We start from the raw sequence: 225,307 nt of genomic DNA, 5'->3' as shown, positions 1-225,307 counted from the left end.
GGCCATGCTCCAGTGCCGGGCGCCACCGATGCGGTCGCGGATCGACGCCGGCATGGCGAACAGCACGACGGACATCAGCAGGCTCAGGGCTGCGAGGATGAAGATGATACTGCGTGGATCAATCACTCGAGAATCGCCGGGAAACGGAGCTGAAAACAGGCGTATAGCCTACCGGATGCGGGTGGCGCCTGTCAGTCGAGGAAGATCTGCAGCAGGTCGTTGAGGAACAGCTGGCCTTCGCGGCTGGCGGCCAGGCGCGTCGGGTCGGCGAGCAATAGCCTGCGCTGTTCGGCACTGCGTCGGGCTTCTGCGAGTGAGGAGAGTGGCAGGCCGGTGCGTTGGCTGAACAGCTCGGCTGCCACGCCGTCGGTCAGGCGCAGGGCATTGATGAGGAATTCGAATGGCAGCTCGTCGGCTTCGAGCACGCGCTCGCCGGCCTGGAAGGCCTTGGCCGGGTCGAGGTAGTCCTTGGGCAGACGGGTTTTCCAGGTACGCGCGATGCGCCCTGCCGGGTCGCTCAGCTTGGCGTGGGCGCCGGCGCCAATGCCGAGGAAGTCGCCGAAGGTCCAGTAGTTGAGGTTGTGCCGCGCCGCCCGCCCGTGCTGGGCGTAGGCGGAGATCTCGTACTGCGCGTAACCCTCGGCGGCGAGCAGGGCCTGGCCGGCTTCCTGGATGTCCCACAGCAGGTCGTCCTCGGGCAGCTGCGGCGGCTGGCTCCAGAACACCGTGTTCGGCTCCATGGTCAGCTGGTACCAGGACAGGTGTGTCGGTTGCTGGGCGATGGCGGTGCGCAGGTCGAACAGTGCGTCGTCGATGGACTGGTCGGGCAGGCCGTGCATCAGATCCAGGTTGAAGTTATCGAAGCCGGCCGCGCGCGCCATGTCGGCGGCGCGGATCGCCTCATGGCCGTCGTGAATGCGGCCGAGGGCCTTGAGCTTGGCCTCCCGGAAACTCTGTACGCCGATCGACAGGCGGTTGATGCCGAGGCTGCGGTAGTCGCGGAACTTGGCCTGCTCGAAGGTGCCGGGGTTGGCTTCCAGGGTGATCTCGATGTTGGCGGCGAACGGCACGCGGCGTTCGACGCCCTGCAGCAACCGGCCCAGTGCCTTGGCGGAGAACAGGCTGGGCGTGCCCCCGCCGAAGAAGATCGAGGTCAGGGTGCGGCCGTGAACATGGCCGAGGTCGGCGTCGAGGTCGGCGAGCAGGGCATCGACGTAGGCGTCCTCGGGCAACTCCGGGCCGGCGGCGTGGGAGTTGAAGTCGCAGTACGGGCATTTGCGCACGCACCACGGGATGTGGATGTAGAGCGCCAGGGGCGGCAGTTGAAAGTCCCTCGCCCGAACCTCTCTCCCGGCGCGCGAGGGGTTAGCGCTGCTTGAGGCTATGAGTTCAATCGTTGCTGCAGTGGAAGTCAGGGTCGAGGTGCCAGTGCTCCCCTTCCCCCCGGGGAGGGGAGCCGGGGGTGAGGGCGGCTTGCTCACACCAGGCCCAGACGCTGCTTGAGCAGGGCCATGGCGCGGGCGCGGTGGCTGATCTGGTTCTTGTCGACCGACGCCAGCTCGGCGCTGGAGCAGTTGCGTTCGGCGACCCAGAACAGCGGGTCATAACCGAAGCCATGCACGCCGCGAGCCTCGCGCAGGATGCTGCCGTGCCAGAGACCTTCGCAGATGATCGGCAGCGGGTCGTCGGCATGCCGCACCAGGGCCAGCGCGCAGACGAACTGGGCGCCGCGCTCGGCGTCCGCCACATCCTTCAGGGCATCGAGCAGCTTGGCGTTGTTCGCCGCGTCACCCTGGCCGTCGGCGTAGCGCGCCGAGTAGATGCCCGGCGCACCGCCGAGGAAGTCCACCGCCAGGCCGGAGTCGTCGGCCAGCGCTGGCAGGCCGGACACGCGGGCGGCGTTGCGCGCCTTGAGGATGGCGTTCTCGATGAACGACAGGCCGGTTTCCTCCGGCTCGACGGCGGAGAACTCGCCGACCGAGCGCACCCGCACGGCGTCGCCGAGCATGGCCTGGAGTTCCTTGAGCTTGCCGGCGTTGTGGCTGGCGAGGACGATTTCGCTGAACGGCATCATGGGTCGGGGAACACTTCCTGGTTGAACGTGAAGCTGTGCGGCGCGGCGTCGCCGACCTGCACGTTCAGGGTGAAGGTGAGGATCTCGCGCTCACGCAGCGGGAATTCGGCGAGGTAGTACACCGCGCCGCTTTCCAGCACCTGGCGGAAGGTCAGGGTGCTGGTCTGGCCGAGCAGGTTCTTGATCTGCCCGGTCACTTGCGCGGGGCCGGGTTTGCCGGCGCGCAGGGCGGAAACGTTGACCACGCCGCCGGTTTTGCTGCGCGTCAGGCCGGCTGCGGCGGCGATGTCCGGTTGCAGGAAGCTGGAGTTGAACACGCTGTAGTGCACGTCGAGGTCACCGAAGCTCTGTTTGCGTTCGGCAAAGGCGGGCAGGGCAACCAGCAGGCAGAGCAGTAAGGATGCGAAGCGGGACATGGGGTTCTCCGTGGCCGTCGGTTCAGACGGCGATGCGGTGATCGGTCAGGCCGGGGCCGCTGACGCGATAGATGCCGATCTCACCCAACAGGTTAGGCCATAGCCGGCTGCCGAGGTTGTGGCGGTGTTCGTGGTCGACGGCCAGGCGCTCTTCGACGCGCGCGTTCTGATCGCGGCACAGACGCTCGAAGTCCTCGAAGGTGCAGAAGTGGATGTTCGGCGTGTTGTACCAGGTGTACGGCAGGAAGTCCGACACCGGCATGCGCCCGTTGCGTGCCAGGTACCAGCGGCAGCGCCAGTGGGCGAAGTTGGGGAAGGTGATGATGCAGGTGCGGCCGACGCGAAGCATTTCGCGCAGGACCTTGTCCGGGTAGTGCAGGGCCTGCAGCGACTGGGTCATCACCACCACGTCGAAGCTGTTGCTGGCGAAATTGCCCAGGCCCAGGTCGAGGTCCTGCTCGATCACGTTGACCCCACGTTCGATACACGTGGCGATCTTGTCCGGGTCGATTTCCAGGCCGTAGCCGCTGACCTGCTTGTGCGCGTGCAGCCAGGCCAGCAGTTCGCCGTCGCCACAGCCTAGGTCGAGCACGCGGCTGCCCGCGGGAATCCAGTCTTGGATGATTTCCAGGTCGGCGCGCATGGTTACACCACAATCCTGTTCATGTAGCTGCTGAAGGCCTGGCGATAGCGCGGGATCGGCATGAGGAAGGCGTCGTGGCCCTGCGGTGCGTCGATCTCCAGGTAGCAGACGTTCTTCTTCGCCGCGATCAGCGCCTTGACCACTTCCTGCGAGCGCGCCGGGGAGAAGCGCCAGTCGGTGGTGAAGGACATCAGGCAGAAGTCGGCCTTGGCCACCGCCAGGGTCTTGACCAGGTCGCCGTCGTGGGCGGCGGCAGGGTCGAAGTAATCCAGCGCCTTGGTCATCAGCAGGTAGGTGTTGGCGTCGAAGCGCCCGGAGAACTCTTCGCCCTGATAGCGCAGGTAGCTCTCGACCTGGAACTCGACGCTGTGGAAGTCGTAGTTGAGCTTGTCGGCCTTCAGTCCGCGGCCGAATTTCTCGCCCATGGCCTCGTCGGACAGGTAGGTGATGTGGCCGACCATGCGCGCCAGCATCAGGCCGCGCTTGGGGATTACGCCCTGTTCGTGGAAGTGCCCGCCGTGGAAGTCCGGGTCGGTGAGGATCGCCTGGCGCGCCACTTCGTTGAAGGCGATGTTCTCCGCCGACAGGCGCGGCGCCGAGGCGATCGACAGGCAATGACGGATGCGCTCGGGGTAGCTGATGGTCCACTGCAGGGCCTGCATGCCGCCCAGGCTGCCGCCGACCACGGCGGCCCACTGCTGGACGCCGAGCAGGTCGGCCAAGCGCGCCTGGCTATGCACCCAGTCTTCCACGGTCATCACCGGGAAGTCGGCGCCGAACACGCGGCCGGTGGCCGGGTTGACGCTGGCCGGGCCGGTGGAGCCGTTGCAGCCACCGAGGTTGTTGAGGCTGACGACGAAGAATTTCTGGGTGTCGATTGGCTTGCCCGGGCCGATGCAGCTGTCCCACCAGCCGGGCTTGCGCTCGTCTTCGCTGTGGTAGCCGGCGGCGTGATGGTGGCCGGAGAGGGCGTGGCAGATCAGCACGGCGTTGCTGGCGCTGGCGTTCAGCGTGCCGTAGGTCTCGTAGACCAGGTCGTACTGTTCGAGCGTGCGCCCGCTGACCAATGCCAGAGGCTCGGCAAAATGGGCGGTCTGCGGGGTGACCAGACCGACGGAGTCTTCGGGGAAGGCGGTCGACATCGACGCTGCTCGTGATCGGACAAGGTGCGCCAGTCTAAAGAGCACGGCCCCCAGCGGCAAGCATGGGGGCCAATGCTAAGGCCTTGAAATGCCTCGGCTAGGCGGGTTCACCGGTGCCGTGCTGGCGTGGTGCGCCGGGCAGGGTGACGACCTTGCCCTGACGCTGGATCGGCGCCGGGCGGCGCAGGGCGCGGAGCATTTCGTTGGCCTGGCCGAGCTGGGTCTCCAGTTCGCCAATGTAGCGTGCCAGTTGCTGGCCGCGCTGGCGTGCCTGCTGGGTGTCCTGGGCCAGTGCCTTGAGGCGCAGCATGTGGGTTTCCAACAGCTGCTTGTGCTCCAGGGTGTGCTGCATCAGCGGCATCAGCGCGTCATTGGCCCATTGCTCGGCGTCGTGGCGCAGGCGCTGGTGCATGCCGATGACTTCCTGCACCAGGGTGGCGAAGAAACGTCGGGTCAGGGCTTTCTGCTCGGTCAGCAGGGTTTTCAGGTGCAGGCGGAACTGGTCGGCCTTGTCCTGTAGCTGTTTCAGCTCGCGCTGGTAGCGGCGGCTGTTGAACTGCGGCGCGTCGACGCCGTGCAGCGGGTTTTCCTCGTTGTGCCGGCGGTAGATGGCCGCGACCATCTTGTTGGCCATCTCGGCTTCCTGGGTCAGGTTGCCCAGGTCGATGTCGACCGACTGGAAGAAGTGCAGGATCGACTGGTTGATGCCCAGGGTGGTCCAGCTGCCGCTGAGGCCGGCACGGACCTTGTCCAGGTGCTCCGCGAGGCGTTCCGGGCGAATCGCCGCGCGCAGCAGGTCGCCCTGGCGGCGCAGCAGGCGCTGGTTGGTCTTCAGGCCGAGCAGGCGCTTGTGGTGCTGACTGTGGTCTTCCTTGGTCTTGGCGGTCAGCTCGAACAGCAGTTGGCCGTTGTCCTGCTGGTGGTTGGAGAGCAGCGCCTGCTGCTCACGCACTTTCTCCAGGCGCAGGCTGAGCACGTGCTGGCTGTTGTTGAGCAGCGCCAGCACCTGGTGCACCACGCGGTCTTCGAGCAGGCGCTCCTTCTGCGCGACGATGCGCTCGCAGAGCAGATTTTCCAGATGACCGAGCTGGCTGCGTTCGAGCAATGCGTCGTCCTTGCGCACCTTGGCCAGCATCGCCTGCTTGGCCGACAGTGGCAGCACGTTGTCGGCACTGATGCCGAGCTGGCGCGCGGTGGCGTGTTGGATCTGGGCGATGGCCTGGTTGACGAAGGCATCGCCGGCGAGGTCGTCCCAGAGCACGTCGATCTTGTTCAGCACGGCGAACAGGCTGGCCTGGGTGTCGTCGTCGAGCTGGCGGATGTGCTGTTGCCAGATCGCCATGTCGCTGGCGGTGACGCCGGTGTCGGCGGCCAGCAGGAAGATGATCGCCTGGGCGCTCGGCAGCATCGACAGGGTCAGTTCCGGCTCGCTGCCCAGGGCGTTGAGGCCGGGCGTGTCGAGGATGCGCAGGCCCTGGCGCAGCAACGGGTGATCGAAATTGACGATGGCGTGACGCCAGGCCGGCACCAGCACCTGGCCGGGCTTGCCGGAGCTTTCCAGCATGTCCGGGTGGAAGCCGAGCTGGATCGCCTGTTCCACCGGCATCGGCTTGGTCTTGGCGACCTGGGCGAAGGCCTGGACCATGTTGTCCGGGTCGCTGGTGTCCAGTGGGATGTTCACCCAATGCCGCGGGATGCGCTTGAATTGCGCGACGCTGGCCGAGGCGGTGCGGGTCTCGATGGGCAGCAGGCGGATGTAGGAGCGCTCGGAGCGGGGGTCGAAGAACAGCTCGGTGGGGCACATGGTGGTGCGCCCGGCCTGCGACGGCAGCATGCGCTGGCCGTACTGGGAGAAGAACAGGCTGTTGATCAGCTCGGTCTTGCCGCGGGAGAACTCGCCGACGAAGGCCAGGGTGATGTGGTCGGTGCGCAGCAGGCGCAGGGCGCGCTCCAGGCGGGTATCCACCGCTTCGGAGCCGAGGCGGTTGTGCACCAGCCAGCTACGGTAGCGGGTGATCTCGCGCATCAGCTCGCGCTTCCAGGCGACGTAGGCGTCGACCTGCTGACTGAGACGTTCCATGCTCATTCCGGGCTCTCCTCTCGGCGTGTGCATCCTGCGATGGTCGGGGCGGTTCGGGGCATTCGGTACCGTGAAAGCAACGCGTGCAGCGATCCGCACCAACGCCTGGGCGTTGCCGGATATCGACGCATTATGCGTGGCAATTTGATGGCGTCAATCAAGCAGGCACGGCGGGCTTCACCTGCGGTCGCGCCAGGGCTACGAGCGGTCGCTCAGCGGGTTGCTGCGAGGGGCGATCCAGAGCGGATCGCTCAGGTGGCGGGGCCGAGGCCGGGCAGATCCGGCAACCGCTGCGGCGCCCGGATGCGCATGCGTTTCTGTCGGTTCAGCTCGCCGCTTTCCAGGCTGACCTGGCTCTTGGCGACGCCGAAGGCCTTGCCGAGAAAGGCCAGCAGATGGGCGTTGGCCTTGCCTTCCACGGGCGGCGCGGTGAGGCGGATTTTCAGCCGCTCGCCGTGCAGGCCGCAGAATTCGTCATGGCTGGCCTTGGGCTGGAGATGGCAGTCGATGATCAGGTCGGCGCCATCCCAGCGGTACCAGCTCGAAGCAGATTTCAAATTGGCTGTGCTCGGTGATGCGGCGTTAAAAATGGCTTCGGAATGCTCATTTACAGCTCGTAAACTCCGCGTCCTCAGCCATTTTGACCAGCCGAAGGCTGTTACTAACGTAGCGCCTTGCCTGACCTTCGCTCGCCGAATTTGAAAGACGCTTCTTAGATGAAGGGGCTGAGAATGGTCGGCATCTGGGTCATCGCCGCCAGGTTGCCGATCACGAAACGGTCGATCAGGTGCAGCGCCATGAAGGCGAAGATCGGCGAGATATCCAGGCCGCCGAGGTTCGGCAGCAGGCGGCGGAAGGGCGCCAGCAGCGGTTCGCAGATCTGGTTGACCAGTTCGGCGCCCGGGTTGTGGCTGCCCGGCGCGACCCAGGAGAGGATCACGCTGATGATCATGGCGAAGAAGAAAATCTTCAGGAACAGCGAGGTGACCGCGATGATCGACCAGACCAGCAGCTGCAAGCCGACGCTGGCCGGGTTGACCCCGGCAATGGTGATGATCACCACCATCAGCAGCAGTTGCACGAGGATCGCCAGCACCAGGGACGCCAGGTCCAGGCCGCCGAAGCCGGGGATGATCTTGCGCAGCGGCTTGAGCAGCGGCTGCGTGGCCTTCACGGTGAACTGGCTGAGCGGGTTGTAGAAGTCCGCGCGCACCAGTTGCAGGACGAAGCGCAACAGGACGATCAGCAGGTACAGGCTGCCCAGCGTCTGGATGATATAGATGAGGGCTTCCGAGATTCCGGACATGAAGGCTCCTTTATTGACCCAGTTGTTCGTTTTGACCGAGTGGCGCTTTATTGACCAAGCTGCTCGGCGAGTTCGGCGGAGCGGTGTGCTGCTGCGTCCAGCGCCTGTTGCACCAGCGCTTCAAAGCCGCCGGCCTGGAAGGCCTTGATCGCCGCTTCGGTGGTGCCGTTGGGCGAGGTCACGCGGCGGCGCAGTTCGGCGGCGTCGACATCACTACCGCTGGCCATGTGCGCGGCGCCCAGGGCAGTCTGCACGGTCAGCTGTTCGGCGATGGCACGCGGCAGGCCGAGCTTCTCGCCGGCGGCGGTCATCGCTTCGATCAGCAGGAAGAAGTACGCCGGGCCGCTGCCGGAGACGGCGGTGACCGCGTCGATCTGCTGCTCCTGATCCAGCCACAGGGCCAGGCCGACGGCGCTGAGCAGTTGCTCGGCCAGTTGGCGCTGCGCGCTGTCGACATGGGCGTTGGCGTACAGGCCGCTGACGCCCTGGCGCAGCAGTGCCGGGGTGTTGGGCATACAGCGGACGATGGCGCGTGTTGCGCCGAGCCAGTTGCCCAGGCTGGCGCAGCTGATGCCGGCGGCGATGGACACCACCAGTTGCCCGGCGGCGAGGCTCGGCGCCAGTGCCTGGCAGACGCCCTTGAGCACCTGCGGCTTGGTGGCCAGCACCACCACGTCGGCGCCGGCGATGGCGTCGGCATTGTTCTCGAACAGCTCGATGCCGTACTCGGCGGCGACCTTGGCGCGTTGCTCGGCACCGGGGTCGCTGGCGCGGATGTGACTGGCCGGCGTGCCCTGGGCGAGCAGGCCGCCGATCAGGCTGGCCGCCATGTTGCCGGCGCCGATGAAGGCGATTCGTGGGTGACTCATGTGCGCTTTCCTTCGATCTTCAATGCGGTTGTGTTCAGCGCGGGCCGTAGTCGCGGGCGCCGAACAGGGCCGTGCCGACGCGGACCCAGGTCGCGCCTTCGGCGATGGCGGCCTCCAGGTCATGGCTCATGCCCATGGACAGGGTATCGAGGTCCAGTTGCAGGTTGTCGCGCAGCGCACGCAGGCGGGCGAAGGCGGCGTGCTGCTCGGCGGCATCCTCGGTAGGTTCGGGGATTGTCATCAATCCGCGCAGTTTCAGCTGCGGCAGTTGTGTAACGGCCTGTGCCAGTGCCGGCAGCTCCTGCGGCGTGCAGCCGGACTTGCTGGCTTCGCCGCTGACGTTCACCTGCAGGCACACGTTGAGCGCAGGCAGGTGCGCCGGGCGCTGGGCGGCCAGGCGTTCGGCCACTTTCAGGCGGTCCACCGAATGCACCCACTGGAAGTTCTCGGCAATCAGCTTGGTCTTGTTCGATTGAATGGGGCCGATAAAGTGCCAGATCAAGTCCAGATCGCTCAGTTCGTCCTGTTTGGCGAGGGCTTCCTGCAGGTAGTTTTCACCGAAATAGCGCACCCCTTCGGCATGCGCCTGACGGACCGCGTCGGCGCTCTGCGTCTTGCTCACGGCGAGCAGTCCGACAGCCGCAAAATCACGTCCCGAGGCATGCGCCGCCTCACGGATACGTGCGCGAACCTTTGCAATATTCTCTGCTATCGTGGACATTACTTGCGCTCTATAGCCCGCCCGTCTGGGGTTCGCGGCATTCTACCTGCTTGCATGTGATTGGGGAGTCCCATGGATATTACCGAGCTGCTGGCGTTCAGTGCCAAGCAAGGCGCGTCGGACCTGCACCTCTCGGCGGGATTGCCGCCGATGATTCGCGTCGATGGTGACGTCCGGCGCATCAACCTGCCGGCTCTGGACCACAAACAGGTCCACGCGCTGATCTACGACATCATGAACGACAAGCAGCGCAAGGATTTCGAGGAGTTCCTCGAGACCGACTTCTCTTTCGAAGTCCCGGGCGTGGCGCGTTTCCGGGTCAACGCCTTCAACCAGAACCGCGGTGCCGGCGCGGTGTTCCGGACCATTCCGTCCAAGGTCCTGTCCATGGAAGACCTGGGCATGGGTGAGATCTTCAAGAAGATTTCCGATGTACCGCGCGGCCTGGTGCTGGTCACCGGCCCGACCGGTTCGGGCAAGTCGACCACCCTGGCGGCGATGCTCGACTACATCAACAGCAACAAGTACCACCACATCCTCACTGTCGAAGACCCGATCGAATTCGTTCACGAGTCGAAGAAGTGCCTGGTCAACCAGCGTGAAGTGCACCGCGATACCCACGGTTTCACCGAAGCCCTGCGTTCGGCACTGCGTGAAGACCCGGACATCATCCTGGTCGGTGAGATGCGTGACCTGGAGACCATCCGCCTGGCGCTGACCGCCGCGGAAACCGGTCACCTGGTGTTCGGCACCCTGCACACCACCTCTGCCGCCAAGACCATCGACCGCGTGGTCGACGTGTTCCCGGCCGAAGAGAAGTCCATGGTTCGCTCGATGCTCTCGGAATCCCTGCAATCGGTCATCTCGCAGACCCTGCTGAAGAAGATCGGCGGCGGCCGCGTGGCGGCGCACGAGATCATGATCGGCACCCCGGCGATCCGTAACCTGATCCGCGAGGACAAGGTCGCGCAGATGTACTCGGCGATCCAGACCGGGGGTTCACTGGGCATGCAGACCCTCGACAGCTGCCTCAAGGGGCTGGTCGCCAAGGGCGTGGTCAGCCGTGAAGCGGCGCGCGAGAAGGCCAAGCAGCCGGAAAACTTCTAAATAAAACAGCGGTCGGACTCATCCGGCCATCCACCGGCGGCCAGAACCGCCGATGGCTCGCCCCGGCGGGCGGCCACCTGTTGGTCGTGCCGGGGTTTCGCATCTGATAGGTGAGGGAACCATGGAATTCGAAAAGCTGCTGCGACTGATGGTGGAAAAGGGCGGGTCCGACCTGTTCATCACCGCCGGTGTGCCCCCGTCGATGAAGGTCAACGGCAAGATCATGCCCGTGACCAAGACGCCCATGTCGCCTGAGCAGGCCCGTGAAACCGTGCATGCGGTGATGAATGAGCAGCAGCGCCGCGACTTCGCCGAAAACCATGAGTGCAACTTCGCCATCAGCGCCCGCGGCATTGGTCGTTTCCGCGTCAGCGCCTTCTACCAGCGCAACCTCGCCGGCATGGTACTGCGCCGCATCGAGACCAACATTCCGACCCTTGAAGACCTCAAGCTGCCGGAAGTGCTGAAGAAACTGGCCCTGACCAAGCGCGGCCTGGTGCTGTTCGTCGGGGCCACCGGCACCGGCAAATCGACCTCGCTGGCGGCGATGATCGGCTACCGCAACAAGAACAGCAGCGGCCACATCATTTCCATCGAAGACCCGATCGAATACATCCACCAGCACCAGAGCTGCATCGTCACCCAGCGTGAAGTGGGCATCGACACCGAGTCCTTCGAGGTCGCCCTGAAGAACACCCTGCGCCAGGCGCCGGACGTGATCCTGATTGGCGAGGTGCGTACCCGCGAGACCATGGACCACGCCGTGGCCTTCGCCGAAACCGGCCACCTGTGCCTGGCCACCCTGCACGCCAACAATGCCAACCAGGCGCTGGACCGGATCATCAACTTCTTCCCGCCGGATCGGCAGAACCAGGTGTGGATGGACCTGTCGCTCAACCTCAAGGCCATCGTCGCCCAGCAACTGGTGCCGACGCCGGACGGCAAGGGCCGCCGCGCGGTGATCGAGGTACTGATCAACACCCCGCTGGCCGCTGACCTGATCCGCAAGGGTGAGGTACATGAGCTGAAGTCGCTGATGAAGCGCTCCACCGAATTGGGCATGCAGACCTTCGACCAGGCGCTGTATAACCTCTACACCCAGGGCGAGATCACCTACGAAGATGCGCTGCTGTACGCCGACTCGGCGAACGACCTGCGCCTGATGATCAAGCTTGGCTCGGAAACCGACGGCGATCACCTGACCAGCATGAGCCAGGGCCTGAGCCTGGAAGTCAGCGAGGAAGATCCGGGCCGGCGCTTCCGCTGACCCGCTACGCCGTCAGCTGACGGGCCTGTTCCAGGGCGGTGACCAGCTCCGCGAAGCGCTGTTCGCCGCCTTCACCCGCCCGCAGCACCGCTGCCGGATGCGGCGCCACCACCACCCACTGCCTGCCGTTTCGGAACGGCTGTCCCACATAATCCGCCAGGCGCAGGCGCTGCGGCTCGAACGTCTGCAGCAGCGACGCCAGCGCTGTCTTGCCGAGCACCACGACCACGTCGGGCGCAATCTGCTCCAGCTCCTCGCTGAGCCAGCGTCGGCAAGCCTTGATCTCACCCGGTTTCGGCGTCGCGTGCAGGCGTGTGGCGGCGCGGCTATGCGGGCCGCCACGTGGCAGCCATTTGAAGTGCTTCACCGCGTTGGTCAGGTACAGCGCCTCGCGCGTCAGGTCGGCCTGAGCCAGGGCGCGCTGCAGAACCTGGCCCGCGGGGCCGATGAAGGGACGGCCGGCGAGGTCTTCCTGATCACCCGGCTGTTCGCCGATCAGCATGATGCGTGCGTCGCGCGGCCCCTCTCCAGGCACTGCACAGGTGGCGTCACGCCAGATCGCGCAGTCGCGGCAATCGCCCAATGACGTGCTCGGCGGTCGTTGCGGCTGGGCCTTGTCGCTGGCGATCAGCACTTCCTTGCCGCTACGCTCGCCGACGCTGGCGGTCTGCGCCAGGCGCTGCTGGCCGGCGCGGGCCTGGCTCATCAGCTGCGGAACCAGTGGGCCTTCGGGTAGATCCTTCCAGAAACGCACCGGCATGTTGCTTTCCAGCACGTCCTGATTGAGTCGCGCCGGGTTGAAGGTGGCGCCGTAGTACGCCAGCCAAAGGTCGGCGCCGGGGTCGTCGGCACCGCGCGCCAGATCGCGCAGTTCATCGGGGCAGGGTCGCAGGATACGCATCTGCGCGCCGTCCCATAGCGCAGCGGCATCCGGCGTGGCGATCAGCCAGGTAGCGCGCCCCAGGCGCTCGGCGAAATGCCCGGCAGCGCTGTCGAGGATGTCGTGTGCCGGTTCGTGCCAGGCGACGAAGGTTGGCGCGCCGGCTGCGGCTGGTCGTTCGCGAAAGCGCAGGAAGGCGTGCATGTGGTGAGCTTCACGGCGCACGCTCTTGATCCGCCGCTGCAGTACGCTGCCGTCGCTGTCGCCTGCGAGCATGGCGGCGCGGTCGCCCTGGGTGACGCGCCAGAGTATGCGGTAGAGCAGGGCCCAGCGATCCTCGGCGCGAAAGCGTGCCGCGCTTTCCAGCAGCTCGGGCAATTCCCGAGGAATGCGCAGCGCTGGTGCCGGCGAAGAGGGCGCCGGCTCTGGCGCGAGCTCGACAAACAGGCCGCTGTCTCGGTTATCCGACTGCCAGTTCACCGTGTGCGGTGCGATGCCTGCCTGCAGCAAACGCCTGGCCTCGCTGCGCCAGCCGGCGAAGCTGCCGTCGAAGTGTGCGGTGTGCATCACCACAACGCCATCTGCGCCGGCGTATCGCTGAGCTGGCGGCGCAGCACGGCGGACTCCAGGGTGGCCTGCTGCGGCCGGTAGTCCTGGGTGACGATGAAGGGTTTGACCTTGTCCATCGCGCAGCGCAGGCGCACCACGTCGGCGTAGCGGATGCGGCGCTGGCGGCGCAGGTCGACCAGGCGCTTGGCGCTGAGCATGCCGATGCCGGGTACGCGGGCGATCATCGCCGGTTCCGCGCGGTTGAGGTCGAGCGGGAACTGCGCGCGGTTGGCCAGCGCCCAGGCCAGTTTGGGGTCGATGTCGAGGGCCAGGTTGCCGGGCGTGGCGATCAGCTCCTGGACGTTGAAGCCGTAGCCGCGCAGGAGGAAATCGGCCTGATACAGGCGGTGCTCGCGCAGCAGCGGCGGCGCCTCGAACGGCACGCTTTTCGGGCTGTGCGGAATCGGGCTGAACGCCGAGTAATAGACGCGCTTGAGGCGGTAGGCACCGTACAGGGTCTGCGCGGTGTCGAGGATGGTGCGGTCGTCGGTGTCGTCGGCGCCGACGATCATCTGCGTGCTCTGCCCGGCGGGGGCGAAGGCTGGACCGCGGGTCTCCTCGCTGGCTTCGTCGACGCCAAGGCGGATCGAGCCCATTGCCTGCTTGATGGTGCCGACGCTCTTTTCCGGCGCCAGGCGGATCAGGCTGGCCTCGCTGGGCAGCTCGATATTGACGCTGAGGCGGTCGGCATAGCGGCCAGCCTGGGCGATCAGTTCGGGCGAGGCGTCGGGAATGGTCTTGAGGTGGATGTAGCCGCGGAACTCGTGCTCCTCGCGCAGGAGCCTGGCGACGCGCACCAGCTGCTCCATGGTGTAGTCGGCCGAGCGGATGATCCCCGAGCTGAGGAACAGGCCGCTGATGCAGTTGCGCCGGTAGAAGTCCAGGGTCAGGCGCACCACTTCCTCGGGGGTGAAGCGCGCGCGTGGCACGTCGCTGGAGCGACGGTTGACGCAATACTGGCAGTCGTACAGGCAGAAGTTGGTCAGCAGGATCTTCAGCAGCGCCACGCAACGACCGTCCGGGGTGAAGCTGTGGCAGATGCCCATGCCGTTGGTGGCGCCCAAGCCCGATTTGCCGCGCGAGTCACGTTTGGGCGCGCCGCTGCTGGCGCAGGACACGTCGTACTTGGCCGCGTCGGCCAATACGGTAAGCTTGTCGATGAGTTCCATGGAATGCCAAATACTGTATTTGCATACAGTATTTGGCGAGTCGCCAGCCGACGCAAGCGTTCGTGCCGGCCGGTCGTCCGGTCGCGCGGCATCATCAAGCGAGGGTTCATATGCAACGTCAGGACACGCACAGCAAGCTGATCGGTTATCTGCTGTGGATATTCGGCTTTCTCGGCGCGCACCGCTTCTATTACGGCAAGCCAGTGACCGGGACCATCTGGTTCTTCACCCTGGGTTTGCTGTTCATCGGCTGGATCATCGACCTGTTCCTGATTCCGGCGATGGACCGCGAGGCGGACCTGCGCTTTACCGCTGGCGACACCGACTACAACGTCGCCTGGATCCTGCTGACCTTCCTTGGTGTGTTCGGCGTGCACCGCATGTACCAGGGCAAGTGGATCACCGGGATTCTCTACCTGTGCACCGGCGGATTGTTCTTCGTCGGCGTGCTCTACGACTTCTGGACGCTGAACACCCAGGTGTCGATCAAGAACGCCGCGCGCGGTTGAATTGCCAGCGCATGAAAAGCCCGCCGAATGGCGGGCTTTTTTATGGCGGTGAGGCCGATCAGCTCTGGTAGCTGACTCGCCCGCCGACCAGGGTGTAGCGCACCTGCCCTGGCAGGCAGTGGCCGATGAACGGGCTGTTGCCACCCTTCGAGTACCAGGTTTCGCCGGCCAGGGTCTGCGCCTGATCGTCGAACAGCACCAGGTCGGCCGGCGCACCGGCGGCGATGCGCCCGGCAGGCAGGCGCAGGGCCTTGGCCGGGCCGGCGGTGAGGCGGGCGAGCAGGGTCGGCAGGTCGAGCAGGCCGTCCTCCACCAGGGTCAGGGCCAGTGGCAGGAGCAACTCGACGCTGCTGATGCCCGGCTCGGTCGCGCCGAATGGCGCCAGCTTGGCGTCCGGCTCGTGGGGCTGGTGGTGGCTGGCGATGGCGCCGATCACGCCGCTCTTCAGCGCTTCGCGCAGGCCGTCGCGGTCGAAGGCGGTGCGCAGCGGCGGTTGCACGTGGAAAAGGCTGGAGAAGCCCAGCAATGCCTCATCGGTGAGGATCAGCTGGTACATCGCCACGTCGGCGGTCACCGGCAGGCCGCGCGCCTGGGCGGCGGCGATCATCTCGGCGCCGCGGGCGCTGGTCAGCTGGCTGAAGTGCGCGCGCACGCCACTCTGCTCGACCAGCAGCAGGTCGCGGGCCAGGGCCACCGTCTCCGCCGTTTCGGGAATTCCGGCCAGGCCGAGGAAGCTCGCCGTGGCGCCTTCGTGGGCCAGGCCGCCGTCGGCGAGGTCAGCGTCCTGCGAGTGAAAGATCACCGTCAGGTCGAAGGTCGCCGCATATTCCAGTGCGCGGCGCAGGGTGCGGTTGTTGGCGAGCGGCGCCAGGCCGTTGGCGAAGGCTACGCAACCGGCGTCGCGCAGGGCGACCAGTTCGGCCAGCTGTTCGCCAGCGAGATTCTTGGTCAGCGCGCCGATCGGGAAGACCTTGGCGTGGCCGGCCTCCTGGGCGCGGTCGAGGATCAGCTCGGCCACGGCCGGGGTGTCCAGCACCGGTTTAGTCAGCGGCGGGCAGCACAGGCTGGTCACGCCGCCGGCAGCGGCGGCCAGGGTTTCACTGGCGATGCTGCCCTTACGGCTGTAGCCGGGCTCGCGCAGGGCGACGGACAGGTCGACCAGGCCGGGGGCGGCGATCAGGCCGCGGGCATCGATCTCGCGGTCGGCGACGAAGCCGTTCGGCGCCTGGTCGAAGGCGGCGACCTTGCCGCTCTCCAGGTACAGATCGCGGACCTGATCGCCGCCGCTGGCCGGGTCGACCACGCGGGCTCCGAGGATACGGGTACGCATCAGTTCTGCTCCTCGGCATTGAGTTGGCGCTGGGCATTCTGGCCACTCATGGCCATGGACAGCACGGCCATGCGGATGGCGATGCCGTAGGTGACCTGGTTGAGGATCACCGACTGCGGGCCGTCGGCCACCGCCGATTCGATTTCCACACCACGGTTGATCGGCCCCGGGTGCATCACCAGGGCGTCCGGCTTGGCCAGCTTGAGGCGCTGCTCGGTGAGGCCATAGAGGCGGTAGAACTCGCCCTCACTCGGCAGCAGGCCGCCCTGCATGCGTTCACGCTGCAGGCGCAGCATGATTACCACGTCGACATCCCTGAGGCCTTCGGCGAGATCGCTGTAGACAGTTACGCCGTACTGCTCGATGCCCACCGGCAGCAAGGTTTTCGGCCCGATAACGCGAATGTCCGGACAGCCCAGGGTCTTCAGCGCAAGCATGTTCGAGCGCGCCACCCGCGAGTGCAGGATGTCGCCGACGATGGCCACCGAGAGGTTCTCGAAGCTGCCCTTGTGCCGGCGGATGGTCAGCATGTCGAGCATGCCCTGGGTCGGGTGCGCGTGGCGGCCGTCGCCACCGTTGATGATCGCCAGGTTCGGGCACACGTGCTCGGCGATGAAATGCGCGGCGCCGGAGTCGGCATGGCGCACAACGAAGATGTCGGCGGCCATGGCTTCGAGGTTGCGCAGGGTGTCGAACAGGGTCTCGCCCTTGCTGGTCGAACTGGTCGACACGTTCAGGCTGATCACGTCGGCCGACAGGCGCTGGGCCGCCAGCTCGAAGGTGGTGCGGGTACGCGTGGAGTTCTCGAAAAACACGTTGCACACGGTCTTGCCGCGCAACAACGGAACCTTTTTCACCGCGCGGGCGCCGACTTCGAGGAAGGAGTCGGCGGTGTCGAGGATTTCCGTCAGCAGCTCGCGGGGCAGGCCGTCGAGCGAGAGGAAGTGGCGCAGCTGGCCCTGGTCGTTGAGCTGCAGCGAGCGCTTGGCGTCGGTGGGCATGGGCAGGCCTTAGGAATCAGAGAGAGTTTGCAGCTCGAGGGCGAGCGGCGCGGGGCCGAGCAATTTTACCCGTTCGTTGCTCGCCAGGGCGAGGGTCGCGCCCAGCACATCGGCGTGGATCGGCAGCTCGCGGGCGTCCAGGTCGAGCAGGCTGACCAGGGTCACGCTGGCCGGGCGGCCGTAATCGAACAGTTCGTTGAGTGCGGCGCGGATGGTGCGCCCGCTCATCAGTACGTCGTCGACCAGCACCAGGTGTGCGCCTTCGATCTCGAATGGCAGGTCGGATGGACGCACCTGTGGGTGCAGGCCGCTCTGGGTGAAGTCGTCACGGTAGAAGGAGACGTCGAGGGTGCCCAGCGGCGTGTCGAGCTCGAGTTGTTCCAGCAGGGCCTGGGCGATCCACACGCCGCCGGTACGGATGCCGATGAAGTTGGCCTGGGCGACGCCACGGCGCTGCAACAGGCTGCGCAGATCGTTCGCCATGCGTGGAAGCAGTTCGGCGGGGTTGGGCAGGGCCATGCGAGTTCCTCTCTGGCAAGTAAGCAGCGGTCTGTGGGGCGCCGCTGCAGAAGCAGCCGGTGCCGGCAGTGTCACGGGTTGTCGGCCAGCCAGCCTTCCAGCAGCAGGGCGGCGGCCAGGGCGTCGACCGGGTTGTCCCGGTAGCCGCCGCGCTGGCCCTGGGCCAGACGCTCGCCCTTGGCCTCGAAGGTGGTCAGGCGTTCGTCATGGGTGTGCACGGGCAGGTTGAAGCGACCGTTGAGGCGGCGGGCGAATTTTTCCGCGCGCTCGCTCATCTCGCTCTTGCTGCCGTCCATGTTCAGCGGCAGGCCTACGACGACGGCGTCCGGCTGCCACTCCTTGATCAGGGCCTCGACCTTTTGCCAGTCCGGCACGCCGTTCTGCGCTTTCAGTACACAGAGTTCGCGGGCCTGGCCGGTGATCACCTGGCCGACGGCGACGCCGATCTGCTTGGTGCCATAGTCGAAGCCGAGCAGCAGGCGTAGGGGCTTGGCGGTGCTCATGCGTGCCCGGCCTGGGCGGTGAGCAGGCTGAGGTTGACCCCCAGGCGCGCCGCGGCGGCCTCCAGGCGTTGCTCGGCCGGCAGGTCGAACAGTATCGCGTTATCGGCCGGGCAGGTCAGCCAGGCGTTGTCGACCAGCTCGTGTTCCAGTTGCCCGGCTTCCCAGCCGGCGTAACCCAGGGCGATCAGGTGCTTGCTCGGGCCGTGGCCTTCGGCGATGGCGAAGAGCACGTCCTGCGAAGTCGACAGGGCCAGCTCGCCCAGCTCCAAGGTGGCCTGGAACACATGGCCGGTGGGGTGCAGGACGAAGCCGCGATCGGTCTGTACCGGGCCGCCGGAGAAGATCGGCAGGTTGTGGCAGCGAGCCGGTGCGTCATCATCGGGACGCAGTTGATCGAGCACGTCGGCCAGGCTCAGGCCGCTGGGGCGGTTGATCACCAGGCCCATGGCGCCCTGTTCGTTGTGTTCGACCAGGTAGGTGACCGTCTGCGCGAAGTTCGGATCGGCCATGTGCGGCATGGCGATCAGAAAGTGGTGCTTGAGGTAGCTGGGCGCGGAATTTTTCATCGGCCTAGTTTCAAGCTTCAGGCTTCAGGCTTCAAGTGCGCTGGTGGCGCAGGTCATGCCGCCGTCAGTTGCTCGACAGGCGATCGCCGCGCTCGAAGCGCCAGGTGCGGATGATTTCCAGGCGGTCGAATTCCGCCAGGTCACCGGTGAACGGTGCGAACGGCGCGGCTAGGCGCACGATACGCAGAGCGGCCTGGTCCAGTGTCGGCTGCCCGGAAGGCTCAAGGACCAGCACTTCATACAGGCTGCCGTCGCGGTTGATCGATACCAGCATGCGCAGGCTGCCGTAGATGCGCTGGCGGCGCGCTTCTTCGGGATAGTTGAGGTTGCCGACGCGCTCGACCTTCTTGCGCCATTCGTCCTTGTACCAGGCGCCCTTGTCGCGCATGGTCGAGGCGGCGTTGAGGCGGTGGATCTTCGGGCGCTTGGCGTAGCGCTGCTGCTCCTGGGCCAGCTCGGCTTCCAGGCTGGCGATTTCCGAGGACAGCTGCGAACTGTCGAACACTGCGGCGGGCGGCGCTTCCTGCTCCTCGGTCTTGTTCTGCTCGCGTTTGGTCGGGGTTTTCTGCTGCTGTGGCGAGTGGGTGGCGAGGGCGGCCTTGGGCGCTTCCTTGCGTTGTGCCGGTGGCGGCGCAGTCGGCGGGGTGACGCGCTTGATCTCGGTGTCCTGGAAGATCGCCTTCTCGGTGGTCTTCGGCGCGGCCTTGTGGTCCAGCGTACCGCTGCCCTGCTGATCGTTCTGCGCCAGGTAGTCGGCTTCCTTCGGCGGTTTCTCGCTTTTGAAGGTGGACAGGGTGATTTCCAGGCTTTTGCTCAGGTTGCTGGGCTTGACCACGCTGAAGCTGACGCCAAGGATCAGCGCCAGGTGCAGCACGCAGGCGATGAGCAGGGTAAAGCCCAGCCGGTCCGCCGGGCGGACGCCGCTGCTGGGCAGTTCAGGCGGAAGGGGGGCTGCGTTCATCGTCGGTCGACAGGCATCAGGATGCCGCGCAGTCTGCCGAGGCGCCGATTAAAAGTCTATGAAGCACTGCGCGCTGCAAGCTTGTCGGCGATGGCGTCCATCAGCCGCTCACCGATGCGGGTATCGAAGGCCTTATCGATCTCGCGGATGCAGGTTGGGCTGGTCACGTTGATTTCCGTGAGGTGCTCGCCGATCACGTCGAGGCCAACGAACAGCAGGCCCTTTTCGCGCAGCACCGGACCGACTTCGGCGGCGATCCAGCGGTCGCGCTCGGTCAGTGGTCGGGCTTCGCCGGTGCCGCCGGCGGCCAGGTTGCCGCGGGTTTCGCCGACCGCCGGGATGCGTGCCAGGCAGTAGGGAATCGGTTCGCCATCGATCATCAGGATGCGTTTGTCGCCGTCCTTGATGCCCGGCAGGTAGCCCTGCGCCATGCATTGCTGGGTGCCGTGGGCGGTCAGGGTTTCCAGAATCACCGAGAGGTTGGGGTCGCCGACGCGATGGCGGAAGATCGAGGAACCGCCCATGCCATCCAGGGGTTTGAGAATGATGTCACGCTGCTGTTCGGCAAACTCGCGCAGAATGTCGGGCCTGCGGCTGACCAGGGTCGGCGGCATGCAGTGCGGGAATTGCGTGGCGAACAGCTTTTCATTGCAGTCGCGCAGGGCCTGGGGGCGGTTGACGATCAGCACGCCATCGCGCTCAGCCTGTTCCAGCAGGTAGGTGGAGTAGACGAACTCGTTGTCGAAGGGCGGGTCCTTGCGCATCAGGATCACGTCCAGCTCGGTCAGCGGGCTGTCCTGTTCGGCATCGAGTTCGAACCACTGCTGCGGATTGTCGAACACGCGCAGGGGGCGCATGCGAGCGCGAGCTTCGCCGGCATTCAGGTAAAGGTCGCGCTGCTCCATATAGAAGAGCGACCAGCCGCGCGCCTGGGCGGCAAGGAGCATGGCCAGCGAGCTGTCCTTCTTGAAACTGATCTGGGCGATGGGATCCATGACGATCCCTAGACGAACGCTCATCGAGGCAAACCTCCGCAACCGATATTTCCGGCAAGAATGGGCCGTGATGGCCATACTGGGATGCGCAAGGGTGGCGCTGGTGGCCTTGCCGGTCAAGGAAAACCCCGCAGGTTCGGAGGCTTATAGCTTGCATCTGGAGAGTGTGCTAAAAAGGCCCGACGATTGGGTCGCAGCCCGTCGCTGGCAGGGCCTCAGGCACGCTGATAACGTAAGAATAATGACTCACCGAGGCGATGGTAGGGCAGACATGGAACAGCATTCCGAGGGTTTGAAGGTCATGGTGATCGACGATTCGAAAACGATTCGTCGCACCGCTGAAACTCTACTGAAAAAAGTCGGATGCGAAGTCATCACGGCCGTTGATGGTTTCGATGCATTGGCCAAGATCGCCGATACCCACCCCAGCATCATCTTCGTTGACATCATGATGCCGCGTCTCGATGGTTATCAGACCTGCGCCCTGATCAAGAACAACAGTGCTTTCAAATCCACCCCGGTGATCATGCTGTCCTCCAAGGACGGTCTGTTCGACAAGGCCAAGGGCCGCATCGTTGGCTCTGACCAGTACCTGACCAAGCCCTTCAGCAAGGAAGAGCTACTCGGTGCGATCAAGACGCATGTCCCCGAATTCATCCCGGTGGAGCAAGCCTCCTGATTTCCGGCCACAAGCCGGTGAAGCCTTTAGCGTATGGGGAACTCCATGGCTCGTATTTTGATTGTTGATGACTCGCCTACCGAAATGTACAAACTGACTGCCATGCTGGAAAAGCATGGTCATCAGGTGCTCAAGGCCGAGAATGGCGCCGATGGCGTCGCACTGGCGCGTCAGGAAAAGCCTGATGCCGTGCTGATGGACATCGTCATGCCGGGCCTCAATGGCTTCCAGGCGACTCGTCAGCTGACCAAGGACGCAGACACCAGCCACATCCCGGTGATCATCGTCACCACTAAGGATCAGGAGACCGACAAGGTCTGGGGCAAGCGCCAAGGCGCACGCGACTACCTGACCAAGCCGGTCGACGAAGAAACGCTGATGAAAACCCTGAATGCGGTGCTGGCCGGCTGAAGCCGTCCAGTCCGTAGCCCCATAACAAGAAAAGGCCAAGGCCGGCATGTCGGACACGCAATCTCCCTTCCAGTCACTCCTCGCCATCGACCAGCGTTGTCGAGCGCTTGCTGCCGGCTTGCCGTCGCAGCAGCAGGCTGTACAGACCTGGAGTGGCATCGGTTTCCGGATGGGCGAGCGCCTGTTCGTGGCGCCGATGGGTGAGATCGGCGAAGTCCTGCACGAGCCTCGGCATACCTTGCTGCCTGGCGTCAAAAGCTGGGTCAAGGGCGTTGCCAACGTGCGCGGCCGGCTGCTGCCGGTGATGGACCTGTGTGGCTACTTCGGTTCCGAGCTGTCACCTCTGCGCAAGCAGCGGCGGGTACTGATCGTGGACCATCAGGAAGTATTCGCCGGGCTGACGGTCGACGAAGTATTCGGCATGCAGCACTTCCCGGTGGATACCTTCTCCGAGCAGTTGCCACCGCTGGAAGCCTCGATTCAGCCCTTTATCCATGGTGTGTTCCAGCGAGAACAGCCGTGGCTGGTGTTCAGCCCGCATGCGCTGGCCAGGCATCAGGGCTTTCTGGACGTGGCTATATAAGAGTTTTTGGTTGGGTCGGCATTTGCCGGCCCTTTGGCGTTACATGGGAACCGTAGTGCGGTCGGTCCAGGCGGGGGCCAGATAATGAATAAATTCAACGCAGGCAATCTATTGGCAGGTGTGCGCAGTAACACGCTGATCGCCGGACTGTTTATCGTCCTGATCATCTCCATCGTGTTGTTGTTCGCCAACTTCGCCTATCTCAACACCCAGTCGAACTACGACAAGGAATACATCAGCCACGCCGGTGAGCTGCGTGTACTTTCCCAGCGTATTGCGAAGAACGCCACGGAAGCGGCAACCGGCAAGGCCGAGGCCTTCCCGCTGCTGAAAGAGGCGCGCAATGGCTTCGAAGAGCGTTGGGGCTTCCTGACCTCCGGCGACGAATCGACCGGCCTGCCACAGGCGCCGGCTTCGATGCAGGCCGAAATGGACCAGGTGCAGAAGGACTGGGACAGCCTGCGCAAGAACGCCGACGCCATTCTCGCCAGCGAACAGACCGTTCTCTCCCTGCACCAGGTAGCCGCGACCCTTGCGGAAACCATTCCGCAGCTGCAGGTCGAGTACGAGGAAGTCGTCGACATTCTCCTGCAGAGCGGCGCACCCGCGGCCCAGGTTTCGGTTGCCCAGCGCCAGTCGCTGCTCGCCGAACGTATCCTCGGCTCGGTGAACAAGGTGCTGGCCGGTGACGATGACTCGGTACAGGCCGCCGACATGTTCGGTCGTGACGCCAGCCTCTTCGGTCGCGTACTCAAGGCGATGACCGAAGGCAACGCCGCCATGGAGATATCCAAGGTTACCGACCCGGACGCCCTTGAGCGCCTGGCCGAGATTTCCGAGCTGTTCCAGTTCGTGTCCGGTTCGGTGGACGAGATTCTCGAAACCTCGCCTGAACTGTTCCAGGTCCGTGAATCCGCCAGCACCATCTTCACCGACTCGCAGACCCTGCTGGACAAGGCCTCCGGTCTTACCGAAGGCTTCGAGAACCTGGCGACCGGCCGTTACTTCAACACCCTGGCGGGCTACGTGCTCGGCCTGCTCGCCCTGGCTTCGATCATCCTGATCGGCCTGGTGATGGTGCGTGAAACCAACCGCCGATTGGCCTCCACCGCCGAGAAGAACGAACGTAACCAGGCGGCGATTCTGCGACTGCTCGACGAAATCGCTGACCTCGCGGACGGTGACCTGACGGTAGCGGCAACGGTAACCGAAGACTTCACCGGTGCCATCGCCGACTCCATCAACTACTCCATCGACCAGCTGCGCGACCTGGTAGCGACGATCAACTCGACCGCTGTCCAGGTGGCCGCCGCCGCCCAGGAAACCCAGGCGACAGCGATGCACCTGGCCGAAGCATCCGAACACCAGGCGCAGGAAATCGCCGGGGCATCGGCGGCGATCAACGAAATGGCCGTGTCGATTGACCAGGTATCGGCGAACGCCTCGGAATCCTCCGCGGTAGCGGAACGTTCCGTAGCCATCGCCAACAAGGGCAACGAAGTCGTACACAACACCATCACCGGCATGGATAACATCCGTGAGCAGATCCAGGACACCTCCAAGCGTATTAAACGCCTGGGTGAATCGTCCCAGGAGATCGGTGACATCGTTAGCCTGATTAACGACATTGCCGACCAGACCAACATCCTCGCACTGAACGCCGCGATCCAGGCCTCCATGGCCGGTGACGCGGGTCGAGGCTTCGCCGTGGTAGCGGACGAGGTACAACGCCTCGCGGAACGTTCCTCCGCTGCAACCAAACAGATCGAGGCGCTGGTTAAAACGATTCAGACCGACACCAACGAAGCGGTTATCTCCATGGAGCAGACCACGTCCGAAGTGGTACGCGGTGCCCGTCTGGCGCAGGACGCCGGTGTGGCACTGGAAGAGATCGAGAAGGTATCCAAGACCCTCGCGGCCCTGATCCAGAACATCTCCAACGCCGCTCGCCAGCAGGCATCGTCTGCCGGCCACATCTCCAACACCATGAACGTGATCCAGGAGATCACCTCGCAGACCTCCGCAGGTACCACCGCTACCGCCAAGAGCATTGGTAACCTGGCCAAGATGGCCAGTGAGATGCGCAAGTCGGTATCCGACTTCACCCTGCCGGACGGTCAGGTCTAAACAGGAGACGGGCAGCGGCCTGAGCAGGTCGCCGCCCGAGGCACTCGGCCATGAGCGAGGGGCACGGCATGCAGCCAAGCGGCGTCTGGGCCTTGAAACCCCTGGCCGATATGTCGCAAGCGGAATTCCGCGACTGGCAGGCATTGCTCGAAGAGCGCACCGGTGTGGTGATCAACGAGCAGCGCCGGGCATTCCTGCAGACCAACCTGAGTGCGCGGATGCGCGAACTGGACGTCGCCGACTATGCCAGCTACTTCCGGCAGGTCACCGATGGTCCGCGTGGTGCAGTCGAGTGGTCGACGCTGCTGGATCGTCTCACCGTTCAGGAAACCCGCTTCTTTCGTCACCGCCCTTCGTTCGATGTGCTGGAAAGCTACCTGCGTGGCCGTTTGGCCACCGACGAGCAGCAGCAACCCTGGGCGTTGTGGAGCGTGGGCTGTTCGAGTGGCGAGGAGCCGCATTCAATGGCCATCTGCGCCGCCGAAGTGCTGCGCGAGTTGCAGAGTGATCAGACGTTCGGGGTGACGGGCACCGATATCAGCCTGAATGCCCTGAGCAAGGCACGCGAGGCCACGTATGGCGCGCGCCGCCTGGAGCAGATGGATGCCGACCTGTGCGAACGCTATTTCGTCGCCCAGCAAGACGGCCGTTTCAACGTAGTGCCGGACCTGGCGGCGCGCATCTGCTTCGCCAGGTTGAATGTGCTGGAACTGGGCAAGGCGCCCTTGACCGGCATGGACGTAATTTTCTGCCAGAACATGCTGATCTACTTCCGCCGCTGGCGGCGCCGCGAAATCCTCAACCGCCTGGCTGAACGCCTGGCGCCGGGAGGTTTGCTGGTCGTCGGGGTGGGGGAAGTGGTCGGTTGGCAACACCCGGACCTGGAGCCGGTTGCCGACGAGCGTGTGCTGGCGTTTACCCGCAAGGGCTAAGACAAGAATGATTGGAGTCGGTATGGGTGATCGGCACGACTATGTCGCCCTGGAGTGGGTCAAAGGCGAAATCGCGGAAACGCTGAAGCAGGCCCGTCAGGCCCTGGAGGCGTTCGTCGAGAACCCGCAGGACCCGACACGCATGCGCTTCTGCCTGACCTATGTGCACCAGGTGCATGGCACCCTGCAGATGGTCGAGTTCTACGGCGCGGCATTGCTCGCCGAGGAAATGGAGCAACTCGCCCAGGCGTTGATGGAGAATCGCGTGAGCAACCAGGGCGAGGCCCTGGAAGTGCTGATGCAGGCGATCCTGCAATTGCCGATCTACCTCGACCGTATCCAGAGCGCGCGTCGCGACCTGCCGATGGTCGTGCTGCCGCTGCTCAACGACCTGCGCGCCGCTCGTGGCGAGAAACTGCTGTCGGAAACCAGCCTGTTCTCTCCGGACCTCTCCGGGCGCCAGCCGGCACTGCCTTACGAATCCCTGGAAAAACTGCGCACGGCAGAACTGCCGGTACTGCTGCGCAAGCTGCGGCAGATGCTGCAGATGGCCCTGGTCGGGGTGATCCGCGGCCAGGACCTGGCGACCAATCTCGGCTACATGGCCCGTGTCTTCGCCCGCCTCGAAGCGCTGTGCAAGGACGCGCCGCTCGGCCCGCTGTGGCAGATCGCCTCGGGCATGGTCGAAGGCCTGGCCAATGGCAGCGTGGCCAATGGCGCCTCGGTGCGCACCCTGCTGCGCCAGGTCGACAAGGAGCTCAAGCGCCTGGTCGAGCAGGGCGCCGATGGCATCAACCAGTCGGCCCCGGATGACCTGGCCAAGAACCTGCTGTTCTACGTGGCCAAGGCGCCGGCACAGTCGCCGCGCCTGCGCGCGCTCAAGGAACAGTACCGCCTGGACGACGCCCTGCCCGACACCGAAGTGGTCGACGAAGAGCGTGCACGCCTGGCCGGCCCTGACCGCGACGCCATGCGTTCGGTGGTGGCTGCCCTGTGCGAAGAGCTGGTGCGGGTCAAGGACAGCCTCGACCTGTTCGTGCGCAGCGACCGCAAGCAGGTGGCCGACCTCGATGGCCTGCTGGCGCCGCTCAAGCAGATCGCCGATACCCTGGCAGTCCTCGGCTTCGGCCAGCCGCGCAAGGTCATCCTCGACCAGCTCGACGTGGTCCACAGCCTTTCCGTCGGCCAGCGCGAGCCGAGCGATGCGGTGCTGATGGATGTCGCCGGCGCCCTGCTGTACGTCGAAGCGACCCTGGCCGGCATGGTCGGGCCGAGCGACGACAACCGCAACGAACAGAGTCACCTGCCGACCACCGATGTCGCGCAGATCCACCAACTGGTGATCAAGGAAGCGCGCACCGGCCTGGAACAGGCCAAGGACGCGATCATCGAGTTCATCGCCTCGCAGTGGAACCATGAGCACCTGGCCCGCGTGCCGGAGCTGCTGACCCAGGTCCGTGGTGGCCTGGCGATGATTCCGCTGGCGCGTGCCGCGGCGCTGCTGCAGGCGTGCAATCGCTATATCCAGGAACAACTGCTGGCGCGCAAGGCCGTGCCCAACTGGCAGAACCTCGACACCCTGGCCGACGCCATCACCAGCGTCGAGTACTACCTCGAACGTCTCGCCGAGGACCACGCGACCCAGGGTGACCTTATTCTCGATGTGGCCGAGGAAAGCCTGGAAAGTCTGGGCTACCCGCTCAAGGAAAAGCCGTCGATTCTCGACCGCGTCGAGTCCGAGGAGCTGTCGTTCGCCCCGCTAGCCGACCCGATGCACGACATCGAGGTGCTGGCCGCCGAAATCCCGCAAGCCCACGAAGCCGAACTGGCAGTCGATGAGCTGGCGTCGGATGGGCTACAAGCGAGCGAATTCGCCGAGCTGTCCCTCGACGCATTCAGCGTCGAAGCGCTCGCTGCAGAACCGGAAACCCTCGAGCTGGCCCCGCTGATCGACGCTGCTGTCGAGCCGGAAGACGAACTGAGTGGAGAGTTCGCCGCGCTGGATGAAGCGCCGAGCGAAGTGCTGGCCAGCGATGACAACTGGGGTCTGGGCGAGATCGAACTCGCCGATGCACCGTCGGAAGAGACCATCGATTTCGGCCTGGTGACGCCTAGTGGCAGTGTCGAAGAGCTGCCTGCCTTCGATTTCGACGAGCTCGAGCCGCTCGACGCCCCGCTTTCGAGCGGTGCCGATCTGCCGCTGGAAACCCTGAGCCTCGACGCACTGGAAGAGGCGCCGACGAGCTGGGATGCCGCCGAGTTCGCCATGGAGCTGCCGGAAGTCGAGCTGCCCAGCGCGCTGATCGAACCGGTTGCCGAGCCCGAAGCGGAAAAACCGCTGTCCATGGCCGATGTCATGGCCGCACCGGTGCAGGCGATCAATCCGCCGGCGCAGGACGTGCCGCCGAGCCTGTTGCCGCCGCCAGCCGACGAAGAACCGATCGACGAAGAGCTGCTGGAAGTCTTCGTCGAGGAAGTTGCCGAAGTTCTGGAAACCATTGGTGACTACCTGCCGCGCTGGTGTGCCGACACCACCGACAAGGATGCCCTGAGCGAAATCCGCCGGGCGTTCCACACCCTCAAGGGCAGCGGCCGAATGGTCCGCGCGCTGGTTATCGGCGAGCTGGGCTGGTCGATCGAGAACCTGCTCAACCGTGTGCTCGACCGCAGCATCCAGCCCGACGAGCCGGTGCAGCAGGTGGTCAAGGATGTGGTCGCGCTGATGCCGGCGCTGGTCGAAGAGTTTGCCAACAAGGCCCAGCGCCAGCGCGACGATGTCGACCTGCTGGCTGCTACCGCCCATGCCCTGGCTCGTGGCCTGCCACCGCCCGTGGCGGCCGCTGCGTCTGCGGGTGTTGAAGCGCCGGCCGCACCTGCCCCCGAGTTGGACGAGTTCGATGGTGAGCCACTCGACCCGCAGCTGCTGGAGATTTTCCGCAACGAAGCGGAAACCCACCTGGATGCCCTGGTCGGCTTCCTCGCCGACTGTGCCCAGGAACTGCCGCAGCCGGTCACCGACGATCTGCAGCGTGCCCTGCACACGCTCAAGGGCAGCGCCTACATGGCCGGCATTCTGCCGATCGCGGAAATCGCCACACCGCTGGAAAAACTCGCCAAGGAATTCAAGGCCAACCTGATTCCCATGGATCTGGCCGAGGCCGAGGTGCTGCACCGCGCCGAACGCCTGTTCCGCATTGGCGTGGAGCAACTGGAAAGCCAGCCGCTGGCCACGATTCCCGGTTCCGCCGAGCTGCTCGCCGATGTGCACAAGCTGCACCAGGAACGCCTGGACAGTGCCGAACTGGGCCGCCAGGACGAGCAGGGCGAAGCCCGTGATCCGCAACTGATTTCGATCTTCCTCGCCGAAGGCATGGACATCCTGCTCGACGCCGAGGACCTGCTGCACAAATGGCGCGAACACCCCAGTGAACAGCAGGAGCTGAGTGCCCTGCTGGATGAGCTGACCACCCTCGGCCGCGGCGCCCAGATGGCCGAGCTGCCGCAGATCGACGAGCTGTGCCAGGCTCTGCTGGCGCTGTACAGCGCCGTGCAGGACGGTCGCCTGGCGATCAGCGAGCGCTTCTTCAGCGAAGCCGAAGTCGCCCACGAAGCCCTGATCGGCATGATGGATCAGGTCGCCGCCGGCCTCGAGGTCGACCCGCAACCGGAGCTGGTCGCAACGCTGCACGGCCTGCTGGGCGAAGCCCTGGACCCGGCCGCCTTGGCGCTGCTGGATCTGCAGGCCCCGAGTGGTCTCGAAGTCATCGAACTCGACGAGGCCGAGCCGACCGAATTCAACATCGAAGAGACCCCGCTGGAGGCGCCGACCTTCGAGGTCGTCGAGCCGCTACCGGTCGTCGAACCCGAGCCGCTGCCGATTTTCGAGGCCGATGAGCCTGTCGGCAGCATGCCGGAGAACCTCGACGAGGAAATGGTCGAGATCTTCCTCGAGGAAGCCGTGGATATCCTCGACAGCGCCGGGCAGGCCCTGGATCGCTGGTTGGGTGAGCCCGACAACAACATGGCCCTGTCGTCGCTGCAGCGTGATCTGCATACCCTCAAGGGTGGCGCGCGCATGGCCGAGATCCGCGCCATCGGCGACCTCGCCCATGAGCTCGAATCCCTGTACGAAGGCCTGGTCGACCGCCGCTTCAGCCACTCGCCTTACCTGGCCGGTCTGTTGCAGCAGAGCCACGACCGCCTGGCCGTACTGCTCGAGCAGCTGCAGGCCAACCGCCCGCTGAGTGACTCCACGACCCTGATCGAGGCGATCCGTGCCTTTCGCCAGAGCGGCGGAGCACCGAGCCTGGCGCTAGTCGCGCCGCTCGCCCAGCCTGTTCTCGAAGCCGAAGCCGAAGCCGAAGCCGAAGCCGAAGCCGAAGCCGAAGCCGAAGCCGAAGCCGAGTCGCCACTGCCGGTGCTGGACGATACGCCGGGCCTGCAACTGGAGGAAGTCCAGGCCGATAGCACGCCGAGCGATTCGCCGGAAATCGATCTGGGCGAGCTCGCCGACGTCGACTTCGTTGCACCGGATCTCGGTGATCTGCCGGCCCTGAACAGTGACGAGTGGACGGACGCCGCCGACGCGGCGCAGCCGTTCGTGGCCGAAGAGCCGAAGTTGCAGGACCTGCCCGAGCTAAGCCGTGAAGAGTGGTCGCTGGATGGTGCCCTGCCGGAGCTCGGCAGCGAGGACCTGGAGGCGAAGGACGCGGATCTGTCGCCGGTTGGCGAGCAGGCCGAACAAGGCGCTGCGCCGGACGCGGACAACTGGCTGGAGGACGCACCTGCCGCCGAGGCCAGTGAGGCCCTGGACAGCGAGCCGCTCGATCATCCATCCGATTCGCCGCTGTTCGCCCAGCCCGAGGCCGAAGCGGCCGCGCAGAGCGTGGAAGAACAACTGGACGCCCCGCAGTTCGATGCCTGGGCCAGCAGCGAGGCCGCGGTTGAAGTGCCCGTGGAGCCTGCCCCGGTCGAGCCGCTCGGGCAGACCTTCGACGCGCCTGTCGTTGCTGCGCAACCCGCGGCGCCTATCGATGACGACCGTGACCCCGAGCTGGTGGAAATCTTCCTCGAGGAAGGCTTCGACATCATCGAAAGCGCCGGTGGTGCCCTGCAGCGCTGGATGGGTGACGTCAACAACACCCTCGAGGTCGAGTCGCTGCAACGCGATCTGCACACCCTCAAGGGCGGTGCGCGGATGGCCGAGATTCGTGAGATCGGCGACCTGGCCCACGAACTGGAATTCCTCTACGAAGGCATGGGCGACGGTCGCCTGCGTGCCGGCCAGGATCTCTTCGGTCTGCTCCAGGCCTGCCATGATCGCCTGGCGGAAATGCTCGAAGCGGTGCGTGATCAGCGTGCCGTGCCCGATGGCACGGTGCTGATCGAGACCATTCGGCGCTTCCGCGCCAACCCCGATGAACAGCTGAGCATTCCTTCCAGCGTGCACCTGCAGCCAGTGGCCGACGAGGACGACGGCGCCGAAGCCGACATCCTCGACATCTTCCTGGAAGAAGCCGATGACCTGCTGGAGGCCATGGAGAGCGCGGTCGGTCGCTGGGAGGCCAGCCGTGAAGACGGCGCGGCCATCGACGACATGCTGCGCATCCTGCACACCCTCAAGGGCGGTGCACGCCTGGCCGGTCAGAAGCGCCTCGGCGACCTGACTCATGATCTCGAGCAGCACCTGACCGAGGCCCAGCAACAGGGCGCGCCCTGGCCGGAAAGCTTGTTCCTCGACGTGCAGTCCGGCTTTGAAGGGCTGCAGAAGGAGCTCGATCAACTGCGTCAGCGCCTCGACGACAGCGCTGCGGCCGATGCCGCCCTGCCGGTCGAAGAGGTTGAGCCGCAGGCACCGAAGCCGGTGACCCTGAACACGCCGATCGTGGCCGCCAGCAGCGTGCCGCAGGGCAGGCAGGAGCTGCGCGTGCTGCCGTTCGTCCAGCGTGCGGCCGAAGCCGCCCTGGAAGCCGCTTCGCGTCGCGCGCCGCAGGAGCTGGTCAAGGTCCCGGCGGAACTGCTCGAAGGCCTGGTCAACCTTGCCGGTGAAACCTCGATCTTCCGCGGTCGTGTCGAGCAGCAGGTCAGCGACGTCGGCTTCACCCTCGGCGAGATGGAAGCGACCATCGAGCGGGTGCGCGATCAGCTGCGTCGCCTCGACATCGAAACCCAGGCGCAGATCCTCAGCCGCTACCAGGCCGAGGCCGAGCGTGCTGGTTACGAAGACTTCGACCCGCTGGAAATGGACCGTCACTCGCAGCTGCAGCAGCTGTCGCGCGCGCTGTTCGAGTCCGCGTCCGACTTGCTCGACCTGAAGGAAACCCTCTCCGCGCGTAACCGTGACGCCGAGACCCTGCTGCTGCAGCAGGCGCGGGTCAACACCGAGCTGCAGGAAGGCCTGATGCGCACGCGCATGGTGCCGTTCGACCGCCTGGTGCCGCGTCTGCGTCGCATCGTGCGGCAGGTGGCGGGCGAGCTGGGCAAGCAGGTCGAGTTCCACGTCGGCAACGCCGAAGGCGAGATGGACCGTACCGTTCTCGAACGTATCGTCGCGCCGCTGGAGCACATGCTGCGCAACGCCGTCGACCATGGCATCGAGCCGGGTGAGGTGCGCCGCGCCAACGGCAAGTCCGAGGTCGGCAACATCCGTCTGAGCCTGGGTCGCGAAGGTGGCGACATTCTCCTGACCCTGGCCGACGACGGCGGCGGTATCAAGCTCGACGCGGTGCGCCGCAAGGCCATCGAACGCGGCCTGATGGATGCCGATTCCGACCTCAGCGACCACGAGGTGCTGCAGTTCATCCTCGAGGCCGGGTTCTCCACCGCCGAGAAGGTCACGCAGATTTCCGGGCGTGGCGTCGGCATGGACGTGGTGCACTCCGAGGTCAAGCAGCTCGGCGGCTCGATGAGCATCGAGTCGACGGTGGGCGAGGGCACCCGCTTCCTCATCCGCCTGCCGTTCACCGTGTCGGTCAACCGTGCGCTGATGGTGCTGTCCGGTGAAGACCTGTACGCCATCCCGCTGAACACCATCGAAGGTATCGTGCGCGTCTCGCCGTACGAGCTGGAGGCCTACTACGCGCCGGATGCCCCGCGCTTCGAGTACGCCGGCCAAGCCTACGAACTGAAGTACCTCGGCGACCTGCTGAACAATGGCCAGCAGCCCAAGCTGATCGGCCAGAGCCTGCCGCTGCCGGTGATCCTGGTGCGCTCCAGCGAGCACGCCGTGGCGGTGCAGGTGGACAGCCTGGCCGGCTCGCGCGAGATCGTGGTGAAAAGCCTCGGCCTGCAATTCTCCGGCGTGCACGGCATTTCCGGGGCGACCATCCTCGGTGATGGCCGCGTGGTGGTGATTCTCGACCTGCTGGCGACCATCCGTGTGCGCCATGCGCACCTGCTCGGTCAGCAGCAGCCACGTCTGGCCAGCCAGGCGCCGCAGACCGCCGCCGAGCTGGAAGCCGACCGCCCGACCCTGGTCATGGTGGTCGACGATTCGGTCACCGTGCGCAAGGTCACCAGCCGCCTGCTCGAACGCAACGGCATGAACGTGCTGACCGCCAAGGACGGGGTCGACGCCATCGCTCAGCTGCAGGAGCACAAGCCGGACATCATGCTGCTCGACATCGAGATGCCGCGTATGGACGGTTTCGAAGTCGCCACGCTGGTGCGCCACGATGAGCGCCTCAAGGACCTGCCGATCATCATGATCACCTCGCGTACCGGTGAGAAACACCGTGAGCGGGCCATGACCATCGGCGTCAACGAATACCTGGGCAAGCCGTACCAGGAATCCGATCTGCTCGAAAACATCCAGAAGTTGGTCAAGCGCCATGAGTGATAGTCGCCCCGCAGCAAGGATTGCCGTGATCGCCGATACCTCCCTGCAGCGCCATGTGCTGCAGCAGGCGCTGTCCGGCAATGGCTACCAGGTGGTGTTGAACAGCGACCCGGCGCGCCTCGACGAGGACGCCCTGGCGGCCTGCGAAGCCGACCTGTGGCTGGTCGACCTGGCGCAGTCGGAAGACTCCCCGCTGGTCGACAGCCTGCTCGAGCGTGGCAACACGCCGGTGTTGTTTGGCGAGGGACATGCCCCGGAGCGCCATTCGGAGAACTACCCACGCTGGGAGCGCAGCCTGTTCGGCAAGCTCAAGCGCCTGGTCGGCGATCCGGCCCAGGCCGTGGGCCCGAGCCTGGAGGCGTTGCTTGCCGAGGCGCAGCGGCCTGGCCGCCTGGAGCTGCCGGCGGTGCTGGCGGACACGCCGCTGGTGGCCGGCGAACCGGCCAAGCAGGTGTGGCTGCTGGCCGCCTCGCTGGGCGGCCCGGCTGCCGTCAAAGCCTTCCTCGATGCGTTGCCTGGCGGTCTGCCGATCGGTTTCGTCTACGCCCAGCACATCGACGCCAGTTTCGAGAGCGCGTTGCCGCAGGCCGTTGGCCGGCACAGCCAGTGGCACGTCAACCCGGTACGTCGCGCTGATTCGATTCGCTGCGGCGAAGTGATCGTTGCGCCGATCAGTCATGAGCTCGGTTTTGCCGAAGACGGCGTAATGCAGGTGGCCGACCGCAGCTGGCCGGAACCCTACAGCCCGTCCATCGACCAGATGATGCTCAACCTGGCCCAGCAGTTCGGCGCCAACTGCGGTGTCATCGCCTTCAGCGGCATGGGCAGCGATGGCAGTGCCGCCGCCGCCTACGTGCGCCGTCAGGGTGGCCAGATCTGGACCCAGCGTGCCGACAGCTGCGCTTGCCCGAGCATGCCCGACAGCCTGCGCGAAGGTGGCTACAGCGCCCTCAGCGGCGACCCGCGCGAGCTGGCCGAAGCCCTGGTCAATCATCTGGCGGGCCAGTGCGCCTGACGCACGCCTGCCGCCGTAACAGGATCGACTCATGAGCCAAGCCCCGAACACTCCTGCCGTCAGCAGCAACAGCGTGAGCACCCTCACGGCATTGCTGGTGCCGCTGGCCGATCGCACCCTGCTGCTGCCCAACGTGGCAGTGGCCGAGCTGATTCCCTACCGCGTGCCACAGGTCACTGCCGGCCTGCCGGCCTGGTTCCTCGGCCAGGTCGCCTGGCGCGATCTGCAGTTGCCGCTGCTGTCGTTCGAGGCCGCGTCCAATGGTCAGCCGCAGATCGGCCCGGGTGCGCGGGTGGCAGTGATCAACGCCATCGGTGGGCGTGATCAGGTCAAGTTCCTCGCCCTGCTGGTGCAGGGCATTCCGCGTTCGCTTAAGGTCGACGGCAACCTGGCGCGCTCCAGCGAGCCGCTGGCACCGCTGGAACTGGACGCGGTGCAGCTCGGCGAAGCCGTGGTGAAAATTCCCGACCTGATCGGCCTGGAGCAGAAGCTCGCCGACGCCGGGCTGATCTGACCCCGCGATGACCGCCCTGCGCCACGCGGTGGTCGGCGCAATCGAAGTGGCCAGCAGCAACGGCCACGGCCAGCGCTTCGACAAACACAGCCACGATGAATTCGTCATCAGTGCCAACCTGTTCGGCAACGAGCAGGTGTGGCTCGATCGCCGCAGTTTCAGCGCCGATGCCGGCAGCATCACCACCTACAATCCCGGACAGATCCAGGGCGGCGGTGTGGCCGAGGGGCAGCCCTGGCACTTCGTCAGCCTGTATGTGGCGCCGGATGTGCTGGCTCATGGCCTGGGCCTGGCGCAGCTCGAGTTCGCCCAGCCGGAACGCCATCTGCCGGCATTGGCTCAGCACATGGCGCAGGTGGTGAGCGCCAGCCTGAGCGAGGATGACTTCCTGCGCGAGCGTGCCGAGGAGCGTCTGCTCCTGCTGCTCGGCGAGATCGTCCGGGCCGGCAGGGTGCGCTTGCCCCAGGCGGCGCCGGTCGGGCGTGAGCCGCTGGCGCGGCTGCAGGAGTGGCTGGCCGCGGACCTCGCCCGTCAGCCGAGCCTGGACGAGATGGCGGCCTACCTGGGGCTGTCGAAATTCCACTTGCTGCGCAGCTTCCAGAAGCACGTCGGGCTCAGCCCGCGGCAGTGGGCGATGCAGCTGCGCACCCGTCGCGCCCAGGGGCTACTGCGCCGAGGCGTGGCGGCAACCACGGTGGCGCATGTGCTCGGTTTCGCCGACCAGAGCCACCTGAACCGGCATTTCCGCGCCGCCTATGGCATCTCGCCGGGACGCTTTCAGCGCACAGTGCGCTAGCCCTTGTCCCTGGGGTTATCGACAGCGGTTCGCCCTGCGGTGCAATCCTGTTCAAGTCAGCGTACTGCGCGGCGACGACACTGACAGCCCTGCCTGCTGGAGCCTTTCCTGATGTTCGCAGTGTTCTTCGCCGCCCTGCTGTTCGGTTTCGCCTTCTGCCTGTCGCCCGGCGCGGTACTGGCGGAAACCCTGCGCCGCGGGCTCAACCATGGTTTCCGGGCGGCCCTGCTGGTGCAGTTCGGCTCGTTGATTGGTGATGCGCTATGGGCGCTGATCGGCCTTACCGGCCTGGCGCTGCTGCTCAGCCACGAGACGGTGCGGGTGCCGTTGACGCTCGCCTGCGCCGCCTATCTGGCCTGGCTGGGTTGGCAGAGCCTGGGTGATGCACGGCGCCCGGCGCAGGTATTGGAGGCGCTGCCGGAGCAGGCCGGGCGCGGAGCGTTCCTCGCCGGTGCGGCGATCTCGCTGTCGAACCCGAAGAACCTGGTGTACTGGGGCGCGCTGGGCAGTGCGCTGGCGGGGATCGTCGACGGCGTGCCGAGTCAGGCGCAGGCGCTGGTGTTCTTCACCGGCTTCATGCTGGCGTCCGTGTTGTGCTGCTTCATCAGTGCCGGGTTGGTGGAATGGTTGCGCCGGTCGGCGGCGCCAGTCTGGCACCGGGTCAGCCATGCGATCTGCGGCGTGCTGCTGTTCGTCCTCGCGGGGCTGGCGTTGCGCGGGCTCTGACTCGTAGGGTGCGCCATTCGCCCCTACGAGAAGTCGCCCCATAGCTGCTGGGCCACGGCCAGCGCCACCACCGGTGCGGTTTCGGTGCGCAGCACGCGCGGGCCGAGGCGTGCGGCGTGGAAGCCGGCGGCTTTGGCCTGTGCGACTTCGCCGTCGCTGAGGCCGCCTTCGGGGCCGATGAGAAAAGCCAGCGTGGTCGGCCGTGCATGGCTGGCCAGCGGTTCGGCGACCGGGTGCAGGACCAGCTTGAGGTCGGCATCGCTCTGCTGCAGCCAGTCGGCCAGCAGTATCGGCGGGTGGATGACCGGCAGCACCGAGCGGCCGCATTGCTCGCAGGCGCTGATCGCCACCTGACGCCAATGGGCCATGCGCTTGTCGGCGCGCTCGTCCTTGAGGCGCACTTCGCAGCGCTCGGAGACGATCGGGCTGATCTGCGCAGCGCCCAGCTCGGTGGCTTTCTGGATCGCCCAGTCCATCCGCTCGCCGCGTGACAGACCCTGGCCGAGGTGCACGTGCAGTGCTGATTCGGCCTGGCCGTTGAATTGCTCGCGCAGTTCGACGCGCACGTTCTTCTTGCCCACTTCGATCAGTTCGCCGAGGTACTCCTGGCCGCTGCCATCGAACAGCTGCACAGCGTCGCCGGGTGCATGGCGCAACACGCGGCCGATATAGTGGGCCTGGGCCTCCGGCAACTCGTGCTGGCCGAGGGAGAGCGGGGCGTCGATGAAGAAGCGGGATAGGCGCATGGGACGAGGACCTGGAGCAGAGGTGCGCATTCTAGCCGCAGGGTGCGCCGCGCGCACCGGGGCGTGGCGGTGCGCATGGCGTATTGAAGGGCTGCGCGGGAGGCGCAGGCTGGACGACGCCTCCCCCCCGACCTGTCATCTAGATCGCGGCGGTGATGGTTCCCACGCTCCTGCGTGGTACCCCATCCGGGGACGCTCCGCGTCCCGCCGACGTGGGGCATCGGCTGGGCAGGTTCCCACGCGGAGCGTGGGAACGATCAAGTGATTGGCACTTGGCGACCGGTTGCTTAGCCCGGGTCGCGGTGATTGGGGTGCAGGTCGCTGTGCACGGCCACGCTGACGGAGGTGCGGGTGGCGATGTCGATACCTTCGCTGGCCACCTCGGCGAGAAAGTCGATCTGCTCCGGGGTGATCACGTACGGCGGCAGAAAGTACACCACGCTGCCCAGCGGGCGCAGCAGGGCACCGCGCTCCAAGGCGTGCTGGTAGACCTGCAGGCCGCGGCGCTCCTGCCACGGGTAGGCGGTTTTGCTGGCCTTGTCCTGCACCATCTCGATGGCCAGGGCCATGCCGGTCTGGCGCACTTCGGCCACGTGTGGGTGGTCGACCAGGTGCGCGGTGGCGCTGGCCATGCGCGCGGCCAGCGGCTTGTTGGCCTCGATCACGTTGTCCTGCGCGAAAATGTCCAGGGTTGCCAGGGCGGCGGCGCAGGCCAGCGGGTTGCCGGTGTAGGTGTGCGAGTGAAGGAAGGCGCGCAGGGTGGCGTAGTCGTCATAGAACGCCTGGTACACGGTGTCGGTGGTGAGCACCGCGGCCATCGGCAGGTAGCCGCCGGTGAGGGCCTTGGACAGCACGAGGAAGTCCGGGGTGATGCCGGCCTGCTCGCAGGCGAACATGGTGCCGGTGCGGCCGAAGCCGACGGCGATCTCGTCGTGAATCAGGTGCACGCCATAGCGGTCGCAGGCTTCGCGCAGCAGCGTGAGGTACACCGGGTGGTACATGCGCATGCCGCCCGCGCCCTGGATCAGCGGTTCGACGATCACCGCGGCGACTTCGTGGTGGTGCTCGGCCAGGGTCTGCTCCATGGCGGCGAACAGTGTGCGCGAGTGTTCTTCCCAGCTCACGCCTTCGGGGCGCAGGTAGCAGTCCGGGCTGGGCACCTTGAGCGTGTCGAGCAGCAGCGATTTGTAGGTGTCGGTGAACAGCGCCACGTCGCCCACCGACATCGCCGCCACGGTTTCGCCGTGGTAGCTGTTGCTCAGGGTGACGAAGCGCTTCTTCTGCGGCTGCCCGCAGTTGAGCCAGTAGTGGTAGCTCATCTTCAGCGCCACCTCGATGCCCGAGGAGCCGTTGTCGGCGTAGAACACCCGGTCGAGGCCGGCTGGGGTGATCTGTACCAGACGCTCGGACAGTTCGATCACCGGCGGATGGGTGAAGCCGGCGAGCATCACGTGTTCGAGGCTGTCGAGCTGATCGCGGATGCGCTGGTTGATGCGCGGGTTGCCGTGGCCGAAGACGTTGACCCACCAGGAGCTGACCGCGTCGAGGTAGCGCTTGCCGTCGAAGTCCTCGAGCCATACACCGTCACCGCGCTTGATCGGGATCAGCGGCAGGCGCTCGTGGTCCTTCATCTGCGTGCAGGGGTGCCAGAGCACGGCCAGGTCGCGCTGCATCCACTGGGCATTCAGGCTCATCGCGAGGTCTCCTCAAATCGGTGGTGGGCAAGCCTACCAGAAGCCGTTTGCCTGGCCCGCGTGATTGCCGATCCCTTCGGCGGATTCGTCTGGCCGCTGTACCGACCCTCACGTATCCTGCGCGCCTGTTTCATTCCGGGGGAATTCGCATGTCTGCAGTCTGGTTGCGCGCGTCCGCGCTGATGGTAGTGGCTCTGTTCAGTGGCCTGACGCTGGCCAAGGACACACAGCCGACCGCCATCGTCGTCGGTGGCGGCCTGGCCGGCCTGAGTGCGGCCTATGAGCTGCAGAGCAAGGGCTGGCAGGTGACCGTGCTGGAAGCCAAGCCGGTGATCGGCGGGCGCTCGGGCCTGGCCGCCAGCGAATGGATCGGCAGTGCCAAATTGCAGCCGGCGCTGCATGCCTACCTCGAGCGCTTCCAGCTCAAGGCGCTGCCGGCACCGGGCTACGTGCGCACGCCCGGCTACCTGATTGATGGCCGCTACAGCTCGGCCGAGGAGCTGGCGAAGAACTCGCCAAGCACCGCCGAGGCCCTGGCACGCTTCGAGAAGAGCCTGGATGACCTCGCGGCCTCCATCGAAGACCCGCTCAACCCGCTGGCCAGCCATACCCTGAAAAGTCTCGACGCAATGACCGCTGCACGCTGGCTGGACAAGCTGGCGCTGCCACCGACCGCGCGTGCGCTGGTCGACCAGCGTATCCGCTCGCGCTACGACGAGCCGTCGCGCCTGTCGCTGCTCTACCTGGCCCAGCAGGCGCGCGTGTATCGCGGCCTGCCGGACACCGAGATGCGTGCCGCGCGTCTGCCCGGTGGCAGCCAGGGCCTGGCCCAGGCCATCGCCAAGCAACTCAAGCTGGTCAAGACGGGGGCCTGGGTCTCGGCCATCGTTCAGGAAAAGGACCGCGTCACGGTCAAGGTCGGTGCCACCGGCTACAGCGCCGATTACGTGGTGCTCGCGGTGCCGTTGCCGGCGCTCGGCAAAATCAGCCTGACGCCGGCCCTGAGCACCCTGCAGGTGAAGTCGCTGAAGGACATCAACTACGGCTGGCGTGACCAGATGCTGCTCAAGTTCAAGAAGCCGGTGTGGGGCAAGTCGCGCCTGTCCGGCGAGGTGTTCAGCGACAAGGGCCTGGGCATGCTCTGGGTCGAGCCGGCGCTCAAGGGCGGCGCCAACCTGCTGATCAATCTGTCCGGTGACAACGCGCGCCTGCTCAATGCCTTCGGTGACCGGCAGATGGTCGACCAGGTGCTGATCCGTTTCGACCAGTACTTCCCCGGTGCCCGCGAACAGTTCCAGGGTTACGAGCTGCGTCGCTACGGCAAGGACGCACTGGCGGGCGGCGCCTACCTGGCCTACGGGCCGGGCGAGATCAGCCAGTACTGGCGCCTGTGGGAGAAGCCGCTGGGCCGCGTGCTGTTCGCCGGCGAGCACACCGATGCGCTCTATCCAGGGACGCTCGAAGGTGCGGTACGCAGCGGCCAACGCGTCGCCAGCCAGGCGCAGGACCTCTACGCCGGCAAGCCGCTGGAGCCGACCGAGCCGGTGGCCAAGGCCAAGCCGGCGGGCAAGCCCGAGAGCAAGGACGACAAGCCTGGGTTTTTCTCGCGCCTGTTCAACTGACGCCCACCGTCCATCCCCGCAGAAGCGCCGTCCAGATGGCTGGCGCTGAACCTCGACGTATCGGCCCGGACTAATCCGGGCTGGGCGGCATCCCGCGAACTGATCTGTTTACTCGATATTTCGAAGCGAAATTTTCCGCTTTAAATCGATGCGTTTGCCGCTAGGCTTGACCCATCGCTTTTCAAGGAAGTTTTGCAATGCAGTGGCGCAACTCGGTATCCCGCTACGGTGTCATCAGCATCGCCCTGCACTGGCTGGTCGCCCTGACCGTTTTCGGCCTGTTCGGCGTCGGCCTGTGGATGGTCGGCCTCGACTACTACAGCACCTGGTATCGCACCGCCCCCGATCTGCACAAAAGCGTCGGCCTGACCCTGTTCGCCGTGATGTTGCTGCGCGTGCTCTGGCGCCTGGCCAGCCCGCCGCCTCCGCCACCGGCCAACCACGGCCGTCTGACCCGCCTGGCGTCCACCGCCGGGCATGCCGTTCTCTACCTCGGACTGTTCGTCCTGATGGCCTCCGGCTACCTGATTTCCACCGCCGATGGGCGTGGTATCAGCGTGTTCGGCCTGTTCGACGTACCGGCCACCCTGACCAGCATTCCGGATCAGGCCGACATCGCCGGCCTGGTCCACGAATACCTCGCCTGGGGGCTGGTGATCTTCGCCGGCCTGCATGCCCTGGCGGCCCTGAAACACCACTTCATTGACCGTGACGCCACCCTGGTGCGCATGTTCGGTTGCACCGGCAAGTAACCCACAAGGAGATTGTTAATGCTCAAGAAATCCCTCGCTGCCCTGACCCTGGGCGCTGCTCTGTTCGCCGGTCAGGCCATGGCCGCCGACTACGCCATCGACAAGGAAGGCCAGCACGCCTTCATCAACTTCAAGATCAGCCACCTTGGCTACAGCTGGCTGTACGGCACCTTCAAGGACTTCGACGGCAGCTTCAGCTTCGACGCCAAGGCGCCGGAAGCGAGCAAGGTCAGCGTCAAGATCAACACCGCCAGCGTCGACTCCAACCATGCCGAGCGTGACAAGCACCTGCGCAGCGGCGACTTCCTCAACGTCGACAAGAACCCGACCGCGAGCTTCGAGTCCACCGCCGTCAAATCGACCGGCGAAGGTACCGCTGACATCACCGGCAACCTGACCCTCAACGGCGTGACCAAGCCGGTGGTGATCAAGGCCAAGTTCCTCGGCGAAGGCAAGGACCCATGGGGTGGCTACCGTGCCGGCTTCGAGGGCAGTACCAAGCTGAAACTGAAGGACTTCGACATCCAGAAAGACCTCGGCCCGGCTTCCCAGGAAGTCGAGTTGATTCTCTCGGTGGAAGGCGTGCGTCAGTAAGCGAGAGGGACTGCGCGGCGCTCAGGTGTCACGGCAGGCAGGCCTCGCTTTCCTGCGCCTCGCCTGATGCTGGCGCGCTAGACCTTCACTGCATGCGCGGCATAAAAAAGCCGGCCCCAGGGCCGGCTTTTTCGTGTCGCGAGGATTACTCCGTCGCTTCACTCTTGCGCGTCAGCAGTGCCGGCTTCTCGCCCCGCGGGCGATTGTCGGACAGCTGATCGAGCTGCTCGGCGGTCGGCAGACGCTCACCCTTGCGGATGATCAGCGGCTGCTTGGTCGCGCGGACGTCCTGCACGGCCGGCTCCTGGCGCTCGCGTGGCGAGTCGATGCGACGACCGCCACCCTGGGGGCGACCCTGGCCGTTACGACCCTGACCACCCTGGCCCTGTGCGCGCTGGCCGGACTTGGGCTTGCCGCCCTGACCGCCACCGTTGCCGCCCTGGCGCGGTTGCCCGCCCTGGCCGCGGTTGCTCGGTGCGCGTGGTGTTGCCGCTGCCTGACCCTGGCCACCACGACGAGGGTTACGACCCTGCGGCTTGGGTTGCGTGGGTACGTAGTCCGCGCGGTTGCCAAAGTTGTCGAAATCGTCATCGAGGAATTCTTCCGGATCACGATTGGCGTTTGGCTGCACGGCCGGCGATTGCGGCTGGCTCTGTGCCTGGCGCGGTGCACGTGGCTGCTGGTCGCCGCCGGCCTGGCCCTGGGCGCGCTCCTTGCCTTTGCCGCGACGGTTGCGCGAGCGTTTTTCCTTGCTCTCGCCACCGGCTTCACTGGTGCTGGCATTGCTGGTGCGTTCGCGCTGCGGGCGGTCGGCACGCGGCTGGCGCTCGGGGCGCGGGCCGCGTACTTCGGGTTTCTCCGCTTCCACGGTGCTTGGATCGAAGCCCATGGTGTCGCCGTCCGGGATCTTCTGCTTGGTCATCCGCTCGATGCCCTTGAGCAGCTTCTCCTCGTCCGGTGCGACCAGGGAGATGGCCTCACCGCTGCGCCCGGCACGACCGGTACGGCCAATGCGGTGCACGTAGTCTTCCTCGACGTTGGGCAGCTCGAAGTTGACCACGTGGGGCAACTGGTCGATGTCCAGGCCGCGGGCGGCGATGTCGGTGGCGACCAGGATGCGCACCTGGTTGGCCTTGAAGTCGGCCAGGGCCTTGGTGCGTGCGTTCTGGCTCTTGTTGCCGTGGATCGCCACGGCCGGCAGGCCATGTTTGTCGAGGTACTCGGCGAGACGGTTGGCGCCATGCTTGGTGCGGGTAAACACTAGTACCTGCTCCCACGCGCCCTGAGTGATCAGGTGAGCGAGCAGCGCGCGCTTGTGGCTGGCCGGCAGGCGGAAGGCGCGTTGTTCGATGCGCTCGACCGTGGTGTTCGGCGGGGTGACCTCGATGCGTTCCGGGTTGTGCAGCAGCTTGCCGGCGAGGTCGGTGATGTCCTTGGAGAAGGTCGCCGAGAACAGCAGGTTCTGCCGTTGCGCGGGGAGCTTGGCGAGGACTTTCTTAACGTCGTGGATGAAGCCCATGTCGAGCATGCGGTCGGCTTCGTCGAGGACCAGGATCTCCACGTGGGAGAGGTCGATGGCCTTCTGGTTGGCCAGGTCGAGCAGGCGGCCGGGGCAGGCAACCAGGACGTCGACGCCCTTGGCCATCGCCTGCACCTGCGGGTTCATGCCGACGCCGCCGAAGATGCAGGTGCTAACCAGCGGCAGGTCACGGGCATAGACCTTGAAACTGTCGTGAACTTGCGCGGCGAGCTCGCGCGTCGGGGTCAGCACCAGTACGCGCGGTTGACGCGGGCCATGGCGGTGCGACTTGTCGGGGTGGCCACCTGGGAACAGGCGCTCGAGGACCGGGAGGGCGAAACCGCCGGTTTTACCAGTGCCCGTCTGGGCGGCAACCATCAGGTCGCGACCTTGCAACACGGCGGGAATGGCCCGCTGTTGCACTGGAGTGGGCTGGGTGTAGCCGGCAGCTTCTACGGCACTGGCTAAAGCCTCGGAGAGACCGAGGGAAACAAAGGACATGAGTCATCCTGTCTGTATTGGGCGAAGGCCCGATGGGAAAGTGCCTGGCTCGAATCACTCTTAGGTGAGCGATCCCGTCCGGTCCTGCTGGGCGATGGGTTGCCGAGCATCCGGGCGTAAGCCTGGCGGGAGCCGGGAGTATAACAGAGCCGCGGACGGGCGCAGCTACCAGCCGGTCGGGCGAATCGGGCGCAGGCCCTAGCGGCTGGCGGCGGCAATCGGTGCGTCCGCCGGCTCGGCGTAGCGGGCCTGGAGTTCGGCGTAACCGGCTTCGCGCTTGAAGCGCTGCAGTTCATCGGCGAAGTCTATGGCCAGCTCTTCCATCTCCGGTGTGCGGCGCAGAGCCAGGTACAGGCTGTCGCTGCCCAGTGCGCGGGTGTTGTAGCCGAGCTGTTGGCCGAGGCCCATCTGCGCGGCGAGGTGGCTGCCTGCGCGCCGGTCGTTGACCACCAGGTCGACCCGGTTGCGTACCAGCTTGCCGAAGTTGGCTTCGTGGCTGGGTGCGTCCTCGCGGGTGAACAGTTTGGAATTGCGGAATGTGCTGTTGTTGTACCAGTAGCCAGGCGAGGTGCCGATCAACAGGTCGCGCAGGTCATCGAGCCTGGCATATGGGTAGGGCCGGTTGCGGGCGAAGAACAGCACGAACTGCACGTCGGACAGCGGTTCGCTGATAAAAACCATCTGCGATTCGCGCTCGGCGAGGCGGAAGATATCCAGGATGCCGTCCGCCTGGCCTTGTTCGAAGGCCAGCAGGCAACGCTTCCACGGCAGGAACTGCAGCGTCACGTCGACATCCAGGCGGCGCAGCACTTCGCGGGTGATTTCGTAGTCGAGGCCGGCAGGCTGGCCATTCTCTTCGTAGACGTAGGGCGCCCAGGCTTCGGTGACCAGGTGCAGCGATTCCGCCCGCGCGCCGAGGGCGAGGCTGCAAAGCAGAAGGCTGATGAGTATCTGGCGCGGGAATACGGGCATTTCGCTACGGTACGGCCTTGGTGCTGGGCTGCAAAGTGATCGTTGGTCTATACCAAGCCGCCGAATGCCGTGCAAGAAAAAGCCGGGACAGGCCCGGCTCGTTCTTCTTGCGGTGTGTTCAGCGCGACAGCTTCAGGTTGTTCCACAGCGCGAGGCTCGGCTCGGCCTGGTTCAACGTGTAGAAGTGCAGGCCCGGCGCGCCGCCGTCCAGCAGGCGTTGGCACATCTCGCTGACTACCTGCTCGCCGAAGGCCTGGATGCTGTCCAGGTCGTCGCCGTAGGCTTCCAGCTGCTTGCGGATCCAGCGCGGGATTTCCGCACCGCAGGCATCGGAGAAGCGCGCCAGTTTGCTGTAGTTGGTGATCGGCATGATGCCCGGCACGATCGGCAGGTCCACGCCCAGTTTTTGCAGGCGCTCGACGAAGTAGAAGTAGCAGTCGGCGCTGAAGAAGTACTGGGTGATGGCGCTGTCGGCGCCGGCGCGAGCCTTGCGCACGAAGTTGCTCAGGTCGTCCTCGAAGTTGCGCGCCTGCGGATGGACTTCCGGGTAGGCAGCGATCTCGATGTGGAAGTGGTCGCCCGTCTCGTGACGGATGAACTCGACCAGTTCGTTGGCGTAGCGCATTTCGCCACTGGCCATGCCCATGCCCGACGGTAGGTCGCCACGCAGGGCGACGATGCGGCGGATACCGGCATCCTTGTACAGGCCGAGCAGTTCGCGCAGCTCTTCCTTGCTGTCACCGACGCAGGACAGGTGCGGTGCGGTCGGCACCTTCACCTCGCCGTCGAGTTGCAGCACGGTGTTCAGCGTACGGTCACGGGTCGAGCCACCGGCACCGTAGGTGCAGGAGAAGAAGTCCGGCTTGTAGCTGGCCAACTGGCGTGCGGTGAGCAGCAGTTTTTCATGCCCGGCTTCGGTCTTGGTCGGAAAGAACTCGAAGCTGAAGCGGCGTTCTTGAGACATGGGAAATCCCTTTAGCGGCAGGTCGGGCGGCACGCGCTGGCGAGGCGAACTCACCGATGCGCGTACCGCCGCCTGAGGCTCTTAGTAGCGGTAGGTTTCCGGCTTGTACGGGCCTTCCACGCTCACGCCGATGTACTCGGCCTGCTTGGCGGTCAGCTGGGTGACCACGCCACCGAAGCCCTTGACCATTTCCAGGGCCACTTCTTCGTCGAGCTTCTTCGGCAGGACTTCGACGGTGATGCTGGTCGGCTTGTCGCCGGCTGGCAGGTTGGCGAACTTGGCGTTGAACAGATGGATCTGCGCCAGCACCTGGTTGGCGAAGGAGCCGTCCATGATCCGGCTCGGGTGGCCAGTGGCGTTACCCAGGTTCACCAGGCGGCCTTCTGCCAGCAGGATCAGGTAGTCGTCGTTGCGCGGGTCGAACTTGCCGGCGCCGGTGCGGTGGATCTTGTGCACCTGCGGTTTGACCTCTTCCCAGGCCCAGTTCTTGCGCATGAAGGCGGTGTCGATCTCGTTGTCGAAGTGACCGATGTTGCACACCACGGCGCGGGCTTTCAGGGCCTTGAGCATGCCGGCGTCGCAGACGTTGGCGTTGCCGGTGGTGGTGACGATCAGGTCGATCTTGCCCAGCAGGGCCTTGTCGACGCAGGCGTCGGTGCCGTCATTGAGGCCGCCCACGTACGGCGAGACGACTTCGAAGCCGTCCATGCAAGCCTGCATGGCGCAGATCGGGTCGATCTCGGAAACCTTGACGATCATGCCTTCCTGACGCAGCGACTGGGCCGAGCCCTTGCCCACGTCACCGTAGCCGATGACCAGCGCCTGCTTGCCCGACAGCAGGTGGTCGGTGCCGCGCTTGATGGCGTCGTTGAGGCTGTGACGGCAGCCGTACTTGTTGTCGTTCTTGCTCTTGGTGACCGCGTCGTTGACGTTGATCGCCGGGACTTTCAGGGTGCCGGCCTTGAGCATGTCGAGCAGGCGGTGCACACCGGTGGTGGTCTCTTCGGTGATGCCGTGGATCTTGTCCAGCATCGCCGGGTATTTCTCGTGGATGATCTGAGTCAGGTCGCCGCCGTCGTCGAGGATCATGTTGGCGTCCCACGGCTGACCGTCCTTGAGGATGGTCTGCTCGATGCACCACTCGTACTCTTCCTCGGTCTCGCCCTTCCAGGCGAATACCGGGATGCCGGCGGCGGCGATGGCAGCAGCGGCCTGGTCCTGGGTCGAGAAGATGTTGCAGGACGACCAGCGCACTTCGGCGCCCAGCGCGATCAGGGTTTCGATCAGCACGCCGGTCTGGATGGTCATGTGGATGCAGCCGATGATCTTCGCGCCCTTGAGCGGTTGCTCAGCGGCGTACTTGCGGCGCAGGCCCATCAGTGCCGGCATCTCGGATTCGGCGATGATCAGTTCTTTGCGGCCCCAATCGGCCAGGGAAATATCGGCGACCTTGTAGTCGTTGAAAGCGCTCATGCAAAAGCTCTCCATTCGTTGTCTGCGAATGGGCGCCGTTGATGCGTTTTGATAACGCCCCATCCGAGCCTGACAGGCGGAAGACCGATTCGAATCCCGCTACCTGCATCGCTGGAATGCCGGACTTTCGGGGATTCAACACAGGTTTACCGCTTGCTGCAGCGCCCCTCGGACGGGTGGCGGGCACGACCGGAACAGAGCCGGCCGCGTGAAGCCCGGCGATTATAGCCGCGCCGGTCGACGAGCCCAAGGCTTTCCGTCGCTTGCCCGGATTGGCTATCGACACCATTGAGAGCGTTGTCGCGACAGGCCCGGAGCCGGCTGCGAAAATGCCGGCCGAAGCACACGACAGAGGAAAGGAACCGCGTATGAACTTTCACACACGCAAGTGGGTAAAACCTGAAGACCTCAACCCCAACGGCACGCTGTTCGGCGGCAGCCTGCTGAAATGGATCGACGAAGAAGCGGCGATCTACGCGATCATCCAGCTGGGTAGCCAGCGCGTGGTGACCAAGCTGATTTCCGAGATCAACTTCGTCAGCTCGGCGCGGCAGAGCGACATCATCGAACTGGGCATCACCGCCACCGAGTTCGGCCGGACCTCGCTGACCCTGCGCTGCGAGGTGCGCAACAAGATCACCCGCAAGAGCATCCTGACGATCGACAAGATGGTCTTCGTCAATGTCGATGAGAACGGCCAGCCGGCGCCCCATGGCAAGACCGAAATCACCTACATCAAGGACCAGTTCAAGGACTGAGGCTCACCAGCGTCCGGAGGCCTCACAGCCGCCACTGGAGCCGCCACCACCGCTGTAGGCGCGGCCCGAACTGCCGCCGCCAGAACCGCCCGAGCCGCCACTGCTTAAGCTCACGCTGCCCGGTGGCATCAGGGCCAGGGCGTAGATGAATATGCCGATGAAGCCGGCGGTCAGGGCGAAGAACAGCGCGTAGTCCACGCCGCGTTCAGTTGTGGCTACTTGTCCAGTTCGGCCTCGGCGTCCTGCAATTCCTGGCGTGCTTCCTCCAGCTTGGCGCGGCGCTTGCTGATCTTCGCGCTGTCGCCGTCGATCTCCGCCTCGCGCAGGTCGTTCTCGCGCTCGACCAGTTCTTCACGCTGCGCCTTGATCTTTTCCAGGCGCTCGGCGTGCAGGTTTTCATCGGTGCAGTTGGTCTTCACCTCGCTCAGGGCTTTTTCCAGGCCGGCCTGCTGCCCGCTGTTGCCGTGCGCGCGGGCCTGTTCCAGCTGCTGTTCGATGGCCTGCTGCTTGCCGGCGCAGCCGGTGGCCTGGGCGTGTTCGTGGGCCAGCAGTGGCAGGCTGACGAGGCTGAGGGTGGCGATGAGCAAACGCTGGTACATGGTGACGTTCTCGTGCAAAGGGGCTGCAGTCGACCGGGCATTGGGCAAAAGGTTGCTGCATGCCGCACTGCGACATACTGCCGCCCGGGTTGGTATTTGCCGGTTATCTGCGGATACTTGCCGCGCCGTGAACCAGCGCGATAACCGATCATGAATAGCAAAGCCGTCATTCTCCTGTTTGTCGCCCTGAGCCTCAGCGCTTGTGGTGGTGTCGATCCGAACTCGCCACAGGGCAAGCGCCAGACCCTGTTCAAGCAGATGCTCAAGACCAGCGAAGACCTCGGCGGCATGCTGCGTGGCCGTCTGGCCTTCGATGGCAAGCGCTTCGCCAGTGGTGCGCAGGAGCTGGACACGCTGTCGCGCCAGCCCTGGCAGCACTTCCCGCAGATCGCCGAGAGCGAGCGCAGCACCGCCAAGCCCGAGGTCTGGCAGCAACAGGAACGCTTCCAGCAGCTGGCGCGCGAACTCGAGAACGCCACCGCCGCGCTGGCCACCGCGAGCCAGGTGCAGCCGCTCAAGCCCGAGGCTGTGACGGCGCTGGTGCAGCGTGTCGAGGATGGCTGCGAGGCCTGTCACCAGGAATTCCGCGCCTACTGAGGATGGCGTTAGAGCCTGTCTCGGTGCGTCTGGTGGATAACGCGGAGATATACACCGACAGGGCTGTTGGGCGCGCGGTAGGTCGGTCGGATTGGCGGTCCCTGATGGAAAACGCTTCGCGGTTTTCCGCCCTACGGGTTTGCAATGAGCTGATGTCGCGATGCTGTAGAGCGCTCCGTTAGCCAGAGAGGGCGCTGCGCGAAGCGCCTCCATCGTCGGCAGGCTCCTAGAATCCCTCGACTCCGGCCTCATGCAGGCGCCGCTGTAGCCGCAGTACCTCCGGATGCTGGAAGAATGCCACCAGTTGCCGGGCACGGGTGCTGCCGATGCCGGCGAAATCGTCCCAGGTGCGCGCATCGCGGGCCGCCAGCAATTGCCAGTCACTGCCCAGTGGCGCCGAGCCGCTCGGCGGCATGCCGAGGGCGCGCAGCCACTGGCCGAACGGCCGCTGTCGGGTACTGGCGAACGTCTGCTCCAGGGCGTCGGCGCGTGCCGCGGCCACGCCGGGTAGCGCGAGCAGGCGCGCACGGTCGAGCGCCATCCAGGCCAGCAGGTCATTCAGCTCACCCGCCTCTTCCAGCGTTCGCCAGGTGCCGGCACCAACTCCCGTCATGCGCAGTCCCTGTTTGCCGCTGAGCCAGGTCAGGCGCGCGTGGAACTGGCTTTGGCAATCGGCCGTCGGTCGCCAGCAACTCAGGGCGTGATACTGCGCAGGATCAGGAGCCTGCAATACGGCGCGCGGCGTGTGACGGCGGACTACGCCATCCAGGCGCGGAATGGTCAGCCCGGCGAGGGTGATGGCGACCTGGTCGCCGGGGCGAATGTCCAGTGTCTGCCAGCGTGCCAGTGAGCCCGCGCTGACCCGGCGCACCGTGCGGTCGTCGAGCGCCACCGCTTGCACCTGCAGCAGCGGGGTGATGCGCCCGGTCCGACCGATGCGGAACTGCACGTCGCGCACCTCGGCCAGAGCCTGGCGTGGCGGGTACTTCCAGGCTGCCGCCCAGCTCGGTGGTTCGGCACCCCAGGTGGAGCCCGGCGGTCGCGTGCCCTGGCGCAGTACCACGCCGTCGCTGGCGAACGGCAGCGGACTGCGGTACCAGTGTTCACGCCAGCGACGGGCGTCTGCCGCGGTGGCGATGCGTTGGGTCAGTGTCGCGCTGTCCGCCCAGCCCATGGTCTGCAGGCCACTCAGGCGCGCCTCCATGGTGGCCGGGCCGTTCGGCCAATCCCAGACGAACAGGCCGATGGCGGCGGCGCTGGCATCGTCCAGTCGCGTGCGGTTCAGTGCGCCGGCGACCTGGCTGCGCGCACCGACGCTGCCACGCTCTGCTTGCACATGCTCGCGCAGGCGCCAGTACAGCTCACCCTGCAGGATTACCTCGCCGCGTAGCGGCAATGTTTTCGGGACCGCCGCAATGCGCTGAGCGTGGGCGCTCCAGTCCTGCCCGCGCAGGCCATCGCCGCGGCTGACCATGCGCTGCAGGCGACTGTCGCGGTAAAGCAGGGTCACGGCCACGCCGTCGACTTTTGGCTGAATCCACAGGCCTTCGCGTCCACTCAGCCACTGCTGCAGTGCCTGTTCATCCTTGAGTTTCGCCAGGCCGGTCTGCGCCACCGGATGCGCGCTGTCACCGCCCGCGCCCTGCAGGGCGTCGCTGCCGTGATTCGGGGAATGTGGGAAGCAGCGCTGCCAGTGTTCGAGCTGCTGGCGGCTCTGGTCGTAGACTTCGTCGCTGACCAGGGCTCGGCCCTGCTGGTGGTAGGCACGGTCCCATTCGGCGATCTGCCGGCCGAGGTGTTGCAGTTCATCGTCGGCCCGTGTCGCGGACCAGTCGGGGCAGGGCTGAGCCGCGATGGCGCAGGCGAACAGGCACAGGGGTAACGCGATCCAGCGTTGCATCGGGGGGAGCATCCTTGCTCGATTGATGTCGCCACAGCGTAGTCGCGCTGTTGGGAAGCGCTAACTGTGAGTGATAGCATCTCGCCACTTTGCCAGGGAGGCTGTGTGATGAGTGTGATCGGTTTTTTCATGGTGGTGGGTGGCTGGATCTGGTCGGTCGCAAGGGGCATTCAAGTGTCCCTGCTCTGCGTCGTGCTGAACTTTCTGTTCCCTCCGGTTGCTCAGGGCATCTTCTCGATCTATGAACCGCAGATCAGGGCGCCACTCGCTCTTATATTCGCGGGATTGGCATTGATGTACCTGACCGGAGACCTGCGGATCCATTGAACGCATTACGGTACGCCCATAAAAAAGCCCCGCATCAGCGGGGCTTTTTCATTTCCGGGGCGATTACAGGCCGGCGGCGGCGCGCAGGTCGGCGACCTTGTCGGTCTTCTCCCAGGTGAAGGTGCTGAAGGTGTCGTTGCCGACGGTCTTCTGCTGCGGCGTGCGGCCGAAGTGACCGTAGGCGGCGGTTTCCTGGTACATCGGGTGCAGCAGGTCGAGCATCTTGGTGATGGCGTACGGACGCAGGTCGAACACCTCGCGCACCAGCTTGATGATCTTGTCTTCGGCGATCTTGTGGGTGCCGAAGGTGTTGATCGAGATGGAGGTCGGCTGGGCCACGCCGATGGCGTAGGACACCTGGATTTCGCAGCGGTCGGCCAGGCCGGCGGCCACGATGTTCTTGGCCACGTAACGGCCAGCGTAGGCAGCCGAACGGTCGACCTTGGATGGGTCCTTGCCGGAGAAGGCGCCGCCACCGTGACGGGCCATGCCGCCGTAGCTGTCGACGATGATTTTGCGGCCGGTCAGGCCGCAGTCGCCCACCGGGCCGCCGATGACGAAGTTGCCGGTCGGGTTGATGTGGAACTGGGTGTCCTTGTGCAGCAGCTCGGCTGGCAGGGCGTGCTTGATGATCAGTTCCATCACGCCTTCACGCAGGTCGGCCAGCGACACTTCCGGGTTGTGCTGGGTGGACAGCACCACGGCGTCGATGCCAACCACTTTGCCGTTCTCGTACTGGCAGGTGACCTGGGACTTGGCGTCCGGGCGCAGCCAGGTCAGCAGACCGGACTTGCGTGCCTCGGCCTGGCGCTCGACCAGGGCGTGAGAGAAGCGGATCGGCGCCGGCATCAGCACGTCGGTCTCGTTGCTGGCGTAGCCGAACATCAGGCCCTGGTCGCCGGCACCCTGGTCTTCCGGCTTGGCGCGGTCGACACCCTGGTTGATGTCGGGGGACTGCTTGCCAATGATGTTCATCACGCCGCAGGTGGCGCCGTCGAAGCCGACGTCGGAACTGGTGTAGCCGATGTCGCAGATCACGTCGCGAACGATCTGCTCGAGGTCGACCCAGGCGCTGGTGGTGACCTCACCGGCGACGATGGCGACTCCGGTCTTGACCAGGGTTTCCACGGCCACGCGGGCGTGTTTGTCCTGGGTGATGATGGCGTCGAGGACGGCATCGGAAATCTGGTCGGCGATCTTGTCCGGATGGCCTTCGGACACGGACTCGGAGGTAAACAGGGAGTATTCGCTCATTTCAAAATCCTATTCATTCCTGGTTTTGCTTCGCATCCGGCTTGGCGAAGTGCCGTACCTGAATCTGAAAGCCGTTCTTGAGGCCCACATAGAGGCTCTCGCCGGGCGTGAGCCCCGCGGCATCGGCCCAGCGGGCCAGATCTTCCTGATCGAAGCCGAGCCAGAGATCGCCGCAGGCCGTCCTGGCCCAACTCTGGTCATGGCTGCACAACTCGGTGACCAGCAGGCTGCCGCGCGGTTGCACCAGGCGGGCCAGCTGTTTCAGCGCTTCAGCCGGGGCAGCGAAATGGTGCAGGACCATGTTCACCACCACGCAGTCGGCAGCGCCGATATCGTCATTCAGGGCATCGGCGAGCAGCAGCTCGACGTTGCCCAGGCCATCCTGCTCGCAACGCATGCGCGCCAGTTCGAGCATTGCCGTGCTGTTGTCCAGCGCGGTGACATGCTGGAAACGGCGCGCCAGCTCGGGCAGGAAACCGCCATCGCCGGGGCCGACTTCCAGTGCTGAGCTGCCCGGGGCGAAATTCAGCGCATCGAGCAGGGCCAGCACGCTGTCGCGGTATTGTGGCAGGCCGGCGATCAGGTCCTGCTGGGCCTGGAATTTGTCCGCCGTACGGGCGAAAAAGTCACGGCTGGCGGCGGCGCGCTGCGCGTGCACGGTGGCGATGCGCTGCTGCACGTCGTCCGGCAGCTGCAGCGCCTCGACCTCCAGCAACAGCGCCCCGTGCAGGGCGCCGCCGAGCAGCTCGCTATGCGGCAGAGCGCGGCGGTAAAAAATTGCGTTGCCTTCGCGGCGGGTGGCGACCAGGCCGGCCTGGGCCAGCACCTTGAGGTGGTGGCTCATGCCCGACTGGCCGATGGCGAAGATCTGCGCCAGTTCCAGCACGCCGAACGAGTCGTTGGCCAGCGCGCGCAGCACGTTCAGGCGCAGCGGATCGCCGCCGGCCTTGCATAGGGCGGCCAGTTCATCGACAGGCTCGAAACGGAGCTGGGGCACGCGCATATTCATAGGGGCGGCAGTCTAGTCGGTCACTTTTCATCCAGCAACAGCAATATCAAAAAGTTTTGATATTGCTGGGGGTGTGATGGTGATGGCGTGGCTGCATAGCGCTTTGCGGCGTTCTGCCGCGCAGGTTTGTTGCACCTTCGTCCATCTGTCATTGCCGCGCGGTGTCCGGCTGGGCGAAAATGGCGGCCTTTTTCGCCCCCTTCGTTTCAGAAGCTACCCCGCAGGAGATTCAGCGATGCCCAGCCGTCGTGAGCGTGCCAATGCCATTCGTGCCCTGAGCATGGATGCCGTGCAGAAAGCCAACAGCGGCCACCCCGGTGCCCCGATGGGCATGGCGGACATCGCCGAAGTGCTGTGGCGCGACTACCTCAAGCACAACCCGGCCAACCCCAAGTTCGCCGACCGCGACCGTTTCGTGCTGTCCAACGGCCACGGTTCGATGCTGATCTATTCGCTGCTGCACCTGACCGGCTACGACCTGTCCATCGACGACCTGAAGAACTTCCGTCAGCTGCACAGCAAGACCCCGGGGCACCCGGAGTTCGGCTACGCACCGGGCGTCGAGACCACCACCGGGCCGCTCGGCCAGGGCATCGCCAACGCCGTGGGTTTCGCCCTGGCGGAAAAGGTCATGGCCGCGCAGTTCAACCGTGACGGGCACAAGGTCGTCGATCACTTCACCTACGCCTTCCTCGGCGATGGCTGCATGATGGAAGGCATCAGCCACGAAGTCTGCTCGCTGGCCGGCACCCTGGGCCTGGGCAAGCTGATCGCCTTCTACGACGACAACGGCATTTCCATCGACGGCGAAGTCCACGGCTGGTTCACCGACGACACGCCGAAGCGCTTCGAGTCCTACGGCTGGCAGGTGATCCGCAACGTCGACGGCCATGACGCCGACGAGATCAAGACCGCCATCGACACCGCGCGCAAGAGCGAGCAGCCGACCCTGATCTGCTGCAAGACCATCATCGGCTTCGGCTCGCCGAACAAGCAGGGCAAGGAAGAGTCCCACGGCGCCGCCCTCGGCCATGACGAAATCGCCCTGACCCGCGCGGCCCTGAACTGGAACCACGCGCCGTTCGACATCCCGGCCGACATCTATGCCGAGTGGGACGCCAAGGAAGCTGGCCTGGCTGCCGAAGCTGACTGGGACCAGCGTTTCGCCGCCTACTCCGCCGCTTACCCGGAGCTGGCCAACGAGTTCGTCCGCCGCATGGCGGGTGAGCTGCCGGCCGACTTCTCCGCCAAGGCCAGCGAGTTCATCCGTGCCGTGGCCGAGAAGGGCGAGACCATCGCCAGCCGCAAGGCCAGCCAGAACTGCCTGAACGCCTTCGGTCCGCTGCTGCCGGAGCTGTTCGGCGGTTCCGCCGACCTCGCCGGTTCCAACCTGACCCTGTGGAAGGGCTGCAAGGGCGTGACCGCCGAGGACGCCTCGGGCAACTACATGTACTACGGCGTGCGCGAGTTCGGTATGAGCGCGATCATGAACGGCGTGGCTCTGCACGGTGGCCTGGTGCCGTACGGCGCGACCTTCCTGATGTTCATGGAATACGCGCGCAATGCGGTGCGCATGTCGGCGCTGATGAAGCAGCGCGTGCTCTACGTGTTCACCCACGACTCCATCGGCCTCGGTGAAGACGGCCCGACCCACCAGCCGGTCGAGCAACTGACCAGCCTGCGCACCACACCGAACCTGGACACCTGGCGCCCGGCCGATACCGTCGAAGCCGCCGTGGCCTGGAAGCACGCCATCGAGCGCAAGGACGGCCCGAGCGCGCTGATCTTCTCCCGCCAGAACCTGCCGCATAACCTGCGCGACCACGAAACCGAAGCGGCCATCGCCCGTGGCGGCTACGTGCTCAAGGACTGCGCCGGCGAGCCCGAGCTGATCCTGATCTCCACCGGTTCCGAAGTCGGCCTGGCCATCCAGGCCGCCGACAAGCTGGCCGAGCAAGGCCGCAAGGTGCGCGTGGTGTCGATGCCGTCGACCAACGTGTTCGACCAGCAGGATGCCGGCTACAAGCAGGCGGTGCTGCCGCTGCAGGTCACCGCGCGGATCGCCATCGAGGCCGCCCACGCCGACTTCTGGTACAAGTACGTCGGTCTCGAAGGCCGTGTCATCGGCATGGAAACCTACGGTGAATCGGCGCCGGCCGGCGCGCTGTTCGAACACTTCGGCTTCACCGTCGAGAACGTTCTGGACACTGCCGCAGAGCTGCTGGACGCGTAAATCCTTCTCCTCTTGGGAGAAGGTGGCCCGACGGGCGGATGAGGGGGCAGCCCCTCAACCCCGCGCGGGCTGCCCCAGCCCCTTCCCGATGGGAGAGGGGAGACCGAATTAGAGACCGCCATGGCCCATCGCCCCTACAAAGTTGCCCTCAACGGCTACGGCCGCATCGGCCGATGCGTGCTCCGCGCGCTGCACGAGCGTGGCGCGGCGGCGGGCTTCGAGATCGTGGCGCTGAACGATCTCGCCGATCAGGCCAGCATCGAGTACCTGACCCGCTTCGACTCGACCCACGGGCGCTTTCCCGGCGAGGTCAGCGTCGACGGCGACTGCCTGCACATCAATGGCGACTGCGTGAAGGTACTGCGCCAGCGCGAGCCGGAAGGTATCGACTGGGCCGCGCTGGACATCGACCTGGTGCTCGAGTGTTCCGGCCAGTACACCAGTCGCGGTGATGCCGAGCGCTTTCTCGCTGCCGGTGCACCGCGCGTGCTGTTCTCGCAGCCGATGGCCAGCGAGGCGGACATCGACGCCACCATCGTCTACGGGGTCAACCAGCAGCAGCTGAGCGGCCGCGAGAAGCTGGTGTCGAACGCCTCCTGCACCACCAACTGCGGGGTGCCGCTGCTCAAGCTGCTCAACGAAGCGGTGGGCCTGGAATACGCTTCGATCACCACGATCCACTCGGCGATGAACGACCAACCGGTGATCGACGCCTACCACCATGAAGACCTGCGCCGCACGCGCTCGGCCTTCCAGTCGGTGATTCCGGTGTCCACCGGTCTGGCGCGCGGCATCGAGCGCCTGCTTCCGGAACTTGCCGGGCGCATTCAGGCCAAAGCCATTCGTGTGCCGACGGTGAACGTGTCGTGCCTGGACATCACCCTGCAGACCGCGCGCGATACCTCGGCCGAGGAAATCAACCGCGTGCTGCGCGAGGCGGCCAGCGCCGGCCCGCTCAAGGGCTTGCTGGCCTACACCGAGCTGCCGCACGCCAGCTGCGACTTCAACCACGACGCGCATTCGGCGATCGTCGATGGCAGCCAGACTCGCGTGTCCGGCCCGAGGCTGGTCAATTTGCTCGCCTGGTTCGACAATGAGTGGGGTTTTGCCAACCGTATGCTCGACGTTGCCCAACATTTCCTCGACGTTTCTGCTGTTTCCAACCAATCAAGCTTGTGAAGGACTGCACCATGACCGTGTTGAAGATGACCGACCTCGACCTCAAGGGTAAGCGCGTACTGATCCGCGAAGACCTCAACGTCCCGGTGAAGGACGGCGTGGTGAAGAGTGATGCGCGTATCCTGGCGTCCCTGCCGACCATCAAGCTGGCATTGGAGAAAGGCGCGGCGGTCATGGTCTGCTCGCACCTGGGGCGTCCGACCGAGGGTGAATTCAGCGCCGAGAACAGCCTCAAACCGGTGGCCGAGTACCTGAGCAAGGCCCTGGGCCGTGAAGTGCCGCTGGTGGCCGAGTACCTCGGCGGCGTCGAGGTCGCGGCGGGCGACATCGTGTTGTTCGAGAACGTGCGCTTCAACAAGGGCGAGAAGAAGAATGCCGACGAGCTGGCCCAGCAATACGCCGCCCTGTGCGACGTGTTCGTGATGGACGCCTTCGGCACCGCTCACCGCGCTGAGGGCTCGACCCACGGCGTGGCCAAGTTCGCCAAGGTCGCTGCGGCCGGTCCGCTGCTGGCGGCCGAGCTGGAGGCCCTGGGCAAGGCCCTGGGTAACCCGGCCAAGCCGATGGCCGCGATCGTCGCCGGCTCCAAGGTGTCGACCAAGCTCGACGTGCTGAACAGCCTGAGCCAGGTCTGCGACCAGCTGATCGTCGGCGGCGGCATTGCCAACACCTTCCTCGCTGCCGCCGGTTTCCCGGTCGGCAAGTCGCTGTACGAAGCCGACCTGATCGACACCGCCAAGGCCATCGCGGCCAAGGTCAGCGTGCCGCTGCCGGTCGACGTGGTGGTGGCCAAGGCCTTCGCCGAAGACGCCGAAGCCACCGTCAAGCTGGTAGCCGATGTGGCTGAAGACGACATGATCCTCGACATCGGCCCGCAAACCGCGGCGCAGTTCGCCGAGCTGCTCAAGTCGTCGAAAACCATCCTGTGGAACGGCCCGGTCGGCGTGTTCGAATTCGACCAGTTCGGCAACGGCACGAAGGTTCTGGCCCAGGCCATCGCCGAAAGCCCGGCGTTCTCCATCGCCGGCGGTGGTGACACCCTGGCCGCCATCGACAAATACGGCGTCGGTGAGCAGATCAGCTATATCTCCACCGGTGGCGGTGCGTTCCTCGAGTTCGTCGAGGGCAAGGTCCTGCCGGCCGTGGACGTGCTGGAGCAGCGCGCCAAGTAAGCCGCGACGTTTCGCTAAAACCAATCTCCGCTCGCCGTGGTCACTTGCACAGGACCCGGAGAAAAGGAGTGGTGTCATGCGTAACCTAGCGATTGTGTTTGTGCTGTGTGCCGGTGTTGCCGGCTGCAGCACGGGTGGTTCGGCCCCCAGCACCTGCGATGTGCTGAGCCCGCCGCAGATCATTCTGCCGACCACGCAGGACGATCAGCGCGTCGAGGCGCAGAGCAGTGGCGACCCGACCGTTTCGGGTGCCCAGGGCCAGCAGAACTGCCCCTGACCCAGGAGCGCCGAGCCGGCGCGCCGCGAAGGAGCTGATATGCACTACCGGATGACAGCGGCGCTCACCGCGCTGATCGGCGTTGTGGCGCTGGCCGGCTGTGCGGCCGACCCGGCGCCGAGCGACGACTGGACACGTTGGGTCTGCGACAGCCAGGCCGAAGTGCTGTGGCGTTTCGCCGACGGCAGCCGCGAGGTGGTCGACCTGCGTTTGGGGGGTGACGATATCGTCCACCGCCTGACGCTCGAGCCCGCCGGCTCTGGCGCGTTGTACAGCGACGGTCTGCTGGCCTTCCACACCAAGGGTGAGGAGGGGCTGGTGTACCGCGTGGCGGACGATGATCTGATCGGCCGTGGATGCAAGGCCGAGTAACAGGCCAGCAGAATTGACCCCATGCCTGCGTGCATGGGTTGAGTGCGTAGCGTTGCTGCGTTCTTAGAGCTTGAACAGTGCCCGCCCCTGCGGCAGGCTTGCACGATCAACCCTCCAACCGGGAGACAGGAAAACCATGGCACTCATCAGCATGCGCCAGATGCTCGACCACGCCGCCGAATTCGGCTACGGCGTGCCGGCCTTCAACGTCAACAACCTCGAGCAGATGCGCGCGATCATGGAAGCGGCTGATAAAACCGACTCCCCGGTGATCGTCCAGGCTTCGGCCGGTGCCCGCAAATACGCCGGCGCGCCGTTCCTGCGCCACCTGATCCTGGCCGCCATCGAAGAATTCCCGCACATCCCGGTGTGCATGCACCAGGACCACGGCACCAGCCCTGACGTGTGCCAGCGCTCGATCCAGCTGGGCTTCAGCTCGGTGATGATGGACGGCTCGCTGAAGGAAGACGGCAAGACCCCGGCCGACTACGAATACAACGTCCGCGTGACCCAGCAGACCGTGGCATTCGCCCACGCCTGCGGCGTGTCCGTGGAAGGCGAGCTGGGCTGCCTGGGTAGCCTGGAAACCGGCATGGCCGGTGAAGAAGACGGCGTTGGCGCCGAAGGCGTGCTGGATCACAGCCAACTGCTGACCGATCCGGAAGAGGCTGCCGACTTCGTCAAGCGCACCCAGGTCGATGCCCTGGCCATCGCCATCGGCACCAGCCACGGCGCCTACAAGTTCACCAAGCCGCCAACCGGCGACGTGCTCTCCATCGAGCGCATCAAGGAAATCCACAAGCGCATCCCCAACACCCACCTGGTGATGCACGGCTCCTCCTCGGTGCCGCAAGAGTGGCTGAAGGTGATCAACGAGTTCGGCGGCGACATCAAGGAAACCTACGGCGTGCCGGTCGAAGAGATCGTCGAAGGCATCAAGCACGGCGTGCGCAAAGTGAACATCGACACTGACCTGCGCCTGGCTTCCACCGGCGCGATCCGCCGCATGATGGCCGAGCAGCCTAGTGAGTTCGACCCGCGCAAGTTCTTCGCCAAGACCATCGTGGCCATGCGTGACATCTGCATCGCCCGCTACGAAGCCTTCGGCACCGCCGGCAACGCCTCGAAGATCAAACCGGTCTCCCTCGAAGGCATGTACCTGCGCTACGCCAAGGGCGAGCTGGCCGCCAAGGTCAACTAAGCCGCGACGCTGCAAGAGAAGCCCCGCCCTGGCGGGGCTTTTTCTTGCGCGGCATTCGGCATCTGCGCGCTACTGCGGGCAGCGCCAGCGCTGCAGCCCTTCGTCGTAATAGGCATCTGCCACGGCCATTCGGTCGCCGCTGCGCTGCACACAGAACTGCTTGTAGAACCGCGCGCGGTTGCCGCTTTTACGGTCGCTGCCGTACAACATCACGCTGTACAGGCCGTCTGCCAGTGGCGCGGCGCGCTACCGCGAGGCAAAGCCGCCCGGCTGCTGGCCGTAGGCGATGCAGGTGCTGCTATTGATCGGCAGTCCGTCCTCCGGCTCGTCGGCGCTCATGCTCCAGTACAGCGCCGGGCCGGCTCCGTTGACCTCCACGCCGTGGATCACCACGCGTTGCCGGTCGACCCTGAGCGTGCGGTTGAGAAACAGTCCGGCTGATTTGAAGGTGCGCGCGCCGAAGCAGAGGGCCTGGTCGGTGCTCCAGACCTCGGCCTCGCCATCGTAGAGCCGCGACATGGCCTGGCTCGGCAGGCTGAGCAGACAGAGGCAGCTCAGCAGCACGCCGCCAGGGAGGAAATGTGGCATCGCTCGGACCCTCGGGCACGTCGCTCGGGAGCGGGTTGAATGACTGCTATGCACCGGGCTGCCGCCCGTCCCCGGACAGTGCCTCAGCCGTGGTCGTGGAGCCAACTCTGGTTTGTCATTTCATGCGCTGCCGCAATGCAAAAACTCCCTTTCTGGACGGGCCATGCGTCCAGCTGGCACGTCCGTGCCTGACGTTCGTCTGCTGGTTGCCATGTCTGGCGGCATTTGCATCAAGCAGTAGGCGGGCCGACCGATACAGTGGCAGAGTGGCATCAGGGAGGGATGCCAGCAGATGACGCAGGGGGCGTCAGCTACCGCAGGGTGGCGTCCGGCAGCAATGCCGGTCGAGGGTGAGCGGCCGCAAGGGCCCCACCAGACAATTCGCAGATCGAGAGCCAGGAGTGGACATGCGTTCGCTTAAAACAATTAAGGCCCGCTATACCGTTATTTTTGTCGTGTTCATTGCCATCATTTTCGTCCTGACCGAAGAAGGTATCCGCCACTTCATCACGCCGAAACTGAAAGCCTCCGAAGAGCAGCTGGTACTGACCCGGGTCGGCACCATCGCCGATACCATCCGTGTCGAGCTGGCCAAGGTCGAGGCGCAATCGCGCAGCATCACCCAGACCATCCCGTTGCTCGACAGCGACACCATCGACCGTGTGCTGCCCGGCCTGGTCGACCAGTACGGTGACGCCAAGGTCTTCGGCGGCGGCATCTGGCCGTTGGCGCAGAAACGTTCGGAACAGAACAAGCACAGCACCTTCTACCACCGCGACGAGTCGGGCCAGCTCAAGGTCAACACCTTCTGGAACTCCGAGCAGGCGCCCAACTACTACGACCAGCCGTGGCACCGTGACGGCATGCAGGCGCCGCGCGGGCACTGCGCCTGGGCCCTGGCCTACAAGGACGACGCCAGCGCGCAGCCACGCACCAACTGCGCCATGGCCATCTTCAAGGACGGCGCGGCCTATGGCGTATCGACCATCGACGTGACCCTGGGCTTCTTCAATACCCTGGTCGCCGAGAAGGAGAAGGAAATCCAGGGCCAGGTGATGATCGTCGAGCCGGACGGCAAGATCCTCAGCAATCAGTCGCGCATCGGCGGCGAGATCGTGCTGAAGAAGGTCGCCGACCTGGCCGGGCAATCGCCATTCCTCGGCGAGATCCAGGACAGCTTGCGTCAGCTGGGCAGCAGCGCGCTGGTCAAGCACGAGTTCGAGAACGAGGAGGGCGAAGCCTGGACCTTCTTCCTGCAGCCGATCGAAGGCACGCCGTGGTTGCTCGCCACCGCCCTGCCGACCCAGCGGCTCAGCGAGAACAGCAACGACGTGCTCAAGGCCCTGGCCTGGCTGCAGATCCCGCTGACCCTGATCCTCCTGCTGGTGATGCTGTTCGCCATTGGCAAGCTGATCCAGCGCCTGCACACCCTGCGTGGCAACATCGACGCGCTGTCGGCCGGCGACGCCGACCTGACGCGGCGCATCGCGCTGAAGGGCGAGGACGAGATGGACGCTGTGGGCAGTTCGGTGAACCGCTTCATCGCCTACCTGCAGACCATGATCGCCGATGTCACCCAGGCCTCGGCACAGATCGCCGATGAGCTGGCGCAGCTGCAGCAACAATCGCGGCAGACCAACGAGGTACTGACCCGCCACGCCTCGGAAACCGATCAGGCCGTCACCGCGATCACCGAGATGAGTTCCACCGCCGACACCGTGGCGCAGAGCGCGACGGAGACCGCCAGCTTCACCCGTGACGCCAACGAGAACGCCGAGCGCTCCAAGGTGGTCGTCGCCGAGGCATCGGCCAGCGTGCTGGCGCTGGTCGACGAAGTTGAAAGCGCCACCGCGCGGGTGCAGGACATGCAGCAGGATGCCCAGCGTATCAACGACGTGCTCGGGGTGATCGGCGAGATCGCCGGGCAGACCAACCTGCTGGCGCTCAACGCGGCCATCGAGGCGGCACGTGCTGGTGAGCAGGGCCGCGGCTTTGCCGTGGTCGCCGACGAGGTGCGCGCGCTGGCCGGGCGCACCCAGCAGAGCACCTCGGAGATCAACGAAATGCTCAATCGCCTGCAGCAGGGCGTGAGCTCGGCGGTGCAGGCGATGGAGAAGACCAAGAGCAGCTGCCAGGCGACCGCCGACAAGACCGCGCGGGTCAACGTCGGCCTCGATGACATGGCCACCTCGGTCGGGCGCATCCACGACCTCAGCGCGCAGATCGCCACGGCTGCCGAGGAGCAGAGCGCGGTGACCGAGGAGATCAACCAGAACATGGTCGCCATCCGCCACATGGTCGACGACCTGGTGGTCGGCGGGCAGCAGGCGGACCGCAGCACCGATGCGTTGCTGGCCTCCAACCGTCGCCTGGTCGAACTGGTGAACCGTTTCAAGGTGCGTTGAGCGCGCGCCCCATCTCGGAAAAGCCCGCCCTCGTGCGGGCTTTTTCGTCTCGTCAGGGCAGGCTTCGGTTGGCCAGGGCTTGCAGTAAACTGGCGCCCTGATTTCTCTCGGCAGCCGTTGCATGATCCCGCTCAAATACCTCCAGGCCTACCCGCCGCACCTGCAGGAGCAGGTCCGCGAGATGATCGCCGGCGAGCGCCTGGGCGAGTACCTGGAAAAGCGCTACCCGAATCGCCACCAGATCCAGAGCGACAAGGCGCTGTACGCCTACACCGTGGCGCTCAAGCAGGAGCACCTGCGCAACGCGCCGAACATCGACAAGGTGCTGTTCGACAACCGCCTCGACCTCACCCACCGCGCGCTCGGCCTGCACACGGCGGTGTCGCGGGTGCAGGGCGGCAAGCTCAAGGCGAAGAAGGAAATCCGCGTGGCCGCGCTGTTTCGCGAGGCAGCGCCGGAATTCCTGCAGATGATCGTGGTGCACGAGCTGGCGCACCTGAAGGAATCCGACCATAACAAGGCGTTCTACCAGCTGTGCCGGCACATGTTGCCGGACTACCACCAGCTGGAGTTCGACCTGCGCGTGTACCTGACCTGGCGCGAGCTGCCTACACCCTAGACGAGGGACTCATGGACGAGATCAATCCCTATGCGACACCCCTCAGCGGTCAGGACGCCAAGCCGCCGCGTCCGTCGCCGCCGCGGGGCTATCGGTTCTACAAGTGGCTCAGCCTGGGCTATTCATCATTGATGGGGCTGCTGAGTGGCGCGCTGTTGGTCAGGCAATCCGAGTATTCCAGCGGGGCTGCCATCGTCATTCTGACGATCATCAATGCACCGCTGGTGAGCTACCTGCTGGTTGCCGGCAGATGGCGCGGGCTGTTCTACAGTTGGAGCTCGTTGCAGCTGCTTGGCGTGCTGGCGCTGGTGGCGTTCGCCGTCGATCGTCTGCAGCCGGACGACACCTTCGGCCTGTTTCTGGCCGGCCTGTTCATTGGCGCCAATGCGACATCCCTGCTCGCCTCAGTGCACTTCACCTGGCGCCTGCAGCCCACGGACAAAAAATGACCAGGCCGGCGCAGGCCGCGCAAGCCAAAGGCTGTAGCCAGTCATCCTGAGGTTATCCACAGAAGCATCCCCGCGGTTTGTGCACAACTCATTGAGCGTGCGGGCGGCTTTGTCGGTCTATGCAAGTAGACGGGCCTGGTGCCCGCGTGTACGCCACCACACGGACGGAGGAGATCGTCATGAGCAGCACACCGCTGACCCTCGCACAGCTGGCCAGCTTCAGCCCGATGGATTTCCTCACGCCGGCCTACCGTGAGCAGCTGCACGGCAGCATCAAGTACCTGCAGCGCCCGGCGGGCACCTTGCTACTGAAGAAGGGCGAGCGTTCGCTGGCGCAGTACTACCTGATCAGCGGCAAGGTCGGCATCGACACCGGCAACGCCAAGCAGAGTTTCGAGGGCGGCTCGCCGCAGGCGCACATGCCGCTCAATGGCGAGCAACCCAATCCGGCGTCGGTGAAGGCGCTCACCGACGTCAGCCTGTTCGCCGTCGAGCACCAGCTGCTCGAGCGCCTGCTCGGCTGGAGCCAGAGCGCGGCCTATGAGGTCAGCAGCCTCGGCGCCGATCAGGCCCAGGCATCGGGTGAGGACGATGACGACTGGTTGGCGCGGCTGCTCAGCACGCCGTTGTTCGGCCGCCTGGCGCCATCGCACCTGCATGCGCTGCTGGCGCGCTTCGACTACCTGCAGGTGCCGGCCGGCGAGGCGGTGGTGCGCTACGGTGAGCCTGGCGAGCACTTCTACGTGATCAAGCGCGGAAGGGCGCGGGTCAGCCTGCCGCAGGCCTACCGCGAGCAGCCGACGCAGATCCTCCAGGTCGGCGATTTCTTCGGCGAGGAGGCGCTGGTCAGCGGCGCCGTGCGCTCGGCCAGCGTGACCATGCTCGAAGATGGCGAGCTGGCGCGACTGGGCCGCGAGCTGTTCGTCGAGCTGGTACGGCCAAGCCTGATTCCGCGCCTGAGCCGGGCGCAGTTCGCGCAGATGGGCGAGCGCAAGAGCCTGCTGCTGGATGTGCGCCTGGCGCTGGAGTACCGCCAGGGCCACGCGCTGGGCAGCCTCAACCTGCCCATCGCCAACCTGCGTACCCACGCCGACACCCTGGCGCGCGACACGTGCTACGTGGTCACCCCGGAAGGCGGCATCCGCAGCGAGCTGGCGGTGCACCTGCTCAACCAGCTCGGCTTCGATGCCTATCTGCTCGGCGATACCGCTGAGCCGGTCTGAGCTTGTGCGAGTGCCCTGCGGCGGTGTACCCATGGCGCTGGGCTAGGCTGAAAAAAACTCCGCAACTTCCTGACGAGGCACAGGTGCATGCGCTCCACGCTGCTGGCCGGTTTGCTGCTCCTGTTGTGCTGCACGCCGCTGCAGGCGCGTGACTGGCTGGTGGTGGGCGCCGCTTTTCCGCAGGTGTTCGAGCTTGGCGAGTCCGGCCAGTTCACCGGCTTGGCCCCCGCCATACTGCGCCAGCTGGAGAGCGATCTGCAGGGCCACCTGCGCTTCGAGATCTACCCCTGGGCGCGGGCTCAGCGCATGGTCGAGCAAGGGCAGGCGGATATTCTCATCGGCCCCTATCGCACCGCCGAGCGCGAACAGCGCTTCGCCTTTTCCGCCGAGCCGTTCTACCAGGACCGTATCGTCTTCTACGCCCGGCGCCAGTCCCGGCTGAGTTGGAATGGCGACTTTGCCAGCCTGCGTGCGCATCGCATCGCGGTGATCCGCGGCTGGATCTACGGCTCGCGCTTCGAGGTGGCGCGCACGGGGATGCAGCTGGATGTGGTGGAAAGCGTGCCCAACGGCCTGCGCATGCTGATGGTCGGGCGCATCGAGCTGCTGGCGACCAACCAGCGCAATACCCGGCCGCACCTGGCCGCGTTGCAGCTGGGCGAGCAGCTCATCCAGCTTGAGCCGCCGATCGACAGGCAGCAGGGCTATTTCGCCTTCCCGCGTGACGTTGCCCATGTCGCCCTGCGCGAGCAGTTCGACCGCAGCTTTCGGCGCATGGTCAGCAGCGGCGAACTGGCGCGCCTGGCCGGGCAGTTGAGTGTGGAGATTCCCTGACCTCTGCGGCGCGCAGGTAGCGCTAGTGCGCGCGCAGGATTTCCCAGCGCTCCTTGCCGGCGCTCACCTCATCACCCACGCCGAGTCCGAGCAGCTGCTGGCCGAGCGGTGCACGCGGGGTGATCAGCATGATTTCGTCAGCGTCGCCGGGCAGTTTCAGGCCGGCGCCATCCGGGCCGAGGAGCAGGCACTGGCGGCGCCCGTCGGCAGCCTGCAGCCAGACCAGTGCGCCAAGCTGGATGCCCAGCGTCTCGTCGAACTCGCGCATCTGCAGGTTGCGCCAGGCGGCCAGGGTCTGACGGATTTCCTCGATCCGCCGCGACTGCCCGGCGGCCAGGTAGGAAGCCTCCAGGCCACGGGTGTCGTACTTGTTCTCGGCCTTGCTCTCTTCGTCGGTAGCCGCCTGGTGCGCCGCCTGCGCGGCGCGGATGGCCAGGGCCAGGTCGGCCTCCAGGCAGGCGCAGACCTGCTGTTGAAGCTGCTGCTTGTTCATGGATGGGTGCTGCTGCGGCGCATGCCGATGTGCGGGATGTCGTCTTCCAGGTAGACCTCGGTGACGCTGGCGAACCCGTAGCGGCCGTAGTAGCCCTGCAGGTGCGCCTGGGCCGAGAGGTACACCGGCAGGCCGGGCCAACGCTCGGCGCAGGCCTGCAGGGCGCGCTCCATCAGCTCGTGGCCAAGGCCGCTGCCACGCGCCGAGGCGGCGGTCACCACGCGCCCGATGACCACGTCGCCGGCGTGCCGCTGCGGGTCGAGCAGGCGCAGGTAGGCGACTAGCTCGCCGTCGCGCTCGGCCAGCAGGTGGCAGGTGTCGCCGAGCAGGTCGAGGCCGTCGACTTCCTGGTACGGGCAGCGCTGTTCGACGACGAATACCTGGGTACGCAGGGCGAGTACGGCGTACAGTTCGTCCTTGCTCAGGTCGGTGTGGTGCTTGCAGATCCAGGTGAGCGGCATGGGAAGGTCTGGCTGAACGGAAAAGAAGGCGATGGTAGAGGCCGGCGCGCGCTCAGGGAAGTCCAGTGGTAGCGTGCGGCAGGCTGGCAATGGCCACCTACACTGCTGGTGACAAGACGAGGAATCGCATTTGCCGAACCAAGGTTCTATTCGCGGCACGCCGCATCGTTCGCCCCGGGCCGCCTGGCTGCACGGGGCGGTGCTGGCCCTGTCCGCCGGGTTCGGCTGCACCGCGGCGCTGGCGGCGGAGGAAACCTGGGTGGTGGCGGTCGCCCATGTGCCCGGCCTGGCCGAGGCCGATGGCCAGGGCCCGCTGCTGCAACTGATCGCCGCACTGGACCGTGAGCTGGATGGCGTGCGCCTGGAGCCGCGGGTGATGCCGTTCGCCCGCTCTATCCTGCTGACCCAGCAGGGCGCCGCTCACCTGCAGATGCCTTACGTCGGCCTGGTCGAGAATGTTCCCGAAGGCCTGCACTACGGCGGCGAGGCGCTGGGCAGCGTGCGCTTCGCCCTTTACACCCGCCGCCAGCAGACCCTCGACGCCGAGGCGGTGCTGGCCTCGGAGTGGCGGCTGACCCGTGCGCAGTTGGCCGGCATCGGCCTGAGTGCCGAACAGCAGGCGCGCTTCGCTCCTCTGCTCGGGCAGAGCTGGCGCCGCGATCAGCTGGAAAAGATCATTGGCCCGCAGCCACGCCTCGGCGGCCTGGGTTATCCCTATCGCATCGAGACCGATCGCGCCCACACGCAGGCGCTGGGTTTCCCAGCTGTGCCCAGCAGCAGCGTGCAGAGCAGCCTGGAGAAGCTCGCCCGCGGGCGCATCCAGGGCTACGTGTTCGCCCCCGCCAGCGTCGAGCGGGAGATCGACCGCCTTGGCCTGCGTGCCGAACTGCGCGGCGTGCCGTTCCCCGACTACCCGGCGAACTGGCTGGTGGCCAAGGGCGCCCGGGGCGACGCAGTGGAGCCGCGCCTGAGTGCGGCGCTGCGCGTGCTCAAGGTCAGCGGCGAATACCGGCGCCTCGGCGCGGCGTTCGCCGAGACGCCGTACTGGCAGCCCTGGCCCTGACGGCTGGCACGTTGGGCCAGGGTGAGGGCGGTGACGAACTGCTATGGTCCGCTCTCCCAACCCCGTGAGGCCCACCATGCCTGCTCCCTGCGTCGTCATCCCCCTGCCAAGCCGCGACTATGACCCAAGCGAAGCCGCCCTGGCCTGGCGCCAGTTGCGTGATGCCGGCTACCGCGTGTGTTTCGCCACCCCGGATGGCCTGCCGGCGACGCCGGACCCGGTGATGATGACGGGCGAAGGACTCGACCCCTGGGGGCTGATTCCCGGCCTGCGCAAGCTCAAGCTGCTCGGCCTGCTGCTGCGCGCCCGGCGTGACGCGCGCGAGGCCTGCGCGCAGATGCTTGCCGACCCCGACTACCGCCAGCCGCTACGCCACGAGCGCCTGCGCGTGGAGGATTTCGCCGGCCTGCTGATTCCGGGCGGACACTGGGCGCGCGGCATGCGTGCCTACCTCGACAGCGCGGACCTGCAGACCTTCGTCGCGGCCTTCTTCGCCGCCGACAAACCCGTGGCGGCGGTCTGCCATGGCGTGCTGCTGGTGGCGCGGAGCAAGACGGCGGATGGCCGTTCGGTGCTGCACGGGCGCAAGACCACCGCGCTGACCTGGGCTCTGGAAAAGACCGCCTGGGACCTGACCCGTTTCTACGGTCGCTGGTGGAACCGCGACTACTACCGCACCTACCCGGAGGCGCCCGACCAGCCAGCGGGCTACATGAGCGTGCAGGGTGAAGTCAGCCGCTTGCTGGCCAGCCCGGCGGATTTCCTCGATGTGCCGAAAGAGGCACCGGCGTTCTGGCACAAGACCAGCGGCCTGCACCGCGACACCGCGCAGGACGAGCGTCCGGCGTGGGTGGTGCAGGATGGCAATTACGTGTCGGCGCGCTGGCCGGGGGATGTGCACACCTGGGCGAAGCGCTTCATCACGCTGCTGCCCAGGCCCTGAGCGGCACTCAGTCGTTTTGCGGTAGCAGGTAGACGCGGTTGCGCCCGCCGGCCTTGGCCGCGTACATCGCCGCGTCGGCACGGCGGATCAGCGTGGTGCCGTCTTCCTCGCCGTGGCTGAGGGCGATGCCGATGCTGGCGCCGACGCTCAGGCTCAGGCCCTCCAGCTCGATCGGCTCGGCGATGCGTGCAAGCAGACGTTCGGCCAGCTGTACGGCGTGCTCGGCGGACTGGATGGTCTCGCCGATCAGGACGAACTCATCGCCACCCAGGCGCGCCGGCAGGTCGGTTTCGCGCGCGTGCTGCAGCAGGCGCTGAGCGATCTCGGCCAGCACCAGGTCGCCAAGGCCGTGGCCGTGCTGGTCGTTGATCGGCTTGAAGCCGTCGAGGTCGATCAGCATCACCGCGAGCAGCTCCTGGCGCCGCTGCGAGCGGCGAATCGCCAGCTCCAGCTGCTGTTGCAGGGCGGTGCGGTTGGCCAGGCCGGTCAGCGGGTCTTTCAGGGCCAGGTTGCGCAGGCGCTGGTTGGCTTCTTCCAGTGCCTCGGTGCGTTCGGCAACGCGTTGCTCCAGTTCCTTCTCATGGCGCTGCAGTTCCTCCTCCTTCTGCCGCTTGTGCGCGTTGAAGCGCGCGGCGAGGGCGAAGGAGAGCAGGATCATCTCCAGGGCCGAGCCGATCTGCATGGCGTGCACGGTGATGAAGTTCGAGGGGATCATGGCGAAGTTGCGCAGCGCCAGCAGCACGGCACCGCTGAGCAGCATGAGCCAGGCGAGCACGAACAGGCGCGCGCCCGGCACACGGTAGCGCACGCAGAGGAAACCGGTGATCAGCAACATCACGGTGACCACCAGGCCGCTCAGGGACATGGTCTGCAGCGCACGCTGCACCGGCAGCACGATAGTCGCCAGCACCGCCACGGCTGTCGCCACGCAGAGCAGGCGCAGGATGGCGTCCCAGCGTGGCAGCCATTGCCGGGTGTCGAGGAAACTGCGGGCGAACACCGCGGACAGCAGCGCCGCCAGGGTCAGGCTGACCGGCAGCATGCGGTTGCTCCAGGGCTGGGCATGCGGCCACAGGTACTGCGCGCCGAGGCCGTTGAGCGAGAGCACGCTGAGGCCGAAGGCGAGCATGAACAGCACGTAGTTGAGGAATGGCCGCTCGCGCAGGGCGACGAACAGCAGCAGGTTGTACAGACCGAGGGCGAGCAGAATGCCGCAGTAGAGCGCGTGCACTACATAGCCGTTGGCGCTGTGCTGCTCGAAGGCGCGCTCCGGCCAGAGCGCGCCGCTGAGGGTCATGCTGCCTTCCGAACTGGCGCGCAGGTACAGGGTGCGGCGCTCACCAGGCAGCAGGCGCAGGCTGAACACCAGGTCGCGGTTGCCGATGCTGCGTTCGGCATAGGGCACCATGTCCCCGGAGCGGCCAACGGCCACGCCGTCGCTGCCGACGTTGTAGTACTCCAGCAGATCCAGCGACGGGTAGGTGAAGGCCAGGCGCCAGTCACGGCTGTGCGTGGCCCGGGACTCGACCTGCAGGCGCAGCCAGATGGCGCCATGGCGGTAACCGAAACCCAGGTCGCGCTGCGTGGTGCTGCTCTGGAAGCGCGCGCTGGCGGCGTCCATGTCCTGCAACTGCAGGGTGCCTTCGGCGTCGATCAGGTAGTCGACCTGGCCATACAGGTCGACGGCCTCGGCATGATCGTCGAGCAGCAGGGCGGCCCGCACCGGCTGGATCGTCAGGCAGGTGAGCAAGAGCGCCGCGAGAAGCAGCAGGACAGGGGATGCGCGCAGAGAGGCCGGGCGTGACATTGGAGCACTCAGGGAGCTTCGCGCCCTCCTGGCGCGGAGCCCGAATAGTGGCAGAGTGCTAGATGGCCTGGCCAGCGGTAGCCGAGAATCTGTATCTTTTTGCCGCAACTTCGGCCGTTTTCACACGTATTGCGCCGCCGCGTGGGCCGAGGCCCAGGCCCACTGGAAATTGAAACCGCCGAGGTGGCCGCTGACATCCAGCACCTCGCCGATGAAGTACAGCCCCGGTGATTTCTGCGACTCCATGGTCTTCGACGACACCTCGCGGGTGTCCACGCCGCCGAGGGTGACTTCCGCGGTGCGGTAGCCCTCGGTGCCGGCCGGCACCAAGGTCCAGTCGGCCAGCTGGGCGGCGACCTCGTTCAGTTCGGCGGGGGTGTATTGGCGCAGCGGCCTGGAGGCAAACCACTGCTCGGCCAGCAGCCCGGCCATCTTCTTGGTGAACAGCTCGGCGAGCAGGGTCTTCAGCTCGCTGTTCGGCCGCTCACGCTGTTGCGTGGCCAGCCACTCGGGCAGGTCGAGGTGCGGCAGCAGGTTGATGCTGATGGCATCGCCCGGCTGCCAGTACGAGGAGATCTGCAGGATCGCCGGGCCCGACAGGCCGCGGTGGGTGAACAGGATGTTCTCCTTGAAACTCTGCCCGTTGCAGCTCACCACGCAGTCTTCCACCGAGGTGCCGGACAGCTCCGTGCACAGCGCCTTGAGCTGCGGCTCGGTGATGGTGAACGGCACCAGGCCGGCGCGGGTCGGCAGCAGCGTGTGGCCGAACTGGCGCGCGACCTGATAGCCGAAGCCGCTGGCGCCAAGGGTGGGAATCGACAGGCCGCCGCTGGCGATCACCAGGGACTCGCAGTCGAAGCTGCCGGCGCTGGTGGTCAGGTGGTAGCCGGCGTCCGTCTTGTCGATCTGCGTGACGTTGGTCTCCAGGCGCAGGTCGACGCCGCCGTCGCGGCACTCGCTGAGCAGCAGTTCGAGGATGTCGCTGGACTTGTTGTCGCAGAACAGCTGGCCGAGCTTCTTCTCGTGGTACGGCACGCCGTGCTTGGCCACCAGGCCGATGAAGTCCCACTGGGTGTAGCGCGCCAGCGCCGATTTGCAGAAGTGCGCGTTGTGCGAGAGGAAGTTGCCCGGCTCGACGTACAGGTTGGTGAAGTTGCAGCGCCCGCCGCCGGACATGAGGATCTTCTTGCCGGCCTTGTTGGCGTGGTCCAGCAGCAGCACCTGGCGCCCACGCGCGGCGGCCTGCGCCGCGCACATCAGGCCGGCGGCGCCGGCGCCAATGATGATGACCGGAGAGAAGGACACGGGCAGAACCTCGGTTGATCGCAGAAGGCGCGCATTCTAGCGGAAAGCATTGGTGGGGCTTGCGCGCTATCGTCGGGCAAAGGTTGTTGTAGGGGGGATGGCTGCCAGGGGTTGATGGTGCCCACGCGGAGCGTGGGAACGATCAAAACGACCTGCCATTTACGATCAGGCGATCTTCGCCGGTTCCGGCAGGCGCTTCTGCAGGTGCGCGACCAGGGTGCGCAGCGGCGCCAGCTGGCGGCAGATCAGGCCGAGCTGCATCTGCACCAGGCGGTGGCCCTCGTCGATTTCCTCGGGAATCTGCTCCAGCTCCTCGGCCAGGCTCTGGTCGAGTTCGTCATGCACCGCCACCGGCTGATTGTTCTGCAGGCTGGCGGCGATGCTCTCCAGGCTCGCGCTGATATGCGCCACGGCGCGGTCGTGGAGGGCATCGCTGGCATCGTCGGGCAGGCTTTCGCGGTGCGCACCGAGGCCGGACAGGTAGCTGAGCAGGGTGTGCGACAGGACCAGGAAGCGGAAGCCGGTCTCGGCATCCTTACGGAAATGGCCGGGCTCCATGAGCATGTTCGACAGGGTGGTCGACAGCGCCGCGTCGGCGTTGTGCGCGTTGCGTCGGGCCAGGCGGTAGCTGAGGTCGTCGCGCTTGCCGGACTCGTACTGCTGCATGATCTGCAGCAGGTAGCGGCTGTTGCTGCTCAGGGTGTTGGCCAGCACCTGGTTGAGCTTGCGCCCCTGCCAGTCCGGCAGCACGAAGAACACCGCCAGGCCGGCGATCAGCGTGCCCAGCGCAGTATCCACCAGGCGCGGCCAGAACAGTGCGTAGGCGTCGCTGATCTGGTTGAAGCAGAGCATCACCACCAGGGTCATGGCGGTGGTCGCCAGGGTATAGCGGTCGACCCGGTTGATGAAGAACGCCACCCCGGCGAGCACGGCGAACAACGACTGCAGCAGCGGCTCGGGGAACAGGGTGATCAGCGCCCAGCCGAGCATCAGGCCGACCAGCGTACCGGCTACCCGCTGCACCAGGCGCAGGCGCGTGGCGCCGTAGCTGGGGCGGCAGACGAACAGGGTGGTGAGAAGAATCCAGTAGCCCTGCTGCGGGTGGATCCAGTGCAGCAGGCAGTAGCCGGCGGCCAGCGCCAGCGACAGGCGCAGGGCGTGGCGGAACACCAGGCTGGTCGGGGTGAAGTGCTGGCGCAGGCGGTCGAAGGCGTCCTTGAAGCTTTGCGGGGAGCGGTCAAGCAGGGTGCTGTCCTGTTCGTCGGCCAACGCGTCGGGGTTGCTGGCGCTGGCCAGCTTCAGTTCCAGGGTGGTGAGGTTGCCGGCCAGCGCCCCGAGCGAGCGCAGCAGGCGGCGCCAGGCCGGGTTCTGCTGCTCGCGCAGGTAGTCCAGCGAGGCGTGCAGGTCGGTCATGGCCTGGCTGTTGTCGGCGTAGTCGAACGGCTGGCGCAGGCGAATGGCCCGGCCGAGTGCCTGGCAGGCCTTGCCCTGCTGGCTGAGCAGGCGGCCGCAGCGGAACATCACGTCGCTGTGGAAGAAGGCATCGGCCAAGGCGTTGTACGGGTAGTGCGAGGAGCTGGCGCGTTCATGGATGTCTTGGGCGATGAAGTACAGCTTGAGGTAGCGGTTGGTCTTCTGCCCGCTGCGCTTGCGGCTCATGCGGTTGAGGATGATTTCCTTGGCCTGGTTCAGCGCGGTCACCACCTGGCCGTTCTGCCGCGCCAGCTCCAGGCGACGCTGCTCGATGTCGAGCTGGCGTACCGGCTCGAACAGCGAGGCCTTCAGGCGCAGATAGGCGCCCAGCTCGACGAACACCCGCGCCAGGGCCTGCTGCACCGGCTGCTGGCTGAACAGCGCACTCCAGATCACCGCGAGCAGGCCGTACCAGGCTGCACCGGAAATAAGCAGCAGTGGCTCCTGCCAGAAGCTGCCCATGGCGCCGCCGCGGTGTTCCAGGCCGATGGCCGTGTAGATCGCCAGAATCAGCGTGGCCTGCGCCACCGCGGCATAGCGCTCGCCGATGCCGCCGAGCAGGGTCATGGCGAAGGCGGCCAGTGCCAGGCCGGCACCGAACAGCCAGGGCATGGGGAACAGTAATTGCACGGCACAGGCGGTGGCGGCGAAGCACACCAGGGTTACCAGCAGCGCCTGCAGGCGGCCGCGCCAGTGATCGTCGCTTTCCGCCAGGGCGCTGGCGATGCAGCCGAGGAACAGCGGAATGACGAAGGCGATGCGGTCCAGGTACCAGCACAGCGCCATCGAGCCGGCGAGGGCGATGAACACGCGAATGCCGTAGGTGAATTTTTCGCGGGCCCAGAGGCGGCGCAGGGTATGGTTCAGCGATGAGGACATGGGTGACGGGCTACTCGCCGGATCAGGGTTGGGCAGATAGGCCGAACCGAAACAGAAAAGAACGGGTCTAGCGAAAGACGGCGGCAAGCGTCGCCAAGGCACCATTCTAGCGACCGATCCTGCCGCGACAGTAGCGCGCGTGCCGCTGCCGTCGGGGCGTGTTCGGGCATTCCCGCTGGATGGTGCACAGAGGGTGGCCAACTCTGACTAGTCTTACAACACCCCTGGGTAGTGGAAGTCGGGTAATGAACGGAATTCGCTGTCTCGCGCTACTGCTGACGGCGCTCGCCTGCGGTCAGGCCAGCGGCGAACACCTGCGCATGGTGGGTGATGCCTGGCCGCCGTTCACCAGCCAGGCGTTGCCCAACAACGGCCTGGCGGTGGACCTGGTCGATACTGCGCTGCGCCGTTCCGGCTACACCACCGAATTCGTCGAAGTGCCCTGGGCCCGTGTGCTGCGCGGCATGGAGCAGGGCGACTACGACGTCACCGTGGCTGCCTGGTTCAGCGAGGACCGCACGCGCTACGCGCTGTTCTCCGAGCCGTATCTGGTCAACCGCATCCGCTTCATGCGACGCAAGGGCCTGCCGCCGATCTACACCAGCCTGGCCGACCTGCGTCCGTTCAGCATCGCCGTGGTGCGCGGCTACAGCTACTCGCCGGAATTCGACCAGGATACGACCCTGACCAAGGTGCCGGTGCTGGAGTTCGGCATGGGCGCGCGCATGCTCGCGGCCGGGCGCGTGCAGCTGACCCTGGAGGACGAACTGGTGGCGCAGTACCACCTCAACCGCGACCTGCGCGAGATTCGTGATGCCCTGGAGTTCCTGCCGTTACCGCTGACCGAGAGCGGCCTGCACATCCTGGTGCGGCGCAGCCATCCGCAGCACCGGCAGATCGTCAACGACTTCAACCGCGCCATCGGCGAAATGCGCGCTGACGGCACCTACCAGCAGATCTACCGGCGCCACGGCCTGTAGCGCCTCAGTTGCAGCAGGTGCGTCCGCGGCCGCTGCGCTTGGCCTCGTACAGGCGCATGTCGGCCTGGTGCAGGAGGCTTTCCAGATCTTCCGGCGCGCCGTGGTAGACCCCGGCGCTGAACGACAGCGGCGGCGCACCGCTGGCGTACTTCAAGGTGCCGCAGGTGCTGCGCAGCTGGTCGAGGGCGGCGCTCAGGGTGGCGCCGTCCTGATGGCTGACCAGGGCGAACTCCTCGCCACCGAGGCGACCGAGCAGGGTGTCCGGCAGCGCCTCGCGCAGGCAGCGGGCGAAGCCGATCAGCGCGGTATCGCCGCTGGCGTGGCCGTGCTCATCGTTGATGGTCTTGAAGAAGTCCAGGTCGATCATCGCCACGCTGAGTTCCTGGCCGCCGCGCTGGGCCTGGCGGAACAGCTGCACGCCCTGCTCGTAGAAGGCGCGGCGGTTGTACAGGCCGGTCAGCGAGTCGAACAGCGCCGCCTGCTTCAGCGCGCGCAGCATGTCGCGGCGCTCCAGGGTCGACATCACCCGGCAGTTGAGTTCTTCCGGGCAGAACGGCTTGCGCAGGAAATCGTCGGCGCCGTGCTTGATGAACAGCGCGCTGAGCGAGCCCTTGCTGTCCGCCGAGAGGCCGAGAATGATTAGCTCGTTGCGCTTCATCTTCTGCCGCAGCAGCTTGACCAGCTCGAAGCCGCTGAGCCCGGGCATGCTGTGGTCGACCAGGAACAGGTCGATGTCCGGCTGCTCCTGGAGGATGCGCAGCGCCTCGTCGCCGTCGCGGGCGTCGATGATCTGGTACAGGTGCGGGGTCAGCACGCGGCGGATGAAGTGGCGCGTGGCTTCGGAGTCCTCGGCGACGAGGATTTTCACCTGGCTGTTGCTGTCCAGCCGATGCAGCAGGCGGAAGGCGTATTCGTAGGAGTGCTGGCTTTCCTTGAGCACGTAGTCGACCACGCCCTTGAGCAGCAGCTCGTCGCGGCGCTGCTCGTCGTAGGAGCCGGTGAGCACGATGCACGGCAGGTTGAACTGCATCACCAGGTCGACGATTTCGCCGTACGGCGCGTCGGGCAGGTTGAGGTCGACGATGGCGGCGAAGAACAGGCTGGAGGAGGTTTCCAGCATCACCTGGGCTTCGGCCAGCGAGGCGCAGAACAGCGGCTGCAACTGCGGCTCCTGGCGGAACAGGTGCTCCAGAATCTTCAGCACCAGCGGGCTGTCTTCGACGACCAGGATATTGCGCATGCGACCTCCAACGTTAGCGCTGCGGATGATGGCACAGCGCCGTTGGCAAAATCACCCGTTGGCCGAGCGTTAGAGCGGGCGCACGCGGATCGAACGGCCCTTGATCTTGCCCTCGCCGAGGCGTTTCAGCGCCTGCTTGGCGATGCTGCGCTCCACCGCGACGTAGGCCTGGTGGTCGAACAGGGCGATCTTGCCGACCTGGCTGCCGGGAATCCCCGCTTCGCCGGTGAGCGCGCCGAGGATGTCGCCGGGGCGCACCTTGTCCTTGCGCCCGGCAGCGATGCACAGGGTCACCATCGGCGGCTGCAGCGGTTCGCCGCTGGCCGCTTTCAGGCCGCCCAGCGGGTACCAGCTGAGCGGGGCCTTCTGCAGGGTCTCGATGGCCTGGGCGCGGTGCGCTTCGGGCGGCGCGACCAGGCTCATGGCCATGCCCTTGGCACCGGCACGGCCGGTACGGCCGACGCGGTGGATATGGATTTCCGCATCGCGGGCCAGCTCGATGTTGATCACCATGTCCAGTGCGTCGATGTCCAGGCCGCGCGCGGCGACGTCGGTGGCAACCAGCACCGAGAGGCTGCGGTTGGCGAACATCGCCAGCACCTGGTCACGGTCGCGCTGCTCCAGGTCGCCGTTCAGCGCCGCGGCGGAGATGCCGTGGGCGGTGAGGTGGTCGACCACCTCCTGGCATTGCTGCTTGGTGAAGCAGAAGGCCACGCAGGACGCCGGGCGGAAGCTGGCGAGCAGCTTGAGCACGGCATCCAGGCGCTGGTCCGGGGCGATCTCGTAGAAGCGCTGTTCGATCTGCGCGTCGTCGTGCAGCGCCTCGGCCTTGACCTGCTGCGGGTTGCGCATGAACGCCGCGCTGAGCTGCTTGATGCCGGCTGGGTAGGTGGCCGAGAACAGCAGGGTCTGGCGCTTCTCCGGGGTCTGCCCGAGGATCTCCGCGATGCTGTCGTAGAAACCCATGTCGAGCATGCGGTCGGCTTCGTCGAGTACCAGGGTGTTGAGGCCGTCGAGTTTCAGGGTGCCCTTCTTCAGGTGCTCCTGCACCCGGCCGGGCGTGCCGACGATGATGTGCGCGCCGTGCTCCAGCGAGCCGATTTGCGGGCCGAAGGGCACGCCGCCGCAGAGGGTGAGGATCTTGATGTTGTCGGCGGCGCGCGCCAGGCGACGCAGCTCCTTGGCCACCTGATCGGCCAGCTCGCGGGTTGGGCACAGCACCAGTGCCTGACAGCCGAAGAAGCGCGGGTTCAGCGGGGCCAGGAGGCCGATGCCGAAGGCCGCGGTCTTGCCGCTGCCGGTCTTGGCCTGGGCGATCAGGTCCATGCCCTTGAGGATGACCGGCAGGCTCTGCGCCTGGATCGGCGTCATCTCGGCATAACCGAGCGCGTCGAGGTTGGCCAGCATGGCGGCGGAGAGCGGCAGGGAAGCGAAGGCGGTGGTCACGGGGGAAACCTGCAGAAAAAAGTGGGCGCGATTGTATCAGGCGCGGCGCCGCGGGCCGTGACTAACCGGCGGCCGGTGACGGATCGCCTGCAAAAGATCGCCAGGAGCTTCTACGCTGGATACAGATTTCCCTTTCGCCAACCCGCTCGAGGCAGTCGTCGATGCGCATTCTCTGGCTGTTGCTGTTGAGTGGGTTGAGCGCCCCGGTGCTGGCGGCCGAGTGGTTCCCGGCGGCGGTGCAGGCCGATGGTCAGGCCGTGCAGTACCAGCCGCAGGCACAGGCGGCGCAGCCCTGGCGCATCTGCGCGCTGCTGCCGCATGGCAAGGATCGCTACTGGTGGGGTGTGGCCTGGGGCCTGGATGGCGAGGCCGATCGCCAGGGCGTGAAGCTGGGCATCTACGAAGCCGGTGGCTATGAGAACCCGCAGGTGCAGCTCGAGCAGCTGCGCCACTGCCGCAGCCTGGATGCCGACGCCTACGTCATCGCGGCCATCAACACCCAGGACCTGTGCCCGCTGATCAGCACGCTGCACAAGGCCGGCAAACCGGTGATCGACCTGGTCAACCGCATCGACTGCGCCGACGTCACCGCCAGCGCGCGGGTGGATTTCGCGGCGATGACCGCCGAGGCGCTGAGCTACATCGAAGGCCGCCGTGAGGACAGCCGCTTCAGCCTCGGCTGGCTGCCGGGGCCGCAGGGGGCGGGCTGGGTGGTGGATGCCGAGCGCGATTTGCAGGCGGCGTTGCGTGGCCGGCCGATCACCCTGCACCACGCCGGGTATGGCCCGGTTGACCGCACCCGTCAGGCGCTGCTGGTGCGGCCGCTGCTGGCCGCCCATGGTGATCTCGATTACCTGCTCGGCAATGCCGAGGCGGCGGGGTTCGCCGCGCAGCTGGTGCAGACTTCCGGTGGCAAGTACCGCGCCCAGGTGCTGGCGACCTACGCCACCGAGCGCATCGTCGAGCAGATCCGCGATGGCTTCATCCTCGCCGCGCCGACCGATTCGCCGGTGCTACAGGCGCGGATCGCCATCGACCTGGCGATCCGCGCCATCGAGGGTAAACCGCATGCGACGCTGGTCAGCCCGCAGATCGAGATGCTCGACCAGCGCGCGCTCAAGCATTTCGACATCACCCGACTGATGCCGCCGTCCGGGCACTGGATGATCCGTCAGGATCTGCAGTAGGCGCTCAGATCTCGTGTTTCAGCTCGGCGATGCGTGCGTCCTTGTCCTGCCACAACTGGCTGACCCAGGCCTGGGTGCGCGCGCGGAAGGCCGCGTCGTTCTGGTAGTCGCCGGCCCACAGTGCCGGGTCCAGCTCGCGGGTGCGGATGTCGACGATGACCTTGGGCAGTTGCCCGCTGATCAGGGCCCAGAATCCCGGTGCGCGGTTGCCGGGGTAGACCAGGGTGATATCCAGCACCGCGTCCAGTTGCGGGCCGAGCGTGGCCAGGACGAACGCCACACCGCCGGCCTTGGGTTTGAGCAGGTGGCGGTAGGGCGACTGCTGCGCGGCTTGCTTGGCCGGGGTGAAACGGGTGCCTTCGAGGTAGTTGACGACGGTCACCGGGAGGTCCTTGAAGCGTTCGCAGGCGGCGCGGGTGATCTCCAGGTCCTTACCCTGCATGTGCGGGTTACGCGCCAGGTAGGCCTTGGTGTAACGCTTCATGAACGGGTAATCCAGGGCCCAGAACGCCAGGCCGAGGAAGGGCACCCAGATCAGCTCCTGCTTGAGGAAGAACTTGAAGTAGGGCGTCTTGCGATTGAACGCCTGGACCAGCGCGGGGATATCGACCCAGGACTGGTGGTTGCTGATCACCAGGTACGAGCGATCGCGGCGCAAGCCTTCGCCGCCGCGGATGTCCCACACGGTCGGGGTGAGCAGGGCGAAGATCAGCTTGTCGATCTCGGCCCAGGTTTCCGCCACCCACATCACCCCGCGCGAGCACAGGGTGCGCAGGCGCTTGCCGGGCAGCACCAGCTTGAGCAGGGCGATCAGCAGCAGCGGGCCGATCAGGATCAGGGTGTTGAGCAGGAGCAGCACGATGATGCTGGCAGCGGTCAGCAGACGACGCATGGCAAGTCCTTGTTGCCGAAAAAGCGCCATCATAACGCGCTGTGCGTTCGCGTCGAAGGCTGCCGTCCGCGGCTGTCGCAGGTGCGACAACGCGACGGCGTGCGCTCGTTGATATCAATGTGCCTTTATCGTTGCCATCGCTTATGATCAATCCAGAAGAACAACATCCAGCCTGCGGTATTCATCCATCGTGCTGAAACGTATTGCGGTGTCCGAGCTTTGCCTCGGCATGTATATCCACGAATTCTGTGGCTCATGGATGGACCACCCCTTCTGGAAAGGCAATTTCCTCCTCAAGACCGAGCGCGATCTCGAGCGCATTCGCGAGTCCGATGTGCGCGAAGTGTGGATCGACGCCGGCAAGGGGCTGGATGTCGCCCCCGGCCAGGTCAGCGCTTCGGTTGCCGAGGTCTCGGCCGAGGCCGAGGCGCGCCTGCTCGCCGCCGAAAGCAAGACGGCGCCGGCGCGGGTCTCGCTGGAAGAGGAGATTGCCCGCGCGCAGAAGCTCTGCGCCCGCTCCAAGGCAGCCATCGTCGAGATGTTCAGCGATGCGCGCATGGGCCAGGCGGTGACCCTCGACCATGTCGCCGACATGGTCAACGAGATCTCCGACTCGGTGCTGCGCCACCCCAATGCGATGATCAGCCTGGCGCGCCTGAAAACCTCCGACGAATACACCTACATGCACTCGGTGGCGGTCTGCGCATTGATGATCGCCCTGGCGCGCCAGCTCGGCATGTCCGGCGAACAGGTGCACGAGGCGGGCATGGCCGGCCTGCTCCATGACATCGGCAAGATGGCCATTCCCGATGTCATCCTGAACAAGCCGGGCAAGCTCACCGACAACGAATTCAGCACCATGCGCCAGCACCCGGAGGCGGGCGGACGCATGCTGCTGGAAAGCCGGCAGATCAGCGCGCTGGCGCTCGACGTGTGCCTGCACCACCACGAGAAATTCGACGGCACCGGCTACCCGCACCGCCTGGCCGGCGAGCAGATCAGCCTGTTCGCGCGCATGGGCGCGGTGTGCGACGTGTACGACGCCATCACCTCCGACCGGCCGTACAAGAAGGGCTGGGACCCGGCCGAGTCGATTCGCAAGATGGCCGAGTGGAAAGGCCACTTCGACGAGCGCGTGTTCCAGGCCTTCGTCAAATCGGTGGGCATCTATCCGGTGGGCGCGCTGGTACGCCTGGAAAGCGGCCGCCTCGGCGTGGTCATGGAGCAGCACGAGAGGTCGTTGCTGACGCCGCGGGTGAAGGTGTTCTTCTCGGCGCGTTCCAAGGTGCCGATCACCCAGGAAGTCGTCGATCTGGCCAAGCTGGTCGGGCGCGACAAGATCGTCGGTCGCGAATGTGCCGAAGACTGGGGCTTCAAGAACATCGAGGCGCTGTGGTCCGGCCTCGAGGCGCGCAACGGCTCCTACCACAGCTGAGCCGACGGCTGGCGCCGTGAACGAATGCCGAACGCTGGCTGCGTAGCGTGCTGTCACACCGGGGCATCGGGCTCCGGCTTGCACAGGACCCGCACCATGAATCTACTCACCGCCCTGACTCTCTCCCTTGGCCTCGCCTACGCGGTGGCCAGCCCTGCCGCCGAGCGCTCCGAACGGCGCACCGCTGTCATCGATGCGCCGCAGGCGGCTTCCGCCAGCTGCGCGCGGCACCAGGCGCCCCGCATCGCCCGCAAGCGCCAGGCGCCGGCCGAGCACCCCTGAGCGCGCCCTCGCGGCATCATGCGCAGCGCTTATGCTGTTGCATAAAATGAACGCTGATTCAGCGCGTTCAACGGGCTTGAGCCGCTGGTAAGGCGACGAGTGGCAAAGAAAAACATCAATTGCTCGAAATATTGAACGATCCGCGAACGCTCGGCGTTCAGGATGCAGTGGCAGGCGGCGCTCCAGCGTCGGCACGCAACTCCAGTGGGGCGTCGCCTGCATCCAATTTTTCACGATGGGTGGCAAGGATGAACAATTTCAGCGCTCTGGCTCAACGCGCCAATCAGGTGCTCACGGCCGGGCTGTTCGCGGTGGAGCCCGAGTTCGTCGGGCTCGAACGGATCGGCAGCCTCAACGGCGACAGCTACATCCGCGTCAACGCGATCAGCGCCGACGGTCTGCACGTCATCGGCATGGCCGCCGATGCCGACAATGCCCTGCAGCTGCGCGCCGTGGCCTGGACGCGCAACACCGGCCTGCACAGCATCGGCAACCTCAATGGCGGGCGCTACGCCTCGGCCGAAGGCATCAGCGCCTATGGCCGGGTGATCGTCGGCACTGTCGAGGATGGCGCGGCGGAAGACGCCGACCGTGCGTTTCGCTGGACCCGTCAGGGCGGCCTGCAGAACCTCGGCACCCTCAACGCCGGCCGCTATTCCCACGGCTACGCGACCAGCGCCGATGGCCTCGTGGTGGTCGGCGATGCCGCCGATGGCGCGGCCGACAACGCCTGCCGCGGCTTCTACTGGAGCTTCGCCAGCGGCATGCGCAGCCTCGGCGTGCTGCACGGCGGGCACAGCAGCCATGCCTGTGCGATCAGCGCCAACGGGCGCATCGTCGCCGGTTATGCCGATGATGGCCGCAGCGGCCAGGCGCGCCGGGCCGTACGCTGGACCGAACACGATGGCCTGCGTGACCTCGGCACGTTGAATGGCGGGCATTTCTCCATGGCCACGGCGATCAGCGCCGACGGCTCGACCATCGTCGGCGTCGCCAGCGACGGTCATGCCGGCGAGGCGCTGCGCGCCTTCGTCTGGCGCGAGGACAGCGGCATGCGCAGCCTCGGCGGTCTGCACGGCGGCCTGGTGTCGCGGGCCAACGCGGTGAGCGCCGACGGTTCGGTGATCGTCGGCGTCGCCAGCGATGGCAAGGCCGATGACGCCGAGCGTGGTTTCGTCTGGTGTGCCGCGCGCGGCATGCGCACGGTCGAGCAGTGGCTGAACGAGCACAGCCTGGCTGCCGCCGCGGTGCCGGTGGTGCAGGTCAACGGCATCAGCGCCGATGGCCTGGTGGTGGTCGGCCAGCTGGAGGGCGAACGCGCCTTCATCGCCAGTGCGCGGCCACGCTGGCCGATTTTCTGAACGTTTCAACCACGTCACGGGTCGACAAGGATGTTGCCCACCTTTTCCAGGACAAAGGAGTGCTGGATATGCAGGAATTACTGATGTTCGGCGGTCTGCTGGTGCTGTTCGTATCGGGTCTGTACGTCGTCGGCGAGCCGTTTGAGCAACCGCACAGCGATTGACGCACGTGCGGGCTTGCGGCACCGTTCCGCCACCGTTTCAGGTAGCACGGATGCCATGCCGCATATCCTCATAGTCGAAGACGAAGCCGCCATCGCCGACACGCTGATCTACGCGTTGCAGGGCGAAGGCTTCGCCACCACCTGGCTGAGCCTGGCCGAAGAGGCGCTGGCCGTGCAGCAGCGCACGCCGGCAGATTTGATCATCCTCGATGTCGGCCTGCCCGACATCAGCGGCTTCGAAGCCTGCAAGCGCCTGCGTCGCTTCTCCGACGTGCCGGTGCTGTTCCTCACCGCGCGCAACGCCGAGATCGACCGTGTCGTGGGCCTGGAAATCGGCGCCGACGACTACGTGGTCAAGCCTTTCAGCCCGCGTGAAGTGGCGGCGCGAGTCAAGGCGATCCTCAAGCGCATGGCGCCGCGCGCGGCCGAGCCGGCCGTCGCCGGGAGCGCAGCGTTCCGCATCGACAACGAGCGCGTGCAGATCCACTACCACCAGCAACTGCTGGTGCTGACCCGCCATGAATTTCGCCTGTTGCAGACCCTGCTCGGCCAGCCCGAACGGGTGTTCTCCCGCGAGCAGTTGCTCGACGCGCTGGGCGTGGCCGCCGATGTCGGCTACGAGCGCAACGTCGACAGCCACATCAAGAGCCTGCGCGCCAAGCTGCGCCAAGTCGCCCCGGCGGCCGAGGCGATCCAGACCCACCGCGGCCTCGGCTACAGCTACAGCCCGGCTCAGGCCTGAGCTGCGAGCGACGCCAGCAGCGCCTGGGCGTCGCGCAGGTCCGGCGTATCCCGGCCTTCATCGAACGATTCGAGTACCTGGTGCAGTGCCGCGCGGCTTGCCGTGTCGCGGCGCCAGTCGGCTCGTTGCATCGCCAGGCGCAGCAGCAGCGCGCGCGCGTCCATGCGCCGGGCCAGCTGTTCGGCACTGTCGAGGGTGGGCGCGACCTGCTCCTCGCGGCCGAGGGCCAGTAGCGCCGCCGTTTGCAGGCGCAGCACTTCCGGCAGCAGGTAGCGGTCGCCGCGCCGTTCGGCGGTCTGCAGGGTCAGCGCGGCGAGGTCGATGACCTGCTGGTGCTCGCCGAGCCGGGTCAGGGCGTCGAGGTGCAGGGTGGCGAGGGTCACCTCGATCACCGGCATGCTGCGCCGATTGCCGTCGATACCGAGCTGGATGTCCTGCAGACCGAGGGCATCGCCCAGGTGCACCCGGGACCAGCCGACCATCACGTTGGCGATGTCTTCCCACAGTTGCAGGCCCTTGCCGCGGCTGTGGCGCAGGGTTTCCTCGGCCATCTGCGCCACGCGCTGCGGATCGCGCAGCAGGCAGTGGAGCATGCAGGCGAACACCAGCGAGTGGCAGATGGCGTTGGCGCTGCCGTGGGCGCGGGTGTCGGCGAGCAGCTCCTCGCACACCGCCTGCGCGCGTTCGGGATAACCCTCGACCCACAGGCCCAGGCACAGATACGTGCGGGCGTTGACCAGCGGGTCCTCGCCGAAGCCGAGCAGGCAGGCTTCGCGCACCGGCGGCGGGCACAGGCTGATGATGCGCTCGGCGATGGCCCGCGACTCGCCCAGTGGCTGGCTCCAGAACGCACCGCCGAGGGTGCACATGTTGCCGAGCAGCACCAGCGGCACCTGGCCGCTTTGCTGGGCGGCGAGCAGTACCTGCTGGCCGAGCTGGTAGGCCTGGTCGTGGGAGCTGGAGCAGCCCCAAACGCCGACCAGCGCCTGGAAGGCGGCTTCGTGGCTCTGCAGCTCCTGGCCCAGTTGCAGGGCGCGGCTGAACGCGGCGAGGGTGGTCGGCGCGCCGTAACCGGCGGAAGAGTTGAGCGAGGCGCCGAGCTCCAGTTGCAGCGGCAGCTCCAGGCCGTCGCGCTGTGGCGACGGTGGCAGCGTGGCCAGGCAGTCGAGGGCGCGCTGGAAATAGTCGGCGGCCTCGCGGTTGGCGGAGATGCGCCGGGCGTTGCGTCCGGCCTGTTGCCACAGTGGCAACGCCTGCTCGGCCAGGCCGGCTTCGTGCAAGTGGTGGGCGACCTGCGCTGGCGCGTGCTGGGCGCGGGCGGGGAAGCGCTCCTGCAGGATGGCGGCGATCTGCGCATGCACCGTGCGCCGCTGCGCTTTGGGCTGTGACAGGTAGGCGGCCTGCTGGATCAGTGCGTGCTTGAACTGGGTCAGGCTCGGTTGCTGGCCAGGGCTTAGCAGGCCGGCGCGCAACAGGGCGCCGAGGTGCGCGTGCAGGTCGGCGGGCTTGCCCGGATGCAGCGCCTCGAGCAGCTCGGCGTGGAATTCGCGGCCGATGCAGGCGGCGATCTGCGCGGTGTGGCGGGCCTCGCCAAGCTGGTCGATGCGCGCCATCAGCAGGTCGTTCAGAGTCAGCGGGATGCTGCTGTTGGGCGTCTGGCTGGCGGCGGCCCACTGCACCAGTTCCTCGATGAACAGCGGCACGCCGTCGGCCAGGGTCAGCACCCGCTGCAGGGCGGCGGGGTCGAGGTCCTGCGGCAGGTCGGCGACCATCTCGCGCGCCTGCTCGGACGACAGGTGCGGCAGGTCGAGGCGCTGTGCTCCGGCGCTTTCCCAGGCCAGGCCGGCGAACTCCGGACGCGCGCTGAGCAACAGTAGCAGCGGCCGGTCGGCCGCATCGTGCAACAGCCGTTCGGCCAGATTCAGGGTCGAGGCGTCGGCCCAGTGGGCGTCTTCGAGCACCAGCAGCAGGGCTTCGTTCTGACTGACCCCGCGGATGATCGCCAGCAGCGCTTCGTTCATCTGCTCGCGCCACATCTCGCCCTGCATCTGCGGCACCGGCGATTCGCTGGGCAGCGGCAGGCCGAGCAGGTCGGCGATCAGATCGGTGGCGTCGGCGGCCATGGGGAACGCACGCAGGATGCTGGCCAGCTTGCGGTAGCGCGCCGGGCCGTCTTCCTGGGCGGTGAAGCCGCAGAGGCTGGTGAGCAGTTCGGCACACGGCGCGAACGGGTCGTTGCTGCGCTGTTCCAGGCAGCGCAGCTCGACCTGGCGACCGGGGTGGGTGACGGCCAGCGTCTTGCCCAGTTCGAGGATCAACCGCGACTTGCCGACCCCGGGATCGCCACTGAGCAGCAGGCTGTGGCAGCGCTGGCTGGCGCGCACCTGCTGCCAGAGGGCGAGCAGCTGCTGCAGCTGCGCATCACGCCCGGTCAGCGGCGTCAGCTGCGGTTGCACGGCGAGGCGGTGGTGAGCGGCGCTGGCGGCTTCCGCGCGGTAGATGGTGCCGGCGCTGGCGCCCGGGCCGAGCAGGCACAGCTGCAGCGGCTGGCAGCGGAAATAGCCTTCGACCAGGCGATAGGTGGCGCTGCTCAGGGTGACTTCCTGGTAGCCGGCGAGCTGGCGCACCTGCACCGCCAGGTCCGAGGTGAAGCCGGTGGCATCGGGAATCTGCTGGCTCGGCGCGGTGACGATCTGCCCGGTGTGCAGGCCGCAGCGCACCTGCGCCGGCTCGCACGCGGCGGGCAGTGCCAGGGCCGCCTGCACGGCCATGCGCGCGGCGTCTTCACGGGCGCGCGGGTAGCCGAAGTAGGCGAGCAGGCCGCCGCCGTGGGATTGCACGACGTAGCCGCCGTGCGCACGAATCACCTGGATGCACTGCGCCTGCGGGGTTGCCAGCAGGCTCAGGGCTTCTTCCGGGTCGCTGCTGCCGGGCGCTGACAGTTCGCAGTAGAGCACCGTGACCTGGCGCAGCTCGGCCGGCGGGGGCGGCAGGGCAACCGGTGCGGCGACAACCGCCGGCACCTCGGCGGCGCGGATCTCGCCCTGGCGGATGCGCTGGTGCAGGTCGCGGCAATCCTGGCTCGGGTGCACGCCGAGTTCCTTCAGCAACTGGCCGCGGAAGGCCTCGTATTGCGACAGGGCGGCCGCGCTCTGGCCATTCAGGGCGAGCAGGCGCATCAGGCGCTGCTGGCCGCTTTCCTGCCAGGGGTCGAGCTCGACCAGGCGCCGGGCGTGAGGCAGTGCGCGCTGCAGGTCGCCGCGCTGCTCGAAGTGGTTGCTCAGGTGCTCGAACAGCGCCAGGGCATGACAGCGCAGCGACTCGCGCTGCAGCAGCAGCCAGTCCTCGAAGTCCGGGCAGTCGGGCAGGTCGAGGCCGGCGAGCAAGTCACCGCGATAGCGGCTGGCGGCATCTTCCAGGTGGGCGAGGCAGGCGTCGCAGCGCTGGCAGTTGCAGCCGGCGGGTGGCTGGAGGAACTGCAGCGCGTCGATCTCGCCGCAGGGCAGAAACTGCAGGGTGTTCTTGCTGGTGGCGAACAGGGTCAGGTCGGTCGGCGTTTCCAGTACCCGGCGCAGGTCGGACAGGGTGCGCCGCAGGTTGCCGCGCCAGGCACTCGGCGGACTGGATTCCCAGAGCAGCGCGGCGAGGGTTTCGCGGCTGTGCTCCTGACGATGCTCCAGGGCGACATAGGCCAGCAGGGCCCGCATCTTGTCGTAGTTGAAGCCGTCCAGCGCCTGGCCTTTCCAGGTCGCGGAGAAGGGCCCCAGCAGATTCAGGGCGAAGGGTGTTGCGCGCGCGGCTGCGTCCATTTCACGGTTTCCGGCCCCGCGCGTGTGCGCGGAGCGAATGCTGATTCGGCAGAATTCGTCGGAGCCCTTCGCGGGCTTGTCGTTATCGTCATACGCCCGTATGGCGGGCGTTGTGGCCATCCTGCGCCAGCCGGCATTGTGCCTCAGGCGCAGCGCCGGCAGCTTCCCCGGCGTGAGTCAGTTCACATAAATTGCCGACGAACGGTAGTTATCCGGTAGTGCCTGTGAACGCCTTGCGAACGCTCGCCGGGCACCCTGCCTCTCGCAACGTTCACGCACGTCCCGCCTGTCGCCGCGGAGCGTTGCCGGAATACGGAGCCCGCTGTTGGGCCCCGCTCAGGGACGAACAAATTCGCGAGTGAAAGATATGGACGGACACACCCACCTGACGCGCCAGCGCAACCTGCTGCAGCGCGCCCGCCTGGCCTCCTTGCCGGCAATCAGACGGCCGCCGGCCTTCTACCCGATCGGCACGCTCAACGCCGGCAACTACACCCAGGTCGCCGCACTTAGCGGCGATGGCCTGGTGGTCGTCGGCCTGGCTGCCGAGGGTGAGGACTTCTACCAACCGCGCGCTTTTCGCTGGAGCTGGGCCAGCGGCTTCGAGAGCCTTGGCGCTCTCAACGGCGGCGCCTATTCCTCCGCCGAGGCGCTGAGCAGCGATGGCCAGGTGATCGTCGGCACCGCCGAGGATGGCGCTTGCGGCGGCTCGGACCGGGCTTTTCGCTGGACCCGGGAAGACGGCATGCGCAGCCTCGGCGTGCTCAACCACGGCCTGTATTCCCAGGCGTATGCGGTCAGTGGCGATGCCCGGGTGATCGTCGGTGACGCCGCCGATGGCGCGGCGGACAACCTTACCCGTGCCTTTCGCTGGACTGCCGCCGATGGCCTGCGCAGCCTCGGCACGCTCAACGATGGGCGCAGCAGCCACGCCAGCGCAGTCAGTGCCGACGGTCGGGTGATCGTCGGCTACGCCGGCAACGGCGCCAATGGCGAGGTGCGCCGTGCGTTTCGCTGGAGCGCCGAAGAGGGTATGTGCGACCTCGGCACGCTCAACGGCGGCGCGTTCTCCAAGGCCACCGCGGTCAGCCATGACGGCGGGGTGATCGTCGGCGTGGCGGGCGATGGCGCTGCCGGCGGCGAGCCGCGCGCGTTCATCTGGACTCGCCAGGGCGGCATGCGCAGCTTGCACGCGCCGGGCAGCGGCAGTTCGCGGGCCAGTGCCATCAGCGCCGACGGGCGCACGGTAGTCGGCGTCGCCCGCCGACCCGGTGACGACCAGCCCGAGCAGGCGGTGTGCTGGCAGCTGTCCAGCGGCCAGCAGCGTCTCGACGACTGGCTGCCGATTCCCCTGGCGATGCGTGGCGGCCAGTCGTTCGCCCAGGCCGTCGGAGTCAGCGCCGACGGCAGCGCGCTGATCGGCCAGCTGGCCGACGAGCAGGCCTTCTACGTGCAGTTCGAGCTGGCCGACACGCTCGCCCTCGGCCAGGTCGTTCCGCCTGTGCAGCGCCTCAGCGCCTGAGCCATTCCCCCAACGAGAACCCAGCATGAGCAAGAAAATTTCCTGGCGGCAGTTCCTCGACGTCGATCTGCGTGTGGGCACGATCGTCGACGCCGAAGAGTTCCAGGACCTCAGCAGCCCGGCCTTCATCCTCAGCATCGACTTCGGCCCGGACATCGGCATCAAGCGTTCCAGCGCGCAACTGACCAGCAGCTACGGGCGCGACAGCCTGGTCGGGCGCAAGATCGTCGCGGTGATCAACTTTCCCCGGCGGCGCATCGGCGAGGTGATCTCCGAATGCCTGGTCACCGGCTTCCTCGGACGCAACGGCAAGACCGTGCTCTGCGTGCCCGACGGCTCGGTGGCCAACGGCACCAAGCTGCTGTGAGCCGCGTGCGCGGTTGACGCTGCCGCGGCCATCCGGCACCTTCCCGGCATCAGCGCCGGGAAGCCCTCACCATGAATGCCACGATTCGCCTCACAGCCCCCCGCGGGAGGTTGGCATGCCGTTAGGCGTTCGCATCTTCCTGGTCTATTTCCTCTTCGTCGGCCTCGCCGGCTGGTTCGTCCTCAGCACCGTGATGGACGAAATCCGCCCCGGCGTGCGCCAGTCCACCGAGGAAACCCTGGTCGACACCGCCAACCTGCTGGCTGAGATCCTGCGCGACGAGGTCAAGGCCGGCAGTCTGGCGCAGAGCCGCCTGCCGCAGCTGCTCAAGGCCTATGGCCAGCGCCAGCCGCAGGCGCAGATCTGGGGCGTGCAGAAGAGCTCGGTGAACCACCGCATCTACGTCACCGACGCCAAGGGCATCGTCCTGCTCGACTCCAGTGGCGAGGCGCTGGGCCAGGACTACTCGCGCTGGAACGACGTGCACCTGACGCTCAAGGGCCAGTACGGCGCGCGCTCGACGCGGGAGAACAGCGAGGACGAGGACAGCTCGGTGATGTACGTGGCGGCACCGATCAAGGACGGCGAGCGGATCATCGGCGTGGTCTCCGTGGCCAAGCCGAACAAGTCTCTGCAGCCCTACATCGAACGCTCGCAGCGGCGCCTCGCCTGGCTTGGTGCCGGGCTGATCGTGCTCGGGTTGCTGATCGGCGGCGTGCTGTCCTGGTGGCTCAGCGGCTCGCTGCGCAAGCTCACCCGCTACGCCCAGGCGGTCAGCGAGGGGCGTCGTGCCGAGCTGCCGGCGCTGCGCGGTGGCGAGCTGACGCAGCTGGCCCAGGCGGTGCAGAAGATGCGCACCGAACTGGAGGGCAAGGCCTACGTCGAGCAGTACGTGCACACCCTGACCCACGAACTGAAGAGCCCGCTGGCGGCAATTCGCGGCGCTGCCGAGCTGCTCGAGGGCGAAATGCCGGCGGCGCAGCGCAAGCGCTTCGTCGACAACATTGCCAACGAGGGCGAGCGCCTGCAGCAGTTGATCGAGCGTCTGCTCAACCTGGCCCTGGTCGAACAGCGCCAGGGGCTGGAAGAGCACGTGGCCATCGACCTGCGCGGGCTGGTCGAGGAGCTGCTGCAGAGTCAGGCGGCGCGCATCGAGAGTGCCGGCCTGCAGGTCGACAACCGCATCGAGGCCGGCTGCCAGGTGCGCGGCGAACGCTTTCTGCTGCGCCAGGCGCTGGCCAACCTGCTGGACAACGCCCTGGATTTCACCCCGGCTGGCGGCGTGTTGCGCTTCACGGCGCAGGTCGAGGCCGGGCAGGTGTCGGTGCGCCTGTTCAATCAGGGCGAGGCGATTCCCGAGTACGCCCTGCCGCGCCTGTCCGAACGCTTCTACTCGTTGCCGCGACCGAGCAGCGGGCGCAAGAGCACCGGCCTGGGCCTGAATTTCGTCGAGGAAGTCGCCGGCCTGCATGGCGGCCGGCTGCAGGTGGGCAACGTCGCGGGCGGCGTCGAAGTCAGCCTGAGCCTGCCTGGCGCGTGAGCCTGCAAGCGTGACCCCTGCAACAGTGCGCAACACTCGCGGCGCGCACTCGTCATGCCGGGTTCGTTGAAACCGGCAGGCTCTGCTAAAACATTCAGGTACCAGCCTGGGGAGCACCATAACAATGAAGACCGTCGCCGAAATCCTGCGCAGCAAAGCCCACGCCTATGTCTACAGCGTCTCGCCCGATGACTCGGTGCTCGATGCGGTCAAGCTGATGGCCGAGAAGGGCATCGGCGCGCTCGTCGTGCTCAATGGCGGGCGTCTGGTCGGCATCGTCAGCGAGCGCGATTACGCGCGCAAGGTGGCGCTGCTCGAGCGCTCGGCGTTCGCCGCCAAGATCAGCGAAATCATGACCGCCGACGTGATCACCGTCGGCCCGCGCCACACCACCCAGCAGTGCATGCAGCTGATGACCGACCGCCATCTGCGTCACCTGCCGGTGCTGGCCGAAGGCGAGCTGATCGGCCTGCTGTCGATCGGCGATCTGGTCAAGCAGACCATCGCCGACCAGGCCAGCCTGATCCAGCAACTGGAACAGTACATCCGCGGGGAATAAATAGTCGGATGATGGCTCCCACGCTCCGCGTGGGAACCGTCCCGATGACGCGCCGCGTCATGCTTGAGGGTGACGTGCACGCTTGATCAGCGGACGCGGAGCGCCCTGGCAGGCATTCCCACGCGGAGCGTGGGAACGATCGGCGATGTTTGAGGGTGCGACTGGCACGCGGTGCGCGCGGCGCACCCTACGGATCGCCCCGCTTCGACCGCCACACGGCTCCACACAAATCCCACACGCTCTCCACATGACGCGCACGCCTGCTCCATGAGCGCGCCACAGACTCTCCGCACATTCCCGAACCGGAGAGTCCCCCCATGAACCGAAGCCTCGCCATCAAGCTCGGCCTGATCGCCCTGCTGATCATCCTGCTGATGATCCCCATCCTCATGATTGACGGCATGATCGAGGAGCGACAGGGCCTGCGCGACGAAGTGCTGCAGGACATCGCGCGCAGCTCCAGCTACAGCCAGACCCTCACCGGCCCGCTGCTGGTGGTGCCGTTCCGCAAGACCGTGCGCGAGTGGAAGACCAACGACAAGACCGGCCTGCGCTACCTCGAAGAGAGCGAGCAGCGCGGCCGCCTGTACTTCCTGCCGGACCGTTTCGTCCTCGGCGGCGACGTCAGCACCCACCTGCGTGCCCGCGGCATCTACCAGGCGCGGCTGTTCGAGAGCAGCAACCGCATCAGCGGCCACTTCGAGTTGCCGGCGCACTTCGGTGTCGACGAGAATTTCAGCGACTACCGCTTCGAGCAGGCCTTCCTCGCCGTCGGCATCAGCGACATCCGTGGCATTCGCAACGACCTCAAGCTGGAGCTCAACGGTGAGCGCATCGGCTTCGAGCCCGGCACCGGCGAGCAGCGCCTCGGCGATGGCGTGCGTGCGCCGCTGCCGACCCGGGCCGACGACAAACCGCAGCGCCTGGAGTTCGCCTTCGATCTGATGCTGCAGGGCACCGGCCAGCTCAACGTCACCCCGGTCGGCCGCGAAAGCGTGGTCGACCTCAAGGCCAACTGGCCGCACCCGAGCTTCATCGGCGAGTACCTGCCGAATTCCCGTGACATCAGTGCCGCCGGCTTCACTGCGCACTGGCAGACCAGCTTCTTCGCCACCAACCTGGAAGAGGCGCTGGGAGACTGCGTGAGCCGCGATGACTGCTCGGCATTCCAGGGCCGCCACTTCGGCGTGAGCTTCGTCGACCCGGTCGACCAGTACCTGAAAAGTGACCGGGCGATGAAGTACGCGCTGCTGTTCATCGCCCTGACCTTCGCCGGCTTCTTCCTCTTCGAGGTGCTCAAGCGTCTGGCGGTGCACCCGGTGCAGTACGGCCTGGTCGGCCTGTCGCTGGCGCTGTTCTATCTGTTGCTGCTGTCGCTGTCCGAACACATGAGCTTCGCCCTGGCCTATGGCCTGGCGGCGTCGGCCTGCGTGCTGCTGATCGGCTTCTACGTCAGCCACGTGCTGCACAGCTGGCTGCGCGGCGCCGGTTTCACCGCCGGCCTGGCCGCGCTCTACGCCATGCTCTACGCGCTGCTGAATGCTGAGGACTACGCGTTGCTGATGGGCTCGCTGCTGGTCTTCGCCCTGCTCGCCAGCGTGATGGTGCTGACGCGCAAACTCGACTGGTACGGCATCAAGCCGACCGTCACCCCGGCCGCCTGACTTCAACCACCGAGCGGGCATGGCAAGCCGTGCCCGCCGAGGAGTTCACGATGATGCGCATGATGATGCAGTTCTCCGCCTGTTTCGGCCTTGGCCTGGTGGTCGCCGGGCTGGTGCTGATCGGCCTGATGTTCTTCGGCCAGTTCGACCTGATCCACGGCCTCAACCTGAGCGGCAAGCCGCTCGCCCAGCTCGGCCTGCTGGTGCTGCCCGACGCCTTCTGGGCCGAGCTGACCGGCGTGCCGCAGGCGGCGAGCAACCCCGACGTGCAATCGTTCCTGCAGCTGTGCGTGGCGCTGTGCCAGGTCGGCCTGCTGCTGGCTGCCGGTTTCTTTCGCCTGTGGTACTGGCGATGAGCGGGCGCGTCGGGTTGCGCGAGGAGTCGCGCCAGGCGCACCTGCTGGCGCGGCGCATCGCCCGGTTGTTTCCGTTGCCGGATGAGCGATACGTGTTCCGCCCGATGACTCCGACGCCCGAGAGTCGGGCGAATCGGATGCGCTAACCGGATCAGTTGAACGTGTCTACGGCGTGCGATGTTTGCGCGGCAGCAGCGGCCATACGCCGAGCACCGCCGGCAGGCCCAGGCCGAGCCAGGCCAGGGCGTCCCACCAGCCGTCGCCGAGCAGCGCGGCGAACAGCCCGGCGGCGCTGAGCAGGCCAATGACCGTGGGAATGGCGAAGGTCGAATCGCGCCAGCGCTTCATGTCAGCACCTCGTCACGCAGGGCCGCACGCGGCGTGCGCCGGCGCACCCACCAGAGGTACAGGCCGCTGCCGAGAACGATGATGGTCAGCACGTCGAGCACCGCCCAGAGAATCTGCATCGGCCGGCCGCCGTAGTCGCCGAAGTGCAGCGGTTGCGACATGGCCAGGGCGTCCATGTACCAGGGTCGCTCGCCGACTGCGGTGACCTGCAGGGTCTTGGCGTCGATCAGCACCGGCGTCCACAGGTGCGAGGTCAGGTGCGTGCTGCCCTTCATGAACACCGAATAGTGGTGCTCGCTGGAGAAGCGCGTGCCGGGGAACGCGATGAAGTCGGCCTGCATGCCGGGTGTGGCCTGCTGGGCGATTTCCAGCAGACGAGTGGCTGGGGCACGCTCGGTCAGCGGCGGCGCGTCACGGTAGGGCGCGACCATGGCGGTGAGCGTGTCGTTGCGCCAAGCGCTGATCAGCAGGTCGGCAGTGGCGCTGATCACCCCGGTGATGCCGACCACCAGCGCCCAGGTCAGGGTGACGATGCCGATCAGGTTGTGCAGGTCCAGCCAGCGGATGCGCGTGGCCTTGCGCCGACGCACTTCGGCGAACGGCAGGCGGCGCATGAACGGCGCGTAGAGGACCACGCCAGAGATGATCGCCAGCACGAACAGAATGCCCATAAAGGCCAGCAGCAACTTGCCCGGCAGACCGGCGAACATGTCCACGTGCAGGCGCAGCATGAGCATCATGAAGCCGCCGTTGGCCGCCGGCATCTCCACTGCTTCGCCGCTACGCGCATCGAGCATGAAGGTGTGCGAGGAGTTGGGTTCGGTACCGGCGGTGGCGGCCATGATGGCGACCACGCCGTTGGGCTCGTCTTCCTCCCAGCCGAAGTACTGCACCACGTCACCGGGACGATGGCGCTCGGCGGCCTGGACCAGCTGCTGCAGGTCGAGGTGCGGGGTATCGGCCGCCATCTCGCGCAGCTCGGGTGCATCGCCGAGCAGGTGCTCGAGTTCGTGATGGAAGATCAGCGGCAGGCCGGTGAGGGCCAGCAGCAGGAGAAACAGCGTGCTGATCAGGCTGGTCCAGGTGTGGACGAAGGACCAGCGGCGGATGGTGACTGCTTTCATATCCAATCCAGAAGTGCTTCCCGCGAGGGTGCCCAGGATAAACAACAAAGCCGCCAGTCACGGCGGCTTTGTATCAACGCACGGTCGCTGGCGCTTAGAACTCCAGCTGCGCCGAGAACGTCAGGGTGCGTGGATCGCCCAGGTACGAGCTGTTCAGCCAGTACGACTTGTCTGCCAGGTTGCTGACGTTGGCGCGCAGGGTGACGCTGTTGTCGGCGACCGGCATGCGATAGCGCGCGCCCGCGTCGAAGGTGGTGAACGACGGCAGGCTGTGCACGTTGACCTCATCGCTGTACTGCTTGCCGGTGTAGTAGGCGCCGCCGGTTAGGGCGAAGCCGGGCACGGCGTTAATGTCGTACTCGGCGTACACCTTGGCCAGTTGCGAGGCCACGTTGGTCGGCTTGTTGCCTTCGTTGGCGGTGATGCTGGTTTTCTTCACCTTTGGGTCGAGCAGGGTGAAACCACCGACCACGGTCAGCTCGGGCAGTACCTTGCCGGTGATGCCGAACTCCAGGCCGTTGTTCTCCTGGCGGCCGTCCTGCACGTAAACGTTGGCGCTGTTGGTGTAAGCGTTGGGCTTGTCGATATTGAACAGGGCCAGGGTCAGCAGAGTCTCGCCGACAGTAGCCTTGACGCCGATCTCGTACTGCTCGCTGACTTCCGGTGACAAGGCTGCGCCAGCGTTAAGCGCGGTGTTCGGCGCGATGCCGCCGGCCTGTAGGCCTTCGATGTAGGTGACGTAGGTGGTCAGCCAGGGCTGCGGCTTGTAGATCAGCGAGATGTTTGGCGAGGTCTCGCTCTCGTTGTAGGTGGTTTCAACCAGCGGGGTAAAGGCGGGGTAAGCCACGTTCCAGACAAAGTTGCTGCTGTAGGTCTTAATCGTCGTATGGGTAAGGCCCACAATGCTGGACCATTGATCGTTGAAGGTGATGATGTCCCCAACGAGGAAGTTGTCCGACTGGGTGCGGGAGGATAGACGCTGGTCGCCGTTCCCCACGGAGTAGTTTGGCTTACCTACTTGTGGTTGTTGGCCGAGCGGCACGTTACCTACTCCAGAGCTCTGCTGGTAGGCGAGGTCGACGTAGTCGGTGTAGTCGCGTACGCGTGCGACGTTGCCCTGATAGCCGACAGTGGCCTTGTGCTGGATGCTGCCGGTGTTGAATGCGGAGTCGAGGAACAGGTTGCCGGAGGTTTCTTCCGTTTCCACGGGTGCGAAGGCGTACAGCGGTTGACTGTAGAAGCCGATTGGGGTGCCTGGAGAGAATGGGCTCGGGTCTTCTACAGTCGGTCCGGTGTAGGCATATTCCTGGGTGTACTGGCTGTAGCCAAGGGCGCCGCGCAGGGTGAAGGTGTCGTTCAAGGTCCAGTTGAAGCGGCTGCCGATGCGATCATGTTCGCTGTCGGAGAAGGCCCAGCGCTGGCTGTACAGCTTGTCGTTGTCGAGGTCGTCGGCATCCGGGCGGCGGCCCTGGTTGCCGAAGAACCAATAGCTGGTCAGGCCGCGGGTTTCGCTTTTCTTGTGCGAGGCATCGAACTGGATCAGCAGGTCGTCGCTGACGTTCCAGTCCAGCGCCAGGCTGATCATTTCTCGGCGGCGCTTCTGCAGGTCTACTGCGGTTTCGCCGTCCTGGGTCAGCAGGTTGACGCGGTAGGCGAACGTGCCTTCGCTGTCGATCGGGCCGCCGAAGTCGCCGTGCAGGTAGTAGTTCTCGCCACCGGCATTGCCCAGGGTCACGCTGTTGTAGCGCTCGTAGGTCGGGCGCTTGATCACGTAGTTGACCAGGCCGCCGGGGCTCGCCGGGCCGTAGAGGAAGCCGGACAGGCCGGTGAGGATCTCGATCTGCTCCATTTCCTCGACGTAGTTGCCGCCGTCGTAACCGTTGGAGTAACGCAGGCCGTCGTTGGCGATGCTCAGGTTGCCGGCACCGCTGTAGCCGCGAATGGCCACGGCGCTGGCGTAGCCGGCGTTCTTCGGCGAATACAGCTGGGTGAACGGGTTGCGCTTGAATACGTCGTCGGTCGAGGTGGTCTGGGTGTTCTGCAGCAGCTCCTTGGACACCACGCTCATCGAGTAGGGCGTGTCCTGCAGGCGCATGCCGCCCAGGGCGCCGACGTTCTTCACCGCCTCGCTGCGGTAGCCGGCTGAGGCACTGCCGTCGGCCTGACCGCGAGCGTTGATGCTGGTCGTTGGCAGATTCATCGCGTCCTGGGCCAGTGGCTCCAGGCTGTAGGTGCCGGCGCTGCTCTGTACCAGTTGCAGGCCGCTGCCTTGCAGGGCGGTATTGAGGGCGGCGAGGGCGTCGTAGTCACCGCGTACCGGCTGGGCGGTCTTGCCGGCGGTGAGGGCAGGGTCGATGCTGAGGACGATGCCCGCTTCGCTGGCGATCTTGTTCAGGGTGCTGGCCAGCGGTGCGGCAGGCAGCTGGTAGGTGTCGGCCAGGGCGGCCAGCGGCAGGCCACCGAAGGCGATGGCGGCCGCCAGCAGGCTGGGGCGGAACAGGTTCAGCGGACGGGACATTGGGAATATCTCCTAGGCGATAATTGATCTCAATGTCCTGTTGCCGAAGCAGAATGAAAAAGTGACAGGGCCGGCGCGAAATTATTTTTCGCCGGCGCTTTTCTCCTGTGTGGCAGAACGGGGCACCACGCGTACCCACCAGTCGGTGTGCCGTTCGATGGCCACCGGCAGGCTCGGCGGCAGCGCGGCCAGGGCCAGGTCGCTGTCGCGCAGCGGGAAGCTGCCGCTGATGCGCAGGTCGGCGATGCTCGGGTCGACGCCCAGGTAGCCCGTGCGGTACTCGCCGAGCTGGTCGAGAAGGTCGCCCAGGCGCTGGTTTTCCACCACCAGCATGCCGCGGCTCCAGGCGTCGGCGGACAGCGGCGCGGCCTCGCTCGCGCCGAGGTGCGTGGCGCTCATCAATACCTGTTCGCCCGCGGCGACGATGCGTTCGTCTGGTACGCTGCTCGGCCGCGCGGCGACTGCCGACTGCAGCACGATCAGGCGCGTGGCCTCGCCTTCGCGGCGCACCAGGAAACGCGTGCCGAGGGCGCGCAGGCGGCCCTGAGCCGTTTCCACCACGAACGGCCGCGGGTCGTCGTGGCCGGTCTCGATCAGTACTTCGCCACTGCGCAGGAACAGGCGTCGTTCGCTGCCATCGAAGTCGATGTCCAGGGCGCTGAGGCTGTTCAGGTCGAGGCGCGTGCGGTCGGCCAGTATCAGGCTGCGGATTTCACCGCTGCCGGTGGTTTCGTCGGCCAGGTAGTCGCCGAGCGGGCGATGCAGCGCGGCGAGGCCCAGTGCCAGGCCGCAGAGCAGCACGGTGCCGAGGGTCGAGCCCAGGCGTCGACGGTTCTGGCTGCTGCGCACCAGGGCGCGCCGCGCGGGTGTGGCGCTGGCGCCGGCGAGCTGCTGGTCGAGGCAGGAGAGTTGCTGCCAGACGCGCGCGTGGTCCGGGTGCGCGGCCAGCCAGCCGGCGAAGGACTGCTGGTCCTGGCTGCTGGCATCGCCGGAGCCGAGGCACAGTTGCCAGGCAATGGCTTCGTCGAGGACGCGCGCGGACACCGCACTCATGTCGGCTCACCGTACAGGGCGATGTAGCACTGGCGCATGCCCTGGGCCAGGTACTGGCGCACGCGCGACACCGAGACGCCGAGGCGTTCGGCGATTTCCGCGTGGCCCATGCCGTCCAGGCGGTTGTGCAGGAAGGCGGCGCGCGCCTTGCTGGACAGCTTGCCGAGCAGGCGGTCGATTTCGCGCAGGGATTCGAGGATCAGCGCCTGCTCCTCGACGGTCGGCTGCGCCGCTTCGGGCAGCAGGGCCAGTTCGTCGAGGTAGCTGCGCTCCAGCGCACTGCGGCGAAAGTGGTCGATCAGCAGGCCGCGGGCGATGGTGGTCAGCAGGGCGCGCGGTTCGCGCGGCTCCTGCAGCTCGCCACGGCTGAGCAGGCGGACGAAGGTGTCCTGGCTGAGGTCCTCGGCGCGCTGCGGGCAGTGCAGGCTTTTGCGCAGCCAACCGAGCAGCCAGTCGCGATGGTCGCGATACAGCACGCCTACGAGGGCATGGTTGGTGGAATCCCCAATCGACACAGCAATCTCCGCCGGGCGCAGTAGTACGAAGGAAAGCGAGAATGATTCGCATATGTTCGCAAATACTGGCCCATGGCCGCAATCGCCGGATTGCGGCAGATGACCGAAGGTTGTGCGCCGGTTCGCGTGGATTACAGCGAAGGTGCCTGCTTACGCCGGCGCCAGCCCTGCAGGCGCTGTTCCAGAGCACCCAGGCTGTCGAATTGCTGCTGGCGCGCCTTGCTGAACAGGATCAGTGCCAGTTCGGCGGTGGCCAGTGCGTCGGCACTGGCGTTGTGGCGTTCGGCGGCCTGCAGCTGGAAGTGCGCCAGCCAGTCGTCCAGCCCGGCCTGGCGAAAGCTCGCCTGCGGGCACAGCAGCGGCGCCAGTTCGGCGACGTCGAGGAACGGGTGACGCAGGCGCAGGCCGAGGCTTTCCTTCAGCGCGCGGGCCAGCATGTGCTGGTCGAAGGCGGCGTGGAAGGCCAGCAGCGGGCTGTCACCGAGGAACTCCATGAACGCCAGCAGCGCTTCGGCCGGGTCGTCACCGGCGGCGATGGCGCTGGGCGCGATGCCGTGGATCAGGGTGCTGGCGCTGGCCTGATGATCCGCGCGGCACAGAGTGGCCTCGAACTGCTGGCTGAAGTCGATGGCGCCTTCCTCGATCACCACCGCGCCGATGGCCAGCAACTGGTCGCGCTGCAGGTTGAGGCCGCTGGTTTCCAGGTCGAGAACGACGATGCGCTGTTGCCGCAGTGGCGTGTCGTCCAGGCTCGGTGGCGCGACCAGGCGCGCGCAGCGTTGCTGCTGCAGCTCGCTCAGTTGCGGGGTGTCGCGGCGCATCCAGTCGAACAGTTTCATCGGGTCATGGCATCGGGATCATGGCAGGGAGGTCAGAGTTGATAGCGTAGCGTCAGGCTCGCCTGCAGGCGCTGCGCCTGACGGAACGATTCGCGCAGGATGCGCCGGTCCAGGTGGTTGAGGCTGTCCGGGTCGAGGCGATTGCTGAACGGCTGGCCCAGCAGCGCCTGCTGCTGGTGCAGTTGCAGACGGGTCTGCTGGATGAAGTGGTACGCCTCTTCGTAGGCCGCGCCGTCGAGCGGGTCGATCACCTCGCGGCGCACCAGCTCGGCGAAGCGCTGCAGGGTGTTGCACGGCGCCACGCCGTGGGCCAGGGCGAGCAGGCGGGCACCGTCGACGAACGGGGTGAGGCCTTCCTTCTTCAGGTCCAGGGTGTCCTTTTCCGCGCCCTTGCGCGCCACCACGAAATCGCGGAAGCGCCCCACCGGCGGCCGGTGCTGCAGGGCGTTGGCTGCCAGCAGGCGCTGGAACAGGCTGTTGTCGGCGACTTCGGCGAATAGCTGCTGGCGCAGTTGCTCGCAGGCGTGTTCGCTGCCCCACACGCTGCGCAGGTCGAAATAGATGCTCGAACCGAGCAGGTTCTCCGGCGTCGCCTCGCGCACGAAGGCGCTGAAGCGCCGCGCCCATTCCTGCTGCGACAGGCACAGCGCCGGGTTGCCGGCCATGATGTTGCCAGGGCACAGGGTGAAGCCGCACTGCGCCAGTTGCTGGTTGATGCGCTTGGCAATCGGCAGCAGGCGTTGGCGGATCGCCTCGGCCTCGCTGGCGTCGCTGGCCTGGAACAGGATGCCGTTGTCCTGGTCGGTGTGCAGGGTCTGCTCGCGGCGGCCTTCGCTGCCGAAGCACAGCCAGGTGAACGGTACGCCGGGGTCGCCCATTTCCTCCAGGGTCAGCTCGATCACGCGGCTGACGGTGTGGTCGTTGAGCAGGGTGATCAGCTGGGTGATCTGCGTCGAGCTGGCGCCGTGGGCGAGCATGCGGTCGACCAGCAGGCGGATGTCGCTGCGCAGCGCCTGCAGGGTTTCCAGCTTGGCCGCGTGGCGGATGGTGCGCGCCAGGTGCACCAGGTCGACGCGCTGCAGGGAGAACAGGTCGCGCTCGGACACCACGCCGCGCAGGCGCCCGTGTTCCACCAGGCAGACGTGGGCGATGTGTCGCTCGGTCATCGCCAGGGCGGCGTCGAAGGCGCTGGCATCGGGTGGCAGGTGAAAGGGTTTCTGCGTCATCAGCGCGCTGATCGGCAGGCCCAGCTCGCCGCCGTCGGCGACCACCCGGCGCAGGTCGCGCAGGGTGAAGATGCCGAGCGGGCGTTCACCGCCATCGACGATGACGATGCTGCCGACGTGCTGCTCGTGCATGCGCCGCACCGCTTCGCGGGTCGGCGTATCGGCCAGGCAACTGACCGGTTGCTGCATGGCCAGCTCGCGCAGCGGGGTGTCCAGCGAATACTGCGCGCCGAGGCTTTCCGCCGCGCGCAGTTGCACCTGCTGGTTGACCTGGTCGAGCAGGCTGCTGACCCCGCGCAGGGAAAAATCGCGAAACGCCGCGGACTGGGCGAACAGGCGGACGAAGGCATCCTTGGCCAGCAGCAGGCAGAAGGTGTCCTCGCCGGCCAGGTGTTCGGTGCGCGTGGCGCGTTCGCCGAGCAGGGCGGCCAGCGGAAAGCACTCGCCGCTGGTGATCTCGAAGGTGGTCTCGGTGCCACGGCGGGCCGAGTGCGGCCGCTCGCCGACCACCTGGCCCTGCTTGACGATGTAGAAGTGCTGCACCGGCCCTTCGCTGGGCTTGATGATGCTTTCGCCGGCACCGTAGAAGCGCAGCTGGCAGTGCTCGACCAGATAGGCCAGGTGGGCGTTTTCCATCTGGTTGAACGGCGGGTATTTGCGCAGGAATTCCATGGTGCCATGGATGTTCTGCGCCACCGCGGTCTTGCCGGCGGCCTGGCCTTGCTTGGACTGCATCGGGCGTTCCCTTCTGCCGGGGAGGTTGCCTGCATGGTGGGCGCTTTCACGCCGGGCTGCCAATAGGACCTAGGTCGCAGGCTGGGCGCGGCGCCTGCACAGGGCGGCGCCCGCGGCCAGGGCGGCCGCCGCGAGCAGCAGTGCCGGGTTGAAGCTGTGGCTGCGGGCGAACAGCGCGGCTGCCAGCAGCGGCCCGGCGATCTGCCCCAGGCCGTAGGCGGCGGTCATGGTCGCCGGCATGTTGAAGCGCACATGGCGGGTCCAGGCCTGCGCCGCCGGCATGGCGATGGTCACCGTGCCCATGAAGGTGGCGCCGACCAGCACCGCGCTGCCCAGGCTAGCCCAGGCCGCGTGGCTGAATACCGGCAGCAGCACGCCGCCGGCCTGCAGCAACAGATTCAGCGCCAGGCTGCGCGGTGTGCCCAGACGCCGCTGCGCGGCATGCCAGAGAAAGCACGAGGGGATGGCGCCGAGGCCGAAAGCGGCCCAGATCTGCAGCGGATCGATGGCACCGAGGCTGCCCTGCAGCAACAGCGGCAGGTAGGTGGCGGTGACGATATAGCCGAAGCCGGCCAGGCCGTAGATCAGCACCAGGCGGTACGGGCCCAGGCCGCTGGGCGTGGTGCTGGTTGCGGCATGCTCGGCACTGGCCTGGGCGGGCTGTCGGCGCAGTTGCCACCAGGCCGGGATGCCGAGCAGCACGCCCGCCACGGCCAGGCTCAGCCACAGCGCCTGGCTGTGCAGGCCGCCGGCATGACCGATGGCGATCAGCTCGGCCGACAGCAGAATGCCCAGGCCGACCCCGGCGAACAGCAGCGGTGCATGGCGCGATTGCTCGTGGGCGGACAGCAGCCAGAGCGAGGCGCCAACCAGGGCCATGGCGCTGAACAGCCCGGCGGCGAAACGGGTCAGCATGATCAGCCCCGGCTGCTCGATCCAAGCCAGCGCCGCGAGGGTCAGCAGGGTGCCGCCCAGCGCCCACTGGCACAGGTGCGCGGCCTGGCCGGCGCCGCTACGCGCCAGCAGCAGGGCGCCGAGCAGGTAGCCGGCATAGTTGGCCGAGGCCGCCAGCGAACCGGATTGCAGGCTGAGCAGGCCGTCGTCGAGCATCAGCGGGTAGAGGCCGGTGAAAGCGAAGCGGCCAAAACCCATGCCGATGGCCAGCAGCAAGGCGGCGGCGAGCGGCGCGGCCAGTTTCATGTGGCCTGCAGCGTCGCGAGCCATTGTTCGAAGGCGGCGCTGCGGTAGTCGCTGCGCCAGACCAGCAGGGTGTCGACACTGAGCAGCGGCACGCACTGCACGGCCGGTGGTTCGCGCAGCAGATCGAGCAGCGAGCGCGGCACGATGCCGACGCAGGAGCCGGCCGCCACGCAGGCGAGGATGGTGTGGTAGGAGCCGACTTCCTGCACCCGCACCGGGCTGCCAGCGCTGTTCAGCCAGCTCTGCGCGATCTGCCGGTAGGTGCAGCCCTGGGCGAAGCCGGCCAGGGTGCGCAGCTGCACGTCCCCGGGGCCGCTGACTGGCGGATGGCCGATTGGCAGGAGCAGCAGCAGTTCCTCACGGAACACCGCCTGGCTGAGCAGGCCCTGATCCAGCTCTTCGACCACCCAGCGCTGGCCGACCCGGCTGGTCGGCGCGGCAATCAGCGCGCAGTCCAGGCGTCGTGCCAGCACGGCATCGAGCAGCGGCTGGCTGGGTCCGGTGCTGACTTCCAGGCTGACCTGTGGCCAGGCCTGGTGAAAGCGCGCCAGCGGCGTGGGCAAGCGCGCGGCTGCGGTGCTTTCCATGCTGCCCAGGCGCAGGGTGCCGCCCGGCTGCTGCGGGTGCATGGCCTGGCGCGCTTCGTCGGCCAGGGCCAGCAGGCGTTCGGCGTAGGCGAGGAACTCGCGGCCCTGTTCGGTCAGGCTCATGCGCTTGCCTTCGCGCAGAAACAGCTGCACGCCGAGGTCGTCTTCCAGCTGGCGGATGCGCGTGGTCACGTTGGACTGCACGCGCTCCAGGCGCTGGGCGGCGCGGGTGATGCTCTGCTCCAAAGCCACGGTGCGAAAGATGGTCAGCGTCGAGAGATCCATGGGCTTCCAATAATCTCTTAAAGAGAATAATGTTTTAATAAGAATCTCTTTTTGAGATTAAAAGGTCAAGCCGGCCGCCGCCGGCGGCAGTGTAAGGAGTCAGGTCCATGGCCACCCAGCGCATCACCGAACTGCTCGCGATCGAGCAGCCCATCATCCAGGCGCCGATGCTCGGCGTGTCCACCCCGGCACTGGCGGCGGCGGTGTCCAACGCCGGTGGCCTGGGCTCGATCAGCCTGGCGGCCAGCACCCCGGAGCAGGGCCGTGCGCTGATCGCCGAGCTGCGTGGGCTGACCGACAGGCCGTTCAACATCAACCTGTTCTGCCATCGACCGCAGGTCAGCTCGCCAGAGGCGCAAGCGGCCTGGCTCGAACACCTGCGGCCGTTCTTCGCCGAATTCGATGCCGCGCCGCCGAGCGAGCTGCGCGAGATCTACCGCAGCTTCAGCAGCGATGCCGGCATGCAGGCCATGTTGCTGGAGACGCGCCCGGCGGTGGTCAGCTTCCACTTCGGGTTGCCGGAGAAGGCCTGGATCGCGGCGCTGCAGCAGGCCGGCATGCGTGTGCTGGCCTGCGTCACCACGCCAGCCGAGGCCGACCTGGCGATCGCGGCCGGGGTCGATGCGCTGATCGCACAAGGCATTGAGGCCGGTGGCCATCGCGGCCTGTTCGAACCGGCTCAGGGTGATCTGGGCCTGGGCACGCTGAACCTGGTACGACAGCTGGTGCAGCGCAGTGCGCTGCCGGTGATCGCCGCTGGCGGCATCATGGATGGCGCCAGCATCAGTGCCGCGCTGGCGCTGGGGGCGGCCGGGGTGCAGATGGGCACGGCGTTCGTGCTCTGCCCCGAGTCCGCGGCCAACGCGGCGTACCGTACAGCGCTCAAGGGCGAGAAGGCCTACCGCACGCAGATCACCACGGCGATGTCCGGGCGTCCGGCGCGCGGCCTGCCCAATCGGATGTTCAGTGAAGTCGGCGCGGCGGATGCGCCGGCACTGCCTGGCTACTCCTACACCTACGACGCGACCAAGGCGTTGCAGACGGCTGCGGTTGCCCGCGGCAATCACGACTTCGCTGCCCAGTGGGCCGGGCAGGGTGCGCCGCTGGCGCGCGAGATGCCGGCCGGCGAGTTGGTTGCCGTGTTGGTGAGCGAGATGAATAGGTAGCGCGCGCGGGGCTGCCCAGGCCGTGGCTAGCATCGGCACGGTGAAACGTAGCGGTGGCCCTGAGCGTAGAGTGGATTGACCCTCTTCCCATCCACCTGAAGGCGGCACGCTAGGCCGGTAAACGCGGGCGCAAACCTGGCTGGGACACGGCCATAAAAAAAGCCGGTGGGTCACCCCGCCGGCTTTTTCATGACCGCTGCGTGTTATGGCAGGGTCAGCAGCACCTTGACCTTGTCGGTCACGGCCGCCTTGTCGACGTAGCCAATGGCATCGGCTTCGGCCGCGACCTTGGCCACGACCTCGGCATCACCCGCCACGCTCGGCAGCGGCTGGCCCTTGCCGGTGAACACCAGGCCGGACCAGTACGACTTGAGCTGCGACTCGTTCTTGTTGGTCACCGCCGTGTAGAACTTCTCCTTGGTCGGGTTCCAGTCTTTCTGGTCGACGCCTTTCAGCGACTTGTTCTTGCCCAGAAAGATGTTGGCCACGTCGGATTCCGACGGCGATGCGCTGGCCGCCGCGTTGACGATGACCACCACCTCGGCCTGCGCCAGGGCGGCGGTGCCGAGTGTGGCGGCGGCGAGGAGGATGCGAATGGACTGCTTCATGGTCACCCTCCTCAGAATACGAAGTCGACGCCGGCGCTGATGATGTCGCCGTCGTAGTTGCGTGCCGGAGTGCCAGCCAGGCCAGTGCGCTGGTTGACGGTGTTCTCGTAGAGTTCCTGAGCGCCACGCACGAACACGCCGTCATAGCCGCCATTGGTGTCGACGCGCTTGTACTCGCCCTTGAGCACCACGGTCGGCAGGATGTTGTAGTTCAGGCCGAGGGTCCAGGAGCTCTGGCGACCTTCGTCTTCATCCAGCTGGGCGTAGGTGACGTGGGCGAGGAAGTCGCCGAAGCGGCGGCCGCCCATCAGGTAGAACGAGTCGGTGCTGGCGGTGTTGTCGTTCTCGATCACACGGCTGGTCCACTCGTTGGCGGTCAGCCAGGTACCGTTGTCGTACTGGTAGCCGATGGAGGTGAACTTGCCCTTGTCCTTGTCCAGTTGCAGCAGTGCGACTTCCTGCGCAACGCCGACGCCCGGGCCGAACGGAGGGGGCAGAATGCTGGTGACGCTACCGGCGATGTCGGTCTTGATGTCGGCTTCGGCGTAGCCGATGCGCAGGGTGCCGAAGTCATTGGTAGACAGGCTCACGCTGGCACCGAAGACCTTGTCGTAGTCGATGTCGAATTTTTCGTCGTAGATGTAGTAGTCGCGGTTGCGCGCCTGGCCGCCGGCCAGTTGGAAGCTGGCGGTGGCGAAGGACAACGGCAGGTTGTAGACCACGTCCGCGCCTTCGTAATTGGACAGTTGCACCTGGCTGTAGACTTCGTCGGGCAGGCGCAGCCACGGGTAGGCGAAGCCCACGTCGATGCTCTCGGAGTACATGTACACCGGTGTGCGCAGGCGGCCGAAGCGCAGCATCAGGTTGTCGGTGCTCTGCCAGGACAGGTAGGCCCACTCCAGATTCGGTTTCCACTCATCGCCATAGGCCTTGGCGGTGGACTGCAGGGTGATGCCGACGGTGTCGGTGATGCCGTAGCTCAGCTGCGCGCCGAACTTGCTCAGCTGGTCGCCGCGCCAGGAGTCGTTGGTCTGGCCGGAAATGCCGTAGGCACGGCCATCGTCTTCGCCGCCCAGGTGGGTGACGCCGACGGTACCGAAACCGTTGATGCGGGTTTCGCCTTGCTCCAGCGCGAACGCGGGAACGCTGGCCAGGCAGATTGCCAAGCCGAGGACGCGGGCAGTAGTCATGCAGTGATGCTCCAGTAAAAGGTTAAACGCGGAATTGGGCTGTCGCCGCGCGCAGGTGGTCCCCTGTGCTGACCAGCTGCTCGCCGAGGCGCGCGGTGGCTTCAGCCCCGTGTGCGGTTGCTTGAGCATCCTGCTGCAACACTTGGGTATCTTGCTGAATCGAACTCGACAGACCGATCTGCTCCTGGGTGAACTGAGCGATACCGGCGTTGAGTTGGTTGATCTGGCCGACCGCCTGGGCGATGGCCTCGAGAATCTGCGTGGCTTCGACCGAGCGCTCGATACTGGCCTGGGCCTTTTCACCGTTGCTGGTCATCACGTTGAGCACGCCGTTGGCGCTGTTCTGCAGGCGCTGGATGATCTGCTGGATTTCCGCGGTGGACGCGGCGGTCTTCTGCGCCAGGTTGCGCACCTCGTCGGCGACCACGGCGAAGCCGCGGCCCTGCTCACCCGCGCGGGCGGCCTCGATGGCGGCGTTGAGGGCAAGCAGGTTGGTCTGTTCGGCGATGCTGCGGATCACGGTCAGCACCGAGCCGACCTGCTGGGTTTCTTCCTCCAGCTGTTCCATCGCCTGCACGGCGCCCATCACGCTGCTGCCTAGGTCGCTGATACTGCTCGACAGGCTGCCGATGTTCTGCCGCGCGGTGTCGGCTTGGCGCGAGGCGGCGCCGGCTTCCTGGGATGCCTGCTGCGAGCGCTGGGCGACCTCCTGGATGCTGCTGGTCATGGTCTGGATGTCGCGGCTGATCGAGTCGGTGTGGCCCTGCTGCGACTTGGCGTTCTCTTCCGCACCCTGGGTCAGGCGATAGAGTTCCTTGGACATCTGCCCCAGCGGGCTGGCCGCGTCGATGATCTGGCGGATGGTGCCCTGCAGCTTGTCGAGCAAGCCGTTGAACAGCTTGATCATCTCGCCGATCTCGTCATTGGAATCGACGTTGACCCGGCGGGTCAGGTCGCCGTCGCCGCTGGCAATGGCCCGCAGCGATTCGATCACCCCGTGGATGTTGCCCATGATGCCGCGGATCACCAGCACTGCGCCGATGCTGACCAGAGCGATCAGTAGGATCGACAGGCCGAAGCCGACTTGCGTGGTGGTGGCGTTGTCGGTGCGGGTCTGCGCCAGGGTGGCCTGGAAGTCCTCGTAGGCGTGCGCGCGGAAGGTGCTGCCGATCTGCTGCGCCTGGCTCAGGTCGCTGGCCATGCGGTCGAGGTTGGGGCGCAGGTCTTCGAAGCTGGCGCTGCCCTTGATCAGCTGCTCGGAGGCGGACAGCGCATTGTCGGCATAGCGCTGGATCGCAGTGCGCCAGGTTTGCAGTTCTTCTTCGCGGCCGGAGTTGCCACGGGCCAGGGTCTGCAGCTCCTGCTGCTTGCCGGCGATTTCCTGCAGCACCTTGCGTGCTTCGTCGAGGGTTTCCAGTTCACCGGCGGCCACGGCGCTGTTGAACAGGCCGGGCAGGCGCGAGAACTGGAAGATCACCGCGTCGGCTTTTTCCAGGGTCGGGAAGCTATGGGTTTCCAGAGTCACCAGCCGCGAGTCGTTGTTCGACAGTTGCAGCGACGTATAGCCCACGAACAACAACAGCCCGAGCAAGGCTACCGCGGGTAGCAGGGACAGTTTCAGCGTCAACGACAGGTTCTTCATTTGGCAGGTACCCAAGTTGGGGGCGCGAAGTGTACAGAAAGCCATCTAATGGCTAAAGGCCATTGATCGGTCACGCTGTGACTATTTTGTTTGGCGATGGCTTATAGCGTTGTCGGCTGGGCCCCCTTACTTCTATAGCCGATTCCCGCGCACTTCGTCGGTTGATATACCGGCAGGTAGTAGCCATCGATCGAGGAAGGGCCGGAGTACGCCTTAGGCACCTCTGTAGGCCCTGTGCGTTCGTGCGCAATGAGCGCGCGTTGAGCACAGCCGGGCACAAAAAAACCGCCCCGGAGGGCGGTTCTTTCAGTGCAGCAGCGAATTACAGACCGTTGGCGGCCTTGAACTCGCGGCGGCGGCGGTGCAGAACCGGCTCGGTGTAGCCGTTCGGCTGCTTGGTGCCTTCGATCACCAGTTCCAGGGCAGCCTGGAAGGCGATGTTGCTGTCGAAGTTCGGCGCCAGCGGACGGTACAGCGCATCGCCCGCGTTCTGACGGTCAACCACCGGCGCCATGCGCTTGAGGCTGGCGACGATCTGCTCTTCGCTGACGATGCCGTGACGCAGCCAGTTGGCCAGCAGCTGGCTGGAGATACGCAGGGTGGCGCGGTCTTCCATCAAGCCGACGTCGTTGATGTCCGGCACCTTGGAGCAGCCTACGCCCTGGTCGATCCAGCGCACCACGTAACCGAGGATGCCCTGCGAGTTGTTGTCCAGTTCGTTCTGGATTTCCTCGGCCGACCAGTTGGTGTTCGGCGCCAGCGGGATGCTCAGGATGTCGTCGATGGAGGCGCGCTCGCGCTTGACCAGCTCGGCCTGGCGGGCGAATACGTCGACCTTGTGGTAGTGCAGCGCGTGCAGCGCGGCAGCGGTCGGCGACGGTACCCAGGCGGTGTTGGCACCGGCCAGCGGGTGGGCGATCTTCTGCTCGAGCATGCCGGCCATCAGGTCGGGCATGGCCCACATGCCTTTGCCGATCTGGGCGCGACCCTGCAGGCCGGTGGCCAGGCCGATGTCGACGTTCCAGTTCTCGTAGGCGGCAATCCACTTCTCGGCCTTCATGGCGGCCTTGCGCACCACGGCGCCGGCTTCCATGGAGGTGTGGATCTCGTCACCGGTACGGTCGAGGAAGCCGGTGTTGATGAACACCACGCGCTCGCTGGCGGCCTGGATGCACGCCTTGAGGTTGACGGTAGTGCGACGCTCTTCGTCCATGATGCCGACTTTCAGGGTGTTACGCGGCAGGCCGAGAACGTCTTCGACGCGGCTGAAGATTTCGCTGGTGAAGGCGACTTCTTCCGGGCCGTGCATTTTCGGTTTGACGATATACACGCTGCCGGTACGGGTGTTCTTGCGGCTGGTGTTGCCATTCAGGTTGTGGATGGCGATCAGGCTGGTGAACAGGCCGTCCTGGATACCTTCCGGAATCTCGTTGCCCTGGGCATCGAGGATTGCCGGGTTGGTCATCAGGTGGCCGACGTTGCGGATGAACAGCAGGCTGCGGCCGTGCAGGGTCAGCTCGCCACCGTCGGTCTTGGTGTAGACGCGGTCCGGGTTCATGGTGCGGGTGAAGGTGCTGCCGCCCTTGCTGACTTCTTCAGCCAGGTCGCCCTTCATCAGGCCGAGCCAGTTGCGGTAGACGATGACCTTGTCATCGGCATCGACGGCGGCAACGGAGTCTTCGCAGTCCATGATGGTGGTCAGGGCGGCTTCCATCAGCACGTCTTTGACGCCGGCGGCATCGGTCTGGCCGATGTTGCTTGCGGCGTCGATCTGGATTTCGAAGTGCAGGCCGTTGTGCTTGAGCAGTACGGCGATCGGCGCATCGGTGGCACCCTGGAAACCGACCAGCTGAGCGTCGTCACGCAGGCCGCTGTTGCTGCCGCCCTTGAGGCTGACGACCAGCTTGCCGTCGACGATCTTGTAGGCGGTGGAGTCGACGTGGGAACCGGCGGCCAGCGGCGCGGCTTCGTCGAGGAAGGCGCGGGCGAAGGCGATGACCTTGTCACCACGGACCTTGTTGTAGCCCTTGCCCTTCTCGGCGCCGCCTTCTTCGCTGATCGCGTCGGTGCCGTAGAGGGCATCGTACAGCGAACCCCAGCGGGCGTTAGAGGCGTTCAGGGCGAAGCGCGCATTCATTACCGGGACGACCAGCTGCGGGCCGGCCAGGCGGGCGATTTCTTCGTCGACGTTCTGTGTGGTGGCCTGGAAGTCAGCCGGTTCCGGCAGCAGGTAGCCGATTTCCTGGAGGAAGGCCTTGTACGCGGCGGCGTCATGCGCCTGGCCGGCACGGCCCTGGTGCCAGGCATCGATCTTGGCCTGGAAGTCATCACGCTTGGCCAGCAGAGCGCGGTTTTTCGGGGCCAGATCATTGATCACGGCTTCGGCACCCGCCCAGAATTTGTCGGCAGCGATGCCGGTACCGGGAATGGCTTCATTGTTGATGAAGTCGTAAAGGGCTTTGGCGACCTGCAGGCCACCGACTTGAACGCGCTCAGTCATTGCTTGCCTCACTTGATTCCAGACAGCTCTAAATCCGGGCCGGACGGCCATGTAGTACGAGCCGGCGGATACTACATGAGTCGTCGGAAAAAATCAGTGGCAGCCTGTCAGCGCCTGCCGGGCGCGCGCTGCGCGTGGCTATACTGCCTCCATCGACACGTAATGGAGGTGGTGATGACGATTGCACAGGCTGGGGTCAACGACCTGGACGAACTGGTGGGGCTGTTCTCCGGTTATCTGGCGTTCTACGAGGTGCCGCGACCGGCTGCGGAGATCGCCAAGTTCCTCGGCGCACGCCTGCAGCGCGGTGACTCGGTGATGCTGCTGGCGCGCGACGAACAGGGGGTGGCGCAGGGCTTCGTGCACCTCTATCCGCTGTTTTCCTCGCTGGCGATGGAACCGTCGTGGCTGCTCAGCGATCTCTACACCGACCCGAGCGCACGCCGCCAGGGTGTGGGCGAGCGGCTGATGAACGCGGCCCGCGCTCACGCCGAAGCCAACGGCGCCTGCGGCCTGCAACTGGAGACGGCGAAGACCAACCACGCCGGCCAGGCGCTGTATGAAAAGCTCGGCTATGTGCGCGACGAGGTCTTCTATACCTATTGGCTCGGCCTGCCCGGCCGGGCCGACTGAGCGCTACCCACCCGTATCGAAAACAAGGGGTTTCCCATGGATCATCTGGTACTCACTGTCATTGCCCCGGACCAGCCGGGCCTGGTCGAGCGTATCGCCCAGTGCATCGCCGCCCACGGCGGCAACTGGCTGGAGAGCCGCATGTCGCGCATGGCCGGGCAGTTCGCCGGAATCCTGCGCGTGGCGGTACCGGCCGAGGGCTACGACGAACTGGTCGAGGGCCTGCAGGGGCTCAACGAACACGGCATCCGCGTGCTGCTGGCGGAAAGCGGCATCGAGCCGTCGTGCACCTGGAAGCCGATCCTGCTCGATCTGGTCGGCAACGACCGCCCGGGTATCGTGCGCGACATCACCCGCCTGCTGTCGGAGAACGGCATCAACCTGGAACACCTGACCACCGAAGTGGCACCGGCGCCGATGAGCAGCGAACCGCTGTTTCACGCCGAAGCGGTGCTTGCGGTGCCGCTGACCCTGTCCCTGGACCTGTTGCGCGACAAGCTGGAAGACCTCGCCGACGATCTGATGGTGGAACTCAACCTGCGCACCGAGGCGTAGCGCTGACGACTGCTCTGCGTAGGAGGCGTCGTGTGTACCGCGCCACGCAGCAGGATCAATGGGGCCATTACGAAGCACCGCACAACGCAGTAGGGAATATCCCCGAAAAGTGTGGAGCGAGCTGTGGATAAACTGGGGAGCCCTGGAGCACAGGCTAGTGCCCCGGGGCTTTTCTTTGTCTGACTAAAAAACCAGCAGATTCAGCAGGTTGTGAACAGACACCGGGGATGATTCTGTGGATAACGCGTGCATGCCCGGCTGGCCGCCATAGCCGGCGCGGGGCGCGGCCGATTGAGCGTTTTCTGTGCAGTGGCAGGGGCGCGCCAACGTGCGATTGCGCTGTTGCGGACGGGCCTGCGGATATCCCCGGATCGTGGGGACGCTGCTGTGGATAAGCTGGGGAGACAGCGTTCCGCCGCTAGTGCCCCGTCGCTTTTCGGGGATTGAGTAAAAAATCAGCAGATTCAATGGCTTGTGCACAAATGGCGGGGATGCTTCTGTGGATAAGCGCGGGATGAAGCGCTGCACGCCCCGCCTGGCGTGGCCTGCCGGGGATTGCGCGTTTATTGCTCAGGTGGCGGGCTGACGACCTGGCCGCGGCGGCGCGCGCCAAGCCAGATATCCACGCTGTACACCACGAGACCGGCCCAGATGAACAGGAACGCCAGCAGCTTGTTCGCTGCCAGTGTCTCGCCGTAGACCAGCACCGCCAGCAGCATCACCAGCGTTGGTGCGATGTACTGCAGGAAGCCCAGCGTGGTGTAGGGCAGATGGCGCGCGGCGGCGTTGAAGCACAGCAGCGGAATCAGCGTCACCGGGCCGGCGGCGATCAGCCAGAAGGCCTGCGGCTCGCTCCAGAAGCTGGCCTGGCTGCTCACGGCTGCCGGGTGCAGCAACAGCCAGGCCAGCGCCACCGGCAGCAGCAGCCAGGTCTCCACCACCAGGCCGGGCAGGGCGGCCACCGGCGCCTGTTTGCGGATCAGCCCGTAGAAGCCGAAGGTCAATGCCAGCACCAGCGAGACCCAGGGCAAGCTGCCGACCTGCCACACCTGCTGCAGCACGCCGATCACCGCCAGGCCCACCGCGACCCATTGCAGACGGCGCAGGCGCTCGCCGAGCAGGAGCATGCCGAGCAGCACGTTGATCAGCGGGTTGATGTAGTAGCCCAGGCTGGCTTCGAGCATGCGCCCGTTGTTCACCGCCCAGACGTAGACCAGCCAGTTGGCGGCGATCAGCAGGCCGCTGCCGGTGAGCACCGCCAGACGCCTGGGGTTGCTGCGCAGTTCACGCCACCAGCCCGGATGCTTCCACAGCATCAGCAGCAGCGCCCCGAACAGCGCCGACCAGAGCACGCGGTGGACGATGATCTCCACGGCGGGCACCGCCGCGATGGCTTTGAAGTAGAGCGGGAACAGGCCCCAGATGACGTACGCGACGATGCCCAGCAGATACCCGCGCTGCGGGTTGGCGGTGCTCATGGAAATCCTTGGCGCTGACGAGGAGCGGGCCATTCTAACCCCGGTGGCGTTGCCTGTCCGTTCGGTCAGCATCGGTCAATAGTCGAACCTGCGGCAAAAGGACTCGTCCGGGTGCTCACGCCGTTTTCATTGCTCCACGACAAGAACCGCTCGGCGTCTTTGCACTGCAATGGGGCAAGACAACGAAAAAGGAGCTTCGCCATGAACGCATTCAAACCCCTGGCAATTGCCGTGGCCCTGGTTTTCTCCGGGCAGGCGCTGGCCGATGCCGCCGATGGACTGCAACGGGTCAAGGTCGATCTGCTGACCCCGCCGCTGGTGCACCCGCACGAGCAGGCGGTGACCGGACCGGCGAAGGTGGTGCAGTTCCGCATGGTCATCCAGGAGAAGAAGGTGGTGGTCGACAACCAGGGCACCACCCTGCAGGCCATGACGTTCAACGGCTCCATGCCTGGGCCGACCATGGTGGTGCACGAGGGCGACTACGTGGAACTGACCCTGGTCAACCCGGCCAGCAACAGCATGCCGCACAACATCGACTTCCACGCCGCCACCGGTGCCCTCGGTGGCGCCAAGCTGACCTTCGTCGCACCGGGCCAGGAAACCGTGCTGCGCTTCAAGGCCGACCGCAGCGGCACCTTCGTCTATCACTGCGCGCCGGAAGGCATGGTCGCCTGGCATGTGGTCGCCGGCATGAGCGGCACGCTGATGGTGCTGCCGCGCGAAGGACTGAAGGACCCGGACGGCAAACCGCTGCACTACGACCGCGCCTACACCATCGGCGAGTTCGACCTGTACATACCCAAGGATGCCGACGGCACGTACAAGGACTACGCCAGCCTGGCGGCCAGCTACCCCGACACCCGCGAGGTGATGCGCACGCTGACCCCGAGCCACGTGGTGTTCAACGGCCGCGTGGGTGCGCTGACGGGCGAGAACGCGATGACCGCCAAGGTCGGCGAGACCGTTTTGTTCATCCACTCGCAGGCCAACCGCGATACCCGGCCGCACCTGATTGGCGGGCACGGCGACTGGGTCTGGGAAACCGGCAAGTTCGCCAATGCGCCGCAGAAGAACCTGGAAACCTGGTTCATCCGTGGCGGCTCGGCGGGCGCCGCGCTGTACACCTTCAAGCAGCCGGGCATCTACGCCTACGTCAACCACAACCTGATCGAGGCGATGGAGCTGGGCGCGGCCGGCCACGTCAAGGTCGAGGGCGCCTGGAACGACGACCTGATGAAGCAGGTCAAGGCGCCGGGGCCGATCAGCAGCGAATGAGGGCGATCGGGTGAACGCTCGCGGCCTGCTGCTGATCGGTGTGCTGTGGCTGCCGGGCTGCGAGCCGATGTCACCCGTGCCGCACGTGGCGCTGGTGGATGTCGGCGCTGGCGAGGTGCGCTACCAGTTGCCGGGCGCGGCGCTGCCGGTGACGGAGCAGCTGGAAGGCTTCGCCATCATGCAGCGGCAGGTCAGCCAGGCCGAATACGCCGCCTGTATCGACGCGGGCGCCTGCGCGGTGCTGGAGCGTTCGGCACAGGCGGTGGCCGTCGACTTGCCGGCAGTCGGTCTCAGCTGGCTGGATGCCAGTGCCTACGCGGCCTGGCTGTCGCAGCGCAGCGGCGAGCATTACCGCCTGCCGCGTTATGGCGAGTGGCTGTTGGCGGCGGGCTCGGCCTATGTGGAAGAGACGACGTTGGTCGACGATCCGCATGATCCCGCCCGGCGCTGGCTGGCCGAGTATGAACGCGAGGCGCGGCGCGGTGCGCCATCTCCCGAGCTGAAGGTTTTCGGCGGCCATGGGCGCAATGCGCAGGGCCTGGTCGATGTGGCCGGCAACGTGTGGGAGTGGACCGACAGCTGTTTCGCTCAGCCGGCCGGTGCGCTGCCGGCGGATGGCTTCTGTGGCATCCGTATCGCCGCCGGGCGCCATCCCAGTGGTTTGTCGGACTTCGTCCGCGACCCGGTCAGCGGCGCGTGTTCGGTCGGCCTGCCGCCGACGCACCTGGGCCTGCGCCTGGTGCGCGACAGCCAGGCCGATTGAGTCAGCGGGGCTGCTTCAACTGCTCAGGCATGCGCCGTGAAGGTCATCGAGGTCGAGGGGGGAGGGCGTCGCCGCGCTGCCGGAGGCGGAAGGGGCGTTGCCGTCGAACAGCGGCGGCAACGCGCGCGGGCTAGTGTGCGGTGGCGGCCCCGTGCTGCCGCGCATAGGCGATGAATGCCTCCAGCGGCAGCGGTTTGCTGAAGAGGTAACCCTGGAACTGCACGCACCCATGCTCCAGCAGGAATCGCTGTTGTTCGGGCGTTTCCACGCCTTCGGCCACCACGTTCATGCCCAGGCTCTGGCCCAGGGTGATGACGGTGCGCACGATGGCCTTGCTGCTGTCGTCCGTGAGCACGTCGTTGACGAAGGAGCGGTCGATCTTCAGTTTGCTCAGGGGCAGGTTCTTCAAGTGGGCCAGTGAAGAGAACCCCGTACCGAAGTCGTCCAGGGAAAAGCGCACACCGTGTTCCACCAGGCTGGCCATTTTGCGGGTCAGCTCCGCGACATCCTGGATGATCACGGTTTCGGTCAGCTCCAGTTCGAGATGGCGCGCCGTGCGTGGGTGATCGCCGATGATGCCCAGCAGCTCGCTGACGAACGAAGCCTGGCGAATCTGCTTCTGGCTGATGTTGACCGCCAGTTGCAGGTTGCAGAGCACCGGGTCGTCACTCCAGGCGCGCAGTTGCGCGCAGGTCTGGCGCAGCACCCAGGCGCCCAGAGGGACGATGAACCCGGTCTTTTCGGCATGTTCGATGAAGTGTCCCGGTGGCAGGAGGCCGCGTTGCGGGTGCTGCCAGCGCAGCAAGGCCTCGGCACCGAACACCTGGCCGTGGATGTCCAGTTGCGGCTGGTAGTGCAGGACGAACTGCTCCTCCTGCAGGGCCGTGCGCATCTCCTGGTCCAGCTGCAGGCGCTCGACGGTGTCGGTCTGCAGGATATGCAGGAGCATGAACAGCATCGTCATGGCGGCCAGGCTCTGCACCCAGGAGCCGACCGTGCGCAGGGGGTCGGGCAGGTTGTATTCACGCAGCGGGCTCCACGACGATGCCGCCAGGCAGGCGAAGGTGACCAGGCAGAGCAGGGTTACCCCGTGGCGCAGCCACAGCGGCTCGTCGCGGAAGGCCATCACCGCAGCGACGGCCAGGGGCAGCAGGTAGAGATGGCTGGCCCGGGGCGCCGCCGGGGTGGGGGAATCCAGCACCAGGGTCGAGCCGACGATGACCAGCATCAGCGTGGCGAACAACAGCAGGTTGGCGGCACGCACGTGATGCTTGAGGCTAAGTAGCAGCACGCCGATGCCGCTGAGGATGAGCAGCAGGTCCATCAGGACGATGGCCCAGGAGCCGCGCAAGGTGAATACGCTGGCCCACACGCAACCCATGACCACCATCAACAGACTGGCCAGCAGGCGAATGCGGCGCTCGCGGCGCTGACCGATCAGGGGCAGATCGGTCGCGATCCACAGGCGGCGAATTTTCCCTGCGGCGTTTACCGCACTACTCATCGAAGCCTCCTTGAGGCGAGCACTCCAGGCTCCCGTACGCGTCGACCTATACAGCCATGCTGACTATAGAACCGGGAGTCGGCATGTGAATCAGTGAAGACCCAAGTTCAGCATTGCGCCGCCGCCCGCACCCCGTTCCGCCGCGTGCGGTTGTAGGGCTAGAACAGGCGCAGGGGTTCCTCGTCGAGCGCCGCCATCTGCTCGCGCAGCATGAGGATCTGCTCGCCCCAGTAACGCTCGGTGCCGAACCAGGGAAAGCTCATGGGGAAGGCCGGGTCGTCCCAGCGCCGCGCCAGCCAGGCGCTGTAGTGCATCAGGCGTAGGGCGCGCAGACCTTCGATCAGCGGCAACTCGCGGGCGGCGAAGTCGTGGAACTCCTGATAGCCCTCGACCAGCTCGGCCAACTGGCTCATGCGCTCGTGGCGCTCGCCGGCGAGCATCATCCACAGGTCTTGCACCGAGGGGCCCATGCGGCAGTCGTCGAGGTCGACGATGTGGAAGGCGTCGTCGCGGTGCAGCAGGTTGCCGGGGTGGCAGTCGCCATGCAGGCGGATCGGCGTGTAGCGCACGCTGGCGAACAGCGCGTCGAGGCGCTTGAGCAGGTCGCGTGCCACCGACTCGTAGGCCGGCAGCAGGCTGCGCGGGATGAAGTGGCCGTCGAGCAGGGTGGCCAGCGATTCATGGCCGAAGTTCGGCACCGCCAGCGTCTCGCGGTGGGCGAACGGGCGACTGGCGCCGACCGCGTGCAGGCGCCCGAGCAACTGGCCGAGGCTATACAGCTGGTCCAGATTGCCCGGCTCCGGCGCGCGCCCGCCGCGGCGGGGGAACAGGGCGAAGCGAAAGCCGGCGTGCTCGAACAGGGTTTCGCCGTCGCGCTCCAGTGGCGCCACCACCGGGATTTCACATTCGGCCAGCTCGGCGCTGAACGCGTGCTCCTCGCGAATCGCCGCATCGCTCCAGCGCGCCGGGCGATAGAACTTGGCGATCAGCGGCGTCTCGTCTTCGATACCCACCTGATAGACGCGATTCTCGTAGCTGTTCAGCGCCAGCACGCGGGCGTCGCTGAGGTAGCCGAGGCTTTCCACGGCATCCAGCACCAGATCGGGGGTGAGCGTGGCAAAGGGATGGGACATGCGTGGCTCCTTCTATCGGGCGCCGAGTGTATCCCTTAGCGAACGGCGGCGTGTCGGCGAGAGCGGCTGCGACGGGTCGATATTGAGTCAGCGCATGTAGGGTGCGGGCCCCGGTGTTCTGTGCCCGGCGCTCAGCGCAGCGGCGCGGCGGCGCTGGCCGATGAGCTGAGCCGCGGATCGCCGAGCCCGTAGACCAGCAACAGCAGCAGGAATGACAGCCCCAGCAGGCAGGCCGCCAGGCGGTGCGCTTCGGCGTAGCGCAGCGCCTCGACGTGCTGGAACAGGGCGATGGACACCACCTGGGTTTCTCCAGGGATGCTACCGCCGAGCATCATCACCACGCCGAACTCACCGAGGGTGTGGGCGAAGCCCAGCGTCGCCGCTACCAGCAGGCCGCGCCGCAGCAGCGGCATGACCACCCGCCGCAGGCGCTCCCAGCGGCTGGCGCCGAGGCTCGCGGCGGCTTCCAGCAGGTTCGGCGGGATCTCGCGGAAGGCCACGGTCAGCGGCTGGACGACGAAGGGCAGCGAATAGATCACCGAGCCCAGCACCAGGCCGGTGAAGCTGAACGCCAGGCCATGGCCGGTCAGCCATTGCCAGCCGGCGCCGAGGCTGGTGTTCGGCGCGAACAGCACCAGCAGGTAGAAACCCAGCACGGTCGGTGGCAACACCAGCGGCAGGGCGAGAATGGCATCCAGCACCTGACGCAGGCGCGTCTGCTTGCGCACGCGCCAGGCCGCCAGCGGCAGGCCGATCAGCAGCAGCAAGGCGGTGGAGATTCCCGCCAGCTGCAGGGTGATCGCCAGCGCCTGCCAGTCATTGCCGCTGAGCATCACTCGGCCGCGCAGCCTGCGTCGCCCGGCAGGGCATAGCCGGCGGCTTTCAGGGTGTCGCGCTGGGCGTCGAAGAAGGCCACGAAGGCTTCGGCTTCGGCCTTGCGCTCGCCCTTGGCGAGCACCACGCGCTTCTGCACCAGGGGTTCATACAGCGCGGCCTCGACCTGGGCGTATTGCCCTGCCGGCACCTTGGCCGCGGTCAGCTGGCTGAGGGCAACGAAGCCGCTCGGCGCATTGCCGCTTTTGACGAACTGGAAGGCCTGGCCGATATCCTGGCCGTAGACCAGCCGTGGCTGCAGGGCCTCGAGCTGGCCACTGCGTTGCAGCGCCTGCTGCGCGGCCTTGCCGTAGGGCGCGGTATCGGGCTGGGCGATGGCGATCTTGCCGGCGGGCAGGGCGTCGAGTTGTGGCGTGGCCTCTGGCGTCCACAGTGCCAGGCGGCCGCAGGCGTAGGTGCTGGCGCCCGTGCCGGCGCCGCTGGCGGCGAGCTTCTCCGGGCGCTCGGCGTCGGCCGAGTAGAACAGGTCGAACGGCGCGCCGCGCTGGATCTGCTCGAAGAACGCGCCGCTGGAGCCGCCGACGATCTGCACCGTGCGGCCCTGTTGCTGTTGATAGTGCTCGGCGATGCCTTCCATCACCGGCAGCAGGTTGGCGGCGACGGCGATGCGGATCGGCTCGGCCGCCTGGGCCAACGGGGCGCCGAGCAGGGTGAGCAGGGCGAGGGGACGCAGCAGGTTGCGCATGGCGAACTCCATAGCGGTCAGGTAGGAATGCCCAGGAGGACCTGGTCGGGGGAAAAACGTGCGAGCACCGGCTGACCTGGTGCGAGGTTCAGTTCGGCCCGGCGTTCCGCGCCAAGCAGGGCGCACAGTGTGCGGCCATGGCCCAGGGCGATGCGGACTTCGGCGGGGCCGTCGCTGGCGTCGAGAATCTGCTCGACCTGGCCGTGCAGCTGATTCAGCGTCGCATCGACTGGCGCGCCAGCGGCTTCGAGCTGCAGGGCACCGGCCTTGAACAGGGCGATCACCGGGCTACCAATCGCCAGGTCCAGCTGCTCGGTGCTTTCGTGGGTGATCTGTGCCGCGATTCGCGCGCCGTCCAGATCAATCTCGATCAGATCGTTACGGCCGCTGGCCTGGATCGCACTGACCTGCCCGGCCAGTTGGTTGCGCGCGCTGGTGCGCAGCATCAGGCGGCCGAGCAGCTGCATGTCGCCCTCCTGCTCGGCGGCGCTGAGCAACTGCGCCTGCAGCGTTTCCAGGCGCTGGTAGAGCTGCAGCAGGCGCTCGCCGGTGGCCGAGAGCCTGGCGCCACCGCCGCCCTTGCCGCCGACGCTGCGCTCTACCAGAGGCTGGCCGGCGAGGTTGTTCATCTCGTCGATGGCGTCCCACGCAGCCTTGTAGCTGAGGCCGGCGGCCTTGGCGGCCTGGGTGATCGAGCCCTGCACGGCGACCTGCTGCAGCAGGGCGATGCGCTGCGGGCGGCGGACGACATGGTGGGCGAGGGTGGTCAGCAGGTGCATGGTGGATCGCAATATAGTTTTCTATACAGCGCTGCACGATGCGTGATCCGCGCGCAGCGGTCAATCTTCAGTGTTCGCCGGGTTTTGGCGTCCGCGCCAGGCAATAGACGTCGACTCGTGCCGCGCCCGCCTTGAGCAGCAGGCGAGCCAGCGCCTCGGCCGTGGCGCCGGTGGTGAGCACGTCGTCGACCAGTGCCAGGTGCTTGCCGCGCACCTCGGCCCGGTCGTTCAGGGCAAATGCGCGGCGCAGGTTGCGCTTGCGCGCGGCGGCGTCGAGATCCTGCTGGTGCGCGGTGTCGTGCGGGCGCTGCAGCCAGTGTCGTTGTTGCGGCAGGGCCAGGCTGGTCGCGAGCCAGTCGGCGAGCATTTCGGCCTGATTGAAGCTGCGCTCACGCAGCCGCGCACGGCTCAGCGGTACGGGCAGGAGCAGGTCCGGGCGCGGCAGGCCTTCCTCGTGAGCATGCTGCAGGTGACGCGCGAGCAGGTCGGCCAGCAGGCGGCCCATTGGCCAGCGCGCCTGGTGCTTGAAGCGGGTGATCAGGCCATCGAGGGGGAAGGCATAGCGCCAGGGTACTTCCACGCGGCTGAAAGACGGCGGGCGACGCAGGCATTCGCCGCAGACCAGCCCGCTGGCGGACAGCGGCAGCGCGCAGATGCTGCAGTGTGCGCCGAGCCAGGGCAGCTCGCGCTCGCAGGCCGAACAGATGGCGTAGGGTGTGTCGCTGGCCGCCAGGCACAGCAGGCAATCGGGGGCGCCGCGCAGGCGGCTGAGCAGGGCGTGCATGGAGATCCTTCTCCGTCAGGTGCGGCCAGCCGTGGCCCTCAGTGAATCAGCCAGCTCAGTACGACCAGCCCGAGCAGGGTCCAGATGATGCCGCCGAAGATCGAGCGGCGTAAAAACGCGCGCAAACCGGCGTAGAGCAACAATAGCCCGACTACCAGCAGGAGGATGCTGACCACCGAGGTGTCCATGCCCAGGGTGCGTGCCAGGCTGTGGAGGAAGTCGTCCATGGCGCGCCAGATGGCGTTGAACACCGTGCTCAGCGCCTCGACGATGAAGCGAATGGCGGTGCCCAGCGCGCGCCCGAGCCAGTCGAAAAATCCTTCTGTGGTCATGTTGGTCGTTCCTGATGGGGATATCGCTTGGAGTGTGGCTTTAGGCCAGCGGTTCGCCTGCAATAGGTCTCGGTCAATTAATGATCAGATGTAAACCTGTGTGAAGCATTTTGGTTGACAGGGCTTTGGCAGAATTTATGATGCGGCTATGCCTGATCCCGCCGTTCGAGCGGGCCTTTCGAACAACAAGTGCGTCAAGGATGTTCCCGATGAGTGCGACTCTTGCTCCTACGCTGCGTCACGACTGGTCACTGGCCGAGGTCAAGGCCCTCTTCGAACAACCCTTCAACGACCTGCTGTTCCAGGCGCAGACCGTGCACCGCGCGCATTTCGATGCCAACCGTGTGCAAGTCTCCACGCTGCTGTCGATCAAGACCGGTGCCTGCCCCGAAGACTGCAAGTACTGCCCGCAGTCCGGCCACTACAACACCGGCCTGGATAAACAGAGGTTGATGGAAGTGCAGAAGGTGCTGGAGGCCGCCGCCGAGGCCAAGGCCATCGGCTCGACCCGCTTCTGCATGGGCGCGGCGTGGAAGCACCCGTCGGCCAAGGACATGCCCTATGTACTGAAGATGGTCGAGGGCGTGAAGAAGCTCGGCCTGGAAACCTGCATGACCCTCGGCAAGCTCGATCAGGAGCAGACCCGCGCCCTGGCCGAGGCCGGTCTCGACTACTACAACCACAACCTCGACACCTCGCCGGAGTTCTACGGCAACATCATCACCACGCGCACCTACAGCGAGCGTCTGCAGACGCTGGCCTACGTGCGCGAGTCGGGGATGAAGATCTGTTCCGGTGGCATCCTCGGCATGGGCGAATCGCTCGACGACCGCGCCGGCCTGCTGATCCAGCTGGCCAACCTGCCCGAGCATCCGGAGTCGGTGCCGATCAACATGCTGGTCAAGGTCGAGGGCACGCCGCTGGCGCAGGAGAAGGATGTCGACCCATTCGACTTCATCCGCATGCTCGCCGTGGCGCGAATCATGATGCCGCAGTCCCACGTGCGCCTGTCCGCTGGCCGCGAAGCGATGAACGAGCAGATGCAGGCCCTGGCCTTCTTCGCTGGCGCCAACTCGATCTTCTACGGCGAAAAGCTGCTGACCACCGCCAACCCGCAGGCCGACAAGGACATGCAGCTGTTCGCCCGTCTCGGCATCAAGCCGGAAGAGCGCGAGGAGCACGCCGACGAGGTACATCAGGCCGCCATCGAGCAGGCGTTGGTCGAGCAGCGTGACGGCAAGCTGTTCTACAACGCCGTTTCGGCCTGACAGCCTGTCTGGTGGATGGGCGTGCCGGTTGCGCGCCCCGCCCCACTCCTGCGCTGAACCTCGATTTTCCGTAGAGTGGATAACCCGTTTGCGGTTATCCACCCGCTACCGGTACCCGTGCCCATGACATTCGATCTATCCGCCCGCCTGGCCGAGCGCCGCGCCGCCCACCTGTTCCGCCAGCGCCCGTTGCTGCAAAGCCCGCAAGGCCCGCTGGTGCAGGTCGATGGTCGCGAGCTGCTGGCCTTCTGTTCCAACGATTACCTCGGCCTGGCCAGTCATCCCGAGGTGATCCGTGCCATGCAGCAGGGCGCGGAAAAGTGGGGCGTGGGCGGCGGCGCCTCGCACCTGGTGATCGGCCACAGCGGCCCGCACCACGAGCTGGAAGAGGCGCTGGCGGCCTTCACCGGCCGACCCCGTGCGCTGCTATTTTCCACCGGCTACATGGCCAACCTGGCGGCGGTCACGGCGCTGGTTAGTCAGGGCGATACGGTGCTGGAAGACCGCCTCAATCACGCTTCCCTGCTCGACGCCGGGCTGCTGTCCGGCGCGCGTTTCTCGCGCTACCTGCACAACGACGCCGAGAGCCTCGGCAAGCGCCTGGAGAAGGCCGAGGGCAACACCCTGGTGGTGACCGACGGCGTGTTCAGCATGGACGGCGACCTTGCCGACCTGCCGGCGCTGTGCGCCGCGGCGCGTCGCAAGGGCGCCTGGATGATGGTCGACGACGCCCATGGCTTCGGCCCGCTGGGCGCCACGGGTGGCGGTATCGTCGAGCACTTTGGCCTGGGCATCGCGGAGGTGCCGGTATTGGTCGGCACCCTGGGCAAGGCCTTCGGCACTGCTGGTGCCTTCGTCGCTGGCAGCGAAGAGCTGATCGAAACACTGATCCAGTTCGCCCGGCCCTACATCTATACCACCAGCCAGCCCCCTGCCGTGGCCTGCGCCACGCTGAAAAGCCTGGAGCTGCTGCACAGCGAGAACTGGCGCCGCGAGCACCTCAATCGCCTGATCACACGTTTCCGTCAGCGCGCCGCGGAGATCGACCTGAGCCTGGTGGACAGTCCGACGCCGATCCAGCCGATTCTGGTCGGCGACAGTGAGCGCGCGCTGCGCCTGTCGGCACTGCTCAAGGACCGCGGCCTGCTGGTCGGCGCGATCCGCCCCCCCACCGTGCCGGCCGGCAGTGCGCGCTTGCGTGTGACCTTCTGCGCGCTGCACAGCGACGCGCAGCTCGATCGTCTGCTCGATGCCTTGGCCGAGTGCTGGCCGCTGGTGGCTGGCGATGCGTGATCGCCTGATAGTGCTACCCGGCTGGGGCCTCGGCCTGGCGCCCCTGCAGCCGTTGATCGCCGCGTTGCGTGGCCTCGATCCGCACCTGCAGGTGCAGCTTGAACCGCTGCCCGAGCTGGCCAGTGCTGCCCCGCAGGACTGGCTCGACGAGCTCGATGCGCGCCTGCCGCAGGATTGCTGGCTGGGCGGCTGGTCGCTGGGCGGCATGCTCGCCGCCGAGCTGGCGGCACGTCGTGGCGAGCGTTGTCGCGGGCTGCTGACGCTGGCCAGCAACGCCAGTTTCGTCGGCCGTGAGGACTGGGCTACAGCGATGCCAGCCGCCACCTTCAGCGATTTTCGCGGTGGTTGCGGCGCCGACGCGCAGGCCACGCTGAAGCGCTTCAGTCTGCTCTGCGCCCAGGGCGCCGCCGAGCCGCGCGCGCTGGGTCGCCTGCTGTTCGCCGGTGCGCCGGTGCAGGAGGCGGCGTACCGGCTGGCTGGACTCGACGTGCTGGCAACACTGGACACGCGCGCCGCCTTGCAGGCGTTCAATGGCCCGCAGTTGCACCTGTTCGCTGCCGCTGATGCGCTGGTGCCGGTCGCGGCGGCAGGGGAGTTGCAGAGCCTGCTCGGCGATGTCGAGAGCGGGGTGATCGATGCGGCCAGCCATGCCTTCGTTCTTGAACGACCACACGAGGTGGCGGCGGCGCTACTGGCTTTCCTGCGCGAGGTAGGCGATGTCTGATTGGTACGAGCAGGCGCCGTTGCCGGACAAGCGCCGGGTGGCGGCGTCGTTTTCCCGTGCAGCCGCCAGCTACGACAGCGTCGCGGCGTTGCAGCGCGCGGTGGGTGTCGAGCTGCTGGCGCGGTTGCCGGTGCAACTGAGGCCACAGCGCTGGCTCGACCTCGGCTGTGGCACCGGGCATTTCTCCCGCGTGCTGGCGGCGCGCTTTCCCTGCGCCGAAGGCATCGCCCTGGATCTGGCCGAGGGCATGTTGCAACACGCCCGTCCGCTGGGCGGCGCGCAGCGCTTCATCGCCGGTGATGCCGAGAGCCTGCCGCTGCGTGATGGTAGCGTCGACCTGATCTATTCCAGTCTGGCGGTGCAGTGGTGCGCGAATTTTCCCGCGGTGCTGGCCGAGGCTCACCGCACGCTGCGCCCAGGCGGTGTGTTCGCCTTCGCCAGCCTGTGCGTCGGCACGCTGCAGGAGCTGCGCGACAGCTGGCAGAGCGTCGATGGCTTTACCCACGTCAACCGCTTCCGGCGCTTCGTCGAGTATCAGTCGTTGTGCGCGGACAGTCCGTTGCAGGTGCTGACGCTCGAGCGCAAGGCCGAGCGGCTGCATTTTGCCGAAGTACGTCATCTCACCCATGAGCTGAAGACGCTCGGCGCGCACAACCTCAACCCGGGGCGGCCTGGTGGGCTCACCGGACGTGCGCGGATTCGCGCGCTGGTCGAGGCCTACGAGCGTTTTCGTCAGCCACAGGGGCTGCCGGCCACCTATCAGGTGGTCTACGGCGTGCTGCAGAAACCTTTTTAGAGAGTCGTGATGAGCCAGGCCTTCTTTGTCACCGGCACCGACACCGAAGTCGGCAAGACCACCATCGCCGCCGGCCTGCTGCGCGCCGCGCGGTCCGCCGGCCTGAGCACGGCGGCGGCCAAGCCGGTGGCCTCCGGCTGCGAGCAGACGCCGGATGGCCTGCGCAACAGCGATGCGCTGGCGCTGCTCGGCGAATCCACCCTGGCGCTGCGCTACGAGCAGGTCAATCCGTTCGCCTTCGCTCCAGCCATCGCTCCGCATCTGGCGGCGCGCGAGGCGGGTGTCGAACTGAGCGTGGCCGCGCTGGCCGAGCCGGTGCGGCAGATTCTGGCGCTCGGCGCGGACTTCACCCTGGTGGAGGGCGCGGGTGGTTGGCGCGTGCCGTTGGCTGGCACCAGCAGCCTGGCAGACCTGGCCATCGACCTGCAGTTGCCGGTGATTCTGGTCGTCGGTGTACGCTTGGGCTGCATCAATCATGCGCTGCTCAGCGCCGAAGCGATCGAGCGCGACGGCCTGCGCCTGGCTGGCTGGGTGGCCAATATCGTCGATGGGCAGACGTCGCGGCTGGCAGAAAACCTCGCCACGCTGGCGGCGCGCCTGAATGCCCCTTGTCTCGGACAGGTGCCGCGGCTGGAGCGCGCCGATCCGGCCAGTGTGGCGGCTTATCTGCAATTGGCGCCGCTGGGCATGCAGATATAAGCATTTGGTCGAGCATAGCCATTTGCTTGTACGTTTTTTGTACATACTCTGCTTCAATACGGGGGTATCCGTATTTCCCCAGTGGGAGTGGCAGTATGCAAATTTCCGGTAGCGCCTTGAGTGCAGGTCTGAGTGCCATTCAGACCGGGCAACGTCGTGTCGACCAAGCGGCCTCCGATATTGCCGGCAACGCGGTTAATCAGCAGCCTCCTGGCTCTGCGGCGCAACAACCATCGCAAGTCCCTGCCACCGAGCAGAGCGCCCGCCCCGAGTTGGCCGACAGTCTGGTGGCGTTGAACGTCGGCAAGGTCGAAGCGCAAGCCGGTGCGCGCGTGGTGGAAACCGCCGACGAAGTCCTCGGCACCCTGATCGATACCCGCGCCTGAGTCTGCCGCCAGGCAGCTCTCGTTCATCCTCAGGACGAGGAGGAAGCTGAATGCAGATCGGCAGCGCCGTTCCCTACGTTCCCGCGATGCCGTCGACGCCGACGGCCCGTCCGCCTGCGCCTGACGTTTCCCCCGATTTGCTGCGTGCCGACCAGGCGCCGGCTTCGCCAGTGCAGTCCTCGTCGGCGCAGGGGCAGGCCGATCTGCGTGAAGAAAGCGACAAAGCCAGCGAAGGCGAGGACAGAGAAGGTGCCTCGACCGAGGCTGCTACCGAGAACCCCACCTCGCGCGAAGCCGCCGAACTGCGCGAGGAACAGGCACAGATTTCCGAGTTGGCCAGCCGTGATCGCGAGGTGCGTACTCACGAGCAGGCGCATGCGGCGGTCGGCGGCGCCTATGCCGGTGCGCCGACCTACACCTTCAAGCGCGGCCCGGATGGCAAGTCCTACGCCACTGGCGGCGAAGTCGGTATCGACACCAGTGCCGTGCCCGGCGACCCCGAAGCTACCCTGCGCAAGATGGAAGTGGTGGTACGCGCCGCATTGGCCCCGGCGGAGCCGTCGGCCCAGGATCGCAGCGTTGCCGCCCAGGCGCAGGCGCAAGCTGCCGCCGCTCGGGTCGAGCTGAGTGAAATGCGCCGTGAAGAATCGGCTCAGGCGCTCGAAGCGCGTGCTGACGAAAAGAAGACGGACGCCGCTGGCCAGGAAGAAGACGAGTCGACGGACGATCCGAAATCCTCGCCCAGCCTGCCTGGCCTCGACCTGTACCGCAGCCTCGCGCGCGGCGCGGACATCACCTCGTCAATCGATCTGCGCGCCTGACCGGCGGATGCTTGACAAGGGTAGGGCGTAAACGTATGTTTCAAACGCCTGTTTGATTGCTGCGCCAGCTCATGGCTGCCGGGCTATGGGAGAAATCCCACAGACGACCGTGATAGCTCCGGTCATACAAAACTAAGGAATCCACCGTAGAGGTTTACCGCTATGCCTGAGTACAAGGCCCCCTTGCGTGATATCCGCTTCGTTCGTGACGAACTGCTCGGCTACGAAGCGCACTATCAGAGCCTGCCTGGCTGCCAGGACGCCACCCCGGATATGGTCGACGCCATTCTGGAAGAAGGTGCCAAGTTCTGTGAGCAGGTAATCGCCCCCCTCAATCGTGTGGGTGACCTGGAAGGTTGCACCTGGTCTCCGGAAGGCGTGAAAACCCCGACTGGTTTCAAAGAAGCCTACAAGCAGTTCGTCGAAGGCGGCTGGCCGAGCCTGGCCCACGACGTCGAGCACGGCGGCCAAGGCCTGCCGGAATCACTGGGTCTGGCTGTCAGTGAGATGGTTGGCGAGTCCAACTGGTCGTGGGGCATGTACCCGGGCCTGTCCCACGGCGCGATGAACACTATCTCCGCCCACGGCACTCCAGAGCAGCAGCACACCTACCTGACCAAGCTGGTATCCGGCGAGTGGACTGGCACCATGTGCCTGACCGAACCGCACTGCGGTACCGATCTGGGCATGCTGCGCACCAAGGCCGAGCCGCAGGCTGACGGCTCCTACAAAGTGTCCGGCACCAAGATCTTCATTTCCGCTGGCGAACACGACATGGCCGATAACATCGTCCACATCGTATTGGCCCGCCTGCCCGACGCGCCGCAAGGCACCAAAGGCATCTCCCTGTTCATCGTGCCGAAGTTCAACGTGAACGAAGACGGCAGCGTGGGCAGCCGCAATGCCGTGACCTGTGGTTCCCTGGAACACAAGATGGGCATCCACGGCAACGCCACCTGCGTGATGAACTTCGACGGCGCCACCGGTTACCTGATCGGCCCGGCGAACAAAGGCCTGAACTGCATGTTCACCTTCATGAACACTGCCCGTCTGGGTACTGCTCTGCAAGGTCTGGCCCACGCCGAAATCGGCTTCCAGGGTGGTCTGAAGTACGCTCGCGAGCGTCTGCAAATGCGCTCCCTGACTGGCCCGAAAGAGCCGGAAAAAGCCGCTGACCCGATCATCGTCCACCCGGACGTGCGTCGCATGCTGCTGACCATGAAGGCCTTCGCCGAAGGCAACCGTGCGATGGTGTACTTCACCGCCAAGCAGGTCGACATCGTTCAGCACAGCCAGAACGAAGAAGAGAAGAAAGCCGCTGACGCGATGCTGGCTTTCCTCACGCCGATCGCCAAGGCGTTCATGACCGAAGTCGGCTTCGAAGCGGCCAACCACGGCGTGCAGATCTATGGCGGCCACGGCTTCATCGCCGAGTGGGGCATGGAGCAGAACGTTCGCGACAGCCGCATCTCCATGCTGTACGAAGGCACCACTGGCGTTCAGGCCCTCGACCTGCTGGGTCGTAAAGTCCTGATGACCCAGGGCGAAGCCCTCAAAGGCTTCACCAAGATCGTGCACAAGTTCGTGCAGGCCAACGAAGGCAACGAGGCCCTCAAAGGTTTGGTCGAGCCGCTCGCCAAGCTGAACAAGGAGTGGGGCGACCTGACCATGAAAGTGGGCATGGCCGCGATGAAAGACCGCGAAGAAGTCGGGGCCGCCTCGGTGGATTACCTGATGTACTCCGGTTACGTCTGCCTCGCCTACTTCTGGGCCGACATGGCGCGTCTGGCTGCCGAGAAGATCGCTGCCGGTACTGGCGAAGAAGCCTTCTACAAGGCCAAGCTGCAAACCGCCCGCTTCTACTTCGCACGTATCCTGCCGCGTACCCGTGGCCACGTCGAAGCGATGCTGTCCGGCGCCAACAACCTGATGGAAATGGACGAAGCCCACTTCGACCTGGGCTACTAAGCCCAGCCGTTTCCTCGGGTCAGAAAACGCAGCCTTCGGGCTGCGTTTTTTTTGCGCCGAAGAACGGCCCTTGGTCGTGCGCTGGTGAAAATGCGAGCGATTGCAGGTGCTGGAAGTCGCGCATGCAGGCAAAATGCCGCATCGCCATGAACCCGCTCCCAGAAGCTGGAAATCGTCAGTGCCACGCCTCGCCGCCGCTCGTCCCAGTCATTTCATCCTGCCGCTGCTGATGCTGGTCGGCGGTGTGGCGGTTGCGCGTCTGGCCACGCTCAACGAATTCTTCCTCTCGCTGTTCAATGTGCTCCCCACGCTACTGCTACTGCTTGGCGGCGCCTTCTGCGTGGTCTACAGCCGTCAGCGCGAGCTCTCCGTGCTTGTCGTGGTCTACCTCGTCTATTTCGTGCTCGATACGCAGACCGATTATTTCCGCGAACACGCCAAGGTGCGTGACGATGCCGCGCTGGCCTTTCACCTCAGTAGTCTGCTACTGCCGATTCTCTACGGCCTGTTCGCCGCCTGGCGCGAGCGCAGTCACCTGCTGCAGGACTTGGTGGCCCGCGCCGCGGTCCTGCTGGCGGTGTGCGGAGTCGCTCTGGCCCTGGCGCAGCGCTACCCGCAGGGGCTGCAGGCATTGCTGGGCGAAATCCACTGGCCGTCGTGGCATGCCGACTGGATGAGCCTGGTGCAACTGGCCTATCCGCTGTTCTTCATCGCGACCGTGCTGCTCGTCGTGCAGTACCTGCGTCAGCCGCGGCCACTGCACGCAGCGCTGCTGTTGGGGTTGTTCGGGGTGCTGTGGATGCTGCCGAACACCTTCATCCTACCGCATGCGCTGCAGGTAATGAGCAGCCTGGTGATGCTCATGGTGATTGCTGCCGTGGCGCATGAGGCTTACCAGATGGCCTTTCGCGACGAGCTGACCGGGCTGCCCGGGCGGCGTGCGTTGAATGACCGGCTCGAGCGCCTGGGGCGCAGCTATGTGATCGCCATGGCTGATGTCGATCACTTCAAGCAGTTCAACGATACCCATGGCCACGATGTCGGCGATCAGGTGCTGCGCCTGGTCGCCAGCCAGCTGCGCAAGGTCGGTGGTGGCGGCAAGGCCTATCGCTATGGCGGCGAGGAGTTCACCCTGGTGTTTCCGGGCAAGGACCTGGCCGACTGCCGCCCACATCTGGAGGCGGTGCGTCAGGCGATCGAGGGCTACAGCCTGCAGCTGCGCGACAAGCAGAGCCGGCCCAAGGACGACCGCCAGGGGCGCCAACAGCGCCGTACCACGGCGGCGGCCAGCGTGTCGGTGACCATCAGTATTGGCGTGGCCGAGCGCGAGGCCCATCAGCGCAATGCTGATGAAGTCATTCGTGCCGCCGACAAGGCGCTGTACAGCGCCAAGCGCGCCGGACGCAATTGTGTGATGGCCCACGGGCAGCAGCGCCGTGGCGCCGTACGAGTGGCGTCGACCCAGGACTGATCGTTCATACCCCGACGAGTGGTAGTAACCCTGCAGGCCTTGCAGCTCGCGGGCATCATCCTTTTATTACTCTTTTTGTGACCAAAAATACTTAATCTGGTCACGACGCGACCCTATGTCTCCAAATAGTTGTTCGTATAGACTGCCGCCCTACGTGATTGCGGTCTGCCGGACCGTTGAGTTGGCATCTTCGAGGAATGTTCCATGGCTGATTACAAAGCTCCCCTGCGCGACATGCGCTTCGTTCTCAATGAAGTCTTCGAGGTGTCCAAACTCTGGGCCCAGCTGCCAGGCCTAGCCGAAGTCGTCGACGAAGAAACCGCTGCCGCCATTCTCGAAGAGGCCGGCAAGGTCACTGCCGGTACCATCGCCCCGCTGAATCGCAGCGGCGACGAAGAAGGCTGCTCATGGAAAGATGGCGTGGTGAACACCCCGGCCGGTTTCCCCGAGGCCTACCAGACCTACGCCGACGGCGGCTGGGTCGGTGTCGGCGGCTCGCCGGAGTTCGGCGGCATGGGCATGCCGAAAGTGATCGGCGCCCAGGTCGAGGAAATGGTCAACTCGGCCAACCTGTCGTTCGGCCTGTACCCGATGCTGACTGCCGGTGCCTGCCTGTCGATCCTCAATCACGCCAGCGAAGAGCTGAAGCAGCAGTTCCTACCGAACATGTATTCCGGCGTCTGGGCTGGTTCCATGTGCCTGACCGAGCCGCATGCCGGCACCGACCTGGGCATCATCCGCACCAAGGCCGAGCCGCAGGCCGACGGTAGCTACAAGATTTCCGGCACCAAGATCTTCATCACTGGTGGCGAGCACGACCTGACCGAGAACATCATCCACCTGGTGCTGGCCAAGCTGCCGGACGCGCCGGCTGGCCCGAAAGGTATCTCGCTGTTCCTGGTGCCGAAGGTCATGGTCAATGCCGACGGTTCCCTGGGCGAGAAGAACAGCCTGGGCTGCGGCTCGATCGAACACAAGATGGGCATCAAGGCCTCGGCCACCTGCGTGATGAACTTCGACGGCGCCACCGGCTGGATCGTCGACGAGCCTAACAAAGGCCTCAACGCCATGTTCACCATGATGAACTACGAGCGTCTGGGCGTTGGTATCCAGGGCCTGGCCCTGGGCGAGCGTTCCTACCAGAACGCCATCGAGTATGCCCGTGACCGCATCCAGAGCCGCGCGCCGACCGGCCCGGTGAACAAGGACAAGGTCGCCGACCCGATCATCGTCCACCCGGACGTGCGTCGCATGCTGCTGACCATGAAGGCGCTGAACGAGGGTGGTCGCGCCTTCTCCAGCTACGTCGCCATGCAGCTGGACACCGCCAAGTACAGCGAAGATGCCGCTACCCGCAAGCGCGCCGAAGAGCTGGTTGCCCTGCTGACTCCGGTGGCCAAGGCCTTCCTCACCGACATGGCGCTGGAAACCACCACCCATGGCCAACAGATCTTCGGCGGCCACGGCTACGTGCGTGAGTGGGGCCAGGAGCAGCTGATCCGCGACTGCCGCATCACCCAGATCTACGAAGGCACCAACGGCATCCAGGCCCTCGACCTGGTCGGGCGCAAGGTAGTCGGCAGCGGCGGTGCGTTCTACAAGCACTTCGCTGAAGAGGTCAAAGCCTTTACCGATAGCGCCGATGCGTCGCTGGCCGAGTTCATCGAGCCGCTGAAAGGGGCTATCGCAAACCTGGAGCTGATGACCGCCGACCTGCTCGAGCGCGCCAAGGCCAACCCGAACGAAGTCGGCGCCGCTTCGGTGGAGTACCTGCAGGTGTTCGGCTACACCGCCTACGCCTACATGTGGGCACTGATGGCGCGCACCGCGCTGGCCAAGCAGGATCAGGGCGATTTCTACGTGAGCAAGCTGGGCACTGCGCGGTTCTTCTTCGCGCGTCTGCTGCCGCGTATCCACTCGCTGACCGCCTCGGTCAAGGCCGGTAGCGAGTCGCTGTTCCTGCTGGATGCCGCCCAGTTCTGAGTGGCGTGATGGACTGAAAGAGCCCCGCTTCGGCGGGGCTTTTTTATGCCCGGGATTGGTGTGGCGGGCGTGTCGCATAGGGCGGTTGCCGTGTCTACCGGTTGTCCCGAGCAGGGAGGAGCCCGGTTTGTGCTGGCGAGCGGAGTAATACGTAAGGGCATAATTTCCTGGCGCACGGAATTTCCTGCCACCCAGCGCAGTGAGCAGCGGTCGGTGCCGACGAGCAGGACGAATTGTTGTGCCTGTGCGCTGGCTGGCATTCGTCTGTGTAAGGTCAGGCGAGCAGCTCGATATACTCGGGCAGCCGCGGACGGCGGCCAGTGTGGTCGCGTGGCAGGATGGCCTTTTCAGGGAGTAGGCGCATGCAATGGATGTTCATGCTGGTCGGTCTGGCGCTCGGCGCCTTGGCCGGAGAGTCGATAACCGGTGCGCTGCTCGGCGGCCTGATCGGCCTCGGGCTTGGCCAGGCCCTGCGCCTGCACGCGCTGGATCGCGCCAATGCGGCGCTGCGCCGCGAGCTGGCGAGCTTTGCCGAGCGCTTCGATCACGGCACCACAGCCATGCACGAGCGCCTGCTCAAGGTCGAGCAGGGCACCACCACTGCGCCTGCGCCGAGCGTGGCGCAGCCGGATGACGACGCACCCATCGCCGAAGCTGCCATCCCGCCGGTCGCTGCCGCATCTTCTGCGCAACCCGAACCGGAGCGCGACAGCAACCTGGTCTGGGAACTGCCGGAGGCGTTGCAACCTGCGCCTGTCGTCAGCGAACCGCAGGCCAGCCTGGCTGACGATGCCGAGGCATTCGAGCCACCGCTTCCTGCTCCTGCGGTCGAACCGGTCATCCCGCCAGCGCCACGTGAGCCATCGCTCATCGAGCGCGGCATCGATGTCGCCCAGGCCTGGTTGTTCGGTGGCAATACCGTGCTGCGGGTCGGCGTGGTGCTGCTGTTCCTCGGCCTGGCGTTTCTGTTGCGCTACGCCACAGAAGGTGTGGTGGTGCCGATCGAGGCGCGCTATGCCGGCGTCGCGGCCAGCGCCATCGCGCTGCTCGGGCTGGGCTGGTGGCTGCGCCGCCGCCACGACAGCTACGGGCTGATGCTGCAGGGCACCGGCATCGCCGTGCTCTACCTGACCACCTTCGCCGCGATGCGTCTGCACCCGCTGCTCGACCCCAAGCTGGCGCTGGGCCTGCTGGTGCTGGTCACGCTGTTTTCGGCGATTATCGCCGTGGCGCAGAACGCACTGGGGCTGGCCGTTGCCGCGGCGCTCGGTGGGTTTGCCGCGCCGATCCTCACCTCCACCGGCAGCGGCAATCACGTTGCCCTGTTCTCCTATTTCATCCTGCTCAACAGCGGCATTCTCGCCATCGCCTGGTTCAAGGCCTGGCGCCTGCTCAACCTGGTGGGGTTCGTCGGCACGTTCGGCATCGGTTTCGTTTGGGGCCTGCGCTCCTATGAGCCGGCGCTGCTGTGGAGCAGCGAGCCGTTCCTGGTGCTGTTCTTCCTGATGTATGTGGTGATCGGCCTGCTGTTCGCCCGGCGTAAGCTCCGTGAGGCGACCGAGGCGCCGCAGGAGCGCTCCGCGCTGCTGCGCTGGTCCGCCGGCAAGGCCGACTACGTCGATGGCACGGTGCTGTTCGGGCCGCCACTGGTGGGCTTCGGCCTGCAGTATGCGATGGTCCAGCACATCGAATTTGCCGCCGCCTTCAGCGCTCTGGCGCTGGGGATGTTTTACCTGCTGCTGGCGCGAGTGCTCAACGGTCGTGCGCCGGGGCGGGCGCTGCTGCTGGTGGAGACCTGCCTGGCGTTGGGCGTGGTGTTCGGTTCGCTGGCGATTCCCCTGGGGCTCGATGCGCGCTGGACCTCCGCAGCCTGGGCCGTAGAAGGCGCGGGGATCTTCTGGCTTGGTTTGCGCCAGGGGCGACCGCTGGCACGGGCCTTCGCCCTGCTGCTGCAGTTCGGTGCGGCACTGGCGTTCCTCGGCCAGCTGGACAGCGGCAGCGATACGCTGCTGGCCGGTGCGCCACTCGGTGCGCTGATGCTCGGCGCGGCCCTGCTGTTCAGCTTCTGGCACTTGCGCAAGGCGCCGCTGGAGGCGAGCAAGACCTGGGAACGGCGTGGGTTGCCGGTGCTGGCGGCGTTTGGCCTGGTGTTCCTCTACCTGATCGCGCCGCTGTGTTTCGCCGCTGAGGGCACGGCCATCAGTTGGGCGCTGGCGGGGCTCGCCACGTTGTTTGCCGGGTTGCGCCTGCAGTCGCGCACATTCCTGTTCGCCGCCTTCGCCGTGCAGCTGCTCGGCGGGGCGCTGTTCCTCAGCCAGATGCGCGTCGGTGGTGTCGACGGCGGTGTGCTGGATGCTGGTTGGCGTGGGCTGCTGGTCTGTGCGCTGATCGGCCTGGCGTTGGTCGCCGGCATGCTTATCGCCGTGCGCGACAAACTGGTCAGCGGCGACCGCCAACTGATGCGCGGTTTGTCCCTGGTGCTGCTGGTCGGCCTGCTGTTCATCAACCTGGCCGTGCTATTCGTGCTGCCCTGGCAGAGCTCCAGTGCGGTGTGGGCGGGCAGCGGCCTGCTGGTGATCTGGCTGAGCCTGCGCCTGCAACTGCGTGCCAGTTTCCTCTTCGGCCTGGCGCTGCAGGTGATCGGTGGGCTGGCGTTCCTCGCCGCCAGCCCGCTGCTGCTCGGGCAGTTGTCCGGCGAAGGCCTGAGTCCGCGGGCGCATGCCGGGTTCTGGACGCCGCTGGTGCTGGCCATTGCCGCGCAGGTCGGGGCCTGGCGCCTGCGCCATGTGCTGCTGCGTCAGCAGGCCGGAGACCTGGGTCGGCTGAGCCTGCAGCGCCTGTCGCAACTGCTGCTGGCCTGGGGCAGCGCCTGGTGGGCGCTGGCGCTGGCCAGTGAGGTGCTGCGCTTCGCCGCGCCAACGCTGCAGGGCAGTCTGCTGCTCGGGCTCGCCGCCGCTAGCGTGGCGCTGTGGGCCTTGCTGGCGCTGCGTCTGCGCTGGCGTGCGCTGGCCTTGCTGTGCACGCTGCTGATCCTCGTGGCAGCGGTGATCCTGCTGCACGTCGGCTCGCGTGACTATCACCCGGCAGCGGCGTTCGGCTGGTTGGCCTGGGCGCTGGTGTTCGCCGTGCACTTACTGGCGCTGCGCAAACTAAGCGGTCTGCTGCCGGCTGGTGCGCTGCGTGCCGCGCACGTGCTCGGTTGTTGGCTGATGCTCGGTGTGCTGGCGCTGGAGTTGCGCTACCTGCTGATGCTCCTGTCCGAGCACTACAACGCCTGGCGCTGGCTGGGCTGGGCGCTACTGCCAAGTGCCTATCTGCTGGCGATGGCGGCACCGCGCAACTGGCCGTGGCCGATTTCCGCCTACCCGCGCGAGTACCGGGTGCTGGCGGCCGCGCCGCTGGCAGCGCTGCTGCTCGGCTGGTTCTGGCTGGCCAATATCGCCAGCGACGGGCGCGCTGATCCGCTGCCGTATCTGCCGCTGCTCAACCCGTTGGAACTGGGGCTGCTGTTCGCCCTGGCCGGGATCTACAGCTGGCTGCGCAGCGGGCCGCAGCAGCTGGGCGTCACGCCGGTGATCGCGGCCCGTACGGCGCAACTGGTCGCCGGTATCTCGCTGTTCGCACTTCTCACCGCCACGGTATTTCGCGCCGCCCATCACTGGGGCGGTGTGCCCTACGCGCTGGACCCGCTGCTGGCGTCGATGCTGGTGCAGGCTGGTCTGTCCATCGTCTGGACGCTGATCGCCCTGCCGCTGATGATCGTCGGCCACCTGCGTGCGCGCCGCGAGCTGTGGCTGATCGGCGCCGCACTGATCGCCGTGGTAGTGGCCAAGCTGTTCTTCGTCGAACTGGGCAACCGCGGTGGCCTGGAGCGGATCATTTCTTTCATCGGCGTCGGCGTGTTGCTGCTGGTCGTCGGTTACTTCGCGCCCTTGCCACCGCGCAAGGCCGACCCGGGTGCTGCAGGAGTGAATGCATGAGGACCGTTCGATGGGTCAAATCCTGGGCGTTCGCCTGCCTGCTCGCCGCACCACTGGTGCAAGCTGCCGAGGACTCCGGCAGCTATGCCGCGCGGGTGCCGTTGCAGCTCAGTGGCGAGGGGCCGTGGTATCGCCTCGAGCTGCCGCTGGCGCTGCACCTGGCCGCGCAGCATGCCGATCTGCGTGATCTGCGCATCTTCAACGGCGAGGGCGAGGCACTGGCCTACGCACTGACGCTCGGCGGCGTGCAATCGCGCGAGAGCCGTGAGGAGGCCGCGGTGAAGTGGTTTCCGCTGCAGGGCGAGGCGACCACACCCGGCGCGCCGGTGGTGCGGGTCGAGCGCAGCACCAGTGGCACGCTGGTCGAGGTCACGCCCGAGCAGGTGAGTGGCGAGCTGGTGCGCCGCGGCTGGCTGCTCGATGCCAGTGGTCTCGATCAGCCGTTGCACCGCCTGCGACTGGAGTGGGCGGCAGGCACCGAAGGGTTTCAGCGCTTCAGCATCGAGGCCAGCGACGACCTGCAGAGCTGGAGCGAGTGGGGAGAGGGGCAAATAGCGCGCCTGAGCTTCTCCGGCGAGCGCATTGACCAGCGTGAGGTCAGCCTGCCGGGGCAGAAAGCCAAATACCTGCGCCTGCTCTGGCTGACACCGCAGCGTGCACCGGAGCTGCTCGGCGCGCGGCTGGTGAGCATTCACAGCGAACAAAGCACACCGCTGGTGTGGTCCGAGCCGCTGCCGGGCAAGGTCGGCAAGCCTGGCGAGTACAGCTGGGCGCTGCCTTTGTCGCTGCCACTGGAGCGGGTCAAGGTCGTGCTCGACCAGGCCAACACCCTGGCGCCGGTGAGCCTGTCGAGCCGCCGCGACGGCAAACTGGAATGGCAGCCGCTGGCACACGGCCTGCTCTATCGGTTGCCGCAGGGCGGGCGTGAAATGCTGCATGACGAGATCGAACTGTATGGCGCGCCTGTTTCGCAACTGCGCCTGCAGGTCGACGAGCGCGGCGGCGGCTTGGGCAAGCAGGCGCCCCGGCTGCAGGTAGCGTTGCGCAGCACCCAGGTGGTGTTCCTCGCCCGTGGCTCCGCGCCCTACACCCTGGCCATTGGCAAGGCCGGCGCAGCGTCTGCGGCATTGCCGCTGAGCACCCTGGTCCCCGGCTACGAGCCCGCACGCCTGGCGCAGCTCGGCGTGGCGGTCGCCGAAGCGCAGGCCACATCCGCGGCCAGCGTCGCCAGTGATAGCGCTCAACAAGATGCCGACTGGAAACGCTACGGGCTTTGGGCCGTACTGCTGCTCGGCGTAGCGCTGCTCGGTGCGATGGCGCTCAGCCTGCTGCGCAAGCCTGGCGCGTAGTTCTGCGGGCCAGCGTTCGCCTCTGGCAGCTGGCTTTGCCGCTGAACTTACCCTATGGCGCAGCCTCTCATCTGCTACTGGGCGCGAAAGAGACGCCAGAGCCCCTGAGCGGTTAAACTGCGGGCGATTTTTCTTCCTTTTCGGAGCCCCTCCATGTCGCGCGTCACCCTCAGCCGCTATCTGATCGAACAGACCCGCAGCCACAACACCCCGGCCGACCTGCGTTTCCTTATCGAAGTCGTCGCGCGCGCGTGCAAGGAAATCAGTCATGCCGTGTCCAAGGGCGCCCTCGGTGGCGTACTGGGCAGCATGGGCACCGAGAACGTACAGGGCGAAGTGCAGAAGAAGCTCGACGTCCTCTCCAATGAAATCCTCCTCGAAGCCAACGAGTGGGGCGGCCACCTGGCCGGCATGGCTTCCGAGGAAATGGATAACGCCTATCAGATCCCGGGCAAATACCCGAAAGGCGCCTATCTGTTGGTTTTCGACCCGCTCGACGGCTCCTCGAACATCGACGTCAACGTCTCAGTCGGCACCATCTTCTCCGTGCTGCGTTGCCCGAGCGATGAAATCTCGCAGAACGACGCCCTGCGTGAGGACGCCTTCCTCCAGCCAGGCACCAAGCAGGTCGCTGCCGGTTACGCCATCTACGGTCCGCAGACCATGCTCATGCTGACCCTGGGCGACGGCGTGAAGGGCTTCACCCTGGACCGCGAGCTGGGCTCGTTCGTCCTCACCCACGACGACATCCGCGTGCCGGAAACCACCGCCGAGTTCGCCATCAACATGTCCAACCAGCGCCACTGGGAAGCCCCGGTACAGCGTTACGTCGGCGAGTTGCTGGCCGGCAAGGACGGCCCGCTGGAGAAGAACTACAACATGCGCTGGATCGCCTCGATGGTGGCCGACGTGCACCGTATCCTCACCCGCGGCGGTCTGTTCATGTACCCGCGCGACAGTCGCGAGCCGGAGAAGCCGGGCAAGCTGCGCCTGATGTACGAAGCCAACCCGATGTCCTTCATCATCGAACAGGCGGGCGGCGCGGCCACCAACGGCACCCAGCGCATCCTCGATATCCAGCCCGAGTCCCTGCACCAGCGCGTGGCGGTGTTCCTCGGCTCCAAGGAAGAAGTCGAGCGCGTCACCGCCTACCACGGCGCCTGACATGCCAGCCTGGGCGGCGCTGCTGGAGTGGTGGCTCGGTGCGGATGCCGACACCGCCAGCGCCACTGCGATAGCCGCCCGCCGCAACAAACTATGGTTCGGCTACCAGGCCGATCAGGATGCCGAGGCGCGCGAGCGTTTCGGTACGCTGGTCGAGCAGGCCCTGGCCGGTGGCCTGCGCGAGTGGGCCGAGACGCCGCAGGGCTGGCTGGCGTTGATCCTGCTGCTCGACCAGCTGCCACGCATGATCGGACGCGATACAGCGCAGGCCTACGCCGGCGATGCCCAGGCGCAGCAACTGGTGCGAGAGGGTCTGGCGGCGCAGCGTGAACAGGCGCTGTCAGCGCTTCAGCAGGTGTTCATCTATCTGGTGCTGGAACATGCCGAGGATGCGGTGAGCCAGGCCGAGTCCGTCCGCAGCTTTCGCGCCCTGCATGACGCCCAGCCCGCCTCCGAGCAGCCTCTGTTCGCCGGGTTTATCGACTACGCCGTGCGTCACCAGCAGGTGATCGAGCGCTTCGGTCGCTTTCCCCACCGCAATGCCATTCTCGGTCGCACCTCGACGCCGGCCGAGTTGCGTTATCTGGCGGAACCCGGTTCCGGCTTCTGACGTCCAACTGCGCAGGTGGGCCGGGTCTGTGCCACGCTCATATCCTGTCCAGTTCAACCGGGAGTCGTTCCATGTCGCTGCGCAATCTCGCCTTGCTGTCCTGCTTCGTCCTGCTCGCTGCCTGTAGCAAGGTCAATCAGGAAAACTACTCCAAGATCAAAGCCGGCATGCCCAAGGCCGAGGTGGAAAACCTGCTCGGCAGCCCGACCGAGTGTTCGGGCGCTATCGGCCTGACCAGCTGCACCTGGGGCGACCAGAAGGCCTTCATCAGCGTCCAGTTCGCTGGTGACAAGGTCATGATGTTCTCCGGCCAGGGCCTCAAATAAGGAATCCGCTCATGCGTTCGATGCTCTTGCCTGTGTTCTGCGCCGCGCTGCTGGGGTGTGCCGGCTCCGGTTCTTCCGGCGAGCCGCCGGCTACGGCTGGCCGTGTCGACCTGCAGCGCTACCAGGGCACCTGGTACGAGCAAGCGCGCCTGCCGATGTTCTTCCAGCGCAACTGCGCCCAGTCCGAAGCGCACTACAGCCTGGAAGCGGGCGGTGCGGTTGGGGTGAAGAACCGTTGTCGCACGGTTGACGGTGAGTGGCAGGAGGCGATCGGCCAGGCCACGCCGCAAGTGGCGGGGCAGACCGACAAGCTCTGGGTGCGCTTCGATAACTGGTTCAGCAACCTGTTTCCCGACCTGACTCGCGGCGACTACTGGGTGCTCTACGTGGATGAGGATTACCGCACGGCGGTGGTCGGCCATCCCAATCGCGAGTACCTGTGGCTGCTGACCCGCGACAAGCAGATCACGCCGCAGACCCGCGAGCGCCTCCTGCAGCAAGCCACCGCGCGGGGCTACAACGTCGACGAGCTGATCTGGCGCACCTCGGATGCGCAGATCAAACCGGCGTCTTAAGGCTTCTTGCGTGGTGCGTGCAGGCGGATGAGCAGTTCGCTGTCAGCGCTGCCGTGGACGAACGTGCTCTTGCTTGGCGTCGGCTTACCGCCGAGCAGCGAGGGATTGTTGGAAAAGCCGACGGGTTCGAGCGGTAGGCCGCGCGGCGTCAGGTCGAGCACGCCGTTGCCGTTGCTGTCTTGGAAGACCTGGATGGCGAAACGTCCGGGCGGGATGTTGCGCAGGCGCAGCAGCGGATCATCGCTGTGAATCATCCGCACTGGCTGCTCCGGCCAGCCCGGCTGGTCGGCCTGTACCAGCGCCAGGTGCACACTGCCACCGGCCTGCTTGCCGTCGAGGCGAACGAGGATATCGCCGGCCCAGGCACTCGGCCCGACGAGTAGCAGTGCGCAGTACACCAGCTTGGTTACGGTTTGAGGAATTCGCTGTGGCATAATCCGGGCCATTTTGCAGGGAATTCGCTTCGAATGCGCCAGGTTTTGGTGGTCCACTTTTCGCAGACCGGTCAGCTCAACAGGCTCGTGCAGTCGGTCTGTGCGCCGTTGTTGCAGCGTGGCGACATTCAGGTGGACTTCCTCGAGCTGCAGCCGGCTCAACCCTTTCCGTTTCCCTGGCCGTTTCTCGGCTTCTTCCGCATCTTCCCGGAAACCGTGCTGCAACGCCCGCAAGCGCTGCAGCCGCTCGCCGTGGATGCGGACAAACGCTACGACCTTGTGATCCTCGCCTACCAGGTCTGGTTCCTTTCGCCCTCGCTGCCAATCACCAGTTTTCTCGCCTGCGCCGAAGCCGCGAAGCTGCTCAAGGGCTCGCCGGTGGTGACGCTGATCGGTTGCCGCAACATGTGGCTGATGGCCCAGGAAAAGGTCAAGGCGCGTCTCGACGCACTGGGCGCCAGGCTGGTCGACAACATCGCCCTGACCGACGCCTGTGGCACCGCCGCCAGTTTTCTCGCCACGCCGCTGTGGATGTTCACCGGCCGGCAGAAGCCCTACAGCTGGGTGCCGCGCGCGGGAGTGGATGAGGCCGATATCGCCGCTGCCAGCCGCTTCGGTACCGCTATCGCCGAGCGCCTCTCCGCCGATGCGCTGCCCATCGAGCAGCCGATGCTGCGTGGCCTGGGGGCGGTGCGCGTCGACGAGAAGCTGATCGGCAGCGAGAAGGTCGGTAACCGCAGCTTCCAGCTGTGGAGCCGCTTGCTCAGCGCGCTCGGTCCGCAGCAGAGTGTGCGTCGAGGTGTCGGGCTGGTGGTTTACATCGTCTTCCTGCTTTGCCTGATCGTGACGGTGGTGCCATTGGGCGCCCTGTTGAAGAAGTTGCTGAATCCGCTGTTCAAGGAACGAGCGCAGCGTGAAAAGGCCTACTTCGCCGGCCCGTCCGGCGAGTGAAGTGACCCCGAGGAATGCCCGTGGTACAACCTGTCTACATCAATCGCATCAGCGCCTGCCTGCCGCACGAGCCGGTCGGCAACGAACAGATGGAAACGCGTCTGGGCCTGGTCGGCGGCAAGCCGTCACGCGCGCGCAAGCTGGTGCTGCGCCGCAATGGCATCCAGCAGCGCCATTACGTGATCGACCCCGTCACCGGCGAGCCGTCGATGAACAACGCGCAGATTAGCGCTGAAGCCGTGCGCGGCCTGGTCGCGCCGGGTTTCGCGCTGGAGGATCTGGACTGCCTGGTGGCCGGCACCTCGTCGCCGGACCAGGTGATGCCCGGCCACGCAGTGATGGTGCATGGCGAGCTGGGCAATCCTGCCTGCGAGGTGACCACCACCGCTGGCATCTGCCTGTGCGGGGTGACCGCGCTGAAGTACGCCTGGATGAGCGTGGCCAGTGGCGAGAGCCGCAACGCCGTGGCCTGCGGCTCGGAAGTCGCCTCCACGCTGATGATGGCGCGCAACTTCAACGCCGAGTACGAGAGTCGCGTCGAGGAGCTGGAAAGCCACCCGGAGATCGCCTTCGAGAAGGACTTCCTGCGCTGGATGCTCTCCGATGGCGCCGGTGCCGTCTGGTTGCAGGGGCAGCCCAATGCCAGCGGCCTGAGCCTGCGTATCGACTGGATCGACATTTTTTCCTTCGCCGATCAGATGCCGGCCTGCATGTATGCCGGTGCGGAAATGGTTGAAGGGCGCCTGACCGGCTGGAGCCACTACGACGCCGACGAGCGCAACCGCCGCTCGCTGATGGCGATCAAGCAGGACGTCAAACTGCTCAACGACAACATCGTCAGGGTCACCGTCGAGGAGACGCTGAAGCGGATCATGGCGCGCCGCGAACTGCGCGTCGCCGACATCGACCACTTTTTGCCGCACTACTCTTCGGACTTCTTCCGCGAGCGCCTGGCCGAAGGCCTGGCCAATGTCGACCTGCCGATTCCCCAGGAGCGCTGGTTCACCAACCTGACCAGCAAGGGCAACACCGGCGCGGCATCGATCTTCATCATCCTCGAAGAGCTGTTCAACGGCGGCCGCCTGCGCAGCGGCGAGCGCCTGCTCTGCTACGTGCCCGAAAGCGGGCGTTTCTCCAGTGCGTTCATGCATCTGACGGTGGTCGGCGATGAAGCTTGACGAGGTTCCCCAGGATCACAGCTCCACCTACGGCGGCCACAGCAAGCTGGTTTACGCGGTAGACGCCGAAGGCCATTACCAACGCGCGCAGAGTGATGGCTGGGAGCCGGAAGCCTATGCCACCCAGCTGGCCGTGGCCGAGCTGGAAGAGCAGGAAGCCGAGGCCAAGGCGGCCTGGCAGCGCGGCGAGCTGTCGCCGCTGAAATGCCTGATGTACCGCTACCGTCTCGACGAGCCGGCACTGGCGCAGATCACCGGGCTGTTCCAGTGGCGCATCCGCCGGCATTTTCGCCCGGCGGTTTTCCGTGGCCTGAGCGCCGCGATTCTCGCGCGTTACGCCGATGCCTTCGGCCTCCCCGTCGCGCAACTGATCGCTTACCAGAAGGACCCGGTATGAGCCGCTTCGAACAGCCCTTCCAGCACCGCCAGAGTGCCCATTGCGAAAGCGGGGTGATGGCCAGCCTGCTGACCCACGCCGGTCTGCCGATGAGCGAGCCGATGGCCTTCGGCCTGGCCTCGGGTTTGGCGTTCGCCTACCTGCCCATCGTCAAGCTCAGCGGCATGCCACTGATTGCCTACCGCATGCCGCCCAAGCACCTGATCAAGACGCTGAGCAAGCGTCTCGGCGCCAAGCTGCATACGCAGACCTTCGGCAACCCCGAGCGCGGGCGTCTGGCCCTCGACAGTGCCCTGGACAGTGGCCGCCTGGCCGGCCTGCAGAGTTCGGTGTTCTGGCTGCCGTACTTTCCGCCGGAGATGCGCTTCCACTTCAATGCGCACAACCTGCTGGCCTACGGTCGCGACGGCAATGAGTACCTGCTCAGTGACCCGGTGTTCGAGGAGCCGGTGCGCTGCGCCGCCGAAGACCTGCAGAAGGCGCGTTTCGCCAAGGGCGCGCTGGCGGCCAAGGGCCTGATGTACTGGCTCGACGACGTACCGCTGGAGCAGGACTGGAACAAGCTGATCCGCCAGAGCGTGCTGTCCACCTCGCGCATCCTCGACGGCATGCCGCTGCCGTGGATCGGCATTCACGGCATCCAGCACCTGGCCAAGCAGATCGAACAGCTCGACCCGGCGCAGACCAAGTACAACCGCCTGTACCTGACCCACATCGTGCGCATGCAGGAAGAGATCGGCACCGGCGGCGCCGGTTTCCGCTTCATGTACGCCAGCTTCCTCCAGGAGGCCGGCGAGAAGATCGGCGACAGCACCCTGCAGGCTGCTTCGGCGCAGCTCACCGCCATCGGCGACAACTGGCGCCAGTTCGCCTCGAGCTGCGTGCGGGCCAGCCGCAACAAAGGCGAGACGCCGAACTTCACGCCGATCGCCGACTCGCTGCGCGGCATCGCACTGCAAGAGCGCGAGCTGATGAAAGAGCTGGGTGCCTGGGCCAAGCGCAAGGGCTGAAGTGGCCGCAGGGCTGACCACGGTTGCACACCTGAGCGTTCCGCGGATCTAGGGTGGAGCGCGCTTCACCGATCCACCGTGCGGGGCTCTGGTGGATGAGTAGAGCGTCATCCACCCTAAGGTGCTGTCATTTTCGACATTCGAGTGAGCTTCGCGCGGCGCACCCTGTGTGCCGCAGCCCGTAGGGGGCGCCGTGCGCACCGCTGGTCCACGGGGTGCACCCTGCCGTGCGCGGTCTCCCGCGCCTTACAGCTCCAGGCGCTGTATCTCGACCGCGGTCGTCAGGTTGGCGAAGTCCGCGGCCAGCGGCTGCGGTGCCTGGCCTTCGAGTAGCACTGCCTGCACGCAGAAATCCCCGCGCTCGTCGCACACCAGCAGCAGCGCCTGGCCGATCACGCCGTCGCGCAGGTCGAGTGCGGCTAGGGCCTGCAAGTGTGTCCACACCTGGGCGCCGGCGCCGATGAACAGGTTCGGGCCTTCCAGCCCCAGTTGCTGGGCGACGTGGAAGCCGGCGGCGTTGCTCACGCTGTTGACGAACTCGAAGGGCTTGGGCTGCTTGCGCTGCACGCACACCGCATCGAGCAGCGCGCCCATGGTCGGCCGTGCCGGGTGACGCGAGGCCAGGTACAGGCCGCAGTCGCTGCGCACGTGCGCCTTGAGCATGGCGGCGCCGAGCAGGCTCTGGAAAATCAGCCGGTCGATACGCCGGGGTGGGCTGCTGAGCCACTGGCTGACCGCGGCCTTGAGGTCCTTGTCGGTGGTCGCGGCGCGGCCGCGGATTTCACTGGCGGCGATCACGCTCATGGCTGTTCTCCCGGCGCGCAGGCCTGCAACACCAGGCTGGCGTTGTTGCCGCCGAAGCCGAAGAAGTTGGCCAGTAGCAGCGCGTCGGGCGCGACGCTGCAGGCTTCGCCGGCCAGCGGCAGCACAGCCTCGGCGGCGTAGTCGAGCCCTGGCAGTGGGCCCTGTTGCAGGCGTTCGGCGAGCAGCAGGGTTTCGCTCAGGCCGCAGGCCCCCAGGGTATGGCCCAGCCAGGGCTTGAGCACGCAGAGCGGCGGCAGCTGGTCGCCGTACAGGCGGCGCATACCGTTGGTCTCGGCGTGGTCGTTGGCGCTGGTTGCGGTGCCGTGCAGCTTGACCAGACCGATGTCGCGGGCGTTGCAGGCGGCGCTGTGCAGCGCCTGCTGCATGACCCAGTCGATATGGCTGCCGTCTTCGCGGGTGGAGGTCAGGTTGCTGGTGTCGCAGGCACTGAAGCCGCCGAGCAGCCTGGCCAGCGGCGCTGCGCCGGGCTGCTTGTCGAGCAGGGTGGCGGCGTAGGTTTCGCCGAGGATCAGGCCGTCACGTAGCGGATGGAACGGTCGGTAGCGGCCGCTGGGGCTGGTCAGGTCGAGCGCGCCGAAACCCTGCATGGCCAGGGCGCTGGGTGTTTCGAAAGCCAGCACCACGGCGCGTGGGTAGGCGTCGCTGTCCAGCAGGCGCGCACCGTAGAGCAGGGCGTTGGCGGCGCTGGTGCAGGCGGTGTTGAGGGTGAAGGCTGCGGCGAAACCCCAGCGCTGGCGCAACTGCTCGGCGAGCAGGTCGAGCGGCGTCGAGTGTTCGTCGGCAAAGCCCTGCTCGGCGCTGGCGCGCTCTTCCAGGTCGGTGATGTCGAGGCTGGTGCTGGCGATGATCAGCAGGCAATCGCCGAGGCCCTGGGCCGCGTTGCCGAGCAGGTCGCGGAGCGTGCGGTCAAGGCGCTGGGCCAGTTCCCCGTCGGCGCCCTGGGCATTCAGGTAAGGGCGCGGCTGCTGCAGTTCGTGCAGGAGGAACTCCCCGGCGGCCGGTGCAGCACCCGTGCCCAGGACCCGTGCGGCGCTGGCCAGGTCGCTACCCAGGCAACTGCGCAGCACGCCGCGCTGCAGATACACCGGCGTCACTGCGGTTGCCTGATGTACGCGGCGATGCTGGCGATGCTGTTGAGGATGCGCCGGCCGTCCTTGGCGCCTTCGATGCGTACGCCGTAGCGCTGTTGCAGCGCCAGGGACACTTGCAGGGCATCGAGGCTGTCCATCTGCACGCGGCTTTTCGGCCCGAACAGCGGCTCGTCATCGGCGATGCTCTGCCAGTCGATGTCGTCTTCCTTGTCGCACTCGCGGATCAGCAATTGCTTGAGTTCTTGTTCTAGTAGTGTGTGGTCCATTGCGTTTGCTGCACTCGTTTGCGGAACAGGAGCAACCCGCCGACGCCGAACACTGCCGCGAACAGCAGCAGACGGGCGCAGTAGGGCGCGATATCGGCCAGCGAGCCTTGGCCCACCAGCAGGGTGAGAAAGGCGTCCAGCGCCCAGCTCATCGGTGAAATCTCGGCCAGCTGGCCCATGGCCGCCGGCATCACGCTCTTGGGCACCATGATCCCGCCGACGGCGGCGAGGGTGATATTGATGCCGCCGCCGAGCAACAACGCCTGCTCGCTGCTGCGTGCCAGTGCGGCGAGGAGCAGGCCGAGGCTGCAGGTGGCCAGGGCCAGGCTGCTGCCGAGCAGGATATAGGCCAGCGGGCTGCCGGGCAGGCTCAGGCCGGTCAGGCCGATCAACGGCAGGCCGTGCACGCCGATCAGCAACAGCAGGGCGAACTGCAGCAGGTTGATTGCGAAGTACGGCAGCAGCTTGCTCAGGGTCAACGTGCCGAGGTTCAGGCGCAGGCAGCGAAAGCGCAGCAGCGCGCCGCTCTGCTGTTCGCGCTGGAAGCCAGCCGCCATTGGCAGGGCGACGAAGAACATGCCGAAGATCAGCCACGCCGGCACGCTCAGCTGGGTGGCATTGGCACGTCCGCTGAGGTCGCCGCTGGCCAGTTGCTCGCTTTCCTGCAGGTTACTCGCGGTGCGCTGCTGTACCAGTTGCAGGCGCTCGGCAGCGCTCAGGCTTGGGTCGAGGGCGCCGCTGTCTTCGAGATAGGCGAGCAGGCGGGTCTGCGCGATGGCGATGTTCACCGCGCTGCGCAGGTATTGGCGCGAGAGTTTGTCCAGTTGCGGTGGAAAGCTCAGCTGCGGTCCCGGCGCTGCATCGTCCAGCAGGTTGGCGCTGAACTGCGCCGGCAGCTGTATGCGCGCCAGGCGCTCGCTGCTGGCGGGCAGCAACTGGCTGTCCGGCAGTTGTGCTTGCAGGGCGTCGTGGAAGAAGCGGGCGCTGGCGTCGTCTGCCGGCATCTCCAGCACCACACTCAAGGCGGGCGGGCGGTCCTGCAGGTAGTTGGACATGGCGCCGGCCATCAGCACCAGGAACAGCGTGGGCATGATGAACAGCACGGCCAGCGCGTGCGGGTCGCGCAGCAACAGGAGGATTTCCTTGCGTACCAGCGCCCACAGCCTCATAGCCGGCCTCCGTTGAGGCTCAGGTAGAGCTGTTCCAGCGACGGCCGGCCGAAGCGCAGCAGGTTGGGCGGGCAGTTGTGCTGTGCGATGAACTGGCTGATGACCTGCAACTGCACGGCATCCAGGTTGGCGATGCGCAGGCCGTTGGGCAGCGCTTCAACGCCGAGTCGCAGGTCGGCGAGCAGGGCGTCAAAGCCGGCGGGCACCGATTGCGGCCACTCCAGCAGCAGGCTGTGTTCGTCGCCGAGCAGGTGGCGGGTGTCCAGGTCTAGGCGCACTTGGCCCTCGTGCAGCAGGAGGATGCGTTGCGCCACGCGCTCGACTTCCTCGAGGTAGTGGCTGGTGTAGATCACCGCTTTGCCGTCTGCGGTCAGCTGCTCGACGGCGCCGAGCAGCAGCTGGCGGCTCTGCGCGTCGACGCCGACGGTGGCTTCGTCGAACAGATAGACCTGCGCCGGTTGCAGCAGGCCGATGGCGAAATTCAGGCGGCGCTGTTCGCCGCCGGAGAGGCTTTCGGCGCGGCGCGTGAGTTTGTCGCTGAGGGCGGTGCAGGCGATGCAGTGGTCCAGGCGCTGGCGGCGTTCGGCGCCGCGCAGGCGGTACAGGTCGGCGAACAGCTCGAGGTTCTCGAGCACCTTCAGCGCGCCGTAGAAGGCCAGTTGCTGGGGCACCAGGCCGGGGCTGCGCGGGCCGCTCCAGCGGATCTCGCCCTGCTGCCGTTCCAGCACGCCGCTGAGCAGCGAGAGCAGGGTGGTCTTGCCGGCGCCGTTGCTGCCGAGCAGGCCCAGGCATTCGCCCGCCTGCAGTTGCAGGTTGATGCCCTGCAGGGCCGCCTGTGCGGCGCCGGGGTAGCGGAAACTCAGGTCGCGCAGCTCAAGCATGGACCAGTACCAGCAGCAGTTTGCCGTCGAGCAGCAGGCGCTGCTCGGCGTGGATGCTGAATGCATAGAGTGCGCCGGCCGGGCTCAACACTTCCTGGGTCGCGCTGACCTGCAGGGCACCCTCGCGCCGCTCTGGCTCGTGGTGCAGCTGCAACTGCGAGAGCTTGCCGACCAGGGCCATTTCGATGGCACTGTCGTCGCCGTATAGGGCACCATGCGCGGCACACAATTGCGCAGCCGCTTCGAACAGCAGGCAGGGCGATGCATCCGCGCCGAGGCTGTCGAGATGGCGCCAGGCGCTGAGGCCGCGGATGCTCTGGGCATCGTGGCCGAGCAGGCCGTCCAGCCAGAGCGCGGCGCCCTGGTGGGGCAGCAGCGTGTGCAGTTGAGAGCGATCCATTGCATGCGGTCGAAACGAGTGGTGCGGCAGTGTAACAGAGGGGCTGCAGGTGGCGCAGTGCCTGGGTTTGCAAGTCATGGAGGTGGATGGATGGTGTGGTTGCAGGCTGTAGTCTTCGCGGTGGTTTCCGCGGTCTTCGTGGCGATTTCCTGGCAGGCGCTGCGCCGGCCGAATTCGCACGGTTTCTACCGGTTCTTCGCCTGGGAGGCGATGCTGGCCCTGCTGGTGCTGAATGCCCCGGTGTGGTTCGACGACCGCTATGCTCTGCATCAGCAGGTGTCGTGGGTGCTGCTGTTCAGTTCGCTGACGGTGCTGTGCCTGGGTGCGTACCAGCTGCGCCGCTACGGCCGGCCCAATGCCGAGCAGCGCACCGACGCCGAGCTGTATGCCTTCGAACGCACCTCGCAGCTGGTCACCAGCGGCATCTACAGCGTCATCCGCCACCCGCTGTTCTGCTCGTTGCAGTTGCTGACGTGGGGTATCGCCTGCAAGCAGCTGAACCTGCCGAGCGTAGCCCTGGCGCTGGTCGCCAGCGTGTTGCTGTACCTCGCTGCGCGCCGTGACGAGGCCGAGTGCCTGGCCTACTTCGGCGACGAGTACCGCGCGTACATGGCGCGCAGCAAGATGTTCGTGCCGTTCATCTTCTGATTGCGCGCTTGCCGGCGGCTCACTCCCAGCTCAGGCGGGCGAGCTGCCACTGATCGCCTTCCAGCCACCACTCCAGTTTCACGCTGTAGTGGCGGGCGCTGTCCGGGATCAACCCTTCGGCGCCGGTCAGCGCCACCTGGGCGTCGGTGTAGCCCTTGTTGCTGTAGGTCGGGTCGATGCTGCTGCTCTTGCTCAGGGCCAGCACCTTGACCTGCTTGTGGCGCAGGAACAGCAGCATCATGGTGCGCTGGGCCCACTCGCGGTCGAACTGCTGCTGGGCACCGAACTGCGGGTGCAGCTGCTCGAGTACCGCGCTGGTGTCCTTGGCTTCGAGGTTGTCCTGCAGCTGCTGCACGGCGGCTTCCAGCGCCGCCTGCGGGTCGCTTTTCGAGCAGCCGCCGAGCAGCGCCAGGAGCAGCAGAAAAGGTAAGAAGAATCGTTGGGTAGGCATGCTCAACTCCGCTTTCATGGTTATGATGCCCGGCACGGCAGACGATTGGCACCCAATCACAGGGACCGTACGCACAGACTCGGGAGTGCACCATGCAGACTTTGTATCCGGAGATTAAACCCTACGCGCGCCACGAACTGGCAGTGCAGGAACCGCACGTTCTCTATGTGGACGAAAGCGGAACGCCGGATGGCCTGCCCGTGGTGTTCATCCATGGCGGTCCGGGCGCCGGTTGCGATTCGGCCAGCCGCCGCTACTTCGATCCCAACCTCTACCGTATCGTCACCTTCGACCAGCGCGGCTGCGGCCGCTCGACACCGCATGCTAGCCTGGAGAACAACACCACCCAGGCGCTGATCGAAGACCTCGAGCGCATTCGCGAGCACCTGGGCATCGACAAGTGGGTGCTGTTCGGCGGCTCCTGGGGCTCGACCCTGTCGCTGGCCTACGCCCAGGCGCATCCCGAGCGCGTGCATGCGCTGATCCTGCGCGGCATCTTCCTCTGCCGCCCGCAGGACTTCGACTGGTTCTACCAGGAAGGCGCCAGCCGCCTGTTCCCCGACTACTGGGAAGACTACCTGGCGCCGATCCCGCAGGACGAGCGCGGCAACCTGATGCAGGCGTTCCACAAGCGCCTCACTGGCGCCGACCAGATCGCCCAGATGCACGCCGCCAAGGCCTGGTCGACCTGGGAAGGGCGTACCGCCACGCTGCGGCCCAACCCGCAGGTGGTCGACCGCTTCAGCGAGCCGCATCGCGCGCTGTCGATCGCTCGTATCGAGTGCCACTACTTTCTCAACGATGCCTTTCTCGAACCCGACCAGCTGCTGCGCGACGTGCCGAAGATCGCCCACCTGCCGGGCGTGATCGTGCACGGCCGCTATGACGTGATCTGCCCGCTGGACAACGCCTGGGCCCTGCACCAGGCCTGGCCGAACAGCGAGTTGCAGATCATCCGTGACGCCGGCCACGCTGCCGCCGAAGTCGGCATCACCGACGCCCTGGTGCGCGCCGCCGACGAGATCGCCCGGCGCCTGCTCGACCTGCCGCCCGAAGAAGCATGAAGGCACTGATCCAGCGCGTGCGCAGCGCACGCGTCGAAGTAGAGGGTGAGGTCGTCGGCGCCATCGACCAAGGCCTGCTGGCGCTGGTCGGCGTGGAGCCGCAGGACACCTCCGCCAGCGTGGCCAAACTGCTGCACAGGCTGCTCAACTACCGCGTGTTCAGCGATGACGACGGCAAGATGAATCGCTCGCTGAAGGACATGAGCGGCGGCCTGCTGCTGGTTTCGCAATTCACCCTGGCCGCCGACACCCGCAGCGGCCTGCGCCCGAGCTTCTCCACGGCAGCACCGCCGGTGCTGGGCGCGCAGCTGTTCGACGAGCTGGTTGGCCTGGCCCGCCTGCAGCATGCGCAAGTGGCCACCGGCCGCTTCGGCGCCGACATGCAGGTGCACCTGATCAACGACGGCCCGGTGACATTTCTCCTCGAGGTCTGAGCCGACCGGTCGTCGGTGCGGCGTTCGGGCTCGATTCCTGCCTGCTTTGCGACTCGCCATCCACAGTTCGTGCGGTTAGGATTGCCCGCCTTGCCCCGGTGCCTGTGGGGCGCATCCGTATTGAAGCTGTCCCTTAGGAGATAGGAATGAAGAAGTTTCTCGCCTCTCTGCTGCTTTCCGCCTGCGCGGTGAGCGGCCTGGCCCACGCCGGCATGGTTGATGACGCGGTCAAGCGCGGGACCCTGCGCGTTGGCATGGACCCGACCTACATGCCCTTCGAGATGACCAACAAGCGCGGTGAAATCATCGGCTTCGAAGTCGACCTGCTGAAAGCCATGGCCAAGGCCATGGGCGTCAAGCTGGAGCTGGTGTCCACCAGCTACGACGGCATCATCCCGGCCCTGCTGACCGACAAGTTCGACATGATCGGCTCCGGCATGACCGTGACCCAGGAGCGCAACCTGCGGGTCAACTTCCCCGAGCCCTTCATCGTGGTTGGCCAGACCCTGCTGATCCGCAAGGAGCTGCAGGGCGAGATCAAGTCCTACAAGGACCTCAACGACGCCAAGTACCGCATCACCTCGAAAATCGGCACCACCGGCGAGATGGTCGCCAAGAAGCTGATCGCCAAGGCCCAGTACAACGGCTTCGACAACGAGCAGGAAGCGGTGATGGACGTGGTCAACGGCAAAGCCGACGCCTTCATCTACGACGCCCCGTACAACGTGGTGGCGGTGAGCAAGGCCGGCGCCGGCAAGCTGGTGTTCCTCGACGAGCCGTTCACCTTCGAGCCGCTGGCCTTCGGCCTGAAGAAGGGTGACCACGACAGCCTGAACTGGATCAACAACTGGCTGAACCAGATCAAGCACGACGGCACCTACGAGCGCATTCACACCAAGTGGTTCAAGAAGAACGACTGGCTGAAAGAGATGGAATAAACCCCGCGTCGGACTTCGGTCCTCGCTGGTGACGACAGGCCCGACCCACAAGGTCGGGCCTGTTTCTGTTAGAGCCCGCCCACTATCTTGCTCGCGAGATCATGGGCAGGCTCTTGACCGCTATGAGCGAGAAATCCCGTGATTAGAAAACATCGACGTACCTGGCCCTGGCATGTCCTCACCGGGCTGATCCTGGCCCTGCTGGCCGGCAGCCTCTGGTACTCCACCTCGCTGATCGCCTACGAGTGGCACTGGAACCGCGTGCCGCAGTACTTCGCCTACCAGGCCGAGGACGCGCAGCGCGCCGCCGACTACGGCCGTGTCAGCGCCATTGCCGAGGACGGTGATCGGCGTCGCGTGACCCTCACGGCTGAGGGTGGCGAAGAGCAGGTACTGGAAATTGCCAGCGACAGCCTGCGGGTGGCCGAGGGCGACGATGTCAGCGAGGGCGACGAGATTGGCGTCACCCGTCACTGGGCTGCCGGGCCGCTGCTCTGGGGCTTGTGGACCACGCTGTGGATCTCCGTGGCCTCCGGTGCCCTGGCCCTGGTGATCGGCCTGGTCACCGGCCTGTGTCGGCTGTCGAGCAACCCGACCCTGCGCGACCTGTCCACCGTGTACGTCGAGCTGGTGCGTGGCACGCCGCTGCTGGTGCAGATCTTCATCTTCTATTTCTTCATCGGCACCGTGCTCGACCTCTCCCGCGAGTTCGCCGGGGTCGCTGCGCTGGCGCTGTTCACCGGCGCCTACGTCGGCGAGATCGTCCGCGCCGGTGTGCAGTCAGTGGTCAAGGGCCAGAACGAGGCCGCACGTTCGCTGGGCCTGACCGCGGCGCAGAGCATGCGCCACGTGATCCTGCCGCAGGCGTTCAAGCGCGTGCTGCCGCCGCTGGCCGGGCAGTTCATCAGCCTGGTCAAGGACACCTCGCTGGTCTCGGTGATTGCCATCACCGAACTGACCAAGAGCGGCCGCGAAGCCATCACCACCTCGTTCTCCACCTTCGAGATCTGGTTCTGCGTGGCTGCGTTGTACCTGGTGATCAACCTGCCGCTGTCGCAGATCGCCAACCGACTGGAACGGAGGCTCGGCAAAAGTGATTGAAGTCCGCAACCTGGTAAAAGTCTTCGACGCCCGCGGCCACGAAGTGCGCGCGGTGGATGACGTCACCACGCAGGTGCAGCGTGGCGAAGTGGTGGTGGTGATCGGCCCGTCCGGCTCCGGCAAGTCCACCTTCCTGCGCTGCCTCAACGGCCTGGAAGCGTTGGACGAGGGCTCGGTGAGCATCGATGGCGTCGACCTGGCCAACCCCAAGACCGACGTGAATGCCTACCGCCGCGAGGTGGGCATGGTGTTCCAGCACTTCAACCTGTTCCCGCACATGACCGTGCTGGAGAACCTCTGTCTGGCGCAGAAGGTCGTGCGCAAGCGCGGCAAGGCCGAGCGCGAGGAGAAGGCCCGGGCGCTGCTGGCCAAGGTCGGCATCTCGCAGAAGATCGATGAGTACCCCTCGCACCTGTCCGGCGGCCAGCAGCAGCGTGTGGCCATCGCCCGCGCCCTGTGCATGGAGCCCAAGGTCATGCTGTTCGACGAGCCGACCTCGGCGCTCGACCCGGAGATGGTCGGCGAGGTGCTGGACGTGATGAAGCAGCTGGCCCAGGAAGGCATGACCATGGTCTGCGTCACCCACGAGATGGGTTTTGCCCGCGAGGTGGCCGACCGGGTATTGTTCTTCGACCACGGCAAGCTGCTGGAAGACGCGCCGCCGGCGCAGTTCTTCGCCCAACCGCAAGATGCGCGCGCGCAGAGCTTCCTGCGCCAGGTGCTGTAACGACAAACCGCCACAGATGTGGCGGTTTTTCTTTTATCTGCAGGGCGGGCTCAGTGCAGCGGCTGCGCTGGTTGCAGCTCGTTCTCGGCCAGCCAGTCCTGCGCCAGCTCACGCAGGCGTTCGCCCTCGAAGTCCTGCCAGGCCTGCAGTAGCGCCGGATAGTGCATCAGCGCGTGGATGAAGGTGCGTGCCGGTCGGCGCCCTTCCAGGGCCTGTTCCAGCTCGCCGTAGGCGTGCGGGTGGATGACCTCGGCGAGGAACTCGCGCATCAGCAGCAGACTGTCCTGTTGATCCAGCGGCTCGACCAGCAGGAAGCGCTCCGGCTCGCTGCGTAGCAGGGCTTCCAGTTCCGGGTCGGCGTCTTCTTCGGGGATCAGCAGCACCTTGCCGCTGAGCAGGTCGAGGTAGTGATCGAGGCCTTCGGTGTTGAGGGCGCAGGCCAGTTGCTCCAGATCGATGGTCAGTGGGCGCATGATCGGCTTCTCGGCGGCGGAAGATGCCGTCAGCCTAAGCCGGCCGATGTTGCAGAACAACGGCTTTCAGAATCTCGCGAGCGCAGATCGGTTCTCAGAACAGGCGGGCGAGCAGGGCCGCGACCGCCGTTTCCACGCGCAGGATGCGTTCGCCCAGCTGCACGGGGGCCAGGCCCGCCTCGCCCAGCTTGTCCACTTCATAGGCGATCCAGCCGCCCTCGGGGCCGATGGCCAGGGTCACCGGCTGCTCGACGGCGCGCGGGCAGGCCGGGTAGTCGCCAGGATGGCCGACCAGGCCCAGGCTGCCGGCGGCGATGGCCGGCAGACTGTCCTCGACAAAGGGCTTGAAGCGCTTCTCGATGGTCACTTCGGGCAGCACGGTGTCGCGGGCCTGTTCCAGGCCGAGGATCAGTTGCTCGCGGATCGCCTCGGCTTCGAGGAAGGGCGTCTGCCAGAAGCTCTTTTCCACCCGGTAGCTGTTCAGCAGCACCAGACGCGGCACGCCCATGGCGCTGACCGTCTGCAGCACACGGCGCAGCATTTTCGGCCGCGGCAGAGCAAGCAGCAGGGTCAGCGGCAGTTTCGCCGGCGGCGGCTGGTCGAGCTGGATCTGCAGTTCGGCGCGGCTGGCGTCGAGTGCGAGCAGCGTGCCGCTGCCCATCAGGCCACCGAGGCGGCCGACGCGCAGCTGGTCACCGGCCTCGGCGCGGTGCACCTCCTGCAGGTGCTTGAGGCGTCGTCCTTCGAGGACGACGCGATCCGCCGCGACGAAGTCGGCGTCCTCGAGCAGCAGCAGGTTCACGGCAGGGGAGCGGGTGGTTGGTCGTCGCTGGCCTCGGCCTGTTCTTCGCGCTTGCGCACCAGGCTGCCAAACAGCAGGCCGACCTCGAACAGCAGCCACATGGGCACGGCGAGCAGCGTCTGCGAGAAGATGTCCGGCGGGGTGAGGATCATGCCGACCACGAAGCAGCCGACGATCACGTACGGGCGGCTCTTCTTCAGGGTCTCGACGTCGATCACGCCGACCCACACCACCAGGAACGTCGCCACCGGGATCTCGAAGGCCACGCCGAAGGCGAAGAACAAGGTCAGAACGAAATCCAGGTACTCGTTGATGTCGGTCATCATCGCCACCCCGTCCGGGGTCACGCTGGCGAAGAAGTGGAAGATCAGCGGAAACACCAGGAAGTAGGCGAAGGCCATGCCGGCGTAGAACAGGAAAATGCTCGACACCAGCAGCGGCACGGCGATGCGCTTCTCGTGGCGGTACAGGCCGGGTGCGATGAAGCCCCAGACCTGGTGCAGGATGATCGGGATGGACAGGAACAGCGCACACCAGGCTGTCAGTTTGAATGGCGTGAGGAATGGCGAGGCGACGCCGGTGGCGATCATCGTCGCGCCTTCGGGCAGGTAGGCGCGCAGCGGCGCCGAGACGATGGTGTAGATGTCCTGGGCGAAATAGAACAGGCCGGCGAACACCACGAAGATGGCGATCACGCAGTGCAGCAGGCGTTTGCGCAGCTCGGTGAGGTGCGCTACCAGCGGCATTTCGGCGTCGGCGTTGTGGTCGGGGGACGACTGGCTCATGGCTGGCGCGGAGGCTCCGGGGTGGCCGCTGGGGCGTTGACGACCGGCGTGGCGGGCGCGGCCTCGGGCGCTGGCGGCAGGGGCGGCGTGCTGGTGGCGGCGGGCGGCTGGATCGACTGCTTGAGCTCGCGCTCCATCTGCAGGATCTGCTCGTTATGCAGCTGGCGACGAATCTCGTCGGCGCCCAGCTCGCGTTCCACTTCCTGCTTGATGGTGTTGAAGCTGCGCTTGAGGCGCCCGATCCACAGCCCGGCGGTACGCGCGGCACCCGGCAGGCGCTCGGGGCCGAACACGATCAGCGCGACGAGGCCGACCAGCAGCAGTTCGGAGAAGCCGATACCGAACACGCGTTACTCCTTGCGCGCCGGCTCTTCGACCTTCTGCGCCTGGGCGTCGATGGTCTGCGGCTGGTGCAGCGGTGGCTGCGGCGTGCTGCCCGCGGCCGGCGGCACCGGTGCGTCGGGTTTGCGGCCTTCGTCTTCTTCGGTGTTCATCGCCTTGCGGAAACCCTTGATGGTTTCGCCGAGGTCGGAGCCGAGGTTCTTCAGGCGCTTGGTGCCGAATACCAGCACCACCACGATGAGGATGACGACCCAGTGTTTCCAGTCAAAAATGCCCATGCAATCAGTCCTCGCAAATGATTCAGTCGGATGTGCCGCGTGCCGCTTTCTCGTCGTGACCGGACAGGCCGAAGCGGCGGTCCAGTTCGTCCAGCACGGCCTGTGGGTGCTGGCCGAGAGCGGCGAGCATGACCAGGCTGTGGAACCAGAGGTCGGCGGTTTCGTAGATCAGGTCGCTGCAGTCGCCATTGATGGCAGCGTCCTTGGCCGCAAGAATGGTCTCGACCGACTCTTCGCCGACCTTCTCCAGAATCTTGTTCAGGCCCTTGTGGTACAGGCTGGCCACGTAGGAGCTGTCCGGCGCTGCGCCTTTGCGCGCCTCCAGCACTTCGGCCAGGCGGGTAAGGGTGTCAGTCATGCGTGTGCCCCTGGTAGATGGCGTGCGGGTCCTTCAGCACGGCGTCGACGGTCTGCCATGCGCCATTCTCGAAGACCCGGTAGAAGCAGCTTTCGCGGCCGGTGTGGCAGGCGATGCCGCCGATCTGCTCGACCATCAGGATGACCACGTCGGCGTCGCAGTCCAGGCGCAACTCGTGCAGCTTCTGCACGTGGCCGGATTCCTCGCCCTTGCGCCACAGCTTGCCGCGCGAACGCGACCAGTAGATGGCGCGCTGTTCGGCGGCGGTCAGGGCCAGCGCCTCGCGGTTCATCCACGCCATCATCAGCACGCGGCCGCTCTGGTGATCCTGGGCGATTGCCGGGACCAGGCCGTCTTCGTTCCAGTTGATTTCGTCGAGCCAGTCGTTCATGTCGTCGTCCAAACCTGAGGCGGCGCTACAGCGGCCGCCTCGCAGGGCAGGTAGTTTGCCAGCGCACCGCTGGGGTGGCTATCGGCGCAATACCAGATACAGACCACCGGCCAGCATCAGCCAGCTCGGCCAGGCCTCGATGTGCTGGGTCAGGCCGAGGGTCGCGGCGCCAACCAGCAGCGCCGCGCCGACCAGGCGCACGGCCAGGTGATCGTTGCGTTTGCGCCAGGGCGCGGGTGGGTCTTCGGCGTGCGGCTGGCTCATGCGTTCGAGCAGGTCGCGGGTCATGTTGGCCAGGTGCGGCACCTGCTCGACCTGGCTCTGCAGGTTGGAGAGCAGGCTCTTGGGGCTGATACGCTCGCGCATCCAGCGCTCCAGATACGGCTGCGCGGTGCTCCACAGGTCGAGGTCCGGGTACAGCTGGCGGCCCAGGCCTTCGATGTTGAGCAGGGTCTTCTGCAGCAGCACCAGCTGCGGCTGGACTTCCATGTTGAAGCGGCGCGCGGTCTGGAACAGGCGCAGCAGTAGCTGGCCGAAGGAGATGTCCTTCAGCGGCTTCTCGAAGATCGGCTCGCAGACGGTGCGGATCGCCGCCTCGAAATCGTTGACCCGGGTTTCCGCCGGCACCCAGCCGGAGTCGATGTGCAGCTGCGCGACCTTGCGGTAGTCGCGCTTGAAGAAGGCCAGCAGGTTGCGCGCCAGGTAGTCCTGGTCCTCGGGCGTGAGGCTGCCGACGATGCCGCAGTCCACCGCGATGTATTGCGGGCTCCACGGCGTGCGCGTGCTGACGAAGATGTTGCCGGGGTGCATGTCGGCGTGGAAGAAGCTGTCGCGGAACACCTGGGTGAAGAAGATTTCCACGCCGCGCTCGGCCAGCAGTTTCATGTTGGTGCGCTGGTCGGCGAGCACGTCGAGGTCGGTCACCGGGATGCCGTAAATGCGCTCCATGACCAGCACTTTCGGTCGGCACCAGTCCCAGTACACCTGCGGCACGTAGAGCAGTGGCGAGCCGTCGAAGTTGCGCCGCAGCTGGCTCGAGTTGGCGGCTTCGCGCAGCAGATCGAGTTCGTCGTAGATGGTTTTCTCGTAATCGCTGACCACGTCCACCGGGCGCAGGCGACGGGCATCGGCGGAGGCCTTCTCGGCGATGCGCGCGAGGACGAACAGCCAGGCGAGGTCGGAGCGGATGATCGGCCGCAGACCCGGGCGGATGACCTTGACCACCACCTCTTCGCCGCTCTTCAGTTGTGCGGCGTGCACCTGTGCCACGGAAGCGGAGGCCAGCGGCTCGACCTCGAAGCGGGCAAACACTTCGCCGACGCTGGCGCCGAGTTGCTCCTCGATCAAGGCCACCGACTGTTCGGCGGGGAAGGGCGGCACCTGGTCCTGGAGGAAGGCCAGCTCGTCGGCGATGTCTGGCGGCAACAGGTCACGGCGGGTCGACAGCAACTGACCGAACTTGATGAAGATCGGCCCCAGGTCCTGCAGTGCCAGGCGCAGTGCGGCGCCGCGGCTGAGGTTCAGCGTGCGGCGTGGCAGCCAGCGCCATGGCAGGGCGAAGCGCAGCACGCGCAGCCACACGGGCAGCGGCAGGGCCAGCAGCAGGTCATCGAGACGGTAGCGGATGACGACACGGAGAATGCGGAACAGGCGGCGGACGGCAAGCAGCTTCATGGGTCGGTCTTGACCTTGCGGGCGAGGTGCTCGATGCGCGCGTCGAGGCGATCGAGGGCGAGCTTGAGGTGGTCGATCTCGGCAAAGCGGGCATCGGCTTCACGCTGGCCGACCAGGCTGCGGCTTTCTTCGGCGAGGTAGTCGGCGAGGTTGTGGCGCAAGCTGTCGAGGCTGTCGCCAGCCCATTGCGCGCGGCTGCGCAGGTGGCCGCCGAGCAGCTGGCTGCCGACCGGGCCGAGCCAGCGCGACAGCTCGTATTCCCAATCCAGCTCGAGGTCCTGCAGTACCGCGACCAGTTCCAGCAGGGCGGCGCTGTCGCCGTCGAGTTCGACATCCGGACGGTGCAGCACGGCGGTCTTGTCTTTCGCCAGGGCCAGGCGCAGCAAGCTGGAGGCCGGGGCGCGCAGGGTGCAATCGGCGGCGCCCCACTGGCTGGCGAGCTGCAGGCCTTCACTGCCGGGCAGGAGGAACAGCTGCAGGGCGGGCGCCTGGCAGTCGATGGCGATGACCTTGCCTTCCAGGCGCGCGAGACGCGGCAGCGCGGTGCTGTCCATGCGCAGCACTCGGTTGAGACCGAGTTCGACGCCTGCCAGCAACCCCGTAATGATCATCAGGGCTTGATGCCGCGATGCAGGGCGACGATGCCGCCGGTCATGTTGTGGAAGGTCACGCGCTCGAAGCCGGCCTCGACCATCATCGCCTTGAGGGTGTCCTGATCCGGGTGCATGCGGATCGACTCGGCGAGGTAGCGGTAGCTCTCGGCGTCGTTGGTGATCAGCTTGCCCATCAGCGGCATGAAGGCGAAGGAGTAGGTGTCGTAGGCTTTCGACAGCAGCGCGCTGGATGGTTTGGAGAACTCCAGCACGAGCAGGCGGCCACCGGGCTTGAGCACGCGCAGCATGGAGCGCAGGGCGTCTTCCTTGTGGGTGACGTTGCGCAGGCCGAAGGCGATGGTGACCACATCGAAATGGTTGTCCGGGAACGGCAGTTTCTCCGCGTCGGCCTGGACGAAGATCACATTGCCGGCCACGCCCTTATCGAGCAGGCGGTCACGGCCGACCTTGAGCATCGAGTCGTTGATGTCGGCGAGCACGACCTGGCCCTGCGGGCCGACCAGCGAGGAGAACTTGCGCGTCAGGTCGCCCGTGCCGCCAGCGATGTCGAGGACGCGGTTGCCGCTGCGCACACCCGACAGCTCGATGGTGAAACGCTTCCACAGGCGGTGCATGCCGCCGGAGAGCAGGTCGTTCATCAGGTCGTACTTGGCGGCGACCGAGTGGAATACCTCGGCGACCTTTTCCGCCTTCTGGCTTTCCGGTACATCCTGGAAGCCGAAATGGGTGGTCGGTTCGCTGTCGTGGGCCTTGCGCGGATCGTTCATGTCGCGGTCACCGGAATCAAAGTGGCGGCCATTCTAAACCCGTGGCCTGCCTTTGTCTTGGCGCCTGGCTGGGCTGTATAGTCGTGCGACATCAGGTCGCTGTCTGGAGCTGCGCATGTCCCGTATCACCATCGAACGCTCGCATTCCTTCGGTCGCGCGGCGGCCCGTGAAAAGGCCGAGGCGCTTGCCCAACGTCTGGCCAGCGAGTACGACGTGAAGTTCCGCTGGGCCGGCGACACCCTGGAATTCAAGCGCAGCGGCGCCGACGGCACCATCGATGTCAGCGATGACCTGGTGCGCGTCAACCTCAAGCTCGGCCTGCTGCTCTCGGCCCTGAGCGGCACCATCAAGCGCGAAATCGAAGACACCCTGGACAAGCACCTGCAGGCCTGACGGCATACGACGGTGGCGTCCTGCGCGGGCGTCACCGATCCCTTCGCGGCATTCTTCGCTGCCTAGTATGTGGTTTCTAATTTTTCCCTCTACCTTCAGCTCACGTCCTGCCACAGGACCCACTTTTTCATCACATTGAGCGTGAGGTGCACCATGGCTAAAGTCGCCGTTAAAAAGAAAGCCGAAGTCGAATCCACTAAAGTGTTGAACGATGTGAAGGCATACGCCCACAAAGTATGGCTGGCTGGCCTGGGTGCCTACGTCAAGGCAGGCAAGGAAGGCAGCGAATACTTCAAGGAACTGGTCAAGGCCGGTGAAGGCGTCGAGAAGCAAGGCAAGCAACTGGTCAACGCCCAGGTCGAGGCTGCCAACAGCCAGATCACCGGCCAGATCGAGAGCGTGAAGAGCAGCGTCTTCGGCGTGAAAGAAAAAGTCGAAGTGCAATTCGACAAGGTCGAAAAAGCCTTCGACAATCGTGTAGCCAGCGCCCTGAACCGCCTGGGGATTCCCTCCAAGCATGATGTTGAGGCACTCTCTGCTAAGCTGGACGAGTTGAATGCATTGCTTGAGCGTGTCGCGCGTACCAAATAAGGAGAGCAGGATGGCTGTTAAAAAGACTACCGCAGCAAAACCCGCAGCTAAGAAAACCGCGGCGAAGAAGGAAGCTGGCTCCTGGATCGGCGAGATCGAGAAGTACTCGCGCCAGATCTGGTTGGCAGGCCTCGGCGCCTACTCCAAGGTCAGCAAGGACGGCACCAAGCTGTTCGACGGTCTGGTCAAGGACGGTGAGAAAGCTGAGAAGCAGGCCAAGACCGAAGTCGACAAGCAAGTCGGCGCGGTGAAAACCTCCGTTGGCAGCACCGTTGGTTCGGCCAAGTCGAAAGTCGACGAAGTCCGAGGCAAGGCACTGGGCAAGTGGAACGAGCTGGAAGAGGCTTTCGACAAGCGTCTGAATACCGCGATTTCCCGTCTCGGCGTACCGAGCCGCAATGAAGTCAAATCGCTGCAGACCAAGGTCGATACCCTGACCAAGCAGATCGAAAAGCTCACGGGCCAATCGGTCAAGCCGGTCGCCAAGGCCGCTGCCAAACCGGCAGTCAAACCTGCTGCTAAGCCGGCCGCCAAAGCCGCTGCCAAGCCTGCAGCCAAACCGGCCGCCAAGCCTGTTGCCAAGGCAGCGGCCAAGCCCGCGGCGAAGCCAGCTGCCAAGCCTGCTGCGAAACCAGCCGCCAAACCGGCTGCCAAGGCCGCCGCGAAACCTGCGGTGAAGCCGGCTGTGAAGCCTGCGGCCAAACCCGCAGTAGCGAAGAAGCCGGCTGCCAAGCCTGCGGTCAAACCGGCTGCCAAGCCCGTTGCCGCCAAGCCGGCAACTCCGGCTCCGGCAGCAGCGCCAGCCGCCGCTCCGGCAGCTGCACCGGTGACGCCAGCTACACCGTCCTGATCGATTCAGGAATGAGAAAACGCCCGGCCTTGTGCCGGGCGTTTTCGTTTGTGCCTGTTCAGGCCTCCAGGTAGCGCTGGGCGATCCGTTCGGCAGCGTGACGCGATTCGGGTTCGAGGTGTGGCGCCACCAGCATCATGACCTGATACACCACCAGGCGGACTTCGCCATCGACGCCGAGAATGCGTTGGTAGTCGAGGGAGAACAGCAGGGTCAGGGTGATCTGTTCGACCAGTTGGCCAAGGGCCTGGGTCTGGCTCTGCAACTGGCCGAACGCCTTGAGACGGGCGAGCAGCGTGGCCAGGGCGCGCTTGAGCAGGTTGAGCCATTGACGGATGCCGCGCGCCAGCTTGGGCAGGCGGCCGGCGAGGTTGGACAGGTCCTGGAACAGGAAGCGGTATTGCGCCAGGCGCTCGACGATCAGGTGCAGGAACAGCCAATAGTCCTCGGCATCCAGTTCGACATCGCCGGGCGGGTCGAGCAGGGGCGTGAGGTCGGCGTGGAAGCGCTCGAAGAGCGCCATGATGATGGGTTCCTTGCCGTGGAAGTGGTAGTACAGATTGCCGGGGCTGATGCCCATTTCCGTGGCGATTTCCAGGGTGGAAACGTTGGGTTCGCCCTGTCGGTTGAACAGGTCGAGGGCGCATTCGAGGATGCGGTCGCGCGTCTTCATTCCATGAGCTTTCTGTGGCCGCGGGAGCGCCGACGATAACCGGCCGGGCGCGTGCCCGGCCAGCGCTTTTGCTCAGCCTTCAGCACACGTGCACATAGGTGCCGGGCGCGGCCTCCATCGGCGGGTACTTGCTGTTGCCGACACTGAACACCGTCTCGTGCTGTTCGCCGGAGCGCTGCTGGACCCACTCCAGCCACTCGGGCCACCAGCTGCCTTCCTTCTTCTGCGCGTCGTAGTACCAGGCGCGGTGGTCGGTGCTGAGCTTGCCGTTTTCCAGGTAGGTGGCCTTGGGGTTGCTCGGTGGGTTGAGGATGCTCTGGATGTGCCCGCTGTTGGACAGCACGAAGCGGCGGTTGCCGCCGAGCAGCAGGGCCGAGCGGTATACCGCGTCCCACGGCGTGATGTGATCGTTGATGCCGGCGACGTGGAAGCTGTCGAGGGTGACCTTGCCCAGGTCGATCGGCGTGCCGCAGATCTCCATGCCGCCCGGACGCAGCAGTGGGTTGTGCTTGAACAGGTCGAGCAGGTCGCCGTGCAGGGCGGCAGGCAGGCGCGTGTTGTCGTTGTTCCAGTAGAGAATGTCGAACGCCGGCGGCTCCTTGCCGAGCAGGTAGTTGTTCACCCAGTAGTTCCATACCAGATCATTGGGGCGCATCCAGGCGAACACCTTGGACATGTCACGGCCGTCGAGCACGCCGCTCTGGTAGGAACGGCGCTTGGCTGATTCCAGGGTCTGCTCGTCGGCGAAGAGCATCGCCGGGCTGTCGACCTGGCTGTCCATCAGGCTGACCATGTAGGTGGCGCTGCTGATCTTGCGCAGTTGCCGCTTGGCCTGCAGATGACCTTGCAGGGCGGCGATGGTCAGGCCGCCGGCGCAGGCGCCGATCAGGTTGACGTCTTTGCTGCCGGTGATCGCGCGGCAGATGTCGACGGCCTCTTCCACCGCCTGCACATAGGTCGACAGGCCCCACTCGCGGTGGCGGCCGTCGGGGTTGCGCCAGCTGATGGCGAACGACTGCAGGCCGTTCTTCAGGCAGTACTGCAGGAAGCTCTTCTCGGGGCTGAGGTCGAAGATGTAGAACTTGTTGATCTGCGGCGGCACGATCAGCAGCGGCTTGGCGTACTGCTTTTCGGTCATCGGCTTGTAGTGGATCAGTTCCAGCAGTTCGTTGCGGAACACCACCGAGCCCGGCGTGACGGCCAGATTGCGACCGACCTCGAAGGCGTGCTTGCTGACCTGGCGTGGCATGCCGTTGTTGTGCAGCAAGTCGTCGAACAGGTGGCGCGCGCCGCGCAGCAGGCTGGTACCGCCGCTGTTGAACAGCTCCTTCACCGCCAGCGGGTTGAGCAGGCTGTTGGATGGCGCCACGGCGTCATTGAGCAGGGAGAAGAGGAAGTGCGCGCGGGTGCGGTCATCCGGCGACAGGTCGCTCTCGTCGATCCATGCCTTGAACTGGATCTGCCAGGCCAGGTAGGCCTGCAGGCTGCGCCGGTAGAACGGGTTGAGCTGCCAGGAGGGGTCGGCGAAGCGACTGTCGCTTGGGTGCGCCTTGTGCGGAGTGTCGCCAAGCAGCACGCGGCCCAGTTGCTTGCCGAAGGCCAGCGCATGTCGCGTGCTGTGGGCGGGTTGGCGCAGGCCCTGGAAGGCAAGGGTGCGCAGCGTCGAGAACAGGTCACGGCCGCGCACGCCGACCACGGCATTCTGCGCATTCATGAAGGTTGCAGGTACCGGCAGTGATCCCGGTGCAGTCTTTTCACGCATGGGGCAAGCTCCGTCTTCGAACCATCACGCCAGGGTGACAGCAAGGCTTATACCAAAGCGCGCCGGAGGGCATTCCAGACTGCCGCGCAAAACAAAATACCAAACCGGGCGGGCACCGCCTTGAGGCAGGCTGGCCCGGTTGCACTACCGTTGTGCGATCAGTGACCGCGAAGAGGTGCTGCGGGTTGCGGGTGCATGACCGCACGCTGCCGTTCTTCCTGGAGGAACTTCATGATGATCGGCGCTACCGCCTCGGCCCGTGTCACCAGGAACAGGTGGCCGTCGTCGATGATATGGAATTCCGAATTGGGAATGCGCCACGCCAGCAGACGCATGTTGACCAGTGGGATGAGCGGGTCATCGTCACCGGCCAGTACCAGCGTAGGCTGCTTGATCCGATGCAGCCAGTGGATGCTGGTCCAGCCGAGGCCGGCGAACAGCTGCCAGTAGTAGCCCATCTTGCCACCCGAGCGCACCTTGCTGGCATGCGCCAGGGCCAGCTTGGGATCGCGACGGAAGGCGCCGCCGTAGATGTCCGGGGCGATGTGCACACCGTAGGACGGCTGGATATAGCGCCGTGGGCTGGCCATGCGCCAGAGCACCTTGGGCTTGCCCGGCACCATCACCGCGCCGGCGGATGTCGCTGCCAGCACCAGCTTCTTGCAGCGTTCGGGATAGTCGTGGGCGAACTGCTGCGCCAGCGCGCCGCCCCAGGACACGCCGATGGCATTGACCTGGCCGTAGTCCAGGTAGTCGAGCATGCGTGCGGCCAGGCGAGCCAGGCCGGGGAAGCGGTACGGCGTGCTCGGCGTGGACGAGCCGCCAACGCCGGGCACGTCGAAGGCGATGACTTCCAGGTCCGGGTCGAGGGCCTGGACGAAGGGCATCACCAGCTCCAGGTTGGCGCCGATGCCGTTGAAGATCAGCAGCGGTGTGAGGGTGCTGGTCCCCGGGCGAACGGCGGTCCGGATGGTCTGGCCGTCCAGCTCGATGGTGCGAAAAACAAATGGTTGCGGCATGCGCTAAGCCCTGTGGATTGATCCGTGGAAGACCGCCATCCAGCGCGGCTCTCCAGTAACCCGCCGATGGGGCGGGCAGGCACTGCACGAGCCGCCAGGGGCTCGTGCAGCGAGCGGCACCTCCGAGTGCCGCGGGCAGTACTGCGCAAAGTGCAGCGTGGTAAAGGGCGTCAGGTCGTCGCGGTCAGCCACGCTCAACGCTCGTGTACGTAAGTCCCGGGTGCGGCTTCGCCGGCTGGGTGCGCCTTGTTGCCGAGGGTGGTCGGCGCCTTGCGCTGCTTGCCGGAACGTTCGGCCAGCCAGTTCTGCCAGTGCAGCCACCAGGAATCGGTGTGCTTGGTCGAGCTTTCCTGCCAGGCCTTCGGATCCAGCGGCATTTCGCTGTTGGTCATGTAGCGCGCTTTCGGGTTGCCCGGCGGGTTGAGAATGCTCTGAATGTGCCCGCTGTTGGAAAGCACGAACTCGCACTTGCCGCCGAACAGGTGGGCCGACTTGTAGCAGGAGTCCCACGGCGTGATGTGGTCGGTGGTGCCGGCCACGCAGAAGAAGTCGCAGGTGACCTGCTTGAGGTCGATCGGCGTGCCGCAGACTTCCAGCGCACCGGCGCGGGTCAGCGGGTTGGTCTTGAACATCTCGATGAACTCGCCGTGCAGGGCAGCCGGCAGGCGCGTGGTGTCGTTGTTCCAGTAGAGGATGTCGAACACCGGCGGCTCGTTGCCGAGCAGGTAGTTGTTGACCCAGTAGTTCCAGATCAGGTCGTTGGGGCGCATCCAGGCGAAGACCTTGGCCATGTCGCTGCCTTCGAGGACGCCGGACTGATAGGAGCGGCGCTTGGCGGCTTCCAGAGTCTTCTCATCGGCGAACAGCGCGACCTGGGTATTGAGCTTGGTGTCGAGCACGCTGACCAGCAGGGTCAGGGCGTGTACCTTCTGGTCGCCGAGGGCGGCGTAGTGGCCGACCAGCGAGGCTGTGGTCAGGCCGCCGGAGCAGGCGCCGAGCATGTTGACGTCCTTGCTGCCAGTGATCTTGAGGACCACGTCGATGGCTTCCTTGAGCGCCTCGATGTAGGTCGACAGGCCCCACTCACGCTGCGCCTTGGTCGGGTTGCGCCAGCTGACCACGAAGGTCTGGATGCCGTTGCGCAGGAGGAAGCGGGCCACGCTCTTTTCCTGCGACAGGTCGAACACGTAGAACTTGTTGATCTGGGGCGGCACCACCAGCAGCGGGCGCTCCTGCACCTGCTCGGTGATCGGCTTGTACTGGATCAGCTCCAGCAGGTCGTTGCGAAACACCACGGCGCCTTCGGTGGTCGCCAGGTTCTTGCCGACCTCGAAGGCGTCCATGTTGACCTGGCTCGGCATGCCGCCGTTGTGCACCAGGTCCTTGGCCAGGTGGGAGAGGCCGTCGAGCAGGCTCTTGCCACCGGTCTCGAAGAAGCGTTTGACCGCGGCCGGGTTGGCCATGGTGTTGGTCGGGGCCATGGCTTCGGTCATCAGGTTGATGACGAAGTGACCGCGGCTGGTGTCCTGTTCGGAGAGGCTGGTGTCCTCGATCCAGTCGTGCAGCTCCTTGCGCCAGGCCAGGTAGGTCTGCAGGTAGCGACGGTACAGCGGGTTCTGGCTCCACGCCGGGTCGGCGAAGCGGCGATCGGTGTCCTCGGGCTTGAGCTCGGATTGGCCAAGCAGGACGTTTTTCAGTTCGAAGGCAAAGTGGGTAACGTGGCGAGCGCTGTGAAAGGGTTGCTTGATGGCCTGGGTCAGGACCATCCGTGCCGAGGTCAACAGATCCTTACCACGCAGGCCAATCACCGGGTTCAAGCCCAAGGTGTTTTCCGAGGCCTGGCGTTGCAGGTCTTCATTATTCTTCTGGGTCATCTACGACGCTCCATTGTCCTGAGACGAATACCTGCATGCTGCTGTGCACGCTGACACAGGGCGAAGGGGCAAGTACTGCTCGGGTTACCGGGTGCGGAACGAGCTCCGCGCTTACTTCGCATGTGGCTTAGCCAAATGCATGGAACCTGCCAGTTCCTTGGTTACCCGAGTTTGTGCTTTTGCGCAAGATCGCGCGTGCTGTTGTCACAGCGCGCGGGAGTATGCCGAGGGGGATTAGAAAGTGCGCCCTAACATCGTCCTGTTGGGGGCAAAGGTGCGAGCTAGAGCATCAGCCGCACGACCGACTCGTTCGGGTCGCGGGACTTGCCGGCCTGTGCCAGCAGTTCCAGATAATCGGCCCAGAGTTGTTCGTGACGGGTGGCCAGCTGGTACAGGTAATCCCAGGTGAACAGGCCGCTGTCATGGCCATCGTCGAAGCACAGTTTCAGGGCGTAGTTGCCGGCGGGCTCCAGGCGGTCGAGGCCGACGCCGAGCTTGCCGGTCTGCAGGATGGGTTTGCCGTGGCCCTGGACTTCGGCGGAAGGCGAGTGCACGCGCAGGAATTCGGCGCTGAGGTTGTAGCGCTGCTCGCCGTACTGCAGCTCCAGGAGCTTCGAGGCCTTATGCAGCTTGATCGCGGTGGGCATGCGCATCGGAAGGGTCCGCAGGAGGGTGGATAACGCCCGGCATTATCCACCCATCGCGATCAGAGGATATAGCGCGAGAGGTCTTCGTCCTGCGCCAGCTCGCCGAGGTGGCCGTTGACGTACTCGGCATCGATGCGGATCGGCGTGCCGTTCTGCTGCCCGGCCAGGTCGCCGGCGCTGAAGGAGACTTCCTCGAGCAGGCGTTCGAGCAAGGTGTGCAGGCGACGGGCTCCGATGTTCTCGGTCTTCTCGTTGACCTGCCAGGCGATCTCGGCGATGCGCTTGATGCCACTTTCGGCGAACTCGATGCTCAGGCCCTCGGTCTGCAGCAGCGCGGTGTATTGCTCGGTGAGCGCAGCGTGCGGTTCGGTGAGGATGCGCTCGAAGTCCTGCGGCGACAGGGCCTTGAGCTCGACGCGGATCGGCAGGCGGCCCTGCAGCTCCGGCACCAGGTCGCTGGGCTTGCTCAGGTGGAAGGCGCCCGAGGCGATGAACAGGATGTGGTCGGTCTTGACCATGCCCAGCTTGGTATTGACCGTGCAGCCTTCGATCAGCGGCAGCAGGTCGCGCTGCACGCCTTCGCGGGAAACGTCGGCGCCGCCGACATTGCCGCGCTTGGCGACCTTGTCGATCTCGTCGATGAAGACAATGCCGTTCTGCTCCACCGCTTCCAGGGCGCGGGCCTTGAGTTCTTCCTCGTTGACCAGGCGTGCGGCTTCTTCGTCGCGCACCAGCTTGAGCGCTTCCTTGACCTTCAGCTTGCGGCTCTTCTTCTTGCCCTTGCCGAGGTTGGCGAACAGCCCCTGCAGCTGGTTGGTCATCTCCTCCATGCCCGGCGGGGTCATGATCTCGATGCCGGCCGGTTGCTCGGCGACTTCGATGTCGATTTCCTTGTCGTCCAGCTGGCCTTCACGCAGGCGCTTGCGGAACAGCTGGCGGGTGTTGGAGTCCTGGCTCGGCGCCGGGTCGTCGTTGAAGCCGGCGCGGGCCGGCGGCAGCAGAGCGTCGAGGATGCGGTCTTCGGCGGCGTCTTCGGCGCGGTGCTGCACGCGGGTCATTTCCTGTTCGCGCAGCAGCTTGATCGCGGCATCGGCGAGGTCGCGGATGATCGATTCGACATCGCGGCCGACATAGCCGACCTCGGTGAACTTGGTCGCCTCGACCTTGATGAACGGGGCGTTGGCCAGCTTGGCCAGGCGGCGGGCGATCTCGGTCTTGCCGACGCCGGTCGGGCCGATCATCAGGATGTTCTTCGGCGTGACCTCGGCGCGCAGCTCGGCGGGCAGCTGCATGCGCCGCCAGCGGTTACGCAGGGCAATGGCCACGGCGCGCTTGGCATCGTCCTGGCCGATGATATGGCGGTTGAGTTCGTGGACGATCTCGCGGGGCGTCATGGACATTCGTGGGGCTCCAACAGGGACCGCGCTTACTCCGCGCAGTCCTGCTCCTCAATGGTCAGGTTCTGGTTAGTAAAGACACAGATCGAGCCGGCAATGTTCAATGCCGCTTCGGTGATCTCGCGCGCCGACAGATCGGTCTTCTGCAGCAGTGCCATGGCAGCGGCCTGGGCGAAACCGCCGCCGGAGCCCATGGCGATCAGCCCCTGCTCGGGTTCGACCACGTCGCCGTTGCCGGTGATGATCAGCGAGGCGTCCTTGTTGGCGACCGCCAGCATGGCTTCCAGGCGGCTCAGCGAACGGTCGGTGCGCCAGTCCTTGGCCAGCTCGACGGCGGCGCGAACCAGATGGCCCTGGTGCTTTTCCAGCTGCCCTTCGAAGCGCTCGAACAGGGTGAAGGCGTCGGCAGTGGCGCCGGCGAAACCGGCGAGGACCTGGCCGTGATAGAGGCGGCGAACCTTCTTCGCGTTGCCTTTCATGACGGTATTGCCGAGGGACACCTGGCCGTCGCCGCCCATGACGACTTTGCCGTTGCGGCGCACTGAAACGATGGTGGTCAAGGGGAGAGTCTCCACGCAGCGGGGCAAAAAACGCCCGGATGAAAACTCAGATGGGGTGGCTGCCACGGCTTTTCAACCGGCGGCGGGCAAATTGGCCGTCAGCAGGTGGGGTGTTGTTGCAGGAGTTGACGGCGCCTGCGGGCCGTGTGGGTCACGTAGGGTGCGCTGTGGGCAGCGCAGGCCATGCGCAATTCGCGCACCCTACGTGGATGTCGAGCGGGTGGTGTCAGCGGCTCTGGCGCTGTTGCAGCAGCAGGTTGCTGAAGCCGCTGGCGGCCAGCTGTTTCTGCGCGGTGGCCAGTTGCTCGCGGGTGGCGAACGGGCCGACCAGTACGCGGTACCAGGTTTCCTCGCGCACGGTGCCGGATTCGACCTGCACGTTCTGGCCGAGCAGGATCACCTGCGCGCGCACCTTGTCGGCGTCCTGCTGCTTGCGGAACGAACCGGCCTGGAGGAAGAACTGCGTGGTTACCGGCGCCTTCGCCACCACGGGCGGCGGCGGTGGTGTCTCGCCGTTGAGCAGGGCTTCGGCGCGGGCGGCGTCGATCTTTGCCGCCTCTTCCGGGGTGACCGGCGTGGTCGGCGGCGTGGCCGGGGTTTCCGGCGGCAGCGCGTCCGGCGGCACGATCACTTCGGATTCGGGCAGCAGGGTGTAGAAGTCGTACTTGGGCTTGACCGGCTCGGGCTTGCTGTCGCTCTTCGCCGGTTCGGCAGCGCGCTTGGCGTCCTCGGGTTTGACCCGCTTGACCCCATCCTTGCCCGGCTCGAGGCTGAACAGGAAAACCATGAAGCCACCGATCACCAGGCCGCAGACCATCCATACCCAGCCGGGTACCGGCTTCTTCGGTGGGGCCTGGTAGCGACTGGCGCCGCGCTTGGGTGCCGGTTTCTTCTTCGCCGCCACTTACATGCGCTCCAGGGTTTCCAGGCCGAGCAGTTCCAGGCCCTGCTTGAGCGTACGGCCGGTCAGCGCGGCCAGGCGCAGACGGCTGTTGCGCACGGCTTCGTCTTCGACGGAGAGGATCGGGCAGTTCTCGTAGAAGCTGGAGAACAGCCCGGCCAGGTCGTACAGGTAGGCGCACAGCAAGTGCGGTGTGCCCTTGTCGGCGATGCCGCCGAGCACGTCGGCGAACTGCGCCAGTTTGCCGGCCAGGGCCTGCTCCTGCTCGGTGACCAGGGTGATCTGCCCACCGATCTCGGCAACGTCCTTGCCCAGCTTACGGAATACGCTGGCCACGCGGGTGTAGGCGTAGAGCAGGTAGGGCGCGGTGTTGCCCTCGAAGCTCAGCATCAGTTCGAAGTTGAAGCTGTAGTCGCTGGTGCGGTGCTTGGACAGGTCGGCGTACTTCACCGAAGCGATACCGACGACACGGCCGATCTCGCGCAGCTCGGCTTCGTCGAACGGCGTTTCGCCGCGCTCGGCGCGTTGCTCGTTGCGCTCCTTGACCAGGCTGTAGGCGCGTTCTTCGGCTTCGTTGATCAGGTCGACCAGCTTTACCGTGCCGCCGTCGCGGGTCTTGAACGGGCGGCCGTCGGCGCCGTTCATGGTGCCGAAGCCCATGTGTTCGAGCTGCATGCTGGCCGGGACGAAACCGGCCAGGCGCGCGGCGGCGAAGACCATCTGGAAGTGCAGAGCCTGGCGCTGGTCGACGAAGTACAGGGCGCGGTCGGCCTTCAGCACGTTGGCGCGGTAGCGCGTGGCGGCCAGGTCGGTGGTGGCGTACAGGTAACCGCCGCCGGCCTTCTGCACGATCAGCGGCAGCGGGTTGCCCTCGGCGTTCTTGAACTCGTCCATGAACACGCACTGGGCGCCGTCGCTCTCACTGAGCAGGCCCTTGGCCCTGAGGTCGGCGACCACGTTGGCCAGGTCGTCGTTGTAGGCGCTCTCGCCCTTGACGTCGGCCATGCTCAGCTTGACGCCGAGGCGGTCGTACAGCGCCTGGCAGTGGCTCAGGGAAATGTCGTTGAAGCGGTGCCACAGGCGCAGGCACTCGGCGTCGCCGGCCTGCAGCTGCACCACCAGCTCGCGGGCGCGGTCGGCGAACTCGGGCGACTCGTCGAAGCGCTTCTTCGCCGCGCGGTAGAAGCCTTCCAGGTCGGCCAGCTCGGCGTCGCTGTCGACCGGCTGTTCCTGCATGAAGGCCAGCAGCATGCCGAACTGGGTGCCCCAGTCGCCGACATGGTTCTGCCGGATCACTTCGTCGCCGAGGAACTCCAGGACGCGCGCCACGCCGTCGCCGATGATGGTCGAGCGCAGGTGGCCGACGTGCATTTCCTTGGCCAGGTTGGGTGCCGAGAGGTCGACCACTACGCGCTGCTGCGCACCGGTCTTGCGCACGCCGAGCTGGCTGTCGGCCAGCGCCGCTTCCAGGCGCTGGGCCAGGGCGTCGCTGTTCTGGAAGAAATTGAGGAAGCCGGGGCCGGCGATATCGACCTTGCTGATGCCGTCATCGGCGGGCAGGGCTGCGACCAGCTTCTCGGCCAGGTCGCGCGGCTTCATGCCGGCCGGCTTGGCCAGCATCATGGCGATGTTGCTGGCGAAGTCGCCGTTGCTCTTGTCCTTGGTGTTCTCCACCTGGATCACCGGGCTCAGGCCTTCGGGCAGGACGCCCTCGGCGACGAGGCGGCTCAGGGCTTGCTGGATCAGGTGGCGAATCGTGTCTTTCATGGTCTGCTCGGTCGGCCGTGGCGGGTCGAAAACGGGGCATTATCCGTGGCCGTCCCGACCTTGCCAACCGCTGCGGCCGATTAGCCGCGCGTAACGCCGGTTAAAACAGGTCGATCGGGTCGACATCCAGCGACCAGCGCACCGCCCGTCCGCCGGGCATCGCCTCGATGATCGGCAGCCAGTGGGCGAGCAGCTTGTGCAGCGGTGCACGACTGCTGGCCTGCAGCAGCAGTTGCGCGCGGTGGCGCCCGGCGCGGCGCTCCATCGGTGCCGGCACTGGGCCGAGCAGCTCGATGCCGCTCAGGCGCAACTCACGCAGCAACTGTTCGGCGTCGTTGCAGGCATCGTCGAGAAAGCCTTCGGCCTGGCCCGGCTTGTGCGCTTCGGCGCGCAGCAGGGCGAGGTGAGCGAAGGGCGGCAGGCCGGCGCTACGGCGCTCGCTGAGGGCCTGCTCGGCGAAGGCCGGGTAGCCCTGTTCGGTGAGCTGGACCAGCAGCGGGTGGTCGGCCAGATGGGTCTGGATGATCACCTTGCCCGGCTCTTCCGCCCGCCCGGCACGCCCGGCGACCTGGACGATCAGCTGAGCCATGCGCTCGCTGGCGCGAAAGTCCGCGGAGAACAGGCCGCCGTCGGCATCGAGGATCGCCACCAGGGTCACCCGCGGAAAATGGTGACCCTTGGCGAGCATCTGGGTGCCGACCAGGATGCACGGCTCGCCGCGCTGGATGGTGGCGAACAGCTTGTCCATAGCGCCTTTGCGCGAGGTGCTGTCGCGGTCGACACGCAGCACCGGGATCTTTGGAAAGAGAATGCCCAGGCGCTCTTCTGCGCGCTCGGTGCCTGCGCCGACGGGGCGCAGGTCGACCTTGGCGCAGTCCGGGCATTGCCGCGGCGGGCGCTCGACATGGCCGCAATGGTGGCAGCGCAACTCGCCGGAGCGCTGGTGCAGGGTCATGCGTGCATCGCAGCGCTGGCACTGGCTGATCCAGCCGCAGTCGTGGCACAGCAGGGTCGGGGCGAAGCCGCGGCGGTTGAGGAATACCAGCACCTGCTGGCCGGCTTCCAATGTCTGGCCAATGGCTTGTTGCAGCGGCCCGGATATTCCGGAGTCGAGCGGGCGGCTCTTCACGTCCAGGCGCAGGAAGCGCGGTTGTTGTGCGCCGCCGGCGCGCTGGGTCAGCTTGAGCAGGGCGTAGCGGCCGGCGTGGGCGTTGTGCAGGCTTTCCAGCGACGGCGTGGCGGAGCCGAGGACGATCGGCAGGTTTTCCTGGCGGGCGCGGACCAGGGCCAGGTCGCGGGCGTGGTAGCGCAGGCCTTCCTGCTGTTTATAGGAGGCGTCGTGCTCCTCGTCGATGATGATTAGCCCCGGGTTCTTCAGCGGAGTGAACAGCGCCGAGCGGGTGCCGATGACGATGTCGGCGTCGCCGTCACGCGCCGCCAGCCAGGCGTCGAGGCGCTCGCGGTCGTTGACCCCGGAATGCAGCAGGGCGATGCGTGCGTTGAAGCGGCGGGCGAAACGCTCCAGGGTCTGCGGCCCCAGGTTGATCTCGGGGATCAGCACCAGTGCCTGCTTGCCGGCTTCCAGGCAGTGGCGGATCAGCTGCAGATACACCTCGGTCTTGCCGCTGCCGGTCACGCCGTACAGCAGCGAGGCGTTGAAGCTGTCCATGCCCGACTGCACGGCATTGAAGGCGGCACGCTGCTCGGCGTTCAGCGGCAGCTCCGGCTGCGCCAGCCAGGTGCCGTGGCGCTGTGGTGCGGCGCTGCGGCGGATCTCCACCTGCACTAGGTTCTTCTCCAGCAGCAGGTCGAGGCTGTCCTTGTTCAGCTGCAGCTTGCTCAGCAGGCCATGCGGCACGCCGTGCGGGTGCTGGGCGAGGGTGCGCAGCGCTTCACGCTGGCGCGGCGCGCGGGCCACGCGCGGGTCGTCGAGGCTGGCGTCGGTGGCGATCGACCAGAAACGCTCCTGTCGCGCCTCGGCCGGCTCGCCCTGGCGCAGCAGCACCGGCAGCGCCCAGCTCAGGGTGTCGCCGAGGCTGTGCTGGTAGTACTGGGCAGTCCACAGGCACAGCTTGAACAGCGGCGCGGGCAGCGGTGAGGCGCGGTCGAGCAGTTCCAGCGCGGGCTTGAGCTTGTCGGCGGGCACGTCGCTGTGCTCGACCAGCTCGATCAGCACGCCGACCATCTCGCGGCGGCCGAACGGCACGCGCAGGCGCATGCCCGGCTGCAGGGCGCCGTGCGGCACGCCGGCGGGGGCGCGGTAGTCGAACAGGCGGCGCAGCGGGGAGGGCAGGGCAAGGCGCAAGATCGGGTCGGGCACGAAATACTCCACGTCGAGGCGGCGATGCTAGCATGGCCGCACGTCGCCGAGATTCAGGGCCGGCTTGCAAGGTCGTCGCGCTCTGGTATGATCCGCGGCCTATTTCCGTGCGGTACCCGGCAAGACAGCCAGGTGGCGGCACACCAACCGAGGAAAGTGCGATGAAAGCCGATATCCATCCCCAGTACGAAGAAGTCACTGCTACCTGCAGCTGCGGCAACGTGATCAAGACCCGCTCCACTCTGGCCAAGCCGCTGAGCCTGGACGTCTGCTCCGAGTGCCACCCGTTCTACACCGGTAAGCAGAAAGTGCTCGACACCGGCGGCCGTATCGATCGCTTCAAGCAGCGTTTCGGTGTGTTCGGCGCCAAGTAAGCGTCCGAGCAGGCACGGAAGACCCGATGGGTCATTCCACGTTGTTGAAAAAGGCGTCCCTGGTGGGCGCCTTTTTCGTTTCCGTCTTCTTCACATTGCCGGGTTGGGCCTTCTGCCCGAGTGCGGGCGCGTTGCCGCAGGTGCGCGTCGAGCGTGTGGTCGATGGCGATACGCTGCGCCTGGCCGATGGTCGCAGCGTGCGCCTGGTCGGCATCAATGCGCCCGAGCGTGCGCGTGATGGCCGGCCGGCCGAGCCTTATGCGGAGGCGGCGCGCAAGCGTCTGCAGGCGCTGGTCGTGGCCAGTGATGAGCGGGTCGGCCTGCGTCTCGGTGAGCGCGCCCGCGATCACTACGGCCGCACGCTGGCGCATGTCTATGACGGCGCCGGACGCAATCTCGAGGCCATGCTGCTAAGTGAGGGGCTCGGCTATCAGGTGGCGTTCGAGGACGATGCACTGGTCGCCTGCCAGCGTGCCGCCGAGGTCGAAGCGCGGCGTGGTCGTCTGGGCCTGTGGCGCCAGGTCGAGGTGATTGCCTCGGATGCCGTGCAGCGCGGCGGTTTCACCCTGGTCAGCGGGCGCGTCGAGCGCGTGCAGCGTAACCGTGGCGGGCTGTGGCTGGAGATGCCTGGGCTGGTGTTGCGGGTCGAGCCGAAGCTGCTCGCCCAGTTCGATGTCGCTGCAATTCAGCGCCTGGTCGGGCAGCGGGTGGACGCGCGCGGCTGGGTGGTTGACCGCGCGCGCCGCGGCGGCGTAAAAGCCCATCAAGCCCGCTGGATGCTGTCGCTCACCCATCCCGCCATGCTCGAGGTGTCACCATGATCGTGCGTCTGTCGTTGCTGTGCCTGTTGCTGTCGCTGCTCTCGGCCTGTGCGGTCAACCCGGCCACCGGGCGCAACGATTTCGTGATGATGAGCGAGCAGCAGGAAATCGAGCTGGGCCAGCGCTACAGCCAGGAAATCAGCAAGCAATACCCGCGTGATCCGGACGCGAAGCTGCAGGCCTACGTGCAGACGGTGGGTGAGCGCGTCGCGCGCCACGGCCATCGCAGCAACCTGGCCTACACCTTTACGGTGATCGACACGCCGGACATCAACGCCTTCGCCGTACCCGGCGGGCACATCTATATCCATCGTGGGCTGATGGCCTACCTCAGCTCGGAAGCCGAACTTGCCGCCGTGCTCGGTCACGAGGTCGGTCACGTCACCGCGCGGCACAGCGTTCGTCAGCAGAGCCAGTCGACCGCCTGGGGGCTGCTCGGGCAGGCCGTTGCCGTGGGCACCGGCGTCGGTGCAGCAGGCGACCTGACCAGCGCCCTGGGTGGCGCGTTCGTGCGCGGCTATGGCCGTGACATGGAGCTGGAGGCGGACGGCCTGGGCGCGCAGTACCTGGCCCGCAGCGGCTATGACCCGCAGGCGATGATCGAGGTGGTCAAGGTGCTGAAGAACCAGGAAGACTTCGCCCGCGACCAGGCACGGGCCAAGGGCCAGGAGGTGCCGCCCGCCGGCTACCACGGCCTGTTCGATACGCACCCGGACAACGATACCCGCCTGCGCCAGGTCGTGGCGTCGGCCACGCCACTGATCACCGGAAAGGGTGAGGTCGGGCGGGACACCTACCTGCGCCATCTCGATGGCATGGTCTTCGGTGACTCGGCGGATGCCGGCGTACGCCGTGGTCAGCGTTTCTATCATGCCGGTCTGGATTTCACCCTGGCGTTTCCCGATGGCTGGGACCTGGTCAATCAGCCCGAGGCGTTGATCATGCACCGTGCCGATCAGCAGGCGCTGCTGGTCATGAGCATGGGCCCGCGGCCGCAGGGGCAGAGCGCGGCGCAATACCTGCGGCAGCGCGCCGGGCGGGCGCAGCTGGTGCAGGAAGACAGCTTCCGCCAGGCCGATCTGGATGTGGCCACGGCCGTATTGCCTGGTACGCCGGCGCGGCGGGTGGCGGCGATCGTGCGCGACCAGCAGGCCTATCTGTTCATCGGTGTGGTGAAGGGGCGTGCCTCGCTGGAGAGCGAAGACGAGCACTTCTTGCAGGTGGTGCGCAGTTTCCGTCCGCTGCAGGCTGCCGAGCGCAAGCTGACCGAGCCGCGACGCCTGCATCTGGTGCAGTTTCAGGCGGGGCAAAGCCTGGAAGACTTGAGCAGGCAGATGAGTGGCGAAGGTGACCAATTGGTCCGCTTGCGTCTACTCAATGGACTTTATCCGGATGGGCGACCACGTCCGGGCGATTGGCTGAAAATGGTGCGCTGATTTGCCCCGCAGGGCAGGGCCTGACTGGCCTTGTGGGCGGTTGCCATCTTGCGTATGCTCGCTCGCCTGCGTTTCACAGCAAAGCGGAAATAGCCAACATGTCTGATCTTAAAACTGCCGCTCTCGAGTATCACGCCCAGCCCCGTCCAGGGAAACTGAGCGTCGAACTGACCAAGCCGACTGCCACTGCCCGTGACCTCGCCCTGGCCTACAGCCCAGGTGTGGCTGAGCCCGTGCGCGAAATTGCCCGCGACGCCGAACTGGCGTATCGCTATACCGGCAAAGGCAACCTGGTGGCAGTGATCTCCGACGGCACCGCGATTCTCGGCCTGGGCAACCTCGGCCCGCTGGCCTCCAAGCCGGTCATGGAAGGCAAGGGCGTGCTGTTCAAGCGCTTCGCCGGTATCGACGTGTTCGACATCGAAGTCGACTCGGAAAGCCCGCAAGCCTTCATCGACACCGTCAAACGCATCTCCATCACCTTCGGTGGCATCAACCTCGAAGACATCAAGGCACCCGAGTGCTTCGAGATCGAGCGTGCGCTGATCGAGCAGTGCGACATCCCGGTCTTCCACGATGACCAGCACGGCACCGCCATCGTCACCGCGGCCGGCATGCTCAACGCCCTGGAAATCGCCGGCAAGACCCTGCCGCAAGCCAAGATCGTCTGCCTGGGCGCCGGCGCTGCTGCCGTGTCCTGTATGAAGCTGCTGGTGAGCATGGGTGCCAAGGTCGAGAACATCTTCATGCTCGACCGCAAGGGCGTGATCCACGCCGGCCGCGATGACCTCAACCAGTACAAGGCTGTGTTCGCCCACGAGACTGACAAGCGCACCCTGTCCGAGGCGCTGGACGGTGCCGATGTGTTCGTCGGCCTGTCGGGTGCCAACCTGCTCAGCCAGGATGACCTGAAGCTGATGGCGGCCGATCCGATCGTCTTCGCCTGCTCCAACCCGGACCCGGAAATCAAGCCGGAGCTGGCCCGCGAAGTGCGCCCGGACGTGATCATGGCCACTGGCCGTTCGGACTACCCGAACCAGGTCAACAACGTGCTCGGCTTCCCCTTCATCTTCCGCGGCGCGCTCGACGTGCGTGCGACCCGCATCAATGAAGAAATGAAGATTGCTGCTGCCCTGGCCCTGCGTGATCTGGCCAAGCTGCCGGTGCCGCAGGACGTCTGCGATGCCTACGGTGGTATCTCGCTGTCCTTCGGTCGCGAGTACATCATTCCGAAGCCGCTGGACGCGCGCCTGATCACCGTGATCTCCGACGCGGTAGCCAAGGCGGCGATCGAGAGCGGCGTCGCAACGCTGCCCTATCCGAAGCACTACCCGCTGCAGTCGGTGGATGACGTGTTCAACGGCTGATCCAGCGCTGCAAGAAAAAGCCCCGCAGATGCGGGGCTTTTTTATGGGCGGTCACTGCTGGCAGCGCCGCGCGATAGCGAGCGGTCAGAACAGGTCGATCGGCGCCGACTCGTCTGCTGGCAGCGGGCTGCCAGGAATGCTCATGCCGTCCAGTTCGCTCATCGGCGGTGGCGAGTCTTCGCTCTTGAACAGTTCGAAGTAGGCATCTGGCGCACCTGGCGAAGCCGCGCGCCCGCTGTTCGGGTCGACGCGCAGGGTCAGCAAGCCAGCGGGCTCGCTGGGCAGGTGCTCGGGTTTGTCCTTCAGCGCGGCGCTCATGTAATCCATCCAGATCGGCAGGGCGACGGTACCACCGTACTCGTGGCGGCCGAGGCTTTCCGGCTGGTCGAAACCGGACCAGACAGTGGTCACGTAGTCGGCGTTGTAGCCGGAGAACCAGCTGTCCTTGGACTCGTTGGTGGTGCCCGTCTTGCCGGCCAGGTCGCCACGACCCATGGCCAGGGCGCGACGCCCGGTGCCACGCTTGATCACGTCCTGCAGCATGTTGGTGAGGATGTAGGCGGTGCGCTCGTCGACGATCTGTTCACCAACGATGGGTTTGAGGATTGGCGCGTTCGGGTCCTGTGACAGGGCGATGGCGTTCTGTTCCTCGAGGTTGGCTGCGCTGGTGGCGGTACGGGCCGGGTTGGCGGCGAACAGCAACTTGCCGTCGCGGGCATTGATGCGCTCGATCAGATAGGGCTGAACCTTGTAGCCGCCGTTGGCGAACGCGGTCCAGCCTCCGGCGATTTCCATTGGAGTCAGGTTGGCGGTGCCCAGCGCCAGCGACAGGTTGCGCGGCAGGTCCTGCTTGTTGAAGCCGAAGCGGCTGACGTAATTCAGCGCGTAGTCGATGCCGATGGTCTGCAGCAGGCGGATCGAGACCAGGTTGCGCGACTTGTACAGGGCCTCGCGCAGGCGGATCGGGCCGAGGAAGGTGTTGTTGTCGTTCTTCGGGCGCCAGGCTTCTTCCATACCGGCTTCCTGGAACACGATGGGCGCGTCGTTGACCAGGGTCGCTGCGGTGAAGCCACTGTCCAGCGCGGCGCTATAGATGAAGGGCTTGAAGCTCGAGCCGGGCTGGCGTTTGGCCTGGGCGGCGCGGTTGTAGTTGCTCTGCTCGAAGGAGAAGCCGCCGACCAGGGCGCGGATGGCGCCGTCCTGTGGGTCCAGTGAAACCAGGGCGCTCTGCGCGGCCGGGATCTGGCGGAACAGCAGGGTGTTCTCTTCCGTCTCGCGCTCCACGCGCACCAGGTCGCCGATCTGTACCACGCTGGCCGGCTGCTGCGGGCGCGGACCCAGGCTGTTGGTGTTGAGGAATGGGCGTGCCCATTTCATGCTGTCCCAGGCGACCGGTTGCTCCTCGCCGTTGCGCAGCAGAACCAGGATGCCACTCTTCTCCACCTGGCTGACGATTGCCGGCTCCAGGCCGCCAAGCGTCTTGTACTTGCTCAGCTCGGCCAGCCACGCCTCGCGGGTCAGGCCGGGCAGGCGGGTTTCCGGGCCCCGGTAGCCGTGGCGTTGGTCATAGCTGATCAGCCCGTCATGCAATGCCCTGTTGGCGGCTTGTTGCAGTTGCGCTGGCACCGTGGTGGTGACGCGGAAGCCTTCGGTATAGGCGTCGCTGCCATAGCGGCCGACCATTTCGGCGCGAGCCATCTCGGCGATATAGGGGGCGTTCAGCTCTGGCGGCTGCACGTGGTAGTGCGCATCGATCGGCTCGGCGAGCGCGGCGTCATAGCGAGCCTGGTCGATGGCGCCGAGCTTGAGCATGCGCCCGAGAATCCAGTCGCGACGCTCTTTGCTGCGCTGTGGATTGACCAGCGGGTTGAAGCGCGAGGGGGCTTTCGGCAGGCCGGCGATCATTGCCATCTGCCCGAGGCTTGTATCTCGGATCGACTTGCCGTAATAGATCTGTGCAGCGGCCTCGATTCCGTAGGCGCGGTTGCCCAGATAGATCTTGTTGACGTAGAGCTCGAGAATTTCGTTTTTGCTCAGCTCGCGTTCGATCTGCAGTGCCAGAAGGATTTCACTGATTTTTCGCGAGAAGCTGCGCTCGTTGGTGAGGAAGAAGTTCTTCGCCACCTGCATGGTGATGGTGCTACCGCCGGTTTGAATGTGCCCGCTTGATAGCAACTGAGTGGCAGCGCGCATCAGGCTGGTGAAGTCGACGCCATAATGGTTGGCGAAGTTATCGTCTTCGGCGGCGAGGAGGGCGCGGATGAAGTCCTGGGGGATGTCGTCGAAGCGGATTGGGGAGCGACGCATTTCGCCAAATTCGGCGATCAGTTTTTCCTCGTTGCTATAGATGCGCAACGGGATCTGCAGCTGGATGCTGCGTAGTGAGTCGACGGAGGGGAGGCCGGGGCTTAGATAGAGGAAAGCGCCGCTGAAACTGAGCAACAGCCCACAAAAAACGGCGACACAGGACCACCAGAAAAACTTCAGCAGACGCATTAGGACTCTTGGATTTCCAGATAAAAGAATGAGTTAAGCGTTGGGCAAAGTGAAAAGAGAAAAACTGTTCACATTATAAGCGGAATTTTTGCCGGGTAGCCATTTGCGCTTCTGTCAAGACTGTTATTTAATGTGGAAAAACATAAATAGTCCGTAAGTCGCGGATGCCAATAGGAAATCGGTCGTGCTAGGGCTCTTCAATAAGAAAGCGAATACGCTTCTGGGGATCGACATCAGTTCGACCTCAGTCAAGCTCCTCGAATTGAGTCGCTCGGGAAGCCGCTACAAGGTAGAGGCCTACGCTGTCGAGCCGCTCCCCCCAAATGCTGTTGTCGAAAAGAACATCGCCGAGCTCGAAGGCGTCGGTCAGGCGCTGTCTCGTGTTCTGGCGAAGGCCAAGACGGGGGCGCGTTCGGCCGCTGTTGCGGTAGCCGGTTCTGCGGTGATCACCAAGACGATCGAGATGGAAGCCGGGCTCAACGACGATGAGCTGGAAAACCAGCTGAAGATCGAAGCCGACCAATACATCCCCTATCCGCTGGAAGAAGTCGCCATCGACTTCGAAGTGCAGGGCGTTTCTCCGCGAAACCCCGAGCGCGTCGAAGTGCTGCTTGCCGCTTGCCGTAAAGAGAACGTCGAGGTCCGCGAGGCTGCTCTGGCGCTCTCGGGCATGACTGCCAAGGTCGTCGATGTAGAGGCGTACGCCCTTGAGCGCGCTTATGGTTTGCTGGCCGCTCAGCTCGGCAATGGTCACGACGAGCTGACGGTGGCGGTTGTCGACATCGGCGCCACCATGACCACGCTCAGCGTGCTGCACAACGGCCGTACCATTTATACCCGTGAGCAGATGTTTGGTGGTCGCCAACTGACAGAAGAGATTCAGCGCCGCTATGGGTTGTCCGTCGAAGAGGCTGGTCTTGCTAAAAAGCAGGGTGGCCTTCCGGACGACTACGATGCCGAGGTGTTGCAGCCGTTCAAGGAGGCAGTCGTCCAGCAAGTCTCGCGCTCCCTGCAGTTCTTCTTCGCGGCTGGCCAGTACAACGATGTGGATTACATATTGCTGGCCGGCGGCACCGCATCCATTCCAGACCTTGATCGATTGATCCAGCAAAAAATCGGTACTCCCACTCAGGTTGCCAATCCATTCGCCGATATGGCGCTTGGTAGCAAGGTCAACGCAGGCGCGCTTGCCAGTGATGCCCCTTCGCTGATGATTGCGTGCGGTCTGGCAATGAGGAGTTTCGATTAATGGCCCAGATCAACTTACTTCCATGGCGCGAGCAGCTGCGTGAAGAGCGTAAGCAGCAGTTCCTCGTGTCTCTTGCAGGTGTTCTGGTTGTCTCTGCCGGATTGGTCTTTCTGGCGGGGCAATACCTCGGTGGTGCGATTGAGCAGCAGGGCGCGCGCAACGACTTTGTACGTAAGGAAATTGCTGTGCTCGATGCGCGTATCAAGGAAATCAGTGAGCTTAAAAAGCGTCGTGAGCAGCTGTTGGATCGGATGAAGATCATTCAGGACCTTCAAGGTAATCGACCAATAATTGGGCATGTTTTTGATCAGTTCGTCCGTACTCTTCCAGATGGCGTCTACTTCTCAGGCCTGAAAATGACCGGTGCCTCTATTGCTGTTGAGGGGGCTGCTGAGTCCAATAATCGGGTTTCTAATCTGATGCGAAATTTAGATGCCTCCGAATGGCTCGCTTCGCCAAACCTGACTGAGGTTAAGGCAGTCACTGCTGGAGCTCTGGATCAGGCAAACGTTTTTAAACTCACGGTAAAGCAAACGAAGCCTGGCGCTGAGCTGGAGTCAGATGCGGTGAATGCTGAAAGCAACACTAGAAAGTCAGGTGGGGGAGGTAAAAAATGAGCCTTTCCGATTCTATTGCGTCTTTGAAAAAAATAGAGCTTTCAGAGCTCGACGTAAATAATGTTGGCTCTTGGCCGGCTGCGGTAAAATTTATAGCATGTGTGTTGCTGCTAATAATTGCAGTTGCTCTAGGATATAACTTTTACCTGAAAGATCTTCAGGCCGATCTTGAGGCGCGCCGAGCAGAGGAGTCTGGTCTTAAAGAGCAGTTTTCTACAAAAGCGTTTCAGGCTGCCAACTTAGACGCTTACAAAATGCAGATGGTTGAAATGGAAGAGTCATTTGGCGCGTTGTTGCGGCAGTTGCCAAGTGATACTGAGGTTCCTGGATTGCTTGAGGATATTACTCGAACTGGATTGGGTAGTGGCTTGGAGTTCGAGGAGATTAAGCTTCAGCCAGAGGTTGCACAGCAATTTTATATTGAGCTGCCTATACAGATATCGGTTGTCGGTGCTTACCACGATATAGCGACTTTTGTTAGTGGTGTTGCGAGTCTGCCTCGTATTGTTACTCTTCATGACTTTGAGCTTAAGCCAGAGGGGAAGGACAGTAGCTCTAGGCTGCACATGACTATTCTGGCTAAAACCTATCGTTATAACGATAGCGAGGGGGGGCTGAAGAAATGATTGGCATCCGCGCTATATGCTCAGTATCCCTGGCTCTCTTTATTTCCGGTTGCGGCGGAGGGGGGGATTTCTCTGATTTGCAATCGTTCATGGATCAAGAAAGAGCTCGCCCAAAAGGGGCTATAGAGCCGCTTCCTAAATTTCAGCCATATGAGGCCTTTACTTACAGCGCTTCCGCTATGCGTAGCCCATTTCAGCCGCCAATAAAAGTTGATCTGGCTAGTCAGAAGAAAGGGTCTAAAGATATCAAGCCTGATGAGACTCGTGTACGTCAATTTCTTGAGGGTTTTAATATAGAAACCTTTGAAATGGTCGGTACGCTTGCGAATCAGGGGGCTGCTTATGCGCTAGTGAAAGGCGCTGGCGGCGTGCATCGCGTGAAGGTTGGTGATTATTTGGGTCGAAATCATGGGCGCATTGTTTTAATCGATGAGGCCAAAGTGGATGTGATTGAGATCGTTCCTGATGGTGAAGGTGGATGGCTTGAGCGTCCGCGTAGTATTTCCCTAAAAGAGCGCTCTTAACGGCGGGGTAAAAGTATGAAAAATAAATACGAATCTGCACAACGGAACGGGTTGATGAACATTTCGCTCTCGCAGTTAAGCATTGCTCTTTTAGCTATCGTCTTCGCTCCACTGGTAAGTGCGGCGAATTTGCAAAGTATGGATGTCGCATCGTTGCCGGGTGACAAGGTTGAGTTAAAGCTTTCTTTTGATGAGGCTGTTCTAGCCCCTAAAGGCTACACCATAGAGCAGCCTGCTCGAATAGCTCTTGATTTGCCGGGCGTATCCAACAAGCTCGGTTCGAAAAATCGCGAGCTCGGCGTTGGCAATGCGCGCAGTGTGACGCTTGTAGAAGCGAAAGATCGCACTCGCTTGATTATTAACCTAACAACACTTGTGCCCTATTCTACTCGCGCAGAGGGTAATGATTTATATGTTGTGGTTGGCGATGCTGCGCGTGCGGCAAGTTCCTCTGTCAGTGCGGCGCCAGTAGCGACGGCGACTACCGTTGCATACGCTCCTGGCTCTCGGGCTATTAAAGGCGTTGATTTTCAGCGCGGGGAGCAGGGAGAGGGTAATGTAGTTATAGAGCTTTCTGATCCTTCGGTGAGTCCGGATATTCAAGAGCAAGGTGGAAAGATTAGGCTGAATTTTTCCAAGACTCAGCTTCCAGAAAATCTGAGAGTGCGTTTGGATGTAAAAGATTTTGCTACGCCGGTTCAATTTATTAGTGCCGTTGGGCAGGCTGACAACGCAAGCGTAACGATTGAGCCGACGGGAGCTTATGATTATCTGGCCTTTCAGGCGGATAATAAGCTCACTATTAGCGTAAAACCTCTAACGCTTGACGATGTTGAGAGGCGTAAATCTGAAAAATTTGCATACTCTGGAGAGAAGCTTTCTTTAAATTTCCAGGATATTGATGTTCGCTCTGTGCTTCAGTTGATTGCAGACTTTACAGATTTGAATTTGGTTGCCAGCGATACTGTTCAGGGGAATATTACGCTGCGCCTGCAAAACGTTCCGTGGGATCAGGCACTGGACTTGGTTTTGAAAACGCGCAGTTTGGATAAGCGTAAAGTCGGAAATGTGTTGCTGATCGCGCCTGCTGATGAAATCGCAGCTCGTGAGCGACAAGAGCTAGAGGCAAAGAACCAGATTGCTGAGTTAGCTCCTTTGCGGCGTGAGCTTATTCAAGTCAATTATGCAAAGGCTGCGGATATGGCTAAGTTGTTCCAGTCGGTGACCAGTGTAGATGGTGCCGCTGACGAGCGCGGCTCTATAACCGTAGATGATCGTACAAATAGCATCATTGCTTATCAGACTCAGGAGAGGCTTGATGAGCTGCGTAGGATTGTTGCTCAGCTTGATATACCTGTAAGGCAAGTAATGATTGAGGCGCGTATCGTGGAGGCCAATGTCGATTTTGACAAGGCGCTGGGTGTGCGTTGGGGTGGAAACTTTTGGGTGGGTGATAAGTGGAATGCTTGGGGCAAAAATGGGAACTTGGGCGTTGAGGATGGAGATGAGGGGCAGGTGGGTCGTTTCCCTGGTATAAGAGAAACTCCAGTTAACACCCCATTTGTCGATTTGGCTGCCGCAGGAAGCACTTCAGGAATCGGCATTGGTTTTGTTACCGATAATGCGATATTGGATCTTCAGCTAAGTGCTATGGAAAAGACGGGTAATGGTGAGGTTGTTTCTCAGCCGAAAATTGTTACTTCCGATAAAGAAACCGCAAAAATCCTCAAAGGTTCTGAGGTTCCTTATCAAGAGGCTAGCTCCAGTGGTGCTACTAGCACCTCGTTCAAAGAAGCTGCCCTTTCGCTGGAAGTTACCCCGCAAATTACCCCCGATAACAGAATTATCATTGAGGTCAAGGTCACTAAAGACGCACCTGACTTCTCTAACGCTGCATCGAGCGGTGGCGTTCCTGCAATTAGTAAGAACGAAGTGAATGCCAAGGTTCTGGTTTCGGATGGCGAAACGGTCGTAATCGGCGGCGTGTTCTCGAATACCCAGTCGAAATCCGTGGACAAGGTTCCGTTCCTTGGCGATCTGCCTTTTGTAGGTCGTGTATTCCGGCGTGACGTAGTCCAGGATAAGAAGTCTGAGCTGCTGGTGTTCTTGACGCCGCGCATCATCAATACCCAAGCAGTTGCCATCGGCCGTTGATGTAGTGCGAAACCTGATACTCGTAGGCCCGATGGGGGCTGGTAAAAGCACCATCGGGCGGCTCTTGGCCAAAGAGTTGAAGCTTCACTTCAAGGATTCGGACAAGGAGATCGAGCAGCGTACTGGTGCCGATATCCCCTGGATCTTTGATGTGGAGGGCGAGCAGGGCTTCCGTGAGCGTGAGCAGTTGATGATCGCGGAGCTTTGCGAGCTGAGTGGCGTAGTCATTGCCACGGGTGGTGGTGTTGTGCTCCGCCCGGAGAACCGCGCAGCTCTGCGCAACGGTGGGCGAGTTGTCTACCTGCATGCATCGGTTGATCAGCAACTTGATCGAACGTCGCGGGATCGCAATCGTCCGCTCCTGCGCAATGCCGATCCAGGCAAGGTGCTGGCTGCTCTCATGGAGATTCGTGATCCGCTGTATCGCGAAATCGCGGATGTGATCATTGAGACCGATGAACGCCCGCCACGCATGGTGGTGCAGGAAATCATCGAGCGGCTCGACGCATTATCTCCCCGTTAAAGCAGGCGCATAACTGCGCTATCCTAGTGCCCTTTCAATTCGGGGGCCCCATGCAGACTCAAACTGTCGATCTAGGCGAGCGCAGCTATCCCATCTATATCGGCTCGGGTTTGCTGGCAAACGCCGATCTGTTCAAAAAACATCTTGCTGGGCGTCAGGTGGCCATCGTCACCAATGAGACGGTCGCGCCTCTTTATCTCCAGCATCTGGAAGCGAGCCTGGCCGGCAAGGAGCTGATGTCGGTCGTGCTGCCGGATGGCGAGTCGTACAAGAATTGGGAAACCCTGCAGCTGATCTTCGATGGCCTGCTCAAGGCGCGACATGATCGCAGGACCACCGTTGTCGCCTTGGGTGGTGGTGTGGTCGGTGATATGGCGGGCTTCGCGGCGGCCTGTTACCAGCGTGGCGTAGATTTCATCCAGGTGCCGACCACGCTGTTGTCTCAGGTTGACTCCTCTGTGGGCGGCAAGACGGGCATCAACCACCCGCTGGGCAAGAACATGATCGGCGCGTTCTACCAGCCGCAAGCCGTCGTGATCGATACCTCTGTGTTGCGTACCCTGCCGCCGCGCGAGCTGTCCGCCGGGCTGGCCGAAGTCATCAAGTATGGGCTGATCTGCGATGAGCCATTTCTCGGCTGGCTCGAAGACAACATGGCTGCACTGCGTGCACTGGACGAGTCGCTGCTGGCCGAGGCCATCGAGCGTTCCTGTGCGGCCAAGGCGCGGGTTGTGGGGGCTGACGAGCGTGAGTCCGGTGTGCGTGCGACCCTGAACCTCGGCCATACCTTCGGCCATGCCATAGAGACCCATATGGGTTATGGCGTCTGGTTGCATGGCGAGGCCGTTGGGGCTGGCACGGCGATGGCGCTGGAGATGTCTGCACGGTTGGGCTGGATTTCCGAAGTGGAGCGCGACCGTGGCCTGCGTCTGCTGCTGAGTGCCGGGTTGCCGGTGATTCCGCCGACAGAGATGACCTCGGAGCATTTCCTCGAACACATGGCGGTCGACAAGAAGGTCCTCGATGGCCGTATGCGTCTGGTGCTGTTGCGCCGCATGGGCGAAGCCGTGGTCACCGACGAGTTTCCGCGGGCGGTGCTCGATGCCACCCTGACGACCGATTACCACGCCCTTGTGGCGCGACTTGAACACTAACGAGAGTTCCATGACCAGTTTGCATGCCGACGAGGCCTATCTCGCCCATCACCAGTTCAGTCACGACCCGTTTGCGGCTCGCGTTCCGGGTTTTCGCTTCTTTCCTGCGCAGCGCAAGCCCGTGCTGGGTCAATTGCATCACCTGGCGCGTTACAGCCAGCTACTGCTAGTCGTCACCGGCCCGCTGGGCAGCGGCAAGACTTTGCTGCGCCAGGCGCTGGTCGCCAGCACCAATAAGCAGGCGGTGCTCAGCGTGGTGATTTCTGCGCGGGGTGCCTCGGATGTTGCAGGCGTGCTGCGTCAGGTCGCACTGGGGCTGGGGATCCAGCAGCTGGATATGCGCAGCATCCTGGCGCATGTTGCCCAGTTGGCGCTGACCGGGCAGGAAGTCTATCTGTTGGTGGACGATGCCGAGCAGTTGGCCGATGCCGCGCTGGATGCCCTGTTCACGCTTGCCGCCGGCACCGCTGAGGCGCGCCCGCATGTGTTCCTGTTTGCCGACTCGGAGCTGCTGCCGCGGCTTGAGCTCCTGGCCGATGGCGAAGAGCGCTTCCATGCGATCGAGCTGCAGCCGTACAGCGAGGACGAAACGCGTGAGTACCTGGCGCAGCGGCTCGACGGTGCGGGTCAGGGCATCGAGTTGCTCAGTGATGATCAGGTCAGCGACATTCACCTGAGCTCTGGTGGTTGGCCTGGCAGCATCAACCAGGCTGCCCGTGATGTGCTCATCGAAAGCATGCTTGCCCAGCGTGGTGCAGCGGGTGGCTCCGGCGGCTCGCTGGGTTTACCGAAGAAACATGTGCTGGCCGTTGCGGTGGTGCTGCTCGCGCTTGGCGCGGCGTGGTTCATGCAGGGCCGCAAGAGCACGGGTATCGATATCCCGGCCTCGACCCAGGTGGTGCCTCAGGAGGCGGCGCCGGCAACCGCTGCCGCTCCTGCTCGTCCTGCCGAGTCGGCGCCGGCGCAGAATGCCGCCATTGAATTCTCGGGCTCCAGTCAGCCGCTGCCATTGCCGCTGGTCGGCGAAGCGCAGCCCGTGATCCGCGAGCCGCTAGCACAAGCCTCTGGCATGGCCGAGGGTGAGGAGGGGGGCGAAGCCGAAGGTCTGGCGCCGCTGCCATCAGTTGCTCCGGTTGCTCCGCCGGTCGTGGTTGCGCCGGCAGTTGTGCCGCCGGTCGCTACGGTTACCGCGCCAGCCGCCAAGCCTGAAACGCCCGTGGCCGCTGCTCCCAAGCCGGCTCCAGCGGTCAAGCTCGCGCCTGTCACAACTCCCGCGCCTGTCGCGACCAAGCCTGTCCCTCAGCCGGCTCCGGCGGCGAAGCCTGCGGCGCCGGTTGTCGCCAAGGTTTCGTCGGGTAACGGTTGGTACGCGAGCCAGTCCGGCAGCCACTTTGCGCTGCAGATCCTCGGTACTCGCTCGGAAAGCAGTGCCAAGGCGTTTGTCGCCAAGAATGGCGGTGAGTACCACTACTTCCAGAAACTGCACCAGGGTAAGCCGCTGTACGTGGTGACCTACGGCAAGTTCTCCACCCGTGGTGCGGCGCAGGCTGCGATCAAGTCGCTGCCGGCGAGCGTGCAGGCCGGCAAGCCCTGGCCGCGCAGCTTCGCCAGCATCCAGCAAGAGGCAAGCGCAGGCCGTTGATGGCGCGCGAATTGCCTGTCATTCAGTGACCGGTCGGGATTAACACGAACCGTCGGTCACTGCCTTTCTCTAGCGCGACATAAGCGTTCATTTCGCCGTCACGAAGATTTGTGACGGCAGGGGTGGATATGTACAATGTCTGCCCTTTGCCTGCGCCATGCTGGGGCGTTCCCCTGCGCGCACGGCAGGTAGGTCGATGAATTAGAAAGCAATTTGCCTGTGAAGGCAGCCTGGTGAGAGTCCCTATGAAAGCAGGTCTGTACCATCCTGATGAGTTCAAGGATAACTGCGGCTTCGGCTTGATCGCCCACATGCAGGGCGAGGCAAGCCATCACTTGCTGCAGACTGCCATTGAAGCCCTGACCTGTATGACGCACCGCGGCGGGATCAACGCCGACGGCAAGACCGGTGACGGTTGCGGTCTGCTGATCCAGAAGCCGGATCTGTTCCTGCGCGCCATGGCCAAGGAGCACTTCGCCGCCGATTTGCCGCAGCAATATGCCGTCGGCATGGTGTTCTTCAACCAGGACAGCGCCAAGGCCGAAGCCGCGCGCGAGAACATGAACCGCGAGATTCTCGCAGCTGGTCTGCAACTGGTTGGCTGGCGCAAGGTGCCGATCGACACCAGCGTGCTGGGCACCCTGGCCCTGCAGCGTCTGCCGCAGATCGAGCAGGTCTTCGTCGGTGGTGAAGGCCTCAGCGATCAGGACTTTGCCATCAAGCTGTTCAGCGCCCGTCGCCGCTCCTCGGTGGCCAATGCCGCCGACACCGATCACTACATCTGCAGCTTCTCGGCCAAGACCATCATCTATAAAGGCCTGATGATGCCGGCCGACCTGCAGCAGTTCTACCCGGACCTGGGTGACGAGCGCCTGCAGACCGCGATCTGCGTCTTCCACCAGCGCTTCTCCACCAACACCCTGCCGAAATGGCCGCTGGCGCAGCCGTTCCGCTTCCTCGCCCACAACGGCGAGATCAACACCATCACCGGCAACCGCAACTGGGCTCAGGCGCGCCGCACCAAGTTCGCCAACGAGATGATTCCGGACCTGGAAGAGCTCGGCCCGCTGGTCAACCGTGTCGGTTCCGACTCCTCGAGCATGGACAACATGCTCGAGCTGATGGTCACTGGCGGCATCGACCTGTTCCGCGGCGTGCGCATGATCATTCCGCCGGCGTGGCAGAACGTCGAGACCATGGACGCCGATCTGCGCGCGTTCTATGAATTCAACTCCATGCACATGGAACCGTGGGACGGCCCGGCCGGCGTGGTGCTGACCGATGGTCGCCATGCCGTGTGCCTGCTCGACCGCAACGGCTTGCGCCCGGCGCGCTGGGTGACCACCAAGAACGGCTACATCACCCTGGCGTCGGAAATCGGCGTATGGGATTACAAGCCGGAAGACGTGCTCGCCAAGGGCCGTGTCGGTCCCGGGCAGATCCTCTCCGTGGACACCGAAACCGGCCAGGTGCTGAACACCGACGACATCGACAACCGCCTGAAGTCGCGTCATCCGTACAAGCAATGGCTGCGCAAGAATGCCCTGCGCATCCAGGCGACCATGGAAGACAACGACCACGGTTCGGCCTTCTACGATGCCGACCAGCTCAAGCAGTACATGAAGATGTACCAGGTCACCTTCGAGGAGCGTGACCAGGTCCTGCGTCCGCTCGCCGAGCAGGGCCAGGAAGCGGTCGGCTCGATGGGCGACGACACGCCGATGGCGATCCTCTCGCAGCGCGTGCGTTCGCCGTACGACTACTTCCGCCAGCAGTTCGCCCAGGTGACCAACCCGCCGATCGACCCGCTGCGCGAAGCGATCGTCATGTCCCTGGAAATCTGTCTGGGCGCCGAGCGCAATATCTTCGAAGAGTCGCCGGAGCACGCCTCGCGCGTGATCCTCAGCTCGCCGGTGATTTCGCCGGCCAAGTGGCGCGCGCTGATGACCCTCGAGCGTCCGGGCTTCGAGCGCGAGATCATCGATCTCAACTACGACGAGACCCTGGGTCTCGAAGCCGCCGTGCGCAACATGGCCGACCAGGCCGAGGAAGCGGTGCGTGCCGGCAAGACCCAGCTGGTCCTGACCGACCGTCACATCGCTCCGGGCAAGCTGCCGGCGCATGCGTCGCTGGTTACTGGCGCCGTGCACCACCGCCTGACCGAGAAAGGCCTGCGTTGCGACTGCAACATCCTGGTCGAGACCGCCACCGCGCGTGACCCGCACCACTACGCCGTGCTGCTCGGCTTCGGTGCGTCGGCGGTGTACCCGTTCCTCGCCTACGAAGTGCTTGGCGACCTGATCCGTACCGGCGAAGTGCTGGGCGATCTGTACGAAGTGTTCAAGCACTACCGCAAGGGCATCTCCAAAGGTCTGTTGAAGATCCTCTCGAAGATGGGCATCTCCACCGTTGCCTCCTACCGCGGTGCGCAGCTGTTCGAAGCCGTCGGCCTGTCCGATGAAGTCGTCGAGCTGAGCTTCCGTGGTGTCGCCAGCCGCCTCAAGGGCGCGCGCTTCGTCGACATCGAGAACGAGCAGAAGCTGCTCGCGGCCGAAGCCTGGAACAACCGCAAGCCGATCCAGCAGGGCGGCCTGCTCAAGTTCGTCTACGGTGGCGAGTACCACGCCTACAACCCGGACGTGGTCAACACCCTGCAGGCCGCCGTGCAGCAGGGTAGCTACGAGAAATTCAAGGAATACACCGCGTTGGTCGACACCCGTCCGGTGTCCATGCTGCGCGACCTGCTCGGGGTGAAACTCGCCGAGCAACCGCTGTCGCTGGATCAGGTCGAGCCGCTGGAATCGATCTTCAAGCGCTTCGACGCCGCGGGGATTTCCCTCGGTGCGCTGTCGCCGGAAGCCCACGAAGCGCTGGCCGAGGCGATGAACCGCCTGGGCGGTCGCTCCAACTCCGGTGAGGGCGGTGAAGACCCGTCCCGCTACGGCACCGTGCGCAGCTCGAAGATCAAGCAGGTCGCCACCGGCCGCTTCGGTGTCACCCCGGAATACCTGGTCAACGCCGAAGTGCTGCAGATCAAGGTCGCCCAAGGCGCCAAGCCCGGCGAAGGTGGTCAGCTGCCGGGCGGCAAGGTCAACGGCCTGATTGCCAAACTGCGCTATGCGGTACCGGGCGTGACCCTGATCTCGCCACCGCCGCACCACGACATCTATTCCATCGAAGACCTGGCGCAGCTGATCTATGACCTCAAGCAGGTCAACCCGGCCGCGCTGGTCTCGGTGAAACTGGTGGCGGAAGCCGGCGTCGGCACCATTGCCGCTGGTGTGGCCAAGGCCTATGCCGACCTGATCACCATCTCCGGCTACGACGGCGGCACCGGCGCTTCGCCGTTGACCTCGATCAAGTACGCCGGCTCGCCATGGGAACTCGGCCTCGCCGAAACCCACCAGACCCTGCGCGGCAACGACCTGCGCGGCAAAGTCCGGGTGCAGACCGACGGCGGCCTGAAAACCGGCCTCGACGTGATCAAGGCGGCCATCCTCGGTGCCGAGAGCTTCGGCTTCGGCACCGCGCCGATGATCGCCCTGGGCTGCAAGTACCTGCGCATCTGCCACCTGAACAACTGCGCCACCGGCGTCGCCACGCAGAACGAAAAGCTGCGCAAGGACCACTTCATCGGGACCGTCGAGATGGTGGTGAATTTCTTCACCTACATCGCCGAGGAAACCCGCGAGTGGCTGGCCAAGCTGGGCGTACGCAGCCTCGGCGAGCTGATCGGCCGCACCGACCTGCTGGAAATGCTGCCGGGCGAAACCGAGAAGCAGAAGCACCTCGACCTGTCGCCGCTGCTGGGCAGTGACCACATCCCGGCGGACAAGCCGCAGTTCTGCGAAGTCGACCGCAACCCGCCATTCGACCAGGGCCTGCTGGCCGAGAAGATGGTCGAGATGGCCAAGGCCGCGATCGCCGGCAAGACCGGAGGCGAGTACGAACTGGACCTGTGCAACTGCGACCGTTCGATCGGCGCGCGCATCTCCGGCGAGATCGCCAAGGCGCACGGCAACCAGGGCATGAAGGACGCTTCGATCACCTTCCGCTTCAAAGGCACTGCCGGGCAGAGCTTCGGTGTGTGGAACGCCGGTGGTCTGAACATGATTCTCGAAGGCGACGCCAACGACTATGTGGGCAAGGGCATGACCGGCGGCAAGCTGGTCATCACCCCGCCGCAAGGCAGTCCTTTCAAGACCCAGGATTCGGCCATCATCGGCAATACCTGCCTGTACGGCGCCACCGGCGGCAAGCTGTTCGCCGCCGGTACCGCGGGCGAGCGTTTCGGGGTGCGTAACTCCGGTGCGCATGCCGTGGTGGAAGGCACCGGTGACCACTGCTGCGAATACATGACGGGCGGCTTCATCTGCGTGCTGGGCAAGACCGGGATCAACTTCGGTTCCGGCATGACCGGTGGCTTCGCCTACGTGCTCGACCAGGACAACACCTTCGTCGACCGCGTGAACCATGAGCTGGTGGAGATCCAGCGCATCAACAACGAAGCCATGGAGGCCTACCGTAGCCACCTGCGCAACGTGTTGGCCGAATATGTCGCGGAGACCGCCAGCGAGTGGGGTGCCAACCTGCTCGAGAACCTGGACGACTACCTGCGCAAGTTCTGGCTGGTCAAACCAAAAGCGGCAAGCCTGGGTTCGCTGCTCAGCAGCACCCGCGCCAATCCGCAGTAATTGCGCCTGAAGTAGTTGATGAGGTTTTGAAATGACTGAACGTCTGAACAACGACTTCCAGTTCATCGAGGTCGGGCGCAAGGATCCGAAGAAGAAGCTCCTGCGCCAGCGCAAGAAGGAATTCGTGGAAATCTACGAACCCTTCAAGCCGGCCCAGGCCGCCGACCAGGCACATCGTTGCCTGGGCTGCGGCAACCCGTATTGCGAGTGGAAGTGCCCGGTGCACAACTTCATTCCCAACTGGTTGAAGCTGGTTTCCGAGGGCAACATCCTGGCCGCCGCCGAGCTGAGCCACCAGACCAACACCCTGCCGGAAGTCTGCGGCCGCGTGTGCCCGCAGGACCGTCTGTGCGAGGGTGCGTGCACCCTCAATGACGGCTTCGGCGCGGTGACCATCGGTTCGGTGGAGAAGTACATCACCGACACCGCCTTCGCCATGGGCTGGCGCCCGGACATGTCCAAGGTCAAACCGACCGGCAAGCGTGTCGCGGTGATCGGTGCCGGCCCGGCTGGCCTGGGCTGCGCCGACGTGCTGGTGCGCAACGGCGTGACCCCGGTGGTGTTCGACAAGAATCCGGAAATCGGTGGCCTGCTGACCTTCGGCATCCCCGAGTTCAAGCTCGAGAAGAGCGTGCTCAGCCGCCGTCGCGAAGTCTTCACCGGCATGGGCATCGAGTTCCGCCTGAACACTGAGATCGGCAAGGACGTGACCATGCAGCAGTTGCTGGATGAGTACGATGCCGTGTTCATGGGCATGGGCACCTACACCTACATGAAAGGCGGCTTCCCCGGTGAAGACCTGCCGGGCGTGCACGACGCGCTCGACTTCCTGATCGCCAACGTCAACCGCAACCTCGGTTTCGAGAAGGCGCCGGAAGACTTCGTCGACATGAAGGGCAAGCGCATCGTCGTGCTCGGCGGCGGCGACACTGCGATGGACTGCAACCGCACGTCCATCCGGCAGGGCGCCAAGTCGGTGACCTGCGCCTACCGCCGCGACGAAGAGAACATGCCGGGCTCGCGCAAAGAGGTGAAGAACGCCAAGGAAGAAGGCGTGAAATTCCTCTTCAACCGCCAGCCCATCGCCATCGTTGGTGAAGACAAGGTCGAAGGCGTCAAGGTGGTCGAGACCCGTCTTGGCGAGCCGGATGCCCGTGGCCGTCGCAGCCCCGAGCCGATCCCGGGCTCCGAGGAAATCATCCCGGCGGAAGCCGTGCTGATCGCCTTCGGTTTCCGTCCGAGCCCGGCCGCCTGGTTCAGCGATTTCACCATCGAGACCGACAGCCAGGGCCGCGTCGTGGCGCCGGAGCAGAGCCAGTTCAAGCACCAGACCAGCAATCCGAAGATCTTCGCCGGTGGCGACATGGTCCGCGGTTCCGACCTGGTGGTGACGGCGATCTTCGAAGGGCGTAACGCCGCTGAAGGTATCCTGGACTACCTGCAGGTCTGACGACCCGCGTCGCGGCAAATCGTCGCGATGGACAAAAGGCACGGCACTCGCCGTGCCTTTTGTTTTTGGGTCTGCGAAAATACCCGCACTTTTTCTGCGCCACGGTGCGCGGTGCGCCGGCGATCCGGAAGCCCGCCCGGAGGAGGGGGACGCCACTGGCCGACTCCCGCACACTCTTCCGCCGTGAAGTTTCCCTGCTGATTTCCAGGAACCCTGCCGATGTCCGTCCTGAAGAACGACCGTTTCCTCCGCGCCCTGCTCAAGCAGCCCGTCGACGTCACCCCGGTGTGGATGATGCGCCAGGCCGGTCGTTACCTGCCGGAGTACCGCGCCACCCGCGCCAAAGCCGGCAACTTCGTCAACCTGATGAAGAACCCCGAGCTGGCCTGCGAAGTCACCATCCAGCCGCTGGACCGCTACCCGCAGCTGGACGCGGCGATCCTCTTCTCCGACATCCTCACCATCCCTGACGCCATGGGCCAGGGCCTGTACTTCGAGACCGGCGAAGGCCCGCGTTTCAAGAAGGTGATCGCCAGCATGGCCGACATCGAGGCGCTGCCGATTCCCGATCCGGAGCAGGACCTGGGCTACGTGATGGACGCGGTGCGCAACATCCGCCGTGAGCTGAACGGCCGTGTGCCGCTGATCGGCTTCTCCGGCAGCCCCTGGACCCTGGCCACCTACATGGTCGAGGGCGGTTCGTCGAAGGACTTTCGCAAGTCCAAGGCCATGCTCTACGACAACCCGCAGGCCATGCACGCGCTGCTCGACAAGCTGGCGCAGTCGGTGACCGCCTACCTCAACGGGCAGATCAAGGCCGGCGCACAAGCGGTGCAGATCTTCGACTCCTGGGGCGGCAGCCTGTCGGCCGCGGCCTACCAGGAATTCTCCCTGGCCTACATGCAGAAGATCGTCGACGGCCTGATCCGCGAGCACGACGGTCGCCGCGTACCGGTGATCCTGTTCACCAAGGGTGGCGGTCTGTGGCTGGAGTCCATGGCCGAGACCGGCGCCGAAGCGCTGGGCCTGGACTGGACCTGCGATATCGGCAGCGCCCGCGCCCGCGTCGGCAGCAAGGTAGCCCTGCAGGGCAACATGGACCCGAGCGTGCTGTACGCCAACCCGGCGGCGATCCGCGCCGAAGTCGCGCGCATCCTCGCCAGCTACGGCCAGGGCAGCGGTCAGGTGTTCAACCTCGGTCACGGCATCACTCCGGAAGTCGACCCGGAGCACGCCAAGGCTTTTTTCGAGGCGGTGCACGAGCTGTCGGCGCAGTACCACGGCTAAGTGTGCAACACGATATGAAAACGCCCGGCTGATGCCGGGCGTTTTCGTTTCGGCCAATTCAGTTTCAGTTCAGCTGGGTTGGCTAGTCTGATTCCACACCAACCCCACAAGGATCGGAATCATGAAAACTCGCTACCTCGCTCTGCTCGTCGCTCCGCTGTTCAGCACCGCTGCACTGGCTGCCGGTTACACCGGCCCGGGTGCTCAGGCCATCACCACCGTGGCGGCTGCCCAGGAGGCGGTTGATGACGCCAATGTGGTGCTGCAAGGCCACATCATCAAGAAGCTCGGCGACGAGAAGTACGAATTCAAGGACAGCAGCGGCACCATCACCGTCGAGATCGACGATGAAGACATGCCGCCGGTCGCCTTCGACGACAAGACCAAGGTCAAGCTGACCGGTGAAGTCGACAAGGGCATGATGAAACGCGAGATCGACGTCGACCTGGTCGAAGTCCTGCAGTAACGAACGCGAAAACGAAAACGCCGGCGCAAGCCGGCGTTTTGCTGTGTGGCCTGGGCGGCGTTACTTGACCCGCGCCAGATCACCCTTGAGCGCGACGCCGGCCATGATGGCGCCGGCGTGGCATTCGTAGGTTTTCGGGTCCTTGCGCTCGATGTTCTTGTAGTTGCTGGCGATGTTGACCACCGCATTGGCGCCGGCAGCCTTGGCCGCGTTCTGGAAGCGGATCAGCGCCGACTGCAGGGCCCAGCTGCAGGCACCCTCGTCACTCTTGTTGAAGGCATTGGTCTTCTGGCTGGTGGTCACGCCGGATTTGACGATGCTCGTACCGGCGGGCTGGCCAGCCAGGTAGAACTTCACGCTGCCATCCAGGCGGCCGGCGTTGGTGGCTTCCTGCACGGCGGCCTGGAAGTCGGGGAACAGGGTGGTGTCGCGAGCCTGGCTGACGCTGGGCAGTGCGGCGAGGCAAGCCGCGGCGATGATCCAATGGTGCATTTTCATAGTCGTCTCCTTGAGTGGCTTTACTGCTGCGGGGTACTGCTGGGTCCGAGGTTTTGCGCGATGCGGATCTCCTGCTGGATCACCCGATCGAGGCGTTTCACCAGCGCGTTATAGCGCTTGTGGATCTTGCCGTCCTTGTAGCCGAGGTCCTGGCTGTCGCGGTAGCGGATGTCATAGCGCTCGGCCACGTAGTCGAGGGTGATCGAGGCACTGTGGCCGCGAAAATCCAGGCGTGCCAGCAGGCGATTGGGTTCGTCCTGCTCGATGGTCCATTTGCTCCGTACCAGTGCGCGGACCAGTGCCGGGCGCAGGTCGCTGGCGCTCAGCGCGCCTTGGGCCTGCGCCGCCGGCGGCACCTGCTGGTGGATCACCTGCACCGGCTGCAAACGGCTGCAGGCGGCCAGGCCGAAGAGGGCCAGGGTGAAAAAAGCGAGTTTGATGAAACGGGTCATGCACGACTCCCTGTCGTCGGTTCAGGTCCAGCGCTTGAAGATCAGTGAGGTGTTGACCCCACCGAAGGCGAAATTGTTGTTCATCACGTAGTCATTGCGCATCTGCCGGAACTCGCCGCGCAGGTAATCCAGTTCGCCACAGGCCGGGTCGAGGTCGTCGAGGTTGAGCGTGTGCACGTAGCTGTCGGCATTCATCATCTCGATGCTGAACCAGGACTCCAGTGCACCGCAGGCGCCCAGGGTGTGACCGAGGAAGCTCTTCTGCGAGCTGATCGGCATACGCGGCCCGAACAGGCTGCTGGTGGCCAGGCTTTCGGCCACGTCACCCTGCTCGGTGGCGGTGCCGTGACCGTTGACGTAACCGATCACCTCGGGGCTCAGACCCGCGTCTTCCAGCGCCAGTTCCATCGCGCCGCGCATGGTTGCCTGTTCCGGCTTGGTCGCGTGCTGGCCGTCGGCGTTGCAGCCGAAGCCGACGATCTCGGCGTAGATGGTCGCGCCGCGCGCCAGGGCGTGCTCCAGTTCTTCGAGCACCAGGATGCCGGCACCTTCACCGATCACCAGGCCGTCGCGACCGCTGTCGTAGGGACGTGGCGAGGTGTGCGGGGCGTCGTTCTTCAGGCTGGTGGCGTAGAGCGCGTCGAACACCATGGCCTCGGTCGGGCAGAGTTCTTCGGCGCCGCCGGCGAGCATCATCTTCAGGCGGCCGAACTTGATCGCCTCGTAGGCGTAGCCGATGCCCTGGCTGCCGCTGGTGCAGGCGCTGGAGGTGGGGATCAGGCGGCCCTTGAGGCCGAAGAAGATGCTGATATTGGCCGCGGTGGTGTGCGGCATCATGCGGATGTAGGAGTTGGCGTTGAGGCCGTCGGCCACCGAGTTCAGCAGCATGTTGCCGAACGCCTTGATCTCCTCGGTGCTGCCGGTGGAGGAGCCACAGGCGACGCCCATGCGCCCGTCCTTGATCGACTCGTCGCCGAGCAGGCCGGCATGTTCCAGCGCGCGCTCGGCGGCGTACACGGCGAGCTTGGACACGCGTCCCATGCTGCGAGTCTGCTTGCGGTTCCAGTGCTTGGGCGTGACGAAGTCGTCCACCGGGCCGCCCAGGCGGGTGTTCAGCTCGGTGAAGCGGTCCCACTCGTCCATGCGGCGGATACCGCTCTTGCCGGCGCGGAAGTTCGCCTCGATGGTCGGCCAGTCACTGCCCAGGGAAGTCACACCGGCCATGCCGGTGACCACGACGCGTTTCAACCCGTTCATCAGCACAACCCACCATTCACGGCGAGGACCTGGCGGGTGATGTACCCGGCCTCCTCGGACATCAGGAAATTCACCGCCCCGGCCACTTCCTCGGGAGTGCCCATGCGCGCGGCCGGGATCATCTTGAGGATTTCTTCCAGCGGCACGTGCTCATTGAGCATGTCGGTATCGATCAGCCCGGGGGCCACGCAGTTGACCGTGATCTTGCGCTTGCCCAGCTCGATGGCCAGGGCCTTGGCCGCGCCGATCACGCCGGCCTTGGAGGCGCTGTAGTTGACCTGGCCGCGGTTGCCGATCAGCCCCGACACCGAGGTGATGCAGACGATACGCCCTGGCTTGCGGCGGCGGATCATCGGCATGCTCAACGGGTGCAGGACATTGTAGAAACCGTCGAGGTTGGTGCGCAGCACCTGGTCCCAGTCGTCTTCGGTCAGCGCCGGGAAAGCACCGTCACGGGTCAGGCCGGCATTGCACACCACGCCGTAGTAGGCGCCATGCTGCTCGATGTCGGCTTCGAGAATCTCCCGGCAGGCGGCGCGGTCGGAGACGTCGAACTGCAGGATGCGCGCCTGCTGGCCGAGGGCGAGTATTTCGGCCTGCACCGCTTCGGCCTCGTCGCGGCGCGAGCGGCAGTGCAGCACCAGGTCGAAACCGGCACGCGCCAGACGCAGGGCAATGGCGCGGCCGATGCCACGGCTGGAGCCGGTTACCAGAATCGGGTCACTCATACGGCGGGTTCCTGTAGATAGCTGGCCACCTGGGGCGGACGGAAAACGTTGAGGCGGGCGAAGGCTTCGATGCCGGGGCCGGTCAGCTGGCATTCGAACACGCCCATGCCGTTGTCGTCCTGCAACGAGCGCACGGCCTTGATCTGCAGTTCGACGCCGGCGGGAAAATGTTCGACGTTGCACTGGAAATTACGCGTGCCAAGGAGAAAGCCCAGCTCCACCGGCGCGCCGGCCTGGCGCGCCTGGCAGCCGGCGTAGGCGGCCACGCTCTGCGCCATCAGCTCGATACCGACCCACGCCGGCAGGCTGCCATCGGCGCGGCTGAACAGGCCGCCGGGGCGTACGAGGAGGCGGGTCTCGACGTCCTCGTCGCCGAAGCGCACGACCTCGTCGATGAGGATCATGTCGGCGGCATGGGGGATCAGCTCGGCAATCGGCCAGCGGCTCATGGCTGGTCTCCCAGGATCAGGCTTATGTTGCTGCCGCCGAAGGCGAAGGAGTTGCTCATCAGCCGACGGCCCGCCGTGCGTTGCAGTGTTTGACCGGGTGTGACCAGGCGCAGCGTGGGGGCAGCTGGGTCGGCCTGGCCGTCCCACAGGTGCGGCGGCAGCAGGTTGTCGCGGTTGTATGGGCTCAGGCTCAGCCAGCAGAACGCCGCCTCCAGCGCCCCGGCGGCGCCGAGGGTGTGGCCGGTCAGCGGCTTGCTCGACGAGCAGGCCACGCCGTGGGGGAACACGGCCGCGGTGGCCTGGCTTTCCATGGCGTCGTTGTGCGTGGTCGCGGTGCCGTGCAGGTTGAGGTAGTCGATGTCCTCGGCACTCACCCCGGCGCTGGCCAGGGCCTTGCGCATCGCCGCCTGGGCGCCGACACCGCTTGGCTCGGGCGCGGAGATATGGTGCGCGTCGGAGCTGGCGCCGCCGCCGAAGAAGGCAATCGCTGACGGCTCTCTGCTCATCACGAACAGGGCCGCGCCTTCGCCGATGTTGATGCCGTGGCGGTTCACCGAGAACGGGTTGCAGCGCTCGGCGGAAATCGCCTCCAGCGCCGAGAAGCCGTTGAGGGTCAGGCGGCACAGGCTGTCCACGCCGCCGCACAGGACCACGTCGCAGATGCCCTGCTGCAGCAGACGATGGGCGCTGAGCAGCGCGCGGGCGCTGGAGGTGCAGGCGGTGGAGATGCTGTACACCGGGCCGCACAGGCCCAGCCAGTCGGCGAGGAAGCTGGCCGGCGCGCCGAGTTCCTGCTGCGCGTAGTGATAGTGCGCCGGCAGTTCGCCCTCGTGGATGTAGCTGGCGATGCTCTGGCTGGCCTCGTCGATGCCCGAGGTGCTGGTGCCGAGCACCACGGCGACGCGCTCGGCGCCGTAGCGGGCGATGGCGGCGCGGATCTGCGGCTCGATCTGCAGGGCGGCGGCCAGCAGCAATTGATTGTTGCGGCTTGGTGGCTGGCTCATGCCGCTTGGCAGGGCCGGCAGTTCGCCGCGTACCGCGCCGACGGTGAGGTCGCGTTCGCTGACCCAGCCGGGCTCGGCGCGCATGCCCGAGGCATCGCCGGCGAACAGGGCATCGGCCACCGCCTGCTTGCCTTCACCGAGGGCGCAGAGCAGACCGAGTGCGTTGAGGTAACTGGGCATCAGGAGCCTTCTGGCGACGTCAGGGTGGTGACCCGATAGCTCGGGCCTGCCACGGTGTACAGGGTGAAATTCAGCGGGGCACGATAGTCGATGCGCCACTGTGGAACGAACTGGCGCCGATCAGCGGCAAGTTGCCAGCTGCCTGCCGGATATGTGCTGGAGAGCGATTCGGCTGGCGTCAGGGCGAACAGCAGGGCGGCGAACAGCTCGCGCGCCTCGGCGTTGGGTGGCAGCAGGCCGTCGTTGTGCCAGGCACCGTCCAGCAGCAGCTGGCGCGCCAGCGGCATGCCCAGCGGATCGAGCAGCGACCAGCGCAGCGCGTCCCCCTCGGCCTGCAGCACCAGCAGCCAGTCGCGCTGCTCGCCTGCCTGCTCGCGCTGGATATGCAGCGACAGCGGCAGCGCCGCGACCAGTTGCGGCGCCCGTTCGGGCACTGGCGTGTGCGTGGCGCAGGCGCCGAGCAGCAGGCACAGGGCCAGCAACCAGGTATGACGCATCAGGCGCCCTGCTCGCTGTCGAGGGGTTTGCGCACCGCGGCGTTGACCAGGGTTTCGTCACGCTGGCCGACCGGCTTGGCCTTGCAGATACCCCAGCGTTCGAGCAGGCCGAAATCCTTGGAGCGGCTCCACCACAGGTACGGGTAGGAGACGTTGCGTTCGCCGAACGCGAAGCCCTGGTCGCGCAGCATCGCCAGGTATTCGTCGGCGCTCTTCTGCACCTCCATCGGGTGGCGGAACAGCCAGCGGATCACCCAGGTGTCGATGTAGAACTTGGTCGACTCGGCGAACAGCAGCAGGCCGCCCGGCTTGAGCACGCGCCAGAACTCGGCCAGCGCCTGTTCCTGCTCGACCAGGTGATGGAAAGTCTGGTGGCAGAACAGGATGTCGACGCAGGCGTCAGGCAGGTCGATGGCCGCGCAGTCGCTGGCGATCAGTTGCACCTCCAGGCCCAGGCGCTCGGCCTCGGCGCGCGAGCAGTCGAGGCTGTGCGGGTCGGCATCCAGGCCGATCATCCGCGCCGGCTGGAGCGCACCGGCGAGCAGGCCGAAGGATTTGCCCTGGCCGCAGCCGGCATCCAGCAGCACTGGCGCCTGCGGCAGCGGCGTGTCGATCAGGCCGACCAGGTCGTTGATCGCCACGCGCAGCACATGGTGCTGCCAGACATGGCTCTGCAGGAACCAGAAACCGAACCCGGTTTCCTCGACGTAGGTGCTGGCGGCGTGCTTCATCGGTTCTCCTCAGCCCTGCGCGCAGAGTTCGGCGAGCACGCGCAGGCGGCGGCGCGGCTCGGCCACATAGGGGTTCTTCTCGTCCCAGGCGTAACCGGCGAGGATCGAGCAGATCATGCGGCGGATGTCGTCCGAAGCCTTCTCGTAATAGATGACGTCCTGGAAGGAGCCGTCGTACCAGCCTTCGACGTAGACGCGGAAGGTGTCCACGCCGCGCTTGAGCGGGATGGCGAACTCGTTCTCCCAGTCCACCGCCTCGCCGCTGAGCTGGCGGTGCAGCAGGCCGGCGGCCATGCTCGCCGAGCGCATGGCGATGGTCACGCCGGAGCTGAACACCGGGTCGAGGAATTCCGCAGCGTTGCCGAGCAGGGCGAAGCCCGGGCCTTGCAGCGCCTTGACGTTGGCCGAGTAGCCGTTGATCTCGCGTACCGGGGTGTCCCACACGGCGTTTTCCAGCACCCGGGCGAGCGATGGCGCCTCGGCGACGAATTGCTTGAGGCAGGCTTCCAGGTCGACGTCGCGGCCTTGGTAACGCTTGGCGTCGGCGACCACACCCAGCGAGCAGCGGCCATTGCTGAACGGAATCGTCCAGAACCACACGTCGCGCATCTCGGGGTGGGTGGTGATGAGGATTTTCTCGCGGTCGAACGCCGGGTGATCGATACGGTCCTCGATGTGGGTGAACACCGCGCGGCGCACCGGGAAGTCCGACGGCAGCTCGAGGTCGAGCAGGCGCGGCAGCACGCGACCGTAGCCGCTGCCGTCGAGGACGAAGCCGCACTCGACCTGGTATTCGTGGCCATCGGCCAGGCGACGTACGCTCAGGCGCGGGCGCGCGGCGCTGAAGTCGGCGGCGAAGATCTCCTCCTCGTAGCGTACTTCCACGCCCTGGCGGGCGGCTTCATCGGCCAGCACCTGGTCGAAGTGCGCGCGCTGCACCTGGTAGGTCGAGCCCTTGCCAGCGGTGAACTTGTCGCGGAAATCGAATTCGGTGTAGCGCTCGCCCGAGGCGAAGGCTGCGCCGTGCTTGGTCTGGAAGCCGGCGGCCTGGACCGCTTCGAGCATCCCGGCTTCCTCGACGAAGTCCAGACAGTGCGACAGCAGGCTCTCGCCGATGGAGAAGCGCGGGAAGCGCTGGCGCTCGAGGACCAGCACATCGTGTCCGTTGCGCTTGAGCAGCGCAGACGCGATGGCGCCCGACGGGCCGGCACCAATCACCACGACCTGACGTTGTTCGACTTCAAGAGACTTCATAGCGGCTTCTGGCCTCGTTAATGGCAGTGGTAGACGGACGGGTGCCGAGCAGGGCCGGCAGCAGTGTGGAGAACAGGCTCATCAGCAGCAGGCTGAAATACACCAGTGAATCGATCAGCTGCAATTGCAGGAGCAGGTTGAGGAAGACGATTTCGGTCAGCCCGCGAATGTTCAGCAGCACGCTTTCCTGCCACTTGATCTTCGCCGAGGCCGTCGGGTCGGCCCAGTGCAGGCCGAGCCAGCTGCCGACCACCTTGCTCACCACCGGCAGCACCAGCAGGGCGCCGAGGTAGATCCAGGAGTACTGCTCGCCAACGCCGTGGAAATCCACGCGCAGCACGCCGCAGGTGAGGATCAACGGCACGGCCAGGCCGTTCAGCAGCAGCTTCCAGTGACGTTCCGGCAGCGGCAGGCGGAACGGCTGGCCGAGCCAGGCCAGGCACAGCATGTAGGCGATGCCGAAGACCAGGGCGTTGAGCTTGAGTTGCTGGAACAGCAGCATCAGGGCGAAGAACGGCAGGCTGTAGAACAGGCCGTGGCGCAGGCGCAGCACCTTGTGCAGCACCAGCGGCAGGGCGGCGGCCAGCAGCGGCCAGAGCAGGGCGGCCGGATGGCTGCTGCCCTGGGCCAGGCCGAACAGGCTCCAGCACATGAAGTCCATGAGAATCGCCGCGTGCAGCAGGCGTTTGGTCGCCGCGGGCGGGTAGCCGATGCTCTGCAGGAACAGGTACAGCACCGGGATCGCGGTGATGGAAAACAGCAGGCCGATGCCCACCGCGCTCAGCCAGTTGGGTTCGCCGGGTAGCAGCCAGGCCGCACAGGCAAGGCCGGCGAGCATCGGCACGAGGAAGCTGGGCACGGCGATTTTCAGGCTGGCGGCGCTGACGTCCAGGTCGATCACGTCACTGAGGATGTAGCCCAGCAGCAGGGCGAAGCACAGGCCGTAAGCCAGGTTCAGCCATTCCGGCGCGAGCAGGTCCTGGGCGCCGAGCTGCCAGTGCGGCTCGACCCAGAACAGCAGCAGGGCCGGTATCGCCAGGCTGGCGACCAGCAACTGGCCGACGATAGGGATCAGTCGCCGGCCACCGCCGATCGCGACCAGCGCGTAGAGCGCCAGCGCCAGCAGCCAGAACCCGATAACACTCATGACGCCACTCCTGCGCGCGTGTCGGGGTGAGCCTGCTCACCGTGTTGCGCGCCGGCCCAGGGCGCGAGCAGGAAACTGAAGACCAGGCCGATGCTGATGGTCAGGCCGAAATTGCTTACCGCCGGGGTGCTCGACAGCGCCAGCAGGCCGAACGACAGCCAGGTGGTCAGCGCCGAGATCAGCGTGCCGAGCAGGCTGGTGGCGGCACCGCCGACCCGTTCGCGCATGAGGATCGCGTAGTCCACGCCGATGGCCGTGACCAGCAGCAGGCCGAACAGGCTGAACAGGGTCAGCGGCTGGCCGAGCCAGCCCAGGCAGGCCAGGGCAGCCAGCGCGGCGAGCAGGGAAATCGCCAGCACGCGAGCGGCGCCACGGACACCGAAGACCAGCCAGAGCACGGCGAAGATCAGCACGCAGGAGGCCAGCTTGAGCTCGGCGGCGCTGAGCTGGGTGGCGGCGAACAGGCGGTTCAGCTCGCCGAGGCGGTCGACCAGCTTGACCCCCGGCAACCCCTCGGCCTGGGCGGCGAGCAGGGCGCTGTCGCTGAGACCCTGCAGGCTGACCAGACCCGCGATCTGGCCGTCGCCGGCGTCGCCCAGCCACAGCGGACGCCAGGGCTCGCCGAGCAGGCCGGTCAGCGCTTGATCGATGCTGCGGGTCGGCAGGGCCTGCAGTTGCTGCACTTCGGCGGCGACCATCGGCGCGCTGATACCCAGCGCCTGCAGCGGCTGGCTGGCCGCCGGCAGCTGAGCGAGGGCCTGGCGCAGGCGCGCCTGCTCGCTGGGCGCGGCGATCAGTTGGCTGAGGGCCAGGTAGCTTTTCAGGCTGCCGGCGGCGACTAGGCTGTCCAGGCGTTCGCTGAGCGCCTGCTGGCGTTGCAGCATTTGTTCTTCGTCAGCGGCACGAACCAGGAAGAACTGGCTGGTCGGCTGGAAACCGATGATGCGGCTGATCGCCTTGGACTGTTCGATCAGCTGCGGCGGTGTGCTGGCCCATTGGCGCAGGTCGTCCTTGAGCGACAGCTGAGCGACGCCAGCCGCGCAGAAGGCCAGGAACGCCAGCAGCAGCCAGGGCGTGGCGACGCGCTGCAGCAGGCGTACACGCCAGGCCAGCAGGCGTGTGGCCCAGCCGTGCGGTGCGGCCCAGGGCACGATCGGCACGCGGCCGAGCAGCGCCGGCAGCAGGCACACCGAGCACAGGTAGGAGCCGAGCAGGCCGGCGGACGAGAAGATCGCCACCTGGGTCAGCGCCGGGAAGGGTGTGAAGGCCAGGGCCAGGTAGCCGATGACGTTGGTTGCCAGGCCCAGGCTGAGGCCGAGCAGGGTGGCGCGCAGGGCGTTCCAGGCGTGCCAGGGCTGCAGGGTCCAGCTCTTCGACAGCAGGTGCAGCGGGTAGTCGATGGCTACGCCGATCAGGCTGGCGCCGAGCACCAGGGTCATCACGTGGATATGGCCGAACACCGCGACGCAGGCGGTCAGCCCGGCGAGTACGCCGACCGCGGCCGGCAGCAGGGCGAGCAGCACGCGCACGCGGCGGAAGGCCAGCAGCATCAGGGCCAGGGCGCCGATACTGGCGATGCTGCCCATCAGGCTGATTTCCTCGGTGGCCTGGCGCTGGCCATGGGCGGAATAGAGCAGGCCGCTGCTGGCGAGCAGTTCACCGCCGCTGGCCTCGATGTCGGTGCGGGCCTGGTTGACCAGGGCGTCGACTGCCAGCGGCAGGTTGCCGTCGAAGGCATCGAGGTTGGTGCGTGCGCGCAGGAAGGCCCAGGTGCGGCCGTCGCTTTCCGCCAGCAGCGCGCCACTGAGGTCGAGCTGCAGGTTGTGGTTGCGCGGCAGGCCCTTCTCGATCAGCAGGCTCAGGCCCAGCCAGTCCTGCTCGGTGGCGACCAGGCCCTGGCTGCGGAAGGGGTCGAACAGGTCCTGCACGCGGCGCTCGATGAAGCCCTGCGGGTTGGCGATGAGCAAGTCACGGTCGGTCTTGCCGAGCAGGGCCAGGCGGTTGTCCTGCAGTTGCTGGCGCAGCAGCGGCAGGTCCGATTGCAGCTGCCACTGGACCTTCTCGAACTCGTCCTGCTGTTGCCAGCGCTGGCCCAACTCGGCGGCCAGGCGCAGGGCCTGCTGGCGGTCGGGGTGGCCGACCAGAAGCACCAGCTCGCGGTTCAGCGGCTCTTGCATGCGCTGTTCGGCGCGCTGTTCGAGGGCGCCCGGCGCGCCGCTGGGGACCAGCTCCAGCAGGTTGGCCGAGACCGGGGCGCCGTTGCGCCATTGCCAGCCGGCGACCGCCAGCAGCAAGAGCAGGCAGACGCCGAACAGGCGCGGGCCCCAGTGCTCAATCCGCGAAATCATGACGTTCCGTGTCGCTCAGGGCCGGCCCGGTGAGGCTCTCGGTCAGGCGCAGCACGGTGCTGTCGCCCTGGGTTTCCTTCAGCTCGATGCGTTGCACCAGGGCGCCGCCGCTGATCTGGATTCTGCTGAAGATCTGCTTGAGCAGCACGCCGCGCGGGGTCAGGTCGAGCTGCCAGGCCTCGGCGGTGCCGCTCAGGGCCAGGTCGAAGTCTTCGCGCAGGCCGCTGCTGTCGCCCTTGAGCACGGCGAGGAACAGGCGATTCTGCTGCGCCGAGGCGCTCTGCTGGGCCACCGCCTGCCAGCCCTGCGGCGTGCGCCGGGCGATGCCGCGGTCGTCGATGCGATAGTCCTGCTTGAGCGGCGATTGCAGCAGCCAGAGCAGGCCATGTTCCTTGGCCAGAACGAACTGCCCGGTGCTGGTCAGCGGCTGCGGCAGGGCGCGCAGGTGTTTTTCCTGGATGAACGGGCCGCGCACCACCTCGGGTTGGCTCAGTTGGGCGCCGAGCTGATCGAGGTCGAAGGCCTGCGCCAGCGGCGCGAGCACGGCGAGCAGCAGGGCCAGGCTCAGGCGGCGCATCACGCCAGCACCCGCTGCACGGCGTCGACGAAGACCCTGGGCGAGGCCAGGAGCATTTCGCGGGTGGCGATCTCCACGGCGACCTGCACGCTGCTGCCGCGGGTCATGCGCTCGCCGGTGGCGGCGTCGCTGATCAGGTAGTGGATCTTCAGGCGGTTTTCCCACTCGACCAGGTCGGCGCGCACCTTGATGCGCTGGCCGAACTGGGCGCCGCGGATGTAGCGCAGCTGCAGGTCGATCACCGGCCAGGCGTAGCCGGCGTCACGCATCTGCCGGTAGTTGTGGCCGAGCCTGTCGAGCAGGGCGCAGCGCGCTTCCTCGAAGTATTTGACGTAGTGGCCGTGCCAGACCACTTCCATCATGTCGACATCGAAGAACGGCACCGCCAGTTCGATCTCGACCTGCAGCACGCCGGCGCTACGCATACAGCCTCCAGTGCTGGGCACGGATGCGCACCAGGCACAGGCGCAGCTCGGCTTCCAGGGCGCGGTCCTCGATCACCGGCGGGAAGTCGGCGGCCAGTTGTTCGCGCATCGCTGCGACGGGGGCGGGGATGTGTATCTTGCCGTCGCGCTGGCGCAGCCACACGCCCTGGTTGGCGGCCAGCAGGGTGGCGGCGGCGACCTGTTCGGTCAGCTCCAGGCTGCGCAGGGCGTCGCGCGCGGCGATGGTGCCCATGCTCACCTTGTCCTGGTTGTGGCATTCGGTAGAGCGCGAGAACACGCTGGCCGGCATGGTGTTTTTCAGCGCTTCGGCGGTCCAGGCGCTGGTGCCGATCTGCACGGCCTTGAAGCCGTGGTTGATCATCGCGGTGACCGCCGGCGCGCCGGACAGGTTGCTCGGCAGGCCGTGGTTGTAGCGCACGTCGACCAGCAGGGCGAGCTGGCGGTCGAGCAGGTCGGCGACGTTGCCGACCAGGTTTTTCAGGCTGTCCATGGCGAAGGCGATATGCCCGCCGTAGAAGTGCCCGCCGTGCAGCACGCGCTCTTCCTCGGCATCGATCAGCGGGTTGTCGTTGGCGCTGTTCAGTTCGGTCTCGATGAACTGGCGCAGCAGGCCCAGGCTGTCGGCCAGCACGCCGAGCACGTGCGGTGCGCAGCGCAGCGAGTAGCGGTCCTGCAGGCGGTGCAGCGGCGCGGTCGGCGCGTCGATGGCCAGGTCCTGGCGCAGCCAGGCGGCAACCTGCATCTGCCCCGGATGCGGCTTGGCGGCGAACAGGCGCTCGTCGAAGTGTTCCGGGTTACCTTCCAGCGCCACCACGTTGAGCGCGGTGATGCGGGTGGCCAGCTTGAGCAGGTAGTCGGCTCTGGAGAACGCCAGGCAGGCCAGGGCGGTCATCACCGCGGTGCCGTTCATCAGCGCCAGCGCCTCTTTCGGGCGCAGGGTCAGCGGCGTCCAGCCGAGTTCTTTGTGCACGTCGGCAGCGCTGCGGCGCTCGCCCTTGTACATCACGTCGCGCTCACCGCTGAGGGTGGCGGCGACGTAGGACAGCGGGGTCAGGTCGCCGCTGGCACCGACCGAGCCTTCTTCCGGGATCAGCGGCAGCACGTCGTGGTCGAGGAAGGCCTGGATGCGCTCCAGCAACTCCACGCGTACCCCGGACACACCGTGGCACAGCGACTGCAAGCGCGCGGCCAGCACGGCGCGGGTGCTGGCTTCGTCGAGCAGCTTGCCCAGGCCGCAGCCGTGGAAAGTGAACAGGTGCTTGGGCAGCGCCTCGACCTGATGCAGCGGCACGGCCACCACGCAGGAGTCGCCGTAGCCGGTGGTGACGCCGTAGATCACGCCTTCCTTGTCCAGCAGGGTGTCGAGGAAACGCGCGCCCTTGGCGATCTTCTCGCGGTAGGCAGCGTCGTTCTGCAGGTGCGCACGGGCCTGGCGCTGGGACAGAGCCACGACGTTTTCGATGGTAAGCGGCTGCTCGCCGAAGATCACGGGGTCAGGCTGGTAGGTCGTCATGTGCGTTCCAGAACGGGTAGAAGTTGAACCATTGCAGCGGAGCGTCCAGGCAGCGTTCGCCCAGGCGTTCGGCATAGCGTTGTACCCAGCCGCGGATCACCTCGTCGCGTTCGCTGCGCTTCCACTGGATGCGCTCGCCGAAGGGTTCGAGGATGACCTGGTAACGGCCGTCGATCTTCAGGCAGTTGAGCAGGTTGACTGGGCATTGCAGCAGGCCGGCCAGCAGCCACGGCCCTTGCGGGAAGGCTGCCGGCTGGCCGAGAAAATCCACCCTGACGTTGCGCCCGCCGTGCAACGGTACGCGGTCACCGGCAATCGCCAGCCACTCGCCACGTTCCAGACGCTCGGACAATTGCAGCATGATCGCCGGGTCCAATTCGCTGACCTGGATCAGGCGCAGGTGACTGGCGCCGGCTTCGCCGAGCAGGCGGTTGAAGTGTTCGGCGTGCTTGGTGTGCACCAGCACGTTCATCTGCACCTTCTCGCCCAGCTCGGCGAGGGCGCGACACACCTCGAGGTTGCCCAGGTGCGCGCCAACCAGCATCTGCCCACGGCCGCCGCGCCGCAGCTGGCCGCGCACGTCCTGCGGGTCGACCAGCTGCACCTGGTCCAGGCCGAGTTTGCCGTTCCACACGTCGAGCTTGTCGAGCAGGGTGTCGGCGAAGGTCATGAACTGGCGGAACACCCGGCGCCGGCTCGGCTGCAGTTCGCTGCGTCCGCTCCAGGTGGCGAGGTGGCGCTGGTACTGCCAGATGCTCAGCCGCGCCTGGCGGCCGAATATAAAGAAGTACAGGACGATGGCATACAGCAGCGGGCTGAGCAGGCGCCGGCCGAGCACGCGCACGGCCACCGCGGTGAACTTCATCAGGACGAAGCTGCCGCGTTCGGCCTGCCCGGCCCAGTGCTGGTTGCCGCTGTGCTGGTTCATCCGCGCCAGCGCCTCCAGAGAATCAGCGGCGCGCGCAGCACCATGCCGAAGAACAGCTTGGCGTGCATCTTCGAGATCAGCGCGTTGTCATGGAACAGGCGAAAGTGCGAGAGACCGTCGAGCGGGTAGTGCACCTTGGTCGGCAGCCATTGCATCGGCTGGTTGCGCCAGGCCAGGCGCACGAGGATCTCCGGGTCGAAGTCCATGCGCTTGCCCAGCCCGGTGGAGTCGATCAGCGCCACGGTAGCCGGCAGCGGGTAGACGCGGAAGCCGCACATGGCATCGCGGATCTGCAGCGACAGGCTGTTGATCCACACCCACACGTGGGTCAGGTAGCGCGCATAGAGACGGCCCTTGGGCACGCTGGCGTCGTACTGCGGATAGCCACACACCAGCGCCTGCGGGTGCGCCTGCGAAGTGGCGAGAAACGTGGCGACGTCGGCGAGGTCGTGCTGGCCATCGGCGTCCACCTGCAGCGCATGGGTAAAGCCCAGGCGCTGTGCTTCCCGCAGGCCGGCCATCACCGCGCCGCCCTTGCCCTGGTTGACCGGCAGGCGCACCAGGTAGGTGTTCGGCTCGCTGGCCAGCTGCTGCATGACGGCAGCGCAGGCAGCGCTGGACGCATCGTCGACCAGCACGCAGGGCAAACCGGCCGCATGCAGCGCGGCGACCACGGTGGGCAGCGCGTGTTCGTGGTTGTACACCGGAATCACCGCGCAAGGCTTATGCACTGGCGGCCTCCAGCAGAATTCTCCCCGACGAGCAGGCGGCCTCGCCATTGCGGTAGGCGAAGTACAGCTTGCCGCGTGTGCTGTCGAACCGCAGGCTCAGCTGCAGGCGGTCGCCGGGGCGTACCAACTGCTGGAACTTCAGCACTTCCATGCCGCAGAAGCGCGGCGGCAGGTCGCTGATCAGCTGGCGGGCGAGCTGCTGCGCCCAGTCGATCTGCACCACGCCCGGCAGCACCGGGGTCTGCGGGAAGTGGCCGGTGAAGTGCGCCAGGTCCAAGGGCACGTCGAGTTCGAGCTGCCATTCGCCGTCCGCTTCGACTGCCGTGCGCGGCTCGACGCGGGTTGGCCGTGGCGCGGCGACCAATGCATCCACTGTGGCCTGGGCCAGCTTGCCCTGGCTGCTGTAGGGCAGCTCGGCGAGCAGGCGCCAGCGGCGCGGCAGGGCGATGGCTTCGCAGTGCGCGGCGAGGTAGCGGCGCAGGGTGTCGGTGACGCTGCGCCGACCCTGGTTGCGCAGGGCGTAGACCCCGGCCGGGCTCAGCGCGACCAGCGCTCCGAGGAAGGCGCGGCCTTCCTGGATCATGCCCAGGCGCGCGTCGGCAATCCAGTCGTGGCTGCCCAGGGCCTGCTCCAGCATGGGCAGGGAAATGCGTTTTTCTTCCAGCTTGACGATGCGGTCCAGGCGCCCGCGCAGGACGAAGCGACCGTCGGCCGCGATCTGCGCGGCATCGGCGGTCTGCTCGACGTGGCCAGCCGGCAGGTACGGCGAGGTCAGGCGCAACGCGCCTTCGTCGTTGAGGCTCAGGGCGACGCCGGCGAACGGCTGCCACTGCTCACCGCCCTGACGCCAGGCGATGCCGCCGGTTTCCGAGCTGCCGTAGATTTCCGTCGGCCACTGGCCGAGCTGGTCGTGCAGCAGCTGCGCCGCATCGGCCGGCAACGCGCCGCCGGAGGAGAACACGCGACGCACGCGGCTCAGGGCCGGCCAGTCGAGGTTGTCGCCCATGCGTTTCAATAGTGCAGGACTAGCGACCCAGGCAAATGTTGAGTGGCCCAGGCTTTCACGCTGCAGATCCTCGGGGAAGGGCAGGGCGCGGCGTACGAACGGGCGGCCGGCGCACAGCGGCCAGAGCACGCGGAACAGCAGGCCGTAGATGTGCTGGGCGGCGACACTACCGAGGATCACCGCATCGCCGAGGTCGGTACCCCACAGCTGTTCCAGGGCGTCGACTTCGTTGGCCAGCTGGCGCAGGGACTTGTCGATCAGCTTGGCTTCGCCGCTGGAGCCGGAGGTGCACAGGGTCAGGCGGCACTGGTCAAGATCAAGCCGCTCGGCGACCAGCGGCTTGGCATCCAGCGCGCCCTCCAGCGACGCGACGCCCGGACTGTCCAGCCACAGGTCGCTTTGCGCGGCGATGCGCTGGCGGGTCTGCGCCTGGGCGTCGGCCGGCAGCAGCACGTGCACGCCGGCGCGCCAGGCGCCGAGCAGGGCGATGGCCAGCTCGCCGGCGTCTTCCAGGTACAGCGCCACGCGGCGCACCTGGCGCGCCTGCAGGGCAGCGGCCAGACGCAGGGCGCTCTGGCGCAGCTCGGCGTGGTCGAGGGTCGGTTCGAGCGCCGCCGGGCGTTGTGCCGGGGCATCGAGAAGCAGGGCGTCCAGGCCGATCCAGCTCATGCCGGTCTCCTTGAGTGCTGTCGCACGCGCTGGCGGATCAGCCACTCGCCGGCGAACAGCAGGCCGATCAATCCGTAGGAGATCAGGCCGGTATACAGGGTCCACCAGCTCAGCGGCGCCCACAGGTTGAGGGCGGTCACCACCAGGGTGTTGGCGAAGAAGAACCCCGCCCACACCTGGGTCACCTTGCGCGTGTAGCGCACGGCGATGTCTGGCAGGTTGGGGTCACGCAGGCGGGCGAAGCGTTCGGCCAGCGGCGGACCGTAGATCAGGCTGAGGCCGAACACCGCCAGCAGCATGCTGTTGAGCAGTGCCGGGTACCAGCGCAGCAGCGCCGGTTCACCTGCCAGGCCGAGCACGGCGCAGAACGCCAGTGCAGCGGCGGCCATCCAGCGGCTGCCGGGCTTGCTCCAGTTGCTCAGGGCGCGCGCCAGCCATAACCCGCCGAGAAGGAGGGCGAACAGGCGCGGCGACAGGTGCTCCATGCCGTAATACACGGCGAACGGATAGAGCAGGCCTGCCACCACAAGCAGCAGCCCGAGCAGCTTACTCATGCTCAGGCTTGTGCCGGGGCGTTGACGACCTGCAGCACCGCTTCGACCACGTCACCGACCGTGCGCACCGCCTTGAACTCTTCGGCGGCGATCTTCTTGCCGGTCTGACGCTTGATGTGATCGATCAGGTCGACGGCGTCGATGCTGTCGATTTCCAGATCTTCGTAGAGGTTGGCATCGAGCGTCACGCGCTCGGCGTCGAGCTCGAACAGTTCGACCAGGGCGCCACGCAGGGTGGCGAAAATTTCTTCACGGGTTTGCATCGTCTGCGTCCTCAGGCGGCCTTTTTCGCAGCAACGAAGGCCGCCAGGCTGGCCACGTTGGCGAAGTGCTGACGGGTATCCTTGGCTTCGGCGTCGATCTTGATGCCGAAACGTTTCTGGATAGCCAGGCCCAGCTCGAGGGCGTCCACCGAATCCAGACCCAGGCCGTCGCCGAACAGGGTGAGATCGGCGGCGATGTCTTCCGCGACCATGTCTTCGAGGCCGAGTGCCTCGATGATCAGGTTTTTAATTTCCAGCTGCAGATCGCTCATCTTTTGCGAGCTCCTTCATGAAGTGTTGGTGCAGATGCTCATTGAGTTTGCGCGACGCGATCGGCAACGGCGCCTGCGCGGTGTAGTGCCCCGGGTCGATATCCTCGCCGACCCGCAGGCGGAAGTGGAAACGACGCGACGGAATGCTGTACCAGGGTTCGGCCTTGGTCAGCGTGGTTGGCGTCACGCTGATCACCACCGGTGTCACCACCTGGGCGCCACGCACGGCAATCGCCGCGGCACCGCGGTGGAATTCCGGGGTTTGCCCCGGTGTGGTGCGGGTGCCTTCGGGGAAGATCACCAGCGTTTGCCCGTCCTGCAGCGCCCCAGCCGCTTCGTCGAGCATGTCCATGCTGCCACTGTTGCTGATGTAGCCGGCGGCCCGAATCGGCCCGCGCATGCAGGGATTGTCCCACAGGCTCTGCTTGACCACGCAATTGGCGTCACGAATGAAGGCAATCAGCACCACCACGTCGATCAGCGAGGGGTGGTTGGCGATGACCATCTGCCCCGGTCGGCCCAGGCGGTCGATGCCTTCGACCTCGTAGGTCAGCACGCCGGTGCGGAACATGAACTGGACGAACTGACGGAACACCCAGCTCACCGTGGCACGGGCGCGGGTGCGGCGGGCCAGGGCATCGCCGGGCAGCAGGGCCAGCAGGGGGAACACCAGCACGCGTAACAGCACACCGCCGATGCCGAACAGGCTGAAGCTCGCCGCCGTCGCGATCAGGCGCCACCAGTAGGGCGCGCTGTGCGGGCTCAGGCCTTGTCGAGTGACCAGTTCCATTGCCGATTCTTCCAGTGGTGAGTCAGGGAGGTCTGCCCGCTGCACAGCGTGCGGACCAGGTTCAGGGCGTGCGGCCACTCGCTGCGTGGGCCGCTGCCGGCGCGCAGGCTGAGCTGACAGGTGTCGCCCGGCGTGAGCAGCAGGGCCAGGGCATAGGAAAACGGTACGTCATCGATATACGGCGCATACAGCTGTGGTGGGGTTTCTTCGGCCACCACCAACAGTACGGCCGGGGCACCTTCGCCGAGCAATGTTGCAGCTTCGAGAATGCCCTGCTCGAGGCCGTCGCCTTCGCCGGCTAAGGCGGTCATTTCACTGGTGTCGCCGCGCTGGATCGACCACAGACCGATGATCGCGTTGTGCACCGAGAGGCTGAACTGGGTGGGCGAGAGCGGTTCGTCGCGAGCCAGGTCGGCGAGGATCGCCAGTGTGCGCGGGGTTTCCCCGTGACGGCTGACGAACACCATGGGCAGGTGCGGGTGGGCTTCGGCCAGCGGCCAGGAGACGTGGAAGGCCATGCGCGCGAGGCGACTGAGGCGGCGGCGCTGCATGGCGGGGAGGAAACTGACGTCGGGCTGCTGGCCCTCGTCGGCGACCGCACGCGGCGATGCATGCCAGGCAAGCCAGTCGTCGTGGCTGTCGAGGTCGGGGGCCCAGGCGCGCCATGTTTCGATGTTGAAATGTGTCACGCGCGAACTCTTCCCGCCCCTGCGGGCTTCCTTGTCTACTGCGACTGCCCCCGGCGCATGCGCTACGACGGGGTTATGGCGAGGTGCTGGCATTATCCAGACCCCGGCTGGCATGCGCAAATTTTGACACAATTGCCCGGACGGGAGGTCTTGCAGGATTGTCGTACTTCTCGCCCTTGTCATGCGCTTTGCATAGAATTCCCCGACATTTGGGCGCAACCTGTCGAGGTTTCGTGACCGTTGCCATCGCCAGTCATTGGCCAAGGCGCATGCGGATACCGGCAGGTTTTTCAGGGAGGTGTGCAATGCGGCGTGTGGTTTTCAACCAGAAGGGCGGGGTGGGCAAGTCGAGCATTGCCTGCAACCTGGCGGCAGTCAGTGCAGAGCAGGGTTATCGCACCCTGCTGATCGACCTGGATGCCCAGGCCAACTCGACCCACTATCTCACCGGCCTGACCGGCGAAGAGATTCCCATGGGGATCGCCGAGTTCTTCAAGCAGACGCTGTCGGCCACCTCGTTCCGCAAGAACAAGGTGGACATCTACGAGACGCCGTTCGAGAACCTCCACGTGATCACTGCCACTGCCGAGCTGGCCGACCTGCAGCCCAAGCTCGAGCAGAAGCACAAGATCAACAAGCTGCGCAAACTGCTCGAAGAGCTGGGCGAGGACTACGAGCGGATCTACCTGGATACCCCGCCGGCGCTGAACTTCTACACCGTCTCCGCGCTTATCGCCGCCGACCGTGTGCTGATCCCCTTCGACTGCGACAGTTTCTCGCGCCAGGCACTGTACGGGCTGCTGCGCGAGATCGAAGAGCTCAAGGAAGACCATAACGAAGACCTGGAAGTCGAAGGCATCGTGGTCAACCAGTTCCAGCCGCGCGCCACCTTGCCGCAGCAACTGCTCGATGAGCTGGTGGCCGAAGGCCTGCCGGTGCTGCCGGTCAACCTGATGAGTTCGGTGAAGATGCGTGAGTCGCACCAGGCTTGCGTGCCGCTGATCTTCTTCGACCGCAGCCACAAGCTGACCCAGCAATTCGTCGAACTGCACGACCTGCTGGAGAAGGCCGACTGACTGGCGCAGTGGAAATGAACAAGGGCGCCTGTTGGCGCCCTTGTCGTTTCTACGGTGGAGCCGTTCAGCGCACGACGAAGATGTCGCACGGCGCCTTGTGCAGGAAGTGTTGCGCCAGGCTGCCGAGCAGGGCCTGGGACAGTGCGCTGCGGCCGTGGCTGCCGAGCACCAGCAGTTGTGGCTGACGCTGGGTCAGGCATTCCTGCAGGGTGCGGGGCAGGGTGCCGGGCTGGATGTCATGGCTGAGCTGCGGACCGTTGCTGGGCAGGTTGAGGGTTTCGTCCTGCACCAGCTGGTCGATCAGCGCGCGTTGAGTGACCAGTTGCTCGCTGGCCGGACCGAAGTTCTTCACCGGCTCGAACACGTGCAAAGCATGGATGGAGGCCTCTTCCGGCAGCAGGCGTGCGGCGCGGCCGAGGGCGGTGCAGGAGCAGAGCGAGAAGTCCAGGGCCGACACGGCGCTGCGGTAGGGCTGGTCCTCATCCTGCGCCACGAGCAGCAGGGGGACGCTACAGCGGCGGGCGATGCGGTCGAGGCTGGTGCCGGAGAACAGTTCGTGGCGCTGGTGCTGGGCACCGAGCACCAGCAGGTCGGCACCCAGTTGCTGTACCTGGTCGAGCACCGCATCGGCCGGCTTGCCCTGGCACAGGCGCAACTCGCTGCCGGCAGGGGCGTAGCGCGTCAGGCTCTCGTCGAGGCGCTGCTGGGCTTTGTCCTGTTCGGCCTGACTCAGGCGCGGGTCGAGTACGTGCAGCATGGTCAGGCGGGCATGGTGCTGGCGCGCCAGTTGCGCGGCGCGGCGCAGGGCGAGGTCGGCAGTGCTGCGTAGATCGTGGGCAATAAGGATGTGTCTGATCATGGTCTGTCCTCTTGGCGCGGCGGACGTCGACCGCGCTGTAACCCGGTAAGGGGTTTTCCGTTTTGACACCCAGTGATAGACCCGCTTTGCCCGCGCGGCAAGCCCCGCGCGTCAGTGTTTGCGTAATTGGTACAGGCCTCTACTTTCCGCCACCACTTCGCCACTGGTATCGCGCAGTTGCAGCTCCAGCAGGTACTCGGCCTTGCCCTCGCGTTCGGCTTCGCTCTGGATGCGCTCGATCTCTGCGGCACTCAGTCGCGCCTCCACGCTGATATCGCTGGTCGCGGGGCGGCGGAAGCGCAGGGTCATTTCCTTGATGATCGGGTAGAAGCGTTGGGCGTCGAAGCTGGTGAGGAACAGAGCGCCGCCGGGTATCTCCGCCAGGGTGAAGAGTGCGCCGGCGTATGCGCTGCCGATGTGGTTCTCATTGCCGGCCAGGGGGATGTGCAGGCGCACCAGGCCGGGTTCGAGCACGTCGGCGCGCAGGCCCATGCGGCGGACGAAGGTGATCTTTTCTTCGGTGAACATTCGGGCCAGTTCGAGGGGCAAAGGCATGGTCGGCTTTCCAGGAGGCGATGCTTGCAGCCTAGTCGCCTACTGGCCGAGCACAATGACCGCGCGGCTCGTCGGTGCTGACCGATCCGCTCAGCCTCCGCCCGTTATCGGCACTGCTCAGGCGGCGATGCCCTGGCTGCGCAGCCAGCCGAGCAACTGTGGCAGGGGCAGGGCGCCACTCTGGCGGGCGACTTCCTCGCCACCCTTGAACAGGATCAGGCTGGGGATCGAGCGGATGCCCAGTTGCCCGGACAGTTGTGGGTGAGCCTCGCTGTCCAGCTTGCCCAGGCGGCAGCGCCCGTGCAGGTGTCGCGCGGCCTGCTCGAAGGTCGGTGCGAAGCTGCGGCACGGCCCGCACCAGCTGGCCCAGACGTCCACCAGCAGTGGCAGGTCGCCCTTGCGCTGGGCGGCGAAATTGGCCTGGCTCAGCTCGAATGGCGTGTCGCTCAGGACCGGGTTCTTGCAGCGTCCGCAACGCGGCGCGTCGCCCAGGCGCTCACCGGGAATGCGGTTGAGGCCGCTGCAGTGGGCGCAGGGAATCAGCAGGGGTTCGCTCATGGTGGTCTCTCCTTCGTCTGCCTAACGTGGTGGTTTGGCGGCGGCAAAACAAGGGGCGAGGGTTCGAGTGCGGCTTGGGCGGGCATGGAGCTGCCCACCCGTGAGGGCGCGACGATGCGTGCAGAGGCAGGAGCCGGCGCGGCTCCTGCGGGATGGGTCAGTCGCGGGCAGCGTCCAGCGCCTGGGCCAGGTCGGCGAGGATGTCGTCGCTGTGCTCGATGCCGATCGACAGGCGCACCATGTCGCGCGGCACGCCGGCCTTCTCCAGTTCCTCGTCGTTGAGCTGGCGGTGGGTGGTGGAGGCTGGGTGGCAGGCCAGCGACTTGGCGTCGCCGATGTTGACCAGGCGTACCACCAGCTTGAGCGCGTCGATGAAGCGCGCGCCGGCCGCCTGCCCGCCCTGGATGCCGAACGAGAGGATCGAAGCCGGCTTGCCGCCGGTGTAGCGCACCGCCAGGTCGTGCTCGGGATGGTCCGCCAGGCCGGCGTATTTCACCCAGACCACCTGTGGGTGGCCCTTGAGGTACTGCGCCACCTTGAGCGCGTTCTCGCAGTGGCGCTCCATGCGCAGGGCCAGGGTTTCCAGGCCCTGCAGGATCAGGAAGGCGTTGAACGGCGACAGCGCCGCGCCGGTGTTGCGCAGGGGCACCACGCGGCAACGGCCGATGAACGCGGCCGGGCCGAAGGCGTCGGTGTAGGTGACCCCGTGGTAGGACGGGTCCGGCGTGTTGAGCAGCGGGAAGCGGGTCTTGTGATCCGCCCAGGGGAACTGCCCCGAGTCGACAACGATGCCGCCGATGCTGCTGCCGTGGCCGCCGATGTACTTGGTCAGCGAGTGCACGACGATGTCGGCGCCGTGCTCGAACGGCCGGCAGAGAATCGGCGTGGCCACGGTGTTGTCGACGATCAGCGGCACGCCATGGCGGTGTGCGGCGTCGGCCAGGGCCTTGAGGTCGACGATGTTGCCGGCCGGGTTGCCGATGGATTCGCAGAACACCGCCTTGGTCCTGTCGTCGATCAGCGCTTCGAGGGCGGCGATGTCGTCGTGGGCGGCGAAGCGGGTCTGGATGCCGAAGCGCGGCAAGGTATGGGCCAGCAGGTTGTAGGTGCCGCCGTAGAGTTTGGCCACCGAGACGATGTTGTCACCGGCCTCGGCCACGGTCTGGATGGCATAGGTGATCGCCGCCATGCCCGAGGCCACGGCCAGCGCGCCGACGCCGCCTTCCAGTGCGGCGATGCGCTGTTCGAGTACGTCGTTGGTGGGGTTCATGATGCGCGAGTAGATGTTGCCGGCGACCTTCAGGTCGAACAGGTCGGCGCCGTGCTGGGTGTCGTCGAAGGCAAAGGAGCTGGTCTGGTAGATCGGCACCGCCACGGCCTTGGTGGTCGGGTCGGGGCTGTAGCCGGCGTGGATGGCCAGGGTTTCCAGTTTCATGCGGGGCGTTCCTTCAGGGCAGAGAGAAGGCCGCAGCATGAAAAAGCCCACGGGCCCGGTCAATGCGCTGGAGCAATGAATCGGGCGGTGGGCTAGATCGTTTTCGCCGGTGGCTAGAACCGCTTTGGCGGGTCAGGCCAGTGCCTGGTAGATGTTGTAGGCGCTGATCAGGGTGATCAGGCAACCGACGATGGTCAGCAGGGTGCGCGCCGAGAGCTTCTTGCACAGCAGCGCGGCGAACGGCGCGGCGAACATGCCGCCGAAAACCAGGCCGGCGACCATCATCCAGGTGTCCGGCTGGCCGGCGAGAAGAATGAACGAGGTGGCGCTGGTGATCGTCAGGAAGAACTCGGCGAAGTTGACCGAGCCGATGGTGGTGCGCGGGTCGCTGCCCGAGCCGAGCAGGCTGCTGGTGACCACCGGGCCCCAGCCGCCACCGCCGGCGGCGTCGACGAAACCGCCGAACAGGGCGAGCTTGGCCACGTGCTTGGGTTCTTCGCGCTGGCGTTTCACATGACGGTAGGCCTTGCGCAGGATGTACAGGCCCATCAGCAGCAGGTACGCGGAAATGAAGGGCTTGAGCACCGCGCCGTCGAAGCTGGTGATCAGCACCGCGCCGAGTATCGCGCCGATGATGCCGGGCAGCAGCAGGCGCAGGAACAGCGACTTGTTGACGTTGCCCAGTTTGACGTGAGAAATCCCCGACAGGCCGGTGGTGAACACTTCGGCGATGTGCACGCTGGCGCTGGCCGCAGCGGGTGAGGCGCCGGCGCTGAGCAGGAAGGTGGTGGCGGTGATGCCGTAGGCCATGCCCAGGGCGCCGTCGATCATCTGGGCGAAGAAACCGACGGCCACGGCGCTCCAGAAGGTCGGGCTGCTCAGCGTGCTTTCGATGATCTCCAGGCCGCTGCTGCCGTTGTCACCGAAGAACAGGCGCCAGGCGAGGAAACCGAGCAGGCCGACCAGCACCACCACGGCGAACCACATGGCGAAGCGCAGAACGGGATGGTTGTCGGGGTGCGAGACGTAGTCTTCGACGGGGGGCAATCCCAGCGCTTCATGCTCGGTGTTGACCGGGCTCTGGCTGAAATCGAGGTCACGGATTTTCATGCGGTAAGGCGCCTGACAGCGGGTGGTAGAACAGGCCGGGGTAAAACAGCGGGCCACCTTAAGCGGCTTTCCTTAGAGAGTCTAAGAATGTTTAAGAAGGTTTATATTCGATTTGGTTTTTAGTGACGCGCCGTATCCAGCGGTTGCCTCGCGCTGATTGTCCCGCCTAGTCTTGCCCAGGATTCTCTGGAACTCGCGTATGAACGCCACCGCTCGCCCGTCCACCACCACGCTGGTTCTGCTCGCCTCCCTGTACTGCGCACAGGGCTTGCCGTCGGGCCTGATCGCCCACGCGCTGCCGGTGTTGCTGCGCCAGCACGGCGTCGATCTGGCGTTGATCGGCCTGCTCAAGCTACTGGCGCTGCCCTGGCTGCTCAAGGTGCTGTGGGCGCCGTGGATCGACCGCATTGGTTCGCGCCGGCTCGGCCACCATCGCGGCTGGATCCTGCCGCTGCAGGGCGTGGTTATCGTCTGCCTCGGCGGCCTGGCGCTGCTCGCCCCGCAGCTGCTGTTCGGCCCCGCCGTGTGGCTGTTGCTCGGCACGTTGCTGCTGATCAACCTCGCCGCCGCCAGCCAGGACATCGCCACTGACGGCCTCGCCGTGCGCCTGCTGCCGGAGCGCTGGCGCGGCCTGGGCAACAGCCTGCAGGTTGGCGGCTACAAGGTCGGCATGCTCGCCAGCGGCAGTGGCCTGCTGCTGTTGATCGCCCCGCTCGGCTGGAACCTGTCCATCGCCCTGCTGGCCGCGCTTCTGCTGCTGATGACTTTGCCTATCTGGCGCTTTCGCGAG

215 protein-coding genes, 2 pseudogenes and 1 riboswitch (2 of these 218 running past the window's edge) are annotated in these 225,307 nt (G+C 65.7%); of the genes and pseudogenes, 97 read left to right on the top strand and 120 right to left on the bottom strand.

Annotated features, from left to right (window positions below):
• The 11 genes from IB229_RS08475 to IB229_RS08425 all read right to left on the bottom strand — a co-directional run.
• Positions 1-126, bottom strand: partial view of a GGDEF domain-containing protein gene (locus IB229_RS08475; protein ID WP_192326896.1) — the 5' end (the start) only. The gene continues 1,029 nt to the left of window position 1, outside the view; 126 of the gene's 1,155 nt are visible here — the first part of the coding sequence; its start codon is at positions 124-126; the stop codon falls past the left edge of the window.
• Positions 127-191: 65 nt separating this feature from the next.
• Positions 192-1,385, bottom strand: a complete 1,194-nt coding sequence (hemW, locus tag IB229_RS08470; protein ID WP_192329339.1) for a radical SAM family heme chaperone HemW — start codon at positions 1,383-1,385, stop codon at positions 192-194.
• Between the two features lie 92 nt (positions 1,386-1,477).
• Positions 1,478-2,074 (bottom strand): RdgB/HAM1 family non-canonical purine NTP pyrophosphatase, encoded by a 597-nt coding sequence (rdgB, locus tag IB229_RS08465; RefSeq protein ID WP_192326893.1) that lies wholly within the window; start codon positions 2,072-2,074, stop codon positions 1,478-1,480.
• Positions 2,071-2,490, bottom strand: coding sequence for a DUF4426 domain-containing protein (locus IB229_RS08460; protein WP_192326890.1), 420 nt, complete (start codon positions 2,488-2,490; stop codon positions 2,071-2,073). The genes rdgB and IB229_RS08460 overlap by 4 nt, the downstream gene beginning before the upstream one ends.
• Before the next feature lie 22 nt (positions 2,491-2,512).
• Positions 2,513-3,133: a methionine biosynthesis protein MetW gene (metW, locus tag IB229_RS08455; RefSeq protein WP_192326887.1), complete on the bottom strand. Its 621-nt coding sequence runs from the start codon at positions 3,131-3,133 to the stop codon at positions 2,513-2,515.
• Positions 3,134-3,135: 2 nt separating this feature from the next.
• Positions 3,136-4,275: a homoserine O-succinyltransferase MetX gene (metX, locus tag IB229_RS08450; protein WP_192326884.1), complete on the bottom strand. Its 1,140-nt coding sequence runs from the start codon at positions 4,273-4,275 to the stop codon at positions 3,136-3,138.
• A gap of 97 nt (positions 4,276-4,372) precedes the next feature.
• On the bottom strand, positions 4,373-6,361 hold the full coding sequence (locus tag IB229_RS08445) for a dynamin-like GTPase family protein (protein WP_192326881.1): 1,989 nt from the start codon (positions 6,359-6,361) through the stop codon (positions 4,373-4,375).
• A gap of 245 nt (positions 6,362-6,606) precedes the next feature.
• The gene (locus IB229_RS08440) at positions 6,607-6,912 is read right to left on the bottom strand and encodes a DUF167 domain-containing protein (protein WP_192326878.1); all 306 of its coding nucleotides are present in this window, start codon (positions 6,910-6,912) and stop codon (positions 6,607-6,609) included.
• A 155-nt stretch (positions 6,913-7,067) separates the two neighbouring features.
• Positions 7,068-7,661, bottom strand: coding sequence for a YggT family protein (locus IB229_RS08435; RefSeq protein WP_192326875.1), 594 nt, complete (start codon positions 7,659-7,661; stop codon positions 7,068-7,070).
• Positions 7,662-7,708: 47 nt separating this feature from the next.
• The gene (gene proC, locus IB229_RS08430) at positions 7,709-8,530 is read right to left on the bottom strand and encodes a pyrroline-5-carboxylate reductase (protein WP_192326872.1); all 822 of its coding nucleotides are present in this window, start codon (positions 8,528-8,530) and stop codon (positions 7,709-7,711) included.
• A gap of 34 nt (positions 8,531-8,564) precedes the next feature.
• A complete protein-coding gene (locus IB229_RS08425) occupies positions 8,565-9,251 on the bottom strand; it encodes a YggS family pyridoxal phosphate-dependent enzyme (RefSeq protein WP_192326869.1) in 687 nt (228 codons plus the stop codon).
• 72 nt (positions 9,252-9,323) lie between these two features.
• Between IB229_RS08425 and pilT the strand changes: the two genes are divergently transcribed.
• Positions 9,324-10,358, top strand: a complete 1,035-nt coding sequence (pilT, locus tag IB229_RS08420; RefSeq protein ID WP_192326844.1) for a type IV pilus twitching motility protein PilT — start codon at positions 9,324-9,326, stop codon at positions 10,356-10,358.
• 121 nt (positions 10,359-10,479) lie between these two features.
• The gene (locus IB229_RS08415) at positions 10,480-11,625 is read left to right on the top strand and encodes a PilT/PilU family type 4a pilus ATPase (protein WP_192326842.1); all 1,146 of its coding nucleotides are present in this window, start codon (positions 10,480-10,482) and stop codon (positions 11,623-11,625) included.
• A gap of 4 nt (positions 11,626-11,629) precedes the next feature.
• On the opposite strand, the gene IB229_RS08410 is transcribed toward IB229_RS08415, so the two are convergent.
• Both IB229_RS08410 and IB229_RS08405 read right to left on the bottom strand, forming a co-directional pair.
• Positions 11,630-13,072, bottom strand: a complete 1,443-nt coding sequence (locus IB229_RS08410; protein ID WP_192326839.1) for a UdgX family uracil-DNA binding protein — start codon at positions 13,070-13,072, stop codon at positions 11,630-11,632.
• Positions 13,072-14,283 carry a putative DNA modification/repair radical SAM protein gene (locus IB229_RS08405; RefSeq protein ID WP_192326837.1) on the bottom strand — a complete coding sequence of 404 codons (1,212 nt, stop codon included), beginning with the start codon at positions 14,281-14,283 and terminating at the stop codon, positions 13,072-13,074. Before IB229_RS08405 ends, IB229_RS08410 begins: the two co-directional genes overlap by 1 nt.
• A 110-nt stretch (positions 14,284-14,393) precedes the next feature.
• Here IB229_RS08405 and IB229_RS08400 point away from each other — a divergent pair, with 110 nt between their 5' ends.
• On the top strand, positions 14,394-14,792 hold the full coding sequence (locus IB229_RS08400) for an NINE protein (protein ID WP_192326835.1): 399 nt from the start codon (positions 14,394-14,396) through the stop codon (positions 14,790-14,792).
• A 58-nt stretch (positions 14,793-14,850) separates the two neighbouring features.
• Here IB229_RS08400 and IB229_RS08395 read toward each other — a convergent pair whose 3' ends face one another.
• The 7 genes from IB229_RS08395 to gshB all read right to left on the bottom strand — a co-directional run bounded on the left by IB229_RS08395 (position 14,851) and on the right by gshB (position 20,691).
• Positions 14,851-16,122, bottom strand: a complete 1,272-nt coding sequence (locus IB229_RS08395; protein ID WP_192326833.1) for a dihydroorotase — start codon at positions 16,120-16,122, stop codon at positions 14,851-14,853.
• Positions 16,122-17,123, bottom strand: a complete 1,002-nt coding sequence (locus IB229_RS08390) for an aspartate carbamoyltransferase catalytic subunit (RefSeq protein ID WP_192326831.1) — start codon at positions 17,121-17,123, stop codon at positions 16,122-16,124. Before IB229_RS08390 ends, IB229_RS08395 begins: the two co-directional genes overlap by 1 nt.
• A gap of 9 nt (positions 17,124-17,132) precedes the next feature.
• The gene (gene pyrR, locus IB229_RS08385; protein ID WP_192326829.1) at positions 17,133-17,642 is read right to left on the bottom strand and encodes a bifunctional pyr operon transcriptional regulator/uracil phosphoribosyltransferase PyrR; all 510 of its coding nucleotides are present in this window, start codon (positions 17,640-17,642) and stop codon (positions 17,133-17,135) included.
• Positions 17,643-17,713: 71 nt separating this feature from the next.
• Positions 17,714-18,145: a Holliday junction resolvase RuvX gene (ruvX, locus tag IB229_RS08380; RefSeq protein WP_192326827.1), complete on the bottom strand. Its 432-nt coding sequence runs from the start codon at positions 18,143-18,145 to the stop codon at positions 17,714-17,716.
• Positions 18,142-18,711 (bottom strand): YqgE/AlgH family protein, encoded by a 570-nt coding sequence (locus tag IB229_RS08375; protein WP_192326825.1) that lies wholly within the window; start codon positions 18,709-18,711, stop codon positions 18,142-18,144. The genes ruvX and IB229_RS08375 overlap by 4 nt, the downstream gene beginning before the upstream one ends.
• Before the next feature lie 64 nt (positions 18,712-18,775).
• Entirely contained in the window at positions 18,776-19,672 is an 897-nt protein-coding gene (locus IB229_RS08370; RefSeq protein ID WP_192326823.1) for an energy transducer TonB, read from the bottom strand.
• 56 nt (positions 19,673-19,728) lie between these two features.
• Positions 19,729-20,691 (bottom strand): glutathione synthase, encoded by a 963-nt coding sequence (gene gshB / locus IB229_RS08365; protein ID WP_192326821.1) that lies wholly within the window; start codon positions 20,689-20,691, stop codon positions 19,729-19,731.
• Positions 20,692-20,938: 247 nt separating this feature from the next.
• Here gshB and pilG point away from each other — a divergent pair, with 247 nt between their 5' ends.
• The 10 genes from pilG to IB229_RS08315 all read left to right on the top strand — a co-directional run bounded on the left by pilG (position 20,939) and on the right by IB229_RS08315 (position 36,287).
• Positions 20,939-21,346, top strand: coding sequence for a twitching motility response regulator PilG (pilG, locus tag IB229_RS08360; RefSeq protein ID WP_183087485.1), 408 nt, complete (start codon positions 20,939-20,941; stop codon positions 21,344-21,346).
• A 45-nt stretch (positions 21,347-21,391) separates the two neighbouring features.
• Entirely contained in the window at positions 21,392-21,757 is a 366-nt protein-coding gene (gene pilH, locus IB229_RS08355; protein ID WP_192326819.1) for a twitching motility response regulator PilH, read from the top strand.
• A 46-nt stretch (positions 21,758-21,803) separates the two neighbouring features.
• Positions 21,804-22,340, top strand: a complete 537-nt coding sequence (locus IB229_RS08350) for a chemotaxis protein CheW (RefSeq protein ID WP_192326817.1) — start codon at positions 21,804-21,806, stop codon at positions 22,338-22,340.
• A gap of 84 nt (positions 22,341-22,424) precedes the next feature.
• Entirely contained in the window at positions 22,425-24,467 is a 2,043-nt protein-coding gene (locus IB229_RS08345; protein WP_192326815.1) for a methyl-accepting chemotaxis protein, read from the top strand.
• Between the two features lie 68 nt (positions 24,468-24,535).
• A complete protein-coding gene (locus IB229_RS08340) occupies positions 24,536-25,399 on the top strand; it encodes a CheR family methyltransferase (protein WP_192329337.1) in 864 nt (287 codons plus the stop codon).
• A gap of 22 nt (positions 25,400-25,421) precedes the next feature.
• Complete coding sequence (locus IB229_RS08335) at positions 25,422-33,236, top strand: Hpt domain-containing protein (RefSeq protein ID WP_192326813.1); 7,815 nt, start codon at positions 25,422-25,424, stop codon at positions 33,234-33,236.
• Positions 33,229-34,251: a chemotaxis protein CheB gene (locus IB229_RS08330; RefSeq protein ID WP_192326811.1), complete on the top strand. Its 1,023-nt coding sequence runs from the start codon at positions 33,229-33,231 to the stop codon at positions 34,249-34,251. The genes IB229_RS08335 and IB229_RS08330 overlap by 8 nt, the downstream gene beginning before the upstream one ends.
• 31 nt (positions 34,252-34,282) lie before the next feature.
• Positions 34,283-34,765: a chemotaxis protein CheW gene (locus IB229_RS08325; RefSeq protein WP_192326809.1), complete on the top strand. Its 483-nt coding sequence runs from the start codon at positions 34,283-34,285 to the stop codon at positions 34,763-34,765.
• A 7-nt stretch (positions 34,766-34,772) separates the two neighbouring features.
• Positions 34,773-35,561, top strand: coding sequence for an AraC family transcriptional regulator (locus tag IB229_RS08320; RefSeq protein ID WP_192326807.1), 789 nt, complete (start codon positions 34,773-34,775; stop codon positions 35,559-35,561).
• Between the two features lie 111 nt (positions 35,562-35,672).
• Complete coding sequence (locus IB229_RS08315; protein WP_192326805.1) at positions 35,673-36,287, top strand: LysE family translocator; 615 nt, start codon at positions 35,673-35,675, stop codon at positions 36,285-36,287.
• A 23-nt stretch (positions 36,288-36,310) separates the two neighbouring features.
• Here IB229_RS08315 and IB229_RS08310 read toward each other — a convergent pair whose 3' ends face one another.
• Together IB229_RS08310 and IB229_RS08305 are read right to left on the bottom strand one after the other, a co-directional pair.
• On the bottom strand, positions 36,311-37,033 hold the full coding sequence (locus IB229_RS08310; RefSeq protein ID WP_192326803.1) for a 16S rRNA (uracil(1498)-N(3))-methyltransferase: 723 nt from the start codon (positions 37,031-37,033) through the stop codon (positions 36,311-36,313).
• A gap of 287 nt (positions 37,034-37,320) precedes the next feature.
• Positions 37,321-38,727: an adenosylmethionine--8-amino-7-oxononanoate transaminase gene (locus IB229_RS08305; RefSeq protein ID WP_192326801.1), complete on the bottom strand. Its 1,407-nt coding sequence runs from the start codon at positions 38,725-38,727 to the stop codon at positions 37,321-37,323.
• Between the two features lie 149 nt (positions 38,728-38,876).
• On the opposite strand from IB229_RS08305, the pseudogene IB229_RS08300 reads away from it, so the two are divergent.
• The 3 genes and pseudogenes from IB229_RS08300 to IB229_RS08290 form a co-directional block, all read left to right on the top strand.
• Positions 38,877-40,343 (top strand): annotated as a pseudogene (locus tag IB229_RS08300) (flavin monoamine oxidase family protein); the annotation flags it as partial.
• A 203-nt stretch (positions 40,344-40,546) separates the two neighbouring features.
• Positions 40,547-41,101 carry a cytochrome b gene (locus IB229_RS08295; RefSeq protein WP_192326796.1) on the top strand — a complete coding sequence of 185 codons (555 nt, stop codon included), beginning with the start codon at positions 40,547-40,549 and terminating at the stop codon, positions 41,099-41,101.
• 18 nt (positions 41,102-41,119) lie between these two features.
• Complete coding sequence (locus IB229_RS08290) at positions 41,120-41,695, top strand: YceI family protein (protein WP_192326794.1); 576 nt, start codon at positions 41,120-41,122, stop codon at positions 41,693-41,695.
• Positions 41,696-41,840: 145 nt separating this feature from the next.
• On the opposite strand, the gene IB229_RS08285 is transcribed toward IB229_RS08290, so the two are convergent.
• From IB229_RS08285 to ahcY, 4 genes are all read right to left on the bottom strand, one after another.
• Positions 41,841-43,715: a DEAD/DEAH box helicase gene (locus IB229_RS08285; RefSeq protein ID WP_192326792.1), complete on the bottom strand. Its 1,875-nt coding sequence runs from the start codon at positions 43,713-43,715 to the stop codon at positions 41,841-41,843.
• Between the two features lie 198 nt (positions 43,716-43,913).
• Positions 43,914-44,687, bottom strand: a complete 774-nt coding sequence (locus IB229_RS08280) for a substrate-binding periplasmic protein (RefSeq protein WP_192326790.1) — start codon at positions 44,685-44,687, stop codon at positions 43,914-43,916.
• A gap of 118 nt (positions 44,688-44,805) precedes the next feature.
• On the bottom strand, positions 44,806-45,651 hold the full coding sequence (gene metF, locus IB229_RS08275) for a methylenetetrahydrofolate reductase [NAD(P)H] (RefSeq protein ID WP_192326788.1): 846 nt from the start codon (positions 45,649-45,651) through the stop codon (positions 44,806-44,808).
• Between the two features lie 81 nt (positions 45,652-45,732).
• Entirely contained in the window at positions 45,733-47,139 is a 1,407-nt protein-coding gene (ahcY, locus tag IB229_RS08270; RefSeq protein ID WP_192326786.1) for an adenosylhomocysteinase, read from the bottom strand.
• Positions 47,140-47,147: 8 nt separating this feature from the next.
• Positions 47,148-47,300, bottom strand: a riboswitch (S-adenosyl-L-homocysteine riboswitch).
• A 192-nt stretch (positions 47,301-47,492) separates the two neighbouring features.
• On the opposite strand from ahcY, the gene IB229_RS08265 reads away from it, so the two are divergent.
• Complete coding sequence (locus IB229_RS08265; RefSeq protein WP_192326784.1) at positions 47,493-47,882, top strand: acyl-CoA thioesterase; 390 nt, start codon at positions 47,493-47,495, stop codon at positions 47,880-47,882.
• 3 nt (positions 47,883-47,885) lie between these two features.
• Here IB229_RS08265 and IB229_RS08260 read toward each other — a convergent pair whose 3' ends face one another.
• Together IB229_RS08260 and IB229_RS08255 are read right to left on the bottom strand one after the other, a co-directional pair.
• Positions 47,886-48,080 carry a hypothetical protein gene (locus tag IB229_RS08260; RefSeq protein ID WP_192326782.1) on the bottom strand — a complete coding sequence of 65 codons (195 nt, stop codon included), beginning with the start codon at positions 48,078-48,080 and terminating at the stop codon, positions 47,886-47,888.
• Between the two features lie 17 nt (positions 48,081-48,097).
• The gene (locus tag IB229_RS08255; RefSeq protein ID WP_192326780.1) at positions 48,098-48,481 is read right to left on the bottom strand and encodes a DUF1090 domain-containing protein; all 384 of its coding nucleotides are present in this window, start codon (positions 48,479-48,481) and stop codon (positions 48,098-48,100) included.
• A 147-nt stretch (positions 48,482-48,628) separates the two neighbouring features.
• On the opposite strand from IB229_RS08255, the gene IB229_RS08250 reads away from it, so the two are divergent.
• A complete protein-coding gene (locus tag IB229_RS08250) occupies positions 48,629-49,078 on the top strand; it encodes a c-type cytochrome (protein WP_412547792.1) in 450 nt (149 codons plus the stop codon).
• 226 nt (positions 49,079-49,304) lie between these two features.
• Here the strand turns inward: IB229_RS08250 and ligB are convergent, their stop codons facing one another.
• Positions 49,305-50,978, bottom strand: a complete 1,674-nt coding sequence (ligB, locus tag IB229_RS08245; RefSeq protein ID WP_192326776.1) for an NAD-dependent DNA ligase LigB — start codon at positions 50,976-50,978, stop codon at positions 49,305-49,307.
• A 108-nt stretch (positions 50,979-51,086) separates the two neighbouring features.
• Here ligB and IB229_RS08240 point away from each other — a divergent pair, with 108 nt between their 5' ends.
• On the top strand, positions 51,087-51,305 hold the full coding sequence (locus tag IB229_RS08240; RefSeq protein WP_192326774.1) for a hypothetical protein: 219 nt from the start codon (positions 51,087-51,089) through the stop codon (positions 51,303-51,305).
• A gap of 63 nt (positions 51,306-51,368) precedes the next feature.
• Here IB229_RS08240 and metK read toward each other — a convergent pair whose 3' ends face one another.
• Entirely contained in the window at positions 51,369-52,559 is a 1,191-nt protein-coding gene (metK, locus tag IB229_RS08235; RefSeq protein WP_192326772.1) for a methionine adenosyltransferase, read from the bottom strand.
• A 13-nt stretch (positions 52,560-52,572) separates the two neighbouring features.
• Positions 52,573-53,568 (bottom strand): ArsR/SmtB family transcription factor, encoded by a 996-nt coding sequence (locus IB229_RS08230; RefSeq protein WP_192326770.1) that lies wholly within the window; start codon positions 53,566-53,568, stop codon positions 52,573-52,575.
• Positions 53,569-53,803: 235 nt separating this feature from the next.
• On the opposite strand from IB229_RS08230, the gene tkt reads away from it, so the two are divergent.
• The 6 genes from tkt to fba all read left to right on the top strand — a co-directional run bounded on the left by tkt (position 53,804) and on the right by fba (position 60,002).
• Positions 53,804-55,801, top strand: a complete 1,998-nt coding sequence (tkt, locus tag IB229_RS08225; RefSeq protein ID WP_192326768.1) for a transketolase — start codon at positions 53,804-53,806, stop codon at positions 55,799-55,801.
• Positions 55,802-55,921: 120 nt separating this feature from the next.
• Positions 55,922-56,980: an erythrose-4-phosphate dehydrogenase gene (gene epd, locus IB229_RS08220; RefSeq protein ID WP_192326766.1), complete on the top strand. Its 1,059-nt coding sequence runs from the start codon at positions 55,922-55,924 to the stop codon at positions 56,978-56,980.
• Between the two features lie 11 nt (positions 56,981-56,991).
• Entirely contained in the window at positions 56,992-58,152 is a 1,161-nt protein-coding gene (locus tag IB229_RS08215) for a phosphoglycerate kinase (protein ID WP_192326764.1), read from the top strand.
• Positions 58,153-58,228: 76 nt separating this feature from the next.
• Positions 58,229-58,429, top strand: a complete 201-nt coding sequence (locus IB229_RS08210) for a hypothetical protein (protein ID WP_192326762.1) — start codon at positions 58,229-58,231, stop codon at positions 58,427-58,429.
• Positions 58,430-58,468: 39 nt separating this feature from the next.
• Entirely contained in the window at positions 58,469-58,801 is a 333-nt protein-coding gene (locus tag IB229_RS08205; RefSeq protein ID WP_412547776.1) for an MliC family protein, read from the top strand.
• A gap of 136 nt (positions 58,802-58,937) precedes the next feature.
• Positions 58,938-60,002: a class II fructose-bisphosphate aldolase gene (gene fba, locus IB229_RS08200; RefSeq protein ID WP_192326761.1), complete on the top strand. Its 1,065-nt coding sequence runs from the start codon at positions 58,938-58,940 to the stop codon at positions 60,000-60,002.
• A 69-nt stretch (positions 60,003-60,071) separates the two neighbouring features.
• On the opposite strand, the gene IB229_RS08195 is transcribed toward fba, so the two are convergent.
• A complete protein-coding gene (locus IB229_RS08195) occupies positions 60,072-60,212 on the bottom strand; it encodes a hypothetical protein (RefSeq protein ID WP_192326759.1) in 141 nt (46 codons plus the stop codon).
• A gap of 36 nt (positions 60,213-60,248) precedes the next feature.
• Positions 60,249-60,590, bottom strand: a complete 342-nt coding sequence (locus IB229_RS08190; protein WP_192326757.1) for a hypothetical protein — start codon at positions 60,588-60,590, stop codon at positions 60,249-60,251.
• Positions 60,591-60,997: 407 nt separating this feature from the next.
• Between IB229_RS08190 and IB229_RS22225 the strand changes: the two are divergent.
• From IB229_RS22225 to IB229_RS08165, 6 genes and pseudogenes are all read left to right on the top strand, one after another.
• Positions 60,998-62,134: pseudogene (locus IB229_RS22225) on the top strand (cache and HAMP domain-containing protein); the annotation flags it as partial.
• Positions 62,135-62,149: 15 nt separating this feature from the next.
• Positions 62,150-62,995 carry a methyl-accepting chemotaxis protein gene (locus tag IB229_RS22220; protein ID WP_412547791.1) on the top strand — a complete coding sequence of 282 codons (846 nt, stop codon included), beginning with the start codon at positions 62,150-62,152 and terminating at the stop codon, positions 62,993-62,995.
• Positions 62,996-63,116: 121 nt separating this feature from the next.
• Positions 63,117-63,614 (top strand): M48 family metallopeptidase, encoded by a 498-nt coding sequence (locus IB229_RS08180; RefSeq protein WP_192326753.1) that lies wholly within the window; start codon positions 63,117-63,119, stop codon positions 63,612-63,614.
• 11 nt (positions 63,615-63,625) lie between these two features.
• Positions 63,626-64,063, top strand: a complete 438-nt coding sequence (locus tag IB229_RS08175; protein ID WP_192326751.1) for a hypothetical protein — start codon at positions 63,626-63,628, stop codon at positions 64,061-64,063.
• Between the two features lie 179 nt (positions 64,064-64,242).
• A complete protein-coding gene (locus IB229_RS08170) occupies positions 64,243-65,286 on the top strand; it encodes a cyclic nucleotide-binding domain-containing protein (protein ID WP_192326749.1) in 1,044 nt (347 codons plus the stop codon).
• Positions 65,287-65,373: 87 nt separating this feature from the next.
• Positions 65,374-66,120 (top strand): substrate-binding periplasmic protein, encoded by a 747-nt coding sequence (locus IB229_RS08165; RefSeq protein WP_192326747.1) that lies wholly within the window; start codon positions 65,374-65,376, stop codon positions 66,118-66,120.
• A gap of 22 nt (positions 66,121-66,142) precedes the next feature.
• On the opposite strand, the gene IB229_RS08160 is transcribed toward IB229_RS08165, so the two are convergent.
• Both IB229_RS08160 and IB229_RS08155 read right to left on the bottom strand, forming a co-directional pair.
• Positions 66,143-66,613 (bottom strand): transcription elongation factor GreAB, encoded by a 471-nt coding sequence (locus IB229_RS08160; protein WP_192326744.1) that lies wholly within the window; start codon positions 66,611-66,613, stop codon positions 66,143-66,145.
• Positions 66,610-67,074, bottom strand: coding sequence for a GNAT family N-acetyltransferase (locus IB229_RS08155; protein ID WP_192326742.1), 465 nt, complete (start codon positions 67,072-67,074; stop codon positions 66,610-66,612). Before IB229_RS08155 ends, IB229_RS08160 begins: the two co-directional genes overlap by 4 nt.
• A gap of 130 nt (positions 67,075-67,204) precedes the next feature.
• Here IB229_RS08155 and IB229_RS08150 point away from each other — a divergent pair, with 130 nt between their 5' ends.
• The gene (locus tag IB229_RS08150; RefSeq protein WP_192326740.1) at positions 67,205-68,137 is read left to right on the top strand and encodes a hypothetical protein; all 933 of its coding nucleotides are present in this window, start codon (positions 67,205-67,207) and stop codon (positions 68,135-68,137) included.
• A gap of 76 nt (positions 68,138-68,213) precedes the next feature.
• Entirely contained in the window at positions 68,214-69,080 is an 867-nt protein-coding gene (locus tag IB229_RS08145; RefSeq protein ID WP_192326738.1) for a type 1 glutamine amidotransferase domain-containing protein, read from the top strand.
• A gap of 7 nt (positions 69,081-69,087) precedes the next feature.
• Here the strand turns inward: IB229_RS08145 and IB229_RS08140 are convergent, their stop codons facing one another.
• From IB229_RS08140 to yccS, 3 genes are all read right to left on the bottom strand, one after another.
• A complete protein-coding gene (locus tag IB229_RS08140) occupies positions 69,088-70,830 on the bottom strand; it encodes a 7TM diverse intracellular signaling domain-containing protein (protein WP_225578936.1) in 1,743 nt (580 codons plus the stop codon).
• 177 nt (positions 70,831-71,007) lie between these two features.
• Positions 71,008-72,192: an NAD(P)/FAD-dependent oxidoreductase gene (locus IB229_RS08135; RefSeq protein ID WP_192326726.1), complete on the bottom strand. Its 1,185-nt coding sequence runs from the start codon at positions 72,190-72,192 to the stop codon at positions 71,008-71,010.
• A 165-nt stretch (positions 72,193-72,357) separates the two neighbouring features.
• Positions 72,358-74,544 carry a YccS family putative transporter gene (gene yccS / locus IB229_RS08130; RefSeq protein WP_192326724.1) on the bottom strand — a complete coding sequence of 729 codons (2,187 nt, stop codon included), beginning with the start codon at positions 74,542-74,544 and terminating at the stop codon, positions 72,358-72,360.
• Between the two features lie 245 nt (positions 74,545-74,789).
• Here yccS and IB229_RS08125 point away from each other — a divergent pair, with 245 nt between their 5' ends.
• A complete protein-coding gene (locus tag IB229_RS08125; RefSeq protein WP_192326722.1) occupies positions 74,790-75,524 on the top strand; it encodes a substrate-binding periplasmic protein in 735 nt (244 codons plus the stop codon).
• A 4-nt stretch (positions 75,525-75,528) separates the two neighbouring features.
• On the opposite strand, the gene IB229_RS08120 is transcribed toward IB229_RS08125, so the two are convergent.
• Both IB229_RS08120 and dbpA read right to left on the bottom strand, forming a co-directional pair.
• Positions 75,529-76,764, bottom strand: a complete 1,236-nt coding sequence (locus IB229_RS08120; RefSeq protein WP_192326720.1) for a diguanylate cyclase domain-containing protein — start codon at positions 76,762-76,764, stop codon at positions 75,529-75,531.
• 69 nt (positions 76,765-76,833) lie between these two features.
• Positions 76,834-78,210 carry an ATP-dependent RNA helicase DbpA gene (dbpA, locus tag IB229_RS08115; RefSeq protein ID WP_192326709.1) on the bottom strand — a complete coding sequence of 459 codons (1,377 nt, stop codon included), beginning with the start codon at positions 78,208-78,210 and terminating at the stop codon, positions 76,834-76,836.
• Between the two features lie 161 nt (positions 78,211-78,371).
• Here dbpA and torT point away from each other — a divergent pair, with 161 nt between their 5' ends.
• Entirely contained in the window at positions 78,372-79,397 is a 1,026-nt protein-coding gene (gene torT / locus IB229_RS08110) for a TMAO reductase system periplasmic protein TorT (RefSeq protein ID WP_192326707.1), read from the top strand.
• Between the two features lie 4 nt (positions 79,398-79,401).
• On the opposite strand, the gene IB229_RS08105 is transcribed toward torT, so the two are convergent.
• A complete protein-coding gene (locus tag IB229_RS08105) occupies positions 79,402-80,289 on the bottom strand; it encodes an acyltransferase (RefSeq protein ID WP_192326705.1) in 888 nt (295 codons plus the stop codon).
• 190 nt (positions 80,290-80,479) lie between these two features.
• Between IB229_RS08105 and IB229_RS08100 the strand changes: the two genes are divergently transcribed.
• From IB229_RS08100 to creB, 4 genes are all read left to right on the top strand, one after another.
• Positions 80,480-81,724, top strand: coding sequence for an HD-GYP domain-containing protein (locus tag IB229_RS08100; RefSeq protein WP_192326703.1), 1,245 nt, complete (start codon positions 80,480-80,482; stop codon positions 81,722-81,724).
• 96 nt (positions 81,725-81,820) lie between these two features.
• A complete protein-coding gene (locus IB229_RS08095) occupies positions 81,821-82,006 on the top strand; it encodes a hypothetical protein (protein WP_192326701.1) in 186 nt (61 codons plus the stop codon).
• 248 nt (positions 82,007-82,254) lie between these two features.
• Complete coding sequence (locus tag IB229_RS08090; RefSeq protein WP_192326699.1) at positions 82,255-83,367, top strand: hypothetical protein; 1,113 nt, start codon at positions 82,255-82,257, stop codon at positions 83,365-83,367.
• 219 nt (positions 83,368-83,586) lie between these two features.
• Entirely contained in the window at positions 83,587-84,273 is a 687-nt protein-coding gene (gene creB, locus IB229_RS08085) for a two-component system response regulator CreB (protein ID WP_192326696.1), read from the top strand.
• Here the strand turns inward: creB and IB229_RS08080 are convergent.
• A complete protein-coding gene (locus IB229_RS08080) occupies positions 84,264-88,082 on the bottom strand; it encodes an AAA family ATPase (RefSeq protein WP_192326694.1) in 3,819 nt (1,272 codons plus the stop codon). The genes creB and IB229_RS08080 overlap by 10 nt on opposite strands.
• A 367-nt stretch (positions 88,083-88,449) precedes the next feature.
• On the opposite strand from IB229_RS08080, the gene IB229_RS08075 reads away from it, so the two are divergent.
• The 6 genes from IB229_RS08075 to IB229_RS08050 all read left to right on the top strand — a co-directional run bounded on the left by IB229_RS08075 (position 88,450) and on the right by IB229_RS08050 (position 94,090).
• Entirely contained in the window at positions 88,450-89,604 is a 1,155-nt protein-coding gene (locus tag IB229_RS08075; protein ID WP_192326692.1) for a hypothetical protein, read from the top strand.
• 25 nt (positions 89,605-89,629) lie between these two features.
• Positions 89,630-89,971, top strand: a complete 342-nt coding sequence (locus IB229_RS08070) for a tRNA-binding protein (protein WP_192326690.1) — start codon at positions 89,630-89,632, stop codon at positions 89,969-89,971.
• A 115-nt stretch (positions 89,972-90,086) separates the two neighbouring features.
• Positions 90,087-91,511, top strand: coding sequence for a two-component system sensor histidine kinase CreC (creC, locus tag IB229_RS08065; RefSeq protein WP_192326688.1), 1,425 nt, complete (start codon positions 90,087-90,089; stop codon positions 91,509-91,511).
• 124 nt (positions 91,512-91,635) lie between these two features.
• Positions 91,636-92,070, top strand: a complete 435-nt coding sequence (locus IB229_RS08060; RefSeq protein ID WP_192326686.1) for a CBS domain-containing protein — start codon at positions 91,636-91,638, stop codon at positions 92,068-92,070.
• A 317-nt stretch (positions 92,071-92,387) separates the two neighbouring features.
• Complete coding sequence (gene creD / locus IB229_RS08055; protein WP_192326684.1) at positions 92,388-93,734, top strand: cell envelope integrity protein CreD; 1,347 nt, start codon at positions 92,388-92,390, stop codon at positions 93,732-93,734.
• A gap of 50 nt (positions 93,735-93,784) precedes the next feature.
• Positions 93,785-94,090 (top strand): hypothetical protein, encoded by a 306-nt coding sequence (locus IB229_RS08050; protein WP_412547775.1) that lies wholly within the window; start codon positions 93,785-93,787, stop codon positions 94,088-94,090.
• A gap of 165 nt (positions 94,091-94,255) precedes the next feature.
• Here IB229_RS08050 and IB229_RS08045 read toward each other — a convergent pair whose 3' ends face one another.
• From IB229_RS08045 to IB229_RS08005, 9 genes are all read right to left on the bottom strand, one after another.
• Entirely contained in the window at positions 94,256-94,438 is a 183-nt protein-coding gene (locus tag IB229_RS08045; RefSeq protein WP_192326682.1) for a hypothetical protein, read from the bottom strand.
• Positions 94,435-95,562 carry a PepSY-associated TM helix domain-containing protein gene (locus IB229_RS08040; protein WP_192326680.1) on the bottom strand — a complete coding sequence of 376 codons (1,128 nt, stop codon included), beginning with the start codon at positions 95,560-95,562 and terminating at the stop codon, positions 94,435-94,437. The genes IB229_RS08045 and IB229_RS08040 overlap by 4 nt, the downstream gene beginning before the upstream one ends.
• Before the next feature lie 94 nt (positions 95,563-95,656).
• A complete protein-coding gene (locus IB229_RS08035) occupies positions 95,657-98,080 on the bottom strand; it encodes a TonB-dependent receptor (RefSeq protein ID WP_192326678.1) in 2,424 nt (807 codons plus the stop codon).
• Between the two features lie 81 nt (positions 98,081-98,161).
• The gene (locus tag IB229_RS08030) at positions 98,162-99,133 is read right to left on the bottom strand and encodes a FecR domain-containing protein (protein WP_192326676.1); all 972 of its coding nucleotides are present in this window, start codon (positions 99,131-99,133) and stop codon (positions 98,162-98,164) included.
• Positions 99,130-99,648, bottom strand: coding sequence for an RNA polymerase sigma factor (locus tag IB229_RS08025; RefSeq protein ID WP_192326674.1), 519 nt, complete (start codon positions 99,646-99,648; stop codon positions 99,130-99,132). Before IB229_RS08025 ends, IB229_RS08030 begins: the two co-directional genes overlap by 4 nt.
• 131 nt (positions 99,649-99,779) lie before the next feature.
• Positions 99,780-100,487: a PolC-type DNA polymerase III gene (locus tag IB229_RS08020; RefSeq protein WP_192326672.1), complete on the bottom strand. Its 708-nt coding sequence runs from the start codon at positions 100,485-100,487 to the stop codon at positions 99,780-99,782.
• A gap of 32 nt (positions 100,488-100,519) precedes the next feature.
• Positions 100,520-102,448 (bottom strand): DUF294 nucleotidyltransferase-like domain-containing protein, encoded by a 1,929-nt coding sequence (locus IB229_RS08015; protein WP_225578935.1) that lies wholly within the window; start codon positions 102,446-102,448, stop codon positions 100,520-100,522.
• A 69-nt stretch (positions 102,449-102,517) separates the two neighbouring features.
• The gene (locus IB229_RS08010) at positions 102,518-103,648 is read right to left on the bottom strand and encodes a YbfB/YjiJ family MFS transporter (RefSeq protein WP_192326669.1); all 1,131 of its coding nucleotides are present in this window, start codon (positions 103,646-103,648) and stop codon (positions 102,518-102,520) included.
• Positions 103,645-104,520 carry a LysR family transcriptional regulator gene (locus tag IB229_RS08005; RefSeq protein ID WP_192326667.1) on the bottom strand — a complete coding sequence of 292 codons (876 nt, stop codon included), beginning with the start codon at positions 104,518-104,520 and terminating at the stop codon, positions 103,645-103,647. The genes IB229_RS08010 and IB229_RS08005 overlap by 4 nt, the downstream gene beginning before the upstream one ends.
• A gap of 107 nt (positions 104,521-104,627) precedes the next feature.
• On the opposite strand from IB229_RS08005, the gene IB229_RS08000 reads away from it, so the two are divergent.
• Complete coding sequence (locus tag IB229_RS08000) at positions 104,628-105,686, top strand: NAD(P)H-dependent flavin oxidoreductase (protein ID WP_192326665.1); 1,059 nt, start codon at positions 104,628-104,630, stop codon at positions 105,684-105,686.
• Positions 105,687-105,889: 203 nt separating this feature from the next.
• Here IB229_RS08000 and IB229_RS07995 read toward each other — a convergent pair whose 3' ends face one another.
• From IB229_RS07995 to IB229_RS07980, 4 genes are all read right to left on the bottom strand, one after another.
• Complete coding sequence (locus IB229_RS07995) at positions 105,890-106,294, bottom strand: phosphate ABC transporter substrate-binding protein (RefSeq protein WP_192326663.1); 405 nt, start codon at positions 106,292-106,294, stop codon at positions 105,890-105,892.
• An 11-nt stretch (positions 106,295-106,305) separates the two neighbouring features.
• Positions 106,306-107,484, bottom strand: a complete 1,179-nt coding sequence (locus IB229_RS07990; RefSeq protein ID WP_192326661.1) for a porin — start codon at positions 107,482-107,484, stop codon at positions 106,306-106,308.
• Between the two features lie 22 nt (positions 107,485-107,506).
• Complete coding sequence (locus tag IB229_RS07985) at positions 107,507-109,126, bottom strand: methyl-accepting chemotaxis protein (protein ID WP_192326659.1); 1,620 nt, start codon at positions 109,124-109,126, stop codon at positions 107,507-107,509.
• A gap of 322 nt (positions 109,127-109,448) precedes the next feature.
• A complete protein-coding gene (locus IB229_RS07980; protein ID WP_192326657.1) occupies positions 109,449-111,626 on the bottom strand; it encodes a malate synthase G in 2,178 nt (725 codons plus the stop codon).
• 174 nt (positions 111,627-111,800) lie between these two features.
• On the opposite strand from IB229_RS07980, the gene IB229_RS07975 reads away from it, so the two are divergent.
• Both IB229_RS07975 and IB229_RS07970 read left to right on the top strand, forming a co-directional pair.
• A complete protein-coding gene (locus IB229_RS07975) occupies positions 111,801-112,259 on the top strand; it encodes a GNAT family N-acetyltransferase (protein ID WP_192326654.1) in 459 nt (152 codons plus the stop codon).
• Positions 112,260-112,295: 36 nt separating this feature from the next.
• Positions 112,296-112,814: a glycine cleavage system protein R gene (locus IB229_RS07970; protein ID WP_192326652.1), complete on the top strand. Its 519-nt coding sequence runs from the start codon at positions 112,296-112,298 to the stop codon at positions 112,812-112,814.
• A gap of 563 nt (positions 112,815-113,377) precedes the next feature.
• Here IB229_RS07970 and rarD read toward each other — a convergent pair.
• Positions 113,378-114,292: an EamA family transporter RarD gene (gene rarD / locus IB229_RS07965; protein WP_192326650.1), complete on the bottom strand. Its 915-nt coding sequence runs from the start codon at positions 114,290-114,292 to the stop codon at positions 113,378-113,380.
• A gap of 201 nt (positions 114,293-114,493) precedes the next feature.
• Here rarD and nirK point away from each other — a divergent pair, with 201 nt between their 5' ends.
• Entirely contained in the window at positions 114,494-115,570 is a 1,077-nt protein-coding gene (nirK, locus tag IB229_RS07960; RefSeq protein WP_192326649.1) for a copper-containing nitrite reductase, read from the top strand.
• A 10-nt stretch (positions 115,571-115,580) separates the two neighbouring features.
• Positions 115,581-116,333 carry a formylglycine-generating enzyme family protein gene (locus IB229_RS07955; RefSeq protein WP_318652089.1) on the top strand — a complete coding sequence of 251 codons (753 nt, stop codon included), beginning with the start codon at positions 115,581-115,583 and terminating at the stop codon, positions 116,331-116,333.
• Positions 116,334-116,463: 130 nt separating this feature from the next.
• Here the strand turns inward: IB229_RS07955 and IB229_RS07950 are convergent, their stop codons facing one another.
• The 7 genes from IB229_RS07950 to IB229_RS07920 form a co-directional block, all read right to left on the bottom strand.
• Positions 116,464-117,837, bottom strand: a complete 1,374-nt coding sequence (locus tag IB229_RS07950) for a putative bifunctional diguanylate cyclase/phosphodiesterase (RefSeq protein ID WP_192326646.1) — start codon at positions 117,835-117,837, stop codon at positions 116,464-116,466.
• Positions 117,838-117,995: 158 nt separating this feature from the next.
• A complete protein-coding gene (locus tag IB229_RS07945; protein ID WP_192326644.1) occupies positions 117,996-118,970 on the bottom strand; it encodes a serine/threonine protein kinase in 975 nt (324 codons plus the stop codon).
• A gap of 131 nt (positions 118,971-119,101) precedes the next feature.
• Positions 119,102-119,806 (bottom strand): molybdate ABC transporter permease subunit, encoded by a 705-nt coding sequence (modB, locus tag IB229_RS07940; RefSeq protein ID WP_192326641.1) that lies wholly within the window; start codon positions 119,804-119,806, stop codon positions 119,102-119,104.
• Positions 119,803-120,549, bottom strand: a complete 747-nt coding sequence (gene modA, locus IB229_RS07935) for a molybdate ABC transporter substrate-binding protein (protein WP_192326640.1) — start codon at positions 120,547-120,549, stop codon at positions 119,803-119,805. The genes modB and modA overlap by 4 nt, the downstream gene beginning before the upstream one ends.
• Positions 120,550-120,566: 17 nt before the next feature.
• Entirely contained in the window at positions 120,567-121,328 is a 762-nt protein-coding gene (locus IB229_RS07930) for a TOBE domain-containing protein (RefSeq protein WP_192326639.1), read from the bottom strand.
• A 67-nt stretch (positions 121,329-121,395) separates the two neighbouring features.
• Positions 121,396-122,112: a ComF family protein gene (locus tag IB229_RS07925; RefSeq protein WP_192326638.1), complete on the bottom strand. Its 717-nt coding sequence runs from the start codon at positions 122,110-122,112 to the stop codon at positions 121,396-121,398.
• A 38-nt stretch (positions 122,113-122,150) separates the two neighbouring features.
• Positions 122,151-122,444 carry a hypothetical protein gene (locus tag IB229_RS07920; protein ID WP_192326637.1) on the bottom strand — a complete coding sequence of 98 codons (294 nt, stop codon included), beginning with the start codon at positions 122,442-122,444 and terminating at the stop codon, positions 122,151-122,153.
• A 209-nt stretch (positions 122,445-122,653) separates the two neighbouring features.
• On the opposite strand from IB229_RS07920, the gene bioB reads away from it, so the two are divergent.
• The 8 genes from bioB to IB229_RS07880 all read left to right on the top strand — a co-directional run bounded on the left by bioB (position 122,654) and on the right by IB229_RS07880 (position 130,399).
• On the top strand, positions 122,654-123,712 hold the full coding sequence (bioB, locus tag IB229_RS07915; protein ID WP_192326636.1) for a biotin synthase BioB: 1,059 nt from the start codon (positions 122,654-122,656) through the stop codon (positions 123,710-123,712).
• Between the two features lie 123 nt (positions 123,713-123,835).
• Positions 123,836-125,005, top strand: coding sequence for an 8-amino-7-oxononanoate synthase (bioF, locus tag IB229_RS07910; RefSeq protein ID WP_192326635.1), 1,170 nt, complete (start codon positions 123,836-123,838; stop codon positions 125,003-125,005).
• Entirely contained in the window at positions 124,998-125,729 is a 732-nt protein-coding gene (locus IB229_RS07905; RefSeq protein WP_192326633.1) for an alpha/beta fold hydrolase, read from the top strand. The genes bioF and IB229_RS07905 overlap by 8 nt, the downstream gene beginning before the upstream one ends.
• Positions 125,722-126,525 (top strand): malonyl-ACP O-methyltransferase BioC, encoded by an 804-nt coding sequence (gene bioC, locus IB229_RS07900; RefSeq protein ID WP_192326632.1) that lies wholly within the window; start codon positions 125,722-125,724, stop codon positions 126,523-126,525. Before IB229_RS07905 ends, bioC begins: the two co-directional genes overlap by 8 nt.
• 9 nt (positions 126,526-126,534) lie before the next feature.
• Entirely contained in the window at positions 126,535-127,224 is a 690-nt protein-coding gene (gene bioD, locus IB229_RS07895; RefSeq protein ID WP_192326630.1) for a dethiobiotin synthase, read from the top strand.
• A gap of 95 nt (positions 127,225-127,319) precedes the next feature.
• Positions 127,320-127,610 carry a hypothetical protein gene (locus IB229_RS07890; protein ID WP_192326629.1) on the top strand — a complete coding sequence of 97 codons (291 nt, stop codon included), beginning with the start codon at positions 127,320-127,322 and terminating at the stop codon, positions 127,608-127,610.
• Positions 127,611-127,660: 50 nt separating this feature from the next.
• Positions 127,661-128,431 carry a putative metalloprotease CJM1_0395 family protein gene (locus tag IB229_RS07885; RefSeq protein ID WP_192326627.1) on the top strand — a complete coding sequence of 257 codons (771 nt, stop codon included), beginning with the start codon at positions 127,661-127,663 and terminating at the stop codon, positions 128,429-128,431.
• Between the two features lie 162 nt (positions 128,432-128,593).
• Positions 128,594-130,399, top strand: coding sequence for a phenylacyl-CoA dehydrogenase (locus IB229_RS07880; protein WP_192326625.1), 1,806 nt, complete (start codon positions 128,594-128,596; stop codon positions 130,397-130,399).
• A 19-nt stretch (positions 130,400-130,418) separates the two neighbouring features.
• On the opposite strand, the gene IB229_RS22035 is transcribed toward IB229_RS07880, so the two are convergent.
• Positions 130,419-130,547 carry a hypothetical protein gene (locus IB229_RS22035; RefSeq protein ID WP_263864165.1) on the bottom strand — a complete coding sequence of 43 codons (129 nt, stop codon included), beginning with the start codon at positions 130,545-130,547 and terminating at the stop codon, positions 130,419-130,421.
• 30 nt (positions 130,548-130,577) lie between these two features.
• Here IB229_RS22035 and IB229_RS07875 point away from each other — a divergent pair, with 30 nt between their 5' ends.
• From IB229_RS07875 to IB229_RS07840, 8 genes are all read left to right on the top strand, one after another.
• Complete coding sequence (locus tag IB229_RS07875) at positions 130,578-131,870, top strand: sensor domain-containing diguanylate cyclase (protein WP_192326624.1); 1,293 nt, start codon at positions 130,578-130,580, stop codon at positions 131,868-131,870.
• Between the two features lie 204 nt (positions 131,871-132,074).
• Entirely contained in the window at positions 132,075-133,853 is a 1,779-nt protein-coding gene (locus IB229_RS07870) for an acyl-CoA dehydrogenase C-terminal domain-containing protein (protein ID WP_192326623.1), read from the top strand.
• A gap of 362 nt (positions 133,854-134,215) precedes the next feature.
• The gene (locus IB229_RS07865) at positions 134,216-137,833 is read left to right on the top strand and encodes a DUF2339 domain-containing protein (protein WP_192326621.1); all 3,618 of its coding nucleotides are present in this window, start codon (positions 134,216-134,218) and stop codon (positions 137,831-137,833) included.
• A complete protein-coding gene (locus IB229_RS07860) occupies positions 137,830-139,182 on the top strand; it encodes a DUF3999 domain-containing protein (RefSeq protein ID WP_192326619.1) in 1,353 nt (450 codons plus the stop codon). The genes IB229_RS07865 and IB229_RS07860 overlap by 4 nt, the downstream gene beginning before the upstream one ends.
• A gap of 153 nt (positions 139,183-139,335) precedes the next feature.
• On the top strand, positions 139,336-140,346 hold the full coding sequence (locus IB229_RS07855) for a class 1 fructose-bisphosphatase (protein ID WP_192326617.1): 1,011 nt from the start codon (positions 139,336-139,338) through the stop codon (positions 140,344-140,346).
• Between the two features lies 1 nt (position 140,347).
• The gene (locus tag IB229_RS07850; protein WP_192326615.1) at positions 140,348-140,956 is read left to right on the top strand and encodes a DUF924 family protein; all 609 of its coding nucleotides are present in this window, start codon (positions 140,348-140,350) and stop codon (positions 140,954-140,956) included.
• A 71-nt stretch (positions 140,957-141,027) separates the two neighbouring features.
• Positions 141,028-141,282: an outer membrane protein assembly factor BamE gene (bamE, locus tag IB229_RS07845; protein WP_192326613.1), complete on the top strand. Its 255-nt coding sequence runs from the start codon at positions 141,028-141,030 to the stop codon at positions 141,280-141,282.
• 11 nt (positions 141,283-141,293) lie between these two features.
• Positions 141,294-141,857: a lipocalin family protein gene (locus IB229_RS07840; RefSeq protein ID WP_192326611.1), complete on the top strand. Its 564-nt coding sequence runs from the start codon at positions 141,294-141,296 to the stop codon at positions 141,855-141,857.
• On the opposite strand, the gene IB229_RS07835 is transcribed toward IB229_RS07840, so the two are convergent.
• Complete coding sequence (locus IB229_RS07835; protein ID WP_192326609.1) at positions 141,854-142,291, bottom strand: DUF2141 domain-containing protein; 438 nt, start codon at positions 142,289-142,291, stop codon at positions 141,854-141,856. The two genes, IB229_RS07840 and IB229_RS07835, sit on opposite strands and share 4 nt — an antisense overlap.
• Positions 142,292-142,324: 33 nt before the next feature.
• Between IB229_RS07835 and IB229_RS07830 the strand changes: the two genes are divergently transcribed.
• Genes IB229_RS07830 through IB229_RS07815 form a run of 4 tightly spaced genes read left to right on the top strand, consistent with a single transcriptional unit; the run spans position 142,325 to position 145,827 of the window.
• The gene (locus IB229_RS07830) at positions 142,325-143,242 is read left to right on the top strand and encodes a dialkylrecorsinol condensing enzyme (RefSeq protein ID WP_192326607.1); all 918 of its coding nucleotides are present in this window, start codon (positions 142,325-142,327) and stop codon (positions 143,240-143,242) included.
• A 20-nt stretch (positions 143,243-143,262) separates the two neighbouring features.
• The gene (locus IB229_RS07825) at positions 143,263-144,420 is read left to right on the top strand and encodes a beta-ketoacyl-ACP synthase III (RefSeq protein ID WP_318652088.1); all 1,158 of its coding nucleotides are present in this window, start codon (positions 143,263-143,265) and stop codon (positions 144,418-144,420) included.
• On the top strand, positions 144,410-144,817 hold the full coding sequence (locus IB229_RS07820) for a hypothetical protein (protein ID WP_192326603.1): 408 nt from the start codon (positions 144,410-144,412) through the stop codon (positions 144,815-144,817). Before IB229_RS07825 ends, IB229_RS07820 begins: the two co-directional genes overlap by 11 nt.
• Positions 144,814-145,827, top strand: coding sequence for a BtrH N-terminal domain-containing protein (locus IB229_RS07815; protein ID WP_192326601.1), 1,014 nt, complete (start codon positions 144,814-144,816; stop codon positions 145,825-145,827). The genes IB229_RS07820 and IB229_RS07815 overlap by 4 nt, the downstream gene beginning before the upstream one ends.
• Positions 145,828-146,073: 246 nt before the next feature.
• Here the strand turns inward: IB229_RS07815 and IB229_RS07810 are convergent, their stop codons facing one another.
• The 6 genes from IB229_RS07810 to IB229_RS07785 are packed head-to-tail and all read right to left on the bottom strand — an operon-like array spanning position 146,074 to position 150,459.
• Positions 146,074-146,631: a hypothetical protein gene (locus IB229_RS07810; RefSeq protein WP_192326599.1), complete on the bottom strand. Its 558-nt coding sequence runs from the start codon at positions 146,629-146,631 to the stop codon at positions 146,074-146,076.
• Complete coding sequence (locus tag IB229_RS07805; protein WP_192326597.1) at positions 146,628-147,746, bottom strand: beta-ketoacyl synthase N-terminal-like domain-containing protein; 1,119 nt, start codon at positions 147,744-147,746, stop codon at positions 146,628-146,630. Before IB229_RS07805 ends, IB229_RS07810 begins: the two co-directional genes overlap by 4 nt.
• Entirely contained in the window at positions 147,743-148,009 is a 267-nt protein-coding gene (locus IB229_RS07800; protein WP_192326595.1) for an acyl carrier protein, read from the bottom strand. The genes IB229_RS07805 and IB229_RS07800 overlap by 4 nt, the downstream gene beginning before the upstream one ends.
• A complete protein-coding gene (locus IB229_RS07795; RefSeq protein ID WP_192326593.1) occupies positions 147,991-149,178 on the bottom strand; it encodes an ABC transporter permease in 1,188 nt (395 codons plus the stop codon). Before IB229_RS07795 ends, IB229_RS07800 begins: the two co-directional genes overlap by 19 nt.
• Positions 149,175-150,059, bottom strand: coding sequence for an ABC transporter ATP-binding protein (locus tag IB229_RS07790; protein WP_192326591.1), 885 nt, complete (start codon positions 150,057-150,059; stop codon positions 149,175-149,177). The genes IB229_RS07795 and IB229_RS07790 overlap by 4 nt, the downstream gene beginning before the upstream one ends.
• Complete coding sequence (locus tag IB229_RS07785; protein WP_192326589.1) at positions 150,052-150,459, bottom strand: beta-hydroxyacyl-ACP dehydratase; 408 nt, start codon at positions 150,457-150,459, stop codon at positions 150,052-150,054. Before IB229_RS07785 ends, IB229_RS07790 begins: the two co-directional genes overlap by 8 nt.
• Before the next feature lie 90 nt (positions 150,460-150,549).
• On the opposite strand from IB229_RS07785, the gene IB229_RS07780 reads away from it, so the two are divergent.
• The gene (locus IB229_RS07780) at positions 150,550-151,107 is read left to right on the top strand and encodes a methyltransferase family protein (protein ID WP_192326587.1); all 558 of its coding nucleotides are present in this window, start codon (positions 150,550-150,552) and stop codon (positions 151,105-151,107) included.
• 19 nt (positions 151,108-151,126) lie between these two features.
• Here IB229_RS07780 and IB229_RS07775 read toward each other — a convergent pair whose 3' ends face one another.
• Entirely contained in the window at positions 151,127-151,558 is a 432-nt protein-coding gene (locus tag IB229_RS07775; RefSeq protein ID WP_192326584.1) for a hypothetical protein, read from the bottom strand.
• Between the two features lie 92 nt (positions 151,559-151,650).
• On the opposite strand from IB229_RS07775, the gene pip reads away from it, so the two are divergent.
• The 5 genes from pip to IB229_RS07750 all read left to right on the top strand — a co-directional run bounded on the left by pip (position 151,651) and on the right by IB229_RS07750 (position 155,822).
• Positions 151,651-152,622: a prolyl aminopeptidase gene (gene pip / locus IB229_RS07770; RefSeq protein ID WP_192326582.1), complete on the top strand. Its 972-nt coding sequence runs from the start codon at positions 151,651-151,653 to the stop codon at positions 152,620-152,622.
• Positions 152,619-153,056, top strand: a complete 438-nt coding sequence (gene dtd, locus IB229_RS07765; protein ID WP_192326580.1) for a D-aminoacyl-tRNA deacylase — start codon at positions 152,619-152,621, stop codon at positions 153,054-153,056. The genes pip and dtd overlap by 4 nt, the downstream gene beginning before the upstream one ends.
• A 146-nt stretch (positions 153,057-153,202) precedes the next feature.
• Positions 153,203-153,994, top strand: a complete 792-nt coding sequence (locus tag IB229_RS07760) for a transporter substrate-binding domain-containing protein (RefSeq protein ID WP_192326578.1) — start codon at positions 153,203-153,205, stop codon at positions 153,992-153,994.
• Between the two features lie 138 nt (positions 153,995-154,132).
• On the top strand, positions 154,133-155,095 hold the full coding sequence (locus IB229_RS07755; protein ID WP_192326575.1) for an amino acid ABC transporter permease: 963 nt from the start codon (positions 154,133-154,135) through the stop codon (positions 155,093-155,095).
• On the top strand, positions 155,088-155,822 hold the full coding sequence (locus IB229_RS07750; protein WP_192326574.1) for an amino acid ABC transporter ATP-binding protein: 735 nt from the start codon (positions 155,088-155,090) through the stop codon (positions 155,820-155,822). The genes IB229_RS07755 and IB229_RS07750 overlap by 8 nt, the downstream gene beginning before the upstream one ends.
• A 50-nt stretch (positions 155,823-155,872) precedes the next feature.
• On the opposite strand, the gene IB229_RS07745 is transcribed toward IB229_RS07750, so the two are convergent.
• The 10 genes from IB229_RS07745 to ubiE form a co-directional block, all read right to left on the bottom strand.
• On the bottom strand, positions 155,873-156,295 hold the full coding sequence (locus IB229_RS07745; protein WP_192326573.1) for a UPF0158 family protein: 423 nt from the start codon (positions 156,293-156,295) through the stop codon (positions 155,873-155,875).
• A gap of 94 nt (positions 156,296-156,389) precedes the next feature.
• On the bottom strand, positions 156,390-157,097 hold the full coding sequence (locus IB229_RS07740) for a 16S rRNA (uracil(1498)-N(3))-methyltransferase (RefSeq protein WP_192326572.1): 708 nt from the start codon (positions 157,095-157,097) through the stop codon (positions 156,390-156,392).
• A complete protein-coding gene (gene tatC / locus IB229_RS07735; RefSeq protein ID WP_192326571.1) occupies positions 157,094-157,882 on the bottom strand; it encodes a twin-arginine translocase subunit TatC in 789 nt (262 codons plus the stop codon). The genes IB229_RS07740 and tatC overlap by 4 nt, the downstream gene beginning before the upstream one ends.
• Complete coding sequence (gene tatB / locus IB229_RS07730) at positions 157,879-158,229, bottom strand: Sec-independent protein translocase protein TatB (RefSeq protein WP_192326570.1); 351 nt, start codon at positions 158,227-158,229, stop codon at positions 157,879-157,881. The genes tatC and tatB overlap by 4 nt, the downstream gene beginning before the upstream one ends.
• Before the next feature lie 3 nt (positions 158,230-158,232).
• Entirely contained in the window at positions 158,233-158,502 is a 270-nt protein-coding gene (locus IB229_RS07725; RefSeq protein WP_192326569.1) for a twin-arginine translocase TatA/TatE family subunit, read from the bottom strand.
• Between the two features lie 22 nt (positions 158,503-158,524).
• The gene (locus tag IB229_RS07720) at positions 158,525-158,860 is read right to left on the bottom strand and encodes a phosphoribosyl-ATP diphosphatase (RefSeq protein ID WP_192326568.1); all 336 of its coding nucleotides are present in this window, start codon (positions 158,858-158,860) and stop codon (positions 158,525-158,527) included.
• Positions 158,853-159,251, bottom strand: a complete 399-nt coding sequence (hisI, locus tag IB229_RS07715; protein ID WP_192326567.1) for a phosphoribosyl-AMP cyclohydrolase — start codon at positions 159,249-159,251, stop codon at positions 158,853-158,855. The genes IB229_RS07720 and hisI overlap by 8 nt, the downstream gene beginning before the upstream one ends.
• Before the next feature lie 78 nt (positions 159,252-159,329).
• Entirely contained in the window at positions 159,330-160,925 is a 1,596-nt protein-coding gene (gene ubiB / locus IB229_RS07710) for a ubiquinone biosynthesis regulatory protein kinase UbiB (RefSeq protein ID WP_192326566.1), read from the bottom strand.
• Entirely contained in the window at positions 160,922-161,536 is a 615-nt protein-coding gene (locus tag IB229_RS07705; RefSeq protein ID WP_192326565.1) for an SCP2 domain-containing protein, read from the bottom strand. The genes ubiB and IB229_RS07705 overlap by 4 nt, the downstream gene beginning before the upstream one ends.
• Positions 161,536-162,306: a bifunctional demethylmenaquinone methyltransferase/2-methoxy-6-polyprenyl-1,4-benzoquinol methylase UbiE gene (gene ubiE / locus IB229_RS07700; protein WP_192326563.1), complete on the bottom strand. Its 771-nt coding sequence runs from the start codon at positions 162,304-162,306 to the stop codon at positions 161,536-161,538. Before ubiE ends, IB229_RS07705 begins: the two co-directional genes overlap by 1 nt.
• Before the next feature lie 115 nt (positions 162,307-162,421).
• On the opposite strand from ubiE, the gene IB229_RS07695 reads away from it, so the two are divergent.
• From IB229_RS07695 to IB229_RS07685, 3 genes are all read left to right on the top strand, one after another.
• Positions 162,422-162,700: a polyhydroxyalkanoic acid system family protein gene (locus tag IB229_RS07695; protein WP_192326561.1), complete on the top strand. Its 279-nt coding sequence runs from the start codon at positions 162,422-162,424 to the stop codon at positions 162,698-162,700.
• 153 nt (positions 162,701-162,853) lie between these two features.
• Positions 162,854-163,291, top strand: a complete 438-nt coding sequence (locus IB229_RS07690) for a phasin family protein (protein WP_192326559.1) — start codon at positions 162,854-162,856, stop codon at positions 163,289-163,291.
• 10 nt (positions 163,292-163,301) lie between these two features.
• Positions 163,302-164,141, top strand: coding sequence for a phasin family protein (locus IB229_RS07685; RefSeq protein WP_192326557.1), 840 nt, complete (start codon positions 163,302-163,304; stop codon positions 164,139-164,141).
• A gap of 58 nt (positions 164,142-164,199) precedes the next feature.
• On the opposite strand, the gene IB229_RS07680 is transcribed toward IB229_RS07685, so the two are convergent.
• From IB229_RS07680 to IB229_RS07635, 10 genes are all read right to left on the bottom strand, one after another.
• Positions 164,200-164,814 (bottom strand): TetR/AcrR family transcriptional regulator, encoded by a 615-nt coding sequence (locus tag IB229_RS07680; protein WP_192326555.1) that lies wholly within the window; start codon positions 164,812-164,814, stop codon positions 164,200-164,202.
• Between the two features lie 79 nt (positions 164,815-164,893).
• Entirely contained in the window at positions 164,894-166,576 is a 1,683-nt protein-coding gene (gene phaC / locus IB229_RS07675) for a class II poly(R)-hydroxyalkanoic acid synthase (RefSeq protein ID WP_192326553.1), read from the bottom strand.
• 158 nt (positions 166,577-166,734) lie between these two features.
• Positions 166,735-167,595 carry a poly(3-hydroxyalkanoate) depolymerase gene (gene phaZ, locus IB229_RS07670; protein WP_192326551.1) on the bottom strand — a complete coding sequence of 287 codons (861 nt, stop codon included), beginning with the start codon at positions 167,593-167,595 and terminating at the stop codon, positions 166,735-166,737.
• 194 nt (positions 167,596-167,789) lie between these two features.
• Positions 167,790-169,469 (bottom strand): class II poly(R)-hydroxyalkanoic acid synthase, encoded by a 1,680-nt coding sequence (phaC, locus tag IB229_RS07665; protein WP_192326549.1) that lies wholly within the window; start codon positions 169,467-169,469, stop codon positions 167,790-167,792.
• A gap of 281 nt (positions 169,470-169,750) precedes the next feature.
• On the bottom strand, positions 169,751-170,122 hold the full coding sequence (locus IB229_RS07660) for a gamma-butyrobetaine hydroxylase-like domain-containing protein (protein ID WP_192326547.1): 372 nt from the start codon (positions 170,120-170,122) through the stop codon (positions 169,751-169,753).
• A gap of 53 nt (positions 170,123-170,175) precedes the next feature.
• Positions 170,176-171,516: an HslU--HslV peptidase ATPase subunit gene (gene hslU, locus IB229_RS07655; protein ID WP_192326545.1), complete on the bottom strand. Its 1,341-nt coding sequence runs from the start codon at positions 171,514-171,516 to the stop codon at positions 170,176-170,178.
• Between the two features lie 26 nt (positions 171,517-171,542).
• Complete coding sequence (gene hslV / locus IB229_RS07650) at positions 171,543-172,073, bottom strand: ATP-dependent protease subunit HslV (RefSeq protein WP_192326543.1); 531 nt, start codon at positions 172,071-172,073, stop codon at positions 171,543-171,545.
• A 226-nt stretch (positions 172,074-172,299) separates the two neighbouring features.
• A complete protein-coding gene (locus IB229_RS07645; protein WP_192326541.1) occupies positions 172,300-172,977 on the bottom strand; it encodes an SPOR domain-containing protein in 678 nt (225 codons plus the stop codon).
• A complete protein-coding gene (gene argS, locus IB229_RS07640; RefSeq protein WP_192326539.1) occupies positions 172,978-174,741 on the bottom strand; it encodes an arginine--tRNA ligase in 1,764 nt (587 codons plus the stop codon).
• 100 nt (positions 174,742-174,841) lie between these two features.
• Positions 174,842-177,061 (bottom strand): primosomal protein N', encoded by a 2,220-nt coding sequence (locus IB229_RS07635; protein WP_192326537.1) that lies wholly within the window; start codon positions 177,059-177,061, stop codon positions 174,842-174,844.
• A gap of 161 nt (positions 177,062-177,222) precedes the next feature.
• On the opposite strand from IB229_RS07635, the gene rpmE reads away from it, so the two are divergent.
• From rpmE to IB229_RS07615, 4 genes are all read left to right on the top strand, one after another.
• Positions 177,223-177,435 (top strand): 50S ribosomal protein L31, encoded by a 213-nt coding sequence (gene rpmE / locus IB229_RS07630; RefSeq protein ID WP_192326535.1) that lies wholly within the window; start codon positions 177,223-177,225, stop codon positions 177,433-177,435.
• Between the two features lie 26 nt (positions 177,436-177,461).
• On the top strand, positions 177,462-178,256 hold the full coding sequence (locus tag IB229_RS07625) for a thermonuclease family protein (protein WP_192326533.1): 795 nt from the start codon (positions 177,462-177,464) through the stop codon (positions 178,254-178,256).
• The gene (locus IB229_RS07620) at positions 178,253-179,692 is read left to right on the top strand and encodes a M48 family metalloprotease (protein WP_192326531.1); all 1,440 of its coding nucleotides are present in this window, start codon (positions 178,253-178,255) and stop codon (positions 179,690-179,692) included. The genes IB229_RS07625 and IB229_RS07620 overlap by 4 nt, the downstream gene beginning before the upstream one ends.
• 98 nt (positions 179,693-179,790) lie before the next feature.
• The gene (locus IB229_RS07615) at positions 179,791-181,059 is read left to right on the top strand and encodes a malic enzyme-like NAD(P)-binding protein (RefSeq protein WP_192326529.1); all 1,269 of its coding nucleotides are present in this window, start codon (positions 179,791-179,793) and stop codon (positions 181,057-181,059) included.
• Between the two features lie 84 nt (positions 181,060-181,143).
• Here IB229_RS07615 and IB229_RS07610 read toward each other — a convergent pair whose 3' ends face one another.
• Positions 181,144-183,555, bottom strand: coding sequence for a penicillin-binding protein 1A (locus tag IB229_RS07610; RefSeq protein WP_192326527.1), 2,412 nt, complete (start codon positions 183,553-183,555; stop codon positions 181,144-181,146).
• A gap of 184 nt (positions 183,556-183,739) precedes the next feature.
• On the opposite strand from IB229_RS07610, the gene IB229_RS07605 reads away from it, so the two are divergent.
• The 12 genes from IB229_RS07605 (at position 183,740) to IB229_RS07550 (ending at position 199,941) form a co-directional block, all read left to right on the top strand.
• A complete protein-coding gene (locus IB229_RS07605; protein WP_192326525.1) occupies positions 183,740-184,804 on the top strand; it encodes a pilus assembly protein PilM in 1,065 nt (354 codons plus the stop codon).
• Positions 184,804-185,421: a PilN domain-containing protein gene (locus tag IB229_RS07600; RefSeq protein WP_192326523.1), complete on the top strand. Its 618-nt coding sequence runs from the start codon at positions 184,804-184,806 to the stop codon at positions 185,419-185,421. Before IB229_RS07605 ends, IB229_RS07600 begins: the two co-directional genes overlap by 1 nt.
• Positions 185,418-186,047, top strand: a complete 630-nt coding sequence (gene pilO / locus IB229_RS07595; protein ID WP_192326521.1) for a type 4a pilus biogenesis protein PilO — start codon at positions 185,418-185,420, stop codon at positions 186,045-186,047. Before IB229_RS07600 ends, pilO begins: the two co-directional genes overlap by 4 nt.
• Positions 186,044-186,571: a type 4a pilus biogenesis lipoprotein PilP gene (gene pilP / locus IB229_RS07590; protein ID WP_192326519.1), complete on the top strand. Its 528-nt coding sequence runs from the start codon at positions 186,044-186,046 to the stop codon at positions 186,569-186,571. The genes pilO and pilP overlap by 4 nt, the downstream gene beginning before the upstream one ends.
• 54 nt (positions 186,572-186,625) lie before the next feature.
• Positions 186,626-188,725 carry a type IV pilus secretin PilQ gene (pilQ, locus tag IB229_RS07585; protein ID WP_192326517.1) on the top strand — a complete coding sequence of 700 codons (2,100 nt, stop codon included), beginning with the start codon at positions 186,626-186,628 and terminating at the stop codon, positions 188,723-188,725.
• 4 nt (positions 188,726-188,729) lie between these two features.
• A complete protein-coding gene (gene aroK / locus IB229_RS07580) occupies positions 188,730-189,248 on the top strand; it encodes a shikimate kinase AroK (protein ID WP_192326515.1) in 519 nt (172 codons plus the stop codon).
• A gap of 50 nt (positions 189,249-189,298) precedes the next feature.
• Positions 189,299-190,402, top strand: coding sequence for a 3-dehydroquinate synthase (gene aroB, locus IB229_RS07575; RefSeq protein WP_192326513.1), 1,104 nt, complete (start codon positions 189,299-189,301; stop codon positions 190,400-190,402).
• Between the two features lie 10 nt (positions 190,403-190,412).
• A complete protein-coding gene (locus IB229_RS07570) occupies positions 190,413-192,044 on the top strand; it encodes an SPOR domain-containing protein (protein WP_192326511.1) in 1,632 nt (543 codons plus the stop codon).
• Positions 192,045-192,289: 245 nt separating this feature from the next.
• The gene (gltB, locus tag IB229_RS07565; protein WP_192326509.1) at positions 192,290-196,738 is read left to right on the top strand and encodes a glutamate synthase large subunit; all 4,449 of its coding nucleotides are present in this window, start codon (positions 192,290-192,292) and stop codon (positions 196,736-196,738) included.
• 31 nt (positions 196,739-196,769) lie between these two features.
• Entirely contained in the window at positions 196,770-198,188 is a 1,419-nt protein-coding gene (locus tag IB229_RS07560; protein ID WP_192326507.1) for an FAD-dependent oxidoreductase, read from the top strand.
• A 219-nt stretch (positions 198,189-198,407) separates the two neighbouring features.
• Positions 198,408-199,475 carry a uroporphyrinogen decarboxylase gene (gene hemE / locus IB229_RS07555; RefSeq protein WP_192326505.1) on the top strand — a complete coding sequence of 356 codons (1,068 nt, stop codon included), beginning with the start codon at positions 198,408-198,410 and terminating at the stop codon, positions 199,473-199,475.
• A gap of 121 nt (positions 199,476-199,596) precedes the next feature.
• Positions 199,597-199,941, top strand: a complete 345-nt coding sequence (locus tag IB229_RS07550; RefSeq protein WP_192326503.1) for a YgiW/YdeI family stress tolerance OB fold protein — start codon at positions 199,597-199,599, stop codon at positions 199,939-199,941.
• Positions 199,942-200,001: 60 nt separating this feature from the next.
• Here the strand turns inward: IB229_RS07550 and IB229_RS07545 are convergent, their stop codons facing one another.
• From IB229_RS07545 to IB229_RS07440, 22 genes are read right to left on the bottom strand one after another with little or no spacing between them, the layout of a single operon-like run.
• Positions 200,002-200,439: an excinuclease gene (locus IB229_RS07545; protein ID WP_192326501.1), complete on the bottom strand. Its 438-nt coding sequence runs from the start codon at positions 200,437-200,439 to the stop codon at positions 200,002-200,004.
• Positions 200,440-200,459: 20 nt separating this feature from the next.
• Positions 200,460-200,891, bottom strand: coding sequence for a hypothetical protein (locus IB229_RS07540; RefSeq protein ID WP_192326499.1), 432 nt, complete (start codon positions 200,889-200,891; stop codon positions 200,460-200,462).
• A 21-nt stretch (positions 200,892-200,912) separates the two neighbouring features.
• The gene (locus IB229_RS07535; RefSeq protein ID WP_192329312.1) at positions 200,913-202,139 is read right to left on the bottom strand and encodes a beta-ketoacyl-ACP synthase; all 1,227 of its coding nucleotides are present in this window, start codon (positions 202,137-202,139) and stop codon (positions 200,913-200,915) included.
• 8 nt (positions 202,140-202,147) lie between these two features.
• Positions 202,148-202,876 (bottom strand): 3-oxoacyl-ACP reductase FabG, encoded by a 729-nt coding sequence (fabG, locus tag IB229_RS07530; RefSeq protein ID WP_192326497.1) that lies wholly within the window; start codon positions 202,874-202,876, stop codon positions 202,148-202,150.
• The gene (locus IB229_RS07525) at positions 202,873-203,325 is read right to left on the bottom strand and encodes a hotdog family protein (RefSeq protein WP_192326495.1); all 453 of its coding nucleotides are present in this window, start codon (positions 203,323-203,325) and stop codon (positions 202,873-202,875) included. Before IB229_RS07525 ends, fabG begins: the two co-directional genes overlap by 4 nt.
• Entirely contained in the window at positions 203,322-204,509 is a 1,188-nt protein-coding gene (locus IB229_RS07520) for a beta-ketoacyl-[acyl-carrier-protein] synthase family protein (RefSeq protein ID WP_192326494.1), read from the bottom strand. Before IB229_RS07520 ends, IB229_RS07525 begins: the two co-directional genes overlap by 4 nt.
• A complete protein-coding gene (locus tag IB229_RS07515; protein ID WP_192326492.1) occupies positions 204,509-205,006 on the bottom strand; it encodes a DUF3261 domain-containing protein in 498 nt (165 codons plus the stop codon). Before IB229_RS07515 ends, IB229_RS07520 begins: the two co-directional genes overlap by 1 nt.
• A complete protein-coding gene (locus tag IB229_RS07510; protein WP_192326490.1) occupies positions 205,006-205,737 on the bottom strand; it encodes a class I SAM-dependent methyltransferase in 732 nt (243 codons plus the stop codon). Before IB229_RS07510 ends, IB229_RS07515 begins: the two co-directional genes overlap by 1 nt.
• A 9-nt stretch (positions 205,738-205,746) precedes the next feature.
• Complete coding sequence (locus IB229_RS07505; RefSeq protein ID WP_192326488.1) at positions 205,747-206,991, bottom strand: NAD(P)/FAD-dependent oxidoreductase; 1,245 nt, start codon at positions 206,989-206,991, stop codon at positions 205,747-205,749.
• A complete protein-coding gene (locus IB229_RS07500; RefSeq protein WP_192326486.1) occupies positions 206,978-208,138 on the bottom strand; it encodes a sodium:proton antiporter in 1,161 nt (386 codons plus the stop codon). Before IB229_RS07500 ends, IB229_RS07505 begins: the two co-directional genes overlap by 14 nt.
• On the bottom strand, positions 208,135-210,486 hold the full coding sequence (locus IB229_RS07495) for an MMPL family transporter (protein WP_192326484.1): 2,352 nt from the start codon (positions 210,484-210,486) through the stop codon (positions 208,135-208,137). The genes IB229_RS07500 and IB229_RS07495 overlap by 4 nt, the downstream gene beginning before the upstream one ends.
• Positions 210,470-211,063, bottom strand: a complete 594-nt coding sequence (locus IB229_RS07490) for an outer membrane lipoprotein carrier protein LolA (RefSeq protein WP_192326482.1) — start codon at positions 211,061-211,063, stop codon at positions 210,470-210,472. Before IB229_RS07490 ends, IB229_RS07495 begins: the two co-directional genes overlap by 17 nt.
• A complete protein-coding gene (locus IB229_RS07485) occupies positions 211,063-211,488 on the bottom strand; it encodes an acyl-CoA thioesterase (RefSeq protein WP_192326481.1) in 426 nt (141 codons plus the stop codon). Before IB229_RS07485 ends, IB229_RS07490 begins: the two co-directional genes overlap by 1 nt.
• Entirely contained in the window at positions 211,481-213,022 is a 1,542-nt protein-coding gene (locus tag IB229_RS07480) for an HAL/PAL/TAL family ammonia-lyase (protein ID WP_192326479.1), read from the bottom strand. Before IB229_RS07480 ends, IB229_RS07485 begins: the two co-directional genes overlap by 8 nt.
• Positions 213,003-213,950 carry a glycosyl transferase gene (locus tag IB229_RS07475; RefSeq protein ID WP_192326477.1) on the bottom strand — a complete coding sequence of 316 codons (948 nt, stop codon included), beginning with the start codon at positions 213,948-213,950 and terminating at the stop codon, positions 213,003-213,005. The genes IB229_RS07480 and IB229_RS07475 overlap by 20 nt, the downstream gene beginning before the upstream one ends.
• Complete coding sequence (locus tag IB229_RS07470; RefSeq protein WP_192326475.1) at positions 213,947-214,681, bottom strand: glycosyltransferase family 2 protein; 735 nt, start codon at positions 214,679-214,681, stop codon at positions 213,947-213,949. Before IB229_RS07470 ends, IB229_RS07475 begins: the two co-directional genes overlap by 4 nt.
• The gene (locus IB229_RS07465; protein ID WP_192326473.1) at positions 214,674-216,356 is read right to left on the bottom strand and encodes an acyl-CoA synthetase family protein; all 1,683 of its coding nucleotides are present in this window, start codon (positions 216,354-216,356) and stop codon (positions 214,674-214,676) included. The genes IB229_RS07470 and IB229_RS07465 overlap by 8 nt, the downstream gene beginning before the upstream one ends.
• Positions 216,353-216,910 carry a hypothetical protein gene (locus IB229_RS07460; protein ID WP_192326471.1) on the bottom strand — a complete coding sequence of 186 codons (558 nt, stop codon included), beginning with the start codon at positions 216,908-216,910 and terminating at the stop codon, positions 216,353-216,355. Before IB229_RS07460 ends, IB229_RS07465 begins: the two co-directional genes overlap by 4 nt.
• Positions 216,911-216,912: 2 nt before the next feature.
• Entirely contained in the window at positions 216,913-217,173 is a 261-nt protein-coding gene (locus IB229_RS07455) for an acyl carrier protein (protein WP_192326469.1), read from the bottom strand.
• Positions 217,174-217,184: 11 nt separating this feature from the next.
• The gene (locus tag IB229_RS07450) at positions 217,185-217,445 is read right to left on the bottom strand and encodes a phosphopantetheine-binding protein (protein WP_192326467.1); all 261 of its coding nucleotides are present in this window, start codon (positions 217,443-217,445) and stop codon (positions 217,185-217,187) included.
• The gene (locus tag IB229_RS07445) at positions 217,420-218,235 is read right to left on the bottom strand and encodes a lysophospholipid acyltransferase family protein (protein WP_192326465.1); all 816 of its coding nucleotides are present in this window, start codon (positions 218,233-218,235) and stop codon (positions 217,420-217,422) included. The genes IB229_RS07450 and IB229_RS07445 overlap by 26 nt, the downstream gene beginning before the upstream one ends.
• On the bottom strand, positions 218,208-218,924 hold the full coding sequence (locus IB229_RS07440) for a beta-ketoacyl synthase chain length factor (RefSeq protein ID WP_192326463.1): 717 nt from the start codon (positions 218,922-218,924) through the stop codon (positions 218,208-218,210). Before IB229_RS07440 ends, IB229_RS07445 begins: the two co-directional genes overlap by 28 nt.
• A gap of 305 nt (positions 218,925-219,229) precedes the next feature.
• On the opposite strand from IB229_RS07440, the gene IB229_RS07435 reads away from it, so the two are divergent.
• Positions 219,230-220,000 (top strand): ParA family protein, encoded by a 771-nt coding sequence (locus IB229_RS07435; RefSeq protein WP_192326461.1) that lies wholly within the window; start codon positions 219,230-219,232, stop codon positions 219,998-220,000.
• A 64-nt stretch (positions 220,001-220,064) separates the two neighbouring features.
• On the opposite strand, the gene IB229_RS07430 is transcribed toward IB229_RS07435, so the two are convergent.
• The 5 genes from IB229_RS07430 to IB229_RS07410 form a co-directional block, all read right to left on the bottom strand.
• Positions 220,065-220,859 carry a universal stress protein gene (locus IB229_RS07430; RefSeq protein WP_192326459.1) on the bottom strand — a complete coding sequence of 265 codons (795 nt, stop codon included), beginning with the start codon at positions 220,857-220,859 and terminating at the stop codon, positions 220,065-220,067.
• Positions 220,860-220,970: 111 nt separating this feature from the next.
• Positions 220,971-221,414 (bottom strand): YiiD C-terminal domain-containing protein, encoded by a 444-nt coding sequence (locus IB229_RS07425; RefSeq protein ID WP_192326457.1) that lies wholly within the window; start codon positions 221,412-221,414, stop codon positions 220,971-220,973.
• Between the two features lie 117 nt (positions 221,415-221,531).
• A complete protein-coding gene (trxC, locus tag IB229_RS07420) occupies positions 221,532-221,972 on the bottom strand; it encodes a thioredoxin TrxC (RefSeq protein WP_192326455.1) in 441 nt (146 codons plus the stop codon).
• Between the two features lie 157 nt (positions 221,973-222,129).
• Positions 222,130-223,407, bottom strand: a complete 1,278-nt coding sequence (locus tag IB229_RS07415) for a bifunctional O-acetylhomoserine aminocarboxypropyltransferase/cysteine synthase (protein ID WP_192326453.1) — start codon at positions 223,405-223,407, stop codon at positions 222,130-222,132.
• Positions 223,408-223,539: 132 nt separating this feature from the next.
• On the bottom strand, positions 223,540-224,517 hold the full coding sequence (locus tag IB229_RS07410) for a sulfite exporter TauE/SafE family protein (RefSeq protein WP_192326451.1): 978 nt from the start codon (positions 224,515-224,517) through the stop codon (positions 223,540-223,542).
• A gap of 199 nt (positions 224,518-224,716) precedes the next feature.
• On the opposite strand from IB229_RS07410, the gene IB229_RS07405 reads away from it, so the two are divergent.
• Positions 224,717-225,307, top strand: the beginning of a protein-coding gene (locus IB229_RS07405) for an MFS transporter (RefSeq protein WP_192326449.1). The gene runs 672 nt beyond the window's last position; 591 of the gene's 1,263 nt are visible here — the first part of the coding sequence; it begins with the start codon at positions 224,717-224,719; its stop codon lies beyond the right edge, outside the window.

The sequence above is a fragment of the Pseudomonas sp. PDM14 genome, from assembly GCF_014851905.1.
GTDB lineage: Bacteria > Pseudomonadota > Gammaproteobacteria > Pseudomonadales > Pseudomonadaceae > Aquipseudomonas.
The sequence above is the reverse complement of the archived record's forward strand: the minus strand, read 5'-3'. Positions and strand labels throughout refer to the sequence as shown.

Bases quoted from the DNA above. Each gene is read 5' to 3' on its own strand.
- rdgB (WP_192326893.1), bottom strand. From the start codon at position 2,074: ATGATGCCGTTCAGCGAAATCGTCCTCGCCAGCCACAACGCCGGCAAG.
- IB229_RS08460 (WP_192326890.1), bottom strand. From the start codon at position 2,490: ATGTCCCGCTTCGCATCCTTACTGCTCTGCCTGCTGGTTGCCCTGCCC.
- metW (WP_192326887.1), bottom strand. From the start codon at position 3,133: ATGCGCGCCGACCTGGAAATCATCCAAGACTGGATTCCCGCGGGCAGC.
- metX (WP_192326884.1), bottom strand. From the start codon at position 4,275: ATGTCGACCGCCTTCCCCGAAGACTCCGTCGGTCTGGTCACCCCGCAG.
- IB229_RS08445 (WP_192326881.1), bottom strand. From the start codon at position 6,361: ATGAGCATGGAACGTCTCAGTCAGCAGGTCGACGCCTACGTCGCCTGG.
- IB229_RS08435 (WP_192326875.1), bottom strand. From the start codon at position 7,661: ATGTCCGGAATCTCGGAAGCCCTCATCTATATCATCCAGACGCTGGGC.
- proC (WP_192326872.1), bottom strand. From the start codon at position 8,530: ATGAGTCACCCACGAATCGCCTTCATCGGCGCCGGCAACATGGCGGCC.
- IB229_RS08425 (WP_192326869.1), bottom strand. From the start codon at position 9,251: ATGTCCACGATAGCAGAGAATATTGCAAAGGTTCGCGCACGTATCCGT.
- pilT (WP_192326844.1), top strand. From the start codon at position 9,324: ATGGATATTACCGAGCTGCTGGCGTTCAGTGCCAAGCAAGGCGCGTCG.
- IB229_RS08415 (WP_192326842.1), top strand. From the start codon at position 10,480: ATGGAATTCGAAAAGCTGCTGCGACTGATGGTGGAAAAGGGCGGGTCC.
- IB229_RS08410 (WP_192326839.1), bottom strand. From the start codon at position 13,072: ATGCACACCGCACACTTCGACGGCAGCTTCGCCGGCTGGCGCAGCGAG.
- IB229_RS08405 (WP_192326837.1), bottom strand. From the start codon at position 14,283: ATGGAACTCATCGACAAGCTTACCGTATTGGCCGACGCGGCCAAGTAC.
- IB229_RS08400 (WP_192326835.1), top strand. From the start codon at position 14,394: ATGCAACGTCAGGACACGCACAGCAAGCTGATCGGTTATCTGCTGTGG.
- IB229_RS08395 (WP_192326833.1), bottom strand. From the start codon at position 16,122: ATGCGTACCCGTATCCTCGGAGCCCGCGTGGTCGACCCGGCCAGCGGC.
- IB229_RS08390 (WP_192326831.1), bottom strand. From the start codon at position 17,123: ATGCCCACCGACGCCAAGCGCTCGCTGCAGCTCAACGACCAGGGCCAG.
- pyrR (WP_192326829.1), bottom strand. From the start codon at position 17,642: ATGGCCCTGCCCAACCCCGCCGAACTGCTTCCACGCATGGCGAACGAT.
- ruvX (WP_192326827.1), bottom strand. From the start codon at position 18,145: ATGAGCACCGCCAAGCCCCTACGCCTGCTGCTCGGCTTCGACTATGGC.
- IB229_RS08375 (WP_192326825.1), bottom strand. From the start codon at position 18,711: ATGAAAAATTCCGCGCCCAGCTACCTCAAGCACCACTTTCTGATCGCC.
- IB229_RS08370 (WP_192326823.1), bottom strand. From the start codon at position 19,672: ATGAACGCAGCCCCCCTTCCGCCTGAACTGCCCAGCAGCGGCGTCCGC.
- gshB (WP_192326821.1), bottom strand. From the start codon at position 20,691: ATGAGCGTTCGTCTAGGGATCGTCATGGATCCCATCGCCCAGATCAGT.
- pilG (WP_183087485.1), top strand. From the start codon at position 20,939: ATGGAACAGCATTCCGAGGGTTTGAAGGTCATGGTGATCGACGATTCG.
- pilH (WP_192326819.1), top strand. From the start codon at position 21,392: ATGGCTCGTATTTTGATTGTTGATGACTCGCCTACCGAAATGTACAAA.
- IB229_RS08350 (WP_192326817.1), top strand. From the start codon at position 21,804: ATGTCGGACACGCAATCTCCCTTCCAGTCACTCCTCGCCATCGACCAG.
- IB229_RS08345 (WP_192326815.1), top strand. From the start codon at position 22,425: ATGAATAAATTCAACGCAGGCAATCTATTGGCAGGTGTGCGCAGTAAC.
- IB229_RS08340 (WP_192329337.1), top strand. From the start codon at position 24,536: ATGCAGCCAAGCGGCGTCTGGGCCTTGAAACCCCTGGCCGATATGTCG.
- IB229_RS08335 (WP_192326813.1), top strand. From the start codon at position 25,422: ATGGGTGATCGGCACGACTATGTCGCCCTGGAGTGGGTCAAAGGCGAA.
- IB229_RS08330 (WP_192326811.1), top strand. From the start codon at position 33,229: ATGAGTGATAGTCGCCCCGCAGCAAGGATTGCCGTGATCGCCGATACC.
- IB229_RS08325 (WP_192326809.1), top strand. From the start codon at position 34,283: ATGAGCCAAGCCCCGAACACTCCTGCCGTCAGCAGCAACAGCGTGAGC.
- IB229_RS08320 (WP_192326807.1), top strand. From the start codon at position 34,773: ATGACCGCCCTGCGCCACGCGGTGGTCGGCGCAATCGAAGTGGCCAGC.
- IB229_RS08315 (WP_192326805.1), top strand. From the start codon at position 35,673: ATGTTCGCAGTGTTCTTCGCCGCCCTGCTGTTCGGTTTCGCCTTCTGC.
- IB229_RS08310 (WP_192326803.1), bottom strand. From the start codon at position 37,033: ATGCGCCTATCCCGCTTCTTCATCGACGCCCCGCTCTCCCTCGGCCAG.
- IB229_RS08305 (WP_192326801.1), bottom strand. From the start codon at position 38,727: ATGAGCCTGAATGCCCAGTGGATGCAGCGCGACCTGGCCGTGCTCTGG.
- IB229_RS08295 (WP_192326796.1), top strand. From the start codon at position 40,547: ATGCAGTGGCGCAACTCGGTATCCCGCTACGGTGTCATCAGCATCGCC.
- IB229_RS08290 (WP_192326794.1), top strand. From the start codon at position 41,120: ATGCTCAAGAAATCCCTCGCTGCCCTGACCCTGGGCGCTGCTCTGTTC.
- IB229_RS08285 (WP_192326792.1), bottom strand. From the start codon at position 43,715: ATGTCCTTTGTTTCCCTCGGTCTCTCCGAGGCTTTAGCCAGTGCCGTA.
- IB229_RS08280 (WP_192326790.1), bottom strand. From the start codon at position 44,687: ATGCCCGTATTCCCGCGCCAGATACTCATCAGCCTTCTGCTTTGCAGC.
- metF (WP_192326788.1), bottom strand. From the start codon at position 45,651: ATGTCTCAAGAACGCCGCTTCAGCTTCGAGTTCTTTCCGACCAAGACC.
- ahcY (WP_192326786.1), bottom strand. From the start codon at position 47,139: ATGGAGAGCTTTTGCATGAGCGCTTTCAACGACTACAAGGTCGCCGAT.
- IB229_RS08265 (WP_192326784.1), top strand. From the start codon at position 47,493: ATGAACTTTCACACACGCAAGTGGGTAAAACCTGAAGACCTCAACCCC.
- IB229_RS08255 (WP_192326780.1), bottom strand. From the start codon at position 48,481: ATGTACCAGCGTTTGCTCATCGCCACCCTCAGCCTCGTCAGCCTGCCA.
- ligB (WP_192326776.1), bottom strand. From the start codon at position 50,978: ATGCAACGCTGGATCGCGTTACCCCTGTGCCTGTTCGCCTGCGCCATC.
- IB229_RS08240 (WP_192326774.1), top strand. From the start codon at position 51,087: ATGAGTGTGATCGGTTTTTTCATGGTGGTGGGTGGCTGGATCTGGTCG.
- metK (WP_192326772.1), bottom strand. From the start codon at position 52,559: ATGAGCGAATACTCCCTGTTTACCTCCGAGTCCGTGTCCGAAGGCCAT.
- IB229_RS08230 (WP_192326770.1), bottom strand. From the start codon at position 53,568: ATGAATATGCGCGTGCCCCAGCTCCGTTTCGAGCCTGTCGATGAACTG.
- tkt (WP_192326768.1), top strand. From the start codon at position 53,804: ATGCCCAGCCGTCGTGAGCGTGCCAATGCCATTCGTGCCCTGAGCATG.
- epd (WP_192326766.1), top strand. From the start codon at position 55,922: ATGGCCCATCGCCCCTACAAAGTTGCCCTCAACGGCTACGGCCGCATC.
- IB229_RS08215 (WP_192326764.1), top strand. From the start codon at position 56,992: ATGACCGTGTTGAAGATGACCGACCTCGACCTCAAGGGTAAGCGCGTA.
- IB229_RS08210 (WP_192326762.1), top strand. From the start codon at position 58,229: ATGCGTAACCTAGCGATTGTGTTTGTGCTGTGTGCCGGTGTTGCCGGC.
- IB229_RS08205 (WP_412547776.1), top strand. From the start codon at position 58,469: ATGCACTACCGGATGACAGCGGCGCTCACCGCGCTGATCGGCGTTGTG.
- fba (WP_192326761.1), top strand. From the start codon at position 58,938: ATGGCACTCATCAGCATGCGCCAGATGCTCGACCACGCCGCCGAATTC.
- IB229_RS08195 (WP_192326759.1), bottom strand. From the start codon at position 60,212: ATGTTGTACGGCAGCGACCGTAAAAGCGGCAACCGCGCGCGGTTCTAC.
- IB229_RS08190 (WP_192326757.1), bottom strand. From the start codon at position 60,590: ATGCCACATTTCCTCCCTGGCGGCGTGCTGCTGAGCTGCCTCTGTCTG.
- IB229_RS22220 (WP_412547791.1), top strand. From the start codon at position 62,150: ATGATCGCCGATGTCACCCAGGCCTCGGCACAGATCGCCGATGAGCTG.
- IB229_RS08180 (WP_192326753.1), top strand. From the start codon at position 63,117: ATGATCCCGCTCAAATACCTCCAGGCCTACCCGCCGCACCTGCAGGAG.
- IB229_RS08175 (WP_192326751.1), top strand. From the start codon at position 63,626: ATGGACGAGATCAATCCCTATGCGACACCCCTCAGCGGTCAGGACGCC.
- IB229_RS08170 (WP_192326749.1), top strand. From the start codon at position 64,243: ATGAGCAGCACACCGCTGACCCTCGCACAGCTGGCCAGCTTCAGCCCG.
- IB229_RS08165 (WP_192326747.1), top strand. From the start codon at position 65,374: ATGCGCTCCACGCTGCTGGCCGGTTTGCTGCTCCTGTTGTGCTGCACG.
- IB229_RS08160 (WP_192326744.1), bottom strand. From the start codon at position 66,613: ATGAACAAGCAGCAGCTTCAACAGCAGGTCTGCGCCTGCCTGGAGGCC.
- IB229_RS08155 (WP_192326742.1), bottom strand. From the start codon at position 67,074: ATGCCGCTCACCTGGATCTGCAAGCACCACACCGACCTGAGCAAGGAC.
- IB229_RS08145 (WP_192326738.1), top strand. From the start codon at position 68,214: ATGCCTGCTCCCTGCGTCGTCATCCCCCTGCCAAGCCGCGACTATGAC.
- yccS (WP_192326724.1), bottom strand. From the start codon at position 74,544: ATGTCCTCATCGCTGAACCATACCCTGCGCCGCCTCTGGGCCCGCGAA.
- IB229_RS08125 (WP_192326722.1), top strand. From the start codon at position 74,790: ATGAACGGAATTCGCTGTCTCGCGCTACTGCTGACGGCGCTCGCCTGC.
- IB229_RS08120 (WP_192326720.1), bottom strand. From the start codon at position 76,764: ATGCGCAATATCCTGGTCGTCGAAGACAGCCCGCTGGTGCTGAAGATT.
- torT (WP_192326707.1), top strand. From the start codon at position 78,372: ATGCGCATTCTCTGGCTGTTGCTGTTGAGTGGGTTGAGCGCCCCGGTG.
- IB229_RS08105 (WP_192326705.1), bottom strand. From the start codon at position 80,289: ATGCGTCGTCTGCTGACCGCTGCCAGCATCATCGTGCTGCTCCTGCTC.
- IB229_RS08095 (WP_192326701.1), top strand. From the start codon at position 81,821: ATGAATCTACTCACCGCCCTGACTCTCTCCCTTGGCCTCGCCTACGCG.
- IB229_RS08090 (WP_192326699.1), top strand. From the start codon at position 82,255: ATGAACAATTTCAGCGCTCTGGCTCAACGCGCCAATCAGGTGCTCACG.
- creB (WP_192326696.1), top strand. From the start codon at position 83,587: ATGCCGCATATCCTCATAGTCGAAGACGAAGCCGCCATCGCCGACACG.
- IB229_RS08080 (WP_192326694.1), bottom strand. From the start codon at position 88,082: ATGGACGCAGCCGCGCGCGCAACACCCTTCGCCCTGAATCTGCTGGGG.
- IB229_RS08075 (WP_192326692.1), top strand. From the start codon at position 88,450: ATGGACGGACACACCCACCTGACGCGCCAGCGCAACCTGCTGCAGCGC.
- IB229_RS08070 (WP_192326690.1), top strand. From the start codon at position 89,630: ATGAGCAAGAAAATTTCCTGGCGGCAGTTCCTCGACGTCGATCTGCGT.
- creC (WP_192326688.1), top strand. From the start codon at position 90,087: ATGCCGTTAGGCGTTCGCATCTTCCTGGTCTATTTCCTCTTCGTCGGC.
- IB229_RS08060 (WP_192326686.1), top strand. From the start codon at position 91,636: ATGAAGACCGTCGCCGAAATCCTGCGCAGCAAAGCCCACGCCTATGTC.
- creD (WP_192326684.1), top strand. From the start codon at position 92,388: ATGAACCGAAGCCTCGCCATCAAGCTCGGCCTGATCGCCCTGCTGATC.
- IB229_RS08050 (WP_412547775.1), top strand. From the start codon at position 93,785: ATGATGCGCATGATGATGCAGTTCTCCGCCTGTTTCGGCCTTGGCCTG.
- IB229_RS08045 (WP_192326682.1), bottom strand. From the start codon at position 94,438: ATGAAGCGCTGGCGCGATTCGACCTTCGCCATTCCCACGGTCATTGGC.
- IB229_RS08040 (WP_192326680.1), bottom strand. From the start codon at position 95,562: ATGAAAGCAGTCACCATCCGCCGCTGGTCCTTCGTCCACACCTGGACC.
- IB229_RS08035 (WP_192326678.1), bottom strand. From the start codon at position 98,080: ATGTCCCGTCCGCTGAACCTGTTCCGCCCCAGCCTGCTGGCGGCCGCC.
- IB229_RS08030 (WP_192326676.1), bottom strand. From the start codon at position 99,133: ATGAGTGCGGTGTCCGCGCGCGTCCTCGACGAAGCCATTGCCTGGCAA.
- IB229_RS08020 (WP_192326672.1), bottom strand. From the start codon at position 100,487: ATGAAACTGTTCGACTGGATGCGCCGCGACACCCCGCAACTGAGCGAG.
- IB229_RS08015 (WP_225578935.1), bottom strand. From the start codon at position 102,448: ATGCAGTCCAAGCAAGGCCAGGCCGCCGGCAAGACCGCGGTGGCGCAG.
- IB229_RS08010 (WP_192326669.1), bottom strand. From the start codon at position 103,648: ATGAAACTGGCCGCGCCGCTCGCCGCCGCCTTGCTGCTGGCCATCGGC.
- IB229_RS08005 (WP_192326667.1), bottom strand. From the start codon at position 104,520: ATGGATCTCTCGACGCTGACCATCTTTCGCACCGTGGCTTTGGAGCAG.
- IB229_RS08000 (WP_192326665.1), top strand. From the start codon at position 104,628: ATGGCCACCCAGCGCATCACCGAACTGCTCGCGATCGAGCAGCCCATC.
- IB229_RS07995 (WP_192326663.1), bottom strand. From the start codon at position 106,294: ATGAAGCAGTCCATTCGCATCCTCCTCGCCGCCGCCACACTCGGCACC.
- IB229_RS07990 (WP_192326661.1), bottom strand. From the start codon at position 107,484: ATGACTACTGCCCGCGTCCTCGGCTTGGCAATCTGCCTGGCCAGCGTT.
- IB229_RS07985 (WP_192326659.1), bottom strand. From the start codon at position 109,126: ATGAAGAACCTGTCGTTGACGCTGAAACTGTCCCTGCTACCCGCGGTA.
- IB229_RS07980 (WP_192326657.1), bottom strand. From the start codon at position 111,626: ATGACTGAGCGCGTTCAAGTCGGTGGCCTGCAGGTCGCCAAAGCCCTT.
- IB229_RS07975 (WP_192326654.1), top strand. From the start codon at position 111,801: ATGACGATTGCACAGGCTGGGGTCAACGACCTGGACGAACTGGTGGGG.
- IB229_RS07970 (WP_192326652.1), top strand. From the start codon at position 112,296: ATGGATCATCTGGTACTCACTGTCATTGCCCCGGACCAGCCGGGCCTG.
- rarD (WP_192326650.1), bottom strand. From the start codon at position 114,292: ATGAGCACCGCCAACCCGCAGCGCGGGTATCTGCTGGGCATCGTCGCG.
- nirK (WP_192326649.1), top strand. From the start codon at position 114,494: ATGAACGCATTCAAACCCCTGGCAATTGCCGTGGCCCTGGTTTTCTCC.
- IB229_RS07950 (WP_192326646.1), bottom strand. From the start codon at position 117,837: ATGAGTAGTGCGGTAAACGCCGCAGGGAAAATTCGCCGCCTGTGGATC.
- IB229_RS07945 (WP_192326644.1), bottom strand. From the start codon at position 118,970: ATGTCCCATCCCTTTGCCACGCTCACCCCCGATCTGGTGCTGGATGCC.
- modA (WP_192326640.1), bottom strand. From the start codon at position 120,549: ATGCGCAACCTGCTGCGTCCCCTCGCCCTGCTCACCCTGCTCGGCGCC.
- IB229_RS07930 (WP_192326639.1), bottom strand. From the start codon at position 121,328: ATGCACCTGCTGACCACCCTCGCCCACCATGTCGTCCGCCGCCCGCAG.
- IB229_RS07925 (WP_192326638.1), bottom strand. From the start codon at position 122,112: ATGCACGCCCTGCTCAGCCGCCTGCGCGGCGCCCCCGATTGCCTGCTG.
- IB229_RS07920 (WP_192326637.1), bottom strand. From the start codon at position 122,444: ATGACCACAGAAGGATTTTTCGACTGGCTCGGGCGCGCGCTGGGCACC.
- bioB (WP_192326636.1), top strand. From the start codon at position 122,654: ATGAGTGCGACTCTTGCTCCTACGCTGCGTCACGACTGGTCACTGGCC.
- bioF (WP_192326635.1), top strand. From the start codon at position 123,836: ATGACATTCGATCTATCCGCCCGCCTGGCCGAGCGCCGCGCCGCCCAC.
- IB229_RS07905 (WP_192326633.1), top strand. From the start codon at position 124,998: ATGCGTGATCGCCTGATAGTGCTACCCGGCTGGGGCCTCGGCCTGGCG.
- bioC (WP_192326632.1), top strand. From the start codon at position 125,722: ATGTCTGATTGGTACGAGCAGGCGCCGTTGCCGGACAAGCGCCGGGTG.
- bioD (WP_192326630.1), top strand. From the start codon at position 126,535: ATGAGCCAGGCCTTCTTTGTCACCGGCACCGACACCGAAGTCGGCAAG.
- IB229_RS07890 (WP_192326629.1), top strand. From the start codon at position 127,320: ATGCAAATTTCCGGTAGCGCCTTGAGTGCAGGTCTGAGTGCCATTCAG.
- IB229_RS07885 (WP_192326627.1), top strand. From the start codon at position 127,661: ATGCAGATCGGCAGCGCCGTTCCCTACGTTCCCGCGATGCCGTCGACG.
- IB229_RS07880 (WP_192326625.1), top strand. From the start codon at position 128,594: ATGCCTGAGTACAAGGCCCCCTTGCGTGATATCCGCTTCGTTCGTGAC.
- IB229_RS22035 (WP_263864165.1), bottom strand. From the start codon at position 130,547: ATGGCGATGCGGCATTTTGCCTGCATGCGCGACTTCCAGCACCTGCAA.
- IB229_RS07870 (WP_192326623.1), top strand. From the start codon at position 132,075: ATGGCTGATTACAAAGCTCCCCTGCGCGACATGCGCTTCGTTCTCAAT.
- IB229_RS07865 (WP_192326621.1), top strand. From the start codon at position 134,216: ATGCAATGGATGTTCATGCTGGTCGGTCTGGCGCTCGGCGCCTTGGCC.
- IB229_RS07860 (WP_192326619.1), top strand. From the start codon at position 137,830: ATGAGGACCGTTCGATGGGTCAAATCCTGGGCGTTCGCCTGCCTGCTC.
- IB229_RS07855 (WP_192326617.1), top strand. From the start codon at position 139,336: ATGTCGCGCGTCACCCTCAGCCGCTATCTGATCGAACAGACCCGCAGC.
- IB229_RS07850 (WP_192326615.1), top strand. From the start codon at position 140,348: ATGCCAGCCTGGGCGGCGCTGCTGGAGTGGTGGCTCGGTGCGGATGCC.
- bamE (WP_192326613.1), top strand. From the start codon at position 141,028: ATGTCGCTGCGCAATCTCGCCTTGCTGTCCTGCTTCGTCCTGCTCGCT.
- IB229_RS07840 (WP_192326611.1), top strand. From the start codon at position 141,294: ATGCGTTCGATGCTCTTGCCTGTGTTCTGCGCCGCGCTGCTGGGGTGT.
- IB229_RS07835 (WP_192326609.1), bottom strand. From the start codon at position 142,291: ATGCCACAGCGAATTCCTCAAACCGTAACCAAGCTGGTGTACTGCGCA.
- IB229_RS07830 (WP_192326607.1), top strand. From the start codon at position 142,325: ATGCGCCAGGTTTTGGTGGTCCACTTTTCGCAGACCGGTCAGCTCAAC.
- IB229_RS07820 (WP_192326603.1), top strand. From the start codon at position 144,410: ATGAAGCTTGACGAGGTTCCCCAGGATCACAGCTCCACCTACGGCGGC.
- IB229_RS07815 (WP_192326601.1), top strand. From the start codon at position 144,814: ATGAGCCGCTTCGAACAGCCCTTCCAGCACCGCCAGAGTGCCCATTGC.
- IB229_RS07810 (WP_192326599.1), bottom strand. From the start codon at position 146,631: ATGAGCGTGATCGCCGCCAGTGAAATCCGCGGCCGCGCCGCGACCACC.
- IB229_RS07800 (WP_192326595.1), bottom strand. From the start codon at position 148,009: ATGGACCACACACTACTAGAACAAGAACTCAAGCAATTGCTGATCCGC.
- IB229_RS07795 (WP_192326593.1), bottom strand. From the start codon at position 149,178: ATGAGGCTGTGGGCGCTGGTACGCAAGGAAATCCTCCTGTTGCTGCGC.
- IB229_RS07790 (WP_192326591.1), bottom strand. From the start codon at position 150,059: ATGCTTGAGCTGCGCGACCTGAGTTTCCGCTACCCCGGCGCCGCACAG.
- IB229_RS07785 (WP_192326589.1), bottom strand. From the start codon at position 150,459: ATGGATCGCTCTCAACTGCACACGCTGCTGCCCCACCAGGGCGCCGCG.
- IB229_RS07780 (WP_192326587.1), top strand. From the start codon at position 150,550: ATGGTGTGGTTGCAGGCTGTAGTCTTCGCGGTGGTTTCCGCGGTCTTC.
- IB229_RS07775 (WP_192326584.1), bottom strand. From the start codon at position 151,558: ATGCCTACCCAACGATTCTTCTTACCTTTTCTGCTGCTCCTGGCGCTG.
- pip (WP_192326582.1), top strand. From the start codon at position 151,651: ATGCAGACTTTGTATCCGGAGATTAAACCCTACGCGCGCCACGAACTG.
- dtd (WP_192326580.1), top strand. From the start codon at position 152,619: ATGAAGGCACTGATCCAGCGCGTGCGCAGCGCACGCGTCGAAGTAGAG.
- IB229_RS07760 (WP_192326578.1), top strand. From the start codon at position 153,203: ATGAAGAAGTTTCTCGCCTCTCTGCTGCTTTCCGCCTGCGCGGTGAGC.
- IB229_RS07745 (WP_192326573.1), bottom strand. From the start codon at position 156,295: ATGCGCCCACTGACCATCGATCTGGAGCAACTGGCCTGCGCCCTCAAC.
- tatC (WP_192326571.1), bottom strand. From the start codon at position 157,882: ATGAGCCAGTCGTCCCCCGACCACAACGCCGACGCCGAAATGCCGCTG.
- IB229_RS07725 (WP_192326569.1), bottom strand. From the start codon at position 158,502: ATGGGCATTTTTGACTGGAAACACTGGGTCGTCATCCTCATCGTGGTG.
- IB229_RS07720 (WP_192326568.1), bottom strand. From the start codon at position 158,860: ATGACTGACACCCTTACCCGCCTGGCCGAAGTGCTGGAGGCGCGCAAA.
- hisI (WP_192326567.1), bottom strand. From the start codon at position 159,251: ATGAACGACTGGCTCGACGAAATCAACTGGAACGAAGACGGCCTGGTC.
- ubiB (WP_192326566.1), bottom strand. From the start codon at position 160,925: ATGAAGCTGCTTGCCGTCCGCCGCCTGTTCCGCATTCTCCGTGTCGTC.
- IB229_RS07705 (WP_192326565.1), bottom strand. From the start codon at position 161,536: ATGATCATTACGGGGTTGCTGGCAGGCGTCGAACTCGGTCTCAACCGA.
- ubiE (WP_192326563.1), bottom strand. From the start codon at position 162,306: ATGAACGATCCGCGCAAGGCCCACGACAGCGAACCGACCACCCATTTC.
- IB229_RS07695 (WP_192326561.1), top strand. From the start codon at position 162,422: ATGTCCCGTATCACCATCGAACGCTCGCATTCCTTCGGTCGCGCGGCG.
- IB229_RS07690 (WP_192326559.1), top strand. From the start codon at position 162,854: ATGGCTAAAGTCGCCGTTAAAAAGAAAGCCGAAGTCGAATCCACTAAA.
- IB229_RS07685 (WP_192326557.1), top strand. From the start codon at position 163,302: ATGGCTGTTAAAAAGACTACCGCAGCAAAACCCGCAGCTAAGAAAACC.
- IB229_RS07680 (WP_192326555.1), bottom strand. From the start codon at position 164,814: ATGAAGACGCGCGACCGCATCCTCGAATGCGCCCTCGACCTGTTCAAC.
- phaC (WP_192326553.1), bottom strand. From the start codon at position 166,576: ATGCGTGAAAAGACTGCACCGGGATCACTGCCGGTACCTGCAACCTTC.
- phaZ (WP_192326551.1), bottom strand. From the start codon at position 167,595: ATGCCGCAACCATTTGTTTTTCGCACCATCGAGCTGGACGGCCAGACC.
- phaC (WP_192326549.1), bottom strand. From the start codon at position 169,469: ATGACCCAGAAGAATAATGAAGACCTGCAACGCCAGGCCTCGGAAAAC.
- IB229_RS07660 (WP_192326547.1), bottom strand. From the start codon at position 170,122: ATGCGCATGCCCACCGCGATCAAGCTGCATAAGGCCTCGAAGCTCCTG.
- hslU (WP_192326545.1), bottom strand. From the start codon at position 171,516: ATGTCCATGACGCCCCGCGAGATCGTCCACGAACTCAACCGCCATATC.
- argS (WP_192326539.1), bottom strand. From the start codon at position 174,741: ATGAAAGACACGATTCGCCACCTGATCCAGCAAGCCCTGAGCCGCCTC.
- rpmE (WP_192326535.1), top strand. From the start codon at position 177,223: ATGAAAGCCGATATCCATCCCCAGTACGAAGAAGTCACTGCTACCTGC.
- IB229_RS07625 (WP_192326533.1), top strand. From the start codon at position 177,462: ATGGGTCATTCCACGTTGTTGAAAAAGGCGTCCCTGGTGGGCGCCTTT.
- IB229_RS07620 (WP_192326531.1), top strand. From the start codon at position 178,253: ATGATCGTGCGTCTGTCGTTGCTGTGCCTGTTGCTGTCGCTGCTCTCG.
- IB229_RS07615 (WP_192326529.1), top strand. From the start codon at position 179,791: ATGTCTGATCTTAAAACTGCCGCTCTCGAGTATCACGCCCAGCCCCGT.
- IB229_RS07610 (WP_192326527.1), bottom strand. From the start codon at position 183,555: ATGCGTCTGCTGAAGTTTTTCTGGTGGTCCTGTGTCGCCGTTTTTTGT.
- IB229_RS07600 (WP_192326523.1), top strand. From the start codon at position 184,804: ATGGCCCAGATCAACTTACTTCCATGGCGCGAGCAGCTGCGTGAAGAG.
- pilO (WP_192326521.1), top strand. From the start codon at position 185,418: ATGAGCCTTTCCGATTCTATTGCGTCTTTGAAAAAAATAGAGCTTTCA.
- pilP (WP_192326519.1), top strand. From the start codon at position 186,044: ATGATTGGCATCCGCGCTATATGCTCAGTATCCCTGGCTCTCTTTATT.
- pilQ (WP_192326517.1), top strand. From the start codon at position 186,626: ATGAACATTTCGCTCTCGCAGTTAAGCATTGCTCTTTTAGCTATCGTC.
- aroB (WP_192326513.1), top strand. From the start codon at position 189,299: ATGCAGACTCAAACTGTCGATCTAGGCGAGCGCAGCTATCCCATCTAT.
- IB229_RS07570 (WP_192326511.1), top strand. From the start codon at position 190,413: ATGACCAGTTTGCATGCCGACGAGGCCTATCTCGCCCATCACCAGTTC.
- gltB (WP_192326509.1), top strand. From the start codon at position 192,290: ATGAAAGCAGGTCTGTACCATCCTGATGAGTTCAAGGATAACTGCGGC.
- IB229_RS07560 (WP_192326507.1), top strand. From the start codon at position 196,770: ATGACTGAACGTCTGAACAACGACTTCCAGTTCATCGAGGTCGGGCGC.
- hemE (WP_192326505.1), top strand. From the start codon at position 198,408: ATGTCCGTCCTGAAGAACGACCGTTTCCTCCGCGCCCTGCTCAAGCAG.
- IB229_RS07550 (WP_192326503.1), top strand. From the start codon at position 199,597: ATGAAAACTCGCTACCTCGCTCTGCTCGTCGCTCCGCTGTTCAGCACC.
- IB229_RS07545 (WP_192326501.1), bottom strand. From the start codon at position 200,439: ATGAAAATGCACCATTGGATCATCGCCGCGGCTTGCCTCGCCGCACTG.
- IB229_RS07540 (WP_192326499.1), bottom strand. From the start codon at position 200,891: ATGACCCGTTTCATCAAACTCGCTTTTTTCACCCTGGCCCTCTTCGGC.
- fabG (WP_192326497.1), bottom strand. From the start codon at position 202,876: ATGAGTGACCCGATTCTGGTAACCGGCTCCAGCCGTGGCATCGGCCGC.
- IB229_RS07525 (WP_192326495.1), bottom strand. From the start codon at position 203,325: ATGAGCCGCTGGCCGATTGCCGAGCTGATCCCCCATGCCGCCGACATG.
- IB229_RS07520 (WP_192326494.1), bottom strand. From the start codon at position 204,509: ATGCCCAGTTACCTCAACGCACTCGGTCTGCTCTGCGCCCTCGGTGAA.
- IB229_RS07515 (WP_192326492.1), bottom strand. From the start codon at position 205,006: ATGCGTCATACCTGGTTGCTGGCCCTGTGCCTGCTGCTCGGCGCCTGC.
- IB229_RS07510 (WP_192326490.1), bottom strand. From the start codon at position 205,737: ATGAAGCACGCCGCCAGCACCTACGTCGAGGAAACCGGGTTCGGTTTC.
- IB229_RS07505 (WP_192326488.1), bottom strand. From the start codon at position 206,991: ATGAAGTCTCTTGAAGTCGAACAACGTCAGGTCGTGGTGATTGGTGCC.
- IB229_RS07500 (WP_192326486.1), bottom strand. From the start codon at position 208,138: ATGAGTGTTATCGGGTTCTGGCTGCTGGCGCTGGCGCTCTACGCGCTG.
- IB229_RS07495 (WP_192326484.1), bottom strand. From the start codon at position 210,486: ATGATTTCGCGGATTGAGCACTGGGGCCCGCGCCTGTTCGGCGTCTGC.
- IB229_RS07490 (WP_192326482.1), bottom strand. From the start codon at position 211,063: ATGCGCCGCCTGAGCCTGGCCCTGCTGCTCGCCGTGCTCGCGCCGCTG.
- IB229_RS07485 (WP_192326481.1), bottom strand. From the start codon at position 211,488: ATGCGTAGCGCCGGCGTGCTGCAGGTCGAGATCGAACTGGCGGTGCCG.
- IB229_RS07480 (WP_192326479.1), bottom strand. From the start codon at position 213,022: ATGACGACCTACCAGCCTGACCCCGTGATCTTCGGCGAGCAGCCGCTT.
- IB229_RS07475 (WP_192326477.1), bottom strand. From the start codon at position 213,950: ATGAACCAGCACAGCGGCAACCAGCACTGGGCCGGGCAGGCCGAACGC.
- IB229_RS07465 (WP_192326473.1), bottom strand. From the start codon at position 216,356: ATGAGCTGGATCGGCCTGGACGCCCTGCTTCTCGATGCCCCGGCACAA.
- IB229_RS07460 (WP_192326471.1), bottom strand. From the start codon at position 216,910: ATGAGTAAGCTGCTCGGGCTGCTGCTTGTGGTGGCAGGCCTGCTCTAT.
- IB229_RS07455 (WP_192326469.1), bottom strand. From the start codon at position 217,173: ATGCAAACCCGTGAAGAAATTTTCGCCACCCTGCGTGGCGCCCTGGTC.
- IB229_RS07450 (WP_192326467.1), bottom strand. From the start codon at position 217,445: ATGAGCGATCTGCAGCTGGAAATTAAAAACCTGATCATCGAGGCACTC.
- IB229_RS07445 (WP_192326465.1), bottom strand. From the start codon at position 218,235: ATGGAACTGGTCACTCGACAAGGCCTGAGCCCGCACAGCGCGCCCTAC.
- IB229_RS07435 (WP_192326461.1), top strand. From the start codon at position 219,230: ATGCGGCGTGTGGTTTTCAACCAGAAGGGCGGGGTGGGCAAGTCGAGC.
- IB229_RS07430 (WP_192326459.1), bottom strand. From the start codon at position 220,859: ATGATCAGACACATCCTTATTGCCCACGATCTACGCAGCACTGCCGAC.
- IB229_RS07425 (WP_192326457.1), bottom strand. From the start codon at position 221,414: ATGCCTTTGCCCCTCGAACTGGCCCGAATGTTCACCGAAGAAAAGATC.
- trxC (WP_192326455.1), bottom strand. From the start codon at position 221,972: ATGAGCGAACCCCTGCTGATTCCCTGCGCCCACTGCAGCGGCCTCAAC.
- IB229_RS07415 (WP_192326453.1), bottom strand. From the start codon at position 223,407: ATGAAACTGGAAACCCTGGCCATCCACGCCGGCTACAGCCCCGACCCG.
- IB229_RS07410 (WP_192326451.1), bottom strand. From the start codon at position 224,517: ATGAAAATCCGTGACCTCGATTTCAGCCAGAGCCCGGTCAACACCGAG.